Origin of the sequence: Jiella soli (assembly GCF_020615385.1) — a bacterium.
GTDB lineage: Bacteria > Pseudomonadota > Alphaproteobacteria > Rhizobiales > Rhizobiaceae > VKMB-3413.
This window is the reverse complement of record NZ_JAJAVB010000004.1, coordinates 1-183,705: the sequence shown is the minus strand read 5'-3', so window position 1 is coordinate 183,705 and position 183,705 is coordinate 1. Positions and strand designations below refer to the sequence as shown.

At 67.1% G+C, this 183,705-nt stretch carries 168 protein-coding genes and 2 pseudogenes; 63 read left to right on the top strand and 107 right to left on the bottom strand.

Annotation, left to right across the window (positions count from 1 at the left end; genetic code table 11):
• Positions 1 to 120 precede the first annotated feature (120 nt).
• From fusA to rplU, 16 genes are all read right to left on the bottom strand, one after another.
• Positions 121 to 2,211 carry an elongation factor G gene (gene fusA, locus LH400_RS04355; RefSeq protein WP_229151448.1) on the bottom strand — a complete coding sequence of 697 codons (2,091 nt, stop codon included), beginning with the start codon at positions 2,209 to 2,211 and terminating at the stop codon, positions 121 to 123.
• Between the two features lie 30 nt (positions 2,212 to 2,241).
• Complete coding sequence (rpsG, locus tag LH400_RS04350; RefSeq protein WP_229151447.1) at positions 2,242 to 2,712, bottom strand: 30S ribosomal protein S7; 471 nt, start codon at positions 2,710 to 2,712, stop codon at positions 2,242 to 2,244.
• Positions 2,713 to 2,741: 29 nt separating this feature from the next.
• Positions 2,742 to 3,113: a 30S ribosomal protein S12 gene (rpsL, locus tag LH400_RS04345; protein WP_229151446.1), complete on the bottom strand. Its 372-nt coding sequence runs from the start codon at positions 3,111 to 3,113 to the stop codon at positions 2,742 to 2,744.
• A gap of 406 nt (positions 3,114 to 3,519) precedes the next feature.
• Positions 3,520 to 4,686, bottom strand: a complete 1,167-nt coding sequence (locus LH400_RS04340) for a divergent polysaccharide deacetylase family protein (protein ID WP_229151445.1) — start codon at positions 4,684 to 4,686, stop codon at positions 3,520 to 3,522.
• A 271-nt stretch (positions 4,687 to 4,957) separates the two neighbouring features.
• Positions 4,958 to 6,301, bottom strand: coding sequence for a S41 family peptidase (locus tag LH400_RS04335; protein WP_229151444.1), 1,344 nt, complete (start codon positions 6,299 to 6,301; stop codon positions 4,958 to 4,960).
• Complete coding sequence (locus tag LH400_RS04330) at positions 6,291 to 8,096, bottom strand: murein hydrolase activator EnvC family protein (protein ID WP_229151443.1); 1,806 nt, start codon at positions 8,094 to 8,096, stop codon at positions 6,291 to 6,293. Before LH400_RS04330 ends, LH400_RS04335 begins: the two co-directional genes overlap by 11 nt.
• Positions 8,097 to 8,431: 335 nt before the next feature.
• Positions 8,432 to 8,914 (bottom strand): 23S rRNA (pseudouridine(1915)-N(3))-methyltransferase RlmH, encoded by a 483-nt coding sequence (gene rlmH, locus LH400_RS04325; protein WP_229151442.1) that lies wholly within the window; start codon positions 8,912 to 8,914, stop codon positions 8,432 to 8,434.
• A 52-nt stretch (positions 8,915 to 8,966) separates the two neighbouring features.
• A complete protein-coding gene (gene rsfS / locus LH400_RS04320; RefSeq protein WP_370638329.1) occupies positions 8,967 to 9,383 on the bottom strand; it encodes a ribosome silencing factor in 417 nt (138 codons plus the stop codon).
• An 84-nt stretch (positions 9,384 to 9,467) separates the two neighbouring features.
• On the bottom strand, positions 9,468 to 10,061 hold the full coding sequence (locus tag LH400_RS04315; RefSeq protein WP_370638328.1) for a nicotinate-nucleotide adenylyltransferase: 594 nt from the start codon (positions 10,059 to 10,061) through the stop codon (positions 9,468 to 9,470).
• 53 nt (positions 10,062 to 10,114) lie between these two features.
• On the bottom strand, positions 10,115 to 11,401 hold the full coding sequence (locus LH400_RS04310) for a glutamate-5-semialdehyde dehydrogenase (protein WP_229151440.1): 1,287 nt from the start codon (positions 11,399 to 11,401) through the stop codon (positions 10,115 to 10,117).
• A 15-nt stretch (positions 11,402 to 11,416) separates the two neighbouring features.
• A complete protein-coding gene (proB, locus tag LH400_RS04305) occupies positions 11,417 to 12,571 on the bottom strand; it encodes a glutamate 5-kinase (protein ID WP_229151439.1) in 1,155 nt (384 codons plus the stop codon).
• Positions 12,568 to 13,623 carry a GTPase ObgE gene (gene obgE / locus LH400_RS04300; RefSeq protein ID WP_229151438.1) on the bottom strand — a complete coding sequence of 352 codons (1,056 nt, stop codon included), beginning with the start codon at positions 13,621 to 13,623 and terminating at the stop codon, positions 12,568 to 12,570. Before obgE ends, proB begins: the two co-directional genes overlap by 4 nt.
• 94 nt (positions 13,624 to 13,717) lie before the next feature.
• Positions 13,718 to 14,332 carry a DUF3833 family protein gene (locus LH400_RS04295; RefSeq protein ID WP_229151437.1) on the bottom strand — a complete coding sequence of 205 codons (615 nt, stop codon included), beginning with the start codon at positions 14,330 to 14,332 and terminating at the stop codon, positions 13,718 to 13,720.
• Positions 14,329 to 14,919, bottom strand: a complete 591-nt coding sequence (locus LH400_RS04290) for a GNAT family N-acetyltransferase (protein ID WP_229151436.1) — start codon at positions 14,917 to 14,919, stop codon at positions 14,329 to 14,331. Before LH400_RS04290 ends, LH400_RS04295 begins: the two co-directional genes overlap by 4 nt.
• Positions 14,920 to 15,048: 129 nt before the next feature.
• Entirely contained in the window at positions 15,049 to 15,318 is a 270-nt protein-coding gene (gene rpmA / locus LH400_RS04285; protein WP_229151435.1) for a 50S ribosomal protein L27, read from the bottom strand.
• 80 nt (positions 15,319 to 15,398) lie between these two features.
• Positions 15,399 to 15,815 carry a 50S ribosomal protein L21 gene (gene rplU / locus LH400_RS04280; RefSeq protein ID WP_229151434.1) on the bottom strand — a complete coding sequence of 139 codons (417 nt, stop codon included), beginning with the start codon at positions 15,813 to 15,815 and terminating at the stop codon, positions 15,399 to 15,401.
• 275 nt (positions 15,816 to 16,090) lie between these two features.
• Between rplU and LH400_RS04275 the strand changes: the two genes are divergently transcribed.
• From LH400_RS04275 to LH400_RS26255, 4 genes are all read left to right on the top strand, one after another.
• Positions 16,091 to 16,834, top strand: a complete 744-nt coding sequence (locus tag LH400_RS04275) for a dienelactone hydrolase family protein (protein WP_229151433.1) — start codon at positions 16,091 to 16,093, stop codon at positions 16,832 to 16,834.
• Positions 16,835 to 17,017: 183 nt separating this feature from the next.
• Positions 17,018 to 17,353 carry a hypothetical protein gene (locus tag LH400_RS04270; RefSeq protein ID WP_229151432.1) on the top strand — a complete coding sequence of 112 codons (336 nt, stop codon included), beginning with the start codon at positions 17,018 to 17,020 and terminating at the stop codon, positions 17,351 to 17,353.
• A 5-nt stretch (positions 17,354 to 17,358) separates the two neighbouring features.
• Positions 17,359 to 17,886 (top strand): DUF421 domain-containing protein, encoded by a 528-nt coding sequence (locus LH400_RS04265; RefSeq protein WP_229151431.1) that lies wholly within the window; start codon positions 17,359 to 17,361, stop codon positions 17,884 to 17,886.
• Positions 17,887 to 18,095: 209 nt separating this feature from the next.
• Positions 18,096 to 18,785 (top strand): cell wall hydrolase, encoded by a 690-nt coding sequence (locus LH400_RS26255; RefSeq protein ID WP_370638327.1) that lies wholly within the window; start codon positions 18,096 to 18,098, stop codon positions 18,783 to 18,785.
• A gap of 28 nt (positions 18,786 to 18,813) precedes the next feature.
• On the opposite strand, the gene LH400_RS04255 is transcribed toward LH400_RS26255, so the two are convergent.
• Positions 18,814 to 19,719: a LysR substrate-binding domain-containing protein gene (locus LH400_RS04255; RefSeq protein WP_229151430.1), complete on the bottom strand. Its 906-nt coding sequence runs from the start codon at positions 19,717 to 19,719 to the stop codon at positions 18,814 to 18,816.
• A 114-nt stretch (positions 19,720 to 19,833) separates the two neighbouring features.
• On the opposite strand from LH400_RS04255, the gene LH400_RS04250 reads away from it, so the two are divergent.
• From LH400_RS04250 to LH400_RS04235, 3 genes are all read left to right on the top strand, one after another.
• Positions 19,834 to 20,145, top strand: coding sequence for a DUF1127 domain-containing protein (locus LH400_RS04250; RefSeq protein ID WP_229151429.1), 312 nt, complete (start codon positions 19,834 to 19,836; stop codon positions 20,143 to 20,145).
• Between the two features lie 396 nt (positions 20,146 to 20,541).
• Positions 20,542 to 22,362: a methyl-accepting chemotaxis protein gene (locus LH400_RS26165; RefSeq protein ID WP_304502358.1), complete on the top strand. Its 1,821-nt coding sequence runs from the start codon at positions 20,542 to 20,544 to the stop codon at positions 22,360 to 22,362.
• Positions 22,362 to 22,844: a chemotaxis protein CheW gene (locus tag LH400_RS04235; RefSeq protein WP_229151428.1), complete on the top strand. Its 483-nt coding sequence runs from the start codon at positions 22,362 to 22,364 to the stop codon at positions 22,842 to 22,844. Before LH400_RS26165 ends, LH400_RS04235 begins: the two co-directional genes overlap by 1 nt.
• Positions 22,845 to 23,243: 399 nt before the next feature.
• Here the strand turns inward: LH400_RS04235 and LH400_RS04230 are convergent, their stop codons facing one another.
• The 10 genes from LH400_RS04230 to LH400_RS04185 all read right to left on the bottom strand — a co-directional run bounded on the left by LH400_RS04230 (position 23,244) and on the right by LH400_RS04185 (position 32,559).
• Entirely contained in the window at positions 23,244 to 23,603 is a 360-nt protein-coding gene (locus LH400_RS04230) for a DUF8776 family protein (protein ID WP_229151427.1), read from the bottom strand.
• Positions 23,604 to 23,700: 97 nt separating this feature from the next.
• A complete protein-coding gene (locus LH400_RS04225; RefSeq protein ID WP_229151426.1) occupies positions 23,701 to 24,243 on the bottom strand; it encodes a chemotaxis protein CheD in 543 nt (180 codons plus the stop codon).
• Complete coding sequence (locus tag LH400_RS04220; RefSeq protein ID WP_229151425.1) at positions 24,243 to 24,632, bottom strand: response regulator; 390 nt, start codon at positions 24,630 to 24,632, stop codon at positions 24,243 to 24,245. Before LH400_RS04220 ends, LH400_RS04225 begins: the two co-directional genes overlap by 1 nt.
• 94 nt (positions 24,633 to 24,726) lie before the next feature.
• Positions 24,727 to 25,761 (bottom strand): protein-glutamate methylesterase/protein-glutamine glutaminase, encoded by a 1,035-nt coding sequence (locus LH400_RS04215; protein WP_229151424.1) that lies wholly within the window; start codon positions 25,759 to 25,761, stop codon positions 24,727 to 24,729.
• A gap of 162 nt (positions 25,762 to 25,923) precedes the next feature.
• A complete protein-coding gene (locus tag LH400_RS04210; RefSeq protein ID WP_229151423.1) occupies positions 25,924 to 26,853 on the bottom strand; it encodes a CheR family methyltransferase in 930 nt (309 codons plus the stop codon).
• Positions 26,854 to 27,077: 224 nt separating this feature from the next.
• Positions 27,078 to 27,512, bottom strand: coding sequence for a chemotaxis protein CheW (locus tag LH400_RS04205; protein ID WP_229151422.1), 435 nt, complete (start codon positions 27,510 to 27,512; stop codon positions 27,078 to 27,080).
• Positions 27,513 to 27,574: 62 nt separating this feature from the next.
• A complete protein-coding gene (locus tag LH400_RS04200; RefSeq protein ID WP_229151421.1) occupies positions 27,575 to 29,860 on the bottom strand; it encodes a chemotaxis protein CheA in 2,286 nt (761 codons plus the stop codon).
• 88 nt (positions 29,861 to 29,948) lie between these two features.
• Positions 29,949 to 30,320: a response regulator gene (locus LH400_RS04195; RefSeq protein WP_229151420.1), complete on the bottom strand. Its 372-nt coding sequence runs from the start codon at positions 30,318 to 30,320 to the stop codon at positions 29,949 to 29,951.
• Positions 30,317 to 30,601 (bottom strand): STAS domain-containing protein, encoded by a 285-nt coding sequence (locus LH400_RS04190; RefSeq protein ID WP_229151419.1) that lies wholly within the window; start codon positions 30,599 to 30,601, stop codon positions 30,317 to 30,319. The genes LH400_RS04195 and LH400_RS04190 overlap by 4 nt, the downstream gene beginning before the upstream one ends.
• 17 nt (positions 30,602 to 30,618) lie before the next feature.
• A complete protein-coding gene (locus tag LH400_RS04185) occupies positions 30,619 to 32,559 on the bottom strand; it encodes a methyl-accepting chemotaxis protein (RefSeq protein WP_229151418.1) in 1,941 nt (646 codons plus the stop codon).
• 475 nt (positions 32,560 to 33,034) lie between these two features.
• Between LH400_RS04185 and LH400_RS04180 the strand changes: the two genes are divergently transcribed.
• The 6 genes from LH400_RS04180 to LH400_RS04155 all read left to right on the top strand — a co-directional run bounded on the left by LH400_RS04180 (position 33,035) and on the right by LH400_RS04155 (position 37,761).
• Positions 33,035 to 34,003 carry a ribokinase gene (locus tag LH400_RS04180; RefSeq protein ID WP_229151417.1) on the top strand — a complete coding sequence of 323 codons (969 nt, stop codon included), beginning with the start codon at positions 33,035 to 33,037 and terminating at the stop codon, positions 34,001 to 34,003.
• A 78-nt stretch (positions 34,004 to 34,081) separates the two neighbouring features.
• The gene (locus LH400_RS04175) at positions 34,082 to 34,471 is read left to right on the top strand and encodes a winged helix-turn-helix domain-containing protein (protein ID WP_229151416.1); all 390 of its coding nucleotides are present in this window, start codon (positions 34,082 to 34,084) and stop codon (positions 34,469 to 34,471) included.
• Positions 34,472 to 34,545: 74 nt separating this feature from the next.
• A complete protein-coding gene (gene modA / locus LH400_RS04170; protein ID WP_370638326.1) occupies positions 34,546 to 35,301 on the top strand; it encodes a molybdate ABC transporter substrate-binding protein in 756 nt (251 codons plus the stop codon).
• A gap of 7 nt (positions 35,302 to 35,308) precedes the next feature.
• The gene (gene modB / locus LH400_RS04165; protein ID WP_229151415.1) at positions 35,309 to 35,980 is read left to right on the top strand and encodes a molybdate ABC transporter permease subunit; all 672 of its coding nucleotides are present in this window, start codon (positions 35,309 to 35,311) and stop codon (positions 35,978 to 35,980) included.
• A complete protein-coding gene (modC, locus tag LH400_RS04160) occupies positions 35,977 to 37,107 on the top strand; it encodes a molybdenum ABC transporter ATP-binding protein (RefSeq protein WP_229151414.1) in 1,131 nt (376 codons plus the stop codon). Before modB ends, modC begins: the two co-directional genes overlap by 4 nt.
• Positions 37,108 to 37,221: 114 nt before the next feature.
• Positions 37,222 to 37,761, top strand: coding sequence for a cytochrome b (locus LH400_RS04155; protein WP_229151413.1), 540 nt, complete (start codon positions 37,222 to 37,224; stop codon positions 37,759 to 37,761).
• A gap of 54 nt (positions 37,762 to 37,815) precedes the next feature.
• Here the strand turns inward: LH400_RS04155 and LH400_RS04150 are convergent, their stop codons facing one another.
• From LH400_RS04150 to LH400_RS04135, 4 genes are read right to left on the bottom strand one after another with little or no spacing between them, the layout of a single operon-like run.
• Positions 37,816 to 38,601 (bottom strand): class I SAM-dependent methyltransferase, encoded by a 786-nt coding sequence (locus LH400_RS04150; protein WP_229151412.1) that lies wholly within the window; start codon positions 38,599 to 38,601, stop codon positions 37,816 to 37,818.
• On the bottom strand, positions 38,598 to 39,653 hold the full coding sequence (locus tag LH400_RS04145) for a glycosyltransferase family 4 protein (protein ID WP_229151411.1): 1,056 nt from the start codon (positions 39,651 to 39,653) through the stop codon (positions 38,598 to 38,600). The genes LH400_RS04150 and LH400_RS04145 overlap by 4 nt, the downstream gene beginning before the upstream one ends.
• Positions 39,650 to 40,048, bottom strand: coding sequence for a 6-pyruvoyl trahydropterin synthase family protein (locus LH400_RS04140; protein WP_229151410.1), 399 nt, complete (start codon positions 40,046 to 40,048; stop codon positions 39,650 to 39,652). Before LH400_RS04140 ends, LH400_RS04145 begins: the two co-directional genes overlap by 4 nt.
• A gap of 17 nt (positions 40,049 to 40,065) precedes the next feature.
• Positions 40,066 to 41,034, bottom strand: a complete 969-nt coding sequence (locus tag LH400_RS04135) for a zinc-dependent alcohol dehydrogenase (RefSeq protein WP_229151409.1) — start codon at positions 41,032 to 41,034, stop codon at positions 40,066 to 40,068.
• A 343-nt stretch (positions 41,035 to 41,377) separates the two neighbouring features.
• Here LH400_RS04135 and ribA point away from each other — a divergent pair, with 343 nt between their 5' ends.
• Positions 41,378 to 42,505, top strand: coding sequence for a GTP cyclohydrolase II RibA (gene ribA / locus LH400_RS04130; RefSeq protein WP_229151408.1), 1,128 nt, complete (start codon positions 41,378 to 41,380; stop codon positions 42,503 to 42,505).
• A gap of 36 nt (positions 42,506 to 42,541) precedes the next feature.
• On the opposite strand, the gene LH400_RS04125 is transcribed toward ribA, so the two are convergent.
• The gene (locus tag LH400_RS04125) at positions 42,542 to 43,282 is read right to left on the bottom strand and encodes an FkbM family methyltransferase (RefSeq protein ID WP_229151407.1); all 741 of its coding nucleotides are present in this window, start codon (positions 43,280 to 43,282) and stop codon (positions 42,542 to 42,544) included.
• 17 nt (positions 43,283 to 43,299) lie between these two features.
• Positions 43,300 to 45,228 carry a glucans biosynthesis glucosyltransferase MdoH gene (mdoH, locus tag LH400_RS04120; protein WP_229151406.1) on the bottom strand — a complete coding sequence of 643 codons (1,929 nt, stop codon included), beginning with the start codon at positions 45,226 to 45,228 and terminating at the stop codon, positions 43,300 to 43,302.
• A 328-nt stretch (positions 45,229 to 45,556) separates the two neighbouring features.
• On the opposite strand from mdoH, the gene LH400_RS04115 reads away from it, so the two are divergent.
• Positions 45,557 to 46,084 (top strand): CBS domain-containing protein, encoded by a 528-nt coding sequence (locus tag LH400_RS04115; RefSeq protein ID WP_255616808.1) that lies wholly within the window; start codon positions 45,557 to 45,559, stop codon positions 46,082 to 46,084.
• A gap of 139 nt (positions 46,085 to 46,223) precedes the next feature.
• Here the strand turns inward: LH400_RS04115 and ndk are convergent, their stop codons facing one another.
• The 3 genes from ndk to LH400_RS04100 all read right to left on the bottom strand — a co-directional run bounded on the left by ndk (position 46,224) and on the right by LH400_RS04100 (position 49,322).
• Positions 46,224 to 46,646: a nucleoside-diphosphate kinase gene (gene ndk / locus LH400_RS04110; protein ID WP_229151404.1), complete on the bottom strand. Its 423-nt coding sequence runs from the start codon at positions 46,644 to 46,646 to the stop codon at positions 46,224 to 46,226.
• 93 nt (positions 46,647 to 46,739) lie between these two features.
• Positions 46,740 to 47,438, bottom strand: coding sequence for a glutathione S-transferase family protein (locus tag LH400_RS04105; RefSeq protein ID WP_229151403.1), 699 nt, complete (start codon positions 47,436 to 47,438; stop codon positions 46,740 to 46,742).
• 60 nt (positions 47,439 to 47,498) lie between these two features.
• The gene (locus LH400_RS04100) at positions 47,499 to 49,322 is read right to left on the bottom strand and encodes a DEAD/DEAH box helicase (protein WP_229151402.1); all 1,824 of its coding nucleotides are present in this window, start codon (positions 49,320 to 49,322) and stop codon (positions 47,499 to 47,501) included.
• Positions 49,323 to 49,652: 330 nt separating this feature from the next.
• Between LH400_RS04100 and LH400_RS04095 the strand changes: the two genes are divergently transcribed.
• A complete protein-coding gene (locus tag LH400_RS04095) occupies positions 49,653 to 50,168 on the top strand; it encodes a DinB family protein (RefSeq protein ID WP_229151401.1) in 516 nt (171 codons plus the stop codon).
• A 35-nt stretch (positions 50,169 to 50,203) separates the two neighbouring features.
• On the opposite strand, the gene vapC is transcribed toward LH400_RS04095, so the two are convergent.
• Together vapC and LH400_RS04085 are read right to left on the bottom strand one after the other, a co-directional pair.
• Positions 50,204 to 50,602 (bottom strand): type II toxin-antitoxin system VapC family toxin, encoded by a 399-nt coding sequence (gene vapC, locus LH400_RS04090; RefSeq protein ID WP_229151400.1) that lies wholly within the window; start codon positions 50,600 to 50,602, stop codon positions 50,204 to 50,206.
• Positions 50,599 to 50,796: a type II toxin-antitoxin system VapB family antitoxin gene (locus LH400_RS04085; protein WP_229151399.1), complete on the bottom strand. Its 198-nt coding sequence runs from the start codon at positions 50,794 to 50,796 to the stop codon at positions 50,599 to 50,601. Before LH400_RS04085 ends, vapC begins: the two co-directional genes overlap by 4 nt.
• Positions 50,797 to 50,945: 149 nt before the next feature.
• Here LH400_RS04085 and purM point away from each other — a divergent pair, with 149 nt between their 5' ends.
• Together purM and purN are read left to right on the top strand one after the other, a co-directional pair.
• Positions 50,946 to 52,013, top strand: coding sequence for a phosphoribosylformylglycinamidine cyclo-ligase (purM, locus tag LH400_RS04080; protein WP_229151397.1), 1,068 nt, complete (start codon positions 50,946 to 50,948; stop codon positions 52,011 to 52,013).
• A 25-nt stretch (positions 52,014 to 52,038) separates the two neighbouring features.
• On the top strand, positions 52,039 to 52,746 hold the full coding sequence (gene purN, locus LH400_RS04075; RefSeq protein WP_229151395.1) for a phosphoribosylglycinamide formyltransferase: 708 nt from the start codon (positions 52,039 to 52,041) through the stop codon (positions 52,744 to 52,746).
• 373 nt (positions 52,747 to 53,119) lie between these two features.
• Here the strand turns inward: purN and LH400_RS04070 are convergent, their stop codons facing one another.
• On the bottom strand, positions 53,120 to 55,225 hold the full coding sequence (locus LH400_RS04070; protein ID WP_229151393.1) for a molybdopterin oxidoreductase family protein: 2,106 nt from the start codon (positions 55,223 to 55,225) through the stop codon (positions 53,120 to 53,122).
• A gap of 213 nt (positions 55,226 to 55,438) precedes the next feature.
• Here LH400_RS04070 and LH400_RS04065 point away from each other — a divergent pair, with 213 nt between their 5' ends.
• Positions 55,439 to 56,197, top strand: a complete 759-nt coding sequence (locus LH400_RS04065; protein ID WP_229151391.1) for a PadR family transcriptional regulator — start codon at positions 55,439 to 55,441, stop codon at positions 56,195 to 56,197.
• Positions 56,198 to 56,317: 120 nt separating this feature from the next.
• Here the strand turns inward: LH400_RS04065 and LH400_RS04060 are convergent, their stop codons facing one another.
• Positions 56,318 to 57,433 (bottom strand): alkene reductase, encoded by a 1,116-nt coding sequence (locus LH400_RS04060; RefSeq protein WP_229151389.1) that lies wholly within the window; start codon positions 57,431 to 57,433, stop codon positions 56,318 to 56,320.
• A gap of 191 nt (positions 57,434 to 57,624) precedes the next feature.
• On the opposite strand from LH400_RS04060, the gene LH400_RS04055 reads away from it, so the two are divergent.
• From LH400_RS04055 to LH400_RS04045, 3 genes are all read left to right on the top strand, one after another.
• Entirely contained in the window at positions 57,625 to 58,458 is an 834-nt protein-coding gene (locus LH400_RS04055; RefSeq protein WP_229151387.1) for a 23S rRNA (adenine(2030)-N(6))-methyltransferase RlmJ, read from the top strand.
• 80 nt (positions 58,459 to 58,538) lie between these two features.
• Positions 58,539 to 59,093 carry a hypothetical protein gene (locus tag LH400_RS04050; protein WP_229151386.1) on the top strand — a complete coding sequence of 185 codons (555 nt, stop codon included), beginning with the start codon at positions 58,539 to 58,541 and terminating at the stop codon, positions 59,091 to 59,093.
• Between the two features lie 6 nt (positions 59,094 to 59,099).
• Positions 59,100 to 59,705, top strand: a complete 606-nt coding sequence (locus tag LH400_RS04045; RefSeq protein WP_229151385.1) for a glutathione S-transferase — start codon at positions 59,100 to 59,102, stop codon at positions 59,703 to 59,705.
• 60 nt (positions 59,706 to 59,765) lie between these two features.
• On the opposite strand, the gene LH400_RS04040 is transcribed toward LH400_RS04045, so the two are convergent.
• Positions 59,766 to 60,437, bottom strand: coding sequence for an outer membrane protein (locus LH400_RS04040; RefSeq protein WP_229151383.1), 672 nt, complete (start codon positions 60,435 to 60,437; stop codon positions 59,766 to 59,768).
• A gap of 282 nt (positions 60,438 to 60,719) precedes the next feature.
• On the opposite strand from LH400_RS04040, the gene uvrC reads away from it, so the two are divergent.
• Entirely contained in the window at positions 60,720 to 62,849 is a 2,130-nt protein-coding gene (uvrC, locus tag LH400_RS04035) for an excinuclease ABC subunit UvrC (RefSeq protein WP_370638325.1), read from the top strand.
• 91 nt (positions 62,850 to 62,940) lie between these two features.
• Positions 62,941 to 63,522, top strand: coding sequence for a CDP-diacylglycerol--glycerol-3-phosphate 3-phosphatidyltransferase (pgsA, locus tag LH400_RS04030; protein ID WP_229151380.1), 582 nt, complete (start codon positions 62,941 to 62,943; stop codon positions 63,520 to 63,522).
• Positions 63,523 to 63,647: 125 nt separating this feature from the next.
• Here the strand turns inward: pgsA and LH400_RS04025 are convergent, their stop codons facing one another.
• The 21 genes from LH400_RS04025 to LH400_RS03925 form a co-directional block, all read right to left on the bottom strand.
• Positions 63,648 to 64,652 (bottom strand): alpha/beta hydrolase, encoded by a 1,005-nt coding sequence (locus tag LH400_RS04025; RefSeq protein WP_229151378.1) that lies wholly within the window; start codon positions 64,650 to 64,652, stop codon positions 63,648 to 63,650.
• Between the two features lie 254 nt (positions 64,653 to 64,906).
• Positions 64,907 to 66,892 carry a bifunctional 2',3'-cyclic-nucleotide 2'-phosphodiesterase/3'-nucleotidase gene (locus LH400_RS04020; RefSeq protein ID WP_229151377.1) on the bottom strand — a complete coding sequence of 662 codons (1,986 nt, stop codon included), beginning with the start codon at positions 66,890 to 66,892 and terminating at the stop codon, positions 64,907 to 64,909.
• 93 nt (positions 66,893 to 66,985) lie between these two features.
• Positions 66,986 to 67,930: an ornithine cyclodeaminase family protein gene (locus LH400_RS04015; protein WP_229151374.1), complete on the bottom strand. Its 945-nt coding sequence runs from the start codon at positions 67,928 to 67,930 to the stop codon at positions 66,986 to 66,988.
• Positions 67,927 to 68,475 (bottom strand): GNAT family N-acetyltransferase, encoded by a 549-nt coding sequence (locus tag LH400_RS04010; RefSeq protein ID WP_229151373.1) that lies wholly within the window; start codon positions 68,473 to 68,475, stop codon positions 67,927 to 67,929. Before LH400_RS04010 ends, LH400_RS04015 begins: the two co-directional genes overlap by 4 nt.
• 5 nt (positions 68,476 to 68,480) lie before the next feature.
• Complete coding sequence (gene sseA, locus LH400_RS04005; protein WP_229151371.1) at positions 68,481 to 69,338, bottom strand: 3-mercaptopyruvate sulfurtransferase; 858 nt, start codon at positions 69,336 to 69,338, stop codon at positions 68,481 to 68,483.
• A 93-nt stretch (positions 69,339 to 69,431) separates the two neighbouring features.
• On the bottom strand, positions 69,432 to 70,166 hold the full coding sequence (locus tag LH400_RS04000; RefSeq protein WP_229151370.1) for an alanyl-tRNA editing protein: 735 nt from the start codon (positions 70,164 to 70,166) through the stop codon (positions 69,432 to 69,434).
• Positions 70,167 to 70,176: 10 nt separating this feature from the next.
• On the bottom strand, positions 70,177 to 71,217 hold the full coding sequence (locus LH400_RS03995) for a cysteine synthase A (RefSeq protein ID WP_229151368.1): 1,041 nt from the start codon (positions 71,215 to 71,217) through the stop codon (positions 70,177 to 70,179).
• Positions 71,218 to 71,365: 148 nt separating this feature from the next.
• Positions 71,366 to 72,358, bottom strand: coding sequence for an iron exporter MbfA (gene mbfA, locus LH400_RS03990; RefSeq protein WP_229151367.1), 993 nt, complete (start codon positions 72,356 to 72,358; stop codon positions 71,366 to 71,368).
• Positions 72,359 to 72,506: 148 nt separating this feature from the next.
• On the bottom strand, positions 72,507 to 73,886 hold the full coding sequence (locus tag LH400_RS03985; protein ID WP_229151366.1) for a sensor histidine kinase: 1,380 nt from the start codon (positions 73,884 to 73,886) through the stop codon (positions 72,507 to 72,509).
• Complete coding sequence (locus tag LH400_RS03980; RefSeq protein WP_229151363.1) at positions 73,883 to 74,560, bottom strand: response regulator transcription factor; 678 nt, start codon at positions 74,558 to 74,560, stop codon at positions 73,883 to 73,885. The genes LH400_RS03985 and LH400_RS03980 overlap by 4 nt, the downstream gene beginning before the upstream one ends.
• A 2-nt stretch (positions 74,561 to 74,562) precedes the next feature.
• Entirely contained in the window at positions 74,563 to 75,132 is a 570-nt protein-coding gene (locus LH400_RS03975) for a cytochrome b/b6 domain-containing protein (protein ID WP_229151362.1), read from the bottom strand.
• A 3-nt stretch (positions 75,133 to 75,135) separates the two neighbouring features.
• Positions 75,136 to 75,420, bottom strand: a complete 285-nt coding sequence (locus LH400_RS03970) for a PepSY domain-containing protein (protein WP_229151361.1) — start codon at positions 75,418 to 75,420, stop codon at positions 75,136 to 75,138.
• A 419-nt stretch (positions 75,421 to 75,839) separates the two neighbouring features.
• A complete protein-coding gene (locus LH400_RS03965) occupies positions 75,840 to 75,986 on the bottom strand; it encodes a hypothetical protein (RefSeq protein ID WP_229151360.1) in 147 nt (48 codons plus the stop codon).
• A gap of 212 nt (positions 75,987 to 76,198) precedes the next feature.
• Entirely contained in the window at positions 76,199 to 77,659 is a 1,461-nt protein-coding gene (locus tag LH400_RS03960) for a cryptochrome/photolyase family protein (RefSeq protein WP_229151359.1), read from the bottom strand.
• 119 nt (positions 77,660 to 77,778) lie between these two features.
• The gene (locus tag LH400_RS03955; RefSeq protein ID WP_229151358.1) at positions 77,779 to 78,789 is read right to left on the bottom strand and encodes an NAD-dependent epimerase/dehydratase family protein; all 1,011 of its coding nucleotides are present in this window, start codon (positions 78,787 to 78,789) and stop codon (positions 77,779 to 77,781) included.
• A gap of 5 nt (positions 78,790 to 78,794) precedes the next feature.
• Complete coding sequence (locus tag LH400_RS03950; RefSeq protein ID WP_229151357.1) at positions 78,795 to 80,114, bottom strand: UDP-glucose dehydrogenase family protein; 1,320 nt, start codon at positions 80,112 to 80,114, stop codon at positions 78,795 to 78,797.
• Positions 80,115 to 80,277: 163 nt separating this feature from the next.
• A complete protein-coding gene (locus tag LH400_RS03945; RefSeq protein ID WP_229151356.1) occupies positions 80,278 to 82,077 on the bottom strand; it encodes an SLC13 family permease in 1,800 nt (599 codons plus the stop codon).
• Positions 82,078 to 82,302: 225 nt separating this feature from the next.
• The gene (cysN, locus tag LH400_RS03940) at positions 82,303 to 84,201 is read right to left on the bottom strand and encodes a sulfate adenylyltransferase subunit CysN (RefSeq protein WP_229151355.1); all 1,899 of its coding nucleotides are present in this window, start codon (positions 84,199 to 84,201) and stop codon (positions 82,303 to 82,305) included.
• A complete protein-coding gene (gene cysD / locus LH400_RS03935; RefSeq protein ID WP_229151354.1) occupies positions 84,201 to 85,130 on the bottom strand; it encodes a sulfate adenylyltransferase subunit CysD in 930 nt (309 codons plus the stop codon). The genes cysN and cysD overlap by 1 nt, the downstream gene beginning before the upstream one ends.
• 152 nt (positions 85,131 to 85,282) lie before the next feature.
• The gene (locus LH400_RS03930; RefSeq protein WP_229151353.1) at positions 85,283 to 86,467 is read right to left on the bottom strand and encodes a CaiB/BaiF CoA transferase family protein; all 1,185 of its coding nucleotides are present in this window, start codon (positions 86,465 to 86,467) and stop codon (positions 85,283 to 85,285) included.
• 5 nt (positions 86,468 to 86,472) lie between these two features.
• Complete coding sequence (locus tag LH400_RS03925; RefSeq protein ID WP_229151352.1) at positions 86,473 to 87,444, bottom strand: hydroxymethylglutaryl-CoA lyase; 972 nt, start codon at positions 87,442 to 87,444, stop codon at positions 86,473 to 86,475.
• A gap of 264 nt (positions 87,445 to 87,708) precedes the next feature.
• On the opposite strand from LH400_RS03925, the gene LH400_RS03920 reads away from it, so the two are divergent.
• The 6 genes from LH400_RS03920 (at position 87,709) to LH400_RS03895 (ending at position 95,296) form a co-directional block, all read left to right on the top strand.
• Complete coding sequence (locus LH400_RS03920) at positions 87,709 to 88,683, top strand: Bug family tripartite tricarboxylate transporter substrate binding protein (protein ID WP_229151351.1); 975 nt, start codon at positions 87,709 to 87,711, stop codon at positions 88,681 to 88,683.
• A 12-nt stretch (positions 88,684 to 88,695) separates the two neighbouring features.
• Positions 88,696 to 89,136: a tripartite tricarboxylate transporter TctB family protein gene (locus LH400_RS03915; RefSeq protein ID WP_229151350.1), complete on the top strand. Its 441-nt coding sequence runs from the start codon at positions 88,696 to 88,698 to the stop codon at positions 89,134 to 89,136.
• 36 nt (positions 89,137 to 89,172) lie between these two features.
• The gene (locus LH400_RS03910; protein WP_229151349.1) at positions 89,173 to 90,702 is read left to right on the top strand and encodes a tripartite tricarboxylate transporter permease; all 1,530 of its coding nucleotides are present in this window, start codon (positions 89,173 to 89,175) and stop codon (positions 90,700 to 90,702) included.
• Between the two features lie 192 nt (positions 90,703 to 90,894).
• A complete protein-coding gene (locus LH400_RS03905; protein WP_229151348.1) occupies positions 90,895 to 92,481 on the top strand; it encodes a gamma-glutamyltransferase family protein in 1,587 nt (528 codons plus the stop codon).
• Positions 92,482 to 92,610: 129 nt separating this feature from the next.
• Positions 92,611 to 93,585, top strand: a complete 975-nt coding sequence (locus LH400_RS03900) for an ABC transporter substrate-binding protein (protein WP_229151455.1) — start codon at positions 92,611 to 92,613, stop codon at positions 93,583 to 93,585.
• Positions 93,586 to 93,595: 10 nt separating this feature from the next.
• On the top strand, positions 93,596 to 95,296 hold the full coding sequence (locus tag LH400_RS03895) for an ABC transporter permease (protein ID WP_229151347.1): 1,701 nt from the start codon (positions 93,596 to 93,598) through the stop codon (positions 95,294 to 95,296).
• Positions 95,297 to 95,305: 9 nt separating this feature from the next.
• Here LH400_RS03895 and LH400_RS03890 read toward each other — a convergent pair whose 3' ends face one another.
• From LH400_RS03890 to dapA, 3 genes are all read right to left on the bottom strand, one after another.
• Positions 95,306 to 96,370: an ABC transporter ATP-binding protein gene (locus LH400_RS03890; protein WP_229151346.1), complete on the bottom strand. Its 1,065-nt coding sequence runs from the start codon at positions 96,368 to 96,370 to the stop codon at positions 95,306 to 95,308.
• A 140-nt stretch (positions 96,371 to 96,510) separates the two neighbouring features.
• Positions 96,511 to 96,981 (bottom strand): SsrA-binding protein SmpB, encoded by a 471-nt coding sequence (gene smpB, locus LH400_RS03885; RefSeq protein WP_229151345.1) that lies wholly within the window; start codon positions 96,979 to 96,981, stop codon positions 96,511 to 96,513.
• 104 nt (positions 96,982 to 97,085) lie between these two features.
• Positions 97,086 to 97,967 (bottom strand): 4-hydroxy-tetrahydrodipicolinate synthase, encoded by an 882-nt coding sequence (dapA, locus tag LH400_RS03880; RefSeq protein WP_229151454.1) that lies wholly within the window; start codon positions 97,965 to 97,967, stop codon positions 97,086 to 97,088.
• A gap of 299 nt (positions 97,968 to 98,266) precedes the next feature.
• On the opposite strand from dapA, the gene LH400_RS03875 reads away from it, so the two are divergent.
• Together LH400_RS03875 and LH400_RS03870 are read left to right on the top strand one after the other, a co-directional pair.
• Positions 98,267 to 100,465, top strand: coding sequence for a lytic transglycosylase domain-containing protein (locus LH400_RS03875; RefSeq protein ID WP_229151344.1), 2,199 nt, complete (start codon positions 98,267 to 98,269; stop codon positions 100,463 to 100,465).
• Between the two features lie 75 nt (positions 100,466 to 100,540).
• Complete coding sequence (locus LH400_RS03870) at positions 100,541 to 101,428, top strand: alpha/beta fold hydrolase (RefSeq protein WP_229151343.1); 888 nt, start codon at positions 100,541 to 100,543, stop codon at positions 101,426 to 101,428.
• Here LH400_RS03870 and LH400_RS03865 read toward each other — a convergent pair.
• The 4 genes from LH400_RS03865 to LH400_RS03850 all read right to left on the bottom strand — a co-directional run bounded on the left by LH400_RS03865 (position 101,425) and on the right by LH400_RS03850 (position 108,428).
• Positions 101,425 to 102,564, bottom strand: a complete 1,140-nt coding sequence (locus LH400_RS03865) for a helix-hairpin-helix domain-containing protein (RefSeq protein ID WP_229151342.1) — start codon at positions 102,562 to 102,564, stop codon at positions 101,425 to 101,427. The genes LH400_RS03870 and LH400_RS03865 overlap by 4 nt on opposite strands.
• Positions 102,565 to 102,967: 403 nt before the next feature.
• On the bottom strand, positions 102,968 to 104,230 hold the full coding sequence (locus LH400_RS03860; RefSeq protein WP_229151341.1) for a porin: 1,263 nt from the start codon (positions 104,228 to 104,230) through the stop codon (positions 102,968 to 102,970).
• 394 nt (positions 104,231 to 104,624) lie between these two features.
• Positions 104,625 to 107,273 carry an AAA family ATPase gene (locus tag LH400_RS03855; protein ID WP_229151340.1) on the bottom strand — a complete coding sequence of 883 codons (2,649 nt, stop codon included), beginning with the start codon at positions 107,271 to 107,273 and terminating at the stop codon, positions 104,625 to 104,627.
• A gap of 21 nt (positions 107,274 to 107,294) precedes the next feature.
• Positions 107,295 to 108,428: a metallophosphoesterase family protein gene (locus LH400_RS03850; RefSeq protein WP_229151339.1), complete on the bottom strand. Its 1,134-nt coding sequence runs from the start codon at positions 108,426 to 108,428 to the stop codon at positions 107,295 to 107,297.
• Positions 108,429 to 108,681: 253 nt separating this feature from the next.
• Between LH400_RS03850 and ku the strand changes: the two genes are divergently transcribed.
• Positions 108,682 to 109,695, top strand: a complete 1,014-nt coding sequence (gene ku / locus LH400_RS03845) for a non-homologous end joining protein Ku (protein WP_229151338.1) — start codon at positions 108,682 to 108,684, stop codon at positions 109,693 to 109,695.
• 14 nt (positions 109,696 to 109,709) lie between these two features.
• Positions 109,710 to 112,424 (top strand): DNA ligase D, encoded by a 2,715-nt coding sequence (ligD, locus tag LH400_RS03840; RefSeq protein WP_229151337.1) that lies wholly within the window; start codon positions 109,710 to 109,712, stop codon positions 112,422 to 112,424.
• 27 nt (positions 112,425 to 112,451) lie between these two features.
• Here the strand turns inward: ligD and LH400_RS03835 are convergent, their stop codons facing one another.
• From LH400_RS03835 to LH400_RS03815, 5 genes and pseudogenes are all read right to left on the bottom strand, one after another.
• Positions 112,452 to 114,143 (bottom strand): mechanosensitive ion channel family protein, encoded by a 1,692-nt coding sequence (locus LH400_RS03835; protein ID WP_229151336.1) that lies wholly within the window; start codon positions 114,141 to 114,143, stop codon positions 112,452 to 112,454.
• 265 nt (positions 114,144 to 114,408) lie between these two features.
• Positions 114,409 to 117,114, bottom strand: coding sequence for a bifunctional acetate--CoA ligase family protein/GNAT family N-acetyltransferase (locus LH400_RS03830; RefSeq protein WP_229151335.1), 2,706 nt, complete (start codon positions 117,112 to 117,114; stop codon positions 114,409 to 114,411).
• A 105-nt stretch (positions 117,115 to 117,219) separates the two neighbouring features.
• On the bottom strand, positions 117,220 to 118,293 hold the full coding sequence (locus LH400_RS03825; RefSeq protein WP_229151334.1) for an NAD(P)-dependent alcohol dehydrogenase: 1,074 nt from the start codon (positions 118,291 to 118,293) through the stop codon (positions 117,220 to 117,222).
• Positions 118,294 to 118,530: 237 nt separating this feature from the next.
• Positions 118,531 to 121,668 carry an efflux RND transporter permease subunit gene (locus LH400_RS03820; protein ID WP_229151333.1) on the bottom strand — a complete coding sequence of 1,046 codons (3,138 nt, stop codon included), beginning with the start codon at positions 121,666 to 121,668 and terminating at the stop codon, positions 118,531 to 118,533.
• A 245-nt stretch (positions 121,669 to 121,913) separates the two neighbouring features.
• A pseudogene (locus tag LH400_RS03815) lies at positions 121,914 to 123,083 on the bottom strand (efflux RND transporter periplasmic adaptor subunit); the annotation flags it as partial.
• 92 nt (positions 123,084 to 123,175) lie between these two features.
• Between LH400_RS03815 and LH400_RS03805 the strand changes: the two are divergent.
• Complete coding sequence (locus LH400_RS03805) at positions 123,176 to 123,865, top strand: TetR family transcriptional regulator (protein ID WP_304502357.1); 690 nt, start codon at positions 123,176 to 123,178, stop codon at positions 123,863 to 123,865.
• 195 nt (positions 123,866 to 124,060) lie between these two features.
• On the opposite strand, the gene LH400_RS03800 is transcribed toward LH400_RS03805, so the two are convergent.
• Positions 124,061 to 124,261 carry a hypothetical protein gene (locus LH400_RS03800; protein ID WP_229151331.1) on the bottom strand — a complete coding sequence of 67 codons (201 nt, stop codon included), beginning with the start codon at positions 124,259 to 124,261 and terminating at the stop codon, positions 124,061 to 124,063.
• Between the two features lie 322 nt (positions 124,262 to 124,583).
• On the opposite strand from LH400_RS03800, the gene LH400_RS03795 reads away from it, so the two are divergent.
• Positions 124,584 to 125,330 carry an endonuclease/exonuclease/phosphatase family protein gene (locus tag LH400_RS03795; RefSeq protein ID WP_229151330.1) on the top strand — a complete coding sequence of 249 codons (747 nt, stop codon included), beginning with the start codon at positions 124,584 to 124,586 and terminating at the stop codon, positions 125,328 to 125,330.
• Here the strand turns inward: LH400_RS03795 and LH400_RS03790 are convergent.
• Complete coding sequence (locus LH400_RS03790; RefSeq protein ID WP_229151329.1) at positions 125,291 to 126,241, bottom strand: phospholipase D-like domain-containing protein; 951 nt, start codon at positions 126,239 to 126,241, stop codon at positions 125,291 to 125,293. The genes LH400_RS03795 and LH400_RS03790 overlap by 40 nt on opposite strands.
• 304 nt (positions 126,242 to 126,545) lie before the next feature.
• Positions 126,546 to 126,722, bottom strand: coding sequence for a hypothetical protein (locus LH400_RS03785; protein WP_229151328.1), 177 nt, complete (start codon positions 126,720 to 126,722; stop codon positions 126,546 to 126,548).
• 309 nt (positions 126,723 to 127,031) lie between these two features.
• On the opposite strand from LH400_RS03785, the pseudogene LH400_RS26250 reads away from it, so the two are divergent.
• From LH400_RS26250 to LH400_RS03765, 4 genes and pseudogenes are all read left to right on the top strand, one after another.
• A pseudogene (locus LH400_RS26250) lies at positions 127,032 to 127,802 on the top strand (alcohol dehydrogenase catalytic domain-containing protein); the annotation flags it as partial.
• 551 nt (positions 127,803 to 128,353) lie between these two features.
• Positions 128,354 to 128,749, top strand: coding sequence for a DUF427 domain-containing protein (locus LH400_RS03775; RefSeq protein ID WP_229151326.1), 396 nt, complete (start codon positions 128,354 to 128,356; stop codon positions 128,747 to 128,749).
• Positions 128,750 to 129,108: 359 nt separating this feature from the next.
• Positions 129,109 to 129,558 carry a DUF2383 domain-containing protein gene (locus tag LH400_RS03770; RefSeq protein WP_229151325.1) on the top strand — a complete coding sequence of 150 codons (450 nt, stop codon included), beginning with the start codon at positions 129,109 to 129,111 and terminating at the stop codon, positions 129,556 to 129,558.
• A gap of 119 nt (positions 129,559 to 129,677) precedes the next feature.
• The gene (locus LH400_RS03765) at positions 129,678 to 130,937 is read left to right on the top strand and encodes a cation:proton antiporter (RefSeq protein ID WP_229151324.1); all 1,260 of its coding nucleotides are present in this window, start codon (positions 129,678 to 129,680) and stop codon (positions 130,935 to 130,937) included.
• 12 nt (positions 130,938 to 130,949) lie between these two features.
• Here LH400_RS03765 and LH400_RS03760 read toward each other — a convergent pair whose 3' ends face one another.
• The 5 genes from LH400_RS03760 to LH400_RS03740 all read right to left on the bottom strand — a co-directional run bounded on the left by LH400_RS03760 (position 130,950) and on the right by LH400_RS03740 (position 135,159).
• Complete coding sequence (locus LH400_RS03760; protein ID WP_229151323.1) at positions 130,950 to 131,672, bottom strand: MIP/aquaporin family protein; 723 nt, start codon at positions 131,670 to 131,672, stop codon at positions 130,950 to 130,952.
• Between the two features lie 228 nt (positions 131,673 to 131,900).
• Positions 131,901 to 132,692: an SDR family NAD(P)-dependent oxidoreductase gene (locus tag LH400_RS03755; protein ID WP_229151322.1), complete on the bottom strand. Its 792-nt coding sequence runs from the start codon at positions 132,690 to 132,692 to the stop codon at positions 131,901 to 131,903.
• A 129-nt stretch (positions 132,693 to 132,821) separates the two neighbouring features.
• Positions 132,822 to 133,505, bottom strand: coding sequence for a GNAT family N-acetyltransferase (locus LH400_RS03750; protein WP_229151321.1), 684 nt, complete (start codon positions 133,503 to 133,505; stop codon positions 132,822 to 132,824).
• The gene (locus LH400_RS03745) at positions 133,502 to 134,002 is read right to left on the bottom strand and encodes a MarR family winged helix-turn-helix transcriptional regulator (protein ID WP_229151320.1); all 501 of its coding nucleotides are present in this window, start codon (positions 134,000 to 134,002) and stop codon (positions 133,502 to 133,504) included. Before LH400_RS03745 ends, LH400_RS03750 begins: the two co-directional genes overlap by 4 nt.
• A 146-nt stretch (positions 134,003 to 134,148) precedes the next feature.
• On the bottom strand, positions 134,149 to 135,159 hold the full coding sequence (locus LH400_RS03740) for a ligase-associated DNA damage response exonuclease (RefSeq protein WP_229151452.1): 1,011 nt from the start codon (positions 135,157 to 135,159) through the stop codon (positions 134,149 to 134,151).
• 128 nt (positions 135,160 to 135,287) lie between these two features.
• Between LH400_RS03740 and LH400_RS03735 the strand changes: the two genes are divergently transcribed.
• On the top strand, positions 135,288 to 136,274 hold the full coding sequence (locus LH400_RS03735; protein ID WP_229151319.1) for a class I SAM-dependent DNA methyltransferase: 987 nt from the start codon (positions 135,288 to 135,290) through the stop codon (positions 136,272 to 136,274).
• A gap of 128 nt (positions 136,275 to 136,402) precedes the next feature.
• On the top strand, positions 136,403 to 137,875 hold the full coding sequence (locus LH400_RS03730) for a peroxidase family protein (protein ID WP_229151318.1): 1,473 nt from the start codon (positions 136,403 to 136,405) through the stop codon (positions 137,873 to 137,875).
• 33 nt (positions 137,876 to 137,908) lie between these two features.
• On the opposite strand, the gene LH400_RS03725 is transcribed toward LH400_RS03730, so the two are convergent.
• The 3 genes from LH400_RS03725 to LH400_RS03715 form a co-directional block, all read right to left on the bottom strand.
• Complete coding sequence (locus LH400_RS03725) at positions 137,909 to 138,364, bottom strand: methyltransferase family protein (protein ID WP_229151317.1); 456 nt, start codon at positions 138,362 to 138,364, stop codon at positions 137,909 to 137,911.
• Between the two features lie 221 nt (positions 138,365 to 138,585).
• The gene (locus tag LH400_RS03720) at positions 138,586 to 139,623 is read right to left on the bottom strand and encodes an NADPH-dependent curcumin/dihydrocurcumin reductase (protein WP_229151316.1); all 1,038 of its coding nucleotides are present in this window, start codon (positions 139,621 to 139,623) and stop codon (positions 138,586 to 138,588) included.
• A gap of 77 nt (positions 139,624 to 139,700) precedes the next feature.
• The gene (locus LH400_RS03715) at positions 139,701 to 140,921 is read right to left on the bottom strand and encodes an alanine racemase (protein ID WP_229151315.1); all 1,221 of its coding nucleotides are present in this window, start codon (positions 140,919 to 140,921) and stop codon (positions 139,701 to 139,703) included.
• Between the two features lie 176 nt (positions 140,922 to 141,097).
• On the opposite strand from LH400_RS03715, the gene LH400_RS03710 reads away from it, so the two are divergent.
• Positions 141,098 to 142,366 carry an amidase gene (locus LH400_RS03710; RefSeq protein ID WP_229151314.1) on the top strand — a complete coding sequence of 423 codons (1,269 nt, stop codon included), beginning with the start codon at positions 141,098 to 141,100 and terminating at the stop codon, positions 142,364 to 142,366.
• Positions 142,367 to 142,941: 575 nt separating this feature from the next.
• Here LH400_RS03710 and metF read toward each other — a convergent pair.
• Positions 142,942 to 143,853: a methylenetetrahydrofolate reductase [NAD(P)H] gene (metF, locus tag LH400_RS03705; RefSeq protein WP_229151313.1), complete on the bottom strand. Its 912-nt coding sequence runs from the start codon at positions 143,851 to 143,853 to the stop codon at positions 142,942 to 142,944.
• Positions 143,850 to 144,881, bottom strand: a complete 1,032-nt coding sequence (locus tag LH400_RS03700; RefSeq protein ID WP_229151312.1) for an ArsR/SmtB family transcription factor — start codon at positions 144,879 to 144,881, stop codon at positions 143,850 to 143,852. The genes metF and LH400_RS03700 overlap by 4 nt, the downstream gene beginning before the upstream one ends.
• A 135-nt stretch (positions 144,882 to 145,016) precedes the next feature.
• On the opposite strand from LH400_RS03700, the gene LH400_RS03695 reads away from it, so the two are divergent.
• Together LH400_RS03695 and LH400_RS03690 are read left to right on the top strand one after the other, a co-directional pair.
• Complete coding sequence (locus tag LH400_RS03695; RefSeq protein WP_229151311.1) at positions 145,017 to 145,556, top strand: SAM-dependent methyltransferase; 540 nt, start codon at positions 145,017 to 145,019, stop codon at positions 145,554 to 145,556.
• 4 nt (positions 145,557 to 145,560) lie between these two features.
• Positions 145,561 to 145,986: a DUF2293 domain-containing protein gene (locus tag LH400_RS03690; protein WP_229151310.1), complete on the top strand. Its 426-nt coding sequence runs from the start codon at positions 145,561 to 145,563 to the stop codon at positions 145,984 to 145,986.
• On the opposite strand, the gene LH400_RS03685 is transcribed toward LH400_RS03690, so the two are convergent.
• From LH400_RS03685 to LH400_RS03675, 3 genes are all read right to left on the bottom strand, one after another.
• Positions 145,949 to 146,944, bottom strand: a complete 996-nt coding sequence (locus LH400_RS03685; protein WP_229151309.1) for an FUSC family protein — start codon at positions 146,942 to 146,944, stop codon at positions 145,949 to 145,951. The two genes, LH400_RS03690 and LH400_RS03685, sit on opposite strands and share 38 nt — an antisense overlap.
• Positions 146,945 to 147,122: 178 nt before the next feature.
• Positions 147,123 to 147,707 (bottom strand): MOSC domain-containing protein, encoded by a 585-nt coding sequence (locus tag LH400_RS03680; protein ID WP_370638324.1) that lies wholly within the window; start codon positions 147,705 to 147,707, stop codon positions 147,123 to 147,125.
• Positions 147,708 to 147,803: 96 nt separating this feature from the next.
• Positions 147,804 to 148,436: a DedA family protein gene (locus LH400_RS03675; protein ID WP_229151308.1), complete on the bottom strand. Its 633-nt coding sequence runs from the start codon at positions 148,434 to 148,436 to the stop codon at positions 147,804 to 147,806.
• Positions 148,437 to 148,600: 164 nt separating this feature from the next.
• On the opposite strand from LH400_RS03675, the gene LH400_RS03670 reads away from it, so the two are divergent.
• Positions 148,601 to 149,002, top strand: coding sequence for a hypothetical protein (locus tag LH400_RS03670; protein WP_229151307.1), 402 nt, complete (start codon positions 148,601 to 148,603; stop codon positions 149,000 to 149,002).
• A 142-nt stretch (positions 149,003 to 149,144) separates the two neighbouring features.
• Here the strand turns inward: LH400_RS03670 and LH400_RS03665 are convergent, their stop codons facing one another.
• From LH400_RS03665 to ettA, 4 genes are all read right to left on the bottom strand, one after another.
• A complete protein-coding gene (locus LH400_RS03665) occupies positions 149,145 to 149,531 on the bottom strand; it encodes a response regulator (RefSeq protein WP_229151306.1) in 387 nt (128 codons plus the stop codon).
• On the bottom strand, positions 149,509 to 151,116 hold the full coding sequence (locus LH400_RS03660) for a sensor histidine kinase (protein ID WP_229151305.1): 1,608 nt from the start codon (positions 151,114 to 151,116) through the stop codon (positions 149,509 to 149,511). The genes LH400_RS03665 and LH400_RS03660 overlap by 23 nt, the downstream gene beginning before the upstream one ends.
• Positions 151,117 to 151,433: 317 nt before the next feature.
• Positions 151,434 to 151,766, bottom strand: coding sequence for a hypothetical protein (locus LH400_RS03655; protein WP_229151304.1), 333 nt, complete (start codon positions 151,764 to 151,766; stop codon positions 151,434 to 151,436).
• An 89-nt stretch (positions 151,767 to 151,855) separates the two neighbouring features.
• Entirely contained in the window at positions 151,856 to 153,505 is a 1,650-nt protein-coding gene (ettA, locus tag LH400_RS03650; RefSeq protein ID WP_229151303.1) for an energy-dependent translational throttle protein EttA, read from the bottom strand.
• Between the two features lie 241 nt (positions 153,506 to 153,746).
• On the opposite strand from ettA, the gene LH400_RS03645 reads away from it, so the two are divergent.
• Positions 153,747 to 154,439, top strand: a complete 693-nt coding sequence (locus LH400_RS03645; RefSeq protein ID WP_370638323.1) for an SDR family NAD(P)-dependent oxidoreductase — start codon at positions 153,747 to 153,749, stop codon at positions 154,437 to 154,439.
• Positions 154,440 to 154,532: 93 nt separating this feature from the next.
• On the opposite strand, the gene LH400_RS03640 is transcribed toward LH400_RS03645, so the two are convergent.
• Positions 154,533 to 154,901 (bottom strand): DUF4189 domain-containing protein, encoded by a 369-nt coding sequence (locus LH400_RS03640; protein WP_229151301.1) that lies wholly within the window; start codon positions 154,899 to 154,901, stop codon positions 154,533 to 154,535.
• On the opposite strand from LH400_RS03640, the gene LH400_RS03635 reads away from it, so the two are divergent.
• A complete protein-coding gene (locus tag LH400_RS03635; RefSeq protein ID WP_370638322.1) occupies positions 154,892 to 156,301 on the top strand; it encodes a helix-turn-helix domain-containing protein in 1,410 nt (469 codons plus the stop codon). The genes LH400_RS03640 and LH400_RS03635 overlap by 10 nt on opposite strands.
• A 66-nt stretch (positions 156,302 to 156,367) precedes the next feature.
• Here the strand turns inward: LH400_RS03635 and LH400_RS03630 are convergent, their stop codons facing one another.
• Together LH400_RS03630 and LH400_RS03625 are read right to left on the bottom strand one after the other, a co-directional pair.
• Positions 156,368 to 157,366 carry a diguanylate cyclase domain-containing protein gene (locus tag LH400_RS03630; protein WP_229151299.1) on the bottom strand — a complete coding sequence of 333 codons (999 nt, stop codon included), beginning with the start codon at positions 157,364 to 157,366 and terminating at the stop codon, positions 156,368 to 156,370.
• A 423-nt stretch (positions 157,367 to 157,789) separates the two neighbouring features.
• Complete coding sequence (locus tag LH400_RS03625; RefSeq protein WP_229151298.1) at positions 157,790 to 158,860, bottom strand: ribonuclease T2 family protein; 1,071 nt, start codon at positions 158,858 to 158,860, stop codon at positions 157,790 to 157,792.
• Positions 158,861 to 159,050: 190 nt separating this feature from the next.
• Here LH400_RS03625 and LH400_RS03620 point away from each other — a divergent pair, with 190 nt between their 5' ends.
• Positions 159,051 to 159,989: an alpha/beta fold hydrolase gene (locus tag LH400_RS03620; RefSeq protein ID WP_229151297.1), complete on the top strand. Its 939-nt coding sequence runs from the start codon at positions 159,051 to 159,053 to the stop codon at positions 159,987 to 159,989.
• 147 nt (positions 159,990 to 160,136) lie between these two features.
• Positions 160,137 to 160,574, top strand: a complete 438-nt coding sequence (locus LH400_RS03615) for an MgtC/SapB family protein (protein ID WP_229151296.1) — start codon at positions 160,137 to 160,139, stop codon at positions 160,572 to 160,574.
• Here LH400_RS03615 and LH400_RS03610 read toward each other — a convergent pair.
• The 3 genes from LH400_RS03610 to LH400_RS03600 form a co-directional block, all read right to left on the bottom strand.
• Positions 160,534 to 161,526 (bottom strand): COG3904 family protein, encoded by a 993-nt coding sequence (locus LH400_RS03610; RefSeq protein ID WP_229151295.1) that lies wholly within the window; start codon positions 161,524 to 161,526, stop codon positions 160,534 to 160,536. The two genes, LH400_RS03615 and LH400_RS03610, sit on opposite strands and share 41 nt — an antisense overlap.
• Positions 161,527 to 161,540: 14 nt before the next feature.
• Positions 161,541 to 162,842 (bottom strand): hypothetical protein, encoded by a 1,302-nt coding sequence (locus LH400_RS03605; RefSeq protein WP_229151294.1) that lies wholly within the window; start codon positions 162,840 to 162,842, stop codon positions 161,541 to 161,543.
• Positions 162,843 to 163,498: 656 nt separating this feature from the next.
• Positions 163,499 to 164,704 (bottom strand): pyridoxal phosphate-dependent aminotransferase, encoded by a 1,206-nt coding sequence (locus LH400_RS03600; protein ID WP_229151293.1) that lies wholly within the window; start codon positions 164,702 to 164,704, stop codon positions 163,499 to 163,501.
• Positions 164,705 to 165,321: 617 nt separating this feature from the next.
• Between LH400_RS03600 and LH400_RS03595 the strand changes: the two genes are divergently transcribed.
• A complete protein-coding gene (locus LH400_RS03595) occupies positions 165,322 to 165,939 on the top strand; it encodes a glutathione S-transferase family protein (protein ID WP_229151292.1) in 618 nt (205 codons plus the stop codon).
• Positions 165,940 to 166,006: 67 nt separating this feature from the next.
• On the opposite strand, the gene LH400_RS03590 is transcribed toward LH400_RS03595, so the two are convergent.
• Positions 166,007 to 166,582 (bottom strand): superoxide dismutase family protein, encoded by a 576-nt coding sequence (locus LH400_RS03590; RefSeq protein ID WP_229151291.1) that lies wholly within the window; start codon positions 166,580 to 166,582, stop codon positions 166,007 to 166,009.
• Positions 166,583 to 166,622: 40 nt separating this feature from the next.
• On the opposite strand from LH400_RS03590, the gene LH400_RS03585 reads away from it, so the two are divergent.
• From LH400_RS03585 to LH400_RS03545, 9 genes are all read left to right on the top strand, one after another.
• Positions 166,623 to 166,790 (top strand): hypothetical protein, encoded by a 168-nt coding sequence (locus LH400_RS03585; protein ID WP_229151290.1) that lies wholly within the window; start codon positions 166,623 to 166,625, stop codon positions 166,788 to 166,790.
• Positions 166,790 to 167,308 (top strand): DUF1499 domain-containing protein, encoded by a 519-nt coding sequence (locus LH400_RS03580; protein WP_229151289.1) that lies wholly within the window; start codon positions 166,790 to 166,792, stop codon positions 167,306 to 167,308. The genes LH400_RS03585 and LH400_RS03580 overlap by 1 nt, the downstream gene beginning before the upstream one ends.
• A gap of 138 nt (positions 167,309 to 167,446) precedes the next feature.
• Positions 167,447 to 168,382, top strand: coding sequence for a DMT family transporter (locus LH400_RS03575; protein ID WP_229151450.1), 936 nt, complete (start codon positions 167,447 to 167,449; stop codon positions 168,380 to 168,382).
• 75 nt (positions 168,383 to 168,457) lie between these two features.
• Positions 168,458 to 168,859, top strand: a complete 402-nt coding sequence (locus LH400_RS03570) for an acyl-CoA thioesterase (RefSeq protein ID WP_229151288.1) — start codon at positions 168,458 to 168,460, stop codon at positions 168,857 to 168,859.
• A gap of 224 nt (positions 168,860 to 169,083) precedes the next feature.
• Positions 169,084 to 169,455 carry a helix-turn-helix domain-containing protein gene (locus LH400_RS03565; protein ID WP_229151287.1) on the top strand — a complete coding sequence of 124 codons (372 nt, stop codon included), beginning with the start codon at positions 169,084 to 169,086 and terminating at the stop codon, positions 169,453 to 169,455.
• Positions 169,456 to 169,737: 282 nt separating this feature from the next.
• On the top strand, positions 169,738 to 170,463 hold the full coding sequence (locus tag LH400_RS03560) for a hypothetical protein (protein WP_229151286.1): 726 nt from the start codon (positions 169,738 to 169,740) through the stop codon (positions 170,461 to 170,463).
• Positions 170,464 to 170,515: 52 nt separating this feature from the next.
• Entirely contained in the window at positions 170,516 to 171,196 is a 681-nt protein-coding gene (locus LH400_RS03555) for a hypothetical protein (protein WP_229151285.1), read from the top strand.
• An 84-nt stretch (positions 171,197 to 171,280) separates the two neighbouring features.
• On the top strand, positions 171,281 to 171,925 hold the full coding sequence (locus LH400_RS03550) for a hypothetical protein (RefSeq protein ID WP_229151284.1): 645 nt from the start codon (positions 171,281 to 171,283) through the stop codon (positions 171,923 to 171,925).
• A 162-nt stretch (positions 171,926 to 172,087) separates the two neighbouring features.
• Positions 172,088 to 172,312 (top strand): YrhK family protein, encoded by a 225-nt coding sequence (locus LH400_RS03545; RefSeq protein WP_229151283.1) that lies wholly within the window; start codon positions 172,088 to 172,090, stop codon positions 172,310 to 172,312.
• Between the two features lie 29 nt (positions 172,313 to 172,341).
• Here the strand turns inward: LH400_RS03545 and LH400_RS03540 are convergent, their stop codons facing one another.
• The 3 genes from LH400_RS03540 to LH400_RS03530 form a co-directional block, all read right to left on the bottom strand.
• On the bottom strand, positions 172,342 to 172,593 hold the full coding sequence (locus LH400_RS03540) for a SemiSWEET family sugar transporter (RefSeq protein WP_229151282.1): 252 nt from the start codon (positions 172,591 to 172,593) through the stop codon (positions 172,342 to 172,344).
• Between the two features lie 178 nt (positions 172,594 to 172,771).
• On the bottom strand, positions 172,772 to 173,548 hold the full coding sequence (locus LH400_RS03535; protein WP_229151281.1) for a VOC family protein: 777 nt from the start codon (positions 173,546 to 173,548) through the stop codon (positions 172,772 to 172,774).
• Between the two features lie 89 nt (positions 173,549 to 173,637).
• Complete coding sequence (locus LH400_RS03530) at positions 173,638 to 174,369, bottom strand: DUF899 domain-containing protein (RefSeq protein ID WP_229151280.1); 732 nt, start codon at positions 174,367 to 174,369, stop codon at positions 173,638 to 173,640.
• Positions 174,370 to 174,806: 437 nt separating this feature from the next.
• On the opposite strand from LH400_RS03530, the gene LH400_RS03525 reads away from it, so the two are divergent.
• Positions 174,807 to 175,262 carry a MarR family winged helix-turn-helix transcriptional regulator gene (locus LH400_RS03525; RefSeq protein ID WP_229151449.1) on the top strand — a complete coding sequence of 152 codons (456 nt, stop codon included), beginning with the start codon at positions 174,807 to 174,809 and terminating at the stop codon, positions 175,260 to 175,262.
• Positions 175,263 to 175,494: 232 nt separating this feature from the next.
• Positions 175,495 to 176,430: a hypothetical protein gene (locus LH400_RS03520; protein WP_229151279.1), complete on the top strand. Its 936-nt coding sequence runs from the start codon at positions 175,495 to 175,497 to the stop codon at positions 176,428 to 176,430.
• A gap of 15 nt (positions 176,431 to 176,445) precedes the next feature.
• Here LH400_RS03520 and LH400_RS03515 read toward each other — a convergent pair whose 3' ends face one another.
• From LH400_RS03515 to LH400_RS03505, 3 genes are all read right to left on the bottom strand, one after another.
• Entirely contained in the window at positions 176,446 to 177,381 is a 936-nt protein-coding gene (locus tag LH400_RS03515) for an extensin-like domain-containing protein (protein WP_229151278.1), read from the bottom strand.
• A gap of 731 nt (positions 177,382 to 178,112) precedes the next feature.
• Positions 178,113 to 178,649, bottom strand: coding sequence for a DUF1097 domain-containing protein (locus LH400_RS03510; RefSeq protein ID WP_229151277.1), 537 nt, complete (start codon positions 178,647 to 178,649; stop codon positions 178,113 to 178,115).
• Between the two features lie 280 nt (positions 178,650 to 178,929).
• Positions 178,930 to 179,766, bottom strand: a complete 837-nt coding sequence (locus LH400_RS03505) for an adenylate/guanylate cyclase domain-containing protein (RefSeq protein WP_229151276.1) — start codon at positions 179,764 to 179,766, stop codon at positions 178,930 to 178,932.
• A gap of 220 nt (positions 179,767 to 179,986) precedes the next feature.
• Here LH400_RS03505 and uvrB point away from each other — a divergent pair, with 220 nt between their 5' ends.
• Complete coding sequence (uvrB, locus tag LH400_RS03500) at positions 179,987 to 183,172, top strand: excinuclease ABC subunit UvrB (protein ID WP_229151275.1); 3,186 nt, start codon at positions 179,987 to 179,989, stop codon at positions 183,170 to 183,172.
• Positions 183,173 to 183,705 lie beyond the last annotated feature (533 nt).

Genomic DNA, 183,705 nt, shown 5'->3' with positions numbered 1-183,705 from the left:
CGATCGTGCCGATGTTCACATGCGGCTTGTTGCGCTCGAATTTACCCTTGGCCATGATGCCACTCCGTTATCTTCTTCGGCCCTCGAAGAGCCTGATCTTCTTGTCGATGCCCGAACCGGTCAGGCGTACTTTTTCTGGATCTCGTCCGCGACCTGGTTCGGAACCTGCTCGTAGTGATCGAACTGCATCGTGTACTGAGCCCGGCCCTGCGACATCGAACGCAGCGTGTTGACGTAGCCGAACATGTTGGCGAGGGGCACCATGGCGTTCACCACCTGGGCGATGCCGCGGGGCTCGGTGCCCTGGATCTGGCCGCGCCGCGAGTTGAGGTCGCCGATCACGTCGCCGACATAATCCTCGGGCGTCACCACCTCGACCTTCATGACCGGCTCGAGGAGCCGCGGGCCGGCCTTCTGGATGGCCTCGCGGAAACCAGCGCGCGAGGCGATCTCGAAGGCGAGGACCGAGGAGTCGACGTCGTGGAAGGCACCGTCAATCAGTTCGGCCTTGATGTCGACCATCGGGAAGCCCGCGAGCGGACCCGCCCCCATGACCGACTTGATACCCTTCTCGACGCCCGGGACGTATTCCTTCGGAACCGAACCACCGACGACCTTCGACTCGAAGGAGAAGCCCGCGCCGATCTCGGCCGGCTCGAAGACCATCTTGACGCGGGCGAACTGGCCCGTGCCACCGGTCTGCTTCTTATGGGTGTAGTCGACCTCGGCACGGCGCGTGATGGTCTCGCGATAGGCCACCTGCGGGGCGCCGATATTCGCCTCGACCTTGAACTCGCGCCGCATGCGGTCGACGAGAATGTCGAGATGAAGCTCGCCCATGCCGGCGATGATCGTCTGGCCGCTTTCCTCGTCGGTCTTGACGCGGAAGGACGGATCCTCGGCCGCGAGACGGTTGAGCGCGAGGCCCATCTTCTCCTGGTCGGCCTTGGTCTTCGGCTCGATCGCGATCTCGATGACCGGATCGGGGAATTCCATGCGCTCCAGGATGACCGGCTTCAGCGGATCGCAGAGCGTGTCGCCCGTGGTCGTGTCCTTCAGGCCGGCCAGAGCGACGATGTCGCCGGCATAGGCCTCTTCGATGTCTTCGCGAGAATTGGAGTGCATCTGCAGCATGCGGCCGATGCGCTCCTTCTTCTCCTTGACGGTGTTCTGGAGAGACGAGCCCTTGGTCAGAACGCCGGAGTAGATGCGAGCAAAGGTGAGCGAGCCGACGAACGGGTCGTTCATGATCTTGAAGGCCAGCATCGACAGCGGCTCGTCGTCAGAAGACTTGCGGACGATCTCGCCGTCGGTCTTCGGATCGATGCCCTTGATCGGCTTGACCTCGATCGGCGACGGCAGGAAGTCGACGACAGCGTCGAGAAGCGGCTGGACGCCCTTGTTCTTGAATGCGGAGCCGCAGAGGACCGGCGTAAACCAGACATCGCAAGTACCCTTGCGGATCAGGCGGCGCAACTCGTCGTTGTCAGGCATCTCACCTTCGAGATACCGCTCCATCGCGCCTTCGTCGATCTCGACAGCCGCCTCGATCATCGCCTCGCGATATTCTTCGGCCTGAGCCTTCATATCCTCGGGGATCTCGAGAATGTCCCACTCAGCGCCGAGGTTCTCGTTGCGCCAGACAAGCGCCTTCATCTCGATGAGATCGATGACGCCCTTGAGCTCGGTCTCAGCGCCGATCGGCAGCTGGATGACGACGGGACGAGCACCAAGGCGGGACTTGATCATCTCGACGCAGCGGAAGAAGTCCGCGCCCGTCTTGTCCATCTTGTTGACGAAGATCATCCGCGGGACCTGGTACTTGTCGGCCTGGCGCCAGACAGTCTCGGTCTGCGGCTCGACGCCGGCATTGGCGTCGAGAAGAGCGATCGCACCGTCGAGCACGCGCAGCGAACGCTCGACTTCGATCGTGAAGTCGACGTGGCCCGGCGTGTCGATGATGTTGAAGCGGCGCTTCTTGCCGTCGCGGCCCTGCCAGAAGGTCGTGGTCGCGGCGGACGTGATGGTGATGCCGCGCTCCTGCTCCTGCTCCATCCAGTCCATGGTCGCGGCGCCGTCGTGAACTTCGCCGATCTTGTGGGACTTGCCGGTGTAGAAGAGAATCCGCTCGGTCGTCGTCGTCTTGCCGGCATCGATGTGGGCCATGATGCCGAAATTGCGGTAGTCTTCGATCTTATAGTCGCGTGCCATGGGGCGTCGCCTTTCGGACGGAAGCTTGAATTACCAGCGATAGTGCGAGAACGCCCGGTTGGCCTCGGCCATCCGGTGGGTATCTTCGCGCTTCTTCACCGCGGTGCCGCGGTTGTTCGCGGCATCCATCAGCTCACCGGAGAGACGATCGACCATCGTCGTCTCATTGCGATTGCGGGCAGCCGTGATCAGCCAGCGGATCGCCAGCGCCTGCCGGCGCTCGGGCCGCACGTCGACCGGCACCTGATAGGTCGCACCGCCGACGCGCCGCGACCGGACCTCCACATGCGGCGCGATGTTCTCGAGCGCCTGGTGGAAGATCGCCACCGAGTCCTGGCGGGTCTTGTCGTGCACGACGTCGAACGCGCCGTAGACGATCCGCTCGGCGACGGACTTCTTGCCGTCGTACATGACGGCGTTCATGAACTTCGACACAACGAGATCGCCGAACTTCGGGTCCGGGTTGATCTCGCGCTTTTCGGCTTTATGGCGGCGGGACATTCTATCGTCTCTTCAACTGGTCGGCGGGCTTACTTCGGACGCTTGGCGCCGTACTTGGACCGGCGCTGCTTGCGGTTCTTGACGCCCTGCGTATCGAGCACGCCGCGGATGATGTGGTAACGCACACCGGGAAGGTCCTTCACGCGCCCGCCGCGGATCATCACCACGGAGTGCTCCTGAAGGTTATGCCCCTCGCCCGGGATGTAACCGATGACTTCGTACCCGTTGACGAGACGGACCTTTGCGACCTTACGAAGCGCCGAGTTCGGCTTCTTCGGCGTGGTCGTGTAGACGCGCGTGCAAACGCCGCGCTTCTGCGGATTTGCCTCGAGCGCCGGAACCGTGTTGCGCTCCGTCGGACGAATGCGCGGCTTCCGGATCAGCTGGTTGATGGTCGGCATTCCAACCTTTCCTCTACTTTCCAATCCCAGGTTCGTAACGAAACGCCACAAATCGCACATCGGCGGAACCCGCCATGCGCGAAACCGGGCATCGATCCGCTTGACTAGCGGACTGCCCGGCGAGAAGCAGAGGACCACATATGCGGTCGTGCGCCAGAGATGTGTCGTCTCGTTGAACGAAGCCTTGTTTGAAGCGCTTTATGTCCCGGACGCGGCGTCAACGGAACGAGTCGGCCTCACATCGGCTCTGTTGACGCGCTACTTAATGGTTTCCCGAAGTCGGGTCAACCCGGCGTCAACATCGGTGGCGGGTGATTTCCGCGAGAAATCCGAGGTTCGGCGGTTTTTCGCCGCGCAGACCGGCGCCGCCGGAGCTGGAGAGCGCTCTTAGAGCCGGCCCTAATCGTTACCGGTCCTCCGGATCGCTGGCGAGGGCCGTGACCGGCACGATCTCGATTCCGCGCTTCTCCGCCTCCGGAATCCACGCGGCGATCGTCCTGATCGAACCCTCGAAGGCCGATGCGACGCCGATCGCCTGGCCCTGGCCTCGGGCGACGCGCTCGAGGACGTCGAGCTGCTTCTTGATCTCGTTCGGATCCTGCGCGGCATCGAGAAGGACATTCGCGCCGGCATATGGCACCTTCTCCAGCGCCGCCGTGTCCTTCGCCACGGAGCGGGAGGAGGAGGCGTCGTCGAGATACATCAGGCCGCGGCGCCCGAGCTCGGAGATCAGCGGCTGCATTGCGGCCGGGTCTGCGGTGAAGCGGCCGCCCATATAATTCATGACGCCGACATAGTTGGTGATGCGGCCCATCGCGGCATAGAGCGCGGCGAAATCGTTCTCGGACGCCGCTTTCACGGTCAGCGTGTCGGCACCGGGATCGACCTGCGGATAGCCGATCGGCTCGAGCGGCGCCTGCAAGAGCAGTTCGTGTCCGCCGCGCCGGGCGGCCTGCATCCACCGGTCCAGGCTGTTGCCGGTCGGCGCAAACGCCAGCGTGACGCCGCGCGGCAGCGTGTCGACTGCGGCCATGCTGGAGGTCTGGCTGATTCCGATGCCGCCGACGATAATTGCAATCCGCGTCGCCGGCTTGCCGCTCCAGGTACCGGCATAGACGTCGAACGGACGACGGCCGTCGGCGCCGCGCACCGGGAGCTGGCCGAACTCGGTGTCTTCGAGGAGGCCTGGATCCGGCATATGCGCCATGGACGGAGCCTGGCGCAGCGAGACCGCGTCCTCGACGCGGAAGGTCACGGGTCCCGAGGGACTGCTCGGCCCGATGATCGTCGGTCCGCCAGTTCGCGTTACGGGGGGAAGCCTGGACTGCGCGACTTTGGAGTCCGGCACGGTGGTGGCGGTGGACGTCGGGTTCGAGGCGGTGGGAGCCGACCGAGGCGCCAGCTGGTCGACGACGCGGCGCGCAGGCTGCCCGGCGAGCGCGGCCCAGAGCGACGCAGCAGCGACAAGACCTGCAACACCGACTAGGCGCCAGGAATCGGCCAGGGGCGCGGCTCGTCGCTTCTGGCGGGCTCCGGACGTCATGCCGAGGGGCCGATAGAGTTCGCCGTCCATGCTCCGTCCCTCAACAGGCTTCGGAAGGATGTCCCGCAGTCCTTCCGCCCGAACCCTGCGAGAGCACCACGATCTGGCCGAGGTTCGACGATGCGGCCCGGGCGCCCGCGAACTTCGGTGATGATCTACCCACTAGCCGGTCAAGCTGGAGCGGGCCTCGCAGGCCTCGCGTCCCGCCTCGGAGCACCCGCCCTGCCCGGACGCGAAAAGGCCCGGACATCGTCGATGTCCGGGCCTTCGCTTTTCGTGACCGTTTGTCGATCGCGATCGATCAGTTGGCGGCGTTGTTCGCCTCGCGCTTCGGCGGGAACATGGCGTTGGTCTTGACGCCGTTCAGGAGGTCGATCCCGTACTGCATCTGCAGATCGTCCTTCTTCTCCGGCGGCACGTAGTCGAGCGAACCGGAGCCCTCGTCGGTCTCGTCGACGCCCTGGATGTGACCGCGCAGGGAGGACTCGCCGCGCACCAGTTCCTCGGTGGAGTCGAGGCCCATCTGCTTCTTGATGTCGTCCGGGAGCGGCTGCTGGACCGTGATGTCCGGATCGATGCCGTGGCCCTGGATCGAGCGGCCGGACGGCGTGTAGTAGAGCGCCGTGGTCAAACGCAACGCGCCGTTCTGGCCGAGCGGGATGATCGTCTGCACCGATCCCTTGCCGAAGGAGCGCGTGCCGACGATGGTCGCGCGGCGCTGGTCCTGCAGCGCTCCGGCGACGATCTCCGAGGCCGAGGCGGATCCACCATTGACCAGCACGACCAGCGGCTTGCCGTCGATATCGTCGCCCGAGCGGGCGTTGTAGCGGCGCGTCTCGTCGGCGTTGCGGCCGCGGGTAGAGACGATCTCGCCATTGTCCAGGAAAGCGTCGGAGACCGACACCGCCTCGTCGAGAAGACCGCCCGGATTGCGGCGCAGATCGAGGATGTAGCCCTTCAGCTTGTCCTCGCCGACCTTCGCCTTGATGTCGGCGATCGCCTCTTCCATCCCGACAGTGGTCTGCTCGTTGAACTTCAGCAGCTTGATATAGCCGACATCGCCCTCGACGGAGTGGCGCACCGACGGCACCTTGATCTCGTCGCGGGTCAGCGTGACGCGGATCGGCTTCTTGGCGCCCTCGCGCACGAGCGTCAGCGTCACCTTGGAGCCGATGTCGCCCTTCATCTTGTCGACAGCCTGGCCAAGGGTGAGGCCGCGCACCTGCTCGCCGTCGATCTCGGCGATCAGGTCGCCCGCGAGAATGCCGGCCTTGTCGGCGGGCGTTCCCTCGAAGGGCGAGACCACCTTGACCAGCTCGTCCTGCATGGTGACTTCGATGCCGAGCCCGCCGAACTGGCCGCGCGTCTCGGTGCGCATCTCGGCCGCTTCCTTGGCGTTCATGTAGCTGGAATGCGGGTCGAGCGAGGTCAGCATTCCGTTGATCGCTGTCTCGACCAGCTTCTGATCGTCGGGCTTGTCCACATACTGGGCCCGCACGCGCTCGAAGACGTCGCCGAAGATCGCAAGCTGACGATAGGTGTCGGACCCCGCCGCATTGGCTACGCCCGGGTTCTGGCTGACAACGGTCATCGCCGTCGCCCCCATCAGCGCCCCGGCGAAGAGTATCGAAAGCTTACGAATCATTCCTCGTCCTTCCAGAGGGTTCGTCCATCCACCAGGGTGACGGATCGACCGGTTTTCCGTCCTTGCGAAACTCGACGTACAGTGCGGGTTTGGTTGCCCCAAACTCTGCCATCTGCACGCTGGCGATTCGCCGGGCTCCCATCAGTGCGACCGGTTCACCTGCCGATACGAATTGGCCACTTTCGACATCGATGCGTTCCATGCCCGCAAGAACGACATGATAGCCGTCGCCCGCATCCAGGATCAAGACTTGTCCGTAGGAGCGAAACGGTCCCGAATACAGGACCCTTGCGTCCGCCGGCGCGGTCACGACGTCGCCGGGACGCGTCGCGAAGGATTCACCGGTCGTCTCGCGCCCGATATCGTCTCTCTCGCCGAATCCTATGATCTGCTTACCCGCCACGGGCTTCGACAATGATGCTTTGAGTGTCGAAAATGGGGCGGCTGGCGCGAGCTGGGCAGTTTCACGGCGAAGTGACGCAATATCATAGGTTTGCTGGACCGGCGCAGGCGCCGCGCTCGGCTCCAGCGAGGCCACGCGCACATCCTCCGCATCGCTCTCACCCTCAGGCTCTTCAGATCCATCGGCGGTCGGAGCCGCGGGCTCGGACGGTGCGGCTGCAGCGCTCCCGGCCTCTTCGGTCTCCGCCTCCGTCTCGGCGGGGGATGCGGCAGTTTGTCCTGGCAGCACCCGTGAGCCGGTGCCCTCGCCTGCCGCCGCCTCCGCCGGGCGCGCTTCGGCGAGTTGTTGCTCATCCTGGTCTGGCTCGTGTGCGCGCCGTTCGTCCTCGCGCAGCTTGGCGAGCTTTTCCGCAGCGGCGGCACGCTCGGCCGCGAGGCGCTTCTCCTCCTCCGCCCGGCGCCTTTCTTCGGCCAGCCTGCGCTCTTCGGCCAGCTTGCGCGCCGCCTCCTCCTTCTCCCGCGCCGCGTCGAGGTCCGACTGCAGGCTGGAGATGAGGTCCTGAAGATCGTCGGCGCGCGCCGCCAGTTCGGAGGCATGCGCCGCTTCGGCCGCGCGCCTGTCGCGGCTTTCGGCTTCCAGCCGCTGCTTTTCCGCAAACAGGCGGGACAGGCGGGCTTCTTCCTCGCGATGCCGCGTCAGCTGCTCAGCAAAATTGGTCTTTTCCTGAAGGATGGACTTCTTGACGCTGGCCAGTTGCTCCAGATCGGCGAGCAGCACCTCGGTCTCCCTGCGCAGCCTCGGTATGACGGCCCCCAGGAGGATGGCGCTGCGCACCGAACCTAGCGCATCGCGCGGCTTGACGAGAAGCGCCGGGGGCGGTGTTCGCCCCATCCGCTCCAGCGCCGCCAGCACTTCCATCAGGACGCCGCGCCGCTTGCCGAGCGAGGTCTTGATACCGGCTTCCTTGACCGACAGGTCGTCGATGCGGCGCTCGGTCGCGGCTAGCTCACGGCTGACCGTCTTCTGTTTGTCCGCCGCGTCGACCAGCGCGGCGTCGAGTTGCGCCCGATCGGCTGCCAGAGCGGCGATTTCCGCATCAAGGGCGCTGATCTTATCCTTCGACAGCTCGATGCCGGAGGCGACGCGGGCGAGATCGGCTGCCGTCTTCGCGCGCTCGCGCTCCAGAAGGCTAGACGCAGCATCCGCCGGATTCAGTGCCCCGACCTCGATCGGATCCGTCTGCTGCTGCGGCCCGGTCTTGTCGCCACCGGCCGGTTCGGAGGCCGGCCTCGGTCCCTTGTCGGACTGCGTACCCGGCGAGGCACCGGCCGGCCAGGCGATGGCGGCCACAAGCGCGGCGGCGGCGACCACGCCGCACCACCGGCTCTTCACGCAACCGTCCTCTTTCCGTTCGCGCAATGCTCTGCCTCGAATGCCCTTCCGGCGATCATAGGCGCAGGCCGTTAACAATCGATCAACCATCCGGACCCGCCGACGGCCCCCGGAAACGTCAGCGAGACAGGTTTCGCGATGCGCCGCGGTCACGACGCATTGGGCGGTGTCTTCCGCAGCCCTCCCGCGCTGTCCCACCTGCGCAAAGACGGCAGCCGCCTCCGCCGGATCCGCACTGATTTGCCGGGGACAGTAATGCCGTTCGCGGCGGGAAACAAACCGCCGGCTCTGGACGGATCGGCGCACGACCACGCCCGGCAGAGCGCCCTGCCTGCTCAGCTGCGGTGATAGGGATGGCCGGCGAGGATGGTGGCTGAGCGATAGATCTGCTCGGCGAGAAGAATCCGCGCGATCTGATGCGGAAAAGTCATGCGCCCGAGCGACAGGACGAGGTCCGCGGACGACGTCAGCGAAGGATCGTGCCCGTCCGGTCCGCCGATCAGAAAGACGAGGTCCCGGCGGCCAGTGTCGCGGAATTTCGCCAGCGCTTCGGCGAAGTCCTCAGAGGTGAGAGTCTTCCCCGTCTCGTCGAGAACCACGCGGACGGCGCCCTCGGGTATCGCTGCGCCAAGCCGCTCGGCCTCGTCGCGGCGGCGCTCGGTGACCGAGCCCAGCCGCGATTCGGGATATTCGGCAAGGCTTTGGAACTCGAACGCGACGGCAGGCCCGGCCTTCTTCAGCCGGTCGAAATACCGCTCGGACAGCTCTCGCTCGGGCCCGGCCTTCATTCGGCCGACAGCCGCAACAGCAAGCCTCATCGACCGGCCTCGTGCGCCGGTCGAGCCAATTGGCATCCCATCATCTCGACGGTCAATGGACCGTCGAGTCTCCGACGTCGCCGACGGTCCACATCTTCTCGATATTGTAGAAGCTGCGGATTTCGGGCCGGAAGATATGGACGATGATATCGCCCGTATCGATCAGGACCCAATCGCCGTTCTGAAGGCCCTCGACCCGGGACGGGCCGAAACCGCCGTCCTTGAGGTCGCGCAGGACGTGGTCGGCGACGGCGACGACATGGCGATGCGAGCGTCCGGAGACAATCACCATGTGGTCGGCAAGGGCCGACTTGCCCTTCATGTCGATGGAGACGATGTCCTCGCCCTTCGAGTCTTCAAGGCTCCGAATGACGAGATCGAGTGCGGACCGGCCATCCGACAATTCGGTGGCGGGCGCGTCGGAAGGTGCAGTCTGGTAGACGTCCTTCGCTTCAGCCGCAGGTCTCAGTGTCGTTTTCCCTTTCCTCGGGCAAGATTACCGACCGCCAGATGCGTCCGGTAATAGCAATGTAGGCAGTGTTCCGTGTCCGTTTCAAGACGAGGAGCCAACCTTGTCGCGAATGAGCGTGGAGGAAATCGGCGTCCGCGGCCCGTGCAGGAAGACCCAGGCGGGTGCCCGGCGGAAAGCGAGAGCCGTGGCTGCAGACTCCGGGAGCCTGGCAAACCCGTATGTCCGCGCCATCGGAGAGGACAGGGCCGCAAGCGTCGCGCCGGGCCGGTCGACCACCGCAATCGGCGTCGTCTCGACGATCCAGCGCCAGTCCTGCCAGCGGTGGATGGTGCCGAGGCTGTCGGCCCCGATGATCCAGACGAACCGCACGTCTGGCCGGCGCGCCTGGAGGATCCGCAGCGCATCGGCAGTGAAACGGACCCGATGTACAGCCTCGAAGGCGGTGACGTCGAAGCGGGGCGAGAAGGCCAGCTTTCGGCTCGCCGCCACCCGCTCGGCGATCGGGCGCAGGATGCCGTGGTCCTTCAGGGGATTGCCCGGGCTGACCATCCACCAGACGCGATCGAGACCAAGGCGGCGGAACGCCGTCTCGGCCACGAGAAGATGGCCCGCATGCGGCGGGTTGAACGAGCCGCCGAAGAGGCCGATCGCCATGCCCGGTTCGGTATGTGGAATGACCAGCGCCCGCCGGTCGAGACCGGCCGGATCGGACTGCGAAGCCGATGCTCTCACGGTCGCGTCTGACCGGCGCCGCGAACCCGGTAGTTGAAGCTCGTCAGCTGCTCGACGCCGACCGGACCGCGCGCATGCATCTTGCCGGTGGCGATCCCGATTTCCGCCCCCATGCCGAACTCGCCGCCGTCGGCGAACTGGGTGGAGGCATTGTGGAGAAGGATCGCGGAATCGATCCCCGCGAAAAAGGCATCGGCCGCCGCCTGATCGTCGGCGACGATCGCCTCTGTATGATGCGATGAGTGCGTCTCGATATGGGCAATCGCGCCATCGACGCCGTCGACGAGGTCGACCGAGATGATCGCGTCGAGATATTCGGTGTCGAAGTCCTCCGCGCTCGCGAGCAGCGCCGCGGGAAAATACTCGCGCACCGCGCCGCTCGCGCGGATTTCGCAGCCCGCCACCCGCAGCGCCTCGAGGATCGGCCGAAGATGCGTGTCGGCGGCCGCCCGATCGACGAGCAACGTCTCGGCTGCGCCGCAGATGCCGGTGCGCCGCATCTTCGAATTGACGACCAGCGAAACCGCCATGTCGACATTCGCCGAGCGATCGACATAGACGTGGCAGAGGCCTTCGAGATGCGCGAAGACCGGCACGCGCGCCTCCTCCTGGACGCGGGCCACCAGCGAGCGGCCGCCACGCGGCACGATGACGTCGAGATTGCCGCCGAGGCCTTTCAGCATTTCGCCTACGGCAGAGCGGTCGCTCGTGGGTACGATCTGGATCGCCTCTTCCGGCAGACCGGCACGGCGAAGCCCTGCAACCATGGCCGCATGGATCGCAGCGGAAGACCGCGCGGAATCCGAGCCGCCGCGCAGGATGACGGCATTGCCGGACTTCAGGCACAGGGCGCCGGCATCGGCGGTGACGTTCGGCCGGCTCTCGTAGATGACGCCGATGACACCGAGCGGCGTCCTGACGCGCTCGATCTTGAGCCCGTTCGGCCGATCCCAGGCTGCGATCACCTGCCCGACCGGATCGTCCAGCGCCGCGACCTGCCGCAGGCCCTCGGCAATCGCCGCGACCCGCTCCTCGGTCAGCGTCAGCCGGTCGAGAAACGAGCCGGTCATGCCGGCGGCCTCGGCGCGTTCGACATCGGCGGCGTTCTCGGCGAGGATGATGATTGAATTCACAAGAACGGCATCGGCCATGGCGTTCAACGCCGCGTTCTTCCTGTCGCCCGGGACGAGTGCCAACGCGCGGGCGGCCTTGCGGGCCTTTGCACCCAGGTCCTGCATCAGGCCCGCAATTGAGCCTGTCTCCGTCGTCGCCCTGTCGAGCATCGTCTCCCCTTCCCTTCAGGCCGTGCCGAAAGCCGCCTCGCGGCGATCGTCCACGTTCAGATCCATCACCAAATCGTCGCGATGGACCATGGCGCTGCGTCCCTCATAGCCGAGGGCCTCCGTAATTTCGGACGAACGCAGACCGGCGACCCGCCTCGCCTCGGCGGCATCGTAGGCGACGATGCCGCGCGCGACCTCATGGCCGTCCGGTCCCGCGATCACCAGCGTATCGCCGCGCTCGAATTCGCCCTCGACGCCGACCACCCCGGCCGGAAGCAGGCTCTTGCCGGCGGCGAGCGCCTGGACGGCGCCGGCATCGACGAGGAGCCGTCCGGCGGTGTTGAGATGGCCAGCGATCCAGCGCTTGCGGGCGGTGACCGGATTGCCGGAGGCGCGGAACAGCGTCGCGCGCTCGCCCCGCTCGATCGCCGTGAGCGGATAGAGCCGGTGGCCGGCGGTGATGATCATCGCCGATCCCGAGGCGGTGGCGATCTTGCCGGCGTCGATCTTGGTCTTCATGCCGCCGCGCGAGAGTTCCGAACCGGCCGAGCCGGCCATCGCCTCGATCTGCGGCGTGATCTGCTCGACCAGCGGAATGTGACGCGCGTCCGGCTGAAGGGCGGGCGGCGCCGTATAGAGGCCGTCGACGTCGGAAAGCAGGACGAGGAGGTCGGCGTCCACCATGGTCGCGACGCGCGCGGCCAGCCGGTCGTTGTCGCCGTAGCGGATCTCCGACGTCGCGACTGTGTCGTTCTCGTTGATCACCGGGACGGCGCCGAGCCCGATCAACGTTCCGATCGTCGCGCGGGCGTTGAGATAGCGCCGCCGCTCCTCGGTATCGCCGAGCGTCAGCAGGATCTGGCCGGTCTCGATGCCGTGCCGGCCGAAGATCTCGCAATAGGTCCGCGACAGGGCGATCTGTCCGACGGCCGCCGCCGCCTGGCTCTCCTCGAGCCGCAACGGTCCGCCCGGCATCTTCAGGAGCTTGCGTCCGAGCGCGATGGCCCCGGAGGAGACGACGAGGATCTCGCGCCCCTCCTCCTTCAGCCGTGCGATGTCCTCGCCGAAGGATTCGAGCCAGGTCCGCTTCAGGCCGCGTTCGCGATCGACGAGCAGCGCCGAGCCGACCTTGACGACGATGCGGCGGTGACCGGCCAGAAGATTGCTCATCGTCCTCCCTCGGTCTCCTTGGCTGCCGCAATCCGCGGATCCTCATGCGGCGGTTCGCTGGGGTTCAGGCGGCCGATCGCATCACGCAGTGCCCGCAGCGCCTCGGTCATGCCCTCGCGGCTGACAGCCGAGAGCTCCAGCGGCCTGCGGCCGCACGCCTCCCGGAGCGCCTCAAGCTTCTCCGCCCGGTCCTCCTCGGTCAGCGTATCGACCTTGGACAGGGCGACGATCTCGGGCTTCTCGGCAAGCCCGTGCTCATAGGCCTCCAATTCGCGCCGGACGGTGCGGTAGGCCTGCGCGACGTCCTCCTCCGTCGCCGAAACGAGGTGGAGCAGCACCGATGTCCGCTCGACATGGCCGAGGAACCGGTCGCCGATGCCGACGCCCTCATGCGCGCCCTCGATCAGGCCGGGAATATCGGCGATGACGAATTCGGTCTCGTCGATCGTGGCGACCCCAAGGCCGGGATGCAGCGTCGTGAACGGATAGTCGGCGATCTTCGGCCGGGCGCGCGTCACGGTCGCGAGGAAGGTCGACTTGCCGGCATTGGGCAGTCCCACGAGCCCGGCATCCGCGATGAGCTTCAGCCGCAGCCAGATCGTCAGCTCCTCGCCTTCGAGGCCCGGATTGGCACGGCGCGGCGCCTGGTTCACGGACGACTTGAAATAGGCGTTGCCGAAGCCGCCATTGCCGCCGGCAGCGATGCGGTGGCGCTCGCCTACCGTGGTCAGGTCGCAGATCAGCGTCTCGTTGTCCTCGGCGAAGACCTGGGTGCCGGCGGGCACTTTCAGCGTCACGTCAGAGCCCTTGCCGCCGTTGCGGTTGCGGCCCATGCCGTGCATGCCGGTCTTGGCCTTGAAATGCTGCTGATAGCGATAGTCGATCAGCGTGTTGAGACCGGCGACGGCCTCCACCCAGACGTCGCCGCCGCGGCCGCCATCGCCGCCGTCCGGCCCGCCGAACTCGATGAACTTCTCGCGGCGGAACGAGACCGAGCCGGCCCCGCCGTCACCAGAGCGGATATAGACCTTGGCCTGGTCGAGAAACTTCATGGATCAACTCTTTCGCGTCTTGCGTCCGAAAGGGGTCGGCCTCGCGACCGCCTCTCATAACCGCGTCGGCGGCGATTGAAAACGGCGGCGCCGGTCACGACTGGCCGGCCGGAAGGCGCCGCTTCGAAAAGACGACCGTCGACGAGGCGACGGGAATGGCGAATTTCGAGACGGTGACATGGTTTGTCACCGTCCCGTCCGGCTGCGGCGTCAACACGTGGCGAAAGCCGAGCAGCGTCTCGCCACCGCCGGGGGCGTAGCCGTCATAGCGAAGGACGACACCGCCATCCATCGACTGGCCCTTCACCCGCACCCTCGGCGACATGCGGCCCGTCTCCAGCTCGGTCGAGACCGTGCCTGAATAGACGCCACCAGGCGTCCGCCTCAGCTCCCAATGCTGCAGGCGGGTGGCGTCCTTAAAGCGGAAACGCTCGTCGAGAACGAATTTGTCGCCTTGCCGCTCGCCGTGAAAGCGGGCGGTGAAGGCCTCGGTCGAGACCAGCGCCGTCGTCGTCTCGCCCCGGGAATAGGTCCTGCCGTCGAAGAACGAGAGCAGGGAGAAATCCGTCGCGGCGGGCGCTGCCGAACGAGCCCCCGCCGAGTACGGCACCGCGAGACCGGCGAGGATCACCAGTGCGGACAGGAGGCCCGTCCGGCACCGGCGCAGCAGAGCGAAGACACTCTCGCCTCGCGACGCTCTGCCGCTCATTTGCCGCAACCCCAGGCCTTCAGCGAGGTCCAGCAGCTGCGATCCATGGTGAAGTGCTCGCTCGCCACTCGTCCGGAGGCGACCGTGTCGATCATCCCGTTGCCGCAGAAGTGGAAGCCACACTTCCAGATGACCCGGCGCGAGGCCTCGTTGATCACCCGGCAGCTGACGTCGATCGCCCGGAGATCGAGAGCCACGAAGCCGTAGTCGATCACCGACTGCGCGGCCTCCGTGGCGTAGCCATTGCCCCAATAGGGCCGGCCGATCCAATAGCCGATCTCGGCCCGGCGCACCTCGGGATTCAACTTCAGCGAACACAGGCCGGCAAGATCGCCGCCCGCCTTCGGGCAGATCGCGAAGACGATCTCGTCGCCGTGGTTGGCGATGAAGGCCTCGGCATCCTCGAGGTGGTAGGGCCAGGGCACGCGCGACAGCATTTTCGCAACGTCGCGGTCACTGATCAGATTCGCGATCGCCTCGGCATCAGTCTTGGCCACTGGCCGCAGCCGGAGCCGCGGCGTCACCAGCGCGCGGGTCGCCCGGCGCTCGCTCAGATCCTCGCGCCTTTCGGTCAGGTCCTCGGTCATCGCATCGTCCCTCCTGCATGCGAAAAAGGGGAGACGGCGGTCCATCTCCCCTTTCGCTGCCTGAGATCCGATGTGCTTCGGAGGTCTAGAGCGCCGGGTCGGTGGAACGCCGGCGCTTAGAAGCTCCGGTCATTCGGCGGCTTCTGCTTTCGGCATAATGGCTACGTAGGTTCGGCCGTTGGCCTTCTTCTGGAAGGCCACGGTTCCCTCGGCAGTGGCGAACAGCGTATGGTCCTTGCCCATGCCGACATTGACGCCCGGGTGCCAGCGCGTGCCGCGCTGACGAATGATGATATTGCCGGGAATGACGGCCTCGCCGCCGAACTTCTTCACGCCGAGGCGCTTGGATTCCGAATCGCGACCATTGCGCGAGGAACCGCCTGCTTTCTTATGTGCCATCCACTAATCTCCTTGCCCCTGAAGGCCGGGGAACGCCGCAGCGTTCCCGCTCGAAACTCTTACCTGCCGTCGCCGGCCGCTTAGCTGGCGTCGGCGCCTTCGGCCTCAGCACCCGGACCATCCGTTGCGGCCGTCTTCTTCGGCGCCTCGGACTTGGCTTCCGCCTTGGCCGCGGCCTTCTTCGGCGCTGCCTTGCCGCCGGTCAGGATCTCCGAGACGCGGATCAGCGTCAGGTCCTGGCGATGGCCGCGCGTGCGCTTGGAATTCTGGCGCCGGCGCTTCTTGAAGGAGATCACCTTCTTGCCGCGCGTCTGCTCGACGATCTCGGCGGTGACGCTCGCGCCCTCGACGAGGGGAGCACCGATGGTCGAATCGACCATCAGGACCTCGCCGAACGTCACGGTGTCGCCGGCCTCGCCGGGCACGCGTTCGATGGTGAACTGGTCTTCCGGGGCGACGCGGTACTGCTTGCCGCCGGTTTTGATGACTGCGAACATTTTGTCTCCGTTCGTCGATCGACTCTCGAGCCGGAGGGCCCGGGCCGTCTTCTTGTCAGTCGGTTGCGAATAGGGCGAAAAGAACGGGCGCAGCCATGCGACGCCCATAATCAGGCCGCCCTATAGCAATGCGCTCCCGCAGGGTCAAGGTGAACGCCACGTTGAACGCCGGCAATGTCCGCGCGGCGTGGACAGAACGGGCACCGGAGCCATGTCCGGCCCGGACCGCGGCCCCTCGGGATCGCCCGAAGACCGCCCACGCTTGGGAGATTCACATGGCAAAACAGGACATCACGATCAAGACGTCGGACGGCACCGTTCCCGCCGGCATCTTCACGCCGTCGGAGACGACTGCCGGGGCCCGGGCCGGCGTCATACTCTACATGGACGCCTTCGGCCTACGCCCCGCCCTCGACGGCATGGCCGAGCGACTCGCCGAGGCCGGCTATGTCGTCCTCGTGCCCGACCTCTTCTACCGGTTCGGCGACTACGGACCGCTCGACGCCAAGACCGCCTTCTCCGAGCCCGATACCAAGGCAAAGATCATGGGCATGATCGGCGACACCACGCAGGCGAAGGTGAAAGGGGACACCGGACATTTCCTCCGGACGCTTGTTGAGAACGGCGTCGATGGTCCGGTCGGCACGGTCGGCTATTGCATGGGCGGCAAGTTCGCCCTGGGCGCCGCGGCCTATTATCCCGACAAGGTCGCCGCCGGCGCGAGTTTTCACGGCGGCGGGCTCGCCAATGACGATCCGGACGCGCCGCATCGGCTTGCCGGTGAGATACGCGGCCGGATCTATGTCGGGGCCGCCAGCACCGACCGCAGCTTTCCGCCGGAGCAGTCGACCAAGCTCGCCGACGCCATGCGCCTCGCCGAGGTCGACTTCACTCTCGAAAACTACAAGGGGATGCAGCACGGCTGGACCGTTCCCGACCACGGCGTCTACGACGAGGGCGGCGCCGAACGGCACTGGCGGCGGCTCCTGACCTTCTTCGAAGAGACCCTCAAGGCCTGATCCACCGGCCGGAGGACGGCGGCCCCGCCATCAGGCGCGACGAGGCTTCCTCCCGCGCCGATCCGGGAACTTGCGGCGTTGCGGCCGGTTTGAAGAGCGGATGCCGAACGCGCATCCGCCACATCCCCTCCCCGCCCGGCGCCATCAAGGTGGCGGGCGTGCCGAACAAGGAGCTCATGCCGCATGGCCCGTGTCCCGACTTTTATCGCCGCCGCCGCCCTTCTTCTGCCCGGGCTCGCCGGTTCGGCCCTCGCGCAGGACGCCACCGGCGCCTCCGCCCAGCGGACCGTCTCGGCCTGCCAGAGCGAACAGGACCTGCAGCAGGTCATCAACAGTGACGGACAGCTCAGCCCGGACGGCTGCCGCCAGATCACCATCACCCCGGTCAGGAGCGAAAACGGCCAGCTCTGCGTCCTCGACTTCGCCAATGGCGATGAGGGCATCATCAATCAGCTGCGGTCCGCCGCCATGCCCGACAAATGGTGGGTCCGCTGCGACAGCCTGACCGGAGCGGGCTGACGCCGATGTTCTTTGACGGATGGCACGATCTCGGCCGCATCCTGATCGTTGGGACCCTCGCCTATGTCGGGCTCGTCTTTATGCTGAGGGTGACCGGCAAGCGGACCCTCTCCAAGATGAACGCGTTCGACCTCGTTGTGACGGTGGCGCTGGGCTCGACCCTCGCCACCATCCTCCTCTCAGATTCGGTTTCCCTGTCGGAGGGGATGATGGCGTTCGCCCTTCTCTGCCTTCTGCAATACGGGGTCGCCCAGGGCTCGGTCTATTCGAACCGCTTCCAGAGCGTGATCAAGGCCGAGCCGAGCCTTCTCTACTTCCGCGGCAGTTTCCTGAATGCCATGCTGAAGCGTGAGCGGGTCACCGAGGAGGAGGTGCTGTCCGCTGCGCGAAGCGAGGGCCATGCGGACATGGGATCGGTCTCCGCAGTGGTGCTGGAGACGGACGGCTCGTTCAGCGTGATCAGCGGCGAGGCGGAGGCGCATGTAGGAACGCTGACCGATGTCAGGCCGCCAAACCCGGCCGCCGCTCGGTGAGCCTGAGCACCTTACCGGGCGCGCCGTCGAGCTGACGGCCTCGTCCTGAGGGCGAAGCCGGCGCGGCGGCGCGTATTTTCGTAAAAGCTTAACCATCTCAACTCATTACCCGGCCGATGCGGCATTCGCGCACGACCCGTTAAGGCCTTGTGAGCCAAGCTGCGGCATCGAGACGTCTGCGGACGTAACTGACGCCTTGAGTTGTAGCGATGGCATTTCCGATCTCGGCCCCCGGCCTTCGAACCGTCTTCTCGGTGACGCTGCTTGCGCTGCTGGGCGCCTGCGCCAGCCGCCCCACCATCACCATGAGCGCGCATGAATGCATGACCCGGGTCATGTATTTCGAATCGAACCGCTCCAGCGAGGAAGGCATGATCGCGGTCGGGACCGTGGTGATGAACCGCGTCGCCGATCCGCGTTATCCGAGCGACGTATGCTCCGTCGTCGGGCAGAAGAACCAGTTCGCGCCGGGCGTCCTGACGCGGTCCATGGCCAAGGGCCGGGACCTCGCCTCACGGACGGCGACGAAGGTGCTCGCCAGGGGCTGGCGGCACTCCTACGTGGGCAATGCCAAGTTCTTCCACACCGCAGGAATGACCTTCCCCTACACCAACATGCACTATCTGGTCGAAGCCGGCGGAAACGTCTTTTACGAGAAGCGCAAGAACGCCCGGCGGCTGACCGATCCGCCGTTCCGCAACCCGCCGCAATACGCGTCCCGGTTCGAGCCGCGCAGCACGGCTTACGCCGCGCCGGCCCCGCAGCCCTCGCGCCCTCCCGAGCCGGCCTCCCGATCCGCCCCCTTGCCGCAGGCCCAGCAGCGAGCTGCCGCCGCCGTCAGCGCCGGCCGGCCCGAACCGATGTCGGTGGCAGATCTGATCGCGATCAACGGCGGGTGAGCCTGCGCGTTCATCGGCCCGCTCGGCGTCATGCGAAGATCCGAGCGCCCCGTCCCTCAAGCTCGCGGAACTCTTCGCCGACATGCGCCGCGAGCGCATCGGCGACGGCACCGCCAGCCTCGCGCTTCATCATGTAGACGCGATAGGTTCCGAGCGAGGGCAACGCCGACCCCTCCCCGTCAAGCCGCACCAGACGGTTCGAGGCGACGCTGAGCGGCAGTGCCGCAATCGCGAGATCGGCTTCGACCGCCGCAATCTGAGCCTGGCAGTTCTCGCTGGAATAGGCCACGCGGTAGCGAATACCTGCCGCGTCGAGCCCCGCGAGCGCCGCGCCGCGCCAAGCACAGCCCTGATCCGCCACAGCCAGCGGCAGGGGATCGCGCTCCACGGCCGCACCGTTTTTCAGACCGATCCAGACCAAGGCCTCGCGATACACTTCCACGGCGAGGAAGCCGGGATGGTCGTCGGTGGCGAGCAAGGCGACGTCGATCTCGCCTGCCGCGCAACGCCGACGCAGTTCGGCGCTGGAATCCAGCCTGACATCGACCTCGACATGCGGATGCGTCGTGGCAAAGCGCCGCAGGATCGAGGGGATCGCGTAGATCCCGGCATCGTAGGGCGCGCCGAAGCAGACCTTGCCCTCCATCGCCGGCATGCGGAAGAACTCCATCGCCTCGTCATTGAGGCGCAGAAGCTTGCGCGCATAGCCGAGCAGATGCTCCCCGTCGCCGGTGAGTTCCACCAGACGGGTCTCGCGGCGAAACAGCGCCCGGCCGACGGTTTCCTCCAGCTTCTTCACCTGCAGGCTGACCGCCGACGGCGTGCGAAACACCCGCTCGGCCGCGCGGGAGAAATTGCCGGTCTCGCAGATCGCCACGAAGGTCCGGGCGAGGTCGATGTCGAGATTGGGCAGAGCGGAGCTGGTTCGGCTCATCGGACGCCCTCCTCTATATGTTTGAAACGCTCACATATACGATTAGCCTTTATCGTTCGACTCATCAATCCCTCGCACTCATATTGCCTCCAACGAGACACGACGGAGGTTCTCATGTTGCAGTCGATCTTCACCCAGCGCCCCGGGGAGAACGCCCTCCCCGCACGCAGCGCCAGCGTCGGCGGCTGGCTGCGGACGTTCACGGAAGAATGGCGGCGCCAGCGGCTTCGCCGGCAGGCGTTCTCCACGCTTCTCAGGGTCGACAACGACATCCTCAGGGATGTTACCGGGCTCGACCGCTCACAGATCGAGGCGATCGCGAACATGCCGCTGGAAAAGGACGCGCTCGAAGCGTTGCGGTCGCTGGAGCGAGCGGAGCACGGGGAAGTCAAAAAGTCAGGGCGATTGTTGGCGTTCCGGCGGTAAACGGCCGCCGCCATGCCTGACGTGGGACGCAAGCTGCTGCGATAGTCGCCATGGCGGCGGGGCCTTTTCGAAGCGCCACCGCCGCCACTTTGAGAGGGGTGATGCCCAAAGAGAACGAAGCATCACTCTCTCGCCTGGCGCTGCTTGGCACCGAGAACGTCCGATCGCCGCAAAGACGGCGTGGGCCGCAATGCCTGTGGAGGCCGTCTTTTTCCGAGCGGAAGACCCAAGGTTGCGAACAGAGATTGTCAGTCGGCCCGACCGTTACACTTGCATACGTTATTTCTCTGCAACCTATAGGGATAATTTAAGGTGTGATGGGCAAGGTCTGTGACAGTCGTCGGAACAGTCGCCGTGTTTCGAGGCTGCTTCCTCTTGTTTCTCTGGGACAATCCGATGGCCCTCATGCCCGCGCGACACAACGCAGCCCTCCTGGCAGCGATCGACCGATCGCTCGCGACCATCGAATTCACGCCGGATGGACGGATCGTCGATGCCAACGAAAACTTCTGTCGATGCCTCGGCTACGAGCGCGCCGACATCGTCGGCAAGCATCACAGCATGTTTCTGGATCCGTCAGAGGCCCAGTCAGCCGAATATCGCGGCTTCTGGCAAAAGCTGGCGCAGGGCGACTTCCACTCCGGCTGCTATCTGCGGATCGGCAAGGGTGGCAAAGAGGTCTTCATCCAGGCGACCTACAACCCGATCAAGAATGCCCTCGGCCGCGTGGTCAAAGTGGTCAAGCTGGCGAGTGACATCACCGAGGCCAAGCGTGAGGCCTTCGACAACCAAGGCAAGCTCGACGCGATTTCGCGCGTCCAGGCGGTCATAGAGTTCGCTCCTGATGGCACCATCCTCAGCGCCAACGACAATTTCCTCAAGGCCGTCGGCTATCGCCGCGACGAGGTGGTGGGCCGCCATCACAAGATGTTCGTCGACCCGGCCCATGCCGGCTCTGCCGACTATCGCGAATTCTGGGCGAGGCTGAACCGCGGCGAGTTCGTCTCCGGCGAGTTCTCCCGGATCGGCAATAGCGGCACGAAGGTCCAGATCCAGGCGTCCTACAACCCGATCTTCGACTTCAAGGGTCGGATCGTCAAAGTCGTCAAGTTCGCCACCGACACGACCGAGCTTTCGGCAAGGCAGGCGGCGGTCAGCGCTCTTGCGGAGGGCCTGGGGCAACTCGCGGACGGCCGGATGCGGTACCGCATTGAGACGCCCTTCCCGGCCACGCTCGAGCAGCTGCGCGAGAATTTCAATACCTCTATGGCGACGCTCGAAGCGGCGCTCGGCAAGGTCGGAGCATCCGCGAGCATGGTCGATGCGGCGAGCGCGGAGATCCGCGTCGGCTCGACGGAGCTTGCGCAGAGGACGGAACGCCAGGCGGCCTCCGTCGAGGAGACGACCGCTGCGGTTCGCGAACTCGCCGCCTCCGTGAAGGTGGCCAGTAGCCGCGCCGACGAGGTCGGCGAGATGGTAGCGAAGGCTCGGACCGACGCCGAGCGGTCCGGCTCCGTCGTCGCCCGCGCGGTGGCGGCCATGCACGAGATCTCAGGCTCCTCCACTCAGATCGTCAACATCATCGGCGCCATCGACGAGATCGCCTTCCAGACCAACCTCCTGGCGCTCAACGCCGGGGTCGAGGCGGCGCGCGCGGGCGAAGCCGGCAAGGGCTTCGCCGTCGTCGCCCAGGAAGTCCGTGAACTCGCCCAGCGCTCGGCGAACGCTGCACGCGAGATCAAGTCGCTGATCACGACATCGTCCGAAAGGGTGCGCTCGGGCGTGGCGCTTGTCGGCGAGACGGGAAGCGTGCTCGAAGCCATCGCCGCGGAGGTCCTGGAAATCGACCGCAACGTCCGGGCCATCGTCGACGCGTCCCGCGAACAGGCGGGCAGCCTGTCCGAGATCGACCGTGCTATCGCGGCGATCGATGAGGGCACCCAGCAGAATGCGGCCATGTCGGAGGAGGCGAATGCCGCCTGCCACAACCTTTCCACTCAGACCGAGGAGTTGAACGCACTCCTGGCGGAGTTCGAATTCGATGCGCGAGAGGCGGTGAGCCAGGCGCCGCATCGGCCGGCGGCCGTGTCCGGTGGCGCGACTGCCGCCTCCCGGCGGGTAACGCAGCGCGTGACGCCGCCTTCCGGGCGGACGGTGCAAGCCTATCCGACCGCCGGCAATGCCGCCATCAAGCATCACGAATGGGAGGACTTCTGATGTCCGTCCACACCCCGCAGATCCCGCAGCAAGGCGCTGCGCCGATCGAGATCATCGCCTTCTGCCTCGGCGATCAGCACTTCTGCCTGCGCACGAGATCCATCCGCGAGATCCGCGGCTGGGCGCGCACCACCTCGCTTCCGCATTCGCTGCCGGAGGTGATGGGCATGCTGAACCTGCGCGGTTCGGTGATCCCGGTGATCAACACCACGCGCAAGCTCGGTCTCGGCTCATCCGAACCGACCGAGCGCAGCGCGGTCGTCGTCGCCGAGATCGGCGGCTGCGTCTTCGGCCTGCTCGTCGACAAGGTCTCCGACATCCTGACCATCGACCAGGCCATCGTGCAGCCGGCACCGGAGATGACCTCGGGCTTCGAGCGAAGCTATGTCGAGGGGATCGTGGCGCTTTCCGGCGACATGATCTGCTTCCTCAACCTCGAGCGGATGTTCCCCGAATCGGTCCGGCAGGAACTGGCGGCCTGACCGCCGGAGCTCACGTTCCGCCCCCTCTCAGGACGGCCAATCCGCGTCGACGTCGACCGCTTTCCTGCGGTCGCGTTGGCGCGTTGGCGCGTGAGGAACGCTGGCGGCTGTCCCGGACAATCGTGGCTGATCGTGCCGAGCCTGCTTCGGGATGTCCGCCGAGTATCCGGGCGGTCGGCCCTTCCCCCTGGTATCAACAAGAACATCGCGGCTGAACCGCTCGAGGCGATCGTCCCGGACCTGAACCGGCGAAGGCGACCGTTCGCAGGCATCCTTGTGACCAACCGCTTTCGTCGGGATCGAGAGCGCCGAGGTCCCTCCCCCACCCTCACATGAAAACGGCGGGCCAATCGCCCGCCGCCTGCTTCTCACCAGTCTCGAGTCGTCTTCGACAGGCCCTCAGCCGAACAGTTCCAGATCGCCGTCGTCGTCCGCGCCATCATTCGCCGAGAGCTGCGCGTCGTTCGCCGCCGGATGCAGCCGCCGCTTGAGCTCCGAAAGCCTGATCGTGCCGAGCGCAGTTTCCAGCGCGACGTTCCATTCCTCGTTCGCCTCCTCGCCGATCGCGGCAAGGAACGTCGAGAGATTGTCGAGGATCTGAGTCGTACGGTCGATGCTCTGCACGGTCTGGATGTAATCCACGTCGTGCTCGAGATGATCGTGGCAGACGAGCCGGTGCAGGTCTTCGGTCGAACCGGCGAGATTCCGCAGCTCTTCCGCCACCGACTGGATCAGGGCGGCCATCGGGCGAATGCTCATGCGGCACCTGTCGGCGACGAGATCGCGGCACGTCTTGGATCGCGGAGATAGGAGGCGGTCATGGTCATGCGGATCTCGGCACTCGAGGTTGAAAGGCTTAGAACAGGTCGACGTCGCCGATCGATTGGGGCGGCCGTGCCTGCGGCGCCACCGGGATCTTCGGCATGGTCGTCTGCTCGAAGAAGATCTGGCGGGCCCGGCCGGAATGCGGCCAGTATTCGATGCGCCGGCCGCGGTCGCCGCCGAGGCTGCCACCCAGATAGCGGATGCCTTCCATCTGCAGGAATCGCTCGGCGAAGGCGCCGTTCTTGGCGCCGACGTCGGACAAGCCGTCGACCGTGCGGGCCCCGCCGAAGAGCTTGGCTTCCAGATGTCCGCGCCGGGCCCCATTCTGCAGGAGGCCGTTGACGAGGAGTTCCATCAGATAGAGGCCGAAGCTTTCGGCCCGTCCGCCTTCCTGGCCGCTGCTGCCGGGCAGCAGGAAGTGGTTGATGCCGCCGATCCCAGCCCCGGGGTCGCGGATGCAGGCCGCCACGCACGATCCGAGGAGGGTCGTCAGGACGACGTCCGGATGGCTTTCGACCCTTGCCTCGCCCTGCATCACATGGATGCGCTTTGGGTTCGACTGTACGAGGGACATTACTGCAGACGCCCGACGACCGCTTCGATCGTCTTCTTGAGAACAGGAACGGTGATCGGTTTGGCGAGGAAGTTGTTCACGCCGAGCATCGCAGCCTTCTGAACCAGTTCGCGATCACCCTTCGAGGTAAGGATGATGAACGGGGTCTTCTTGGTCGGACCGTAGGACCGAATCGCCTTGAGCAGCTGGATGCCATCGAGCTTCGGCATGTTGAAGTCCGAGATGATGATATGACAGGGAGTCGCCATCATCGCCTTCAAAGCTTCCTCACCGTCGACAGCGAACACGATCTGCTTGATGCCCAACTGCTCAAGCGCATCGCGGATCAGCATCCGGCTAGTGCGGTGATCGTCAACGATCAGAACTTTAAGGTGATCTTTGATACTCATGGCGTCGTTCCTTTCGGTGCCCAATAGACACGAATTTGATGAACGAAGTCTCTCAATCGGTCGGGTCCTTTGAGCGACATCTTGTGTGGTCGGCTCATGCGAATATTTGCCGGGCAACGCGCGAGAGAGGCAGTCGCTTCTCGACCGCGCCGATCTCGTACGCCACCCGGGGCATGCCGTAGACCAGGGAGGTTTCCTCATCCTGGCCGAAGGTTTGCGAACCCGCCTGGCGCATTTCCAAGAGGCCCTGAGCGCCATCGCGGCCCATGCCAGTCAGGATGACACCAGTCGAGCGGCCGCGGAAATGCTTGGCCACGGAAGCAAAGAGCATGTCCACCGAAGGCCGGTGGCCGGATACGGGCGCTTCGGCGACCAGGGTGATGGACGTCTTGCCTGGCCGCAGGATCATGTGCCGTTCGCCGCCAGGAGCGAGATATACGCGTCCGCGCTGCAGCGGGTCGCCGTCCTTCGCCTCGCTCACGCTCGCCGGGCAGATCCGGTCGAGGCGGGCTGCGAAGGATGCCGTGAAGGCCGCCGGCAGGTGCTGGACGATCAGCGTCGGCGGGCAGTCGCGCGGGAACTCCGCAAGCACCTGCATCAACGCTTCCACGCCGCCCGTCGACGATCCGATGGTGATGAGGTCCGGCCAGCCATTCGCGCTGCGTTCGACCGGGCTCACGGCCTGGTCGGGACGCTCCGCCCGCGTCGGCCTGTGGCCGCTGCGCCGCCGGACGAGACCCGGCTTGGCACGCGCCGCCTCCTTGACGAGGCCCGGCAGCGATTCGAACATGTTCTCGCGCGCGCTCGGCTTGGCGATGCAGTCGAACGCCCCGATTTCGAGCGCCGCAAGTGTCGTCGCGGCGCCAGGCGCGGTCAGGTTGGAGACCATGACCACCGGCGTCGGCCGAAGCGTCATGATCTTCTCGAGAAACTCGATGCCGTTCATGTTCGGCATCTCGACATCCAGCGTCACCACGTCCGGATCGAGCGCCTTCATCTTCTCGCGGGCTTCGTAGGGATTGGCGGCCTCGCCCACCACCCTGATGTCCGGATCCCGGCTCAGGGCATGGCGAATCAAGGCGCGCATCGTCATGGAGTCGTCGACGACCAGGACACTAGCCGGGGACATCTGCGCCGTTCCTTCCCTCTCCCGCGAGACCGGCCGTTTCGGCCACTCGCTGCCTTCGTTGGCCGGCATCATTCGCCGAATGATCCCGCGATGGTCCTTCGGCGCCATCCACCGTCTGAACTGCCAGGCAAAGGCTGCCGCCAAGCGGCCAGACCGGCGCGATCATGACTTGCGATACATGGTGTTGGCCTCGAAGCGCAGGCCTTCCAACGCAGGGCCGGTGACGCGTTCGGAGTGCCCCACATAGAGGAAGCCTTCCGGAAGGATCCGTTCGCCGAACCGCTTCCAGACGCGCTCGCGCGTCGGCTGGTCGAAGTAGATCGTGACGTTGCGGCAGAAGATGGCGTCGAACATGCCCCGCATCGGCCAGTCGCCGACGAGGTTCAGTTCGCGGAACGCCACGAGATCGCGCATGGCGTCGACCACTTCGAACTTCATCTCCGCGGTTCCGCGCGCCGAGCGAGCCTCGCCTTCCTCATAGGTCGGCCGGAAAAACTTGCGGCGGAACTCCGTCGGCACGCTTTCCAGAAGATTGGAGGGATAGACGCCGGCGCGGCCAGTCGCCACCACGTTCGGATCGATGTCGCTCGCCAGGATCCTCACGTCATAATCGGCCGCATCGGGCATCATCGACAGGATCGTCATGGCGATCGAATAGGGCTCGTGGCCGATCGAGCAGCCGGCCGACCAGATCCGCACCCGGCCGCCCTTCTTGGCCGCGGCCAGCAGCGGCGGCAGCAGGTCGGTGCGCAGATGGTCGAAATGATGCTGCTCGCGGAAGAAATGCGTGACGTTGGTGGTCAGCGCCGCCAGCATGGCGATCCGCTCGCTGGCGCCGTTGCTGTCGGCGACATAGGAGCAGTAGTCGCGAAAGCTCTGCAGCCCGAGCGAGCGCAGCCGCTTCGACAGGCGCGAATAGACGAAGGTCGCCTTGGATTCGGCCAGGAAGATGCCGGCATCTTCGTAGAGCAGCTTCGCGATCGTCGTGAAGTCCGCCTCGGTCATCGGGAATTCGCCGCCGACGACGGCCGACTTCGAAGTCGTCGGCGTCCGGGAGCCCCCTTTGATCGCCTGTTCGCGCGAAGCATTCACCTTGCGGTCTCCCACCTAATGCGATTGCCGCGGCTCGATCGTCCGGGGCCGGCTTGCGAGTTGCTCGGGGAGCAGGAAGCAGCCCGCCCCATCCCTGAATGTATCCGTCCGCCTCACGAGGCGGGACCACCTTGAGGCCGTCTCCGGCCCGCCGGCAGCATCCGAAGTCCCGCACGCCAGGCAGCGCTTGTCGCGAGCCGGACCGAGGGGCATGGCCGTCCGCCTTAGGCGGCGGACTGCAGCTGCGGCAGCACGCTGTCGGTCGCGATCAGCGAGATCATCCGTCCCTCGATCGCCATCACGCCGCGCACGAAGGTCTTGGCGAGGTCGGAGGCGAGGTCCGGCGTCGGCTGCAGCAGATCGTCGGTGACCGTCAGTATGTCCGACACCGCGTCGACCAGGAGGCCGAACAGCTGCTGCTCGACGCGGACGACGATGATCACGCTGCGGGCCGTCGGCTCGGTGCGCGGAAAGCCGAGGCGCGCCGCAAGGTCGACGATCGGCAGGACCGCGCCGCGCAGATTGATCACGCCGTTCACATAGGACGGCGAGTGCGGCAGCGGCGTCGCAGCGGCCCAGCCGCGGATTTCGCGAACCGACATGATGTCGACGCAGAACTCCTGTTCGCCGATCCGAAAGGCGATCAGCTCGCGGGCCATTGCACTGTCTGTACGGTTATCGTTCACTGGAGGCGTTGCCACCGGTTGCGTCGTCATGACGATTACTCCGCTGCGTGCTGCATACCGTTGTTGAAGAAGTTGCCCTCGACCCGAGACGTCGCGACCACTGCGTCGACGTCGAGGATCAGGGCCACGCGGCCGTCGCCGAGGATGGTCGCAGCCGCGATGCCGGGCACGCGTCCGTAGTTCGCCTCGAGGCTCTTGATGACGACCTGGCGCTGACCCTGGATGGCGTCGACGAGGAGCGCCGAGCGGGCGCCGTTCTCGGCCTCGACCAGGATGGCGACGCCCGCCGTTGCGGAGGCCGGCTCGTAGGAATAGCCGAGCTCGCGGGCAACGTCGACGAGCGGCAGGAAGGCGTCGCGAACCTGGATCAGCCTCGCGTCGCCGCCGAAGTTCTTTACCTCGCTCGGCTTCGGCTGCAGGGTCTCGATGATCGCCGTCAGCGGCACCACGACGGTCTGCTGACCGACCGAGACGATCATGCCGTCGAGAACCGCCAGCGTCAGCGGCAGGCTCATCGTGAAGGTCGACCCCTTGCCGGGCTTGGAGGAGATCGAGACTCGCCCGCCGAGCGCCTGGATCGAGCGCTTGACGACGTCCATGCCGACGCCGCGGCCCGACAGTTCGGAGATCTTGTCGGCGGTCGAGAAGCCCGGCATGAAGATCAGATTGTCGATCTCCTCGTCCGAAAGATTGGCATCCTGCGGCACGAGGCCCTTCTTGATGCCGATCTCCTTGACCTTCTTGCGGTTGATGCCAGCGCCGTCGTCGGAGATCTCGATCACGATGCGGCCGGAGCGGTGCATCGCCGCGACCCTGACCGTGCCCTCCTCCGCCTTGCCGGCCTCGAGCCGCGCCTCGGGCTTTTCCAGGCCGTGGTCGATCGCATTGCGGATCATGTGGGTGAGCGGGTCGGCGAGACGCTCGATCACAGTCTTGTCGACCTCGGTCCATTCACCCTCGGTGACGAGGCGCACGGTCTTGCCGGAGATGTCGGCAACCTCGCGCACCAGCCGCGGCAGGCGCTGGAACACCGACTTCACTGGCTGCGCGCGGATCGCCATGACACTGTCCTGGATCTCGCGGGTAAGCTGTTCCAGCTCGTCGAGCCCGACGGCGACCTCGGAGGCGCGGGCCAGCCCCGCCTGATAGGCGCGCTGCGACAGCATGACCTGGTGGATCACCAGCTCGCCGACGAGGTCGATCAGCCGGTCGACGCGCTCGAGATCGACGCGGATCGTCTGCGACGGGCTGCCGCCTGCCTGGCCGCCCTTGGCATCGCCGGCGTCACCCTTGCCGGCGGCAGCGTCGCCCGCCGCCGGAGCGGGTGCGGCGGGCTTGGCGGGCGCGGCAGGCTTGGCGGCCACAGGTTCCGCCGGCTTGGCTGCGACCGGCTCGCTGGCGGCCTCTACGGGCTCGGGAGTGGCCTCCGCCTCGTCGGCGGGCGACTCCTCGGTGCTCGTCATCCGGGCCAGAAGCTCGGCGATGTCCGGATCGACACCCTCGAGGTCGAGTTCGAGAGGCCCGCTCTCGGGGATGATCCGCTCGATCGTCAGGTCGCTGTCCCATTCGACGAATTCGAAGACTTCGCGGACCTTGTCCTCGCCATGCTCCGTCGACAGGTTTATCTCGAAGGTCAGATAGGCGCCTTCCGGATCGAGGTTGCCGAGAAGCGGCACCTCGTCCGTGTGGCAGACGATCGTGGCTTCGCCGAGCTCGATCACGTCGCGCAGAACGCGTGTCGCCTCATTGGCCTTGGCGTACATCCGCGTTTGCGGCTTGAAGACGATCCGGAAATTGTTCTCGCCGGCGGAGCCGCCGAGAAGGTCGTCCAGGTCGACCGCGATCGGCGTGAAATCGAGATCGCCCATGCCGTCGTCATATTCGGGCCCGGAGGCGCTCGGGGTGCTACCGCCGGCGGAGGGCGCCTCGCCCTTGGCCTCGGCGACCAGCGCCTTCAGCTCGTCGGCAAGCCCCGCATTCTTCTCCGCATCCGTCTTGCCGCCATCGCGTGCGGCAGTGACGAGATCGGCAAGCGCGTCTGCCGAGCGCAGCATGATCTTGATCACGCGGTCGCTGGCCGGCAGCCTGTTGGAGCGCAGCTCGTCGAGGGTGGTTTCGAAGATGTGTGCGAAGTGGACAAGCTCGTCGAGGGAGAACGCGCCGGCGCCGCCCTTGATCGAATGCACTGCCCGAAACACCGCATTTACGGTATCGGAGTCCGCTTCGCCGTTCTCGATGGCGAGCAGTCCCGCTTCCAGATCGGCAAGCTGCTCGGCGCATTCCTCAAAGAAGGTCTGCCGAATTTCCGCCATCGCGTCCATGATGTAATCCTATCCCCACCCTCGACCCGGCATAGAACGGCCGGTATGTTGCCCTGAGCTTGCCCGCCATGGGCGACGGGCGGCCTTGCTACGCGGCGACCCGGTTGATCGCGTCCACCAGTTTGGTCGGATCGAACGGCTTTACGATCCATCCGGTCGCGCCAGCCTGTCGTGCCCGCTGCTTCTTCTCCGCGTCGCTCTCCGTGGTCAGCACCAGGATCGGAATTGCGCGTCGCTCGGGATTGCCGCGGACCTGCTCGATGAACTGAAATCCGTCCATGCGGGGCATGTTGATGTCGGTGATGATCACGTCCGGCTCGACGTCCATCCCTTGCAACACCTCGATGCCATGCTGCCCGTCTTCGGCCTGCACCACGGTGAAGCCTGACGTCGACAAAGTCGCGCGCAGCATTTCGCGCATGGTGCGCGAGTCATCGATCGTCAGAATCGTGCGTTTCATTGTGCGATGTCCTTTTCCATCACGGTTTCGGGCGAGAGCCCCAGGAGTTTCAGTCCGGCGCAAAAGGCGTCGGAAGGATTTGCGATCGCGAGCGGGGTCATGTCGTCTTTCCAGGTGGCCGCCGCCGAGAGCAGGATCTGGACGCATTGCGTACCGACCCGTTCGACCTTCGATGCATCGATCACCACGTTCTGGCCCCGCAGCCCGAGGAACTTTTCGGCCAGCGGCCCCGTCGCCTTCAGGTCGAGCACGGCGGGCAGCTCAAAGGTGGTGGCGTCCATGTTTGCACTCCTAGCCATTAAAATTCTTCCCAGCTCTCTTGCGAATTTTCCCCGATCGCCGCAGCGGCGGCGCCGCCCCTGCCGACCGTCCGCATCTGAACGCGCGGAGCAGATCGCGTGGATTGGGTGGCGTTATCGGCCGGGCGACCCTGCACCGCTCCGCGTGACGCCATAAGAACAGCCGAGGTCTTAAAATTCGACATAGCTGCCGCGAGCTCGTTCGTTTCTTTGGAGAGATTCTGAGCGGCCGCCGTCGACTGTTCGACCATGGCCGCATTCTGCTGCGTCACCTTGTCCATCTGGTCGGCGGCGGTCGAAACCTCGCGCAGGCTCGTCGCCTGCTCACGAGCGGAGGTCGCAATGGTGGCGATCACCTCGGTCATCGAGGAGACTTCTGCGACGATCTCATCGAGCGACTTGCCGGAGGCGGTGACGAGGTCGACGCCCTGACCGACCTGCTCGCTGGAGGCCTGGATCAGGCCCTTGATCTCCTTGGCGGCCTCGGCCGAGCGCTGGGCGAGCCCGCGCACTTCCTGGGCGACGACGGCAAAGCCCTTGCCCGCCTCGCCGGCCCGCGCCGCCTCGACCCCGGCATTCAGCGCCAGGAGGTTGGTCTGGAAGGCGATTTCGTCGATCACGCCGATGATCTGCGAGATCTGGTTGGACGAGGCCTCGATCTGGCCCATCGCATCGACCGCCTTCTGGACGATCGCACCGCCCTTTTCGGCCTTCTGGCGCGCCGAGGTCGCGACCTTCTGGGCGTTGCCGGCGCCGTCGGCCGTGCGGTTGACCACCGTTGTCACCTCGCCGAGCGCGGCGACGGTCTCTTCCAGGCTCGCCGCCTGCTGCTCGGTGCGATGAGCGAGATCGTTGGAGGCGGTGGTGATCTCTCCCAGGCCGCCGCGGATCGAGCCGATTGCTCGAAGGACATGTCCGATGGCGCCCTCCAGCGATTCGACGCTGACATTGAACTTGGCCCGGATCGGCTCGAATTCCGGTGCGACCTGATCGGCCATGCGCACCGTGAGATCTCCCGCTGCCAGGCGTTCGAACCCAACCTCGACCATGCCGACGAAGGCCTTCAGATCCTCGGCCTTGGCGTTGTCGAGCGCGGCCTGGCGCTGCTTGGCTTGGTCGCGGTTGATGCGCGCGGCCTCGGCCTCCTCGGCCAGCCGGTCGCGTTCGATCGCGGCCTCCTTGAAGGTCACGACAGCCGCGGCCATCTCACCGACCTCATCACCGCGATCCGCCCCCGGCACGTCGACCGTCTTGTCGCCGGAGGCCAGGCGACGCATCGCACCCGTCATCTCGCTGATCGGCCTGGCGATGCCGCGCGACAACAGCCATCCCAGAGAAATCGCGGCCAGGACCAGGAAGCTCATCCCGAGGCCGACTGCCCACTTGGCGGCCCGGATCGCCGCATTCTCTTCGACGGCCGTTGCCTTGATCTGCGCCATCTCGCCGTCGCGCAGTTCGTCGAGGATCGTTTCGATTGGTTCGATGAATTCGTCGGCCTTTCCGGAATTGAAGATGGCAAGCGCCTGCGGGTAGGTCGCGTCGTTGCGGGCATTGGCGATCACCGGATCGGCGATTTCAGCCTGCCACGCCTTCATCGCGGTTTCGGCCTGGGCCGCCTTGGATGTGAAGACCGGACCGGCGAGGCTGCGAAGCTCGTCCATCGCCTTTTCGAAGCTGGCGTAATGTTCCTTGACCCGCTTCGCGAAGTATTCGTCGCGCGTGATCATGAAGCCGCGCATCGAGTTCTCCTGACGTGCCACCGTGAAGCGCGCAGCAACGGCAGCATTGCCGAGATCGACATGATGATTCTTGTTGTGCGCGGCAACGTCGAGCCGGTTCATCGACCAGAGCAGAACGCCACCCATCGCGGCAGCACCGAGCGTCATTACCAGGAAGGCAGCACCAATCTTCCGGGACAACTTCAGGTCTGCGAATTTCATCGACATCTTTCCCCTCTCGACGTCTAAATCTTTAGTGACCGGCAGCGCACCCTAGACGCAACTCGTTAAACGGCAGTTATTTTTGAGATTTAATCTCGTGAAAGGTCATAGAAAACAACATACCGCCGGCTTATAATCAGAATAACTAGCGGGTAGTTCTTACGGCGTCTTTCCATAAGTTTGACTTATGTTATCCTGACTTGCTGCCAGGACCTTACGCAGCGAATCGTTAGCAAGTCGTTTACCCTGTTCGGGAAGCCGGTGGCGGCGCTGCGCGACAGGCAGGCACTGGTGCGGGTGATCCACAGACGGCCCGCCCGCGAAACGCGGGACGCAGCCTGCATGCGGCATTATGCAAAATCCGGCCGCCCCGGACTTGAGCGTCCGGCGCGATTGGCGGACAACTCGCTGCGGCGGGCTCGGACCATGGACATGGCTGCCTCCGTCAGCAAACCGACGAATGCGCGAGACCGTCATGAGCGAGATTTCCGGTAGCAGTCCGCCGAACGAGACGACCGTCCTCGTCTTCGGATCGGCCAATGTCGATCTCATCTGCAGGGTTCGCTCGATCGCGAGACCCGGCGAAACCGTCCTTGCGCCACGCTACGAGCAGCTCTTCGGCGGCAAGGGCGCCAACCAGGCCGTCGCCGCGGCGCGGGCGCTCGGGCAAAGCGGCCTTGTCGCGCTTGCCGCCGCCGTCGGAGAGGACGAATTCGGCACCGGGATAAGACAAGCCCTCGCCGCCGAAGGCATCGATCTCTCCGATCTGCAGATAGCCGCCGAGCCGACCGGATGCGCCTTCATCAGCATCGATCGCAGCGGCGAGAACGCCATCACCGTGGCGAGCGGCGCAAACGGGCTCCTGAAGGCGGCCGCCGTCTCCCCTGCCCGCTTCGGGGCGAAGGTGCTGGTCCTCCAGATGGAGACGCCGCTTTCGGAAAATCTCGCTGCGGCAGACGCCGTGCGCGCGGCCGGCGGGATCGTGGTCGTCAATCTGGCGCCCGTGCCGGCCGACCTCGGCGAGGCCGACCTGTCGCATCTGCTTGCCGCCAGCGATGTCCTGATCGTCAACGAAAGCGAGCTGACGGCCGCCGCGATGCTGTGCGGCGTCGGCGGAAAGGAGCCGGCGGCGAGCGCGGAAAACCTCGCCCGCCACGCCGACGTCACGGTGATCGCCACGCTCGGGTCCAAGGGTGCCATCCTCGTGTCCGCGGGCGAGACTGCCGAGCCCGTTCCCGCCTGCCCGGTCGAGGTCATCGACACGACCGGCGCGGGCGACACCTTCGTCGGGGTCTTCGCGGCGGCTCTGTCGCAAGGTCTTGCAGCCCCGCAGGCCGCGAGGCGGGCGGCCGTCGCCGCGTCTCTCGCCTGTCGCAAGGTCGGTGCCCAGACCGCGATGCCGAGCGCGGCGGAAATCGACGAAGCGCTGCGGGAAATCCGATGATCTGTCGCCGGCACGGCGCCGCCGCTCGCCAGATCCCGCGGGCGCCCTCGTCTCCCGCTCGCCCCGCTTCGCTCTGACATGGCGGAGACGACAGTACCGTCGCCGCCCGCCCTCGGCCATCTGCGCGTCAGCCTCGATGGCCGCACCAGCATCGGGCCGGGCAAGGCGAACCTTCTGGAGGCGATCGGCGAGACCGGCTCGATCGCGGCCGCGGGGCGCCGGCTGAAGATGAGCTACAAGCGCGCCTGGAGCCTCGTCGATGATCTCAATGCGGCCTTCCGGGAGCCGCTCGTCGCCTCCTCGCGCGGCGGTAGCGCCGGAGGCGGCGCGGTCCTGACGCCGGCGGGGGAACGCGTCCTGGCGGCCTACCGGGCGATGCAGGCGGCAGCCGAACGCGCCATCGCGCAAGAAGCGGCGGATTTGCGGGGACTTCTCGCGGATCCGACGCAAAGCGATGTGTCCAAATGAAAATAACGTTTGCAGGCTTGCCAAACGCCAGAGTACGATATGTATCATCAAACATATCGACTTGGAGGATCCGCTTGCCCCTCGCGAACCGCCTCGCCGCCGCCTGCGGCTTTGCCCTCGCCGCCGTCATACCCCTGTCGGCGCATGCCGCCTCGACCTCGGTCGCCGTCGCCGCGAATTTCACCGAGGCCGCCAAGGAGATCGCCGAGGCCTTCCATGAGAAGACCGGCGACACGGCGGAGCTCAGCTTCGGCTCGACCGGCACGCTCTACGCCCAGATCTCGCAGGCCGCGCCCTTCGACGTGTTTCTCGCCGCCGACGACGTACGCCCGGAAAAGGCGGTGACTGAAGGCTATGGCGTGAAGGGCACGACCTTCACCTACGCCATCGGCAAGATCGTCCTCTATTCCGCCGATCCCGAACTGGTGATGGGCGAGGCGACCCTCGAGAAGGGCGCCTTCGACAGGATCGCCATCGCCAATCCGAAGACCGCCCCCTATGGCGCGGCGGCCATCGAGGCGATGCGGGCGCTGAACGTCTATGACGAGCTCCAGCCGAAGATCGTCCAGGGAACCAATATCGCCCAGACCCACCAGTTCGTGATGACCGGCAATGCCGAGCTCGGATTCGTCGCACTGTCACAGGTCGCCGGAACCGAGGCCGGCTCGCGCTGGGAGGTTCCGGCTGACCTCTATCGGCCGATCCGCCAGGATGCCGTGCTCCTGAAGACCGGCGCGGACAATGAGGCCGCACAAGCCTTCATCGACTTTCTCAAGGGGCCGGAGGCTGGCAAGATCATCGCCAGATACGGCTACGGGACGGGAAGCTGACGCAAGCGTGCTCCAGCTCGGGGACATCATCACACCGGTCCGGCTGACGCTGGAGTTGGCGACGACGACGACGCTGATCCTGCTCGTCGTCGGAACCCCGCTCGCCTGGTGGCTAGCGCGCTCGAAGTCCTTGTGGAGCGAGGTGGTCGGTACGCTGGTCGCCCTTCCGCTCGTCCTGCCGCCGACCGTGCTCGGCTTCTACCTCCTGATCGCCCTCGGTCCGGAGGGCCTCGGCGGGTTTCTCGGCGTCAGGACCCTCGCCTTCTCCTTCGAGGGCCTGGTCATCGGCTCGGTCGTTTACTCGCTGCCCTTCGTCGTGCAGCCGGTCCGCAACGCCTTCGAGGCGATCGGCGACCGTCCGCTGGAAGTCGCGGCCACCTTGCGGGCCGCGCCGCTCGACCGGTTCGCCACCGTCGCCCTGCCGCTCGCGCGCTCGGGCTTTCTCACCGGCGCCGTTCTCGGCTTTGCCCATACGGTGGGCGAATTCGGCGTCGTCCTGATGATCGGCGGCAATGTGCCGGGCGAGACCAAGGTGCTGTCCGTGGCGATCTACGACTATGTCGAAAGCCTGCAATATGCCGAAGCCCACATCCTGGCCGGCGGCATGCTGGTCTTCTCCTTCCTGATCCTCCTTGCCATGAGCCTGATCGGGCGCCGGCTCGGACAGCTTCGCTCATGAGCGCCCGCGACGGCCTCGCCGAAGACCGCGCGAGCGGCGTTTCCGTCTCGCTCGCCGGAAAACTCGGCGCGTTCTCGATCGACGCCGCCTTCGAGGCGCCGGCCTCGGGCGTCACGGCCCTGTTCGGCCCGTCCGGCTCCGGCAAGACCTCGCTCCTGCGCGCGATCGCGGGCCTCACGCGGCTCACCGGCTTCGTGACCGTCGCCGGAGAGACCTGGCAGGATGCCGGACGCTATCTGCCGCCGCATCGCCGCGCGACCGGCTACGTCTTCCAGGAGGCGAGCCTGTTTCCACATCTGTCCGTGGAGAAGAACCTCACCTTCGGCGCCCGCCGCAGCCCCGGCGGGATCGACCCGGCAGGACTGAACGAGGTCGTGGCCATGCTGGGCCTCGCCCCGCTGCTTTGCCGGGCCACTGCGGCGCTCTCCGGCGGCGAGCGCCAGCGCGTGGCGCTCGGCCGGGCCATCCTGTCGCGGCCGAAGCTTCTCCTGATGGACGAGCCGCTCTCGGCGCTCGACCGGGCGGCGAAGGACGAGATCCTGCCCTATCTCGAACGGCTGAACGCCGGCCTCTCCCTGCCCATCCTCTATGTCAGCCACGACATCTCGGAGGTGGAGCGGCTCGCCGACCGTATCGTCGTCCTCGAAGCGGGGCGGGTGAAGGCGGCGGGCCCGCTGAACGCGGCCCTGACCGATGTGGCGCTCGGTTTCGTGCGCGATCCGCATGCGGCCGCCGTCCTTCCGGCGAAGGTCGTCGGCTTCGACGCCGCCGACGAGCTGGCCGAACTCGACCTCGGCGGCCAGCGGGTCTTCGTCGACGGCAGCGGACCGGACGAGATCGGCAGCATCCGCCGCCTGAGGATCGAGGCGAGCGATGTCAGCCTGACGCGCGAGACGCCCGCGCTGTCGACCATCCTCAACACGCTGCGGGTGAAGATCCTGGCGATCGAGCCGGCCGCCCCGGCCAAGCTGGCGATACTCCTCGCGCTCGACGGCGCCGAGGACTTCACCTTCATGGCGACGGTGACGCGCCGCTCGGCCGGGCTTCTCGCGCTTTCTGCGGGCGACAGGCTGATCGCGCAGATCAAGTCCGTCTCGCTCGCAACGGCTCCGCAGGCCGGCGGATGACGGCCTGCGGGGCGCCCGTTGCGAGCTCCCGACATGCCGCGACCTTCCAACACCCTACCGCCAAGGCGCCGAATCCGCTTTACTAGCCGCCAATGCATCGAGAGCGAGATGACGATGGCCGTTCCCTACGACCACCTATCCGAAAGCTGGCGCTATCCGGTCGCCTCACGGGTGTTCCACTGGCTGGTTGCGCTCCTGGTCCTCATCGTCTGGCCCTTCGGCATGGTGATCGAGTTCGTGAAGGAGGACGTGAAGCTCGACTTCTACTTCATCCACGAATCCTTCGGCTTCCTGATCCTCTGGCTGATGCTGGCGCGGCTGGCTGTCCGGCTCATCAACCCGCCGCCGCCACGCCCTCCCCTGCCCGTCTGGCAGGAGCGGATTGCCGGGCTCAACCACGCCCTCCTCTATGTCGCGCTGATCGCCCAGCCGGTCTTCGGCTTCCTCGCGACCAACGCCTTCGGCTTTCCGCTGGACTGGTTCGGTCTCGTCACCGTCCCGAGCCCGATCGGCAAGTCCGATCTCGCGCCGACGCTGATGTCGGTCCACGTCTTCCTCGGCTGGTCGATCCTGGTCCTCTTCGCCCTGCACATCGCTGGCGTCCTGCACCACCATCTCATCCGCCGCGATCCAATGCTCGAACGCATGCTCTGATACGAGCGAGCAAAGAGGTAGGGAGGGCCGAAGAGCGGCGCGGTCGCTTTGAGGTCAGCCCTTCGGCAGGGCCAGGATGTCGAGATGGCCGATCACGCACCGGCCGGTCGAAACAGACGCAAGGCGCGCGGCGAGCCACGTTTCGACGTCTTCAGGTTCCAGCATCTCCGTCTGCGACACGGCGCTCGCCATGCCCTCGACGAAGGCTGCCTGCAGATCCGCGTCGTCGGGCCCAAGGGTCCACGGACTTTCAGCTGATCTCACGTCGAAGCCGCGCTGCCCGAATGCAGTGGCAAGTTCGGCGCCGGCCCCCGGTCCCAATGCGGGCCCGAGCCCCTTGTCGCCGCGCTGGTGGCGGTTGAAGGCGGCGACCACCGCGATATCGAGCGGATGCGTCTTGCTCCACCGGGCCGTGCCGTCATAGCTGAGGGCTGCGTAGAACCCGGTGCCCTCTGCTGCGAGGCGCTCGGCAAGCGCCGCCACCATCTCCCGGGAGGCAAGGTCAAATAGCGCGGATGCGGTGACGAGCCGCGCTCCGGCGAGCGGGGTGGCGGCGACATCCCGGAGATCCGCCTCCGCCGTTTCGACGGCATCGTTTGCTGCGCGCCGCTTTGCCTCGGCAAGCAGCGCCGGATCGTTGTCGACCAGCCGCCATGAGGCGGCAGGGACTAGCGGCGACAGCGTGCGCAGCGTCGAGCCGGTGCCGCAGCCGAGATCGACGATCAGAGGGTTCGCGACGCTGTTCGCATGGGATGCGGCGGCAGACAGCAGCGCCTGATCCCGCGCCGCCCGGTCCGCCGGCTCGCGCAGCGCCAGCCAGGTCGAGGCGAACGCGCTCATGCCGCCAGCCTTTCGAGGATCTCGGACAGGGCCGCGGCGGACTGCGGCCAGTTCGGCAGTGCCTGGCCCGCCTTGCGGGAGGCGGCGGCCGCGAGGGCGCGTCGCTCGGGATCTGCCAGCAGTCCGCGAAGCGCTGCGGCAAGCCCGGCCGCATCGCCCGGCTTGAAGCGCGCCCCGGCCTCGGCCGGCACGAACTCTTCCGGCGCTCCCTTGGCGCAGGCGACGATGGGGAGCCCGTGCGCCATCGCCTCGGCGAAGACCATGCCGAAGCCTTCATAGTGGCTGGCCAGGACGAAGATCGCGGCCGCCCGATACTCCGCCGCAAGGTCCCGGATCGCGCCGGTGAGTTCGACGCGGGACTGAAGGCCGAGTTCCCCGATCTGCCGCTTCAGCTCAGCGGCCGTCCCGCCGCCCTGGATGTCGCTACCGACGATCCGGCAGTGCCAGTCGAGATCGAGCAGAGCGCCGAGCGCTGCGACCAGCGTCGCATGGTCCTTGCGCGGGATCAGGCTGCCGACGGAAAGGATCAGCGGCGGCCCGTCAGCTGCGGACGTCGGGGAGGACGGGTCCGGCCTGTCCGTGCCGGGAAGGATGACATTCAGTCGATCCTGCGGAACGCCGTAGTCGCGGCGGAGCGTCGCCGCCGTCGCCGGGCTCGTCACCACTACCGCCCGGGCCGCGGTGAGCGCCGCCCGCTCACTCGTCGCCAGATGCTTCGCCGCCGCCTCGGAGATGCCGGTCTCCAGCGCCAGCGGGTGATGGACCAGCGCGACCAGCCGCAGCCGCTTCGCCTCGTGCCGCGCGATCTCCGGCATGGCGCCGAAGGCGAGGCCGTCGACCATCACCAGCGCATCGTCGGGAAGCTTGCCGAACTGGCCGGCGACGCTCGCCATCGCATGGGCGTCGGGCTCGGGAAACTGTCCGGGCAGGCCAAGATGATCGACCTGCCAGCCGAGCGCAGCGAGTTCGGCCATCATGCGCCGGTCATAGGCGTAGCCGCCGCTCGGCGTGGCGAGATCGCCGGGAATGGCAAAGACGAGGCGGCGGCTCACAGCGCCGCCTCGTACCAGGCCCTCGCCACATGCGATTCATGCAGCGTGATGCGCAGCCGGCGGATGCGGCCGCCGCCCTCGCCGAGTTCGCCGGCGGCGATCTTGCCGGCGATCTCCCCGAAGAGGTGCCTTGCCAGGAATTCCGTCGTCGTCACCTTGCCGGCAAACGCCTCGACCTCGTCGAGGTTCTGGTAGTTCAGCGGCTTCAGCACCTCGGCGAGGACTTTCGTCGCAAGCCCGATATCGATGCCGAGGCCGTCCTCGTCGAGTTCCTCGGTGAAGAAAGCGGCGTCGACCACGAAGGTCGCGCCGTGCATGCCTTGCGCCGGCCCGAAGACCGGGCGTTTCAGGCTGTGGGCGATCATCATGTGGTCGCGGACTTCGACGGCGAACATGGGCTGGGTCTCCGGGGTCAGGCGTAGCGGATGCGGTGGCAGAGGGTCGCCGGATCGGCGAGGATTTTTGCGTAGACGGCGGGAAGGTCGCAAAACGCCGTCTCGCCCGAGATCAGGGCGTCGAGCCGCGGATCGGCACAGAGCCGCAACGCCGTCTCGAGGCGCCGGCGATTGTCCCAGCGCGCGCGCCGGTCCGGCGCGATCGAGCCGACCTGCGAGCCGACGATCGAAAGCCGCTGCGAATGAAAGGCGCCGCCAAGCGGCACGATGACGCTGCGGTCGCCATACCAGGAGAGTTCGACGATCCGCCCCTCGAAGCCCGCGGCGGCGATCGCGCTCGCAAGCCCGTCCTCGCTCGCCGAGGCGTTGACGACGACGTCGCAGCCTGACGGCGCAGTTTCGGGGGTCGCAAAGCCGATGCCCAGCCGCTCGGCGAGAGCCGCGCGGTCGGAATTGATGTCGACGAGCACGGTGTCGGTCGCCGGAATGCGTGCCGCAATATAGGCGACGAGCGTCCCGACGAGGCCGCCGCCGATCACCGCCACCCTGTCGCCGGGCGAGATCTGCGCATCCCAGACTGCGTTCAGCGCCGTCTCCATATTGGCGCCGAGCACAGCCCGCTCCGCCGGCACGTCGGCCGGCAGCGGGATCACCGCCTCCGCCGGCACGCGGAACCGATCCTGATGCGGATGGAGGCAGAAGACGGTGCGGCCGGCAAGGTCAGCGGGCCCGTCCAGAACGTCCCCCACGGCCGCATAGCCGTATTTGACCGGAAACGGGAACTCGCCCTCCTGGAACGGCGCGCGCATGCGATCCGCCTCGTCCTTGGGAACGCGCCCGGCGGCAACGAGCGCCTCGGTACCGCGGCTGATCGCCCCGAACCGGTTCGCAATGGTCACTGCCTCGCCCGCCTCGGCGAGCGTCTCGTCTCGAAGCTCGGCACGGCCAACGCCGATCAACCAGAGAGCGCGACATTGTGTCGTCATCGCTGCGGCCATCCGCTTCGCCGGATTGGCGACGGCATCCCCGACCGGCCTCCACAAAAAAGCGGCACAGCCCTGTCAGGAACCGGACGAACGTTCGGAAGGCGTTCCAATTGCTTGCAGTTTCCCAAGAGGTAAAGGGCACCGGGCCGCCCGAGCGACGGCCGTGTCGGCTCCGAAACTGGGTCCGAGCCGCGCGCGGTCAACCGCCTCGCCCGCTGCCGTTCACCTCCCGGCAACAGACTGACGCGCCGCGAGAGCATGGCCATTCGCCGTCTCGCCAATAGATGGAGCAGAACAGTGTTGTTCCGGCCGATCTCGAGCCCGGCAAACGAAGGCGAGTGACGTGAGTGAAATCTTGTCAGAGAAAGAGATGCGGGACGAGCCGGCCTCGGCCGCGATCCGCTGCGAGCGTGCCGCCGCCGAACTGCGCTACGGTCGGCCGCTGCGCGTCCTTTACGGCAACGGCCGGGCGCTCGTCGCCCTGGCGCTCGATACGGTGACGCGGGCGGGCTATGACAGTTTCGCGGCGGCTCTGCGCAATCGCCATCTCCTCTTCCTCACCCCGCCCCGTGCCGGCGTCCTCGGCATCGACGCGCCGCAGGGCGCGCTGGTGCCGCTTGCCGGCGTCAGCCATGAGGACGCCTGCCACACCGGCTATCTGAGGGGCGCCGTCATTCCGCAGACCTGGCGCGCCGGGACGGCGCCTGCGCGCGAGGCGGCGGGCCTTGCGCGGCTTGCCCTGCTTCTGCCGGCGATCGTCGTCGGCGAGATTGAGGCGGACGATCCCGCCTTCGCCGACACCGTGACGATCCGGCCGGGCGACCTTGCCGCGGCGGAAAAGGCGGAGACCGGCCGGTTTTCCGTCGTCGCCGAGACAGACGTGCCGCTGAAGGACATCGGCCTTGCGCGCTTCGTCGTCTTTCGCGGTGGGCTCGCGCAGCGCGACCAGATCGCCATCGTCGTCGGCGATCCGGACCGCTCCAAGGTCGTGCCGGTCAGGGTGCATTCCTCCTGCATCACCGGCGATCTCTTCGGCTCGCTCAAATGCGATTGCGGCGACCAGCTTCGCAATGGCCTGAAAGCGCTGAAGAAGAAGGGCGGCGGCGTCATGCTCTATCTCGACCAGGAAGGTCGCGGCACGGGCATCGCCGCGAAGATGCGGGCCTACGGCCTGCAGGCGCAGGGCCTCGACACGATCGACGCCGATGCCGAACTCGGCTTCGGCGCCGACGAGCGCCGCTACGAGGCGGCCGCGGCGATGCTCTCGGGCCTCGAGATCGCGCGCATCGATCTTCTCACCAACAACCCGCGCAAGATCGCCTTCCTGCGGGCCTGCGGGATCGACGTCGTGGAGCGCACGTCGCTGACCGGAACGGTGACGGCGGAGAACGAGAACTATCTGAGGACCAAGGCAGCCAAGGCCGGCCACATGATCGACATCGCGAGCCTGGCCGCAGGTCCCTCGAGCTGATCCTTCGGCCCGCCCGGCGCGCGGGGCGGGCCAGCCTCAAAGATAGCAGTAGACATCGCCCGAATTGGCTTCCACGGGCAGCGAGCGAATCTGATCGGCGATCCCGGCGGCAGAGATCGGCCCGTCATGGCTCATCACATGGCTCTCGCCGAGCGACAGCCCAAAGCGGCGGTAGCCGAGCACCTCGCAGCGCGCCAGCGCCCGCAGGGCGACGTCGCGCTGCAGGATCGTGAACTCGAAGGAAAGACACCGGACGGGCTCGCTGAGGCCGGCGAGGACACGGTCCTCCAGCCCCTCGACGTCGATCTTCACGAAGGCCGGCCGACCATGCTCGGCGATCAGCCGGTCGAGCGTCGTCGCCTGTACCTCGACCGTCTCGTCCCAGCGTTCTCCCTCCCATTCCGGGCTCGCTGCGGCAGCGTCCACGAAGGATGCGCAGGCAGTCGAGACGGTCGGGTTGGAACGGTTGACGCGGAGAGCGATCACGCCGGGCGCGTCCGCGACGGCGGCCGCCACGACGCTGACGCCACGATCGAAGGCGAACATCGTCCGGAGCAACCGGGCAAGCCGGGGCTGCGGCTCGACCGCGACGACGCGTGCTCCGAGCCGCCGGCAGACGCGGACGCGATCGCCGACATGCGCCCCGACGTCGAAGACCAGGTCGCCGGGCCCGACATGCGCCCGGTAGAGCCGTTCAAGCCCGGCGAGATGATCGCGGTCTCCGTGATAGATACGCAGGCTGCGCACGATACCGGCGAGAGCCGTCAGGCCGGACAAGGCGCCGCGCCCACCCATCAGCCGCCGCGGCCCTGGCCTTCGGAGCTTGCCGTGATCGCGGCAAGGGGCGCTTTCGAGACAGCGAGGCGCCGCTCCGGCCGGCGCCAGCGCCTTGCCGCATGCGGGACGAGATTGCCGAGAACGCGCGGCAGCGCCGTCTCCTCCGGGATCGCGAAGAGGCCGGTGCGAGCGATCACGCGTCCGAACCACGGCGCCGCGGTGACGACGGTGAACGGCACGGCCAGCGCGAGACCGGCGACGAAAGGCGAGGCCCAGAGGAGAGCCGAGGGCTTGTGCGCAAAAAGGATCGCGGCGAGCCCGAGACCGAGCATGGTCTGGGGCGTCATCGCGCGCACCGCGCTCCACCAGCCGATGCCGAGGCGGTCGCGGTTCTGTCCGCTCCAGGTGACGGTCTGCCCGAAACAGAGGCCCGCCAGGAATAGCGTGACGGCGAGAGCCACAATCGGCGCGATCAGCATCGAGGCGGCGACCTCCAGGAGACCTGCCACCGCGAAGCGGGACACCCCTCCATAGGCTCTGAGGGCGCCGGGGGTGAGGAAGACGTCGGCCATTCCGGCGAGCTTCGGCGCGATGCTGAGGAAGAAGATCGTGAGGAACAGGGCGATGCCGAATGCCAGCATGGCCGGGTCGAAGCCGCCGGCGATCGCCTTGGCGCTCGCCGCGAGGGTCATCGCGATCCAGGCGGCGGGCGCGACATACATCAGGATCGCCTGCGCCAGCTGGAAGCGGCTGAGCGGCTTCAGGCCGGGCGCAAACAGGAAGCGCCAATACTGCATGTTGCCCTGGCACCATCGCAGGTCGCGCTTGATGAAGTCGGGCAGCGTCGGCGGATTTGTCTCGTAGCTCCGCGTCTCGATCGGGATCACCCGCACCTCGTAGCCGGCCCGCCGCATGAAGACCGCCTCCAGCTGGTCATGCGACAGGACCGGGCCGCCGAGCGGCGGCCTTCCGGGAAGGTGCGGCAGTCGGCAGTGCTCGGCGAAGGCCCGCGTGCGGATCAACGCATTGTGGCCCCAGTAGGACCCGCAATCGGCGTTCCACCAGGTCGCGCCCATGGTGAAGACGCGCATGCCGTGCCGCATGCCGAACTGGAAGATACGGGCAAAGCCGCCGGCCGCCGGCATGCCGACGACGAGGCTCTGCAGGATGCCGATTTCCTCGTGCCTCTCCATCGCCGCGACCATGCGCAGGATCGCCTCGCCGCCCATCACGCTGTCGGAATCCAGCGGCAGGAAGTAGTCGAACGCTTCGCCCTTCGTCTCCAGAAAATCGCGGATATTGCCGGCCTTGAAGTCCGTGTTGACGGCCCGGCGGCGGTAGGAGGGAGCGGCCATCCGCCCATCGCCGGCAATGCGTGCGACGAAGCGGGCAAAGGCCTGCCGCTCGAGCGCGGCGATGTCGGGCTCGTCCGTGTCGCTCAGGAGGAAGTACTCGAAATGCTGCGCGAATCCCGTCGCGATCAGGCTCCGGCGCATCGCCTCCAGCCTCTGGAAGATCGGCTCGGGATCTTCGTTGCGAAGGCAGAGGAGGATCGCCGTGCGGCTCGAAAGCCCCTTCGGACGGCCGTCCGGTCCGTCCCGGAAATAGGGATGGACGCTCTCCTCTGGCCTTGCCGGCCCGTGCAGCAGCCACAGACCGATCGCCGCGTTCCAGAAGCCGAGCACCGTCCAGGGCGTCGCAAGGCAGAAGCCGGCAAGAACCACGGCGTCCAGCCAGTCGACCCCGTCGGTCGACAGCAGCGCCGCCACTGCAAGGCAGAGCGCGAGGATCGTCGCCGCATTCAGGCCGAGGACGAGCATTCGGCGCCTGCGGACCGGCCAGCCCGAGGCCCCGGGCAAGCGGCGCCCGGCCTCGCGATCCCTGCTGGTGCCTGCACCGTTGCAGGCCATCCCGGCGTCGGTCTCGGCCGGTGATTGTCTCGACATGGATACGTCCATCCTGGATTCGTGTTGCGACCGCCGGTCGCAACGCAACATGGGAAGTGAGCGTGCGATAAGAAGCGCGGCAATTTGCATCGGCTCGCCAGCGACGCCGCCGGCGCCGCACCCGGCTCACTGCTCCGCGAACGGCAGGCGGCGCGACACCTGCGTCAATCCAGGCGCCATCAGCTTGATTCAGTTCACAAGATACTTTTGCAGCGCAAATTCATTCCACCGCAGCGCATGATAATCCCGCAGAAGACGCCCCACTATACTCAGCCGGACAACTCGTGTTATTGTTGCTCTTTGATCTCATGCTGGGAGGGCACACCGGATGAAGATCAAGGACAGGCCGGAATTCCGCGACAAGCCAAAACCGTTGAGCTTTGGGCCGGACGACACTGCAATGGCAGCGGTCACGGCGATGAACGAGCGCAATGTCGGCTCGGTGATGATCTGCGACGGCAATGAAAAGCTGATCGGCGTCGTGACGGAACGCGACATTTTGAACCGCCTCGTCGCCCGGCGGCGCGATCCTGAGACGACGAAGCTCTCCGAGATCATGACGGCCAATCCGCGTGTGGCGCGGGCCGACGACGACCTGATCGACTGGATGCGGATCATGTCGAACGAGCGCTTCCGGCGCCTTCCGATTGTCGACGAGGGCGGTCGCGTCGTCTCGATCATGACGCAGGGCGACTTCGTCTCCTATACTTGGCCAAACCTCCTGCATCAGGCGCGCGAGGTGACGCGGTCTAGCCTCAACCGCAACTATCAGATCGTGCTCGTGGCCGGCAGCGTCGCGCTTTACACGATCATTCTCGTCGCCGTGCTCGCCGCCTTCTTCACCGGCGAGGCGTAGACAGCCTGAAGCCCCGCCGTTCGCAAGTGCGCCAACACACGAAAAAGGGGAGACCGGCGGCCTCCCCTCTTCACACGAATGCAGATCGCGAGCTCGCCGCCCTGACAGTGGGCGGCGAGTGCGGTCCTGCGGCCTTTGATCAGCCGACGATCTCGGTCTCGGCGAACCAGTAGGCGATCTCCTGCTTCGCGGTCTCCGGCGCGTCGGACCCGTGCACCGAATTCTCGCCGATCGACAGCGCATGGGTCTTGCGGATCGTGCCTTCCGCGGCGTCGGACGGATTGGTCGCGCCCATGACTTCACGGTTCCTGGCGATGGCGTTCTCGCCCTGCAGCACCTGAACGACCGTCGGGCCGGAGGTCATGCCCTCGACGAGTTCGCCGAAGAAGGGACGATCCTTGTGGACGGCGTAGAAGCCCTCGGCCTCGCGACGGCTCATCCACACGCGCTTGGAGGCGACAACCGTCAGGCCGGAATCCTCCAGCATCTTGGTGATCGCGCCCGTCAAATTGCGGCGGGTCGCGTCCGGCTTGATCATCGAGAAGGTGCGTTCGAGCGCCATGGGAATGTCCTTGTCCTGAAAACTCTGGTTGGGAGGTGGCGGGACCTATAGCCGCGACATTCCGCGCGGGCAAGGCAGGCTGGGACCGCGTTTTCAGGCTGCAGCTGCCGCCGGCACCGAGCGCCCGTGACCTTCGTACAGATCGAGACAACGCTCGAACCAGTGCGCGACCGGATCCTCGGCCGGCAGCAGCGGGAAGCCGGAGACCACGCGCAGCCACTGGAAGGCGCCGAAGACGATGTAGTCGGCAAAGAGCGGCGTTTCGCCTCCGAGGAAGGGCTGTCCCTCCACCATCTTGCGCAGCGGCGCGAGCGAGGCGAGGAAGTGCGCGACGCGCGCCTCCCGCCCTTCGACGACCGTCTCGAGCGGCCGCCCCATGCGCGCCTCGCGGCTCTGGCGAAAATAGGCCTGGTCCGGCTCGGCCAGGCAATCGTGGATGTCCATGATCACGAAGCCCGGCAGCGCCGCGTGGATGGTCGCCATCGACCATGCCTCGACGAAGCGGGCGAGCCGCCGGCCGCCCTCGCCGCCGAAGAGTGACGGCGCATCGGGATAGGCCGCCTCCAGATATTCCGCGATGGCGAAGGAATCGGCGACCAGCGTCTCTGCGTCCTTCAGGAGCGGGACGATCTTCGAAGCTCCGCCCTCGATCTCGGGGATTGCGGTGAACGGCACGGGGACGGTCACGAAATCGAGCCCCTTGTGCTTCAGCGCCAGCCGCGCCTTCCAGCAATGCGGCGAAAAGGGGCGGCCGGCATCGCGGCCGACGAGTTCATAGAGCTGGATGGCCATCTGCGGGACGCTCCTCTCTTTGGCGGTCGCCGTTCGTCATAATCCGTCGCGCGCCGCCGGTCAGGACTTCGGCCGCTTTTCCCGGCGCGGCTTGTCGCGGGGCCGGTCTGCGGGTGCCTCGGCGCGAGCGGCGTTCCGGCCGCCCGCAGACGGCTTCGCGCCCTTGCGGTGCGGCGGCTTCTTGCCCTGGGGCGGACGGTCTCCGCCCTTGCCGGGTCCGGTCCGGACCTTGCCGCGCGGACCGCGGGCGCCCTCTGCCGGCGCTTCGGCAGGCGAGATCGTGATGTCGTCGCCGTCGCTCACCTCGGCCGCTGCGGCGAATTTCCTGGCGACGCTCTCGGCGATCTCGACCTTCGTCTCGCGGTCGAAGATGCGGATCGCGCCGATGTCCTGACGCGAGATCTTGCCGCGCCTGCACAGGAGCGGAAGGATCCACTTGGGATCGGCGTTGTTGCGCCGGCCAACATCCATGCGGAACCAGACGACAGGCCCCCGCGGCTCGGCGCGCTCCTTGCGGCCGGGACGCTCCCCGCCCTCGAATCCGTCCCTGCCACCCTTCGGATCGGGTCCGAAGCCGGGGTCGAACACGTCCTCCGGAGCCGGCAGCCGCGAGCGGTAGAGCCGCGCGAGCGCTGCCGCGATCTCCTCCGGCCCACGTGTCTCCAGGAGGCGCCTTGCGGCGGTCAGGTCTTCCTCGCTCGGCTCATCGGTCAGGACCGGGTCCGACAGGAGCCGCTCCTCGTCGAGGCGGCGGATTTCCTCCGCGGAGGGCGCTGCGAGCCAAGTGGCCTTCAGCCGCGCCTCGGCAAGCAGCCGCTCCGCCTTGCGGCGCCGGGAGATCGGCACGAGAAGCACCGACACCCCCTTGCGTCCGGCCCGGCCGGTGCGCCCCGAGCGATGCTGGAGTGTCTCGGCATCGCCCGGAAGCTCGGCATGGATGACGAGGCCGAGACTTGGCAGATCGATGCCGCGCGCCGCGACGTCGGTCGCCACGCACACCCGCGCCCGCCCGTCCCTGAGCGCCTGCATCGCCTGGTTCCGCTCGGCCTGGCCGAGTTCCCCCGACAGCGTCACCGCCGCAAAGCCCCTCTCGATCAGGCCGGAGGAGAGATGGCGCACCGATTCCCGCGTATTGCAGAAGACGATCGCGCTCGGCGCCTCGGCCTGCCGCAGGACGTTGACGATCGCATGTTCCACCTCGTTGGGCGCGATGCGCACCGCCCGGTAGTCGATGTCGGCATGGCCGGCGGTGCCGCGGGCGACCTCGATCCTCAAGGCATCGCGCTGATATTTCCGCGCCATCGCCGCGATGGTCTTCGGCAGCGTGGCGGAGAAGAGCAGCGTGCGCCGCTCGGCGGGCGTCGCTTCCAGGAGAAATTCGAGATCCTCGCGGAAACCGAGATTGAGCATTTCGTCGGCCTCGTCGAGGACCAGCGCCGTCAGGCCGCCGATCTGCAGAGCGCCGCGCTCGAGATGATCGCGCAACCGGCCGGGCGTGCCGACGACGATATGGGCGCCTTCGGCGAGCCGGCGCCGCTCCGCCCGCGGATCCATGCCGCCGACCAGGGTGACGACGCGCGCGCCGGTCTCCGCATAGAGCCAGCCGAGCTCCGTCGTCACCTGCATGGCAAGTTCGCGCGTTGGCGCCACGATCAGCGCGAGCGGCGCCCCGGCCGGCTCGAAGCGCTCGGCATCGCCGAGAAGGGTCGAGGCGATCGCGAGACCATAGGCGATGGTCTTGCCGGAGCCGGTCTGCGCCGAGACGAGGAGGTCGCGTCCGGCGGTCCCCTCCTCCAGCACCGCATCCTGGACCGGCGTCGGCTCCTCATAGCCTCGGGCGGCGAGAGCACGGGCGAGCGGCTGGGAAGTCAGGCGGAACGGCATGAAATGTCCTTGAAGCGGCGGCGGCATGACGGCGCGAGGCGCCCGATGCGGGGGGCTGGAACGATCCCTGCCACGGCCTCGTATGACACAGCCCGCCGCCGGGCTCAAATCATGCGGACGGCAGAGCCGCACGCCCGACAGGCCGGGCCGTTCCAGGACACTCGCGCGGGTGCCGGACCGCGTCCCGCATCCCGGACTTCGGGGCGATCACCACAGGGGCGGCCGGAGGGCTCTTGTCGCCGGGGCGTCGGAAAGGGATCATCGACCGGACGGAAGGTCGAGATCCCGATTCCCGACCCGTTCCGACCATCGCCAAGAGGGAGCTGCCGCATGATTTCGCCAGACACGGCCGGAATGTTCGCCCGCTACAATCGCTGGTGCAACGAACGGCTCTACGATGCGGCCGCCGAGCTGTCCGACGCGGACTTTACCGCGGATCGCGGCGTCTTCTTCGGCTCGATGATGGGCACGCTCAACCATCTCCTCGTCACCGACCGGATCTGGATGAAGCGCTTCACCGGACGGGGCGAGGCGCCGGCGACGCTCGACGCCATCCTGTTCGAGGCGCTCGCGCCGCTTCGGGCCGCACGCCGGGCCGAGGACGAGCGCATCATCGCCTGGATCGACAGCCTGTCGGAGAGCGACCTTGCGGCAACCTTCACCTACCAGCCTGTCACCAATCCCCGCGACATCACCCAGCCCCTGTCGCCGGCGCTCAGCCATCTCTTCAACCACCAGACCCACCACCGCGGCCAGGCGCATGCGATCCTGACCGGCCTGAAGCGAAGCGCGCCCAGCTTCGACATGATCGCATTTCAGCGCGAGACGGGGATCGGAATGGGGTGACGACTGTCGCGCGGCGCTTGCCGCCGTAACGGACATCAGCCGTCGACATGCGGGATCAGCCCGAGCTCGCCTTCCATCACCGTCATATCGCGGTCGTTGTGTATGATGGTGGCCCCATTGACGATACACCATGTGGCGAGGATGACGTCGACAGTCCCTCGGATCGTGATCCCGCGGCGCCGAAGGTGGCGGAAGTTCGCCGCCGCCTGCTCGACGACGCCGAACCCGCACATCGATTCACGGCGTAGGAGAAGCAGCGTCTCGCGCGTCGCAGCCACGGTCTTGGGATCGCGGATTCCCTGGAGAATCTCGACGAGAATCAGGTCTCCGAGCACGACTTGGCGGCTCGGGATCGCCCTTCGGACGCTGCGCGCCGTCTCGGAGCCCGTCCCGTTGAGATATTCGATCCAGGCGGAGGTATCGACGAGGATCACCTGTCCCGTCGCAGCGCGTCAAGGTCCCCTTCCCAGTTCACAGCACCCTCCAGAGCCAGCAACCTTTCTTCCGCCGCGCGCCATGCGACATATTCCTCGAGCGCCTTCTGGACGATCTCTCGTTTGGTCTTGAGTCCCGAGACGCGCTTGGCAAGGCTCATCAATTCGTCGTCGATCTCGATATTGGTTCGCATGGCCGACTCAATGGTGTAATGTCCGCACCATTATACACATCCGAAAGGCCGTTCCAACGGGATGCGTTGGGACACGGCCCGGCTCGATGCGGCAGGCTCTTGCCCGTCGGGCGCGATCGTGCCAACTCGGCGCGAAGGGTACGGGGATCATGGCGGACAAGAACTCACTCACCTACCGCGATGCGGGCGTCGACATCGATGCGGGCAACGAACTCGTCCGGCGCATCAAGCCGCTCGTCAGGTCCACCGCCCGGCCGGGCGCCGACGGCGAGATCGGCGGCTTCGGCGGCCTGTTCGACCTGAAGGCCGCCGGCTTCACCGACCCGGTCCTCGTCGCGGCGAATGACGGCGTCGGCACCAAGCTGAAGATCGCGATCGAGACCGGCCTCCACGACACGATCGGGATCGACCTCGTGGCGATGTGCGTCAACGACCTCGTCGTCCAGGGCGCCGAGCCCTTGTTCTTCCTCGACTATTTCGCCACCGGCCGGCTCGATCCGGCCGAGGGCGAGGCGATCGTCAAGGGGATCGCGGAAGGCTGCCGAATGGCGGGCTGCGCGCTGATCGGCGGCGAGACGGCGGAGATGCCCGGCGTCTATGCCGGCAAGGATTACGACCTTGCGGGCTTTGCCGTCGGCGCGGCCGAGCGCGGCCGGCTCCTGCCGAGGACGGATACGCTGGAATCGGGCGACATGTTGCTCGGTCTCGCCTCTTCCGGGGTCCACTCCAACGGCTATTCGCTGGTGCGCCGGATCGTCGGGACGACCGGCCTCGCCTTCGATGCGGCCGCGCCCTTCGACGCCGCGCAAAGCCTCGGCGAGGCGCTGATCACGCCGACGCGCATCTATGTGAAGCCGCTGCTTGCGGCGATCGGCGAGACTGGCGGCATCAAGGCCCTCGCCCACATCACCGGCGGCGGTTTCGTCGAAAACATCCCGCGCGCCCTGCCGGATCATCTGCGCGCCGACATCGACCTCTTCGCGGTCTCCCCGCCCCCCGTCTTCGGCTGGCTGTCGCGCGAGGGCGGCGTCACACAGGCCGAGATGCTGCGGACCTTCAACTGCGGCGTCGGCATGGTCGTCGTCGTCTCCGAGGCGGACGCGGCGACGGTGAGCGCCCTCCTCCAGAGCGCCGGCGAGACGGTCGTGCCGCTCGGGCGCCTCAGGCCGCGCCAGGACGCGGCGGTCACCTTCAACGGCGCGCTGGACCTGTCGTGAGACGGTCGGCAGAAGGGACGCGGTGATGAGCCAGACAAGGCGCAAGCGGATCGTCGTCCTGATCTCCGGCCGGGGATCGAACATGAGCGCACTGATCGCCGCCTGCATGGATCCGGCCTTTCCCGGCCAGATCGTCGGCGTCCTCTCCAACCGGCCCGATGCGCCGGGCCTCGACACCGCGCGTCGCTACGACATCCCCGCCTTCGCGATCGACCAGAAGGCCTATCAGGGCCGCGCCGCGCACGAAGCAGCCGTCCTGGAACGCCTCGACGCGCTGAAGCCCGACGTCATCTGCCTCGCCGGCTATATGCGGCTCCTGTCGGACGGCTTCGTGCGCCGCTATGCCGGCCGGATGATCAACATCCACCCCTCGCTGCTGCCGCTGTTTCCGGGCCTCGACACCCATGCCAGGGCCCTTCACGCCGGCATGCGGGTTCATGGCTGCACCGTGCATTTCGTGACCGAACGCATGGACGAGGGCCCGATCATCGCGCAGGCGGCGATCGCCATCGAGCCCGGCGACACGCCGGACACCCTCGCCGAACGCCTGCTCCGGGCCGAGCACCGGCTCTACCCGCATGCCCTGAAGCTCGTCCTCGACGGCGATGTCAGGATGTCGAACGGCCGCGCGATCGTGCGGGTGCCTCCGCCGAAGCCGGACGACGAAGACGACCCCGTCCGCATCGCCGGCGGCGCACCGATCCTGGTGTCGCCGGATGCAAGGCGGAATTGAAGACTACCCTGAAGCATCTAGACACGCCGCAGCGGATCACGAATGTAAGCCCTGTCAATCCCACCAGCTAATCTGATTCTATCAGGCTTTTTTGGGGCTAAAGCACAAGTCTTAGAGACGCACAGATGTCGGCTTAAGTCAGCTCAAGAAATCCGTGATGATCTCGTCGTGCGTCATACCGACCGAGAGAGCCACGCCAGAATGGGGCAAGGCAATTTACGAGCCCCAGATCGTCGGACTTCCGCCGCGTTTCCGATATCGCGTGATGACTGTTTCGGCAGAGTGATCCACGTCGCAAGCTCCTGATCGAACGGATCGCAGATTCAGCCCATGCGTGATCTCCGAGCGAGAGCGCCTTTCATCATGTGTCTGCCTATCCCCTCAGCCACACCCGGTTGTCGTGAAACGCCGCACCGCCGAAGGGCGCCACGGGATCGGCGCCGGTGAGCGTGTTGATCCCCTCCCCGTCAAGAAAGTCGGAGTTCGCCCACAGCCCCTCGTGGACGAGGACGCCCGGCTTCACCGTGTCGCTGACCGATAGGGCGAGGCGGACGGCGCCGCGCGCATTGCCGATGGTGACGAGCGCACCGCTGGCGAGGCCTTCCCGCGCGGCGTCCTGCGGATGGATGAGGAGTTGCGGCCCGCCTTCGCGCTGCCGCGATCCCTTCGTCTCGGCAAAGGTCGAGTTCAGGAACTGGCGCGCCGGCGACGTCGCCAGCCGGTAGGGATGCGCGGCATCCGCCGTCTCGATCAACACCGCATGGTCGGGAAACTCCGGCAGGTCCGCCACCGGTCCCTGCGGGCCGAGGCTCTCCGGCGGCCGGTTCGGCGCGCGGCTCCCGGCCCAGTCAGGCTTGAACCGGAACTTGCCGTCCGGCCAGTCGAAACCGGTCAGGAAATGCGCGGTCTCGAAATCCGGCTGCTTGTCGATCCAGCGCTCGCGCGACAGCGCGTCGAAGCCGCCGTCATAGCCGGCCTTCTTCAGCATCCGGTCGATCAGCTGGCGCTCCGACAGGCCGAAGCCCGGGCGGTCGGCGACGCCGAGCCGCCGCGCCAGCTCCTCGATCACGAAATGATTGGTGCGCACGGTCGACGGCGCGTCGACGACGCGGGGGCCGAGCACGATGTGGTTCTGGCCACCGCCACGATAGATGTCGTCATGCTCGAGGAACATCGTCGCCGGCAGGACGAGATCGGCGAGCTTGGCCGTGTCGGTCATGAACTGCTCATGGACGCAGACGAAGAGATCCTCGCGCATGAGGCCCTGCCGCACCAGCCGCTGCTCCGGGCAGACATTCGCCGGATTGGTGTTCTGGATCAGCATCGCCGCGACCGGCGGCCCGTTCGAGAGCGCCGCGGCGTCGCCGGTCAGCACCGCGCCGATCCGCGACTGGTCGAGCGCGCGCACCGACGGGTCGCGGTCGGCCGCGCCCATGATCTCCGACTTGTCGAGGCCGAAGATGTCGGAGTTGGAGTGGAAGGCGCCGCCGCCCTCGTGCCGCCAGTGCCCGTAGACAGCCGGCACCGACAGCGCCGCGTGCATGGCGACCGCGCCGTTGCGCTGCCGCGTGAAGCCGTAGCCGAGGCGGAAGAAGGTGCGCGGCGTCCGGCCGATCAGCGCGGCGAAGGCCTCGATCTCCTCCACCGACAGGCCGGTGATCGCCGCCGCCCATTGCGGCGAGCGCGTGCGCAGATGCGCTTCCAGCCCCTCGGGATCGTCGGTGTAGCGGGCGAGATAGGCGCAGTCGGCCGTCCCGTCCCTGAAAGCCACATGCATCAGCGCGCAGGCGAGCGCGGCGTCGGTCCCGGGCCGCAGCTTCAAGGCGAGATCGGCCTGCTTCATCGTCGCGTTGTCGTAGATGTCGATCACGACGATCGAAGCGCCGCGCTCCTTTCGCGCCCTGACCGCATGGGTCATGACGTTCACCTGGGTGGCGACCGCATTGGTGCCCCAGATCACCACGCAGTCGGACACCGCCATCTCGCGCGGATCGCTCCCTCGCATTGCGCCGGTGCCGGCGAACCAGCCGGTCCAGGCCATGTTGGTGCAGATCGTATCGAACTGGTTCGAATAGCGCTTGGCGTGGCGCAGGCGGTGGATGCCGTCGCGCTGCACGAGGCCCATCGTGCCGGCATAGTGATAGGGCCACACCGCTTCAGAGCCATGCCGCGCCTCGGCCTTCAGGAATTCCTCGGCGAGCCGGTCGAGCGCGTCCTCCCAGGAGATCTCGCGCCATTCGCCGGCACCCTTCGCCCCGACCCGCTGCAGCGGCTTCAACAGCCGCGCCGGGTGGTGGATCCGTTCGGCATAGCGCGCGACCTTGGCGCAGATGACGCCGGCCGTATAGCTGTTCTCGACTGCGCCCCGCACCCGGCCGACGGTCGTGGCGTCCAATAGCTCGACGTCGAGCGCGCAGGTCGACGGGCAGTCGTGGGGACAGGCGGATGGAAGCGTGACGGCGGAAAGCGGCTTGTTCATGGGCCGAGCGTTAGCGCAATCGCCCGCTTCACCCAAATCAGTTTTTGCTGCGGACTTCAGCCGGGCAAACCGCCGGCGCCCTTCGCGCGCCGCCAGCCAGGGTTCCAACGCAGCCTTGGGCAGAAAAGAGCGCTCTTCGATATAACGATCTTGCCAACACGAATCCGATCTGCCATATATCAGTAATCGATATATCTAAGAAAGGACGAAGACATGTTCGGACATCATCACGATCACAGCCGTCACGGCTGCCGGTCAGACCGAGGGCGCGGGTTCGGCCGCGAGGCGCGCGACCACGCGCCATTCGAGGAGGACGACGAGGCATTCGGCCAGGACCGGCCGGAGGGCGACGACATCGAGGCGATGCGCGAGGCGAAGCTGCGCTGGCGTGCCATGTTCGGCGGCGACCGCCACGGGCCGCGCGAGCGCTTCATGCGGGAAGGCTTCGGCCGCGGCCCCTGGCGGGGCCGGGGTGGGCCTGGCGGCCCCGGCGGCCGGGGCGGTCCCGGCGGACGCCGCCGACCGCTCGAACAGGGCGACCTCCGCTGGCTGACGCTCAACCTCATCGCCGCCGAGCCGCGCCATGGCTACGAGATCATCAAGGCGATCGAGGAGGCCTTCGGCGGCCATTACAGCCCGAGCCCCGGCGTCATCTATCCGACGCTGACGCTGCTCGAGGAGACCGGGCTGATCGCAGGCGAGGCGCAAGGGGCCAAGAAGCTCTATTCGCTGACGGCGGAAGGCCGGGCCGAGCTCGATGCTCACGCCGAGGAGGTCCAGGCGGTGCGCGCGCGGCTCGAAGAGGCGCGCGCGCGTTTCGGCGAGGCTCCGGCGCCTGAGGTGATGCGGGCCATGCACAATCTGCGCGCCGCCCTTCAGGTTCGGCTGGCCAAGGGCGAGGTCTCGCCCGAAAGCGTGCAGGCGATCACCGCGGCGCTCGATCGGGCCGCCGGCGAGATCGAGCGGAGCTGAGACGTCCGCCACGGCTGCCCATCGCCGGCACGCCAAGAGGCCCGAAAATGCGAAAGCCGGGGCGTGATACCCCGGCTTTCGTCGTTTTCGACTCTTGAAGAAGGCTGCTCGCTCCCCGTCTCAGGCGGCCTTGGCGGCGTAGCGGGCCTTCTCCTCCTCGCTCAGCGCGGGATAGTCGACATAGCCCTCGGCACCGCCACCATAGAAGGTCTTCTCGTCCCATTCGGCGAGCGGCGCGCCGAGTTTCATCCGCTCGACGAGGTCCGGATTGGAGATGAAATCCCGGCCGAAACAGACGAGATCGATCTCGCCCTTCTCGACGCGCTCGATCGCGAGTTCGGGCGTGTAGCTGTTGTTGCCCATATAGGCGCCCTTGAAGTGATCGCGCAGCGACCAGGCCTTGAAGCCGTGCGGATCGCGGTCGCCGCGCGTCGCGCCCTCGATGACATGCAGATAGGCAAGGCCGCGCTTCGACAGTTCCTCGACATAAGGGACGAACACCTTCTCCGGGTCGCTGTCGGCGAGATCGTTGGCCGGGCTGACCGGCGAGATCCGGATGCCGACGCGGTCGGCTCCCCACACGTCGACCACGGCATCGACCACTTCGAGCGGGAAGCGCATGCGGTTTTCGACCGAGCCGCCATAATCGTCGGTGCGCTTGTTGGCGCCGTCGCGCAGGAACTGGTCGAGGAGATAACCATTGGCCGAATGGATCTCGACACCGTCGAAACCGGCGGCCTTGCAGTTCTTCGCAGCCTTGACGTAGTCCGCGACGACCCGCGGCAACTCGTCGCGGTCGAGCGCCCGCGGCGCCGGGATGTCCTTGAAGCCATCCTTGGTGAAGGCCTTCATCTCCGGCTTCACCGCCGATGGCGCGACGGGCAGCGTCCCGCCCGGCTGCAGGTCGGGATGCGAGATCCGGCCGACATGCCAGAGCTGCAGGAACATCTTGCCGCCCTCGGCGTGGACGGCGTCAGTGACCTTCTTCCAGGCTTCCACCTGCTCATCGGAGAAGATCCCGGGCGTAAAGGCATAACCGCGACCTTCCGGCGAGATGTTGGTCGCCTCGGTGATGATCAGGCCGGCGCCGGCGCGCTGGCGGTAATATTCGACATGGATGTCCTTCGGAACCTGCTCGTCGCTGGCGCGAGAGCGCGTCAGCGGCGCCATGACGACGCGGTTCGACAGGCGGTTCGGGCCGAGGTCGTAGGGCTCGAAGAGTTTGGATGCGACCATTGCGGTCTCCCTTGCTGGATGCCAAGACGCCTCACGCGCGGTCTCGGCGTTGTCGCGACAGATGGGTGGCCGCTGCACTGCGGAAAGACGCGTGAACACTGCGTTCTTGCGCCGGAGCGGATCGAGGCACCGCGAGATCGTGGCGGCGAATCTTAAACCGGCTGCAGCAACAGGGACTTGGCCCAACACACGTGAACTACCGCCACGCCTTTCACGCCGGAAACTTCGCCGATGTGGTGAAGCATGTCCTGTTGGCGCGTCTCGTCGCCTATCTCCAGCGCAAGGATAAACCGTTCCGCGTCTTCGACACTCATGGCGGCCGCGGCCTCTACGACCTCGGCGGCGACGAGGCGAGACGAACCGGCGAAGCCGAGGACGGCATCCGGCGCCTTGCGACGGCCTCCACTGAGATCCTGTCCGACCCGCTATTTGCCTCTTATTGGGAAGCCGTGCGCGAGGACGTTGCGGCCGGCCGCTATCCCGGCTCGCCGCTTCTCGTGCGCCGGCTCCTGCGGCCGCAGGACCGCCTCTCTGCCTACGAGCTCCACCCCGCCGACGCCGCTGCGCTGAGGGCGCTCTTTGCCGGTGACACGCAGGTCAAGACGATCGAACTCGATGCCTGGCTGGCGCTCGGCGCGCACCTGCCGCCCAAGGAGAAGCGCGGCCTCGTCTTCATCGATCCGCCCTTCGAAAAGCCGAGCGAGGTCGACGATATCGCCACCGCGCTCGCCCGCGCCATGAAGCGCTGGCCGGGCGGCACCTATGCCGTCTGGTATCCGATGAAGCGGCAAGCGATGGTCGCAGCGCTCCGCGAACGCCTCGCGGCGCTCGCCCCGGAGGGGGTCCTCTTTGCCGAGTTTCTGCGCGAGGCCTATGCGCCGGAGGAGCGATTCGTCGGCTCGGGCCTTGCCGTCCTCAACCCGCCATTCATCTTCCCCGACGAGGCGGAGGCCATCCTGACACGCCTGTTGCCGGTCTTCGAGCGCGGCATGGGCGCAACATCTGACGTTTTTACGCGTCGCTAGCAGCCTCATCGACACCATTCACGGACGCTTTGGTGATAGCCTCCGCGCGATCCGGACATGTGCTCGTGGAAAGTTTGGTCATGCGTTTTCTCCCCACCGCCCTCCTCGCGGCGCTTGTTGCCGCCGGCACCCTTGCCCGGCCGGCCGCCGCCGCCGACCTCGGCACCTATTCCGCACCGCCGGTCGAGGCTCATGTCCCGGCATGCGACGACGCGGGCGTCCTTGGCGAGGTCGAGGACCAGTTCGAATATGGCGCGCCGCGCGTCCTGGAACGCCAGCTCGAGATCCTGGAGTTCAGCGGGATGCACGAGCGGGCCTTCATCCCGCAATATGCGCCGGCCGAGGACGACATTCCCCCGGCGCAGCCGATCGAGCGCCGCTGGTGCGAGGCGCAGGCGCTGATCTCCGACGGCAAGCGCCGCACGGTCTATTACATCATCGAATATCCTATGGGCTTTGCCGCGGCCGGCCAGTATCTCGGCATCTTCTCGCCGGCGCCGGGCTGGCGCGCCGAGGGTTGCGTACTCGGCCTCGACGAATGGCACGTCTACGGCGCCAACTGCCAGTCGCTTCGTCGCTATCCGCCGGAAGGGCGGAGCTACCAGACCTATCAGGGCTTCGTGTCGAAGGGCTGAACCGGAATGACCATGCGCCTCTTTTATTCGCCGGCCTCGCCCTTCGCAGCCAAGACCCGGATGGCCGCGCACCATTGCGACCTTCCCGTCGAAGCCGTGCCGACCGTCACCTCCGACGAGCCCGCCGACCTCCTCGCCGCCAATCCTCTCGGCAAGATCCCGGTGCTCGTCCTCGATGACGGGTCCACGGTCTATGACAGCAAGGTCATCTGCGACCTGTTCGACCGGATGAGCGGCAACCAGCTCGTGCCCCAGAGCCTCGACGCCTGGCGGTTCGTGAAGACCTTCGAGGCGCTGGCGGACGGGGTCGGCGACGCACTGATCCTCACCGTCTACGAGGTCCGCTACCGCCCGGAGGACAAGCGCTATACGGGCTGGATCGACAAGCAGATGAACAAGGCCGATCGCGGCCTGGCGAAGCTGGAAGAGATGCTCGACCAACTTCCCGCAGAGCCGACCACGGCGCATTTCGCGCTGGCCGGCCTCCTCGGCTGGATGCGCTTCCGCATGGAAGGCAAGATCGAAGCGGAGCGGCCGAAGCTCGCGGCCTGGCTCGACGCGTTCCCGACCGTCTTTCCGGCCTTCACCGAGCTCGGCCCGCGCCAGGCCTGATCGGGCCCGGCAAACCTAAAGCGGGCCGCAGGGACCGGCAGCCGTGGCCCGCTTCATCACTCAGAACTTCAGTGCGACGCCGGCGCGGATCGAGTGCTCGTCGAAGCCTGACGACACGCTGGTATTGCCGAGATCGTAGGTCTCCTTGCCGTAGTCCGAATAGCGATATTCGAGCCGGGCGGAGACATTGTCGGTGATCTTTGCGTCGATGCCGCCGCCCACCGTGTAGCCGGTGCTGGTCTTGGTGTCCGATGCGCTGCCGAGCGTGAGCTTGTTGTTGGAGACCGCCGCGCCGCCGGTGGCAAAGACCAGGAATGGATCGGCCGCGACGCCGACCCGGGCCCTCAGCGAGCCGAAGACGTTCTCCTCGGCGCCGGTCTGCGCGCCGGCGGCCGCATTGTAGCCGTTCCCGTCCACGCCGGAGCCGCCGAAATCGGCTTCGAGGCCATAGACCAGCGGACCGTCCTGGAAATTGTAGCCGGAATAGACGCCGCCGACGAAACCGTCGGCATCGAAGGACGCACCGCCGCTCTGGTTGAAATTCGTGGTGTTGTAGCCGACGAAGGCGCCGGCATAGGCACCGGTCCAGACATAGACTGGCTGCGCCGCCTCGGCGGGAGCCGGCGGCAGCCGGTCTTCGAGCGTCGCAATATCCGCCGCCTGCGCGGGAAAGCCCGAGGCAAGGCCGAAAAGCGCGGCAGCGAGAAGCGAAGTTCCGAGATGCTTGCGCATGGCTGGCACCACCGTTGCGATATCACCAGGAAGAGGTGGGGAGTGACGAGAGCTAAAGAAGAGCCGGGTGCGGATTCTGTGGCGGCTCGGCCAAGTTTTCAGGAAATGTTGCAGACCTGCAACGCGCGTGAACCCTCCGTCCCCACCCCGGCTTGTTCGGCAGAGGGCGCCCCCCTGCATTCGGGCGGCGAAAGAATCATATAAGGACGAACACCGGATGAAGGATCGCCCGTGAACCGTCGGAGACCACAACGCTGGTCGAGGCGGCCGGCGAGAGCGCTGATGCCCCGCATGCCCGAACAGGACGAGATGACAGACGAAGCCGAACCGTTCGACGACGAGGACCTGCAGGAGACCGAGGACAGCGAGCCGGCATCGACCGCGGGGGCGAGCGCCACGCTGCTCGCGGCGATCGAGTGGGATGACGGCGGCAAGGCGATCGACGGCGACCTCGTCGGGGCCGAACTCATCGCGGCCTTCGCGAAGCGGCTGCCGAACCGGCCGGGCGTCTACCGCATGTTCGGCGCCGACGGCGAAATCCTCTATGTCGGCAAGGCGCGGTCTCTGAAGAAGCGCGTCGCGAACTACACCCGCCTCGGCGGTCACACCCAGCGCATCGCGCGGATGATCGCCAAGACCCGGCACATGGAGTTCGTGACGGTCCGCACCGAGACCGAGGCGCTGCTTCTCGAGGCGAACCTCATCAAGCGGCTGCGCCCGCGCTTCAACGTTCTGATGCGGGACGACAAGTCGTTCCCCTACATCCTGGTCTCGGAGGATCACGAGGCGCCGGCGATCATGAAGCATCGCGGCGCGCGCTCGCGAAAGGGCACCTATTTCGGCCCCTTCGCCTCGGCCGGCGCGGTCGGGCGCACGATCAACTCGCTGCAGCGCGCCTTCCTGCTGCGCACCTGCACCGATTCGGTCTATGAGAGCCGCACGCGCCCATGCCTGCTCTACCAGATCAAGCGCTGCTCCGGCCCCTGCACCGGCGAGATCTCCCGCGAGGACTATGCCGGGCTTGTGGGCGAAGCGAAGGCCTTCCTCTCCGGCCGCTCGAACCAGATCAAGAGCGGCATGGCGTCGGCGATGCAGGAGGCCTCGGACGATCTCGACTTCGAGCGTGCTGCGATCTACCGGGACCGCCTCTCCGCCCTCTCCCATGTCCAGAGCCACCAGGGCATCAATCCGCAGGGGATCGAGGAGGCCGACGTCTTCGCCATCCATCAGGAGGGCGGCCTCACCTGCATCCAGGTCTTCTTCTTCCGCACCGGCCAGAACTGGGGCAACCGCGCCTATTTCCCCAAGGCCGATTCCTCGCTCGAGCCGGAGGCGGTGCTCGGCGCCTTCCTCGCCCAGTTCTACGACGACAAGCCGGCGCCGCGGCTGATGCTCCTGCCGATCAAGGTCGAGGACGAGACGCTGCTCGCCGAGGCCTTGAGCCTTCGGGCCGAGCGACGCGTCGAGATCGCCGTTCCCGCGCGCGGGCTCAAGAAGGAGCTCGTCGACCATGCGAGCGCCAATGCCCGGGAAGCGCTCGGACGAAGGCTCGCCGAGACGTCCTCGCAGGCGCGGCTTCTGAAGGGTCTCGAGGAAACCTTCGGCCTCGCCCGGACGCCGCGGCGGATCGAGGTCTACGACAACTCCCATATCATGGGGACCAACGCCGTCGGCGCCATGATCGTCGCCGGCCCGGAGGGGTTCGCCAAGAACCAGTACCGCAAGTTCAACATCAAGGGCGCGGACATCACCCCCGGCGACGATTTCGGCATGATGAAGGAGGTCATGCGCCGACGCTTCTCGCGTCTCCTGAAGGAACATGGCGAGGAGGCGCCGGCCCCGTCGGATCCCGATCAGGCCGCGCCGGAAGCGGCAGGCTCGCTCGCGGTCGCCGCGCAGTCGCCCGAGCCGCCGGAGAGCGAGGAGGACGACGCGCTCGCGGATGCCGCCATGCCGGCCTGGCCGGACCTCGTCCTGATCGACGGCGGCAAGGGGCAGATCTCGGCCGTCCGCGCGATCCTTGAAGAGCTCGGCATCGCCGACAAGGTGACGACGATCGGCGTCGCCAAGGGTGTCGACCGCGATGCCGGGCGCGAGCGCTTCGTGACCGAGGGGCGCGAGCCCTTCTCGCTGCCGCCGCGCGACCCGGTGCTCTATTTCGTCCAGCGCCTGCGCGACGAGGCGCACCGCTTCGCCATCGGCTCGCACCGGGCACGGCGCAAGAAGGAACTCACCAAGAACCCGCTCGACGAGATCGGCGGCATCGGCCCCTCTCGCAAGCGCGCGCTCCTGCACCACTTCGGAACGGCGAAGGCCGTCTCGCGGGCCGCGCTCAGCGATCTCACCGCGGTCGAGGGGATTTCCGCGGCCATGGCCCGGTCGATCTACGACCATTTCCACGAGCGCGATTAGCGAAACATCATCATTTCACGGGCTAGCGACGGTTGACGCGGGGCGTCCTGCCACGCTTTGACTGTCGCGCCTTTCCGGATCGGACCGTCTCATGGCATCTCGGGCCTTAAGCCTTCCAAATCTGCTCACCTATTTCCGCATCGTCTGCGTGCCGTTGGTCGTGCTCACCTTCTTCATGGAGGGGCACCTGCACAGTCCGGACTATGCCCGCTGGTCGGCGCTGACGATCTTCCTCATCGCCTCGGTCACCGACTATTTCGACGGCTATCTCGCCCGCGCCTGGCAACAGACCTCGACCATCGGCCGGATGCTCGACCCGATCGCCGACAAGCTGCTGGTCGCCGCCGCCCTCCTCCTGCTCGCGGCCGACGGCACCATCGCCGGCTGGAGCCTGTGGGCGGCGATCGTGATTTTATGCCGCGAGATCCTCGTCTCCGGCCTCAGGGAATATCTCGCCGAGCTGAAGGTCTCGGTCCCCGTCACCCGCCTCGCCAAGTGGAAGACGACGATGCAGATGATCGCCATCGGCTTCCTGCTCCTCGGCCCCGCCGGCGACAAGATCGTGCCGGGCGTGACCATCGCCGGCATCCTCCTCCTCTGGGTCTCCGCGGTGATCACGCTCTACACCGGCTGGGACTATTTTCGCGCCGGGCTGCGGCATATCGAGGATTGAGGAAGAGGGCGGCCGCAGGATTCGCGCCGGCCCCTTCGATCGAAACGAGCCCGACAGTCGCAAGCCTCCGCCAATCGCAGGGCGATCCTCCTTGCTGCCATACGGGTCCCGTCGATCGTCCGCGGCTATTTCCGAGAGCCATCCTTGCCTGGCAGCGCCTTCACCCACTCAACGATGCGCTCGGCCAGTTCGTCGGTCGTCTGCGGCGAGAGGATCGCGCCGGCGAGGACGTGGTTCGACCGATCGCCCGAGACCGGCACGTCCACCGCCTGGTGCGGGCCGCCCCACTCGGACAGGACGCGCTCCGTCGCGTTCGGATCGACCACCTTGTCGTTCTGCGAATACAAGACGAGCAGCGGCAGCCTGATCGCCGAGAGGTCGAGCCGGCTCGCGGCCCGGATCAGCGCCGCCATGGGGACCAGCGCGCCGATCGGATAGCGCGTCGTCCAGTTCTCAGCATGGCCCTGGTTGCGCGGCTCGAAGCCGTAGGTCTCGCCGCCGATCATCGGCAGGATCCTGCGCGCATAGGGCATGTCGAGAAGGAAGGCCCAGCGGTCCTTGATCGCGAAATTGGGCGAGATCATCACGATGCCCTCGACGCCGTCCATCAGCTGCGGACGGCTGGCGCCGAGCGTTGCCAGCGTGCCGCCCGTCGAGGACGCGATCACCACCACCCGGTCGCCGATCCGCCGGCCGATCGCCACGGCTTCCGCGAGATCGTTCAGCCAGTCATTGACCGAGGCCTGCTCCATCGCCGCGCCGTCGCGGCCATGGCCGGTCAGGCGCGTATAGAAGAGGTTGGCGCCGAGCGCCTTGGCCACCTCGTCGGGGAGCGGCCTCACCTCCGCCTTGGCGGCGGAAAAGCCGTGAATATAGACGATGGCGAGCGGCGTCTTGGCGCGCGAGGCGGGATAGGCCCAGACGATCTCCTTCTGGGCGTTGCGCCTCAGATTCGGGATGTCGGCCTCCTCGCGCGCGAGATAGGCATCGGGGTCGCTGCCGATCGTCTTCGGGTCGAAGCGGATCGTCGTATCGACGGGCTCGCGCGGAGCCAGGAACCAGAAGCCGGCGGCGGCAACGGCCAAGACGATGATAAGGACGAGGATGGCGAGGAGAATGCGTGCGATCAAAGCTCTGCGTCCGGTTCGCGGGACCTTCGGCGCGAAGCTCTAGCGCGTCTGCGGGCGGGGTGGAACCGTCATGGCCGCCGATCGCTGGCCGCCGCCCCAGCTGTGGAGCGGAAGGCCGGCGCGAATTGCCTCGCGCCGGCAGCGCTTCGGCATCCAGCATCGGCCCGAAAATCGGAATCGATTTGCGGAAAGCACGATGCGTGGATTCAACGAGTTAGAGCGTCCTTTGCGCGTCCAAACGGACGCGCGGCGCTCTAAAGATTGAGCCGGTAGAGCGCGAAGCCGTCCTTCTCCTGGCCGGTCGGCTCGACGTCGACGCTCTCGACCATCGAGACATACTGCTTGGCCGCCGGTCCGGTCTCGAACAGGACGCTGGTGCCTTCGGCGGGTGCAAAGCGCCAGTTGCCGTCGGCGGACGGGTTGATCGTCCCCTGGTCGTGGATGTAGCGCACGATCACGTCGCGATTGGCGTCGGGCGCGACGAAGACGATCTTGTCGGCCGTGACGCCCGGAAAATTGCCGCCGCCGCCGGCGCGGTAGTTGTTGGTCGCAACGATGAATTCCTGCTCCGGATCGATCGGTTTGCCCTGGTATTGCAGGTCGAGGATGCGGCTCGATCCTTCATTGGCGAGATTGCCCTCGGGCGAGTATTTCGGCGGCTGCGTGACGTCGATCAAATAGGTGACGCCGTCGATCACGTCGAAGTTGTAGGACGGGAAGTCGTTGGCGAGAAGCGCCTGGTCGGCCTTGCCCTTTTCCACTTGGCGGAACATGCCGGCCGCCATTTCCAGCCATTCCTTCACCGTGGCGCCGGTCACCTTCACCGCGCGCACCGTGTTCGGATAGAGGTAGAGGTCGGAAACGTTCTTGATCGCGACCGGGCCTGCCGGCACGTCGGTGAAGTAGCTCGGGCCGCCGCGCCCGCCTGCCTTGAACGGCGCCGCCGCCGACAGGAGCGGGAGATCCGCGAACTCGGTCGGTTTCAGGATGTCCTTCATGTACCAGGTCTGCGCCTGGTTGACGATCTGCCCCGAGGGATCGTCCGCGACCAGCGCAAAGTACGAGAACAGCGGCGCGGAAGTCTCTCCGACCGGCGTGCGGATGTAGGTCAGCGTCGCCTCGTGCTCCGTCTCGGCCGCGTCCAGAACCTTCTGGTCGCTGGCGACGGTGGGCGTGACCTTCTTTTCCACCCGCTCGTAGATCGGACGTAGCTCGACCGAGGAGTCGGCGATGCGCCAGGCCTTGCCGTCATGCTCGAGGAGGAGGTCGACGAGGCCGAGATCGGAGCCCCAGAAGCCGGCCATCACCGCCGGCTTGCCGTGGAGCGTGCCCTTCTTCGGATCGGCGCCGTCGATGCCCTGAAAGTCCTTTTCGCCGGGAAAGCGCAGATGCTGGTGGCCGGTGAAGACGACGTCGATGCCGTCCACCTTGGCGAGCTGCAGCGAGGCGTTCTCGGGCGCCTCCTCCTGTTCCGCCTCGGCGGAGATGCCCGAATGGGACAGGGCGAGCACGAGGTCGACGCCTTCGGCGCGAAGTTTCGGCACCCATGCCTCGGCGGTCTCGACGATGCCGCGCGTGTTCGCCTTGCCCTTCAGGTTCGCCTGGTCCCAAACCATGATCTGCGGCGGCACAAAGCCGATGACGCCGATCCTGATCGGCTTTTTCGAGCCGTCGCCGAGTTCGATCTCGCGGTCGAGGACGAGATAGGGCGGGACGAAATGCTCGTCCTCCAGCGGCGTCGCGGCCAGCTCGCCCTTGACCAGATTGGCGCAGGTATAAGGAAATTCGGCGCCGGCGAGCACCTTCTCCATGAAGGGCAGGCCGTAGTTGAATTCGTGATTGCCGAGCGTGCCGGCCTCGTAGCGAAGGACGTTCATCGCCTTGATCACGGGATGGACGTCGCCGTCCTTCATGCCGCGCTCATAGGCGATGTAGTCGCCCATGGGATTGCCCTGCAGGAAGTCGCCATTGTCGAACAGAAGCGCGTTCTTCGCCTCGGCGCGGATCGCATCGACAATCGTCGCTGTGCGCGCGAGGCCGACCGTGTCCGATTCCTTGTCGGCGTAATAGTCGTAGGGAAAGACGTGGACATGGATGTCCGTCGTCTCCATCAGCCTGAGATGCGCCTGGTTGGACGCGGCGCGAACCGAATAGGGATGCAGGAGGATAGCGGCCCCGGCGGCGGCCGTCCCGGCGAGGAAGCGGCGGCGGGAGAGCGGCAGCAGGATCTTGGTGGGCATTTCCAGGCCTCTTCGCGATTCGATGGTGCAAGCTTATGAAACTCCACCACACGACGCGAGCGTGACGGGGGCGAGGGTCGCGGGACCTCCCTGCTAGCGGGAAGCCGGCGCCTCCACGAGGCGGCGGACGAGATCGGCCACCATCAGGTCGAGATGGGCGCCGCCGCCATTCTTGAAGACGGTGATGGCATCGGGGCCGCTGCGGCCCGCCCGGCCGGCGACGAGTTCGGCGAGGTCGCCGCGGATGTCGTCGCGCGCGATCGTCCCGGCGCGGAGCGGGATCTCGATCTCGCCGATATGGCCGATCGTCGTGTCGAAGGAATCGACGAAGAGCTCGCCGCGTTTCAGCAGGGCATCGTCCGCTTCGCGCATGTCCGGTCGGTAGGCGCCGATGAGGTCGACATGGGCGCCCGGCTTCAGCCATTCGCCGCGCAGGAAGGGCTCCACCGCCATGGTGGCCGTAGAGACCATGTCGGCGGTCGCCGCGGCCTCGGAAAGGTCGCCGGCGGCGGCGACCGGAGCGCCCTCCCCGGCGAGTTCCGCGGCAAGCTGTTCGGCCCTTTCCGGCGTCCGGTTCCAGATCCGGATCCGGTCGATCGCGGGAAACAGCTCGCGATAGGCCGCGACGAGATTGCGCGCCACGGTGCCGGCGCCGCAGATCAGAAGTTCGCGCGGGTCCGGCCGGGCGAGCAGTCGGGCGCCGAGGACGGAATCGCCCGCCGTTTTCCACTTGGTGACGAGGATGCCGTCGATCAGCGCCGAGGGCGCGCCGGTCGTCTCGTCGAAGAGGAGGACGCTGCCCTGCACCGAGGGACGCGGCGGCGATTGCCCGGGATTGTCCGGATAGACCGTGACCGACTTCAGGGCGATCCCCAACCCATTGATCCAGGCGGCCCGGTTGAGGAGGCTCCGGCCGTCCTTCTGCAAGAGGAGATCGCCGATCTCGGCCGCCCCGCGGCGGTGTCCCTCGGCGATCGCGTCCGCCACGGCCGTCCAGGTCAGGCGATGATCGGCGTCGTCGAAACCGACGATCTTCATGACACACCTCTTGCCGGCTGACGGACGGCCTCGATCGCCGGCGTCTTGACGTCACGGGTCGCATAGGGCCGGAAGCCGTGACTGACATAGAGTTTGAGCGCGGCGGGATGGTCGAGCGTGTTGGTCTCGATGGTGAGGCGCGTCGCCCCTTCCGCAAAGCCGGCGAGAATCGCCTGCGACAGCATGAAGTGCGCCAGGCCGCGGCCGCGAAAGCCCGGCATGATGCCGAAATGGACGATCCGGGCCTCATCGATCTCGCGCCGCACTTCCAGTTCGAACCAGCCGGCGGTCGCCGCGCCGACCGTCATGACGAAGAGACGCGTGCGGGCCCCATGGATCTCGCGTTTCAGACGGGCATCCGGCAACAGGCGGGAAGTCCAGTGATGGGCGGCGCCGACAGCCTTGTAGAGCGTCCGGTAGCGCTCGATCGGCATGTTGCGGACCGGGTTGATCGCGACCGGCGCACCCAGTTCCGGAACCTTGGCCGGTTCGGCGGGGCGTTGGCGCATCTCCAGGCTGGTGACGCGGGTCGTCAGAAGGCGCATGGCAGTCAACGCACGGTCGCGGGCCCGGTTTCCACGGGCGTGTCCGGCGCCGAGCCCCATTCGGTCCAGGACCCGTCGTAGAGCTGAACCTGCCGATTGCCGAGACTTGCCAGCGCAAGATTGATCACCGCGGCCGTCACGCCGGAGCCGCAGCTCGTGACCACCGGCTGGTCCGGGTCGATGCCCGCTTCGGCGAAGACGGCACGCAGCGCGCCCGCGTCCTTCAGCCGCCCGTCCTCGGCGAGCGAGAGAAACGGCAGATTGTGGGCGCCGGGCATGTGACCGGCCCTGACGCCGGCGCGCGGTTCGGCCGCCCTGCCCTCGAACCGGTCGGCGGGCCGCGCATCGGCGATCTGCGTGTCGGCCCGGGCGACCGTCTCGCGCATGGCCGCAAGGCTTGCGACCGCGCTGGGGTCGCATTTCGCCTGGAACGGCGCCGGCCGGGTCCTGGCGACGCCCTGCTCGACGGGTAGGCCGGCCGCCTTCCAGGCCGGAAAACCGCCGTCGAGGACGCGAACGTCTCCGGCACCGAAGGTCCGGAACATCCACCAGACCCGCGGCGCGGAGAACAGGCCCATCCCGTCATAGACGACGATCGTATCCGTCTCCCTGATGCCCAGTTCTCCCACGGCGGCGGCGAAGATGTCGGCCGAGGGAAGCGTGTGCGGCAGGTTCGAACCGGGCTCCACGATCTTGTCATGGTCGAAGAAGACGGCGCCGGGGATATGGGCGGCCTCGAATTCGGCCGCCGCCATCCGCTTCTGCGCCGGCAGGTACCAGGAGGCGTCGACGACGGAGAGGCCCGCCCGCCCGAGCGTCGGGGCAAGGTCCTGCGGAGCGATCAGGAACGGGTTCTGGCTCATGCGTTCGTCTTCTTCTTGTCCGTCGGACCGAGGGGCCCGGTCATGCCTTTGCGGAGAGCCGGTCCGGCCGGCCGCTCGCAGCGTCGCTCGAACTCAGGCCGGTACCGGGCCGAAGCGGATGCGGAACCGCCGGTTGGTCTTGCCCTTGTTCTCGATCTTGCCGATGTGGATCTCGCCGACCTCTGAGGTCTCCTGGACATGCGTGCCGCCGCAGGGCTGGGTATCCACCGAGCCGTTCTCCCCGATGCAGACCAGCCGGATGCGGCCGGAGCCGCGTGGCGGCCGGACATTTGCCGACTTGACGAGACCGGGGTTGGCGTCGAGCTCTTCTTCGGTGATCCAGCGGCTGAAGACGGGATGGTTGGCGGCCACGAGCTCCAGCAGCGCATCGGTGACAGACGCCTTGTCGGGAACGGCGTCCGCAATGTCGAAGTCGATGCGGCTCTCTTCCTCGCCGACCGCGGCCCCGGTGATCGGGAAGGGACACGCCACGGTCAGGAGGTGGCAGGCCGTGTGCATGCGCATCAGCCGGTAGCGCCGTTTCCAGTCGACATGCAGCACCACGGTCGCGCCCGGCTCCGGCAGGGTCGTCCCCGCCTCGGCCATCATGACCACGTCCTCCTTGTCCTCCGAATAGACGGTCCCGACGATCTTCAGGCGGTCGCCATCCTCGCTCTCGACGAAACCGATGTCGCCCGGCTGGCCGCCGCCGGTCGCGAAGAAATTGGTCCGGTCGAAGACGAGGCCGCTCTCGCCCTCGTGCCGCACCAGCGTCGCTTCCATCGTCGAGAGGTATGCATCCTCCTGGTAGACCCGCTCGCTCGCCATCGTACCGCCCTCAGCCGACCGGCTCGAACGGCACGTCGAACGCGTGCGTCTCCTCGAGCCAAGCCGGCACCGGCAGGTTCTTGCCGCGCAGGAAGGCCGGGTTGAACAGCTTCGACTGGTAGCGGTTGCCGTAGTCGCACAGCACCGTCACGATGGTGTGCCCCGGTCCCATCTCCTTCGCCATGCGGATGGCGCCGGCGATGTTGATGCCGGAAGAGCCGCCGAGACAGAGCCCCTCCTCCGGCACGAGGTCGAAGACGATCCGCAGCGCTTCTTCGTCCGGGATCTGATAGGCGAAATCCGGCTCGAAGCCCTCGAGATTGCCGGTGATCCGGCCCTGACCGATCCCCTCGGTGATCGAAGAGCCTTCCGACTTCAGCTCGCCATGGGCATAGAATTCGTAGAGCGCCGCGCCCATCGGATCGGCGATGCCGATCTTGATCTGGCCGGAATGGCGCTTCAGCCCCATCGCCGTGCCGGCCAGCGTGCCGCCGGTGCCGACGGCGCAAATGAAGCCGTCGACCGTACCGCCGGTCTGGTGCCAGATCTCCTCGGCGGTCGTCACCACATGGCCGTCGCGATTGGCGGTGTTGTCGAACTGGTTGGCCCAGATCGCGCCGGCCGGATGCGACTTCGCCAGTTTCTCGGCGAGCCGGCCGGACAGCTTCACGTAGTTGTTGGGGTTCTTGTAGGGAACGGCCGGCACCTCGATCAGCGCCGCCCCCATCAGCCGCAACGCGTCCTTCTTCTCCTCGCTCTGCGTCTCCGGAATGACGATCACCGTCTTGTAGCCGAGCGCGTTGGCGACCAGCGACAGCCCGATCCCGGTATTGCCCGCAGTGCCCTCGACGATCAGGCCGCCGGGCTCGATCAGGCCCTTTTCCTCGGCATCGCGGATGATGAACAGCCCGGCGCGGTCCTTGACCGACTGGCCGGGATTGAGGAACTCCGCCTTGCCGTAGATCTCGCAGCCGGTCTCATCCGACGCCCGGTTGAGGCGGATCAATGGCGTATTGCCGATGGCATCGATGACGGAATTGTAGCGGGACATGTCGGACTCGGGATGGGGCGCTGCGGAACGGCTCGCTGGGAACCTATGACCGGGCTGCATCCAAGGCAAGGCGAGGATGCGTCGCCGGCGAGCGACGCCTCGCCCGGCATCGCCCCGCCGCGGGTGGCCGGCCGCGGCGGCAAGGGTGTCAGGCGCCGCCGATGATGATGCCTGCCGCCAGCACCAGCGCACCGCCGAGCACGACCTGGAAGGCCGCCCGCGCGAACGGCGTCTCCATGAAGCGGTTCTGGATCCAGGCGATCGCCCAGAGTTCGAAGAACACGACCGCGAAGGCGATCGCCGTGGCCGTCCAGAAGTTCGGGATGAGGTAGGGCAGCGCATGTCCGAGGCCGCCGATCGCGGTCATCACGCCGGACGCGATGCCGCGCTTGATCGGCGAGCCGCGTCCGGAAATCTTGCCGTCGTCGTGGGCCGCCTCGGTGAAGCCCATGGAGATGCCGGCGCCGACCGAGGCGGACAGGCCGACGAGGAAGGTGGTCCAGGGGTCCTCGGTGGCGAAGGCCGTGGCGAAGATCGGCGCCAGCGTCGAGACGGAGCCATCCATCAGGCCGGCAAGGCCCGGCTGTACCCAGGTCAGCACGAACTGGCGCCGGGCGGCGAGATCCTCTTCCTCGCGCCGGTCCTCCGGCAGGTTCTCTTCCGTCAGACTCTGGGCGCTGTGGATGTGCCCGGCCTCGGCCATGGCGAGATCGCCGAGCAGCTTGCGTGTGGCCGCATCGGTCGCCCGACTCGCCGCGGCGACATAGAAGTCGCGGGCCTGCCGCTCCATGTCGGCGGCCTCTTCGCGGATCCGCTCCAGCCCGAGATTCTGGACCAGCCACACCGGCTTGCGGTGATAGAAATCGGCGACGTGCTCGCGCCGGATCGGCAGGACGAGATCGCCGAAACGGCTGCGATAGGTCTCGATCAGCATGCGCCGGTGCTCGCTCTCCTCCGCCGCCATCCCGTCGAACACCGCCGCGGAATCGGGGAATTCCGGACGCAGCTGCGCGGCATAGGTCGCGTAGATCTGGCCGTCCTCCTCCTCCGAGGAGATCGCCAGCGCGAGAATCTCCTGTTCGGACAGCGTGTCGAAACGGCGCCGGCCGGAAAAGCCGGGAAGAGACAGGCGGGGGAGCATTCGTGGCCTCAGATTAGAAAGCTTCTAAACTGCACTGAACCTATGGAAGCATGAGCGTCGGAGCAAGAGCCCGCCCGGGGAGATTCGGGCAATACGAGACGCCTCGGAGTCAGCAAGCGGCCCCGCGCCGCCAATCGCTCGCATCCCGTCAGGCAACCGGGAGATCGAGATGCACGGTCGTGCCCTCGCCTGGCACGGAGGACACCGCCAACGTGCCCTTGTGGAGCACGGCGATCCGCTCCGCGATCTTCAACCCGACACCCAGGGAGCCGCTGCGCTTGACGGAGGCGAGTTCGACATCGGCCATCGCGGCGCCCTCGCTGAAGCCGGGGCCGTCGTCGCTGACCGAGATCCGGCCCGGCGCGTCGACTCGGACCGTGATCGCCGTGCCCTGCGGCGTGTGCTTCATGGCGTTCTCGACCAGATTGCGCACCAGGATCACGATCAGGGTCCGCGAGACCTCGCAGCAGGGATCGCCCGACTGCTCGTAGGCAACGGTCCGCCCGCCCGCAAAGACCAGAGGCGCGAGCTGCTCGACCGTATCCTCCACCAGCGGTCCCAGCCTCTGGGGGATAAAGGCTTCGCCCTCGGCCGCGTCGAGCCGGGCGAGCGCAGTCAGCTGCTCCAGAGTGTGGGTCAGGGAATCGAGATCCGTCTCGGCCTTGCGCGCGCGCTCGCCGGGAATGTGTGCAAGCTCGAGCTTGACGATCGAGACGGGTGTCCGGATCTCGTGGGCGATCGAGGCGGCGAACACCTTCTGCGAGCGGATCAGTTCGCCGATTCTCGCAAAGGCCCGGTTCACGGCGGCGACGAGATGCGCCACCTCGCTCGGCAGGTCCGCGTCGGGAAGCGCCTTCAGCGGACGCTGCGGATCGAGCGCGTCGACGGCTTGGACCACCGCGTCCACCGGGTTGAGCGCCAGGCGGATCGAGGCGATCGTGGCGCCGATGACGATCACGAGCATCAGCCCCATCGGCCAGATCATGTGGTCGACCATCTCGCGCAGGATGACGTCCCAGACCAGGTGTTTGGGATCCCCGATGCTGGCGAAGTCGACGACCAGGGTCGCGCCATCGTCGAAGCCGACCGTGCGCCCGCCGACGAGGGTCAGCGGCTTGCCGGGCACGATGGTGCGGCTCCAGAAGTCCGGCGGGTTCACCTCGACCGGCAGGAAGTGCTCCATGCATTCCTGGCCGCAATTGGTGAAGACGAGCTGGCCGTCCGCGCTTCGCAGCCGCATCCAGTAACCGGGCGCGAAGTGGTCGTCCTCCCTGTCCGGCTGCGGCACGGCGAGGCCGCCGTAGCGCTCGGAGAGATCCGGCGGCGGGAACGGTCGGCCCGCCTCGACGCCGTGGTGGTACACTTCGGCGATCCGCTCGGTCTCGTGCTCGATGAACAGCCGGCCGAGCTCGGAATCGTCGAACCAGTAGTCGGCGAAGACGAGGCCGGTCTGCAAAAGCATTGCGAGGATGGCGAAAGCCAGGATGCGCTTGGCGACGAGCGCGATCAGCGAGCCGTCACGCCTCATGGGGCGAGTGTGCGCAGCATGTAGCCGATGCCCCGGACCGTCTCGATGACGGCACCGGCGGGCACTTCCGCGAAACGCTTGCGCAACCGCGAGACGGCGAGTTCCAGCGCATTGGTGCTGAGAATCTCCTCATATTCCGACAGCGCGCTTTCCAGCCGCCGCTTGGAGACGACGCGGTCGACGTCGCGCATCAGGAGTTCGGCGAGCTGGCGCTCGCGCGGCGGCAGCGGGATCACCGTGCCGTCACAGGTGAGCGCGGCCGTCGCCGGATCGTAACGCAGCCGCCCGGCCGAAAGGACCGGCGCCGCGCTCGTACCGCCGCGCCGCGCGAGCGCCCGGCAGCGAGCCAGGAATTCGCGATGATGGAAGGGCTTGGCGAGATAGTCGTCGGCGCCGGCATCGAGGCCCGCGATCCGCGATTCGACGTCGCCCATGGCGGTGACGATCAGCGTCGGCAGGCTGACGCCGCCCGCGCGCAGTTCCTTCAGGAGATCGATCCCGTTACCGTCGGGCAGGCCGAGGTCGAGGACGAGGAGATCGTGTTCGCCGCTTGCCAAGGCATTGCGCGCGTCCTCCAGGGAGCCGACCGCGTCGATCCGCCAGCCGGCACCATGGACGGATTCCTTCAGGAGTTCGGTCAGCCGGTCACTGTCCTCGACAAGCAGCAGGCGCATCGTCAGGCATCCGCTCTCTTGCGGCCGGTTACCATCGCAAGGACGAGGTTTTCCCGATGCCGGACGCTCTCGACGATCGCCGCGAAGGCGTGGACGCCCGCCAGAACGAGGATGGCATTCGCCAGCACGGCATGCAGCTCCTTCACCCATTTGACGCCCCAAAAGGCATCGAGCGTCATCATGAAACCCGATCCGGCCGTCAAGGCAAGCAGCAGCATCAGGGCCAGCATCATCAGGGCGCCCAACGGGTTGTGGCCGACGAAACGCGGCTCGCGGCCGCGCACCAGGGCGCTCCCATAGGCGAGCACCGCCGAAGGGCGCGGCACGAAGTCGGCAAAGCGCGCATGACGGGTTCCGACGAAGCCCCAGACGATGCGCAAGGTCACCAGTGCGGCGATGGTATAGCCGACATAGCGGTGAAGGGCCTTGCCCTCCTCCAGGATGAACAGGTTGAGCACGCAGCCGGTGACCACGGCCCAGTGGAAGAGGCGAACCGCCGGGTCCCAGACCCGCACGGTTTCACCTTTGTGGAGGGGCTGGATCGCCCCTCCCTCGCCAGTCAGGATCGACATGGCTCAATCGTCTTCTTCGGACTGGAAGATCTTGGCGGTCGCCGGATCGACGTAGATCTCGGCCCGCTTCCCGTCCTTGGTGAAGGCGTAGATCTCGTAGCAGGAGCCGCGCAGGTCCATGCTGCGGATGTCCTTGTAGCCGGCCTCCTCGACCTTCTGCTTCAGCGCCGCTTCGCTCATCCACTGAGACTTCGGCGCGCTCGTGCAGTCTTCGCGCTCGACTTCCGCCATGGCCAGCGTCGGCGTCAAAGCAATGAGCAGGATCGCGGCAGTGATCGTCTTCGACATGATTGCGTTTTCCTATGCATCACCGGCATCGATGTTGCCGGCCTGCATCTGATGCCGCAAAACGTCTGTCTGGTTCCTGTCAGTTCCGGACCATCATCCTCAGGGTCTCCGAGGCGCCCCGACGTCGCGCAAGGATGGCGGGACGGATCGTGCCGGCATGGTCGACGAGCAGACGCGCCTTCGGTCGTAGGCGGTATCGGAAAGCCGGGTGCGATGGCGAAGAGCGGCGGACTTCCGGCTGCGACGACCAATCGCGCTGCGCAGGATGAATCGTGCCCGCAGGATCGGATCCGCCGCGAGCGCCTCACAGCGCATGGTCGCGCTGTATCGCGCGCGCGCCGGGGGAGGCATGCGTCGACCCTGGAGGCGCGCCGACCTGTCCGGCGCGCCTCCGTCTCAAATTAAATCGGGCGGGACTGTCAGCCCTTCTTCTTCGGCGGGTTGCCCCCGGCCGGCGCATTGCCCTTGGCAAAGACATTGGTCGGCGCCGCCGCCGCGGCGACCACCTTCTTGTCTGCCTTCGGCTTGCGAGTCTCGCGATTGCCGCGCATCTGTCCCTTGGCCATGATCTGTTCCTGACGGTTGCGGATCTGTGATCCCGTGATGCCAGCCCGGATAGGCGCATGCGCATGGCTTCGCGCGGCTAGGATCTGCCGCGCGGAAGTCGTCCGCCTGGTTTTTCTCGAGCAGCCGCGATGTTGTCCTGATCTGCGACTGTCAGATAGATGCGCCTGTTCGCGCGCACCGACAAGGGCGGCCGCACGGATTTCGCCAGGCGCTACCCCTTCACGTCGTCATAGGCCGCGAGCGCGCGCTTGCGGGCCTTGCCGTGATCGACGATCGGCTTCGGATAGGTCTTGCCGAGCGTCACGCCGGCCCTGTTCAGGACATCCGCCTCCGCCTCCCAAGGCGCATGGATCGCCTTGGCGGGAAGGTCTTTCAGCTCCGGCACGAAGCGGCGGATATAGGCGCCGTCCCTGTCGAACTTCTCGCTTTGGGTGATCGGGTTGAAGATGCGGAAGAAGGGTTGGGCATCGGCCCCGGACCCGCCGATCCACTGCCACTGCGACGTGTTGGAGGCGATGTCGCCGTCGACCAGCGTGTCCCAGAACCAGCGTTCGCCCTCGCGCCAGTCGATCAGGAGGTCCTTCGTCAGGAATGACCCGACGATCATCCGGACGCGGTTGTGCATCCAGCCGCATTCCCAGAGCTGGCGCATGCCCGCATCGACGATCGGATAGCCGGTCAGGCCCTTCTGCCAGGCCTTGAGGTCTGATTTCGAACCTTGCCAGGCAAAGCCGTCGAAGCGGCCGTTGAAGTTGGCGGTCGCCAGCGGTCCGAAATGGTAGAGGAGATGATAGTTGAAGTCGCGCCAGACGAGTTCCTGGCAGAAGGTGCGGATCGCCTCGTCCGGGATCCTCTTGCGGCGGCTGGCATAGGCCTTGGCGCTGTGCCACAGGCGGTAGGGCGAGATCTCGCCCCATCTCAGATGCGGCGACATGCGCGAGGTGGCGTCGTCGAAGGGCCGCTCCCGGCCGTTGTGGTAATCGGCCAGGAGATCGTCGCAAAAGGTCTCGAAGCGGTCGTGAGCCGCCGTCTCGCCCACCTCCCAGAAATCTGCAATGCCGCCGGACCAGTCCGGCCGCGTCGGCAGGAGTCCCCAGTCTTTCAAATCGTCGGACTTTGGGAATTCCGCCGGCTGCTTGAAGCTCGACGGCGCGTCGATCGGATCGCGCGGCTCCTCAGAAGAAACGTTCTTCCAGAACGGCGTGTAGACCTTGTAATAGCCGCCGGTCTTGGTCTCGACCAGGTCCGGATCGTGCAGGATGTTGCCGGTGAAGCGCTCCACCTGGACGTCGTCGCCGAGCCGGTCCGCGATGGTATCGTCGACGGTTCGCGAGGCCGTGTCATAGCGGCGGTTGAAGAACAGCGCCGTCGCGCCGACGGCATCGATCACGTCCAGCACTTCCTGCTCGGCGGGGCCCCGCCTCAGGGTGAGCTGCGATCCCTTCCCCCGCAGCGAGCGCGCAAAACTGTCCAGCGAATGATGGAGCCACCATTTATGCGCGCCGCCGAGCGCGCGCACGCCATCGGACTCCTCGTCGAGCACGACCAGCGGAACCACCGGCCGACCGGCCTCGGCGGCATGGGCGAGCGCCGGATTGTCGTCGAGCCTCATATCGTCCCGCAGCCAGACGACGATCGGACCGTCCTTTTGCGCTCGCATGTCCTTCGCCATTCTCGAACCGTCATCCTTCCGTCGCTTGCGGGAGGGCGTTAGCTGTTGCACCGGCGGGAGGCGAACAGTGCGCTGCGACGAATTGCCGGAAGACGTCCGCCGACAGGCGAAATGCGCCGTCAGCGCAGCGCCGGATCGGCCTCGCGGTACCAGTCGACGAAAGCCTTCACGCCCGTCTCGACGTCGGTCTGCGGCTTGTAGCCGGTCAACGCTTCCAGGAGGTCGGGGCTGGCATAAGTCCGCGGCACGTCGCCGTCCTGCATCGGCAGCATCTTGCGCTTGGCCGACTTGCCGACGATCCGCTCGATCGTCTCGACGAAGTCCATCAGACCGACCGGCTGGCCGCCGCCGATATTGACCACCCGGTAGGGCGCCTCGCGGGACAGGGTGTCGAGTCCGGCCGCCTGCCGGTTCTCCTCCGAAGGCGGCAGGGCGGCGAGCCGAGTGATCGCCTCGACGAGATCCTCCACATAGGTGAAGTCGCGGCTCATCTTGCCTTCGCCGTAGATCTCGATCTCCTCGTCCTGGAGGATCGCCTTCACGAACTTGAACAGCGCCATGTCCGGCCGGCCCCAGGGGCCGTAGACGGTGAAGAAGCGGAAGGCCGTCGTCGGAACGCGGTAGAGATGGGCGTTCGAATGCGCCATCAGCTCCATCGCCCGCTTGGTTGCGGCATAGATGGTGAGCGGTTCGTCGGCCTTGTCGGTCTCGTGGAACGGCACCTCCGGACTGGCGCCATAGACCGAGGAGGTCGAGGCCAGAAGCAGGTGCTTGACGCCGATCTCGCGGGCAAGGTCGAGGACGTTGAACGAGCCGATGACGTTGGAATCGACATAGGCGCGCGGGTTCTGGAGGCTGTAGCGGACGCCCGCCTGCGCCGCGAGATGGACGATCACGTCCGGCCGGGCGCGCTCGACCGCGCGGGCAAGCGCCTCCCGGTCCTCCAGCATGGCGATCTCGGGCGTGAAATCCTGAAACTGCGAGAGCGCGGCGTGCCGCGCCTCCTTCAGTCGGACGTTGTAATAGGCCGTCATCCCGTCATAGCCGGTGACGGCATGCCCGTCCTCCAGGAGCCGCCTGGCGAGATGGAAGCCGATGAAGCCGGCGGTCCCGGTGATGAAGGTGCGCATGATCCTCAGCCCTCCGCCGGGCCGGCGCGTCCGACGCCGCTGTAGGAGAAGCCGTGGCGCACGACCTCCTGCGGCGGGTAGACGTTCCTGAGATCGACGAGGACGGGCGCGGCCATCAGCGCCTTCAGCCGGTCGAGATCGAGCGCGCGGAACTCGTCCCATTCGGTGACGAGCACGATCGCGTCGGCGCCCTCGGCGATCTCATAGGCGCTGCCGCCGAATTCGACGCCGGAGAGCATCCCTCGGGCCGCCTCAACGCCTTCCGGATCATAGGCCGTCACCCGGGCGCCCTTGTCCTGCAGCACCTGGATGATCGAGATCGCCGGAGATTCGCGCATGTCGTCGGTGTTCGGCTTGAAGGTCAGGCCGAGGATTGCGACCGTCTTGCCGCGAACCTCGCCGCCGCAGGCCGCGATCACCTTGCGCGCCATCGCGCGCTTGCGGTTGTCGTTGACGGCGACGGTCGCCTCGATGAGCCGCATCGGGCTCTCGGCGTCCTGCGCGGTCTTGACGAGGGCCAGCGTGTCCTTCGGGAAGCACGAGCCGCCGAAGCCGGGGCCGGCATGCAGGAACTTGTCGCCGATGCGCTTGTCGAGGCCGATGCCCTTGGCGACCTTCTGGACGTCCGCCCCGACCTTTTCGCAGAGATCGGCGATCTCGTTGATGAAGGTGATCTTCATCGCCAGGAAAGCGTTGCCGGCATATTTGATCAGCTCGGAGGTGCGCCGCTCGCAGAAGAGCAGCGGCGATTCGTTGAGATAGAGCGGCCGGTAGACCTGCCGCATCACCTGTATCGCGCGCGGCTCCTCGGTTCCGATGACGATCCGGTCCGGCCGCTTGAAGTCGGTGATTGCGGCGCCCTCGCGCAGGAATTCCGGATTGGAGACGACGGCGATGTCGGCCTCCGGGTTCTCCTCCCGGATGATCCGCTCGACCTCGTCGCCGGTGCCGACGGGCACGGTCGACTTGGTGACGACGACGGTGAAGCCCCTGACCGACCGGGCGATCTCGCGCGCCGCGCCATAGACGTAGGAGAGGTCCGCATGGCCGTCGCCGCGCCTGGACGGCGTTCCGACGGCAATGAAGACGACGTCGGCGTCGGCGACCGATCCGGCGAGATCGGTGGTGAAGTGGAGCCGCCCCGCGGCCGCGTTCGACTGCACGATCTGGTCCAGGCCGGGCTCGAAGATCGGGATCTTGCCGGCCTTCAGGGCCGCGATCTTCTCCTCGACGAGGTCGACGCAGACGACGTCGTGGCCGAAGTCGGCAAAACAGGCCCCGGAGACGAGCCCGACATAGCCCGCGCCGATCATGACAAGACGCATGTGAGGAAGTCCTTGTGTCGTTCGCTTCGGACCGGCCCGGCACCGCCGGCGGCCGGAAGACTCGGCCCCATATAGCCGGCGCGCCCGCCGAGGAAAATGCCGGGGCAAGGTGGCGGTCGCAGGCGCACCGGCTTCGCCCTGCAAGGCGTCTCCCAAGATCGGCTCAGACGGGCTCCAGCGGCCAGACCAGCGGCACCGTCAGCACGGTCACCACGCCGGCAAGCACGTTGAGCGGCAGCCCGACCCGGATGAAGTCCATGAACCGGTAGCCGCCGGCGGAATAGACCAGCGTGTTGGTCTGGTAGCCGACCGGTGTCGCAAAGCTCGCGCTCGCGGCGAACATCACCGTCGCCACGAAGGGGCGCGGGTCGAGGCCGAGCGAAGCGGCAAGCCCCATGGCCATCGGCGTCACGACGACGGCGACGGCGTTGTTCGTGACGATCTCCGTCAGGATCGAGGCGATGGCGTAGACGACCGCCAGGATCGCCAGCGGCGGCAGGCTGACGAGCGTGCCGCGCAACGCCTCCACGACCATCTGCGCACTGCCGGCCTTCTCCAGCGACTTGCCGACGACCAGCATGGCGAAGATCAAGAGGATGATGCCCCAGTCGACGGAGGCGACCGCCTCCTCCGAATCGATGCAGCGGGTCAGAAGCACGAAGGCGACCGCCACCCAGGCAATCCCCGCGATCGGCATCAGCCCGAACGCATTGCCGAGGACAACGGCGGCGAGCGCCAGCAGCGCCAGCGGCGCCTTTGTCCGTCGCACCGCGCGCTCGGCGGGCGCTGTGAGGTTGACCAGCCGCATGTCGTCGGCAAGCCGCTTCAGATCCTCGGGCGCGCCCTCGATCATCAGGGTGTCGCCGACTTCGAGACGCACGTCCTCGAGCCGCTGTTCGCTTTCTCCATGACGGTGCAGCGCGAAGGGATAGACGCCGTAGCGACGGCGCAGCCGCGCCTCCCGAAGGCGCCGGCCGATCAGCCGCGCGCCGGGCGTCAGAAGCACTTCGACGACGACGGAGGAGCGCGCCGCGACGGGTTCGAGCTCGTGCTCCATCTCGAACTCGACATCCTTCGTCTCCCTGAGGGACAGAAGGTTCGCGCGCTCGGAATGGAGGACGACGATGTCTCCGGCCTGAAGCGTCACCGGCAGTTCCCGGCGAAGGGACAGATCGCCGCGCAGAACGTCGAGTACGCGCCGGTCCTGTCCCTGGAAGAAGGCGACCTTGTCGCTGGCCCGGCCGGCGAACGAGCTGCCCGCAGGGATCAACAGCTCGACCAGGAACCTCGACGGGTCCTGGCGGGCAAGGAGCTGCGAGACGTTCACCCGGTCGGGGACGAGGAAGCGCGCTGCGAACAGAAGATAGAGCCCGCCCGCGACCGCGAGCGCGAGTCCGACGGGGGTGATCTCGAACAGCGAGAACTTCTCCAGCCCCGCCGCCGAGGCGACGCCGTCGACGAGAAGATTGGTGGAGGTGCCGATCAGCGTGCATGTGCCGCCGAGGATCGCCGCGAAGGACAGCGGCATCAGAAGCCGCGACGGATTGGATCCCACCGACCTTGCGAGACCGGTTGCGAGCGGGATCAGCATGACCACCAGCGGCGTGTTGTTGACGAAGGCCGAGGCAACGATCGCGAGCAGGATGAAGGCGCCGATCGCGACGCCCTTCCCGTACCCCGCGAGGCGGTCGAGGCGTCCGGCGAGGTCCGCGAGCACGCCGGTGCGCACCAGCGAGCCGCTGAGCATGAACATCGCGATGATCGTCCAGGGCGCGGAATTGGCGAGAGCGCCGACCATGTCCTTGGAATCGATCAGGCCGAGAAGGAGCGCCGCCGCCATGCCGCCGATCGCGACGACTTCGGGGCGGAAGCGCTCGCTCGCGAAGGCCGCGAAGAGGAGGCCGACGAGAACGAGCGCGATTTCGCCAGCATGGGCCTGAAGGCCGACTGTCGCGAGCAGCATGGAAGGACCGGAGACCCGAGGGATCGGAAAGACGCCCGCATCATAGTCTTGTGCGCTGCCGCACGGCAGGCGGCTTCTTGCCCTTTTGACGGCCCGCCGGAATACGGGCATGCGCGCAAATGCCGGTTCAGGGCAAATGCATGTCTCGCCACACCCTCCGGCGTAGGTGCGGTATGGCAGCCGGGGCGCTGTCAAAAGTGTCGCCGCCCGCCCTGCCCCGGACCCTTATTTCAGATAGCCGTGGCTGCGCAGATGCTCGACGACGGCATCGGCGAGTTCCTCGGGCGAGGTCGTCCCGGCAGCGAGACGGATCTCCGGGTTCTCCGGCGCCTCGTAGGGGCTGTCGATGCCGGTGAAGTTCTTGATCGCGCCGGCCCTCGCCTTCTTGTAGAGGCCCTTGGGATCGCGCTTTTCGGCGACGTGCAGCGGCGTGTCGACGAAGACCTCGACGAACTCGCCCGGCTCCATCAGCTCGCGCGCCATCCGCCGTTCGGAGCGGAAGGGCGAGATGAAGGAGCAGAGCACGATCACCCCGGCGTCGACGAAGAGCTTCGCCGTCTCGCCGACCCGGCGGATGTTCTCGACCCGGTCCGCCTCGGTGAAGCCGAGGTCGCGGTTGAGCCCGTGCCGGACGTTGTCGCCGTCGAGGAGATAGGTGTGCTTGCCCATCGCGAACAGCCGCTTCTCGACGAGGTTGGCGATGGTCGACTTGCCGGCGCCCGAAAGCCCGGTGAACCAGACCACCGCCGGGCGCTGGCCCATCGCCTCGCCGCGCATCGTCTTGGTGAGGTCGATGGACTGCCAGTGGATGTTGGTGGCGCGCCTGAGCGCGAAGTCGATCGTCCCGGCGCCGACGGTGAGATTGCTCAGCCGGTCGATGACGATGAAGCTCCCCGTGCCGGGGATCGCTTCGTAGGGGTCGAAGGCGACCGGCTCGCGGAAGGAGAGGTTCACCTGCGCGACGCCGTTCAGCGGCAGCGCCTTGGCGGCCAGGTGCTGGAAGGTGTTGACGTCGATCTGGTGCTTGATCTCGGTCACCGAGCCGGCCACCGTCCGCGTGCCGATCTTGAAGAGATAGGCCCGCCCCGGCATCAGCGGTTCGTCATGCATCCAGATGACATGCGCCGCGAACTGGTCTGCGACGTCCGGCCTCGCGAAGGCCGCGGCGAGGATGTCGCCGCGCGAGACGTCGGTCTCGTCCGCAAGCACCAGCGTTACCGCCTCGCCGGCGCCCGCCGATGGCCGGTCGCCATCATAGGTGACGATCCGCTTCACCGCCGAGGTGCGGCCAGAGACGGCGACGGCCACCTGTTCTCCGACCGCGATCCTGCCGCTGGCGATCGTGCCGCAATAGCCGCGGAAGTCGAGATTCGGCCGGTTCACCCATTGCACCGGCATGCGGAAGGGCCGCGCGCTCTCGTCCTTGGCGACCTCGACCGTCTCCAGATGCTGCAGCAGCGTCGGGCCATCGTACCAGCCGAGGTTCTCGCCCCGCTCGGTGACGTTGTCGCCGAAGCGCGCCGAAAGCGGGATCGGCTGCAGCGTCTCGAAGTTCAGTTCGCCCGCAAAGGCCCGGAAGTCCGCCACGATCGCGTCGAAGACGTCCCTGGAATAGCCGGCAAGGTCGATCTTGTTGACCGCGAGAATCACGTGCCGGATTCCGAGGAGCGAGGCGATATAGGCGTGCCGCCGTGTCTGGGTCAGAACGCCCTTGCGCGCGTCGATCAGGATCACCGCGAGATCGGCATTGGAGGCGCCGGTCGCCATGTTGCGGGTGTACTGCTCGTGGCCCGGCGTGTCGGCGACGATGAACTTGCGCTTCTCGGTCGCGAAGAAGCGGTAGGCGACGTCGATGGTGATGCCCTGCTCGCGCTCGGCCTCCAGCCCGTCGACGAGAAGCGCGAAGTCGATGTCCTCGCCGACCGTGCCGTGCTTGGCCGAATCCTTCTGGAGCGTCGCCAGCTGGTCCTCGAACAGGAGCTTGGTGTCGTAGAGCAGCCGGCCGATCAGGGTCGACTTGCCGTCGTCGACCGAGCCGCAGGTCAGGAAGCGCAGGAGGCCCTTGGTCTCGTGGCGATGGAGATAGTCGGCGAAGGCGGCCGGATCGAAGTCCGCGGTGTCCATCAGAAATATCCCTCGCGCTTCTTCTTCTCCATTGAGCCGGCCTCATCATGGTCGATCAGCCGGCCGGACCGCTCGGAAGTGCGAGCGAGAAGCATTTCGTGGACGATCTCCGGCAGCGTCGCGGCTGGGGACTCCATCGCCGCCGTCAGCGGATAGCAGCCGAGCGTGCGGAAGCGGATCATCCGCATCTCAGGCGTCTCGCCGGGCTCCATCGGAAGACGGTCGTCATCGACCATGATCCACTGCCCGCCGCGCTCCACCACCGGCCGCTTGGCCGCGAAGTAGAGCGGCACGATCTCGATGTTCTCCTTCAGGATATACTGCCAGATGTCGAGTTCGGTCCAGTTCGACAGCGGGAAGGCCCGGATCGACTCGCCCTTGCGGATCCTTGCGTTGTAGAGGTTCCAAAGCTCGGGCCGCTGGTTCTTGGGATCCCAGCCATGGCTCTCGGAGCGGAAGGAGAAGATCCGCTCCTTCGCCCTCGACTTCTCCTCGTCGCGCCGGGCGCCGCCGAAGGCCGCGTCGAAGCCGTATTGGGTCAGCGCCTGCTTGAGCGCCTCGGTCTTCATGATGCCGGTATAGGCCGAGGAGCCGTGGGTGAAGGGGGTGATCCTGGCCCTGACGCCCTCCTGGTTGGTATGGACGATGAGGTCCATCCCGGCGCGCCTCGCTGCCTCGTCGCGAAAGGCGATCATCTCCCCGAACTTCCAGGTCGTGTCGACATGGAGCAGCGGGAATGGCGGCTTGGCGGGATAGAACGCCTTCATCGCCAGATGCAGCATGACCGACGAATCCTTGCCGATCGAATAGAGCATCACCGGATTGGAGAACTCGGCCGCGACCTCGCGCATGATGTGGATCGATTCCGCCTCGAGCCGCTGCAGATGCGTCATTGCGGTGTCGTCGGTCATCGTGCGTTCGTCGGGCATCCGCGAAAATCCCTGGTCAGGCTCGGCCGGGATCGGCCCGGTCTTGGCCGCTCCCCTAGCCGATTTGGCCGCCTTGCGACAGACGATCTTGCGAGGACGCCACCGGCGGGCGGCTGGCGTCCGCGCTCAGCCATTCCACCGCCACGTTGCGATCAGACGACGGCAGCGGCCCGGAGCGCGTCGATCTCCTCGCGCGAATAGCCCGCCTCGGCAAGAACCGCGTCGGTGTCCGCGCCGAGATCCGGCGCCGGATGGCGAACGCGGCAGGGCGTCTTCGAAAATTTCACCGGAAACCCGGTCATCCGAACCGTGCCGTGGCCGGGATGGTCGACGTCAAGGACCATCTCCTGCGCCTCGACCTGCGGATCCTCGAACACTTCGCCCAGCGTCTGCACCCTTCCGCAGGGAACGCCCGCCGCGTTCAGCCGCTCGATCCAGACCGCCTGTGTCTCGTGGCGCATCGCCTCGTCGATCTGCGCGTTGAGATCGGCCCGGTTCGCGACACGCTTGGCATTGGTGTCGAAGCGCTCGTCCTCCAGAAGATGCGACAGGCCGATCGCCTGCAGGAAGCGGGAGAGCGTCGGCGTGGTCGAGGGCGCGACCGCCACCGGCCCGTCGGAGCCGTGGAAGAGGCCGTAGGGCGAGGCGATCGGATGGTCGTTCCCGGTCGGCGGCGGGACCTGCCCCGTCGCGAGCTGCGCTGCCGAGAGATAGGCGAGCATCGAGATCATGCCGTTCATCATCGAGGATTCGACCGCCTGGCCGCGACCGTCCCGATCGCGGACCCGAAGCGCGGCGACGATGCCGAGCGCAGTGTAGAGCCCGGCGATGAGGTCGGTCAGCGGCGGCGCGGCGCGGATCGGCCCGCTCTCCTCGCTCCCGTTGACCGCCATGAAGCCGGACATCGCCTGGGTGATGAAGTCGAAGGCCGGCCGCTTCACGTATGGGCCACTCGAGCCGTAGCCGTTGACCGAGCCGACGACGAGCCGGGGATTGATCTCCTGAAGCGTCTCGGCGTCGAACCCCATGGCGGCAAGGACGCCCGGCCGGAAGTTCTCGACGAGCACGTCGGCGTCCATCAGGAGCCGACGCAGCACCGCCTTGCCGTCCTCGCTCTTCAGATCCAGCGTCAGCGAGCGCTTGTTGCGGTTGAAGCTCGCGAAATACCAGGACATGCCGTCGATGATCGCGCCCTGCGTGCGGACATGATCGCCGCCGCCCGGCGACTCGATCTTGACGACGTCGGCGCCGAGATCGCCGAGGAGCATCGAGCAGAACGGACCGGACAGGATGCGGGTGAGGTCGACGACCCTGACACCGGAGAGCGGCTGATCCATCGTCCTCACCCTGCCGCGGTCGAGACGTCGTCGAGCCCGTGGCGGGTCAGCCGCGGCCCGGCCTTCATCACCTGGCCCGGCAGTTCGCGCCCGATCACGTCCTGCGTCAGCCGCGCGACCCCGATCAGCCGGTCGAGATCGACGCCGGTCCGGTAGCCGCTCTCCTGAAGGAGGTAGACGAGGTCCTCGGTGCAGATGTTGCCGGTGGCGCCTGCCGCGAAGGGACAGCCTCCGAGACCGCCGATCGAGGAATCATAGCGGGTGATCCCCTCGCTGAGGCCGACCATGACATTGGCGAGGCCGACGCCGCGGGTGTTGTGGAAGTGCAGCGTCACGGCCATCTCCGGCACGGCCTGGCGCAGCGCGGCGAGCACCGCCTTCACCGTCGCCGGCGTCGCCATTCCCGTGGTGTCGCCGAGATTGAGGTCGACGATGCCGAGGTCCCGGTAGAACCGCGCGATCCGCACCACCGCCTCCGGCGGCACCTCGCCCTCGAACGGACAGCCGAAGACCGTCGCGACACCGCCCTGGACTCGCTTGCCGGCAGCCTTGGCGATCTCGACCACCGGCGGGAAGCGGGCGAGCGTCGCCTCGATCGAGGCGTTGACGTTCTTCAGGCTGTGCGCCTCCGAGGCCGAGCAGAACAGGCCCATGATGTCGACCTGCGTCTTCGCGGCGCGCTCGGCGCCCTTGGCATTCGGCACCAGCGCGGAGAGAACGACGCCCGGCTTCTTCTCGACCCCGGCCAGGACCTCGGCGGCATCGGCAAGCTGCGGCACGGCGCGTGGCGAGACGAAGGAGGTGACCTGGATCTTCTTCAGGCCGGCGTCGATCAGCTCGTTGACGATGGCGATCTTGCGGTCGGTGGGGATGATCGCCTTCTCGATCTGGAACCCGTCGCGCGGGCCGACCTCGCAGATCTCGATCGCCGCGCCGTCCGGCACCGGCATGGCTATGATCTCGCCATTCTGCGCCATGGTCTCTTCTCCCGTTCCAGGCTGATCCCCCGCCATAGACCTGCGAAAGCGCGATGCAAAGGCCGGAAAGATCCCGCACTGCGGGATAGCCGGACTGCCGCATTGCAGCACGGATAGTCGGCCCGTTCCGCTTGACCGGATGCGCGCATCGGTGCCATCCAACCTGAACGCGGCGCCGTTTTGAACGGCTTCGCAGGGAGGACGATCGACTGCGATGGCACGCCGGACGCGCCCGCATTCGAAAATTTTGGGAGGAAGTTCCGGATGTTTTTGAAGCGCCTGTTGATGGCGGCCGCCGTCGCCGCCGTCGCCTTGCCCGCCTCGGCTTTCGAGCCGAAAAACGTCGAGTGCATCGCGCCGGCCAATCCCGGCGGCGGCTGGGACTTCACCTGCCGGACCGCGGGCCGCCTCCTTACCGAGGAGAAGCTCGTGCCGGGCAACGTCCAGGTGACCAACATGGCAGGCGCGACCGGCGCCGTCGCCTATGCCAACATCGCCTCCAAGCGCAACGATGATCCCGACCTCATCGTCGCAACCTCGACCGTCGGCATCACCCAGCTCGCCCAGGGCAAGTATCCGGCCGACTTCGACGCCATGCGCTGGGTCGCCATGCTCGGCGCCGACGTCGGCGTGGTGATGACGAAGAGCGGCTCGAAATATGAGAGCCTCGACGCGCTGATGAAGGCGATCAAGGAAGACCCGACCAAGATCGTCGCGGGCGGCTCGTCCGGCATCGGCGGCTACGACCACCTGCGCTTCCTGATGCTGGCGCAGGCGGCGGGCGTGCCCGACGACGCGCTGAAGTCGATCCGCTGGGTGCAGTTCGAGGGCGGCGGCGACGCGGTGACCCAGCTTCTCGGCGACAAGCTGGACGTCGTCCTGGTCGACATCGGCGAGATCGGCGGCTTCATCAAGTCCGGCGACGTCGACGCGCTGGCGGTCCTCGGCGCCGACCGTCTCGAAGCCTATCCCGAGGTCAAGACCGCCAAGGAGCAGGGCTTCGACGTCGAGGGCTACAACTGGCGCGGCTTCTACATGGGCGGCAAGGTCGACGACGCGGCCTATCAGGGCTGGGTCGACATCCTGCACAAGCTCTACGAGTCCGACGCCTGGAAGGAAGCCGCAAGCAAGTCCGGCCTGACCCCGATCTGGCGCGGCGGCGAGGAGTTTGAGACCTTCGCCAAGGAGTCGGAAGACAAGATGCACCAGCTGTCCCAGGCGATCGGCGTCATCAAGTAAGGGCACGCGCTGATGGCCGCTCGGCTGAGCGATCGCATCGCGGGGGCGATCCTTCTCGCCCTCGCGATCTGGTACTGGATCACCGCCGGCGACTACACGGTCGCCTTCGGCGATCCGGCCGGACCGTCGCTGTTTCCCCGCATCGTGGCCGTTCCCCTTGGCCTCTTCGCGCTGTTCCTGGTGGTGCGGCCGGACCCCGATCCCGAATGGATCCGCTGGCCGCAGGCGCTCGGCCAGATCGGCACGATCGCCGCGCTGTTCGTCTATCCGTTCATCCTCGAACCGCTCGGCTTTCCGCTCTCGACGGTGCTGATCTCGATCGTCCTCGCCAAGATCCTCGGCGCGACCTGGCTGCAATCGGTCGTGACCGGCCTTCTCATCGGCTTCGGCCTCTACGTCCTGTTCAACTTCGGTTTCGATCTGCCGCTGCCGGTCGGTCCGATCTTCGGCTGACGGCCAGCGCCGCATCGCCGGCCTGAAGGAGCTTCGGTGGAAACCCTCGGCTTTCTGTTGCACGGCTTCGAGGAAGCGCTGACGCCGCTCAACATCGCGCTCGCGCTGACCGGCTGCTTCGTCGGCACGATCGTCGGCGCGCTGCCGGGCCTCGGGCCGGTCAACGGCGTCGCCATCCTGATCCCGCTCGCCTTTTCGCTGCAATTGCCGGCGGGCTCGGCGCTGATCCTTCTGTCCTGCGTCTATTACGGCTGCATGTATGGCGGGCGCATCTCGTCGATCATGCTCAACATTCCTGGCGACGAGCCGGCGATGATGACATGCCTCGACGGCTATCCCATGGCCAAGAACGGCAAGGCGCCGGAGGCCCTGGCGATCTCCGGCATCGCCTCCTTCGTCGGCGCCATCACCTCGACCATCGGGCTGATGCTGTTCGCTCCGATTCTCGTCCGCTTCGCCATCCATTTCGGACCGGCCGAGTATTTCGCGCTCTACCTCCTCGCCTTCGCGACGATCGGCGGCGTCACCGGCTCCAATCCCGCAAAGACCCTGCTCGGCGCGGCGATCGGCCTGGCGCTCGGCACGGTCGGCATCGACCCGCAGAGCGGCACGGCGCGCTTCACCTTCGACGACATCCACCTTTACGACGGCTTCCAGGCGATCATCGCCATCGTCGGCCTGTTCGCGATCTCCGAAGTGCTGGTCCTGCTCGAGACGCAGGTGGGCGAGCGCACCGGCGCGATTGCCGTCAACCGCGCCTTCGCCCGCTGGAAGGACATCAGGGGCACGATCCCGACCATGATCCGCGGCTCGCTGGTCGGTTTCGTCTCGGGCATCCTGCCGGGCGCCGGCGCCTCGCTCGGCTCCTTCCTCGCCTATACGGTCGAGCGGCGCATCTCCGACAAGGACCACACCTTCGGGACCGGCGATCCCAAGGGCGTCGCGGCGCCGGAAGCCGGCAACAACGCGGCCGCCGGCGGCGCGCTGGTGCCGATGCTGGCCCTCGGCGTGCCCGGCTCGGGAACGACGGCGGTGCTGCTCGCCCTCCTCATCTCGCTCAACATCACGCCCGGCCCCCTCCTCTTCCAGGACCAGCCGCAGATCGTCTGGGGCCTGATCGCCTCGCTGTTCATGGCGAACGTCTTCCTGCTCCTCCTCAACCTGCCGCTGGTCGGCGTCTTCACGCGGATGCTGTCGATCCCGCTGTGGGCGCTGATGCCCTTCGTGGTGATGATCTCCTTCGTCGGCGTCTATTCGCTCAGCCATTCGACCTTCGATCTCGTGGTGATGGTCGGCTTCGGGCTTCTCGGCTTCATCCTGAGGAAGCTCGACATTGCGGTCGTGCCGGTAGTGCTGGGCCTCCTCCTCGGCGGCGAGATGGAGGCGAACATGCGCCGGGCGCTGGCGATCTCGGCCGGCGATCCCTGGGTGTTCGTCGAGAGCTGGATCTCGATCGTGCTCTATGCCGCGACGTTCCTCTTCCTCGGCCTCGCCGTTTTCTTCGCCCTGCGGAAGCGACGCAGCAAGCCGCCGGTCGTCGATCCGGAAGCGGCGATGGCCGATTGATGGCGCCTGGCGGCGTCGACCGTCCAACGCCCCCGCCGCCGTTCCCTCGGCTGCCCTGTCCGTTCGACGGTCTCGATCCTCGGCGGCGGACTTGTGCCGTTCGGCATGGTCCGGCTATTCGGATCGCTTCCGGTCGATACGCTTCCTGCAACGATGCTCTGGCGGCCGACAGCAACCCGATGGTGAAATCTCATGCTGCATAGCGCCAAGGGCCTCAACGGCTGCGTCACGGCCCCGCATCTCTCGGCCGCCCTCGCCGGCCGCGACATCCTCGCCTGCGGCGGAACCGCGATCGAGGCGATGGTCGCGGCGGCGGCGACAATCGCCGTGGTCTATCCGCACATGAACTCGATCGGCGGGGACGGTTTCTGGATCATCCAGCGGCCCGGCGAGAGGCCCGTCGGGATCTCCGCCTGCGGCAGGGCCGCCGGACTCGCGACGCCCGACTGGTATCGCGAGCGCGGCCATGGCGAGGCAATTCCGACGCGGGGGCCGCATGCCGCGCTGACCGTGCCGGCGACGATCTCCGGCTGGGCGAAAGCGCTGGACATGGTCGACGCATCCCGCCGCCTGCCGCTCGGCGACCTCCTCGCGGCCGCGATCGGCTATGCAAGGGACGGCATGGTCGTCACCGGCAACCAGGCCGACACGACGGCCGCCAAGCTGGGTGGGCTGAAGGACGTGCCGGGCTTTGCCGACATCTTCCTGCCCGGCGGCAACGTCCCCCGCGAGGGGAACATCCTCAAGCAGCCGGCGCTTGCGGAGACGCTTCAGACGCTCGCCCGCGAAGGCCTCGACTGCTATTATCGCGGCAGCATCGCCAAGGCCCACGGTGCCTTCCTGGAAGCCGCCGGCTCGCCGCTGCGGCTCTCCGACTTCGAGCGCTTCTCGGCCGAGATCGTCGAGCCGCTGTCGGTCGAGCTCTCCGTCGGCACGGTCTTCAACATGCCGCCCCCGACGCAAGGGGTCTCCTCGCTGATGATCCTGGCGCTGTTCGACCGGCTGAAGGTGACGGCCGGCGAGAGCTTCGACCATCTGCACGGGCTGATCGAGGCGACCAAGCAGGCCTTCATCCTGAGGAATGCCGGGCTCGGCGATCCCGACCACATGGACCCGCCGGCGGCCGACTGGCTCGCCGCCGCCGCGCTCGACGCGCTGCACGAAAAGATCGACCGAAAGACCGCCCTTCCCTGGCCGCACAAGGCCAAGCCCGGCGACACCATCTGGATGGGCGCGGCGGACAAGGACGGCACCGTCGTCTCCTTCATCCAGAGCGTCTTCTGGGAGTTCGGCTCGGGGCTGACCTGCCCCGACACCGGCGTCTTCTTCCAGAACCGCGGCGCCGGCTTCTCGCTGACGCCCGGGCCGAACCAGCTCGGGCCCTTCCGCCGGCCGTTCCACACGCTCAACCCGGCGCTCGCCCATCTGAAAGACGGGCGCGTCATGGCCTACGGCACGATGGGCGGCGAGGGCCAGCCGCAGACCCAGGCCGCCGTCTTCTCGCGCTATGCGATGTTCGGGCAGGGCCTGCAGCAGGCGGTCACCGCGCCGCGCTGGCTGCTCGGCCGCACCTGGGGCGACGTCACGACGACGCTGAAGCTGGAGGATCGCTTTCCGGCCGAACTCGTCTCCGAGCTGAAGGCGAGCGGCCACGAGGTGGAGATCATCGCGCCCTTCTCCGACGCCGCCGGACATGCCGGCGCGCTGGTGCGCCATCCCTCCGGCGTCGTCGAAGGCGCGAGCGACCCCCGCGCCGACGGCGGCGCCATGGCCTTCTGACGGGACGGGGAGGAAGATGGCGGCGGTTTCATCAGACTGTCACGGGCTGCACGTTAGCCATGGCGCTCCTCGCCGGGGGCTGACGCCTCCCCAAACGAACCCGACGATCCAACACAGGAGTCCGCGATGATCCGCACCCTCGCGCTCGCGATCGCCCTTGCCGGGCTGTCCGCCCTACCCGCCGCCGCCGCCGATGGCACGCTCGTTCTGTATACGAGCCAGCCGAACGAGGACGCGCAGAAGACCGTCGACGCCTTCAAGGCGAAGAATCCGGGCATCGACGTGCAGTGGGTCCGCGACGGCACCACCAAGATGATGGCCAAGCTGCAGGCCGAGTTCGCCGCCGGCAATCCGCAGCCCGACGTCCTCCTCATCGCCGACAGCGTCACCATGGCCGGGCTGAAGCGCGACGACCGCCTGATGGCCTATCCCGGCGCCGACACGACCGGCTACGAGGACGGTCTCTTCGACAAGGACAAGACTTGGTTCTCGACCAAGCTGATCACCACCGGCATCGTGAACAACACGCGCTCCGAGATTACGCCGTCCTCCTGGAAGGACCTCACCAAGCCGGAGGCCAAGGGCCAGGTGACGATGCCGAGCCCGCTGACCTCGGGCGCTGCGCTCGTCCATGTCGCGACGCTGGTCCAGAACCCCGACTTCGGCTGGGACTACATCCAGGCCCTGGCCGAGAACGGCGCGACCGCCTCCGGCGGCAATGGCGGCGTCTTCAAGGCGGTCGCCGGCGGGGAGAAGGCCTATGGCGTCGTCGTCGACTTCCTGCCGATCCGCGAATCGGCCAAGGGCGCGCCGGTGAACTTCACCTTCCCGACCGAGGGCGTCTCGGCGGTGACCGAGCCGGTCGCGATCCTGAAGACCGCCAAGAACCCGGAGGCCGCCAAGGCTTTCGTCGACTTCCTCATCTCCGAGGGCGGACAGAAGCTCGCGTCCGACATGGGCTATCTGCCGGCCCGCGAGGGGATCGCGCCGCCGGAGGGCTTTCCCTCGCGCGACAAGATCAAGCTGATGCCCTTCGATCCCGATCAAGCACTGAAGAACGAAGAGGAGAACAAGAAGCGCTTCTCCGAGATCTTCGGCGGCTGACCGGGCGCACTTGTTCGCAGTCTTTTCCAAACGTGCGAATGGCGAGAGCGTCGCTCTCGCCATTCTCGTCCTGTTCGTCGCGGCCCTCAGCGCGCTGCCGGTCGGTCGGCTGATCCTGGAGGCGGTCGCGCCTGCCGGCCGCTTCGATCTCTCCGTCATGGCCGCGGTCCTGTCGGCCGGCTCGACATGGACCGCCGCCTGGCATTCGCTGGTCACCGCCACCGTCGGGACAGCGATCTCGCTTGTCCTCGGAACCTTCTTCGCGCTCCTCGTCGCGCTGACCGACATGCGCGGCAAGCCGGTGCTGGTCTTTTCCTTCCTCCTGCCGCTGATGATCCCGCCGCAGGTGACGGCGCTCTCCTGGGCGCAGCTCTTCGGCCCGGCGAGCCCGCTCCTCATCACGCTCGGCCTCGCCCCGCCACTCGGGAGCCCGAACCCGATCTACAGCCCCGGCGGGATCATCCTCCTCCTCGGCATCCAGCACGCCCCGCTGGTCTTCCTCACCGTGCGCGCCGGCCTCAGATCGCTGCCGCGCGAGATGATCGAGGCGGCGCGCTCCTGCGGCGGCGGCCGGCTTTCCGTGCTCTCCACCATCGTCCTGCCGATGATGACGCCGCCGCTCGTCGCCGGCGCGGCGCTCGCCTATGTCTCGGCCATCGGCAATTTCGGCATTCCGGCCCTGCTCGGCATTCCCGCCGGCTACACCGTGCTGCCGACCCTCATCTATGAGCGGCTGGCGAGCTTCGGCCCGTCGATCATCTCCGACGTCGCGGTCCTGTCGATCCTCGTCGGCGCGCTCGCGGTCCTCGGATTCGCCGTCCAGTCGCTGCTGGTCGGGCGCCGCGACTACCGCACGACAGGCGCCCCGTCGCAGGCCCTGAGCTATCCGCTCGGCCGTGCCCGACCCTTCGTCGAGGCCGGCGCCTGGGCGATCATCGTCCTCATCCTCGTCGTCCCGCTCATCGCACTCCTTGCCACCTCGCTGGTCAGCGCCTATGGAGTCGCCCTTTCTCAGAAGACGGTGACGCTGGCGAATTACGCCGAAGTCCTGTTCCGCCAGGACGCGACGGTCCGGGCCTTCCGGAACTCGTTCCTCCTCGCCGGCGGCGCCTCGGCTCTCCTGATGATCGTCGCCGTGCCCTTCGCCGCCTTTGTCGTCTGGCGGCCGAGCCGGCTCCTGCGCGGCCTCGCCATGCTCGCCGAAGTGCCCTACGCCCTGCCCGGCATCGTCCTCGGCATCGCCGCGATCCTGATCTTCATCATGCCGCTGCCCTTCGTCGGGATCAGCCTCTACAACACGATCTGGATCATCTTCTTCGCCTATCTCGCGCGCTTTCTCACGCTGTCGCTGCGGCCGGTCATCGGCGCGGTCCAGCAGACCGATCCGGCCCTCGAGGAAGCCGCGCGGATGACCGGCGCCGGCTATCTCTTCCGGCTGCGCACCGTGCTCTACCCGCTGCTCGCGCCCGCCGCGGCGGCCGGAGCGATCCTCACCTTCATGACCAGCTTCAACGAGCTGACCGTCTCCGCGCTGCTGTGGTCGGCCGGCAACGAGACGCTCGGCGTCGTCGTCTTCAACCTCGACGACGGCGGCTACACCGTGCTCGCCTCGGCGGTTGCCGCGGTGACCGTGGCGGTGATCGTCGCGATCATGGGCGTCACCGCGCTGTTCGCGAGACGGCTCCCGCGCGGCGTCCTGCCCTGGCTGTGATCCGCCCGCTCAGGCGATCAGCCAGCCGTCATGGATCTGGAGGTCCAGGCGCTCGCGCGGCCTGAGGCCGACCGCGACATTGGCTTCCAGCAGCAAGTCGCCGGCGCCGTCCTTCGGCGCGACGGAGACGGCGAAATGCCCGCCGCGAAACACCGAGCGATGCACGATTGTCTCGATCGCCGCACCGCCATTCAGCCCATTGGCGGGCGCGAGATCCTTCGCCCTGAGACTGAGGCGCACGGGTCCGGGCCCGAGCCCGGCCGGCCCGCGCACCGTCGCGCGCGCACCGAGCGTGTCGACGCGGTAAAGCCCGTCCCCGGCCGCCTCGATCAGCATCGCCGGCACGACCTGGCCGCCGCCGATGAATCGTGCGACCGCCTCGCTGGCGGGGCGCGCATAGAGTTCCGTCGGCGCATCGCACTGGACGATCCGGCCCCGTTCCATCACTGCGACCCGGTCGGCGAGCGCCATCGCCTCGGCCTGGTCGTGGGTGACGTAGACCATGGTCGCGCCGGTGCGCTCGTGGAAGCTGCGGAAGGTCTCCTCCATCGAGGCCCTCAGCGCGACGTCGAGATTGGCGAGCGGCTCGTCGAGAAGGACGATCCGCGGCTCCATGACGAGGCAACGCGCGAGCGCGACGCGCTGACGCTGACCGCCGGACAGGTCCGCGGGCCGGCGGTCGGCAAAGCCGCCGAGGTCGACGCTTCCCAGCGCCTCGGCCACCTTGCGGTCGCGGTCGGCGCGCGAGACGCCGCGCACCCTCAGCGGGTAGCCGACATTCTGCGCGACGCTCATATGCGGCCACAGCGCGTAGGACTGGAAGACGATCGCGACATTGCGCCGTTCCGGCGGCATGTGCCGGCCGGGGCCGGAAAAGAGGTCCGGGCCGACCGAGATCGCGCCCTCGCTCAGCGCCTCGAATCCCGCGATCAGCCTAAGGAGCGTAGTCTTGCCGCAGCCCGATGGCCCCAGCAGCGCGACGAACTCGCCCTTGGCGACGTCCAGCGAGACCGCGTTCACCGCGGCGGTCTCGCCGAACCGCTTGGTCACCTGTTCAAGGCGCAGTCCATCCATCCCGCTCACCCCCTCTCCGGCGCTCCCGACGCCGATCGGCCGCGACGCGAATCGATCGCGCAGCCGTCGGGAGACCGCGGCATCTGCCACCAGATCGATGTCAGCCGTTCGACAGGCACGGGCAACGCCGATCTCCCGCCTCACCCCTGCTTCAGAAGCCGCTGCTTCTGCCGGTTCCAGTCGCGCTCCTTGATGGTCTGGCGCTTGTCGGGCGCGTTCTTGCCCTTGGCCAGAGCAAGGAGGAGCTTAGCCGTGCCCTTGTCGTTGAAGTAGATCCTGAGCGGGACGAGCGTCATTCCGTCCTTCTGCACGGCGCCCGCGAGCTTTGCGAGCTGCGAACGGTGGACGAGGATCTTCCGGCGGCGCTTCGGATTGTGGTTGAAGCGGTTGGCCTGGAGATATTCCGGCAGGTTGGAGTTGATCAGCCAGAGCTCGCCGCCCTCTTCGGTCGCATAGGATTCGGCGATCGAGGCCTTGCCGCCGCGCAGCGACTTCACCTCGGTGCCGGTGAGCACGAGGCCAGCCTCCAGCGTGTCGACGATCTCGTAGTTGAACCGGGCCTTGCGGTTCTCCGCCGCGACATTGGAGTCCGGGGCTTTCTTCTTGGCCATTCACTCTCCTGCACGCGCTCAAGCCATTCGGCCGCGCGTGCCCTTTCTCGCGATCATCGGACGTCGGGCTGGGCCTCTCAAGATGCGCATGCCCGGCCGGAAATTCAATTGAGGAGGCCGGCGTGGCGAAGCGCTGCGTCGATCGCCTCTTCCGTCGACGGATCGACGGTCACCAGCGGCGAACGCACCGAGTTGCGCGCCTTGCCGAGCTTCGACAGCGCATATTTCACGCCGGTCGGATTGGGCTCGATGAACAGCGCCTTGTGGAGCGGCATCAGCCGGTCCTGACAGGCGAGCGCCTTGGCGTAATCGCCGGCCGCGCAGGCAGCCTGCATGTCGGCGCAAAGGCGCGGCGCCACATTGGCCGTGACCGAGATGCAGCCATGCCCGCCATGGGCGTTGAAGCCGAGCGCGGTGGCGTCCTCGCCGGAAAGCTGGATGAAGCCCTCGCCGCAGGTCTGGCGCTGCTCGGAGACCCGGTCGACCTTGGCCGTGGCGTCCTTGACCCCGACGATATTGGCAAAGTCCGCAGCAAGCCGGCCCATCGTCTCCGGCGTCATGTCGATCACCGAGCGGCCGGGAATGTTGTAGATCAGGATCGGCAGCGAGACCGCCTTGGCGATCGCCGAGAAGTGGGCGTAGAGCCCTTTCTGGTTCGGCTTGTTGTAATAGGGCGTGACGACGAGCAGGCCGTCGGCGCCGGCCTTCTCGGCGAAGCGGGCGAGATCGATCGCCTCTTCCGTATTGTTCGAACCCGCGCCCGCGATCACCGGCACCCGGCCCGCCGTCGCCTTCACGCAGATCTCGACGACGCGCTTGTGCTCGTCATGCGTGAGCGTCGGGCTCTCGCCGGTGGTTCCGACCGGCACCACCCCGCTCGATCCTTCCGCGATCTGCCAGGCGACGAACTCCGCGAAGGTCTCTTCCGCGAGCGAGCCATCCTCCGAGAACGGCGTGATCAGCGCCGGTATCGAACCCTTGAACATCGTTTCCATGACTCCCAAACTCCCGGAATGCGCGCCTTATCCCGGAAGCACACCCCGCTCAAGGTCGGGATCCATTGCATCGCCGGGCCGCCGGCCTCAAACTGGCCACCAGAGCGGGGCACATTATTGAAGCCCCTGAGGCGACACAAGCGGGGCGCGGCCGATGCAGGCGGCCGATACAGAAGGCCGGAGCCGAGCGGTAACGGCGCCTTAATCGCAGATGTGAGAGATTGGGAAACCATTCCGGCAGATGGCTGCCGGACGTATAGACTTTCCACTGACCCTCCGAAAGGTTGGCCATGACAGGACATAAGCGCGCTCGCCGGATCGTCACCGCCGTGGTCGCCGCGTCGATGCTGCCCGGCATCGTTTTCGCGGACGAGATCCCGGTGCTGCCGGCGACCGGCCCGATTCCGACCGCGCGCCCGTCTACGGGCGATGCGGCTGTTTCGCTGGATACGAGGCGGTTCGGTGGACCGGTCGCCGTGCCGCAGGCCAACCCGTTCCTGTCTTCGGCCGGCCAGCAACGCGCGGCGGCTCCCGCCACCAGCACCGCCTTCACCGCATCGATCGCGGCGATGCCGCGGGTGAATGCGTCGGTGCGCCCGCAGGACGGCGTGCTCAAGGACGGCCTGCAGGCCCTGTCGGACAACAATCCCGACAAGGCGCGGGCCATTCGCGAAGGGATGATGCCGGGTTCGCTCGACCGCGAGATCCTGACCTGGGCGATCGCGCTCTCCGGCGGGTCGCGGGTTCCGGCCGCCGACATCGCGTCCGCCGCCCGTCAGCTCAAGGGCTGGCCCGGACTGAAGGACCTCAGGGTCAACAGCGAGCGCGCGCTCTACCAGGAGGACCGCCCGGCCGCCGAAGTCATCGGCGCGTTTAACGGGAGCGCGCCCGAAAGCCCGCGCGGCGCGATGGCACTAGCCCGCGCCTATATCGGAGTCGGCGAGGTCGGCCGCGCAAGCCGCCTCATCTCCGCCGTCTGGCGCAAGGAAGACCTCGACCGTTCGACGGAGAGCGAACTCCTCAAGGTCTTCGGGACGCTGCTCACCCGCGCCGATCACAAATACCGCATGGACAGGCTGCTCTATGCCGAGCGGGTCAGCGATGCGAGCCGGGTCGCCGACCTCGCTGGCGCGACGGCGCTCTACCGGGCCCGGGCGGCCGTGATCCGCAACGAGGCGAGCGCGGCCAAGCTGATCAACGCCGTGCCTGCGGCCCAGCGCTCCGATCCGAGCTTCCAGCTCGCCCTCGTCGAGTATTACCGCAAGCACCACAAGACCGACGATGCGGCATCGATCCTGCTGAGCGCTCCGACCGATCCGGCAGCGCTCATCGATCCCGACGCCTGGTGGAACGAGCGGCGGATCGTCGCCCGCGACCTTCTGGATCTCAATCAGCCGAAACTCGCCTACCGGGTCGCCGCCCGCCATTCGGTGGAGACCGGAAGCGAGGCCGTCGAAGCCGAGTTCCATGCCGGCTGGATCGCGCTGCGCTTCCTGAATGATCCGAGAACGGCGCTCGCGCACTTCGCCAGGATCGTCAAGCTGTCGAACATGCCGCTGTCCCTGTCGCGCGGCTATTACTGGCTGGGCCGCGCCGCCGAGGCCGCCGGCTCCCGCGATGCCGGCACCTATTACACGCGGGCGGCGCATTACGGTGCGACCTATTACGGCCAGCTTGCCGCCGCCCGTCTCGGCCGCAGACCCGACGCGATCGTCTTTCCCGAACCGTCATCGGCGGAGCGGCAGCGCTTCGCCAGCCGGCCCGCCGTCAGGGCCATCCAGCGGCTCGAGGAGATCGGCTCCGACTGGCGCGCCGACATCCTCTACAAGGATCTTGCCGAGGAGCTCGACAGCCCTGGCGAACTCGCCCTCCTCTCGGTCATGGCGGAGCGCCGCGGAGACCACCACCTCGCTCTCAGGGTCGGCAAGATCGCCTATTGGCGCGGCATCGACGCGCCGGCCCTCGCCTTCCCGATCGGCGTGATCCCGAGCGACGCCAACATCTCGGCCGCCGGAAAGGCGCTCGCCTATGCGATCGCCCGCCAGGAAAGCGCCTTCAATCCGCGTGCGCGCTCGTCGGCGGGCGCGCTCGGCCTGCTCCAGCTGATGCCCGGCACCGCCCGAAACATGGCGCGCAAGGTGGGCGTCTCCTACTCGCCGGACCGGCTGACCTCGGACCCCGGCTACAACGCCATGCTCGGCGCGCAATATCTCGGCGAGCAGATCGACAATTTCGCCGGCTCGTACGTCCTGACTTTCGCCGCCTATAATGCCGGTCCGCGCCGGGCGCGCGAATGGATTGACCGGTTCGGCGATCCGCGCGGCAAGTCGCTGGAAGACGTGGTCGACTGGGTCGAGCGCATCCCGTTCACGGAGACCCGCAACTATGTGCAGCGCGTGCTCGAGAACTACGAGGTCTACAAGATCCGTCTGGGTGCCGGTTTCGACGTCGTGCGCGACCTCAGATTCGGGCGGGCGAACGGCTCCTGAGGCGCTTCACTCGCCTACGCCGCGCATGACCGGCGCGAGAGGCGGCACCCCCTCCTGCACAGGCCTAGTGAGGTCATGAGCGATCCGGCGTTCCAGGACATCCGCTACCGCAATGACGGTCTGGAACTTGCTGGGCGGCTCTATGGATCGCCGGATGAGTCCCGCCTGCCGCTGGTCTGCCTCTCGGGGCTGACGCGCAACGCCCGCGATTTTCATCCGCTGGCCGCGTTGATCCGCTCAGGGAACAGCAAGCGGGCGGTCGTGGCCTTCGACTATCGCGGTCGTGGACGCTCCGATCACGCGGAAGGCCCGGACGCCTACACCATTCCGGCCGAGGCCGGGGATATCGCCGCCGGGCTCGACCATCTCGGGATCGGCCGGGCGATCTTCCTCGGCACCTCCCGCGGCGCGCTCGTCATCCAGATGCTGGCGGCCGTCCGCCCCGACCTCATCGCCGGCGCGATCTTCAACGATGCCGGGCCGCGCCTCGAGCCGGACGGCCTGAGGCTCATCCGCGACACCGTCGGCCGCATCGAATCATTTCCGGACTGGCAATCCGCCGTCAATGCGGTCGAAAGCGCCAATGCGCGCACGTTTCCGATTGTCCGCCGTCCCGACTTCGAGCGCTTCGCGCGCGCGGGCTTCGCCGAAAGGGACGGCAGGATCGTCGGCGACTATGATTCGCGTCTGCTCGAACCGCTTCGGACGCTGGACCTTGAGGCGGACCTGCCGGAACTCTGGGATCTCTTCGCTCTGCTCCGCGAGGTGCCGCTGCTCGTCATCCGCGGCGAATTCTCGACGCTGTTCGCCGCCGCGACGGTCGAGCGCATGCACCGCGAGCATCGAGAGATGCAGAGCCTGCTCGCAATCGGTCAGGGCCATGCGCCCATGCTGGAAGTCGGAGGGCTCGCCGACCGGATCGACGCCTTCCTGGCGATGGTGGACGAGCGCTCCCGCCCCTAAGAGGTCCGGTCAGCCCGCCCCTCCGCCTCGAGCGTCTTTGCCTGATCGACCCAGCGCTCTTCGGCGATTCGGCCGGAAAAGCCGAGCTTGTCGTCCAGCCACCGCGCTTCCGCTTCGCCGAGCGCGGCGATCTGATCGTAGTGGAAGATGCCGAGATCATGCAGAAGCCGCTCGATCGCGGGACCGATCCCGGCGATGCGCGTCAGATCGTCCGGCGTTCCGCCTCGCGGATGGTCCCGGCGTTGCGGCTCGCGAGCCTCCCGCTCCGGGCCGCCGGAAGCGGCGTCCCCGCTTCGGCCCGCGCCGCCTTCGTCCGCCGTCTGCGGTGCGCCTATGACCGGGCCGCTGACGCCGCTGACCCGAAAGCTCGCGGCTGCGGGCTCGCCGGCAGGAGGTCCGTCGGCCTGGGGGTCACCGGCCGTGCCGGACGGCTTGGACTGCTCGGCCCCGGTTTTCGAGGCGTTGAGGCGGCGATAGTCGAGCGTGCGAAAATCCTTGTCGAAGCGCTCCGCCTTGTGCTTCTCCGCCAGCGGATCACTCGGCAGGCCCTTGCGGGCATCGCGTGAAGGCGTAGGCCCGTCGGGATTGGGGGCGCTGATTGCGTGCCGACCCGTTTCGGAACGACGGGAGGACGCACCTCGACCGGCCTCTTGCTGCGGTCCGGAAGGTGACCCCTCTCCCGGCAGCGTCGGCATCATGTCCGGCGCCCTGTCGCTCCGTCCCCTGATGACCTCTGCCGAGATGGTACTGCCGCCAAAGGGCGAGAATTGGGCTTCCTTGACCGGCTCGCATCGCTTGGAGCCGGGCTTGGCCGGGTGCCAGCTCGAATGTTGCCGCGTCCGGCGGCGCCGCTCCGTCTCGCGCTCGGCTTCGTCGCGCGAGAGATTGGCGTAGTCGAGCGTTCGGAAGTCCCGGTCGAATCGCGTCGCCTTGTGCTTTGCCGCGAGCGGATCTTCTGCCGCCCCTTTCGGTCCTTCCGGGACCGGCGCGGTTCGGCTTGCAGCCGCGACCCGGCTCGTCTCCCGCCAGGCTTCGACCGGATGTTCAGGCGGCTCGTCGGTCACGGCCTCAGCGCGCGGTTCGCCATCGGGTGATTGGCCCGGAACAATGGTCTTGGAGGAGCTTTCGTCGGACATCGTCTGCGTCTCCCTTTCCAAGGGGTGACGCGGTGCGGCCGCGTCGGTTCCCTGCCGGGAAGCGATCCTGGGATCGACATCGGCACCTGCGGCTTCACCTAATCCTGTGCTTCCGGGGGGCGGCCCGGTGCCCGCATCGCTCTGCCCGTTCGGCGGCGCGTCCGAGCGATCGGCTCGGTTGCGGTCCGACATCACCTTGCCGAGACCCAAGACACCGCCGGCGACCAGAAGCAATCTTCCCATGACGCGCCACATTCAGGATCTCCGCTCGGCGGGGACGATGGCGTGGAAGCTAGGCGTTTCTGCCGGGACGGCAACTGGGAACGCGGGTTGGACGATCAGAGCAGACGCAAAAAGGGCCCGGCGCGAACGCCAGGCCCCAATTCTTCAGACTGTCGCTCTATTAGAAGGAGCGGACGAAGCGGAGGAAGCCCGCGGTCTGGTCGAACGAGTTGTCGTTCGCCGAGTTGTTGCCGCTGAAGTCGAAGTTGGCGTAGGAAACTTCCGCCAGCATATCGAAGTTCTTCGTGATGTTGTAGCCGACGTTGCCGACCAGCTTGTAGTAGGAGCCGTCGCCGTACTGCACGAAGTTGCCCGCGCCGTTGTACGTGCCGTAGTCGAAGGTCTCGCCATAGGCACCCGCCAGAGCGAAGCCGAGCTTGCCGAACTTCTGGGCGTAGCCGGCGCCGATCTGCCACTCGACCGGGATCGTGCCGGTCAGCGTGTCGTTCTGGATACCCAGGGTCGCGACGTTGTTGAAGATACCGATCGTCGAGTAGGACGACGGATCGAAGGCGTACGAACCCTCAACCTTCAGCTCGGAGTCGGTCGCGATCAGGTCCTTGAGCGACAGAGCGCCCTTCAGAGCGAACGCGCCATCGTCGTCGCTGTTGCCGTAGGTCGCGGTCGAGAAGGCGGTGTTGTAGCTGTAGAAGTAGCCGCTGCCGTAGTCGACGAAGCCGTCCGGCAGGAGGCCGTTGCGCTGCTGCTCGTCATAAGAAGCAGCGATGTAAGCGTAACCCCAACCACCCTCGTACTTCAGGAGGCCGACGGCGTCCGGAGCGAAGTCACCGGTCCCATCGTCTTCGAGCGACAGAGCCGCCGAGAAGCCGTTGTCGGCATAGGTGTAGGAGACCCGGTTCAGCTGATAGTCGCCAACCGCGAGGTCGGTATCCGTCAGCAGGCCGTCGTCCTGGGTCCACAGGCTGTCGGTGTAGCCCATGGTCAGGCCGCCGAGCTGCAGGTAACCCTGGTCCATCGCGTAGACCTGGTCGGCGGAGTAGGCACCGAAGGTGTTGGTCGCCTGGATACGAGCGAAGGCGCGCAGGGTGCCGAGCTCGGTCTCTTCGCGGGCATCGAAGTTCAGACGGACGCGGACCTGCGAACCAGCCTGGTAGTCGTCGCCTTCGGAGTTGGTGACGTAACGGTTACCGAAGTCATCCTCGACCGAGCCAGCAACGTTGTACTGGAACCGGACGTAGCCGCTGATCGAGAGGCAGGTCTCGGTGCCCGGGATGTAGTAGAAGCCTGCGCCGTAAACGTCGCAAACCTTGACGTAGTTAGCCGGCTCGGGCTCGGCAACCGGCACGATGACGTCCGCAGCGCGGGCGCCGGAGACTGCGACGAGGGCCGCAGCGGAGCCGAGAAGAAGGCTCTTGATGTTCATGTCCTGACCTCCAGTCAATTTATAGGTTAGGGTTGGGCCTTTTATGAAGGACAGCCTTCCCTGCCCCATCCCCTCTGCGAAAGTCCGAAGCGCTTGGCCCCCGCTTTCTGAAGGCGACATTAGCCAGCAGCGGATTTGATGCAATCGCCTAAATGCCACAATGGCCCCCGTGGGACGCTTTGGTCACACCCGTGTTGCGCCGATGCCACTTTTCCGGTCACCACCCGTTAACCATTTCGCCAAAAGTGCCGGATTTGAAGGGTTTTGACGTCGATCGGCGGGCCGAAGGGGCAGATGGACGGTGTTTCGCGGATGGATTCCCGTCCCGGAGGATGCGCCCGAGGCGACATCCCGCAGATCCCCCGGTTGGTGCGCGCTTTGCTTCGCGGGGACTTCAGAGCCGGAAGATCGGCGCGCCCAGATCGCGGAAGTCGCGTTCGCGGCAGGTGAGCACGATCACCTGCAGGTCGCGCGCCGCGCGCTCGAGGACCCGGTGCATGCGCTCGAGCCGTTTCTCGTCGGTGTTGACTAGCGCATCGTCGAGAATCACCGCCGCGGGATGGCCGCCGGTCTTCAGCACGTGCGCGAGCGCCAGCCGGGTGACCACGGCAACCTGCTCGCGCGCGCCGGCCGACAGCCGCTTGAAGTCCTCGGCGACGCCGGCACGGTGCAGCGCCTTGATCTCCAGCGTTTCCTCGTCGAGCTCGACCTCGCTCTCGGGGTGGATCAGCTTCAGATAGGGCCCCACCCGCGACTTGATCGGACCCAGCCAGTGCTCGCGCGCCTCGCGCTGGGCGCGGACGAGTTCGCCATAGAGCAGCCGCGAGGCGTCGGCCTCCCGTTGCAGGCGGCTGCGGCGGATCTCCAGCGCGTCGATCTCCCCGTCGAGCCCGGTGATCGCCTCGCCGAGGCCCTTGCCGCCTTCGGCCCGCAGTTCGGCTTCGAGCGACAGCACCTCGTCGCGCAGCGCCGTCACCGTCTGATTGATTCGCTTCAGCCCCGCCCGCCGCGCCTCCAGCGCTTCGGCCGCGGCCTTGGGATCGGCGGCCTCGCGTTCGCGCAGGCGCAGCGCCACCAGTTCGGCCTTCGCCGTCCGGTCGGCCTCGGCGCCGGCCACGGCAGCGGCGAGCGCCGCCCGCAGCTCGGCCGATTCGGCGGTATCAAGTTCCGCACGCAGGCGCTCCGCCTCGCCGGCACGATGCGTCACCTCGGCTTCGGCCGTGGCGCGGCGGAGCGCGGCGTCCGAGGCGGCGCGGCGTGCCGCCTCCACGGCGGCGTCCGCCACCTGCAGCGCCTTGCGCGCGCGTTCCAGCCGCTCGCGGATCGCGGCCGGCGGATCCTCGGGGGATACCCCTTCCCCGCCTGCTTCGGCCAGCCGGTCCGCCAGCCGCTCCACGCTGGCCGCAGCCGCATCGCGCGCGGCGACCGCCCGGTCCATCCCATCAGGAATCAGCGCATCGCGGCGCGCGCCGAGCGCACGGATCTCGGCATCGAAGTCCCGGGCACGCTGAAGAGCGGCCCGCCCGGCCTCGACCGATTCCAGCCGGAAGCGTTCGAGCAGGGCGGCGAGCGCCCGCTCGCAAGCCTGATGCTCTTCGGCGAGCACGGCCGCGTCCCCGCCGGGCTCGATCGTCACGAGGCCGAACCCGTCGAGATGGAACTGCGAGCGCTTCGTCACACGATACGCCGTCTCTGCGGCGATCGCGGCCCCGTCCGCGTTCCGGATGGCGCCGCCTGCCGCCTTCGGCGAGAAGGTCACCGCCGGGGCGCCGACGCTGAGGCGCGCCGCGCTCTCGCGGCGTCGTTCCTCCGCCGTCTCGAGCGCCGCCATCGCCTTGGCGTCGAGCGTGATCGCCGCGCGGCTGCGCTGGCGCGCCTTGATCTCTTCGCCCACGGCATTCGCCGCGGCGATGGCTTCGCCGAGCCTTGCGAGCTCTCGCCGTTCGCGCTCGAGTTCATGGCGCAGCCGCCCCGCCTCTTCCGCCCGCTCGGCGGATCGGGCCTCGTCTCGCGCGCGCTCGCGCTCTTCCGTTCTCTCAAGGACCGCCGCTGCGGCCTCGCGCGATTCGGCGTCCACCTCGGCGAAGAGGGTCCGCACCGTTTCGGCCCGTTCCGCCGCCTTCGCCGTCGCCTCGGCCAGGGCGTCGCGCCGGGCGAGCCGGTCGAGCGTGCTCTGGCGAACCGATTCGGAGTGCTTCAGCGCGGCGTCGGCGGCCTGCCATTCGCGGTCCCGCTCGGCCGCCCTGCGGGCCTCCTCCTCGGCCGCCTGAAGCGCCGCCTCTGCCTTGGCGATCGTTTCGGCTTCCTCATAGCCGCCCAGCCGGTGGCGCCGATCCGCAAGACGGTCGAGCTTGTCCTCCAGTTCGCGCAGCGCCGCCGCCTTCTCCGCCCGCTCTTCCCTTGCTGCAGCGAGCCGATCCTCGACCGCCTTCAGCGGCGAGCCGGTCTTTGCCCGAAGCGTGTCCGTGAAGAACCGGTCCTGCAGCGCCTTGGCGCTCGCGGTCAGGGTGCGGCCTCGCTCGCCGCCGAGGATTTGGCCGACCTCGCCTTCGAGCGATGCCGTCAGCGCATCCTTGCCCGCACCGAGATCGAGGCCGGCATTCGAGCGCCCCTGCTCGACCCAGAGCAGGCCAAAGGCGCCCTGGTGTTCGGATAGCTTCGGATCGCCGCGGCCGGGCGGCGAGAAGCGTAAGAGCTCGGCGAGCTTTTCCTCCACCGCATCGCCCGAGATCCGGTTCGCCGCCCAGGCGAGCTCCGCCGAAGGCTTGGAGAGGAAGGCCTTGGCCAGCGAAAAAGCGATCTCACCCAGCTCGAATTCGATCGCGACCGATGGCCGCCCGCTCCCGCCATAGGGCAGAAAGGCCTGCACGGCGGCGCCGGTCGCACGATGCTTCTGGAAGAAGGCGGCGCGCAGCGCTGTGAGAAGCGTCGACTTGCCGACCTCGTTGTCGCCGACGACGATGTTGAGTCCGGGCTCCAGCGCGCCGATCTCGGCGCGGACGAGACCTGCGAAATCGGTGACGGTGAGCGACTTCAGATACATGGCGCCCCTCGTACCATTGTCTCAATTGCCCTCGCCGGCGAGCCGGCGATGTTCGACATAAGCCATCCGGAGCGCGAGCGCGGCCGCCTCCCGCTCCGGATCGGCCGGGTCCGCAGCCTTCTCGCGCAGCCGCTCGATAGCGACGCGCACGAAGCCGGAGACGTCGATCGCGTCGAGATCCTCGACGTCCGGTTCGTCAAAGAGACCGGTGTCATCGACGGCAAGGTCGAAGAGCCGGGCCGTCCACGTTTCGATCAGCGCGTCGAGCGCTACCCGGTCGCGCAGCGACAAGGCACCCGACAACGTCAGCTTGACCAGCGTCTCACCCGGCCGTTCGATCGCCTCCAGCGTCTCCGTCAGCGCACCGGTATCCCCGTCGAGGCGCACGGCGAGCGCGCGCCAGTCGTAACGCGCCGTGCGCACCCGCTCGACCCGCGGCGCCTCGCCCGGCCCGTCGATCTCGACCAGCGCGACATGGCCGGGCTCGTTGGCCGGGTAGCGGTCGGGTTCGGGCGTGCCGGCATAGACGGTCTTTTCCGCGATCTCGACGAAGCCGTGCCAGTCGCCGAGGGCGAGATAGTCGAGCCGCGCCCGCGCCGCCCGGTCGTCGGCGATCGGATTGCCGGACTCGGCGGCCTCCGGCAGGCGGTTGGCGACGGCACCATGGGCAAGGCCGAGGCGGATCGCGCCCGGCGGCGTGGCTTCCTCGTCGAACCAGCCGGTGAGGTCGGCCCCTTCGTGGCGGCGAGTCAGCGGCGCCGGCAGGATTGCGAGGCGCCCATCGCACAAAAAGATCGTCTCCGGCCGGTCGGCGACGACGAGATTGGTGACGCCGAGCCGCTCGGCGAGACGCGAAAGCCTCGTCCAGACGCTGACGGACAGCGCCGCATCGTGATTGCCCGGCAGCATCACCCAGGGGCCGCCGAAGCCCTTCATGGCCTCCAGCGTGCGATTGATCTCGCGATCGGAGACGGTGTTGTCGTCGAAGGCGTCGCCCGCCACCACGACCGCGTCGCAGGACCGCTCGGCCGCCAGCGCCGCGATCCGCGCGACGACGTTGAAGCGCTCGTCGCGCAGCCGGAAGCGCGCTTCCGGCTCGAACCCGCCGAACGGCTTGCCGATCTGCCAGTCGGCCGTGTGCAGAAACCGGATCACCGTCGCTTAACCGCCGCTCGTCCGCCGTTTCGAATCGCCAATCTGTCGGGTCCGCCCTTGCTAACCCATTGAGCGCGCTCCGCAAGGGCGGCTGCGGCGATCCTTGAGTCTTTTCAACGGCTTTCGCGCGGCCAAGATTCTGAAATGACTCGGCTTTTCCGAGGGAACGACTCCGCCGAGGCGCCGTTTGTGACCAAGTTGCGGCAGTCTTCCGGGCAGGATCACCCTGCCCGAATGTGTCAGGAGTTGAGGAATGGCGCCACGGCCCGTCTGGAAGGGACAGATCCGTCTGTCGCTGGTCTCGATCCCGGTCGAGATGTACACGGCGACGAGTTCGTCCGAGACGATCAGCTTCCGGCAGATCCACCGCGAAACCGGCAAGCGCATCCACTACGACAAGGTCGTGGAGGGAATCGGCCCCGTCGACAAGGACGACATCGTCAAGGGCTACGAGATCGCCAAGGACGAATATGTCATCCTCTCCGACGAGGAGATCGAGGACGTCAAGCTGGAGACGAAGAAGACGCTGGAGCTCGTCCAGTTCGTCGATTCCTGCTCGATCCCGCCGCTCTATTTCGACAAGCCCTATTATGTCGTGCCGCAGGACGAACTCGCCGAAGACGCCTTTCGCGTGGTGCGCGACGCGCTGCGACAGTCGCAGAAGACCGGGCTCGGCCAGCTGGCGCTGCGCGGCAAGGAGTATCTCGTCGCCGTGCGCCCCTGCGGCTCGGGCCTTCTCCTCGAAACCCTCCATTACGAGAACGAGGTGAGAAAAGCCGATTCGCTCTTCTCCGAGATTTCCGAGGACGAGGCCGACGAGGATCTTCTCGCCGTCGCCTCCCAGTTGATCGAGAAGAAGACCTCGGACTTCAACGCCTCGAACTACAAGAACCATTATACGGCGGCGCTGAAGGAGCTGATCGCGGAGAAGCGCAAGAGCGGCGGCAAGGCGATCACCCGTAGCGAGGATGACGAGGCGCCGCGTCAGACGAAGGGCAACGTCGTCGACCTGATGGCGACGCTGAAGAAGAGCCTGGAGACCGGCGGCGCGAAGGACGATACGGACGCCGACAGCGGCAAGTCCGCGAAGAAGGGGGCGGGCACGAGCAGCCGGCGCACCAAGTCCTCCAGCACCTCTGCGTCGCGCTCCAAGACCGCAAGCTCGAAATCCTCGGCCTCCGGATCGAAGTCCTCGTCCTCCGCGAAGTCCGGAAGCGGCAAGGCGGCACCGTCGAAGTCGGCCAGCCGAAGCCGCAAGAGCGCCTGACCCGAGGCCCTGCGATGACCGGGAAATCCGCCAATCAGACGAAGGCCCGCGCGGGCGGCGAGACGCTGCTGAAGACCTACCGGGAGAAGCGCGACTTCTCGCGGACCCGGGAGCCGGCCGGCGGCGGCGAAGCCACGCCGTTCGGCGAGGGGCTGTATTTCTGCGTCCAGAAGCACGACGCGACGCGGCTCCACTACGACTTCCGCATCGAATGGGACGGCGTCCTGAAGAGCTGGGCGGTCACCAAGGGCCCCAGCCTCGACCCGGCCGACAAGCGCCTCGCCGTCAGGACCGAAGACCACCCGATGGAATACGGGGACTTCGAGGGCACGATCCCGCAGAAGGAATATGGCGGCGGCACCGTGATGCTGTGGGACCGCGGCACCTGGGAGCCCCGCGAGGACCCTGTGGCGGGGTTTAAGAAGGGCAGCCTGAAGATGGACCTTCACGGCGAGCGCATGCACGGCCATTGGGCGCTCGTCCGGATGAAGCCGCGCGGCAAGGAAAAGCGCGAGAATTGGCTCCTGATCAAGGAGAAGGACGAGGAGGCCCATCCCGGCGAGGGCGAGGACATCCTCAAGGCGGACAGGAGCGTGAAGACCGGCCGCGCCATGGCGGAGATCGCCGTGGCGAAGGACGATGTCTGGGACGATACGCGCGCACCCGGCGAGACGGAAACGGCCGCGCCCCAGACAAAGCCGAAGGCCGAGCCCAAGCGATCCCGCGCCGGGAAGGAGCCGGCCGGCACCAAGGCGAAGACGCCATCCTCCGCTGCGAAGACCGCCAAGCGCGACGCCGGCGGCAAGGCGCTGCCGCTGCCGCGCTTTCATCCGCCGCAGCTCGCCACCCTCGTCGACGCGGCGCCGGAGGGGCGTGAATGGCTGCACGAGATGAAGTATGACGGCTACCGCGTCGTCATCGCGGCCGGCGGCGGCGATGTTCGCTGCTACACCCGCAACGGCCTCGACTGGACGGAGAAGTTCGGCCCCATCTCCGAGGCCGCGAAGGGCCTCCCCTGCCGCTCGGCTCTGATCGACGGCGAGATCGTCGCCTTCGACGACAACGGCAAGACCGACTTCTCGACCCTCCAGCAGCATCTTTCCGAGGGTGGGCCCCTTACCTGCTTCTGCTTCGACCTCATGGCGCTCGACGGCGAGGATCTGACGTCGCAGCCGCTGACCGAACGCAAAGCCGCGCTGAAGGCGCTTCTCGGCGAGGCGAAATCGGAGACGCTTCTCTACAGCGAACACGTCACCAGCAACGGCCCGGCGGTGTTCTCGCAGATCTGCGCGTCCGGGCATGAAGGCATCGTGTCGAAACGGGCCGACGTACCCTATCGCTCCGGCCGGTCGAAGAGCTGGCTGAAGGTGAAGTGCTCCAGGCGCCAGGAATTCGTCATCGGAGGCTTCAGGCCCTCCGACAAGCGCGGCCGGCCGTTCTCCTCGATCCTTATCGGCGTGATGGAGGGCGGCGACCTCGTCTATCGCGGCCGCGTCGGCTCCGGCTTCGACGAGGCGCGGATGGACGAACTGGCCGCCAGGTTCGACGGGCTCGCCCGCAAGACCTCGCCCTTCGCGTCAATCCCACCGGACGTTCGGCGCCAGGCGCGTTTCGTGACGCCCTCCCTCGTCGCCGAGGTGGAGTTCGCGGAGCTGACCGCCGACGGCCATGTCCGACACGGCGTCTTCAAGGGCCTGCGCGAGGACAAGGGAGCGAACGAGGTGACGGACGAGACGCCGCAGCCGAAGGACGGAAAGACGGCCGACGCGAGGGGACCGGCGAAAGCGCAGCCGGGCGGCGGGTCACGCGGCAGGAGCGCCAAGGGCGGCAAGGGCGGCGACCCCGTCGAGATCGCCGGCATCCGCATCACCCATCCGGACCGGATCGTCTTCGAAGGCCAGGGCGTCACCAAGGGCGATCTCGCCCGCTATTACGAGGAAGTGGCGGAGCGCATGCTGGTTCACGCCGGCGACCGGCCGGTCTCGCTGGTGCGCTGCCCGGACGGCCCGGCCAAGCATTGCTTCTTCCAGAAGCACGACAGCGGCGGGTTCCCCGATGCGGTCAAGACCGTCACGATCGCAGAGAAGGAAGGCGGAACCGCCGAATACCTGACCATGCCGAGCGCCGCGGCGCTCGTCGGCGCAGTGCAGATGTCGACCCTCGAATTCCACATCTGGGGCGCGCGCAACGATCGGCTGGAAAGGCCGGACCGGCTGGTGTTTGACCTCGACCCGGACGAGGGTCTGGCCTTTTCCGACGTCAAGGCGGCGGCAACCGACCTGCGGGACGCGCTGGCCCATCTCGGCCTCGAAACCTTTCCGATGGTGACCGGGGGCAAGGGTGTCCACATCGTCGCGCCGCTGGAGCGCCGGCAGGGCTGGGACGACCTGAAGGGGTTTGCTCGGGCCTTCGCCCAGCATCTGGCGGCGGAAGAGCCAGGCCGGTTCGTCGCGACGATGTCCAAGGCCAAGCGCAAGGGCAAGATCTTCGTCGACTGGCTGCGCAACGAGCGCGGCTCCACCGCGATCGCCCCCTATTCGACGCGCTCGCGGGCCGGCGCGCCGGTTGCGACGCCGGTCACGTGGGACGAGCTTTCGTCGCTCTCCGCGGCCAACGGCTTCGACATCGACGCGGTGCTGAAGCGGCTGGACGAGGCCGACCCATGGGCCGGCTATGGCGATGTCCGCCAGTCGCTGACGAAGAAGATGCTGGCGGCGATCGGCGCTTAGGCTCGTGGACGCCGCGCGGTCGCGGCCTCAAGTGCCTCCGGCGAACTCGCCGATCAGCATCTCGCGCTCGCGCGGCAGGTAGGCGGGGCGATCGGGGATCTGCTCGGAGCTTTCCGATTCCAGCTTCGCGGCGGCCTTCAGCATCTCCTCGCGCAGGCGGCAGTGCATCCCCCAGGCCGCGACCGGATCCTCGCCCGTCACCATGAAGCGCACGATCATACCCTGCCAGTCCTGGTCGATCACCTGGACCTTCGCCTGGTCCTTGTCGATGACGTCGTCGGCCTCGTCGACGAAGCGCTGAAACGCCTCGCGGAGCCTGTCCACATCGGCCCGGTGGTCGAGATGCAGGACCACCGGCTTGATCAGGGTCGGATCCTGCTTGGTCCAGTTCTCCATCGTGTTCGAGACGAACTCGGCGACCGGCACCATCAGGCGGCGGTTGTCCCAGCTCTTCAGCTGGACATAGGTGAAGTTGATCTTCTCCACATAGCACCAGTCGCCCTTGTAGAGGACGGCGTCGCCGATGCGCGCCGTCTTGGCGAATGCGATCTGCAGGCTCGACATGATATTGGCAAGGATGCTGCGTGCGGCGAAGGCGAAGATCAGTCCGATGACGCCGGCCGAGGCAAGCAATGAGAAACCGAGCATCTGAAAGGCGTTGATCTGGATCAGCACCAGCGCCGTGCCGATCAGGACGGCGAGCACGATGGCAACCCGGCGGGCGGCGGAGATGTTCGTGTAGAGGTTGCGCTGCTCGGCCGCCTCGGCTTCTCCCAGCTCGCGGATGTTGTGCCGGACGACGCGTTCGAGCACCGCGTCGACGATCCGCACCGCGATGAGGGCCAGCGCGATCACGAAGAGCACGGTCTGCAGCGGACCGAGGAAGGCGTTCACCGCACCCGAGAAGGTGAAGAGGAGGCTCCGGACGATCGAGAACGTCCAGACGCAGACGAGCAGAGCCACCGACATCTGGACGGCATCGAGGATTCGGCCGGCGATGCCGAAGCGCTTCCAGCGCTTCAGGCGGCCGATCCCGACATAGGCGAGCGCCGCCGCCACGAGGGCGATGATCAGGACGACGGGCAGCGCGATCACTTCCCACCAGGCGAGCGTCCAGAAGGCGGTCTTCTGCATCCAGGTCGGCAAGGACTGCTCGAACTGCGTCGGCCCGTAATAGGCATACATCTCGTTGATGTTGCCGACCGTCTGGCGCGAGAACAGCCAGACGGGTTCGCCGTTCTCGGGCTTCACGCGGGCGATACGGATCGAGACCGGGCGTTCCGGGAGGTCGATGATCGAGAGCCGGATGCTGCGCCGCGGCTCCCCGGCCATGGGATTCTTGCTCGACGCGTTGGCTTCGAGGGCGTCTGGCCGGTCGGGCAATTCGCCCCAGTCGAGCCACATGGCATGCTGGACGATCTGGTACAGGCGCCGCGCCAGGATTGGACCGAGATCGGCCTGCTGCGCCTTGTCGATGTTGGACAGATCCAGCATATGCGCCGCCGTCTTCCAGGCCTCTGCCTCGGCAGAGAAGAGAAAGCTTTCCATCATCGCCTGCGGCGTCTCGCGATTGACGGAATCGGGCGCCGGTGGGAGGCCCGCATTGATCGTCTTCTCCGAATAGGCCTTCATACCGCCGCCCGAATCCTGGGCAGGCGCCTGACCGGACATCGCGAGGACGAGGAGGATGGCTGCGAGAAGGCGGGGGCCGAGATGCACGGCGGCTCCTGTCTGACTGCTCCTGACGCTGCGTCGGATCGATCGGGGCGTCAGATCGATCGGGGCGTGCGACCTAAGATGGGTCACGGATCGTCATGAAAAGACAGGGCGCAGCGCGATCGCGCTGCTGCCTTCCGCGCCCAGTCGGAAAGCCAAGCAAACGCGGCATGTTAACGACCGGCCGGCAAAACCTTAGCCGACCAGTTAATCTGGGCCGCACCGAACGGCCGCGGAAGCCGGTCGAGGCATTCCTCGTCCCGTCTGCCTACGGAACGACAGCTTCGTTCTGGCCGCCGCCGAACTCCACCGTCACCCGCGCGGTGTCGGCGCCGGCTTCGGCGCCATCCAGATGGAAGCCCAGTTCGCGCGCCATCCGCAGCATGGTCGCATTCTCGCGCAGCACCTCGCCATAGATCCGGGCGAGCCCGCGATTGCGGCCATAGGCAAGGATTTCGTTCATCAGCGCGTAGCCGAGGCCGTGGCCCTTCATGTCCGAGCGCACGAGGACGGCGAACTCCGCTGCCTCGTTCTCGGGGTCGGCCACGAGGCGCACGACGCCGGAAATCGGGCCCTCGCCATAGGAAGAGCCGGGCGCGACGGCGACGAAGGCCATCTCGCGGTCGTAGTCGATCTGCGAGAAGCGCGCCGCGGTCTGGTGCGGGAACACCTTGATCGGCCCCATGAAACGAAGCCGGAGATCATGGTCGGTGCAATGCGCCACCATGTCGGCGAGCGCGAGTTCGTCCTCGGGCCGGATCGGCCGGAGCAGAAAGCGCTCGGCGTCACGGATGGTGATCTCGCGTTCGAGCTCACGCGGATAGGGTCGGATGGCCGGTCCCACCACCCTGGTGCCGTCAGCTCGCAGCGTCACCCGCGCGTCGAGCGCAACCACCCCCTCGGCATCGGCGAGAAGCGGGTTGATGTCGAGTTCGGCCACCTCCGGCAGGAGGACGGCGAGTTCGGCGAGCCGGATGAGGACGTCGGCGATCGGATCGAGCGGCACGGCGGGCACGTCGCGATAGCCCGCAAGCAGTTTGGCGATCTCGGTTTCGCGGATCATCTCGCGGGCAAGGACCGAGTTGAGCGGCGGCAGGCCGATGGCCCGGTCGCCGATCACCTCCGTCGCCTTGCCGCCGCGCCCGAACAGGACGACCGGGCCGAAGGTCGCGTCGGTCGCCAGTCCCGCGATCAACTCGTACGCGTCGGGCCGCGACACCATCCGCTGGACGGTGAAGCCGGTGATCCGGGCCTCGGGCGCCGCGGCCTGCACCGCGTCGCGCATCTCCGCGACAGCGGTCCGCATCGCCGCGGCGGAGGCGATGTCGAGACGCACGCCGCCGACGTCCGACTTGTGGGTGATGTCGGGCGAAACGATCTTCAGCGCCGCGGGTGCGCCGATCTCGCGGAAACGCGCCTCCGCTTCCTCGTCCGTCGTCACGAGGAAGGTCTCGACGGCCGGAATGCCGAAGAGCTTAAGGACGGCCTTGGCCTCCCACTCGCTCAGGGTGCGATGGCCTGCCGCCTTCGCCGCCTCGATGACCTTGCGGGCGCGCTCGACCGCCTCCGGCGCGATCGCGACACCGGCCGTCGGCGTCTCCATCAGGAGTTCCTGGTTGCGGCGATAGCGCACGAGATGGGTGAAGGCACGAACGGCCTTGTCCGGGCTCTCGAAGGTCGGGATCCGTTCGGACGCAAAGAATTGTCGGACCGGAGCAGCGGCGGTTCCGCCAAGCCAGTTGGTGAGCACGGGAAAGCGTGGCCGCTTCGCCTTGGCGGCGATGACGGCCTTGCCGGCCTCCATGACGTCGGCCACTGCGGTCGGGCAGTTGATGACGAGGATCGCGTCGCTCTCGCGGTCCTTCAGCAGAGCCTCCAGCGCGGCACCGTAGCGCGCACCGGTTGCATCGCCGATGATGTCGACGGGATTGCCGTGCGACCAGGTTGGCGGCAGCACCGCGTCCAGCTCCTTGAGCGTCGCCTCGGAGATCGTTGCAAGGGTGCCGCCGCGCGCCTTCAGCGCGTCGACGGCGAGAACGCCAGCGCCGCCGCCATTGGTCAGGATGGTCAGCCGGTCGCCGGTGATGCGGATACCGGTCGAGAGCGTCGACGCCGCCTCGAACAGCTCCTCCAGCTCGCCCACCCGAAGGACGCCAGCGCGGCGGAAGGCACCGTCATAGACCTTGTCGGAGCCCGCAAGCGCGCCGGTATGCGACAGCGCCGCCTTGGCGCCCTCGGCGCTGCGGCCGGCCTTGATCACCACGACCGGCTTCGAGCGGGCGGCGATGCGGGCGGCAGACATGAACTTCTTGGCGAAGGTGATGTTCTCGACATAGAGCAGGATCGAACGGGTCGCCCGGTCGGTCGACAGGAAGTCGAGCATGTCGCCGAAATCGACGTCGCACATGTCGCCCAGCGAGACGACGTGGCTGAAACCGATCCCGCGCTCGTCCGCCCAGTCTAGGATGGCGGTGACGATCGCGCCGGACTGGCTGACGAGGGCGATATCGCCCGCCTTCGGCGACAGATGCGAAAAGCTCCCATTGATGCCGAGCGGCTGCGACAGAATGCCGAGGCAGTTCGGCCCGACGATACGCATCAGATGCGGCCGCGCCGCGTCGAGCATCGCCTGGCGGAGGGTCGCACCATCCCGGGTCTCCCCGAGCCCGGCGGAGATCACCACCGCCGCCCGGCAGCCGCGGGCGGCAAGTTCCCCGACGATGCCGGGCACGGTGGGCGCCGGCGTCGCCACGATGGCAAGGTCCGGCACCAGCGGCAGGGCGGACACCGAGGTGAAGCTCTTTCGCCCCGCGATCGCGGCCTCATGCGGGTTCACCGGCATGATCGGGCCGGAGAACCCGCCCTCGAACAAATTGCGGGCGATCACGTTGCCGACGCTGTGCGGCTCGTTGCTCGCGCCGATCAGCGCGATCGAGCGCGGCGAAAACAGCGCGTCGAAATTCCGGGTGCTCATCTCTTCGTCGTTCCCTCAAGGGTCGCCGCGACCTTCAGGACGGTCCTCCCAAGCCGTCCCGATGGCGCACCCGCTTCGATCAATCGTCTGCCGGGCGTGGAACCGTCACGGCGTGATCGCGACCTTGAGGACGCCGTCGCGCTGATTTGCGAAGAGATCGTAGGCAGCCTCGATCTCTTCCAGCTTGTAACGATGGGTCACAAGCGGCCGCGTGTCGAGCCGCGAGGATTCGATTACCGACATCAGGCGGCGCATGCGTTCCTTGCCGCCGGGGCAGAGCGTGGTCACGATCTTGTTGTCGCCGAGCCCGGCGGAGAAGGGGCCGAGCGGGATCACGAGGTCGGAGGAATAGACGCCGAGCGAGGAGAGCGTTCCGCCCGGGCGCAGGACCCGCAGCGCGCCCTGGAAGGTCTCCTGGCGGCCGAGTGCCTCGATCGCGACGTCGACGCCGCGACCGTCGGTCAGCGCCATGATCTGGTCCACCACGTCGCCCTTGGTGAAGTCGACGACGTGATCGGCGCCCATCTTGCGCGAGATCTCCATGCGGGCCGGCACCGATTCCACCGTGATGATCGTCGTCGCGCCCATCAGCTTGGCGCCGGCCGTGGCGCAGAGACCGATCGGACCCTGGGCGAAGACGGCCACCGTGTCGCCGATCTTCACCGCGCCGCTCTCGGCGCCGGAAAAGCCGGTCGACATGATGTCCGGACACATCAGGACCTGCTCGTCGGTAAGTCCGTCCGGGATCGGCGCAAGATTGGTCATCGCGTCCGGCACCAGGAGATACTCCGCCTGGGCGCCGTCGATCGTATTGCCGAAGCGCCAGCCGCCCATCGGCTTGAAGCCGTGCTTGGTGCCCGCCCCGTCCTGGGAATGACAGCCGCACAGGCAGGCGTTGGAATGGCCGCTCGGCGTGATCGCCCCGGCTATCACCCGCTGGCCTTCGGCATAGCCGCTCACCGCCGAGCCCAGCTTTTCGATCACCCCGACGGGCTCATGGCCGATGGTGAGGCCCCGTTCGACGGGATATTCGCCCTTGAGGATGTGAATGTCGGTGCCGCAGATCGTCGTGGTCGTGATGCGGATCAGGGCGTCGAGCGGACCGACGTCCGGCATCTTCTTGTCTTCCAGCACGATCCGGTTCGGTTCGACGAAGACCGCCGCTTTCATCATGGTCATGGCAGGGCTCTCTCGGATGGCCGACGGCGTACGCCGGGTTTCGATGCCCCGCACCCTCTTCGAACCCGCTCCCACCGGCATTGACCTCGATCAAGCCGTCAGGGCCCCTTGCGATCGGCCGCACCGGCGCGCGGCGCCTCGGCCTGTCGGAGCGGCGCCCGACGAAAAAAAAGGGGCGGATCGGCTGATGTCGCCGTTCCGCCCCCTGCCCAGCCGCTGCCGGTACCCGGTACGCGTCTACTCGGCCGAAACCGGCGCGGCGGAATCCTTCGACACCGCCGGGCGCGCTCCGCGGCCGGCGAACAGGCGGTAGAACAGCGGGATAAAGAAGATCGCGACGAAGGTCGCCACCAGCATGCCACCGATGACGCCCGTGCCGATCGAATGACGCGAGGCGGATCCGGCACCCGTCGAAATCGCCAGCGGCAGGACGCCGAGGATGAAGGCGAGCGAGGTCATGACGATCGGCCGGAACCGGAGCTTCGCCCCGGCAAGCGCCGCATCGAAGGCCGACATGCCCCTATCCCGCTGCAGGACGGCGAACTCGACGATCAGGATCGCGTTCTTGGCGGCTAGGCCGACCAGGGTCACGAGGCCGATCTGGAAGTAGACGTCGTTGTCGAGCCCGCGCAGGTAGATCGCCAGCAGCGCGCCGCCCACCGCGAAGGGAACGGCGAGGAGAACGGCGACCGGCAGCGTCCAGCGCTCGTAGAGCGCGGCAAGGATCAGGAACACCATCAGGATGCCGAAGCCGATCGCGGTGGCGCCGGTGCCGCCGGAAGCGATCTCCTGATAGGCCGAACCCGTCCAGGCGACGTCGTAGCCCTCCGGCAGCGTCTCGGCCGCCGCCGCCTGGATCGCGGCGAGCGCCTGGCCCGAGGAGAAGCCCGGCGCCGGGCCGCCGGAGACCTTGGCCGACTGGAAGCCGTTGAAGCGCTCGATGAGGTCCGGCCCGATCACTCGCTTGACGTTCAGGAGCGAGTCCAGCGGGATCATCGAGCCGTTCGACGCCTGGACATAGACGAAGCGCAGATCCTCCGGCCGCTCGCGGAAATTCGCCTCGGACTGCAGCGTGACCCGGTAGTTGCGGCCGAGCAGCGTGAAGTCGTTCACATAGAGCGAACCGAAGGTCGACTGCATGGTGGAGAAGATCGAGGAGATCGGCACGTTCAGCGCCTTGGCCTTCACCCGGTCGACGTCGATCTTGTACTGCGGCACGTTGGCGACGAAGGTGGTACGCACCCCAGCCAGTTCCGGCCGATTGGATGTCGCCTCGACCAGCTTCTGCGTCGCCTCGATCAGCCCCTGCGAGCCCCGGCCGCGCCGGTCCTGCACGTAGAGCTCGAAGCCACCGGTGGTCGACAGGCCCTGGATCGGCGGCGGGTTGAAGGCGAGCACCATGCCGTCCTTGATGCCGGCGTTCATGCCCATGAAGGCGCCGGTCAGGTTGCGCGCGTCGAGCGAGGGATCGGTGCGCTCGGACCAGTCCTTCAGCGTGATGAAGGCGACGCCTGCGCTCGACTTCTGCGAACCGGACAGGAGGTCGAAGCCGGCGAAGGTGACGACGTCCTTCACCGCCGGATGCTTCATGAGATTGTCGGAGACCCGTTTCATCACCTCCGTCGTGCGCGACAGCGAGGCGGCGGGAGGCAGGATGGCGACGGCGAAGTTGACGCCCTGGTCCTCGTCGGGGACGAGCGAGCCCGGCAGGGTCTGGAACAGATAGACGATCCCGCCGATCAGCCCGGCGAAGAGGACGATGGAAAGGAGCGCCCGCCGCATGATGAAGACGACGCCCGCCCCATAGGCGTCGGTCAGCTTCTCGAAGCCGGCGTTGAACCAACGAAACGGCGCCAGCGGGCGGCTGTGCGACTGGCGCAGGACAACGCCGCACAGCGCCGGCGTCAGCGTCAGCGCCACGATGCCCGAGATCGTCACCGACACGGCGATCGTCACCGCGAACTGCCGGTACATCGTGCCGGCGAGACCGCCCAGGAAGGCGACCGGCACGAACACGGCGCATAGAACGAGCACGATCGCGATCACCGGCCCCGCGACCTCGGTCATCGCCTTGGCCGTCGCCTCCTTCGGCGGCAGCCCCTCGCTCGACATGATCCGCTCGACATTCTCGAGGACGACGATCGCGTCGTCGACGACGATGCCGATGGCGAGCACCAGGCCGAACAGCGTCAAGAGGTTGATGGAGAAGCCGAGCGCGAGGAGCACGCCGAACGTGCCGATGATCGACACGGGAACCGCGATCATCGGGATCAGCGTCGCGCGGAAGCTCTGCAGGAAGACGAAGACGACGACGAAGACCAGGATCATCGCCTCGATGAAGGTCTGGATCACCTCGTCGATCGACGCCTCGATGAACTTCGTCGTGTCGAAGGGAATGGCGTAGCTGATCCCGTTCGGAAACGATTTCGACAATTCGTCCATGCGCGAGCGCACGGCGGCCAGCGTGTCGAGCGCATTCGCGCCCGGCTGCAGGTAGAGGCCGATCGGGACTGTGGGGCTGCCGTCATAGGTGGCGTTGAAGGCGTAGTCCTGCGCGCCGAGTTCGACCCGCGCGACGTCCTTCAGGAGCAGCGACGCCCCGTCGGCGCTCGACCGCAGGATGATGTTCTCGAAGGCCTCGGCGTCCGGCAGACGTCCCTCGGTCGTCACCGAATAGGTGAAGGCGAGATCGGAATTGGTGGGCGGCGCGCCGAACTGGCCGGCGGCGAACTGCGCATTCTGGTCCGAGATCGCGCTGGCGACGTCGGTCGGAGTCAGCCCGTACTGGGCCAGGCGGTCCGGCCGCAGCCAGATGCGCATGGAATAGTCGCGCGCGCCGAAGAGCTGCGCCTGGCCGACGCCCGGCGTACGCTTCAATTCGTCGAGCACGTAGAGCAGCGCGTAGTTCGACACATAGGTCGCATCGTAGCGCGGGTCGTTCGACGTCATCGTCGCGACGGCGAGGATGGACGAATTCTGCTTCGTCACCGTGACGCCGAGACGCTGGACCTCCTGCGGCAGCGAAGCCTGGGCCTGCTGGACGCGGTTGTTGACGTTGATCGTCGCCTGGTCCGGATCGGTGCCCGAGGCGAAGGTGACGGTGATCGTCGCGGTGCCCGACGAGGAGTTCGCGGACTGCATGTAGAGCATGTCCTCGACGCCGTTGATCTGCTGTTCGATCGGCGCCGAAACGGTCTGGGCGATCGTCTCCGCGCTCGCGCCGGGATAGGTCGCCCGGATCTGCACCTGCGGCGGGACGAGTTGCGGGTACTGTTCGATCGGCAGGCTCGTTATCGAGAGCAGCCCGCCGAGCGTGATCAGGATCGAGATGACCGCCGCGAAGATCGGCCGGTCGACGAAGAAGCGTGCATTCATCGGGCCGCGTCCGCCTGCTCGGTCTCACCGCGCGTCGCGCGCCTGGCATCGGCCCCGTCCGGAAGTGCCGAAAGCGGCACCGGCGGCTGCCGTCCCGTGGGATCGTCCGTAACGCCCTTGGCGACGCCGGCAGGGTCCTTGTCCGTCTGGCTGAGCGCGAGCGCCTGCGATGCCTCGCCGGTGCCGGCCTCCGTCTTCCGCTCGGTGCCCGGCCCCTGTTGGGGCGCGGTTCCCTCCTCGGCGGCGGCCGCGGGCGCGGCACCCGCCTCCGCAGGCTGTTCCTGCGGGGCTGCCGGCTGCGGCGCGACCGGCGCCCCCGGCCGAACCTTCACCACGCCCTCGGTGATGACGCGGTCGCCTTCGCCGAGGCCGGAGGAGACGACGATCTGGTCGTCGATCGTCCGGCTGACGGTGATCGGTCGAACCGCCGCGACGTTCTTGTCGTCGACGACGTAGACGAAGGTTCCCTGCGGCCCCTGCATCAGCGCTTCGGTCGGGACGGTGATGGCATCCTTGATCGACAGGCCCTTCACCTCCACCCGCACGAACTGTCCGGGCAGAAGCTGGCTCTTGGAATTCGGGAAGACGGCGCGCGACAGGATCGTGCCGGTGTCCGTGTCGATGGTCGTCGAGGTGAAGTCGATGCGGCCGGTCTGCGAATAGGTCTGGCCGTCGCCGAACATCAGCGTCACGTCGAGATCCGCAATGCCCTTCGCTCTCGAAAACTTGCCCTCTTCCAGCATTTCCCGGATCGTCGCGGCCTCGGTATCGGCAGCCGAGAAGTTCACGTAGATCGGGTCGAGCTGGTTGATCTTGGTGAGGAGGTCGCCGGTGCTGAGCAGGCTGCCCTCGGGCACCTGTTCCAGGCTGGTGATCCCGGCGACCGGCGCCTTCACGGTCGCGTAGTCGAGCGAGAGATTGGCCGTGCGAAGCTGCGCCTCGGCGGCCGCCACCTGGGCCTCGGCGAGCTCGCGTGCCGACACCGCGTCGTCCAGCGTCGACTGGCTGGAGGCGCCGCTCCTGGCGAGCGTGCGGGCTCGTGCTTCGGCGCGCCGCGCCTGCGAGAGCTGGGCCTCGGCCTGACCGACCTGGGCCTGCGCCAGCGCCACCTGCGCCTGATAGGTCGCGGGATCGATCTTGAAGAGCAGTTCGCCCGGCTTCACCCGGGCGCCTTCATCGAACTCGCGCGTCAGGAGAATGCCGCCGACGCGGGCGCGCACCTCGACCTCGCGCGAGGCCGCCACGCGCCCGGGATAGTCGTAGGTCACCGGCACCGTCCGGCTCGTCACCGTCTCGACCGACACGGCGGGCGGCGGCGGCGCCGCGCCGCCCTGGGCGAGCGCGAATCCCTTCGGGCCGACAACAAGCATCATGGCCGCCAAGAGGGCGGACCGAAACACACTAAGCCGATGCATCTGAACGTCTTTCCTCGCCAGCGGGCAGAAGCGCGCTATTGCATTGCAACAAACATACATGCATAAATGTATCGGGGCAAGGGAACGACGAGTTGCGACGGACCAAACAGGATGCGCTGCGGACGCGCGAGGCGATCCTCGATGCTGCCGAGACATTGTTTTACGAGAACGGCGTGGCCTCGACCACGCTGACGCAGATCGCGGCGGCGGCGGGCCTGACCCGCGGCGCGATCTATTGGCACTTCCCCAACAAGCTCGAACTATTCCGCGCCATGCATAAGCGCGCCAAGCTGCCGCAGGAGGAATTCTTCCTCGAGCGGCCACTGGAGGAGCGCCCCTCGCTCGCCGATCTCTATCGGCACGCGCTTCTGGCGCTTCGCCATCTCGCTGAAAACGAGCGGGCGCAGCGTGTGGTAACGATCTTCCTGTTTCGCTGCGAGTATGTCGGCGAGATGGAGGCGGCGCTGACCCGCCGCAACGAGGCCGACGAGGCCATGCGCCGGGTGATCGCCGGGATCTTCGAAAAGGCGTGCCGCGACGGCGAGCTGAAGGCCGGTTGGTGTCCGGCGGTCGCGGCGAACATCTTCTTCAGCGCCGTCGCCGGGCTGATCTCCGAATGGCTGCGCTCCGGCCGCAGCTTCGACCTCGAGCGCAACGGGCGCGCGATGATCGAGACGGTTCTTGGGGGGTGCGCCTGCGCGCGCTTTCTTGCGGGCGAGAGCGGCGCTTCGACGGACCTCGTACCGCCGCATGCCGCTCAACGGGCGCCTGGCGCCTCATAGGTCGCCGGAGGCAAAGCCCGGAATAACGGAAATGCGGCCCTTCGCGCGGCGCTGGCACGATCACCGCCAAAATGGTCCGAGGCGTCCCAGCTTAGTTGGTAGAATGCTGCGCCTAAGGCCGGTGCGGATGGCCGCTGCAACTGCGATGGCCGCTCCGCCTGCGGCCGCGCATTCCGTCATCCCCCGATTTCTGCATCAGTTCAGCGGGCTGATGTCGGAAATCCGGTGCCTCTCATAGCCGAAGCCTTCCTGCCAGAGCTGATATTCCAGCGACCGCAATCCGTATGGATTGATCGCTTGCGCGCCACGACGGCGAAAAGCCTTGCGCCCCTCGATCCAGATCGACGTCTCCGCGCGCGCCTCCGAAATTGCCGCCACAAGATCTTGATAGTCCATGACAACCCCCTCACTCAACCTGAGCTGCCGCATCGGCAGGCAAGCTGCATCCGCCGTGCCGTGGAGTCGAGTCGGTTTTTGCTTGCGTGTGCAAACAACTTGTGATTCCAGACGCGAATCACACACTTTCCCAGTCTGCCTGATGAATTATGAGGCGGCGCGATGCGCCGTCGCGGCCACGATCCGGCGGGCGGGCGGCTTTGCTCGTGCGGCTTGCCTGGAACAAAACTCCGTGCGGGGACTATCCTAGGGCGACGGCGGCCGGCTCACGCCATGGCCGCCCCGTTCGAACATGCTTGGCAGCCCGGGCCCGAGGGAACCGATGATCTCAGTCGCATCATACAATATCCGCAAGAGCGTCGGCACCGACTGGCGCCGACGGCCGCAGCAGATCCTCGACGTCTTGAACGAGATCGATGCCGACGTCATCGCATTGCAGGAGGTCGATCGCCGCTTCGGAGCCAAGATCTCGTCCCTGTCCCCGGCCGCGATCCGCGACGCGACATCCTATCGCCCCATCCATTTCGGCCTGAAGCCATACAGTCTTGGCTGGCACGGCAACACGCTCCTCGTGCGCGAGGGGATCGAGGTCCTGCGGACCAAGCGGCTGACCCTGCCGGCCCTCGAGCCGCGCGGCGCCGTCCTCGCCGACGTCCGCATCGGTGACGAAAAGCTGCGGATCGTCGGTATGCATCTCGGCCTCGTCAGCCTCTGGCGCAAACGCCAGGCCCGGGCGGTCCTCGACCATCTGGCCGATCTGGAGGACGCCCTGCCGACGGTGATGATGGGCGATCTCAACCAGTGGAACACGGATGGCGGCTGCCTGGCGCATTTCGCCCAGGATCATCACGTCGTCTCGCCGGGCCTCAGCTTCCACTCGCAACTGCCCTTCGTCTCCTTCGACCGGATCATCCTCTCGATCGACATCGACGTCGTCGACGCGGGCGTGCATGCATCATCGCGCGCCCGCATCGCCTCGGATCACCTGCCGGTCTGGGCGAAGATCGCAGTCTCCCACTCGGCTTCGTCTCAGAAGCGCGTGGAAGTCGCGACGTCGCACTCGTACTGATCGAGGAGCGCCCGCCGGAACCGGGCGGAGCGGCTCGCCAGCCCGTTCTCGACATTGAGGCCGATGCTCAGCATGTCGAGGTTGAAGCTCGACACCATCGCCCAGTCGTCGATCACGGCGACCTTGGCGTGGATCATCGACGGCTCGTAGCCGAAGACCTCGACACCGTGCTTTGCCAGCGCCCGGGCGAACCGCTGGGAGAAGAAGTCGACGGAGGGATGGTCGCTCACCGCCGGAATGATCAGGCGGACGGCAACGCCGCGCCGCGTGGCCTTGGTCAGGGCGTGCCAGATCTTGCGGTCGGGCATGAGATAGGGCGAGGTCAGTGCCATCGTCTCGCGCGCGCTGCTCAGCTTCTTCAGGAGCGTGCGGTAGATCTCCTGCCGCGTCGGCCGGCGCGGCTCGCTGGTCAGATAGGCCCAGGCCTCCGGATCGATCTCGCTGAGCTCGCCGCGGCTCGCCGGGCCACGGCGCTCCTCGTGCCGGCCATAGCGCCAGACCCGTTCGAAGGCCAGTTCCGCCGAGGTCACGATGTCGCCCGAGGCCAGCACCATCGTGTCCCGCCAGTCTGCCATCCTGTCCTCGAAGCAGGAGCCGCCGACCATCATCTGCCGCCCGTCGCACAAGATCGACTTGCGGTGCAGGCGATGGACGCCGGCAAACGGGTTCTTCACGAGGTGCAGCAGCGCATTGTAGTAGACGAGTTCGCCCCCAGCCTTGCAGAAGGCCCGCCCGGCCTCGCTCGGCGCGAGGCCGAGGCTGCCGTAACCATCGACGAGCAGCCGGACGCGGACGCCGGCACGCGCGCGCTCGGTGAGGACGGACATAAGATCGGCCCCGATCCCCTTGCGGGAAAAGATGTACTGCTCGACGTCGAGCGTCTGCTGGGCCGACGCGCAAAGGTCGAGCACCGCCGGCCAGATGGTCCTGTTGGCGTGGAACAGCTGCCATGTCGGCTCGACCCCAGGCGCAGCCGCGGTCTGCCGCCGCGCGGTTATGCTCTGATCGTCGTTGATCGTCCCAGCCTTTCGACGCGTTTGCAGACCTCTTCCCGGATGCGGGAACTGCGACGTTTCACCGCCGCCAAACGTGCGAAGCGAGGTCTCGATCTTCAAGATGGGCCGGGCGAATTGGGTGAGCGGAGGCCGTGACCGGGATTGCCTGCAGGTCGTGGCGAAAGGCCTCGCAGTTGCGCAATGGTGCTCCCGGCAAACCCTATCGGCCGGAGAAAATCGTGACGACGATCACCAGGACGACGATGCCGGCCAGGCCCGCGATGAAGATCGTCCGCCGCCACAGCGTCTTCAGGACGATCTCGCCCTGGCGCGTATCTTCGGGCGCATAGGAACGCCGGGTCCCGCCATGTTCGATCTGTTCGTCGGGTGTCGCCACGGCGCATCTCGTTCTGTTCAAGCGATCGTGTCCCCGGCAAACGCCGCGCACCAGCCGCAGTTCCGCATGCCCCGGATCTGCCGGATCGACTTGGCGGGCCGACGGGGACGGGGACGGCGCATCGTGCGGCGCCCGCCCGAATTGGCAGCCGCCAACAGGAAAAGCCGGGACCCCAATGCGGCCGTAGCGAGTTAGCCGCGGGAATCGAGCCTGGACCAGCGAGATCCCGGCCCTCCCCGCCGGGGGCGCCTCGTGCCGGGCCCCGGCGGCAACAGGACCGCCGTCGACAACACCGCAAAGGAGCACCTCATGAAGGCAGTCGTCTTTCACGGCGTCCGCGACATCCGTCTCGAAAACGTCCCCGACCCGAAGATCGCCGAGCCGACCGACGCGATCGTGCGCATGACCTCGAGCGCCATCTGCGGCACGGACCTCCACATGATCCGCGGCACCATGCCCGGCATGAAGGAGGGCACGATCATGGGCCACGAGGGCATCGGCATCGTCGAGGAGGTCGGCAAGGAGGTGCGCAACCTGAAGGCCGGCGATCGCGTCGTGATCCCCTCGACCATCGCCTGCGGCCACTGCTCCTACTGCCGGTCCGGCTATACCGCGCAGTGCGACGATGCCAATCCGAACGGCCCCTCCGCCGGCACGTCCTTCTTCGGCGGCCCGGCCCAGACCGGCCCCTTCAACGGCCTGCAGGCGCAGTACGCCCGCATCCCCTTCGCCAACGCCAACCTCGTGCCGCTGCATCCGGAGATCACCGACCACCAGGCGATCTGCCTGTCGGACATCGCGCCGACCGGCTGGTTCGGTGCCGACATCGCCGACATCGAGCCCGGCCGCGGCAAGGTGGTCCTGGTGATGGGCTGCGGCCCCGTCGGCCTCTTCTCCATCCTCGCCGCCTGGCACAAGGGCGCCCAGCGCGTCATCGCCGTCGATCGCCGGCCGGACCGCCTCGCCAAGGCGCGCGAACTCGGCGCCGAGATCGTCAATTTCGAGGAGGAGAACCCGCTCGAAGTGGTCAAGGACCTCACTGGCGGCATCGGCCCGGACCGGGTGATCGACGTCGTCGGCGTCGACGCCTTCAAGCCGACCAAGGGACCGATGCTGGCCGAGGTCGAAAAGCGCGCCGACATCTACGCCCAGCAGGTCAAGCGCCTCGCCGAAGGATCAGCCTCGACCGAGGCCGAGCATTACGCGGCGGGCGACGCCCCGTCGCTGGCGCTCGAATGGTCGGTGGAAATGCTCGCCAAGGCCGGCACGCTCTCGATCATCGGCGTCTACCCGCAGACGCACGAATTCTTCCCCATCGGCGCCGCCATGAACAAGAACATCTCGATGCGCATGGGCAACGCCAACCACAAGAAATACGTGCAGGAACTCGTCGAACTGGTGCGCCGCGGCGGGCTGAAGCCGGAGCACATCCTCACCGAGGACGAGCCGATGACCGACGTCATCTCCGCCTACGAGACCTTCGACAGCCAGAAGAAGGGCTGGATCAAGGTCGAGCTCGAGCCGGCCGCCTGAGGCAACTCCCCGGGGACGGACTGCGTTTCTCCGACAACTCCAACACCAGAGCCGGCGACCTTCGTGGCCGCCGACCAAGATCGAACGGAGACGACCATATGGATACGATCAAGGAACGAAAGTCCGGCCCCTTCGCGATCGAGAAGATCGACGCGCCGGTGACCGTCTACTTCCACGACGACATCATCGCGACGACAGACCACGCCCTCCTCGTGCGCGAAGACGGCGCCGAGCCGGTCTACTACATCCCGCGGGACCGCGTGGAGATGGCCTTTCTCGTCGAGAGCGACGCGCATGCCTCGACGCCCGACAAGGGCGAAGCGCGGCTGTGGTCGGTATCGGCGATGAACCGGGCTGCGCCGGACGCGGTCTGGTCCTACGACCATCCGACCGAGCCGCTGCGGGCCGTCGCCGGCTACATGGCCTTCGATCCCGCGCAGTTCCGGATCGAGGCCGGCGGGCCGCCGCGCGGAGCCATGAGCGACCGCATCTGACCGTAGCGCTGCGCCGGCGCACCGATCGGTTCGACATGATCCTGTGAAGCCATGAGAGGGCGGCGATCTTTGCCGTCCTCTTAATCTTTGTCGCCTTCTTTTTTGACTGCTGCCATCGAAGCACCTGTCGAATGCGGTCAGACGAACTGTTCCCGGCTACGATATAAACTTGCAGGTCAGCGCGTTATGCGGAACTGCACTTGGGATATATTTGTTCTCCCCGAGATTAGGGGAAAGGGCGGCCGATGACCGGCGTCTTTCCCAATTCAACCCCAGCAGACCGGCGGATGTCGACGCGCACCGTCCTTGCCATGCTCTCGAACGTGGCGGCTGCGGGACAATCGAAACGGAGGACAATGATGGCGACCACCGTCGGAAACGAGACCGATATCAAGAGCTTGGTGAAGGACCTCATCTATCTCGAGCACGACGCGATCGCGGCCTATGAGAGCACGATCGACAAGCTCGGCGAGACCCGCCTCAGCGCACAGGTCTCCGAGTTCCGGAACGACCACCTGCAGCACATGGACGTCCTGCGCGAGATGGCCGCCGAGTTGGGGATCGAGGCACCCGCACAGGGCGATGCCAAGCAGTATCTCACCACCGGCAAGATCGCCCTCGCCGATCTCATGGGCGACAAGCAGATCCTGCAGGCGATGAAAACCAATGAGGACGACACCGTCACCGCCTATGAGCGTGCATCCCAGCACCCGGACGCGGTGCCGAAGTCGAAGTCCTTCTTCGAGAAGGCGCTGGCCGACGAACGGCGGCATCGCGAATGGATGAGCTCGACGGCGGCGTCGCTCTGAGACGACCCCGCAGACAAGAGGGTAATGCGCGGCGCGCGGCGATTTTCGCCGTGCGCCGTTTCCTTGTCGGCGATGGCAGCTAATGTCTGCAGACCTGTCCCGCCCACCGCCTGGAAATCATGCTGTCCATCTTCGATCTCATCTCCATCCTCCTCGTCGTCACCGCGCTGTTCGCCTGGATCAACCATCGGCTGATCCGCCTGCCGGGCACGATCGGCCTGCTGGTCGTCGGTCTAGGGGCGTCGCTCCTTGTCATCGGATTGGAATTCGCGGTTCCCAACGTCGAGATCTACGGCAGGATGACGGCCTTCATCCGGCAGATCGACTTCCGCTCGGCCGTTCTCGACGGCATGCTGGCCTTCCTGCTCTTCGCCGGCGCCATGCACGTCAATCTCGCGCGGCTGAAGAGCCGGGCCGGCGCGGTCGGCGCGATGGCGACGATCGGCGTCCTGATCTCCACCGCCATCGTCGGCACCGGCTTCTACTATGCCGCGGGCCTGACGGGGCTCGCGATGACGCTTGGCTGGGCCTTCGTCTTCGGCGCCCTGATCAGCCCGACCGACCCCGTGGCGGTCCTCTCGACGCTGAAGGAGGTCAAGGTTCCCGAGGCGCTCGAGACCGACATGACCGGGGAATCGCTCTTCAACGACGGCATCGGCGTCGTGGTCTTCACCGTCATGCTGGCGATCGCGGCCGGCGGCGGCGAAGGCGGCGAACCGGTCGGCGTCGGGCGTGTCGCCGAGCTCTTCTTCGTCGAGGCGCTGGGAGGCGCGGTCCTCGGCCTCGTCGCGGGCTACATCGCCTATCGCTCGATGCGGGCGATAGACGATTATCCGATCGAGGTCCTGACCTCGCTGGCCCTGGTCGCGGGGACCTATGCGCTCGCCGGCCATCTCCATATGAGCGGCCCGATCGCCGTCGTCGTCGCCGGTCTCCTGATCGGCAATCGCGGCCCGCACGACGCCTTCAGCGATCTCACCCAGCGCTACATGTTCGGCTTCTGGCAGCTGATCGACGAGGTGCTCAACGCCGTTCTCTTCCTGCTGATCGGCCTCGAAGTCCTGGTGCTGCGCTTCGACGCCACCTTCGGCTGGGTCGCGCTCCTGGCGATCCCGCTCGTCTTCGTCGCCCGGCTGACCTCCGTCTCGCTGCCGGTGTTGGCGCTGCAGAGCCGCCAGAGCTTCGTCCGGGGCACGATCCCGGTTCTGACCTGGGGCGGCCTGCGCGGCGGCATCTCGATCGCGCTCGCCCTGTCGATCCCGGAGACGCCGGAGAAGTCGGCGATCCTCGCCGCGACCTATGCGGTCGTGCTGTTCACGATCATCGTCCAGGGCCTCACCCTGAAGCGGCTGGTCACGAAGGTGGTTCGCGAGGCGTGATGCGACGGCCGGTCAGTCCGCCTTGCCGCTCTCCCCGGACTGCTCTTCCGGCGCCATGAAGGCCCGCGTCGCGAGGCCCGCCAGCGCGCCGCCCGCGAGCGGCGCCAGGATGTAGAGCCAGAGCTGCGAGAGCGCCGAGACCCCGGCGAACAGCGCCGGGCCGAGCGAGCGGGCGGGATTGAGCGAGGGCCCGGAGACCGGGCCGATGGCGATGTGCAGCGCGGCGACCGCGGCGCCGATGACCAGGCCGTCGAGCGGCGTCTTGCGGCTTTCGTGACGGATGACGAGGAAGATGGAGACGAAGGCGAAGCTCGCGACGAATTCGGCGACGAACGCGGCCCACCAGGGCACGGTCAAGCCCCAGCTCCATCCGTTGGCGCCGAAGTGGTGCGCCTCGGCCCGGGCGAGCGCTTCCGGGCTCGAATGGGCGATCACCGCCACCACCCCCGCCCCGACGATCGCGCCGAGGCATTGCGCGCCGATATGCGGCAGGACGCTGCCGCGCGGAAACCGCTTGGCGACGAAGAAGCCGACAGTGACCGCCGGGTTGATATGGCCGCCCGAGGATTTGCCGATCACGTAGATCATCGTGCCGACGGCCATGCCGAAGGCGATGCCGGCGCCCACCGTTCCCATTGGCTCGGAAGGGGCAAGATTCGACAGCGCGATCGTGCCCGCGCCGACGAAGACCATGAAAAACGTGCCGAACGCCTCGGCGATGCACTGTCTCAGCAAGAGCCAGCCGGTCCTTTCCCGGTATCGATGCGGAGACCCGTTTCAGGCGCAAAAGCCCACCGCGCCCGCGCAGCCGCCGACCGGAAAAGGGGAACATGCAGCACCGGTTCCTATTCATAGCCGGCAAGCAGACCATCCGCGGTCCGCTCCCGCGCCGGCCGCGCCCGCGGACGCGATGCCCGCCGCGCCCCCTCCTTCTCTCTCTGCCGGCCGACCGTCGCTGCCGCGCTACAGCGTCTTCAGCATTCCGCCGTCGACGAAATAGGTCGAGCCGACGCTGTAGCTCGCCTTGTCGGAGCACAGGAAGACGAAGAAATGCGCGAGTTCCTCCGGCGAGGCGAAGCGCTTGATCGGGGCGAGTTCGTCCGCGACGCCCTGGAGATGGGCTTGCCAGTCGCCGCCGGTCTCGGCGGTCAGCTCTTTGGCGGTCTTGATCCAGTCGGGCGTCAGGACGAGGCCGGGATTGACGCAGTTCACCCTTATGCCGTCACCGACGACCTCGTTGGCAAGCGTCTTGGAAAACATCATCAACGCCGACTTCGTGACATTGTATATCGGCTCGTACCAGAGCGGCTGGGCCGCGCAGATCGAGGCGTTGTGGAGGATCACGCCGCCGCCGCGCCGGCGCATCTGCGGCACGATCCCCTTGGCGAGACGCACCGCCGCCATGACGTGAAGATCCCAATAGGCCTGCCATTTGTCGTCGGGCGCGTCCATGATCGTCTCGTTGGAGCCGGTGCCGGCATTGTTGATCAGGATGTCCGCCCCGCCGAAGCGTTCTTCGGCCGCCTGCACGACGGCCTCGACGCCGGCAGCCGTCGCGACGTCCGCGGCCACGCCCATGGCCGTCACGCCGTAGGTCTCGGCGATGCGTGCCGCCTCCGCCTCGACCCGATCCTGACCACGCGCCACCAGGACGAGATCGGCGCCCTCCGCAGCGAGCCCCTCGGCCACCGCAAGCCCGATGCCGACCGACCCGCCGGTGATCACCGCGACCTTGTTCTTCAAACCGAGATCCATGGCGTCTCCTCCTCCTTCGCCGCCTTCAAGGAGGCGCCACTATCGGCCGGACGGGCGGTGAAAGGAAAGCGGCCCATGCAAAGGCTGGGCACCGGGTGATAGCCCGGAAGCCGACCGCGCCCGGAGTTCTCAGATGCTGCGGCGCTCGGCAAAGACCGCATGCATCGGAGAGCGCAGCCGGAAGCCCAGCGCCTCGTAGAGCCGGATCGCGTTCGCGTTCGATGCATAGGCATGCAGGAAAACGCCTTCGCCGCGCACCGAGATCTGTCCGGCAACGAAGTTGAGAAGCAGCCTGCCGAGCCCCCTGCCCTGTTCGTCCGGATGGGTGCACAGGCCGCTGAGCTCGGTCAGCCCCGGCACCTTCAGTCGCTCGCCGGCCATGGCGGTCAGCCGGCCGCCCGACTTCACGCCCCAGAAGCGCCCGAGCGTCTGCGCCTTCAGCGAGAAGGGCCCCGGCTTCGTCAGCTCGGCCAGCGCCAGCATCTCCTCCGCATCATCGAGGCCGAGCTGGGCGATCCGCGGATCCGCGATCTCTGGAAAAGCACCCTCGGCGACCATCTGCACGGCATCCGCCGTCTGGATCGCGACGAGTTCGGCGGGAAGCGCCGGAACGCTCGCCTGCAGGAACAGGAGGGTTCCGCCCGGCGCTCGCAGCTCGGCAAGCGCCCGCAGGCTCTCCGGTCCGTCGTCGCGCGAGGCGGCGAAGGGATGAGTGTCGGCCGCGTAGCAGCGCGCATCGGCGCCGCCCTGGGCGAGATCGGCATGCCGCGTGGTGAGGGCCGTCCAGATCGGCCGGTCGAGGCTCTCGGTCATGGCAGTTTTGCATCCTTCTCGGCTGGCTTGCGGCGGCGGGAAAGCGGGGCTTCGGCAAGCGCGTCCTCGATCGCGGCGAGCTGCGACAGGAGCGGCCCGTCGAGACCTTCGCAGATCTCGGCGACGGCGGCCGCCACCTGCGTCCACAGCTCCCCCTTGCCGATCTCGACGACCCGGCGTCCCTCCGCCGTGAGGCGGACGATCTTGCGGCGCTGGTCGCCCTCAGCCGGAGCCGCCTCGACCAGTCCCTGCCGCGTCAGAAGGTTGATGCTGCGCGTCGCCCCAGGCTGGCTCACCCCGAGCGCCTGGGCGAGTTCGCCGACGGTGAGCGGCCCCAGCCGGTCGAGGCTGGCGAGACAGGGATACTGGCTGGCGCTGACGGAGAGGCCGTGTGCGGAAATGATCGCGTCCGTTTCGGACTGAAACCGCTCGCCGAGGCGCTTCAGCCGCGTGCCGAGGCAGAGATATCCGAGCGCGCGAACGACATCCTCGGTCATTGGGCACCTCCGTTTACATAAGCACTTATATAATGCTGTATGGAAATAACCGCAAGCCGGACGCGCCTCCGCCCGGCGCCCCCTTTCATCCTCGCGCGAGGGCTCCAGACCCACGCCGCCCGCTGCCGCTCGGCGGTCTCCCGGACCTATTCCGCCTCGTCCTCATAGCCGACGAGATGCAGCGGCCGGGCGCGGATCTGCCGCAGTTCGCACCAGCGCACCAGCGCCTCCTCGCGGCCGTGGGTGACCCAGACCTCCTCGGGCCGGATCTCGTCGATCGTCGCCGTCAGCTCGTCCCAGTCGCAGTGGTCGGACAGGATCAGCGGCAGTTCGACGCCGCGCTGGCGCGCCCTCTGGCGCACCCGCATCCAGCCGGATGCGAAACAGGAGACCGGATCGGGAAAGCGCCGCGCCCAGCGGTCGGCGAAGGCCGAGGGCGGACCGACCACGATGGCGCCGACAAAATCGCCCTTCTTCCCGCCCTCGACGGTCGCCGGGCGAAGCTCGCCGAGATCGATTCCCTCGTCCTGATAGAAGTCGCAGAGCTTCTTCAGGGCGCCGTGGATGTAGATCGGCGCGCCGTAGCCGGCCTCGCGCAGATGCCGGATCACCCGCTGCGCCTTTCCCAGCGCATAGGCGCCGACGAGATGCGCCCGCTCGGGAAACTGGCGGACGGATGCGAGGAGCTTTTCGACCTCCGCCTCGGTCGGCGGATGCCGGAACACCGGCAGGGCAAAGGTCGCCTCGGTAATGAAGATGTCGCACGGAACGGGCTCGAACCCCATGCAGGTCGGATCCGGCCGCCGCTTGTAGTCACCGGAGGCGACGATCCGCAGCCCCTGCCATTCGACCGCGATCTGCGCCGAGCCGAGCACGTGGCCGGCGGGATGGAAGGAGACGTCCACCGCGCCGATCCGCATCCTTTCGCCGAGCCGCGCCTCCTGGCGCTCGGTGCAGAAGTCCTCGCCATAGCGCAGCGCCATGATGGCGAGCGTCTGCCGCGTCGCCATCACCTTCACGCTGCCGGGCCTGGCATGATCGGCATGGCCGTGGGTGACCAGCGCGCGCTCCACCGGCCGCACCGGATCGATGAAGAATTCACCGGGCGGGCAGTAGAGGCCTTGCGGGGTCGGGCGGAGAAGGTCTTCGGGCTTAATCATCCGCAGGCAAGATAGGGCCCTGATCCGGTTCGCGAAACCGCTTGCAAATCCTTGGCCGGCGGCGCATATGCCGCGCCGCCGAAGCGCTCATGCTGCGGCGCCCACCCTTCCGGATTTCCCCCGACATGCAGACCGATTACCGTTGCGGCGACGCGCTCGCAGAGCGCCGCATGGACTATGCCGAAGCGCATCTGGAGGGCGGCGAGCCGCTGGCCGCGGCCGAGGTCATGGAGCAGGCGCTGGAGCGCGTCCCGCAATTCGGCGCTGGCCATGCCCGCCATGGCGAGATGCTGGAGGCGGCCGGCCTCCTCGACAGGGCGGCGGACGCCTATGTCCGCGCCCTCGCCTCGCCCGGCGGCGAGCGGCTGGGGGCCGAAATGAAGCTTGCCAGGCTCGGTCGCATGCCGGTCCCCGAGACGGCGCCGCCGGCCTTCGTCGCCAGCCTGTTCGATCAGTATGCGCCGCGCTTCGAGGCATCGCTTGTCGGCAAGCTCGCCTATCGCGGCCCCGACGTCCTCGAAGCCGCGCTGACCAGCGTCGCGGGCGATGATGCGCGCTTTGCCGAAGCGCTCGATGTCGGCTGCGGCACCGGGCTGATGGGCGAGCGCCTGAGGGCCCGCTCCAGCCGGCTGTCGGGGATCGACCTGTCGGAGAAGATGCTGGCGGTTGCTTCCCGCAAGCGTGTCTACGACCATCTGGAGGCAGCCGACCTTCTCGCCTGGCAGGGCCCGGCCGGCGCCTTCGACCTCATCGCTGCGGCCGACGTCCTGATCTATGTCGGCGATCTCGCTCCGGTCTTCATCCATCTCGCCGCGCTCGCCGCGCCGGGCGCCCTCTTCGCCTTCACGCTCGAGGCGCATGGCGGGCCGGAAGCCTATGTCCTCCGCGACAGCCTGCGCTTCGCCCACAGCCGCGCCCATACCGCGGAGGCGCTCGAAGCCGCCGGTTTCACGCTCCGCTTCGAGGAGCAGCAGACCATCCGCCACGACCGCGGCCAGCCGGTGGAGGCCTTGGTCATGGTGGCGGAGCGGCGACCGACACAGCAGAGCACCCTGCCGATCCCCGCCGCAGAGGCCCTCTTGCCGGCCGCTGCGCTGACTCCGATGACCTGAATGCTTGGCGGAAGACGGACTCAGTCTTGGAACGCTCCGTCACACCCGAAGGAACTACCGTTGGTTTGGTAGACGAAAAATAAAACCAGTGCTAGCTTCCCCTAGGGTACATTCCTCGGGAGCTTTCCATGTCGAATTCCTATCACGGTCTCAGCAGGGTCGATCATCTCATCAAGGAATGTCTGGACGGCCGCGCCGCAAACGTTCCCTTTCCGAACGTCTTCGGCCGGCTGCTGCCGGAAAATCCGCTGACCGGCTCGCTTTCCGACAAGACCATCCGGGACGCCTATATCGCGCTCGCCGACAGCATGAAGACATCGACGCCGAAGGACGGGGCAGCCGAGGCCGGAATGACCTTCTTCGGCCAGTTCGTCGACCACGACATTACGCTGGACGCGCAGAGCGCGATCGGGACCAAGCTCGATCCACGCTCGATCCGCAATGTGCGCACGCCGAGCCTCGACCTCGACAATGTCTATGGCGACGGTCCGGACGGCTCACCGCATCTCTATTCGGAGAAGTATGACGGCTACCTCCTGTTCGGCCGCAAGGACAATCCGCTCGACCTCGCGCGCAACGACCGCGGCCGCGCCCTGATCGGTGATCCGCGCAATGACGAGAACATTATCGTCAGCCAGATCCAGGGCGCCTTCATCTGCCTTCACAACATCCTGATGACCCAGGTCGAAAACAAGCCTGACACGAAATCCGACGTCCACAACTGCGCGACGATGAACATCCGCAGCACGGTGTGGAACGACATGATCCCTGGACACCTGAAGGATTTCGAGGAAGTGCGGCGCTTCATCCGCCTGCACTACCAATATCTGGTCCTGCACGACCTCCTGCCCGCCTTCGTCGACAAGAAGGTCGTCACGGCCGTTCTGGATCACGACCCGTTCCATGATCTCGGCCCGATCATGCCGGTCGAGTTCTCCGGCGCCGCCTACCGCTTCGGCCATGCGACGGTCCGCCCGCAATACGTGCTGAAGGACGGCGGATCTCCGGTCGAACTCTTCACGATGAGAGGGTTCGAGAGGCGCGACCACCACTCGGATGTTGCCTTCGACCATCTGTTCGATCTCGGCAACGGCAAGGCACAGCGCGCTGCTCCAGTGGGCCCGGCCATGGCGCCATCCCTGTTCGACCTGCCCTTCGTCACCAAGGGCATGAAGTTTCTTTCGCTCGACCTCGATGTCAAAGAGGCCAAGAAGCTCGCGCTGCGCAACATCCTTCGTGATCGCGGCACCTACCTTCTGCCCTCCGGCCAGCAGGTCGCCCGCACGCTGGGCATCGACGAACTCGCGCCGCCCAAGCCGCTTACCGAGCATCACGTGAGCAAGACGCCGCTTTGGTACTACTGCCTTCAGGAGGCCGGCGAGAAGGGCGGCGGGCGGCTTACCGGGGTCGGGGGCGCGATCGTCGCCTCGGTCTTCATCCGGCTCTTGAAGCTCGATCCGGAAAGCGTGCTGCACGTGCCGGATTTCAAACCTTGGAGCGGTTTCGGCGGCACCGGCATCACGGTCGGCAAGGTGATGAAATTCGTGGAGGAGCACCGCGGCAAGATCGCCCATGCGGACGAGCTTACAAGCGGCAACTGAACGGGGGGCTGCGCCGGCGAGCGCAGCCCGCCTTCACCACCTCCGCGTCCGCGCAAAAAACCGTTCCGCCTCCTCCCCGAAGGCTTCCCGCAGCATCGCCTCCTCGCGCCGCACGAAGCGGATGTGGATCACGATGGGGAAGATCGCCGCGAGGAGGAAGGACGAGAACGCTCCGAGCCACAGGGCGATGCCGAACAGGACGAGCGCCATGCCGGAGTAGATCGGGTTGCGGTTGAAACGGTAGGGGCCCTCGACGATCAGCTGCCTCGGCGTCTCGCCCGGCTCGATCGGCGTCCGCTTGCGCCGGAACCATAGAGCTGCCCAGCCAGCAAGCGCGACGCCGCCGATGACGAGGACGATGCCGGCAAGGGCCGCCGGAGGACTCCAGAAGCTGCCGAGCGGAAGGAAGCGGGCGCCGAGCCATTCGAGAACGGCCGTGCCGAGAGCCCATACGGGTGGAAGATCGGGAAAGTCGCGGCGGATGGACATGCTCTCACCCAGAAAGGAAACGGCACGGCGAAACCAATAGGCGATGCCCGGCCTTTGAGCCTTGACGGGCCTCAAGCGGGGCGCAGACGCGCCCGACCCTGGCGTCCTTTCGATCAGGAGCCGAGAGCTCGGGCGGGAAACCGGAGCCGCCCCTTTGAGCCGGCTCATGGTTACCGCATCGAACTTCCCGAAGATCCGTTCCCGCCTTTCGGTCCTGTGCCCTACCCGGCGCTTGCGACCTTCACCACCAGCTTGCCGAAATTCTCGCCCTTCAGCAGGCCGGCCAGCGCCTTCGGCGCGGCCTCCAGTCCGTCAACCACCTGTTCCTTGTAGGCGATCTTCCCGGCCTCGACCCAGCCGCCCATCTCCTTGGCGAAATCGGGAAAGAGATGCCCGAAGTCCTGGAAGATGATGAAGCCGCGGATGGTGAGGCGCTTGCTGAGGATCTGGCCCATCAGCCAGCTCAACCGGTCCGGACCGTCCGGCAGCCCGGTCGCGTTGTACTGCGAGACGAGGCCGCAGACCGGGATGCGCGCTGCCGTGTTGAGGAGCGGCACGACCGCGTCGAAGACCTTGCCGCCGACATTTTCGAAATAGACGTCGATCCCGTCCGGCGCCGCCGCCTTCAGATCGGCCGCGAAGCTCTCCGCCTTGTGGTCGATACAGGCGTCGAAGCCGAGCGTCTCGACCGCGTGCCGGCACTTCTCCGCCCCGCCGGCAATGCCGACGACGCGGCAGCCGAGGATCTTGCCGATCTGGCCGACGGTCGCGCCGACAGGCCCGGTCGCCGCGGCGACCGCGATCGTCTCGCCGGCCTTCGGCGCGCCGATCTCCTTCAGCCCGGCCCAGGCGGTAAAGCCGGGCATGCCGAGAATGCCGAGATACCAGGACGCGTTCTTCGGATCGCGGCCGAGATTCTGGACGCCGGCGCCGTCGGAGACCGCATAATCCTGCCAGCCATTGCCCGACAGGACGAGATCGCCTTGCGAGAACCCCTCGCGGTTCGACGCCACGACCCGTGCCACCGTCGCGCCGACCATGACCTCGCCGAGTTCGACCGGCTTGGCATAGGAGGGTGCGTCGCTCATCCGCCCGCGCATATAGGGGTCGAGCGAGAGGAATTCGGTGCGCAGCAGCATCTCACCCTTCCCCGGCTTCGGCACGGCCGCCTCCTCCATGCGGAAGCAGGCGTCGGTCGGCTCGCCCTTCGGGCGCTCGGCGAGAAGGAGACGGCGGTTGACGGTGTCGGTCTGGGGCATGGAATCTGTCCTTGGCGATTGCGGGCGCCGAAACGGCGCCACCCGTTCGCCTCCGATCTAGCGGACGATCGCATGGATCAATCCGCCATGGTCTCCAGGCTGGCGTAGCCCTCGGCCGCCTCGCCCTCGTCGAAGGGCGTCGTCACCTCGATGAAGGTATCGGGATAAAACCCGTTGAAGCGGGTCCTGAGCGACAGCGAATAGGCCCCGATATGGCCGATCTCGATCCAGTCGCCGGTGTCGACCGTCTCCGGCAGCCAGAACGGTCGCGACAGGATGTCGACCGAATCGCAGGTCGCCCCACACACCTTGAAGGCCGCGATCTTCGCCGGATCGCCGTTGCGGCTGGTGCGCGCAGGGTCCGGGATGAAGCGCGCCGGCAGGGTGATCTTGCCGGTCCACGAATCCGACAGCGAGGCCCAGATCCCGTCATTGATGTAGAGCCGCTTGCCCTTTCTGAGCAGCACCCTGACGATCAGCGAAAAGGCACGTGCGACGATGACGCGGCCGGGCTCGGCGACGAGCGGCATGTCGTCGAAGCCCCATTCGGCGATGTCGGAGTTCAACCGCGACATGATCTGGCCGAAGCCCGGCATCACCTGCTTCTTGCGGTTCGGGTCATGGCCGTATTCCGCCGGAAAGCCGCCGCCGACATCGAGCCCGGCGAGCGGCACGTCGGCCCGGTTGCGCACCCAGTCGGCCGAGGCGAGCGCCCGCTCATAGGTGTCGGGATCCTCGATCTGCGATCCGACATGGAAGCAGATGCCCACCTTGAACCCGATCTTGTGGCAGCGCTGGAGGAGTTCCACCGCATGGGCGGGCGCCGCGCCGAACTTCTTGGAGAGTTCGTAGGCCGCGTGGCCCTTGGTCTGGATCCGCACGAAGAGGGTGATCGTCCCGGGGTCGAGATCGAGCGCCCGGACGATCCGCAGGATCTTCGCCACCTCGTCCTCGTGGTCGAGTGACAGGACGCGGATGCCGTAAGTCTCCAGCGCCAGCCGGATGTCAGACTGCGCCTTGACCGGGTGCATGTAGAGCATCTCGGCGTCGGGCTTGGCGGCCTTGACCGCTGCGAACTCGCCCGGCGAGGCGACGTCGAAGATCTTCACGCCCGCCTTCGCCACGGTCTCCAGCACCATCGGCTCGCCATTGGTCTTCACCGCATAGGCGGTTTCGCCGGGAAAGGCGTCGATGAAAGCGCGCGCGTCGGCAGCGAGTACCGCCGGGCGGAAGCAGTAGACCGGCACGTCCGGGCGCAGCGTGAGGGCGGCCTCCTTCGCCGTCGGAAAACTCTGCACGAATACCTCTTTCTGCGATTCTGAGGGCGCGACGCGGCTCCACCTAGGGCGCGACAGCCGAAGTCGCAGGGTATGAAGCAGCGAATGTCGCCCGTCGCGGCCTTCCGCGGCATCAAAGATCGCTTGCCGCAGGCCCGCGCGCGCCCCTAAAACCGGCGCTCAACATCGGAGCCGCCATGTACGCACGCCCTGTCTCTCTTGCCGCCCGCCTCGCCGATCTCGACTCGGGCCGCATCGGCGTCGAGGCCAGCCTCCGCGAGAGCCTCGAACGGATCGAGGCCGTCGACGGCGACCTCGCCGCTTTCGTCAGCCGGGCGCCCGAGGAAAGCCTTGCCGCCGCGCACTCGGCGAGCGGCCCGCTCGCGGGCATCGCCTTCGGCGTGAAGGACATCTTCGACACGGCCGACATGCCGACCGAACATGGCTCGCCGATCTATCGCGGCTCCCGGCCGCGTGCGGACGCCGCCCTCGTCGCGATGGCGCGAACGAAAGGCGCCTGCATCATCGGCAAGACCGCGACCACCGAGTTTGCCTCGATGGATCCGGCGGCGACGCGCAATCCGCACGATCCCGCCCACACGCCCGGCGGCTCCTCATCGGGCTCGGCCGCCGCCGTGGCGGCCGGCATGGTTCCCGCCGCCTGCGGCTCGCAGACCGGCGGGTCGGTGATCCGCCCCGCCTCCTTTTGCGGCGTCGCCGGATACAAGCCGAGCTTCCGGCTGCTGCCGACCGTCGGCATGAAGACCTTCGCCTGGTCGCTCGACACCGCCGGCCTCTTCGCGGCAAGCGTCGCGGACGTGGCGCTCCTGGCCGAGCTTCTCACCGGCCGGCCGCTCAAGGTTCCGCCGCTGAGCGGTGCCGGCGGGATCAGCATCGGGCTCTATCGCAGCGGCAAGGACGGAGATCTCGACCCGCAGATGCAGGCGGCGTGGGATCAGGCGGCCGCGACGTTCGAGGCCGCCGGCGCCCGCCTCGTCGAGATCGAGGAGCCGGCGGCGCTTGTCGCCGCGCGGGAGGCTCATGGAACCGTGCAGGGCTTTGAGGCCGCGCACGCCCTCCTCGACGAACGCAGCCGCCACCGCGGCGCCATGGGCCCCAAAATCCTCGCCACCCTCGACGCCGGCGCCGCGATCCTGCCGGCAGAGTATGACGCGGCACGGCGGATAGCGCGGATCGGGCGCAAGGCGGCGACGGCCCTGTTCGAGGAGGTCGACGCGTTGCTCGTCCCCTCCGCGGTCGGCCCGGCTCCGAAGGGGCACGCTTTCACCGGCGATCCGGTGATGAACAAGCTCTGGACGCTGACCGGCAATCCGGTGGTCAACGTGCCCGGCCTCCTCGCGCAGGGCGGTCTTCCGCTCGGCGTCTCCATCGTCACCCGGTTCGGCCGTGATGCCGAGGCTCTGGCCATCGGAGATCTTCTGGAACGCGCCCTGGCGCGACAATGAGCGATTCGGAAGATGCGGACCGCCCGCTGGGTGGTCCCCGCCGGATCGTGTGCCGGGAACCGGCCTCTCCGGCCGGCGCCCACTAGGGTTTCCGGCCTGCCGTCCTCTTCAAGAACCGTCCCCAATTCCGGCCCTGCGCCGTGCCGGACCGAATATCCCTTGACGATACTGTGGCAAAATGGGCCAGCCCGGGCCCATAGCGGCACGCCAACCCGAAAAAGTTTGACGTCTCCTTCGCACTTGCAACGCCTGCGCTTTCAGGAGCTTCAGAGGATGCATGCAAGAGCGTTCGCAGCGCAGCAACGAAAGCCTCTTTACGAGCGCTGTTGCTTGGGTAACGTTCACCGCTGGTTCAAATAGGGAGCCGATACTATGGAACTCACGCGTTCACTGAACCTGTTGATGATCTGCGCCGTGTTCGCATTCCTGATCGCGATGGTCGCGGGCTATCTTCCGTAAGATCGGGTCCGGCCGGCCGGTCGCGGCCGTCGGGGCAAAACAGCGACGGAGAGCCGGGCCGCGAGGCCCGGCTCTCCTTTTTTATGGAAGCTCTCGCGATTGGAGAATAGCAGCCGTCAGGCCGCGGCGACCGCTTCGCCCTGCGCCGCTTCCGCCCGGGCCCTGAGGCCGAGGATGTGGCAGATCGAGTAGACGAGATCGGCGCGGTTCATCGTGTAGAAGTGGAAGTCCGTGATACCGCGCCGGGTGAGGTCGAGAACCTGCTCGGCGCAGAAGGCCGCCGCGACATGGCTGCGGGTCTCGACATCCGTTTCCAGTCCCTCGAACCGTTCGGCCAGCCAGAGCGGGATCGTCGCCCCGCAGGCCTTGGAGAAACGGGAAACCTTGGTGAAGTCGTGGATCGGCACGATGCCGGGGACGATCGGGATGTAGATCCCCGCCCGGCGCACCCGTTCGACATAGCGTTCGAAAATATCGTTGTCGAAGAAGAACTGGGTGATGGCGCGCGTGGCGCCATTGTCGACCTTGCGCTTCAGAAGATCGATATCGGTGGCGAAGTCCGAGCTCTCGGGATGCTTTTCCGGATAGGCCGAGACCGAGATCTCGAAATCGTCGATCGCCCGCAGGCCGGCGACCAGCTCGACCGCGTTCCGGTAGCCGTCGGAGCGCGGCACATAGGTCTGGCCGACGCCGGCCTGGCTGTCGCCGCGCAGCGCCACGAAATGCCTGACGCCGGTGTCGCGATACTGGCGCACGACCTCGTCGACCTCCTCGCGCGAGGCGTCGACGCAGGTCAGATGCGCCGCAGGCTGGAGATCCGTTTCCTTCAGGATCCGCTCGATCGTCGAATGCGTGCGCTCGCGGGTCGAGCCGCCGGCGCCGTAGGTCACGGAGACGAAGTGCGGCGACAGCGGCGCCAGACGCTCGATCGAGCGCCACAGGTTCTCCTCCATCTTTTCGGTCTTCGGCGGAAAGAACTCGAAGGAAACATTGATGCCGCTGGCCGGCAGCGCGTTGATCTGGCTCATGCTGTGGGCCCTTCTTCACTGGATCGGATGGCGTGCGCAGGCTCGGCGCCCGCCACGAGGCGCAGCCTGTCCTGCGCAATCAGGATGGTGACGGTCAGGTCCCCGGTCTCACCGCCCTTGGAGACGAGATGATCGATCGAAATCGTTTCCAAACCCGCCGCCTCGGCATATCCGGTGAGGGTCTCGTCGGAGAAGCCGAGCCTCATATGGGCGTGGTCGGAGCGCAGGAACTCCAGTTCGTGCGGCGCAAAGTCGATGACCGCCAGCCGGCCTCCGGGGGAAAGCGCCGCCGCCGCCTCGCGGACCGCCGCGGCGGGATCGTCGAGGAAATGCAGCACCTGGTGAACCACCGCGAGGTCGAACCCGTGCCGGTCCACCGGCAGGTGATAGGCATCGCCGAGCCGCACCTGCGCATTGGCGATGCCGGCCGTATCGAGTTTGGCTCTCGCAACGCCCAGCATCTCGCGCGAGGCGTCGATGCCGACAGCGCGCTCGGCCCGCGGGGCGAGCAGTTCCAGCATCCGGCCGGTTCCGGTTCCGATGTCGAGCAGCGTGTCGAAGCGCTTCCTGCCGAGCGCGGCCAGAAGCGCCGCCTCGACATCGGTGTCGGAGGCATGCAGGGCGCGAATCCGGTCCCAGCTCGCCGCGTTGCGGGCGAAATAGTCCGCCGCGCGCTGCGCGCGCTGCCGGCGCACCTCCTCGAGCCGCTCGGCATCCCGCCGGATGACGGGATCGGCCTCGTCGACCCAGCCCAGCATCGACCGCACGAGGCCGGCGCTGGAGGCTTCGTGCGAGACCCGGAAATAGGCCCAGGCGCCCTCCTGATAGCGCACGACGAGACCGGCTTCGGCCAGAAGCTTGAGATGGCGCGATATCCGCGGCTGCGACTGGCCGAGAATCGCCGTAAGCTCGCTCACGGTGAGATCGAATTCGCTGAGCAGGATCACCAGCCGAAGGCGCGTCGGCTCGGCCACGGCCTTCAACGCGTCCACCAGGGGGTCGAAAGGAAATCTCGGAATGTCCAGCATGCCCACGCTCAATCAGGATATAAACATATCTTTATGTGAAACCCGAAGGATTGGCAAGGGGTGCTTGCCGTCTCGCAGGGTGCAGGCACAGATCCGGCCGAACCGCCGGATGCGGGGTGGGCGGGCAGCCACGCGATGACCGGAAACGAACCAGCCGAGGATCCGACCGCCGCGCGGTCGCTCCGCGATACGGCCCGCGAGGGAGAAGTCCGGTTCGACGGCCCGCCTCCTGCCTATGACGATGCCGGCCTCGTCTTCATCGGCCGCATCAGGTCGCCGTGGAAGACCTGTGAGACCTGCCCGAAGAATCGGCGGGCTGCGCTCGAGGCGGGCGAGACGGGGGTGCTGGAGATCGACCCGCGCTGGCGCCCCGCCCTTGCCGGACTCGCGGTCGGAGACGTCGTCTGGTGCCTGACCTTCCTCGACGGGGCCGACCGCGACCTTGCCCTGCAGAAACCGCGCCATTCGGGCGACGTCCGGGCGACGTTCACGCTGCGCTCGCCGGCGCGGCCCAATCCGATCGGCCTTCATCTGGCGAGGATCGAGGCGATCGACCCCGAGGCCGGTCGCGTGACCATCGACGCCGTCGACGTCCTCGACGGAACGCCGCTTCTCGACATCAAGCCCTATTATCCGTCAGTGGACGCCCCATCGGCGGGGACCAGCGAAGGGTGACGCCATGGCGACCGAGCGGCAGAAGCGGATCGCCCGGGCCCTGACGGCGACGATCCCCCGCGCGCCTTTCCTCGATGCCGAAGCGATCCGCGAGGCGGCCCGCGCCAAGCACATGCGCAGCCTGACGCCGGAAAGCGCCGTCTGGCTCGCGGCGGTGGCGCAAATCCGGCACATGCACACCGACTACGACGCGCTGATGGACGACGGCTACGACCGCGACGCCGCGCGCTTCTTCGTGCTCGACGACATCAACGCCGTCCTCGGCGATTGGGGCGCTACCCGGCACCTCGATCCGGACGAGGCGGAACCCGACGGACCGGCCGGGCCGACGGATGCGGCTCCCGCCGATTCCGACGAAGACGAAGACGAAGACTCGGATCGTAGAGCGACGATCAGCTCTCCTGCAGGGACTTCAACGCCTCGGGCTTGACCAGATAGAGCGCCAGCGCTCCGACCATCGCGAGCCCCAGCGTCATGGCCGCAGCAGCAGCCATGGTCGCCACCCGCTCGAAGGCGAGCGTGTCGATGTCCGAGGCAATGTCCAGAAAGCAGAGGATCGCGACGGTGAGGAGCGTGATGAAGCCGGTATAGCTCGCCGGCAGGACGCGAAAGCCGAGCGGCAGGGCGATCGCGCCGACGCCGGCAATCCACCACGTGCCCGGCAGAACGAGAGCGATGGCGAAGGCGATCCCGGTTCCGACCAGCGTGCCGACGCCGCGCTGCAGCGTGCGCGAGAACAGCGCCCCGTGCGGCGGCAGGCACAGCGCCACGAAGGTCAGCGGAAACCAGAAGCCATGCCGGCCGAAATAATTCTGGCTGACATAGACCGAGATCGTCAGGCCCGTGGCAAAGACGACGCCGAAGACCGCCGCATAGCGATGCGATTCCGGCTCTTCCTTCGGCAGGGTCGCGTCGAGGCCCGCCAGGCGCGTCACGGCGAGGCTCCACGCCATCGCGGCGAAATAGGTGACGAACAGCGCCTCCGGCCGCTCGGCCGGCATCAGCGTCGAGGTGAAGATCGTCCAGAAGATCAGGCCCCGGATGACCGGACGCGCCAGCCCGTAGCTTCCCGCCGCGCCGGCTGCGCCCGCGATGACCGGCGTCACCAGAAGCGCCATCTCCGGCGCGCCGAGGGCGACGAAGCCGGCAAGACCGGTGAAGGTCACGATCAGGCCGGCAATGCCGATGCCGACGTCCTTGGCCGCCAGATGGGCCGACATCGCGGCGATCAGCCCGGCGATCGCGGCGCGGCCGAGGAGCGTGCCGGCGACGGCCGGCGGAACCGCGACGGCAAGCAGCGTGAACATCACGCTCTTCCACGGCATTGGATCGCCCGAGATCGCCACCAGGCTCTTCAGCGAGTCCCCCAGGCGTCGGGTCAGGTGCATGGCGGTCTCCCTGCCCCCGGCGCCATACTGCAGCCAGGGTCGCCCGCGGGCTCGGCGCTCGCTACTGCGTTCTCGGCTCGAACCTCGGACGGAAAACGGGAAACCGGCTTTCGGAAAGACCCGCTGCGACAACAAAGAGATCGGCCAGCGGAGCGCACCCGGTCCGCCGCCAGGCGCTCTAGGGATAGACCCATTGCTCGGGGATGCGCGCTTCGAAGGTCTCGCCCATTGTCACGACGCCCGGTTTCTCCACCCAAGCCACGAGGCCGCGCCGATGCCGGGCGAGCTTCGGAAAGTCGAACTCCGCCCGCGGCCGGCCGCAATGCGCCGCGATCGCTCGTCCGGCAAGCCGGCAGGGCGCGTTGTCGCCGTCGATCCGGATGCTCGCCCCGGAAGCGAAAAAGAGCACCGTGCGCGGCGGCAGGAGCGAGAGCCGCGCGATCCCCTCGACGAGCAGATTGCCGCCGATCCATTCCGGCATCAGCCGGTCGATCTCGAGATCCGTCGCGACCCCGTCCAGTTCGTCCTGGGAAAGGAGCGACAATTGCCGCTCGTTGCGCATCTCGGTGCCGCGCGGGTACCAGGGCTCGCGCCCGCCCGACCGCCGGGTGACGCCCTCGTGCCGATCGCCCGCTATGCCGGAGAACGTCAGGGTGAGCTGCTCGACGGGTGTCGTCTCGAACCCATTTCCCGCAGTCTGGTAAAGCCCGGCGACGCGCCCCTTCAACCGCCGCCCCCGCCTGATCTCGACCTCCATCTCCATCGCCCGAGCCCTCTACCGGAAACATGGCCCGCACCGCAAACCGGCGCATCCTCCGATCCGAGCGGGCTGCGGCGTCAAGCGAGCCACCGGCGGGTCTCACCCGTCCGCCTGCCGTGCCTCCTCTTGACGGCGCTGGCGCTTGCCGAAGGTCGCGACGCGGTAGACGTAGATGATGGCGATGATGATGAAAACGGCGTTCGAAACCGGCCCGACATAATCCGCCACCAGATCGTATTGCTGGCCGAGCAGATAGCCGACCCCGGCGAGGAAACTGGTCCAGACGGCGCTGCCGATGGCGGAATAGACGAGGAACGTCGCGAGCGGCATGTGGGCGACGCCCGCGGGAACCGAGATCAGGGTGCGCACCGTCGGAACCAGTCGCCCGAACAGCACCGCCAGCGCGCCATGGCGACGGAACCAGTCGTCGGCGCGGCCGACATCCTCGGGCGAAAGCGTCAGCCAGCGGCCATGTCGCTCAGCGAGGCGCTCGAGCCTCCGTCGGCCGAGGATCGACCCGGCATAATACCAAGGCACGACGCCGAGCAGCGAGCCGATGGTTCCCGACAAGATCACCAGCCAGAGCGACATCTGTCCGGACGCGGCCTGATATCCGGCGAGCGGCATGATCAGCTCTGACGGGATCGGCGGGAAGATGTTCTCCAGGAACATCAACAGCGCGATGCCAAAGGCGCCGAGCGTTTCCATCATGGTCTGGACGAAGACATCCATGGAATGATCCCATTTTCTCGATCGTGGGCGTCCGCACGATGCCCTCAGCCCACCTGAAAGCTTAACAGACAGGCGGCGGAGACGTTTCGTCGGAAACGATGCCGAAATCGTGATCGAGCTGTCGCTATCTTGCGGGACGACGCGCCGAATGGTTTCGTTCGCCCATGAGCCGGGGCCTTGACACGTTTGACGCATTTTCCTGGGCGAGCCTTCTCGCCGGCAAGGACGTTCTTGTCTGCGACGTGGACGAAAGGCGCGCCTTCAGGATGTCCGATGCGCTGGAAGAGGCCGGCGCCCGCGCGACCATCGCCGGCTCGCAGCGGACCGCGATCGACCGGCTGGCGCGTCGATCCTTCGCTATCTCGGTCGTCGCCTTGCCGGAAGGGATGGACCTCGAGCGCAACCTCGCTGTCGGCCTGGAATCGTCCGGTACGAGGCTGGTGATCCTTGCAGCACCCGGCATGGAGGAGGCGACCGCCGCGGCGCACCCGGCGGCGACGGTCCTGCGCCTCACTCTGTCGCCCCGGCAACTCGTGATGAGCATCACCGGCACGGCCGACGAATAGAGGGCCTGGCAAGATCAAGAATGTCGGATTTCGGCAAGATGGAGGCAGAAGGGGAGCCGGGCGGCATCCAGCACCCGGAGTCTCGCAACGCTTTAGCTAATCCCGCCCCTGCGGCAGTCCCGGCTGCCGCAGGCCGTGCGGCTCAGTTCCGGCTGCGCTCGATCGAGCTTTCGATCTGCTCCATCGTGTAGGGCTTCTGGACGATCTGGCAGCCGTGCCAGCGCGGGTCGACGCCCTCCTTGCCGTAGCCTGTCGCGAAGACTACCGGCACACCGGCCTTTTCGAGACGCTCGGCGACCGGATAGACCGTCTCACCACTGACATTGACGTCGAGGATGGCGAGGTCCATCGCGACACCGGAATCGATGATCTCGTGCGCGCCCTTGATACGCATGGCGAGCCCGACGACGTCGCATCCCAGATCGAACAGCATGTCTTCGAGTTGCATGGCGACGAGACTCTCGTCCTCGACGATCATGATGCGCAGGCCGTTCAGGCCGCCCCCCTCATTGCGCCCCTGAACCTGCAATGTCGCCGACCTCGGAAAGTTTGATCACAAATCGGCAAATGAGACCGCTCTCCTGAAGGTCAAGGGACAGGGACCCCACGAGTTCGCCTTCGATGATCCGCGTCAGGACGCGGATGCCGTAGCCAGGCCGCAGAGGCCCCGGTGCCTCCGCCAGCGACCGCCGGCATTGCTCGGTCCAGGAGAAGGCCAGCGTCTGCCCGTCCGGCTCCGTGGAATGCGACCAGATCACCTCCAGCGATCCCGCATCGTCCTTCAGGGCGCCATGGCGCTGCGCGTTGGCGGTGAGTTCGTGGAAGACGATCGCCAGCGAGATCCCGACATTTGCCGGAAGGGTGATCTCCGGTCCGACCATGCTGACCCGGTCGGCCCCGAAATCGGCGAGTTCCTCCTTGAGGAGCGCGGAGAGCGGCGCGAACTCCCAGCGCCGGTCGGACAGGATGTTGTGGGCGTGGCTCAGCGCCATCAGCCGCGATTCGAAGGCGTAGCGGGCTTCGGCAATGTCCTCGGTGTTGCGGAAGCTCTGCCGGGCCATGGCCTGGATCGTCGCCAGCGTGTTCTTCACGCGGTGATTGAGCTCGTCGATCAGCGTGCGCTGGTGCTTGGTGGCGCGCACTGCCTCGGTTCGGTCGGCGCCTTGCACGAAGACGCCGATCACTGCGCCCTCCCCGTCCCGGATCGGATTGCAGGTGAAGTCGACGAAGGCTTCCTTGGGAAGGACGCCGGCATCGGCGCGAATGACCGTCGGCACCGCCTCGCCCGATACCTGCCGGCCTTCGCGGTACGCCTCCTGGACCATCTCCGCAAAGCCCTGGTCGCAGATCTCCGGCAGCGCCTCGTGCAGCGGCCGGCCGATCAGGTCGCGTTCGCCGACGAAGCGCTGGTAGCTGTCGTTGACGAAGGTGAAGACCTGGTCCTCCCCCTCGAGGACGGCGATCATGCCCGGCGCTTGGCGGAAGAGCTGCCGGAACTCTTCGCTCTCGGATACGCGCTCCTGATAGGCTTCCTCGACATCCTGCGCATTCTTGAGGAGCGCGAGCTCACCGGGGACGGTCCGGAAGGGCAGCGCATTGGCTTCCCTCAGCCGGACGATCTCGGTCACGTCGACGGTGTTCTGGACGATGAAGCGAACTTTGCCGAGCGCGTCCTTCACCGGAGAATGGGTGGCGCTCCAATAGCGCTGCTCCATCCCGCCGCCCTTCGATGCCGGCCGGGGAATGGCGTAGGAGAGGAAGGCGATCGTGTCCGGTTCGCCTGTCGCCATCACCTGCTCGAGGGACCGGCGCAGGCGCCGCCCGCTCTCGCCGGGATTGGGAAAAAGGTCGAACAGGCGCTGGCCGAGAAGTTCCTCCCGGGTGCGGAACGTCGCCTCTTCATAGGCCGCGTTGGCGGCGACGTATCTCAGCTCGGCATCTAGAACCATGTAGGGGGTGGTCAGGGCGTCGAAGACCTTGGCGAAGTCGATCTCGTCTGCCGCGGGCTCGCCGGCCGACGCGGATGCGGGGCCCGCGGCGAACCCGCCGCCCGGCGGGGCTCCGGGGTCCGCCGCGAAACTGTCGAGGAAGGCTTCACCATTAAGCTGCTGCATGACACCCGACGCTTTGCGGCTGCGCGAGGAGCTGCGGAAGCGGCCGCCCTGCCCCGAACAGGCTGTCCCCAGGTCCGGCGGAAGCCGCTGCTCGAGACGTGTCAACGCGCATATCCCCGCCCTGCCTTCTCATCGTTTCGCCCTTGCCTCGCGTCCTGAGCCAAGCGGCCGGCGCGCAATTGCAGGGCAGCTTCGGGTCCCAACGAAAATGATTGTTGGACGCCAACCGATCGGCGCGTCAATACGCCAGCGTGGCAAGAGGTTCCAGAGAAATCAGACACATCCCCCGGAATCTCTCCCCGGAGCATGGTCGGCCGCTACCAGGCGCAGATCCTCGTATCGGTCTGCGCATTCGCCCAGCAGGCCGGATCCTCCGTCTCGCGAACGTAGAGCCCGGGCAGCGACACGTTGCGCTCGCCAAGATTGACGAAGGCGTAGGCAGTGCCCGGGCTGTCGATGTTCACGATGTAGGTGGCGGCCGGCCCTTCGATCGTGAAGCTCCCGTCCCGATCCGTGCTCCGGAATTCGCAGTCGAAATAGCCGTCGTCGGTCGTAAAGCAGCGGGCGGGCTTCGCCTCGGCGGAGGCCGCCCACAGCACGACTAACGCCGCCGCCATCGCGGCCGAATATAAGACGCTCTCTCCGCGCATGTCCGTCTCCACGCTCCCTGCCCTAACGGCAGACGACCCAGCCTAGCACAGCGCCGGGCCGGGTCGGAAACGGATTCGAGAGCAGCCGCTCAGCGCGTCAGGCGCTTGTAGGTCGGGCGCTTGGGGTTGACCGATTCCGGGCCGAGGCGGCGGATCTTGTCCTGCTCGTAGTCCTCGAAATTGCCCTCGAACCATTCGACATGGCTGTCGCCCTCGAAGGCGAGGATGTGGGTGGCGAGCCGGTCGAGGAACATGCGATCGTGGCTGATCACCACGGCGCAGCCGGCGTATTCCTCCAGCGCATCCTCGAGCGCGGTCAGCGTCTCGGTGTCGAGATCATTGGTCGGCTCGTCGAGCAGGATGACATTGGCGCCGGACTTCAGCATCTTGGCCAGATGCACGCGGTTGCGCTGGCCACCCGAGAGCGTGCCAACCTTCTGCTGCTGGTTCGGGCCCTTGAAGTTGAAGTTGCCGACATAGGCGCGGCTGTTCATCTCGTACTTGCCGAGCTTCATGATGTCGACGCCGCCGGAGATCTCTTCCCAGACGTTGTGGTTCGGATCGAGGTCGTCGCGGCTCTGGTCGACATAGCCGAGATCGACGGTCTCGCCGATGTCGATCTTGCCCGAGTCGGGCTTCTCCTGGCCGGTGATCATCCTGAACAGCGTCGACTTGCCGGCGCCGTTCGGCCCGATGATGCCGACGATGCCGCCGGCCGGCAGCTTGAAGGACAGGTTCTCGATCAGCACCCGGTCGCCGAAGCTCTTCGTCAGGTTCTCGACCTCGATCACCTTGTTGCCGAGCCGCTCGCCGGTCGGGATGACGATCTTGCCGTCCGCCGGCTTTCTGTTCTCGGCAGCCTCGACCAGCTCGTTATAGGCCTTGATGCGGGCCTTCGACTTGGTTTGGCGGGCCTTGGCGCCCTGCTGGATCCACTCGCGCTCTCTCGTGATGGCGCGCATGCGGGCGTCGTCCTCGCGGCCCTCCTGCTGCATGCGCTTCTGCTTCTTCTCCAGATAGACGGAGTAGTTGCCCTCGTAGGGCACGCCATGGCCGCGGTCGAGCTCAAGGATCCAGCCGGTGACGTTGTCGAGGAAGTAGCGATCATGGGTGACCATCAGCACCGAGCCCTCGTACTCGCGCAGGTGCTTTTCGAGCCAGAGAATGGTCTCGGCGTCGAGATGGTTGGTCGGCTCGTCGAGGAGCAGGATGTCGGGCTTGGACAGGAGCAGCTTGCAGAGCGCGACACGGCGGCGCTCGCCACCCGACAGCGGCCCGATCTCGGCATCGGCCGGCGGGCAGCGCAGCGCGTCCATCGCCATCTCGACCTGGTTTTCCAGGTCCCAGAGGTTCTGCGCGTCGATGACGTCCTGGAGCTTCGCCCCCTCCTCCGCCGTCTCCTCTGAGTAGTTCATCATCAGTTCGTTGTAGCGGTCGAGGATCGCCTGCTTGTCGGCGACGCCCTCCATCACGTTCTCGAACACCGTCTTGTCGGTGTTGAGATGCGGCTCCTGCGGCAGATAGCCGACGGTGGCGCCTTCGGCTGCCCAAGCCTCGCCGGTGAACTCCTTGTCCTCGCCGGCCATGATCTTCAGGAGCGTCGACTTACCCGCGCCGTTCGGTCCGAGAATGCCGATCTTGGCGTCCGGGTAGAAGGACAGGTGGATGTTGTCGAGAACCTTCTTGTTCCCGTAGGCCTTGGAGAGGCCCGACATGTGATAGATGAACTGGCGAGCCATGGCGCGCTGCTGCTCCGTATCGCGAAAACTGGAATGACGAATTGGCGCCGTCTCTAAGCCATCGCGCCGATGGCCGCAACGCTGCCCTGTCCCGACCGCTGGGAAAGCCGCACCTCTCGCCCGGCCCGAGCGTGCCTCTTCCGCCGCAAGGGTGGCCGCTATCGCATGATCGCAAACCGCCTCCGGCTGGCGCTTCCGCCTGCGCGGCCCATATCGCGTCGAACCCATGCAATGCCGGAGAATGGCCATGTCCATCGCACTGATCGTCGGCGTCGGGGACGGCCTGTCCGCCTCGCTCGCCCGCAAGCTCGCCGCACGCGGCTTCAAGCTCGTCCTTGCCGCCCGCAATGTCGACAAGCTCGGCGAACTGGCAAAGGAGACGAACGCCCACATCGTCGCCTGCGACGCGGCCGACCCGGGGGCGGTCACCCGCCTCTTCGGCGAGGTTGATGGCCTCGGCGACGATCTCCCCGTCGCGGTCTACAATCCCTCGGCAAGGGTGCGCGGGCCGTTGACCGAACTCGATCCGGCAGATGTCAGACGAGCGATCGAGGTTTCAGCCTTCGGCGCCTTCCTCGTCGCGCAACAGGCGGCGCGGCGGATGCTGCCGAAAAAGGCCGGAACCATCCTCTTCACCGGCGCCTCGGCGGGCGTGAAGGGTTTTGCCAATTCGGCGCCCTTCGCCATGGGCAAGTTCGCGCTGCGCGGGCTTGCGCAGTCGATCGCCCGCGAGCTTCACCCGCAGGGCGTCCATGTTGGCCACGTCGTCATCGACGGCGTAATCCGCAATCCCGGCCGCACGGAGCCGCCGGACGCCCCCGATTCCATGCTGGATCCGGAGGCGATCGCCGACAGCTATCTTGCGCTGATCGACCAGCACCGCTCGGCCTGGTCCTGGGAAATCGAGCTTCGGCCCTTCGTCGAACGGTTCTGAGCGAAGGCGCGGCAGGAAGCTCCTGGGTCGGAGCGGACGGCCCTCGGCGCCGGGCCCTTCCGGACCCAGCCCCGGCCGCCCGCCTGCGACCGCTTACTCGCAGTCAGAGACGACGATCTTGCAGGACTTGTTGCCGCACTCTTTGAGCGCGGCGGACTCTGCGGCCTTCTCGCTCTTGCCGTAGCCGATCCCGTAATAGTCGGCCGAGCCGGCATAGGCGCCGCAGGTGTCGAAGCGGACGACGACCTTGCAGGCCGAATTGCCCTCGTCCTGGCAGTTCTTGAGCGCAGCGGCGGCGGCGGCTTCACGCGACGAATAGCCCGTCGCCGTCCCGTAGCCGACGTCGCCCGCCTTCATGCCCTCTTCGTCGTCGACGGCGATCGCGCCAGCCGCCAGAGCGGGTCCGGCAAGGACCGAGATCAGGGCGCAGATGGCGAGGCGAGACAGAAGCGATGTTGTCATGGATACAGACCCTGAAAGAAAACAAGCCGGAAATCGCTCCGGCAGGACACTCTTACGGGACGATCCGGCGGGCCTTGAAGCTCCGGCCGTCCAGATTTCTTGCCCCACCGTCCGGCCAGAGTTTGCGTGCGACCGGCCGCGGGCGTCCGTCGCGGCGCAGAGGCAAGCGCAGACGGACGCCTCTTCGCGCTTCTCGATCCTTTCCGACACCGGCCGCTGCCATCGCCAATGGTCAAGCCGCCGCGGCGCCGCGTAGTCTTTTGAAATATTGTGCAATTCCCTATCCGGGCCAGATGACAGCCACCCGAAAGGCGATTACGTTGCGGCGCCTGTCCGCACTGCCAACGGAGGGCCTTGAGACAGGCACGGCAGGTGGTCCCAGAACTGCGATGGCGCCCTACACCCGCGACAATCCGCTTTCTCTTCTCACGTCTTGCATGCCTCAGGCCGAAGACCGGTGCGCAGCTCCCCGAGACCCTCGTACTTTCAGGCCCGGCGCAGCGGTCGGTGCGGTATTCGCGGGCGAAGCCGGAGCGCGGCAGCTTGGCCCTATGGTGATGTTCGAGCGCCGGCGGACGGGACGCGGGCACGAACGACCGGCGCGAATAGAACTCCGCAACGACCCCGGGCAATTCGTCCTCCAACTCCTCCTGTCGGGCGAGTTCGTCGGTGGTGCGCCTGACAACGCTGTCCTCGCTGGCCCTGGCGATATCGTCGTCTTCGACGCCGGGCGTCCGCATCGCGCGCGGTTCAAGAATGCCCATATCCTGGCTGTCTCGATCCCGCAGGACGAGCTGAGGCCCTTCGTCGAGGACTGCGCCGGCCTGCACGGTATTGTCTTGAAGACACCGGCCTCCGCCCTTCTCGGCGACATGATGGTCTCGCTCGACCGGCATCTCGTCCGGCTCGGACCACGCGAGATCGCCGGTGCCGTCCAGGCCTTCCGCGAACTCCTGGCGATCGCGCTCATGCCCTCGCCGGGAAAGGATGCCGCACGGGCCGGCACGTTCGACAAGTTCGACCAGGCGCGCGCCGCCATCGAGCGGCGCCTTGCCAGCCCCGGCCTCAGCCCGGCGGCGATCGCGTCGGAGATTGGCCTGTCGCGGTCGCGGCTCTATGAGCTCTTCCGGCCCTTCGGCGGCGTCGCCAGCCATATTCAGGAGCGCCGGGCCGTACGGCTGAAGGCGCTGCTCGAGGATCCGCTGGAGCCGCGCAGCATCGCCGCCCTCGCCTTCGCCGTCGGCTTTGCCAGCGAGAGCCATGCCAGCCGGACGTTTCGCCAGATGTTCGGAGCCCCGCCCGGCCAGTTCCGGCGCGAGATGCGCGGCGCCGCCGCAACGAGCGCGCTGCCCTTCGAAGCCCGGCCGCCGCAAGTGTCCCTGGTGGCGGCACCGGGCTGAAATATCGGCATAGGCGGAGACCGGCGTCGGGCCGACGCCGCCTCAGGCTCGAGGGTTGCGCCCGCTTCAGGCGGCGCGGAAGCTTCCCCCAGTCACCATTTCCGGCTTGAAGCTGCGGTAAGTGCCGCGTCCGGCCGCCTTCGCAGCATAAAGCGCGAGGTCGGCCCGCACGAAGAGATCGGACGGCAGGCAATCGCCGAGGCGGGCGATCCCGACGGAGGCCCCGATCTGGATGGAATGGCGCTCGCAGACGATCGGCTTGCGGAATGCGGCGACGATCTTCGCGGCCAGCTGCGTGGTGGCCCCGCGTGCGGGCGCCTTGAGGATGACGGCAAACTCGTCCCCGCCGATGCGCGAGACGAGGTCCGCTTCCGGGCAGGCCGCCTCGAGTCGGCGAGCAGCCTCTCTCAGGCATTCGTCGCCGAAGGCGTGGCCCATCGTGTCGTTGACCTGCTTGAAGCCATCGAGGTCGACGAGGAGGAGCGCCGCCCGCGACTGCGCGTCGAGGCCCCCGAGACAGGTCTGGAAGCTGGCGCGATTGGCGAGCCCGGTCATCACGTCATATTCCGCGAGATAGCGCGTGCGGTCCGAGAGGAGCTTTTCCTCGGTGATGTCCTGCTTCATGCCGAAGATGCGGACGGGCACGTCGCCCTCGCATTCGACGGTTGCCGTGATCCTGATCCAGCGATGGGCATCCTTCGCCGTGACGATCTCGGCATCGAGGGTGAAGCCGCTGCGCTCGGCGATCGCCCGGGCGCGCGCCTCTTCCATGGCCCGCCGCGAGTCCTCCGGGTAGCAAAGGACGGTCGCGCCACGGTCGAGCGCCGAGCCGCGCGGAAGTTCGAAAATGTCGTAGACGACGTCGGTCCAGGTCAGATGCTCATCGGCCAGCCGGCATTCCCAGACGCCGATCCGGGCCGCGGCGGAAGCGCGCTCGAAGATCTTGCGGCTGTGGGCGAGCATCTCGGCCTGTTCGCGGATGGTCTCCGCCTGCGCCGCGACGTCCGCCTCGAGCGCCGCGATCCGCGCGAGATCGCTCCCGTCCTGCGGCTGCGGCGTCCTCATGCGCCCGCCCCCGAAAGAGCGGCATTGCCGGCCGCATTGCGGAGAGTGACGATCGTTCCACGGTCCCGTGCAAAGAAGGACAAGCGGGCGCCGCCCCGCGGCAGCGGCCGGACCTTCGCATGGTCACGGATCCTGGCAAGATCAGCCATAAAGGGAAAATTCCTCAAACGTCTGCCCCGTCAAGATTAGGACGAACGCGTTTAAGACTTTCTATCCGCAGAGTGCCGAAAGGCCCGCGCGGCTCCGCCTGACTCCAGCCGCAGGCGTCCGGGAGACCGGGGCAGGCGTCATCCCCCGTTCGCGAAACCGCTTGCTTTTAAACAGCTTGTGAGCACGCAAGCCCCGGCGCCGCCAGGCCCGCTCTGGCCGTCGGCCGTGCGACAGGGTGCCGCACCCGCGCCGCCGCAAGGCGGTCCCCTTCGTCTATTGCAGCCCCGCCGCGTCGACGATCCCATCGGTGCAGCCGGGGCTGGTCGGCCGCGCGGCCATGATCAGCGCCTTCATGTCGGGCTCCGGCGTGATCTCGCCGACGAGGCCGATGGTGAGTTCGGAAATGAGCCGGCGATCGCCGTCGCGGTCGCAGGCGATCTTCACGCGCGATCCGGCGCCCGGCCCGAAGGCCTGGTCGAAGGCCGCGCGGATCTTGTCGGCCGACAGCGGCCGCTCCAGCGCGCCGGCAAACAGCGCGCCCACCGCGGAGGCATCGATCGCTTCGAGCGCCGCGATGGAGTCCCGGAAATATTCGTTCGCATCGGCTCCGTAGCAGGTCCCGTGGCGGGTCCATTCATGCCGTTCGAGCCGCGACTGCGTGCCGGGCATGAACTTGTCGAGTTTCGTCTTCACCTCCGGATCGAGCGCGACCGCCGGCAGCCGATCCCAGCGGCCGCGCCTGTCGTCCGCCTTCTGGTCCTCCGGGACGCCGCAATACTCCGTCCCGCGCGGCTGCGGCCAGAGCCCGTGCAGCGAGAAATGGCGGGCGTCGAAGGAGGTGTCGGTCATGCTCCGGCATTCCGGCTTGCGCTCGTGCGTTTCGCAGAAGGCGGGCTCCCAGCTGATGGCGAGAAGGAGGTTGCGGTGCGCCGCGCCCGCCTGCGCGCCGTTTCCGGAATCGGCCACATCCGAAGCAGGCTCGTCCTCGGGCAGCTGCGAATTTGCGCCCTCGATCGCCTCACCGTCCGATCCGCCGGACGCGGAGCCGGCGTCCACCGCGGCAACGCGCTCGCCGCAGCGCTTTTCGATCCAGCGCTGCTCGGGCTTGGCGCCGGGCACTTCGATCAGATAATGCGTCCCGTCCTTTTTGTTCTCGCCGACCAGTCTGTAGGCGCGCTCGACCTCCAGAGGCAGCGAGGGGTCGTTGGCGGCGCTGCGGATCGAAGGCGTGGCCGCGCAGGCCGAGCGGGCGATCACATAGCCGTCGAGCGGCGACTGCGCGAAGGCCGCACCCACGGGCAGGGCCGCGATCACTGCCAGTATCCACCAAGTCTTCCGCGCCATGACGACCTCCCGCTCCCGCCCCGTTTCTTGAACCTGTAGCTTGCCGACATGACGATTGCATCGCAAGTCCGGTTCGACGCCTGGTCGTCGCTTCCGATCCCGCCGCCTCGCCCCGCGCCGGTCCTTTTTCCCTGACGTTCGGATGCCGCGCGCCCTATAGTCGTCAGCCGGAACGGATGAGGAGCCGGGTGTGGCATTCGATCGCGAAGAGACTTTGGACAGCCGTACGGGTGCGGCGCTGCATCTCTATTCGCATCGCCCGGTCGGCGAGGCGGAGGGCATCGTCCTGATCTTCCACGGTCTCGCCGAGCATGCCGGCCGCTACGGCCGCTTCGCCGCCGAACTCGCCGCCCGCGGGTTCTGCGTCCTTGCGCACGATCATCGCGGCCACGGCTCGACGGTCGCGCCGGATGCGCCGTTTCGCCGCTTCGCCAAGGGCAGCGGAGTCGACAAGGTGCTGATGGACTGCCGCGCGGTCCATCTTCACGCGGTGGAGCGCTTCGGCGCGCTTCCGGTCGTGGTCTTCGGCCATTCCATGGGCGGGCTGATCGCGCTGAACTATGGCGAGCGACACGGCAGGGATTTCGCCGGCCTCGCGGTCTGGAACGCCGATTTCGAGACCGGCCTGGAGGAACGGGTCGGCCGCTTCGCGCTCAAGGCCGAGCGGGCGTTGAAGGGATCCGACGTCGCCAGCGCGATCGCCCGCCGCGCCACCTTCGACGCCTGGGGCCGGACGATCAACCCGCGCCGGACGATGTTCGACTGGCTGTCGCACGATCCGGCCGCAGTCGACGACTATCTTGCCGATCCGCTCTGTGGCTTCTCGCCGACCGTTTCGATGATGGAGGACATCCTGACCCTGATCTTCCAGGGCGGGTCCGCGGCCGGCCTGTCGATGCTGCCGCCGGACCTGCCGGTCCACCTTCTCGGGGGCACAGGAGATCCCGTCACGCGCTCCGGCGCCGCCATGCGCTGGCTCGAAGGGCGGCTGCGCCAGACCGGCCTCGACGACGTGACCCTCGCCCTCGTCGAGGGGGCGCGGCACGAGACGCTGCAGGAGACCGAGGCCTTCCGCAGCCAGGCGACGGCGAGCCTCCTGCCCTGGCTCGACCGGGTGGTTTCTGCTTAGAGCATAGGCCGAAGATGCAACGCATTGCTATTTCTTCGAAAGCGCGCGGCCTCGCGAAAGCCGGAGCAAGGCCGGCGGCCGTGCAGAGCAGTACCAACTGCCGTACTGAAGCGCGCGAGGCAAAAAATTGGAGACGATGAGGCGCAGATGTGGGAGTGGATCACGAGTTCCTCGATCTTTGCCGATTTCATCAGGCTGGCGACGGCGGCCGTGCTCACCGGCATCGTCGGCTACGAGCGCGAGCGGCACGACCATGCGGCGGGGCTGCGCACGCATATGCTGGTCGGGATCGGCGCCTGCCTGTTCACGATCCTGATGACGATCCTGATCGCCCGCTTCGACGACGTCTCTGCGGCCCGCGCCGATCCGGTGCGGATCGTCTCGGCGATCACCTCCGGCGTCGCGTTCCTCGCCGCCGGCGTCATCATCCAGGCGCGCGGCGAGGTGAAGGGGCTGACCACCGGCGCCTCGCTCTGGCTGACCGGCGCGGTCGGCCTCGGCTGCGGCCTCGGGGAATATGCGCTGTCCGCCGTGGCGGTCGCGATTACCCTTGTCGTTCTGCGTCTGGTGAAGGTTCTGGAATAGCCGGCGCGGCGCGCGCCGGGCCAGCGTCGGCGGAAGCCGGCTTCTCCGCCGTCTTCTCCGGCTTCGGTTCGAGCAGCCAGGCCGGAGCGATCGGGCCGATGAACGTCTCGTCGTCCGGAAACGGCCGCTCCATCCGGTATTTGGAAAGTTCCGCTTCGGTCAGGACGTAAAGCTGGTCGGCGGGCGTCTGCATCGCCTTGATCCAGACCACCGGATCGACGCCCATGTCGACGAGAAGGTTCTGGCAGCGGGCGGTGGTCGCCTGGATGTCGGCAATCGAGCGCTCGATGTCGTGCGGGAGCCCCGCGCCCGGATTCTCCACAGCATAGACCTGGTGGACGCCGATCCAGGCCCCCTCTCCCGCGCCACGCGTCACGCCGCCGGAAAGGACCAGCGGACAGGCCGAGGCGCAATAGCCGTCCGCCGGCACGCGCGTCGACAGATGCTGGGAGCGGATGTCGCGCGCCATCTCGATCGCGTCGTCGACGGATCCGCCCGGCGAATGCAGGACGACCGTGCGCACCGATCGGCCTTCGGACGTCGCCAGATATTCGCGGAAATGCTCGGCCGTGCCGATGTCGATCCGGCCGAGCGCGGTCAGCTCCCCGTCCGGTCCGGGGATGAAGCGCATGGAGGCGGCGAGCGCGTCGCCCTCGACCGGCCCGTCATAGCCCGGCAGCTTCGGCTCGCCGCGGTCGGGCGCGACCGGGATCGTATGCGGCAGGTAGGGACGGATCTGGTCGCCGGGCCGCGGCCGGGCGAGCGGCATCGGCTCGGTTCGCGTCAGCCGCGCCGCGTCGAGCGCGGCGGCCTCCATCTTCTGATAGTCGAGATAGACGATGCTGCCGGAGACGCCGACCAGCGCCAGGAAGATGCCGCGCAATACGGCCCCCTCGGGCAGCGCGTTGATGGCGCGCTCCAACCAGCCGGGCGATGCCTCCTCGCCGATCATGCCGGAACGACCCCCTATCGCACGACGGTCTTCGGGAAAGGCGTCGCGCCGCCCGGCTGATTGCGCTGGACGATGTCCTCGTCCTCCGACGTCGCCACCGCCTCCCGCGCGGATGCGCCGTCGTCGGCGTCGACCGCCCTCAGCTTGCGCTGGATCCTCAGCGCCCGCATCAACTCGGCGGCGCTCATGTCGCCGAGTTCGGCCTCCTCGCCGTCCTCGCGGCGGATGACGTCCTGGACGATGCAGAGGATGAAGATCAGGACCGCCGGCAAAAGGTCGATCGAGATCGCACCGGCCCAGGAGGGCAGGAAGTCGCGGGCGTAGCGGATCACCGCCTCCGGCGCCGAGAGCGGCGTGAAGCGCAAGGGTTCCACTACCGGCCGCGCCAGGATCTCGTCGGCCGCCTCGGCCAGCGCCTTGCTCTGTGCGGCGACGGCGCCCTCGATCGTATTGACGACGCGGCTCTGCCTCGTCCTCAGATCCTCGTCGCCCCCGTCGGCGATCGGCGCGATGAAGGTGCGGCCGAGATCTTCCGCGGCACGCCGCACCGCCGGCGCGACCGAAGTCTGCTGCAGCGCGGTGATCAGGCCCGACAGTTCGACCGCCTGTTCGGAATAGGCGTTGGCGCGGTCCGCGACCGGCCCTTGCGAAGTGACCAGCTGGCGCATCGCCGACAGCCGCCGGCCGCCTTCGTCGAACAGCGTCTTGACCTTGTCGCGCGAGGCCTCGATCTCGCCCTGCAGGCCGGCGAGCTGGTTGCCCATCTGCCGGAGCAGCTGCACCACGGTGCCGGAGCCCGACGTGCCGGTGAGCGCGCCCGACTGCGCCTCCTGGTCGGCGAGGCGCGAGAAGCGCTGCGAGGCGAGCTGGATGTCCGGCAACAGGCTCTGCGCGGCGAGCGCGTTCTCATGCGCCTCGTTCAACTTCTGCTCATAGGCCTCCGTCGTCACCGAAAGATGCTGCTCCAGAGCCGCCGACCCGGCGAGCGCGGAGGCGTTCAGCCAGGACGACATGGCGACGATCATCGCCGCGCCGATCAGCATGGCGAGGTAGAGCATGCCGCGGCTGCCCGGCTGGCGCACATGCGGCATGAAGCGCATGAGGTAGGACCAGAAGGCGTAGATCGCGACGGAGACCGCCGAGGAATAGACGAGCGCGCCGAGGAAGACGGTGGTCGCCGTCCCGTCGAGAAGGTCGCGCACGCCGAGATAGGTGTAGACGCCGCTGGCGAGCGCGAGGACCGCGAGCGTCACCCGCGTCGTCGTGTCGAGGCGGGTCAGTTGTCCGCGCAACGTATAGGACTGCGAAGCGCTCATCGGCGGCGACCTCTCTCTCTCGCAGGCCCGGCACGCGGCCTTTGGCGGGGAGCCTTAAGCAGACATTAAGGCTTTCGGGAGATCGGCGTAAGGTCTTGCCGGCGGCAAACCGCCGCCCGCGCGCTGCGACCGGGCGAAAGGGTTAATCGCGCGAGCCGGGAGCGCTGGAGCGGCGGCCGGCCCGGATCCAGAGATCGCAAGTCGCGGAGAGCTCCGCATGTTCCGCATAGCTCACCAGCAATTTGATAGAGGAATTCTATTGCCTGGTTGGAAGAGGCTTTCGATCCCCTTGGAATTCCTTGGGGTCGATCGAAAAAAGCTATTCCGTCAGCGCATAGCTGCCATGTGAGATCCGCGATTGTTCCGTCCCAAACAATCGCTATTTTCTCAACTAGTCGGACTGATCAATACCTCCTCCCATTGATCTCCGGCTGTTTCCTCCCAAGGGTTTGCTTTTTCGAAAGCCCCTTTAATTTCAGCCGGGTTCGCAAGAGCCCGGCTTTTTTCTTGCGCAAAGATCCCTGCGAGACCGCCGCGCTTCCCGGACCCGCCCCTGCCCGCGCGAGCCCGCCTGCCGCCAGCCCCTGTTAAACGCCGGCGGGCGGCCCCGTTTGGGACCGCCCGCTATCGAGAGCGCTACGGTGCGAGTCGACCGGTCAGTCGTTCAGGCTGCCGCAGAAGCGCTGGATCCGCGAGCAGGCTTCTTCGAGCTGGGCTTCGGACGTCGCATAGGAAATGCGGAAGTTCGGGCCGAGGCCGAAGGCCGAGCCGTGGACGACGGCGACGCCCTCGGCCTCGAGCAGCTCGGTGACGAAATCCTGGTCCGTCTCGATCTTCTTGCCCGACGGCGCGGTCTTGCCGATCAGCCCCTTGCAGGACGGATAGACGTAGAAGGCCCCCTCCGGCGACGGGCACTCGATGCCGCGCGCCTGGTTCAGCATGCCGACGACGAGATCGCGCCGCCCCTGGAAGATCTCGCGATTCTTCGAGATGAAGTCCTGCGGCCCATTCAGCGCTTCCACCGCCGCCCATTGCGCGATCGAGCAGGCGCCGGAGGTCTGCTGGCCCTGGATCATGTCCATCGCCTTGATCAGCTCGATCGGCCCGGCCCCGTAGCCGATCCGCCAGCCGGTCATCGCATAGGCCTTGGAGACGCCGTTCATCGTCAGCGTGCGCTCGTAGAGGCCAGGCTCGACCTGCGCCGGCGTCGTGAAGACGAAGTCGCCATAGACGAGATGCTCATACATGTCGTCGGTCAGTACCCAGACATGCGGATGGCGCATCAGGACCTCGGCGAGCGCCTTCAGCTCCGTCTTCGTATAGGCCGCGCCCGACGGGTTCGACGGCGAGTTGAACAGGAACCACTTGGTCTTCGGCGTGATCGCCGCCTCCAGCGCTTCCGGCGTCAGCTTGAAATTGTCGGCGATCTTGGTTTCGACGAAGACCGAGGTGCCGTTGCAGATCGCCACCATCTCCGGATAGCTCACCCAGTACGGCGCGGGGATGATCACCTCGTCGCCGGGGTTCAGCGTCGCCATGAAGGCGTTGAACAGGATCTGCTTGCCGCCGGTGCCGACGATCGTCTGTTCCGGCTTGTAGTCGAGGCCGTTCTCGCGCTTGAACTTCGCGGCGATCGCCTGGCGCAGCTCGGGAATGCCGGAGACCGGCGTGTACTTCGTCTCGCCGCGCCGGATCGCGTCGATCGCGGCGTTCTTGATGTTGTCGGGCGTATCGAAATCGGGCTCGCCCGCGCCGAGCCCGATGACGTCGCGGCCTTTCGCCTTCAGTTCGCGCGCCTTCTGGCTGACGGCGATGGTGGCGGACGGTTTCACGCGGTCGAGGGCGTCGGCAAGGAATGCCATGGGAATAAACTCCGAAATCCTGGGCTGGTCGGTTCGGACGTCCCGTCACAAACCGGCGGGGACGGTAGTCTCCTCCTTGCCGCAGCGCAAGACGCGAGTTCGCAGCCGAATCCGGATATGGCACCGCGCTGCGCGACCGACGGGCGGCGGCGGCCGACCGCCCCGCCCTTGCCCAAATGCACGCAAGAAATACGGACGAAACGTCGAAGACATTCCGGCGGAACGGTGGGTGGTTAGGGTCTTCTCACCGGACCGAAACCGGACCGGAGTTTCCGGCTGCGGCGTCAAACGCCCCAAGGCGCCGCAGCCGCCTCTTCGCGCCGGCCCATCGCGCGCCGCCGTCCTGCTACGCAGGCAGCGGGCCGAAGGGCCGGCGTCTTCTCTGCGTCGTGGATGCATTCCGCTCGGCACTGCGTCCTCCGGGCGTCTCAGCCGAATGACCCGCAGCGGGCGCTGCCCCCCTGTTTCCAGGCGCCTCTCGACGGACGCGTTCGAGCAGCCCGTCTCCCCCGCCGATGGCCCGCATCCATGGACGGCGTCGATCACTTGCCCAACGCAAATGAATTGGATCGATCGTGCCCCACGGGGCATGGTGGCGCCCGAACAAGGAGACCGCGATGATCACCCTCTACGGCATGACCGACAGCGGCAATTGCTACAAGCCGCGCCTCCTGATGGCGCTCACCGGCCGTCCGTTCCGCCATGTCGAGGTGTCGGCGCATGACGGCACGACGCGCAGCGCCGAATGGCTGGCGAAGAACCCGAACGGCCAGGTGCCGCTGATGGAGCTGGAGGACGGCCGCCTCCTTCCCGAATCCGACGCCATGCTCTGCTATCTCGGCGCCGGCACGGTCTTCGACCGATCCGAGCCCTTCGAGCGGGCGGCCATGCTGCGCTGGATGTTCTTCGAACAGAACAGTCACGAAGGAGCGGTCGCGGTGCGCCGCGCGCTCACCGTCTATCCCTCGCGCCGCGCCGCGGCGACGCCGGAACGCATGGCCCTGACGCTCGCAAGCGGCACCAGCGCGCTGACCGTGATGGACACCCATCTCGGCCGCGAACCGTTCTTCGGCGGAAACACGCCGAGCCTCGCCGACATCGCGCTCTATCCCTACACCGCGACGGCGGAAGAAGGCGGCTTCGACCTTGAGCCTCTCGGCAAGCTGCGCGCCTGGCTCATGCGGATCGAGTCCCTGCCCGGCTTTCGGCCGAAGACCTGGCTGCCGGAGACTTAACCCGAGCCGGCCGTCCCGAGTTCGCGGGCGGCCGCGCCGAATGCCCGAAAGAGCCTTCGCGCTGAGGCTATTTCGGCGGGTAGATCACGCCGCAGGCGACACGGCCGCCGGCCGCCCCGGAGGGCTGCGAGTGATAGTCGTCCGCCCCTGCATGGACGACCAGTGCCGAGCCGTCGGCATCGTTGAGCGGGGCGCCGCTGCCCGACATGACGCTGTTCGCGTCGCCGGCGGCGAGACCCAGGTCGGACTGGAAGACCGTGAAATCCGCCTTGCCGTTCGCCGCGGTCACGTTCGGCATGTCGCCGGCATGCGGCCCTTTTTCGACGAGGTAGCCGTGGTCGGAACTTGCCGGATTGAAATGGCCGCCGGCCGAGGAGAAATCGCCCTCGCAGCGGCCGGTCTCGTGGATGTGGAAGGCGTGCGTTCCATCGGCGAGGCCCGTGAGCTGTGCCTCGAGGAGCAGGCCGTGCGGCGTCGGGACGATCGAGACCGTCCCGCGGTCGGAGCCGTCCGGTCCCGTCATGGTCACGTTCACCGGATCCGGCAGGCTCGCGGCATTGGCCCCGATTCCCGGAAGGGCGGCGCCTGCAAGAAGGAAGGCGGTCGTTAGGGCGGTCGTGGCGATCGTCTTCATCTGTTCCATGTTCCTGTCTCGAGAGGGAGAGGCCCTGCGCCGGACGAAGATGAAGCCGGCGCGCTCCGGCGGTCGGATTGATCCGCTGCGGCAGGCGATCATCGCCTGCCTGGAGCCCGGCGTCCACACCTCCTATCGCGACGTCGAACGGCCGGACGATCGATCGGCCGCAAGGATCGAGGCAATGGCCGCCGATCGCCGCCGAACGGAACCCTGATGAAACTCGTCACGCGTATCGCCGCCGCTCTCGGCCTTGCCGCACTCCTCGCGACGGTCGGGCTCTTCGCCATCGGGCGGGACCGGGTCTGGAAGATGATCGCCGGACCTGCCGACCAGGGGCCGGCCGACTTCGCGAACCTCGAACGCCGGGCGTCGGGCAATGATGCCCTCGCCTGCTCGCCGGGCGCCTGCGGGCCGCTGAAGCCGGACGTGATCCTGCCGGTCGTGAAGGCGGCACCGCCCGAAATCCTTAGGAGTCTCGACCGCATCCTTCTCGCCGAGCCCGGCGCCGAGCGCGTCGACGGCGGCAAGCGCCCGGGCTATCGTCGCTATGTCGTGCGCACCAGGATCCTGCGCTTTCCCGATACCGTCGACGCGGAAGCGGTCGCGACCATGGGCGGCACCGCGCTCAAGATCTATTCGCGCTCGCTCCTCGGCCGGGGCGATTTCGGCGCCAACCGCCGCCGGCTGGAAGCGATCGCAGAACGGCTGGAGGCGGGGACGACGAAGCCCTGACCTTCCCGGAGACATGAGCGGCCGTCGGCGCCGCTGCCGGCTCTGGTCAGGACGAGCGTGGCTCTGCTAGGAGGCGGGCCGCTGAATGCCCCCCGCATTGCATCCCTTCCGTCGGTCTTTCTTTCCGCGAGTTCCGCCCTGTCCCGTCTTCGCGCCAATTGTCTGTTGCTCCTTGCCGGAGCCGTCTGGGGGATGGGCTTCGTCGCCCAGTCGACGGCGATGGATGCCGTCGGCCCGTGGACCTACACCGCCGCCAAGTTCGCGCTTGCGGCGCTGACGCTCCTGCCCTTTGCCCTGTGGGAGAGCCGGCGCGTCTCGGTCCGGATCCCCACATGGACCTGGGGCGGCTTTGCCCTGGTCGGCGCGGCGCTGTTTCTCGCGGCGATCACCCAACAGATCGGCCTCCTCGAGACCACCGTCACCAATTCCGGCTTCCTCACCGGTCTTTACGTCGTCCTGACCCCGGTTCTTGCGCTCGTCCTGTTGAGGAGCCACCCGCACTGGATCGTCTGGCCGGCGGCGCTCGCCGCCTTCGCCGGCATCGTGCTTCTCGGCGGCGGCAGCCTGTCGGCGCTCGGTCCCGGCGATCTCTGGACGATCGTCTCCGCCGTCTTCTGGTCCGTGCAGATCCTCCTGATCGGGATCTTCGCCAGCCGCGGCGGCCGGCCCTACACGCTCTCGCTTGCACAGTTCACCGTGACCGCCGTCCTCGCCGCGGTCGGGGCGGGGATCATGGAAACGCCGGACCTTGCCGCGATGACAGCAGCCTGGCCCGAGATCGTCTATGGCGGCGTCTTCTCCTCGGGCCTCGCCTTCACGCTCCAGATCCTCGGCCAGCGCCACACAACGGCGGCGCAGGCCTCGATCTTTCTGTCCTCCGAAGCGCTGTTTGCCGCCCTGTTCGGCGCGCTTCTCCTCGGCGAGCGCATCCCCTCGATCGGCTTCCTCGGCTGCGGCCTGATCTTCGCCGCAATGCTCGCCGTGGAACTCGTGCCGGTCATCGCTCGCAGGGGCGACCGGCGGCATGACCGACGGCAGCTCGACGACGGGCAGGCTTCGACGCCGTCCGGGTGACCGGCGCCGGAACCGCTGCCAAATCCCCCGCGCATTTGCTAAGGCTCGACGCGATCACCACTGCGGAGACGAGCGATGGACGAGAGCGACGAACAGCCGAGGGGCGAACTGACGGTGCGCATTCCGGCGATGCCCGCCGACGCCAATGCCAATGGCGACATCTTCGGCGGCTGGGTGATGTCGCAGATGGACCTCGCCGCCGGCATCCGCGCCTCGGAGCGCGCCAGAGGCCGGGTCGCGACGGTCGCCGTCAACGCGCTGACCTTCAAGCGTCCGGTGAAGATCGGCGACACGCTCTGCGTCTACTCGACGATCGAGAAGGTCGGGCGCACCTCGATCACGCTCGCCATCGAAGCCTGGTCCAAGGGCCGCGCCAAGCACGATCGCACCAAGGTCACCGAGGCGACCTTCGTCATGGTGGCGATCGACGATGACGGCCGCCCGGCCGCCGTTCCGCCGGAAACGATCGAGGGCTGAGCGCCGCGTTCCCCGCCCCGCCACCGGCCGGAGCCATCGCCTACAACCGCGCAACCGGCACCGCGTTCGCCGCGTTTTCGGCGAAGAAGCCATTCCGCTTCATCCCATCGACGCCGGCCGAATGCCGCCTGGAGATGGATCCTGCGAACCCCGTTTCCGCAATACAACCGAATAGCGCTAGGTTGAGGGGATGGGACTGCGATGGGACGGTAGCGTGTAGCCCGATGGAGGAGGATCCAGCAGACCGGAATGCGCGAGCCGACCGCCTGCGGACAGCGCTACGCAAGCGGGGAATCTCGAAACTCTACGCCCTGGCTGCCGACCTCAACGTCGACCAGAGCACTGTCAGCCGGTGGACGACGGGCGGCCGCATGTCGCTCGACCATTCGGTCGCCCTCGCGCTGCACCTGAACCTGTCGCTCGACTGGCTCATCCTCGGCCGCGGCCAGATGGAGATCGACGCGCGATCCGACGATCCCGCGGCGGCCCATCCGGATCGCGTCAGGCAGCTGACGCCGATCCTCGCCGAACTCCCTGCCGAGATCCTGGAACCGTTGGCAGCCTTGGCGCAAGCCTTGCACGCCACCCGGACCTGATCGCGCCGGCGCACGGCGGCGCGTCGCGCCGCTCGATCGCTTCCCACGATCCCGCCCCGGATCCGGGCGCGGCCTCTCCCTATGCGCATCCGGCGCGACCGGCACCATGCATCACGCGCATTTTTCAACCGTGAGCCTGCACGCAGCGCAAATAATTCTCATTGCTCCGATGCACACCACAAGGTAGTAATTGCTCAATAGTCACACGCATTGCGATTGATGCCGAGCATCGTCCGGAAAGCGCGTCGACTAGACGTCCCCTTTCGGCAATGGAGTGTAGAAATGACGACTTTCACGATCGATTTCGACTTCAATTCGGCGGATCAGAACAAGGTGCTCTCCGCCCTGCAGCAGGGAAACTACAATCTCATCGGCTTCAAGGGCGCGATGGGGCCGAGCCAGATCGCGGCGGGCGTTCCCGCCTGGTTCGTGGTGCCGTTCGGAAACATGTTCGGCCAGACGCAGATCCAGTACGAGCCGCAGTACAAGGTCTACATCTTCAACAGCGCCCAGATCGCCGCGCAGACGACGATCACGATGCAGAGCCTGTCCAACCCGATGGGTCTCAGCTCGGCGGTGACCTTCACCTCCACCGGCCAGTTCGCCACCGGCGGCGTCGACGGCGTTCCGGCCGACAGCATCGGCGTCCTCAACGACCGGCCAGCTTCGACCCCGGCCGTCACCGTCGGTCTCGCCGGCCTCGTCACGACCCCGACGGGGCAGCAATACCTGCCGTTCTGCGCCTTCACGCTGCCGCCGCAGAACTCCATCATCATGAAGCCGCTGGAACAGGTGCTCCTCGTCGCCGCGCAGCTCAATCTGACGTCCGGCAACGTGCAGGCGAACCTCTCGGCGCCGGGCTGCAAATTCGCCTTCGACGCCACCAACCAGGACTATCCGCTGATCATCAAGCCGGGGACTTTCGAGATCACCGGGGCTCCCGGCAAGGCGCCCACCATTCCGGTCGGCTCCGGATCGAGCGTCGCTCTGATCAACCAGCCGCTCTAGGCGGGCGGGCACCGCGGGTGGAGCCGCATCGCCACTTCGCAGAGGCGTGGCGATGAAGGTCAGCATCGATAAGGCAGGCCTGTCCTACCTTCAGGCCCAGCGGCTGGCGGTCGCCATCGCCAGGCCGCAACCTTCGCCGGAGGTCGGTTCCGCCCTCGTCTTCAGCCTTCCGGCGCTCGACATCATCGGCGGCGACTTCACCGTCGCCCCGACACCCGACGTCCAGGCGATGGCGGCGAGCCCCACCTACGGCAATTGGCAGCGGGTGCCGCTGCAGTTGACGTCGCGCGTCTTTTCCCGTGCCGACGTCTCCGGCCCCGGCATCGTCTGCTCGTTCGACGGGACCACCATCACGGCAACGACACAGGACGCCATCGCGGGCGAGCTCCTGATCTCGAACGACAGCCCGACCAGCAATCTGACCTTCGGCCTCGTCGAGACGTTCACGAACAGCGCGGACAACCAGAATACCGCGGCCCCGTCGCTGGTCAGGCCGCTCGATGCGGACATGCGATGGGACCTGTCGCTCCCCTCGGCGGCATGGGTCTTCACGCTTTCGGACGACCAGGCGGTCGGGACGATCGTCCCGCCGCAGCTCTACCGGCCGAAGCTGATGGCCATGGCAAGAAGGGCCGTCAGCACCGTCGCGGGTCGAGCGCTCAGCGTCGATCTTTCCGACCCCGCGCTCGCCATCGCCTACGACATGAAGACCCATGCCTTTGTCCTTGCGTGACCGCCCGGCGCCTCGGCCGGGCGGAGATCTTTCAACCAGGCCGGGCTCTTCGCCTCAAGAGCCGCCGGCACAGGAGAACCGACGATGCGCGTCCAACCGTTCCTGACGACGATCCTCCAGGCCTACCAGGACAATCCCCGCTATATCGACCTCGACAAGGCGTCCTATTTCGCCTCGACCGTGCAGCTGCGTGGCGGCTGGGAGGTCTGGCTGCAGCTCGAGATCGCCTCGGTGTTCATGCAGGCCTCGCAAGGCTCCCAGACCTGCGACCGCGAATATCCCTATCCGGCCCAGGGCGGCGGATATCTCGCCTATAACGCCGCGAACGGGGCCGTGACGGTCGTGCCCAATGCCAATGCGGCGTCACGGTGCGACTTCTTCCTCCACCGCACCGCCGGCATGGCCGACGACACCTATCTGGAACTGAAGTGCATCCTGGCGGCCGGGCCCGATCCGCTGAACAATGCCTGGAACCGCTTTCACGCCGACGTCGCCAAGCAACAGGCCCTCCAAAACGCCAATGGCGGGCTGAACTGCATCTCGCTTCTGGCGACCTTCGGCACCTTCACCGATCCGCAGGTGAAAGGCCCCAGCCCCAGTCTCGGATATTTCTGGAGCGGCGGGCGGACCGCCTATGTGATCGACCTCGCCAACCTCGCGGTCACTACTCTCGCGAATGTCGCGACCGGGGGCGCGGCGCGCTTCTTTCTGGTCGGAGTCTCGGTCTGACGCGGCGAGGAGAAGCGCCCCGACGAAGGGATCGGCCGGCCGGGACCGGGCGGGCACCACCCTTGACCCTCGCCTCGGCTTCACTGTAGCCGGAAGGCCTTCGGCCTTGGGGCGCCGCGTCCCCGGGTCTCCTGCCGGTTCCGTCCGCAAGTTGAGACTATCATGCTGCAAGCCCTCGTCCGCGACTATTCCTGGATCCATCTGGGACTCGGACTGATCGGCAATTTCTGCTTCGTGGTCGGCTCGGTGCTGTTCTTCAAGACCTTCGATGCCTGGTACACGACCGGCGTCTGGCTGTTCGTCATCGGCTCGATCGGCATGTTCGTCGGCTCGCTCGGCGAACTCGCCAAGTCGCTCTACGAACGCCGGGAAAAGCGGGAGAGCTGACGGGGGGCGGTCTCGCCCGCCCTGCTCGCTCAGTGGTAGCGCAGCTTGAAGCCGACGATCACCAGCACGAAGACCAGCGTCACCGCATTGGCGCCGATCACCGGCATCGAGCCGATCGCCAGCCCGTAGATCAGCCAGAGCGCGACCCCGCTCGCGAAGAAGGCGTTGCTGGCCAGCGAGATGCCGGCGGTCTGGCGGGTCCGCGCCAGTTGCAGGATCTGCGGCAACCAGCAGAAGGAGGTGATGGCGGCGGCGAGCGCGCCGATCCATTCGAGCGACATGAGGAGCAAGTCCGAAAGATGAGCCGGGGCGACCGGCGCCCGCTCCTCCCGATGCGTCGCTGCTCGCCCGGCGCTCTCTACGCCATCTTCGCAGCCGCGAAAAGTGGCCCCGCCGCGATTGCGCCCACGGCCGCAATCCCGGCGCAAGCTGGCCGGTCACCGGCCGCTCGCACCGCCGTCAGCGCTGGGCTGCGACCAGCGCGAAGAACGCTCCCACCGGATCGAGACACTGCACGATCCAGCTGCCGCCCGGCACCTCGTGCGGCCCGTTGACGACCGTGCCGCCGGCCTTCGTCACGCGGGCGAGCGCGGCGTCGATCGCCTCGACCTGGAAATAGTAGCCCCAATAGGGCATGGGCAGCGAAGCCGGCTTCGTCATCATGCCGCCGATCGCCGGACCGCCGCTCCTCGGCGCGAAGGTCTGGTAGATCCCCATCGCCCCCATGTCGACGGCCTCGGCCTTCTGCCAGCCGAACTGTTCCGCATAGAAGGCGAAGGCGGTCTCGAGGTCGCCGGCCATCAGCTCGCGCCAGCCGGCATGGCCGATCGTGCCTTGGGGCGGCGGCCCGTCGCCGTTCCCGCCCGGCTCGAACAGCGCGAGCACCGCGCCATGCGGATCGGCGACGATGGCGAAGCGCCCGACGCCGGGAATGTCCGCCGGCGCGCGGTGGACCCTGCCGCCCTTCTCCGCAAAGCTCCCCGCCGACGCGTCGACGTCCTCGACCGCCACATAGCCGATCCAGCCGCGGCGCGCGCCGGCGGCAAGCATGTCGTCGCCGAGCGTCATCATCCCGCCGGCATCCCGCCCGCCCGCCGAAAACAGCGTGTAGGTCATGCCGGACATGCCGGAGTCGCGCGCCTGCCAGCCGACCACCTCGCCATAGAAGGCGCTCGCCCTGCCCGCGTCCGTCGTCATCAGCTCGTACCAGACGAACCGTCCATGCCATTCGCTCATGCCATCGTCCTCCTGACGAATTCCCATTCCTGCGAGATCCCGGCGGCCGGCCAGCGGGGCCGGCGCCCGGCCGATCCCGCCAGCCTGCGTCAGCCGGCCACGGCGAAGGCCTTCGCCTGCGGCTCGTATTCATCGTGGCGGCGCACGAAATCCATGGTGCCGGACTCGTTGCGGCCGAGCGGCGCCCGGTCGAGGATCATCAGCGTGCCGATCAGTTCCTCCGGCCCGCGCGCATAGCTCGAATAGGTGTGGAAGACCGAACCGTCCGGGTCGCGGTAGAAGGCGCTGAGGCCCGGAAGCTCGGAGACCTCCTTCTCCGCAAGCCCCTCGGCGTAATTGTAGCCGGCGATTCCGGCGACGATGTCCGCGGCATCGAAGGACACGCCGAAATCGCGGTTGAACGGCGTGCCATGCGAGGAGACCCAGGGAAACCGCCAGCCCATCCGCGCCTTGTAGCATTCGATCTCGGGGAGCGGCGCCCGCGATACCGCGACCAGCGTCACGTCGTGATGGTTGAGATGGACGAGCGCGCCGTCCAGATGGTCGGCCAGGAAGGAACAGCCGGGGCAGCCCGCCGCCCAGCCCGTGCCGAGCATGAAGTGATAGACGATCAGCTGGCTGCGCCCGTCGAACAGCTCGGCGAGGCGCCGCTCGCCTGCTTCCGTGTCGAAGCGATAGTCCGCCTCGACCCTCATCCATGGCAGGGCCAGGCGTTCCGCATTGACCGCGTCGCGCATATGCGTCGCGGCCTTCTCCCGCGCCAGAAGCGCCCGCCGCGCACGCATCCATTCCGTCCGCGAAACCACCCGATGATCCGGCATGTCGACCTCCCGTATCCGGCCGCGATTTGCCGGCCGTGCAAAAGATTGATATCAACATTCTTCGATGGAGTCAAAGTCGTCGCCCGCTACACGCCGCTCCGGGTGGCCGGCATGCCGAGATCGGGACCGACGCCATGACGAGCGCCCGCCGGAGCCGGACCGGCGGCGGCAACCGGGCCGGCGAAGACCAGGCGATCGACCCGCTGCGGCGAGCCGGGGCTTGCCTTTCGAAGATCATGCGGAGAGGACGTTCACGCGCCGCCCGCTCCACCCGGCGGTCGCAAGAAGCAGAAAAAGTGCCGATGACGACCAGAGACAGCGACAGACGCCGCAACCGCCCTGCCGCCGGAGCCGCCGGGACAGGCGCCCCGGCCCGCCGGAACCGGCCGACCGAGCAGGCGGAATCGCCGCGCCCGGCGCCTTCGGACGCGGCGGACATCGCGGCGCCCGACGCCGCCCCGCCGGTTCCCTATGCGACGACGCTGTTCGTGCGCGACCATTGCCTCTGTCTGCACGTCCAGCGCGCCGCGCGCGCGCTCGCCCGCCGGTTCGACGCGGCGCTGAAACCCTTCGGCCTGACCAACGGCCAGTTCTCGCTGCTGATGTCGCTCAACCGTCCGCAGCCCGCGCCCTTCGGCCCGGTCGCCGACCTCCTCGCCATGGACCGCACGACGCTGACGGCGGCACTGAAGCCGCTGGAGCGCCAGGGCCTCCTTACCATCTCCGTCGACCCCAGGGACCGCCGCTCGCGGCTCCTGTCGCTCACGCCCGAAGGCCGCCAGCGCCTCGCCGCAGCCCTGCCCGCCTGGCGTGAAACCCATGCGGCGATCGACGCGGAACACCCGGACGTCGACCCCGACCGCCTGCGAGCCGATCTGAAGGCGCTGGGTTAGCGCGCCGCCGAAATCCGTGCGCTTCCCCTCGATACTTGAGGTCCCGGATAGTAACGCTCTGCGAAAGATGCGGACAGGAAAAGACGGCAAAACACGTCCTTGAGGCAGATAGCCCCCTTGTATCATCTGGCGGAGTTTTTCGAGTGATCGTGTGAAATTGGCATTGACGAAGTGGAGTTTAAGCTGCGGAATATCGTACTTAAATCAAAGTGATCTTAGGATTCTTGCTTCCATGTCTTTCCGTGACCGGTATCAATACGCCGCACCTTGGATAGTGTCGGCCGTGGGCGTAGCGTTTTTTGCGGCGGTATCATACTGGATATTCTACTCAAAGGGCTATCAAGCCTCCAACGAATACCATGCCGCTCAAAGCGCCGCCCGCGATGAATCAGAGAAAAATAAAGAAGAATGCCTTTCCAAACAAAATATCAAGGAAGCGGTTGAGTGTAGCTTCAGATCTCGCAACGCTACTATGGAGGATCAACGCGCCGTTGGCAATTTGAACACGCAACGGGAGCTTTCGGATTGGGCCGAGGGTACATTGTGGGCCACATGGATCATCGGCACCGCGACGGTCTTTGTCGCAGCTCCTGGCGCTTGGTGGGTGAAAGAAACCTTGGTCGAGACGCGCAAAGCAGTGATTGCGGCTCAAGACGCAGTTGTAGTAAATCGTGAAATTGGAGAATTGCAGGTTCGCGGCTACCTTCAGCCTACCGAGACCGACATCCGAATTGTTGAACAGCCGGACGGATCACGAATAGTCCACGATTTCTGGGTCACGTGGTCGAATACAGGTGCATCTCCAGTTAGAAAGTGTGCCTTTGATACCGCTGTCGTCGTTGCAAATCGGGATGTGGAAATCGATATAATTGATTCATTCGAGGGAAAATTAGAAAATCTTGCAAAAGGAAACTTCTGGATTTCCCCCAACAAGGCAGTAACCGTAAAGCATCTTGGCAATCTTGCAGCTGATCAAACCATATCCAAATCACTTATCCGAGCGGAGAGAGTTGCTTACGTATATGCATTTGCTGTATATGAAGATATATTCAGAAAAACACACCGAATAGGCATTTGCCTCAGAGCGGAGGCGGCCAATGGCAAGGAAGGAGTCAAGTTCTTTTACAAGGCTCACAATCGGTATAACGACGAATACGAAGAAATCTAAAACAAGGTCCCGCCACTACCGGCACACCACCCGTCGGCGCGGGCGGATGTCGAGATGCAGGTGGTTGCGGTGGTCCCAGTTGTAGCCGGGGCCGAGGACGGTGCCGAAATAGCGGCAGCCGGCCGTGCGGATCGCGCGCTGGAAGCGCTTTTCGCCGAAGGAGAACATGCCCTTCTTCTCGACCACGAAGCGGCGGCCGTCGGCGAAGACGAAACCGCGCAGGTCGAGCGCGCTGCCGCTCGCATGCTGCGAGATCCGGTTGGTACCGGCGACGCGCGAGCAGCGATAGGAGGAGCTGGCGAGAAGCGTCGAAGGCCGTGTCCCGAGCGCCGAAAGGGCCGCGGGCTTGACCGCCCCCTCCACCCATTGCGACAGGCGCGCGGCCGCCGGGCAGTTCAGCACCGCCGCCGGCGAGATCTTCACGTCGCCGGCAAGCGCCAGCACCTTCACCGGATGGGCGATGCCGCAGCTGCGGCCCCTTTGGACCGGCGCCACCTCGGCAAAGCGGACGCCGAGCCGGTGGAGCGCCGCCCGGCACTGCGCTTCGGCCCGCGGCAGCGCCTGATAGCCGCCGGGCGTCTCGCCCTCCAGCGCGCCGCGGCCGGGTAGCTGCGTGCCGTGAGCGACCCCGGCCATCGGCTCCAGCGAGGCGACGCGGCTGCCACGATCCTCCGGCGCGTCCGCCTCCGCCAGATCGTGGTCCCGCGCTCCGGGCGTGATATCCTTCAGCCCTGCCCAGGGATCGTCCTCGGCATCTTCCGGCAGATCTTCGCCGATCGCGACGGTGGTGGTTCCGAAGACGTAAGGCGCGACGAGCGGCGCTGGTGCCGCGGCAAGGGATCGGGCGAGACCGCCGCCGGCCCCTGCCCCGTCGTCCGCCTCGTCCGTCTCGGGCCTGTCCGTCCCGTCAGGGGCGGCAAGGTTCGCGAAACCTGGCGATGTCGTACGCATACCGGGGCCGGTTCCCGCCAAACCGCCGGCGGCCGGACCAAGTTCGATCGGTGCCCCGGTTCCCTGCCGCGGCCGGCGGCGTCCGAGGATATCGTCCTCCAGCGACCAGCCGGTCGTGGCGGCCGATGCCGGCTGCTGCGGCGCGCGGGGCGCGCTGCCGGCGGCCTCGCGAGATCGGCCGGGCATTGACGCCGGTTCCGACCATGATGACGAGGACGCGTTTCCGGCGGCCGCATCCGGAAGGACGCTCCGCCGGATGGGCTGGGGCGCATAGGCCGCGGCTGGGGCCGACTGCGCAGCCCGGTCCGCCGGGTCAGGAACGCTCGGCACATAGCCCTCGCCCGGCTGCGGAAGGCGCCCGCCCCAGACGAGCGAGCCCCCGGCCGGAGCGGACATGTCGGCCTGAAAGCCCTGTGCGGCCGCCGGGCTGTGAACACTCGCCGCCGCGATCCATGCGACGGCGAGTACACAGAACTGCCGGGCGCCTCGACGCAATACCATGCTGGCCCCTCGTTTTCCGCGACGCGAGCGGACCCCGGAACCCTAGCCAAGCCTGGTAACCGAACCGTCAACCGGCCGAAGGCCGGCGAGTACCCGGCCGGCGCGTCACACCAGGAGGCACTGGAAATGCCCCCTGGTCCGGATCCCGATTGTCGCAAGCCTTCGGCCTGGCGGCGGAAATCGGGATCACGTTCAGCCGGCGGATGCGTCAGCATCCTCGCCTGCTGGTATCAGACCGTTGCGGCGGTCGGCGTCGGGCGCTTGCTGATGGCGACGCCGATGACCTCCGACAGGTAGCCGAGCACCGAGCCGATCACCATCGATGCGACGATGTTGATCAGCGGGTTGTCGACGATGTTCCCGGCATAGAGCGTCCCGAGCTTGCCCGCGAGCAGCGCATAGCCGGCGACGCAGGCGAAGCCGTAGACGCTCGACGGGATCGAGCCGAACAGCGGCAGGTTGGCCGCCATCACCATGGCCGCCGCGCCGATCCCGACGCAGATCCCGGCCGCGACCGGCACGCCGAGCCCGCCGGCGAGGCTGGTCGTGCCGACCAGCGCCAGCCAGCCGACGACGGCGCCGAGGATATGAGCGGGGATGTTGGCGCGCAGCGCCGCCATCTTGCCGCCGGAGTGGTAGAAGGCGGCCCAGGCGACGAAGGCCGCCCAGATCTGCAGGCCGACGCCGGCCGCCGGCCCCACGAAGGCCCAGGTTGCGACGCCCCCGAGGACGCCGATCGACAATGCGAGTGCAGTCAGTAGTGGCATGTCATTCCTCCCAGTTTGGCCCACCATCAGCATGCCATGACCGGACGAACGCCCACCGTTCTCGTCGGGTGAATACTCGCGTATTCGGTGAAATTCTATCACATGGATGTGACGCGACAAGTCGCTTCGGTAGGAAATTGGTGAATAATGCCGCATTGCCTATAGGGAAGAGGAGGCTTCCCGTGCGCGATGATCCGCAAATACCGCTGCCAACCGCGCGGTCGGGTCAGTCAACCCAGGAGTTGCACCCAGCCGATGGAAGGGCCGGCTCGAGGCTGCATCACCCGGTCGACCGGCGACGGTCGCGGCGCGTGTCGCCGAGCAGAATGTGGAGCCCCAGGAACAGGATGAACGGCAGCGAGGGCCAGTAGAACCATAGATTCGACAGCCCCGAGGTGATCAGGTTCAGGACGAAGAAGGCGCCGATCATCGCCACGCTGGCACGGACGCGCCGGGGCTGGCTCATCAGCCAGGCCCGGGCCTGATCGAGGCCGTTCTCGTGCGGCGGCAATGCGTCGTCCCTGTGCTCCGGCAGCGGCCCTGCCGCTTCCTGCTGCGGCGGGGACGCAGCGGTCCCGACCGCATCGCTGTTCTGACCCCGCGGGCGGATCGCATAGGCCGTCTTCGGCTCGGCGATGTTGTGCAGGCGCAGCGGCCCGACCGGCACGACGCTCAGCGCCAGATGACCGTGCACCTGTTCGTAGACCACCTGCGACAGGAGGATACCGCCCACCGGCGCCAGTTCCTGCAGCCGGGCGGCGACATTGACGCCGTCCCCGTAGATGTCGTCGCCCTCGACCATGAGGTCGCCGATATTGATGCCGATGCGAAACGCCATGGTTTCGAGATCGGACCGCGACGCATTCTGCGCCGCCATCGCGTCCTGGATCGCCACGGCACATCTTACGGCTTCGGTCGCGCTCGAAACCTCGAAGATCAGCGCATCGCCCCAGGAGTTGACGAGGCGTCCGTCGTGACTGGCGACGAGTTCGACCATCAGCGCGCGGCAGGTTCTCAGCCGGGCGAGCGTGCCCTCTTCGTCGACCTCCATCAGCCGGGAATATCCGGCCACGTCGGCGCAGATCACTGCGGTCAACCGTCGCTTCGCCTGCTTCATGGCGCCGTTCCCGTCTCCGTGCCTCCTGCAAAGGAATGGGCAAGCGCGACCGCGATTGCAATGGGCCGGGTTCTTCTCCCGCCGCGTCCGGCGGGCGGTGGAGGGGGCGGGGCGATGCAAGGCGGTGTTCCGCCGCTGCCGTCCGCGACCGGTGGAAACGAGCCCGCGGCAGAGCAGCGGCACCTTCCATCCCCTTGCCGCGGTCTCTATATGTTCCGCCATGGCTCCCCCGAAGAAATCCCGCCGCAGTCCGATCACCGACTTCTCCGACGCCTCCGAGCCGATCCGGCCCGACGGGCGCGGGCCCGGCAGCGGGTTCGAGGAGGCGCCGCAGGCCGCGTTCGACGCATCCGAGGCGTTTTCCGGCCCGGTCTCCGGCTGGGCCGACGAGATCGCCCGCGCCGCCGAGACCACGGCCGAGAGAGCCGCCGACGCCGGCGGCGAGCCAGCCGCCGGCGACGCCGGCAGGCCGACCCGGACGCGCAAGTCGCTGGCCGGCGTCAACGACAGGGTCCGGCCCGGCAAGTCCGCCCGCGGCACCTCCATGGGCGGCACGTCCGATCCGAAGCAGCGCGCCGCCGCGGGGCTCAACCCGGTCGCCGGCCTCGACATCAGCCTGGAGGATGCCAAGGGCCTGCCCGAGGGCGGCGTCACCGCCACCGTCGAGGCGCTGACCAAGCTGATCTCCGAGGGCAACCCGCTGATCAAGAACGGCGAGGTCTGGCTGCCGCACCGCCCCGCCCGGCCGGACAAGTCGGAAGGCGGCGTCGCCTTCGAGATCGCCTCCGACTACACCCCGCAGGGCGACCAGCCGACCGCGATCCGCGACCTCGTCGCCGGCATATCCGACCACGACCAGACCCAGGTCCTGCTCGGCGTCACCGGCTCCGGCAAGACCTTCACCGTTGCCAACGTCATCGAGCAGACGCAACGCCCGGCGCTGATCCTCGCGCCGAACAAGACGCTGGCCGCCCAGCTCTACGGGGAGTTCAAGAACTTCTTCCCGAACAACGCCGTCGAATATTTCGTCTCCTATTACGACTACTACCAGCCCGAGGCCTACGTCCCGCGCTCAGACACCTATATCGAGAAGGAATCCTCGATCAACGAGCAGATCGACCGGATGCGCCATGCCGCCACCCGTGCCCTGCTCGAGCGCGACGACGTCATCATCGTCGCCTCCGTCTCCTGCATCTACGGTATCGGCTCGGTCGAGACCTATACGGCGATGACCTTCCAGATGGCGGTCGGCGACCGGCTCGACCAGCGCCAGCTCCTCGCCGACCTCGTCGCCCAGCAGTACAAGCGCCGCGACATGGATTTCCAGCGCGGCTCCTTCCGCGTTAGAGGCGACACGATCGAGATCTTCCCCGCCCACCTCGAAGACCGCGCCTGGCGCATCTCGCTCTTCGGCGACGAGATCGAGGCGATCCAGGAGTTCGACCCGCTTTCCGGCCAGAAGACCGACGACCTGAAGTCGGTCAAGATCTACGCCAATTCGCACTACGTCACGCCGCGCCCGACCCTGCAGCAGGCGGTCAAATCGATCAAGGAGGAGCTGAAGCACCGCCTCGCCGAGCTCGAAAAGGCCGGCCGCCTGCTCGAGGCCCAGCGGCTCGAACAGCGCACCCGCTTCGACATCGAGATGATCGAGGCCACTGGTTCTTGTGCGGGCATCGAGAACTATTCGCGCTATCTCACCGGCCGCCAGCCCGGCCACCCGCCGCCGACCCTGTTCGAATACCTGCCCGACAACGCCCTCGTCTTCATCGACGAGAGTCACGTCACCGTGCCGCAGATCGGCGCCATGTATCGCGGCGACTTCCGCCGCAAGGCGACGCTCGCCGAATACGGCTTCCGCCTGCCCTCCTGCATGGACAACCGCCCGCTTCGCTTCGAGGAGTGGAACGCGATGCGCCCGCAGACGGTCGCGGTCTCCGCCACGCCCGGCTCCTGGGAGCTGGAGGAGGCCGGCGGCGTCTTCGCCGAGCAGGTGATCCGCCCGACCGGCCTCACCGATCCCCCGGTCGAGATCCGCCCGGCCCGCTCCCAGGTCGACGACCTCCTCGGCGAGATCCGCGAGACCGTCGCCCAGGGCTACCGCGTGCTGTGCACCGTGCTCACCAAGCGCATGGCCGAGGACCTCACCGAATATCTCCACGAGCAGGGCATCCGCGTGCGCTACATGCACTCGGACATCGACACGCTGGAGCGCATCGAGATCATCCGCGATCTCCGCCTCGGCGCCTTCGACGTGCTGGTCGGCATCAACCTCCTGCGCGAGGGCCTCGACATCCCCGAATGCGGCCTCGTCACCATTCTCGACGCCGACAAGGAAGGGTTCCTGCGCTCCGAGACCTCGCTGATCCAGACCATCGGCCGCGCCGCGCGCAATGTCGACGGCAAGGTCATCCTCTATGCCGACCAGGTCACCGGCTCGATGGAGCGCGCCATCGCCGAGACCAACCGGCGCCGCGAGAAGCAGGAGGCGTTCAACGCCGAGAACGGCATCACGCCTGCCTCGGTGAAGGCGAAGATCGCCGACATCCTCGACAGCTATTACGAGAAGGACCACGTCCGCGTCGACGTGAAGGGCCTGGCCGACGCCGGCGCCCTCGTCGGCAACAATCTGCGCGCCCATCTGGAGGCGCTCGAAAAGCAGATGCGCGACGCCGCCGCCGATCTCGACTTCGAGACCGCCGCGCGCCTGCGCGACGAGATCAAGCGGCTGCAGGCCAAGGAGCTGGAGTTCGGCCCCGCCGATGGCGGCGGCAAGGGCGGCAAGGGCGCCCGCTCCGCCGTCGACGAGGCCGACCCGCTCACCGGCGCCGCCGAGCTCGAGGAGGAGATGATCTCCCCGGTCACCGGCAAGTCGAAATACGGCAAGAAGGCCAAGCGCGACCGCCAGTCCGCCGAGCCCACCCGCTTCGGCCCGCGCGGCGAGCCGCTGAAGGAACGCGGCACCGGCGACGGCGCCGCCCCCGCCTCGCTGTTCCGCAAGCCGTCCCTCGACGACATGGGCCCCGGCACCGACACGGCGGTGCCGAGCCGACCCTCCCTCTTCCGCAAGAACACGCTCGACGAAATGACCGTCGGCCGCACCGAAAAGCCCACCGGCAAGACCCCGCCGAAAAAGCCGGCGCCGTCATCGAGCCAGCCGATCTCCCCCCCTGCGGGGGAGATGTCCGGCAGGACAGAGGGGGGCGCGAAGGGCGCGGCGTCAAATGACTCGTCTTCTCCCCGGGGGGGAGAAGGTCCCGGCAGGGGGATGAGGGGACCCGAGCGCAGCGAGGCCGACTCCCCCGCCCCGATCCGCCGCGAACGCGTCGGCCGCGGCTCCTACGAGGACCCCGGCGACCAGAAGCGCAAGCGCCGGCCCAGCAAGACCGGGCGTCCGGGGCGGTGACCGACCGGCCGGATGGCGAGCCCGCACCGAAAGCGGGTCGCCATCCCTGAGGATCGCTCGGCTGGTGGGTCGCCGGCGTCGTCGCGGCCCTCCTCGCCCTCGCCGCCGCGTCCGTGATTCGCATGCGGCCGTCTTTGACTCGCTCCGCGACGAACGAAAGCTCGACTTCGTAGGCGTTTAGATCGGTATTATAAGCAGTACCGGCGCAAGGTTGATGTAGCGCTGGAGCAAACGCTCGTGCCGCGTTACTCCATTAAATTCGCAACCCCAACGATTACAACCCGCAATTTGCCGAAATTATCGGATTCTGAAACCGGCAAACCGCACAGGGACCCACCTACCAAGGCTGACAATCACCTGAGTACTGCAGCAACATATAAATCTTCAGACCTTCATCTAACTGCCTAGCCAGATGAATTAACAGTTTTTCGGAATCAACTACGACCGCCTTATTCAGATAAGCATTGCCGCCTTGTAATTACCCACCCCCTTGCCAACGGGGCCGATCGCTGAATCCATGTGCGGATGGATCG

What these genes read in the sequence shown, in the direction of transcription:
- fusA (WP_229151448.1), bottom strand. Translation starts at nt 2,211, where the DNA reads ATGGCACGCGACTATAAGATCGAAGACTACCGCAATTTCGGCATCATG.
- rpsG (WP_229151447.1), bottom strand. Translation starts at nt 2,712, where the DNA reads ATGTCCCGCCGCCATAAAGCCGAAAAGCGCGAGATCAACCCGGACCCG.
- rpsL (WP_229151446.1), bottom strand. Translation starts at nt 3,113, where the DNA reads ATGCCGACCATCAACCAGCTGATCCGGAAGCCGCGCATTCGTCCGACG.
- LH400_RS04340 (WP_229151445.1), bottom strand. Translation starts at nt 4,686, where the DNA reads ATGGACGGCGAACTCTATCGGCCCCTCGGCATGACGTCCGGAGCCCGC.
- LH400_RS04335 (WP_229151444.1), bottom strand. Translation starts at nt 6,301, where the DNA reads ATGATTCGTAAGCTTTCGATACTCTTCGCCGGGGCGCTGATGGGGGCG.
- rlmH (WP_229151442.1), bottom strand. Translation starts at nt 8,914, where the DNA reads ATGAGGCTTGCTGTTGCGGCTGTCGGCCGAATGAAGGCCGGGCCCGAG.
- LH400_RS04310 (WP_229151440.1), bottom strand. Translation starts at nt 11,401, where the DNA reads ATGCTCGACAGGGCGACGACGGAGACAGGCTCAATTGCGGGCCTGATG.
- proB (WP_229151439.1), bottom strand. Translation starts at nt 12,571, where the DNA reads ATGAGCAATCTTCTGGCCGGTCACCGCCGCATCGTCGTCAAGGTCGGC.
- obgE (WP_229151438.1), bottom strand. Translation starts at nt 13,623, where the DNA reads ATGAAGTTTCTCGACCAGGCCAAGGTCTATATCCGCTCTGGTGACGGC.
- LH400_RS04295 (WP_229151437.1), bottom strand. Translation starts at nt 14,332, where the DNA reads ATGAGCGGCAGAGCGTCGCGAGGCGAGAGTGTCTTCGCTCTGCTGCGC.
- LH400_RS04290 (WP_229151436.1), bottom strand. Translation starts at nt 14,919, where the DNA reads ATGACCGAGGACCTGACCGAAAGGCGCGAGGATCTGAGCGAGCGCCGG.
- rpmA (WP_229151435.1), bottom strand. Translation starts at nt 15,318, where the DNA reads ATGGCACATAAGAAAGCAGGCGGTTCCTCGCGCAATGGTCGCGATTCG.
- rplU (WP_229151434.1), bottom strand. Translation starts at nt 15,815, where the DNA reads ATGTTCGCAGTCATCAAAACCGGCGGCAAGCAGTACCGCGTCGCCCCG.
- LH400_RS04275 (WP_229151433.1), top strand. Translation starts at nt 16,091, where the DNA reads ATGGCAAAACAGGACATCACGATCAAGACGTCGGACGGCACCGTTCCC.
- LH400_RS04270 (WP_229151432.1), top strand. Translation starts at nt 17,018, where the DNA reads ATGGCCCGTGTCCCGACTTTTATCGCCGCCGCCGCCCTTCTTCTGCCC.
- LH400_RS04265 (WP_229151431.1), top strand. Translation starts at nt 17,359, where the DNA reads ATGTTCTTTGACGGATGGCACGATCTCGGCCGCATCCTGATCGTTGGG.
- LH400_RS26255 (WP_370638327.1), top strand. Translation starts at nt 18,096, where the DNA reads ATGGCATTTCCGATCTCGGCCCCCGGCCTTCGAACCGTCTTCTCGGTG.
- LH400_RS04255 (WP_229151430.1), bottom strand. Translation starts at nt 19,719, where the DNA reads ATGAGCCGAACCAGCTCCGCTCTGCCCAATCTCGACATCGACCTCGCC.
- LH400_RS04250 (WP_229151429.1), top strand. Translation starts at nt 19,834, where the DNA reads ATGTTGCAGTCGATCTTCACCCAGCGCCCCGGGGAGAACGCCCTCCCC.
- LH400_RS26165 (WP_304502358.1), top strand. Translation starts at nt 20,542, where the DNA reads ATGGCCCTCATGCCCGCGCGACACAACGCAGCCCTCCTGGCAGCGATC.
- LH400_RS04235 (WP_229151428.1), top strand. Translation starts at nt 22,362, where the DNA reads ATGTCCGTCCACACCCCGCAGATCCCGCAGCAAGGCGCTGCGCCGATC.
- LH400_RS04230 (WP_229151427.1), bottom strand. Translation starts at nt 23,603, where the DNA reads ATGAGCATTCGCCCGATGGCCGCCCTGATCCAGTCGGTGGCGGAAGAG.
- LH400_RS04225 (WP_229151426.1), bottom strand. Translation starts at nt 24,243, where the DNA reads ATGTCCCTCGTACAGTCGAACCCAAAGCGCATCCATGTGATGCAGGGC.
- LH400_RS04220 (WP_229151425.1), bottom strand. Translation starts at nt 24,632, where the DNA reads ATGAGTATCAAAGATCACCTTAAAGTTCTGATCGTTGACGATCACCGC.
- LH400_RS04215 (WP_229151424.1), bottom strand. Translation starts at nt 25,761, where the DNA reads ATGTCCCCGGCTAGTGTCCTGGTCGTCGACGACTCCATGACGATGCGC.
- LH400_RS04205 (WP_229151422.1), bottom strand. Translation starts at nt 27,512, where the DNA reads ATGGCCCGCGAGCTGATCGCCTTTCGGATCGGCGAACAGGAGTTCTGC.
- LH400_RS04200 (WP_229151421.1), bottom strand. Translation starts at nt 29,860, where the DNA reads ATGGACGCGATGGCGGAAATTCGGCAGACCTTCTTTGAGGAATGCGCC.
- LH400_RS04195 (WP_229151420.1), bottom strand. Translation starts at nt 30,320, where the DNA reads ATGAAACGCACGATTCTGACGATCGATGACTCGCGCACCATGCGCGAA.
- LH400_RS04190 (WP_229151419.1), bottom strand. Translation starts at nt 30,601, where the DNA reads ATGGACGCCACCACCTTTGAGCTGCCCGCCGTGCTCGACCTGAAGGCG.
- LH400_RS04185 (WP_229151418.1), bottom strand. Translation starts at nt 32,559, where the DNA reads ATGAAATTCGCAGACCTGAAGTTGTCCCGGAAGATTGGTGCTGCCTTC.
- LH400_RS04180 (WP_229151417.1), top strand. Translation starts at nt 33,035, where the DNA reads ATGAGCGAGATTTCCGGTAGCAGTCCGCCGAACGAGACGACCGTCCTC.
- LH400_RS04175 (WP_229151416.1), top strand. Translation starts at nt 34,082, where the DNA reads ATGGCGGAGACGACAGTACCGTCGCCGCCCGCCCTCGGCCATCTGCGC.
- modC (WP_229151414.1), top strand. Translation starts at nt 35,977, where the DNA reads ATGAGCGCCCGCGACGGCCTCGCCGAAGACCGCGCGAGCGGCGTTTCC.
- LH400_RS04155 (WP_229151413.1), top strand. Translation starts at nt 37,222, where the DNA reads ATGGCCGTTCCCTACGACCACCTATCCGAAAGCTGGCGCTATCCGGTC.
- LH400_RS04150 (WP_229151412.1), bottom strand. Translation starts at nt 38,601, where the DNA reads ATGAGCGCGTTCGCCTCGACCTGGCTGGCGCTGCGCGAGCCGGCGGAC.
- LH400_RS04140 (WP_229151410.1), bottom strand. Translation starts at nt 40,048, where the DNA reads ATGTTCGCCGTCGAAGTCCGCGACCACATGATGATCGCCCACAGCCTG.
- LH400_RS04135 (WP_229151409.1), bottom strand. Translation starts at nt 41,034, where the DNA reads ATGACGACACAATGTCGCGCTCTCTGGTTGATCGGCGTTGGCCGTGCC.
- mdoH (WP_229151406.1), bottom strand. Translation starts at nt 45,228, where the DNA reads ATGTCGAGACAATCACCGGCCGAGACCGACGCCGGGATGGCCTGCAAC.
- LH400_RS04115 (WP_255616808.1), top strand. Translation starts at nt 45,557, where the DNA reads ATGAAGATCAAGGACAGGCCGGAATTCCGCGACAAGCCAAAACCGTTG.
- ndk (WP_229151404.1), bottom strand. Translation starts at nt 46,646, where the DNA reads ATGGCGCTCGAACGCACCTTCTCGATGATCAAGCCGGACGCGACCCGC.
- LH400_RS04105 (WP_229151403.1), bottom strand. Translation starts at nt 47,438, where the DNA reads ATGGCCATCCAGCTCTATGAACTCGTCGGCCGCGATGCCGGCCGCCCC.
- LH400_RS04100 (WP_229151402.1), bottom strand. Translation starts at nt 49,322, where the DNA reads ATGCCGTTCCGCCTGACTTCCCAGCCGCTCGCCCGTGCTCTCGCCGCC.
- LH400_RS04095 (WP_229151401.1), top strand. Translation starts at nt 49,653, where the DNA reads ATGATTTCGCCAGACACGGCCGGAATGTTCGCCCGCTACAATCGCTGG.
- LH400_RS04085 (WP_229151399.1), bottom strand. Translation starts at nt 50,796, where the DNA reads ATGCGAACCAATATCGAGATCGACGACGAATTGATGAGCCTTGCCAAG.
- purM (WP_229151397.1), top strand. Translation starts at nt 50,946, where the DNA reads ATGGCGGACAAGAACTCACTCACCTACCGCGATGCGGGCGTCGACATC.
- purN (WP_229151395.1), top strand. Translation starts at nt 52,039, where the DNA reads ATGAGCCAGACAAGGCGCAAGCGGATCGTCGTCCTGATCTCCGGCCGG.
- LH400_RS04070 (WP_229151393.1), bottom strand. Translation starts at nt 55,225, where the DNA reads ATGAACAAGCCGCTTTCCGCCGTCACGCTTCCATCCGCCTGTCCCCAC.
- LH400_RS04065 (WP_229151391.1), top strand. Translation starts at nt 55,439, where the DNA reads ATGTTCGGACATCATCACGATCACAGCCGTCACGGCTGCCGGTCAGAC.
- LH400_RS04060 (WP_229151389.1), bottom strand. Translation starts at nt 57,433, where the DNA reads ATGGTCGCATCCAAACTCTTCGAGCCCTACGACCTCGGCCCGAACCGC.
- LH400_RS04050 (WP_229151386.1), top strand. Translation starts at nt 58,539, where the DNA reads ATGCGTTTTCTCCCCACCGCCCTCCTCGCGGCGCTTGTTGCCGCCGGC.
- LH400_RS04045 (WP_229151385.1), top strand. Translation starts at nt 59,100, where the DNA reads ATGACCATGCGCCTCTTTTATTCGCCGGCCTCGCCCTTCGCAGCCAAG.
- LH400_RS04040 (WP_229151383.1), bottom strand. Translation starts at nt 60,437, where the DNA reads ATGCGCAAGCATCTCGGAACTTCGCTTCTCGCTGCCGCGCTTTTCGGC.
- uvrC (WP_370638325.1), top strand. Translation starts at nt 60,720, where the DNA reads ATGCCCCGCATGCCCGAACAGGACGAGATGACAGACGAAGCCGAACCG.
- pgsA (WP_229151380.1), top strand. Translation starts at nt 62,941, where the DNA reads ATGGCATCTCGGGCCTTAAGCCTTCCAAATCTGCTCACCTATTTCCGC.
- LH400_RS04020 (WP_229151377.1), bottom strand. Translation starts at nt 66,892, where the DNA reads ATGCCCACCAAGATCCTGCTGCCGCTCTCCCGCCGCCGCTTCCTCGCC.
- LH400_RS04015 (WP_229151374.1), bottom strand. Translation starts at nt 67,930, where the DNA reads ATGAAGATCGTCGGTTTCGACGACGCCGATCATCGCCTGACCTGGACG.
- LH400_RS04010 (WP_229151373.1), bottom strand. Translation starts at nt 68,475, where the DNA reads ATGCGCCTTCTGACGACCCGCGTCACCAGCCTGGAGATGCGCCAACGC.
- sseA (WP_229151371.1), bottom strand. Translation starts at nt 69,338, where the DNA reads ATGAGCCAGAACCCGTTCCTGATCGCTCCGCAGGACCTTGCCCCGACG.
- LH400_RS04000 (WP_229151370.1), bottom strand. Translation starts at nt 70,166, where the DNA reads ATGGCGAGCGAGCGGGTCTACCAGGAGGATGCATACCTCTCGACGATG.
- LH400_RS03995 (WP_229151368.1), bottom strand. Translation starts at nt 71,217, where the DNA reads ATGTCCCGCTACAATTCCGTCATCGATGCCATCGGCAATACGCCATTG.
- mbfA (WP_229151367.1), bottom strand. Translation starts at nt 72,358, where the DNA reads ATGCTCCCCCGCCTGTCTCTTCCCGGCTTTTCCGGCCGGCGCCGTTTC.
- LH400_RS03985 (WP_229151366.1), bottom strand. Translation starts at nt 73,886, where the DNA reads ATGAGGCGTGACGGCTCGCTGATCGCGCTCGTCGCCAAGCGCATCCTG.
- LH400_RS03980 (WP_229151363.1), bottom strand. Translation starts at nt 74,560, where the DNA reads ATGCGCCTGCTGCTTGTCGAGGACAGTGACCGGCTGACCGAACTCCTG.
- LH400_RS03975 (WP_229151362.1), bottom strand. Translation starts at nt 75,132, where the DNA reads ATGTCGATCCTGACTGGCGAGGGAGGGGCGATCCAGCCCCTCCACAAA.
- LH400_RS03970 (WP_229151361.1), bottom strand. Translation starts at nt 75,420, where the DNA reads ATGTCGAAGACGATCACTGCCGCGATCCTGCTCATTGCTTTGACGCCG.
- LH400_RS03965 (WP_229151360.1), bottom strand. Translation starts at nt 75,986, where the DNA reads ATGGCCAAGGGACAGATGCGCGGCAATCGCGAGACTCGCAAGCCGAAG.
- LH400_RS03960 (WP_229151359.1), bottom strand. Translation starts at nt 77,659, where the DNA reads ATGGCGAAGGACATGCGAGCGCAAAAGGACGGTCCGATCGTCGTCTGG.
- LH400_RS03955 (WP_229151358.1), bottom strand. Translation starts at nt 78,789, where the DNA reads ATGCGCACCTTCATCACCGGGACCGCCGGCTTCATCGGCTTCCATCTC.
- LH400_RS03950 (WP_229151357.1), bottom strand. Translation starts at nt 80,114, where the DNA reads ATGCGTCTTGTCATGATCGGCGCGGGCTATGTCGGGCTCGTCTCCGGG.
- LH400_RS03945 (WP_229151356.1), bottom strand. Translation starts at nt 82,077, where the DNA reads ATGCTGCTCGCGACAGTCGGCCTTCAGGCCCATGCTGGCGAAATCGCG.
- cysN (WP_229151355.1), bottom strand. Translation starts at nt 84,201, where the DNA reads ATGGACACCGCGGACTTCGATCCGGCCGCCTTCGCCGACTATCTCCAT.
- cysD (WP_229151354.1), bottom strand. Translation starts at nt 85,130, where the DNA reads ATGCCCGACGAACGCACGATGACCGACGACACCGCAATGACGCATCTG.
- LH400_RS03930 (WP_229151353.1), bottom strand. Translation starts at nt 86,467, where the DNA reads ATGGATCAGCCGCTCTCCGGTGTCAGGGTCGTCGACCTCACCCGCATC.
- LH400_RS03925 (WP_229151352.1), bottom strand. Translation starts at nt 87,444, where the DNA reads ATGGCGCAGAATGGCGAGATCATAGCCATGCCGGTGCCGGACGGCGCG.
- LH400_RS03920 (WP_229151351.1), top strand. Translation starts at nt 87,709, where the DNA reads ATGTTTTTGAAGCGCCTGTTGATGGCGGCCGCCGTCGCCGCCGTCGCC.
- LH400_RS03915 (WP_229151350.1), top strand. Translation starts at nt 88,696, where the DNA reads ATGGCCGCTCGGCTGAGCGATCGCATCGCGGGGGCGATCCTTCTCGCC.
- LH400_RS03905 (WP_229151348.1), top strand. Translation starts at nt 90,895, where the DNA reads ATGCTGCATAGCGCCAAGGGCCTCAACGGCTGCGTCACGGCCCCGCAT.
- LH400_RS03890 (WP_229151346.1), bottom strand. Translation starts at nt 96,370, where the DNA reads ATGGATGGACTGCGCCTTGAACAGGTGACCAAGCGGTTCGGCGAGACC.
- smpB (WP_229151345.1), bottom strand. Translation starts at nt 96,981, where the DNA reads ATGGCCAAGAAGAAAGCCCCGGACTCCAATGTCGCGGCGGAGAACCGC.
- dapA (WP_229151454.1), bottom strand. Translation starts at nt 97,967, where the DNA reads ATGTTCAAGGGTTCGATACCGGCGCTGATCACGCCGTTCTCGGAGGAT.
- LH400_RS03875 (WP_229151344.1), top strand. Translation starts at nt 98,267, where the DNA reads ATGACAGGACATAAGCGCGCTCGCCGGATCGTCACCGCCGTGGTCGCC.
- LH400_RS03870 (WP_229151343.1), top strand. Translation starts at nt 100,541, where the DNA reads ATGAGCGATCCGGCGTTCCAGGACATCCGCTACCGCAATGACGGTCTG.
- LH400_RS03865 (WP_229151342.1), bottom strand. Translation starts at nt 102,564, where the DNA reads ATGTCCGACGAAAGCTCCTCCAAGACCATTGTTCCGGGCCAATCACCC.
- LH400_RS03860 (WP_229151341.1), bottom strand. Translation starts at nt 104,230, where the DNA reads ATGAACATCAAGAGCCTTCTTCTCGGCTCCGCTGCGGCCCTCGTCGCA.
- LH400_RS03855 (WP_229151340.1), bottom strand. Translation starts at nt 107,273, where the DNA reads ATGTATCTGAAGTCGCTCACCGTCACCGATTTCGCAGGTCTCGTCCGC.
- ku (WP_229151338.1), top strand. Translation starts at nt 108,682, where the DNA reads ATGGCGCCACGGCCCGTCTGGAAGGGACAGATCCGTCTGTCGCTGGTC.
- ligD (WP_229151337.1), top strand. Translation starts at nt 109,710, where the DNA reads ATGACCGGGAAATCCGCCAATCAGACGAAGGCCCGCGCGGGCGGCGAG.
- LH400_RS03830 (WP_229151335.1), bottom strand. Translation starts at nt 117,114, where the DNA reads ATGAGCACCCGGAATTTCGACGCGCTGTTTTCGCCGCGCTCGATCGCG.
- LH400_RS03825 (WP_229151334.1), bottom strand. Translation starts at nt 118,293, where the DNA reads ATGACCATGATGAAAGCGGCGGTCTTCGTCGAACCGAACCGGATCGTG.
- LH400_RS03820 (WP_229151333.1), bottom strand. Translation starts at nt 121,668, where the DNA reads ATGAATGCACGCTTCTTCGTCGACCGGCCGATCTTCGCGGCGGTCATC.
- LH400_RS03800 (WP_229151331.1), bottom strand. Translation starts at nt 124,261, where the DNA reads ATGGACTATCAAGATCTTGTGGCGGCAATTTCGGAGGCGCGCGCGGAG.
- LH400_RS03795 (WP_229151330.1), top strand. Translation starts at nt 124,584, where the DNA reads ATGATCTCAGTCGCATCATACAATATCCGCAAGAGCGTCGGCACCGAC.
- LH400_RS03775 (WP_229151326.1), top strand. Translation starts at nt 128,354, where the DNA reads ATGGATACGATCAAGGAACGAAAGTCCGGCCCCTTCGCGATCGAGAAG.
- LH400_RS03770 (WP_229151325.1), top strand. Translation starts at nt 129,109, where the DNA reads ATGGCGACCACCGTCGGAAACGAGACCGATATCAAGAGCTTGGTGAAG.
- LH400_RS03765 (WP_229151324.1), top strand. Translation starts at nt 129,678, where the DNA reads ATGCTGTCCATCTTCGATCTCATCTCCATCCTCCTCGTCGTCACCGCG.
- LH400_RS03755 (WP_229151322.1), bottom strand. Translation starts at nt 132,692, where the DNA reads ATGGATCTCGGTTTGAAGAACAAGGTCGCGGTGATCACCGGCGGGTCG.
- LH400_RS03750 (WP_229151321.1), bottom strand. Translation starts at nt 133,505, where the DNA reads ATGACCGAGAGCCTCGACCGGCCGATCTGGACGGCCCTCACCACGCGG.
- LH400_RS03745 (WP_229151320.1), bottom strand. Translation starts at nt 134,002, where the DNA reads ATGACCGAGGATGTCGTTCGCGCGCTCGGATATCTCTGCCTCGGCACG.
- LH400_RS03735 (WP_229151319.1), top strand. Translation starts at nt 135,288, where the DNA reads ATGCAGACCGATTACCGTTGCGGCGACGCGCTCGCAGAGCGCCGCATG.
- LH400_RS03730 (WP_229151318.1), top strand. Translation starts at nt 136,403, where the DNA reads ATGTCGAATTCCTATCACGGTCTCAGCAGGGTCGATCATCTCATCAAG.
- LH400_RS03725 (WP_229151317.1), bottom strand. Translation starts at nt 138,364, where the DNA reads ATGTCCATCCGCCGCGACTTTCCCGATCTTCCACCCGTATGGGCTCTC.
- LH400_RS03720 (WP_229151316.1), bottom strand. Translation starts at nt 139,623, where the DNA reads ATGCCCCAGACCGACACCGTCAACCGCCGTCTCCTTCTCGCCGAGCGC.
- LH400_RS03710 (WP_229151314.1), top strand. Translation starts at nt 141,098, where the DNA reads ATGTACGCACGCCCTGTCTCTCTTGCCGCCCGCCTCGCCGATCTCGAC.
- metF (WP_229151313.1), bottom strand. Translation starts at nt 143,853, where the DNA reads ATGAGCCAGATCAACGCGCTGCCGGCCAGCGGCATCAATGTTTCCTTC.
- LH400_RS03700 (WP_229151312.1), bottom strand. Translation starts at nt 144,881, where the DNA reads ATGCTGGACATTCCGAGATTTCCTTTCGACCCCCTGGTGGACGCGTTG.
- LH400_RS03695 (WP_229151311.1), top strand. Translation starts at nt 145,017, where the DNA reads ATGACCGGAAACGAACCAGCCGAGGATCCGACCGCCGCGCGGTCGCTC.
- LH400_RS03690 (WP_229151310.1), top strand. Translation starts at nt 145,561, where the DNA reads ATGGCGACCGAGCGGCAGAAGCGGATCGCCCGGGCCCTGACGGCGACG.
- LH400_RS03685 (WP_229151309.1), bottom strand. Translation starts at nt 146,944, where the DNA reads ATGCACCTGACCCGACGCCTGGGGGACTCGCTGAAGAGCCTGGTGGCG.
- LH400_RS03680 (WP_370638324.1), bottom strand. Translation starts at nt 147,707, where the DNA reads ATGGAGATGGAGGTCGAGATCAGGCGGGGGCGGCGGTTGAAGGGGCGC.
- LH400_RS03675 (WP_229151308.1), bottom strand. Translation starts at nt 148,436, where the DNA reads ATGGATGTCTTCGTCCAGACCATGATGGAAACGCTCGGCGCCTTTGGC.
- LH400_RS03670 (WP_229151307.1), top strand. Translation starts at nt 148,601, where the DNA reads ATGAGCCGGGGCCTTGACACGTTTGACGCATTTTCCTGGGCGAGCCTT.
- LH400_RS03660 (WP_229151305.1), bottom strand. Translation starts at nt 151,116, where the DNA reads ATGCAGCAGCTTAATGGTGAAGCCTTCCTCGACAGTTTCGCGGCGGAC.
- LH400_RS03655 (WP_229151304.1), bottom strand. Translation starts at nt 151,766, where the DNA reads ATGCGCGGAGAGAGCGTCTTATATTCGGCCGCGATGGCGGCGGCGTTA.
- ettA (WP_229151303.1), bottom strand. Translation starts at nt 153,505, where the DNA reads ATGGCTCGCCAGTTCATCTATCACATGTCGGGCCTCTCCAAGGCCTAC.
- LH400_RS03645 (WP_370638323.1), top strand. Translation starts at nt 153,747, where the DNA reads ATGGCCATGTCCATCGCACTGATCGTCGGCGTCGGGGACGGCCTGTCC.
- LH400_RS03635 (WP_370638322.1), top strand. Translation starts at nt 154,892, where the DNA reads ATGTTGTCATGGATACAGACCCTGAAAGAAAACAAGCCGGAAATCGCT.
- LH400_RS03640 (WP_229151301.1), bottom strand. Translation starts at nt 154,901, where the DNA reads ATGACAACATCGCTTCTGTCTCGCCTCGCCATCTGCGCCCTGATCTCG.
- LH400_RS03630 (WP_229151299.1), bottom strand. Translation starts at nt 157,366, where the DNA reads ATGAGGACGCCGCAGCCGCAGGACGGGAGCGATCTCGCGCGGATCGCG.
- LH400_RS03625 (WP_229151298.1), bottom strand. Translation starts at nt 158,860, where the DNA reads ATGGCGCGGAAGACTTGGTGGATACTGGCAGTGATCGCGGCCCTGCCC.
- LH400_RS03615 (WP_229151296.1), top strand. Translation starts at nt 160,137, where the DNA reads ATGTGGGAGTGGATCACGAGTTCCTCGATCTTTGCCGATTTCATCAGG.
- LH400_RS03610 (WP_229151295.1), bottom strand. Translation starts at nt 161,526, where the DNA reads ATGATCGGCGAGGAGGCATCGCCCGGCTGGTTGGAGCGCGCCATCAAC.
- LH400_RS03605 (WP_229151294.1), bottom strand. Translation starts at nt 162,842, where the DNA reads ATGAGCGCTTCGCAGTCCTATACGTTGCGCGGACAACTGACCCGCCTC.
- LH400_RS03600 (WP_229151293.1), bottom strand. Translation starts at nt 164,704, where the DNA reads ATGGCATTCCTTGCCGACGCCCTCGACCGCGTGAAACCGTCCGCCACC.
- LH400_RS03595 (WP_229151292.1), top strand. Translation starts at nt 165,322, where the DNA reads ATGATCACCCTCTACGGCATGACCGACAGCGGCAATTGCTACAAGCCG.
- LH400_RS03590 (WP_229151291.1), bottom strand. Translation starts at nt 166,582, where the DNA reads ATGGAACAGATGAAGACGATCGCCACGACCGCCCTAACGACCGCCTTC.
- LH400_RS03585 (WP_229151290.1), top strand. Translation starts at nt 166,623, where the DNA reads ATGAAGCCGGCGCGCTCCGGCGGTCGGATTGATCCGCTGCGGCAGGCG.
- LH400_RS03580 (WP_229151289.1), top strand. Translation starts at nt 166,790, where the DNA reads ATGAAACTCGTCACGCGTATCGCCGCCGCTCTCGGCCTTGCCGCACTC.
- LH400_RS03570 (WP_229151288.1), top strand. Translation starts at nt 168,458, where the DNA reads ATGGACGAGAGCGACGAACAGCCGAGGGGCGAACTGACGGTGCGCATT.
- LH400_RS03565 (WP_229151287.1), top strand. Translation starts at nt 169,084, where the DNA reads ATGGAGGAGGATCCAGCAGACCGGAATGCGCGAGCCGACCGCCTGCGG.
- LH400_RS03560 (WP_229151286.1), top strand. Translation starts at nt 169,738, where the DNA reads ATGACGACTTTCACGATCGATTTCGACTTCAATTCGGCGGATCAGAAC.
- LH400_RS03555 (WP_229151285.1), top strand. Translation starts at nt 170,516, where the DNA reads ATGAAGGTCAGCATCGATAAGGCAGGCCTGTCCTACCTTCAGGCCCAG.
- LH400_RS03550 (WP_229151284.1), top strand. Translation starts at nt 171,281, where the DNA reads ATGCGCGTCCAACCGTTCCTGACGACGATCCTCCAGGCCTACCAGGAC.
- LH400_RS03545 (WP_229151283.1), top strand. Translation starts at nt 172,088, where the DNA reads ATGCTGCAAGCCCTCGTCCGCGACTATTCCTGGATCCATCTGGGACTC.
- LH400_RS03540 (WP_229151282.1), bottom strand. Translation starts at nt 172,593, where the DNA reads ATGTCGCTCGAATGGATCGGCGCGCTCGCCGCCGCCATCACCTCCTTC.
- LH400_RS03535 (WP_229151281.1), bottom strand. Translation starts at nt 173,548, where the DNA reads ATGAGCGAATGGCATGGACGGTTCGTCTGGTACGAGCTGATGACGACG.
- LH400_RS03530 (WP_229151280.1), bottom strand. Translation starts at nt 174,369, where the DNA reads ATGCCGGATCATCGGGTGGTTTCGCGGACGGAATGGATGCGTGCGCGG.
- LH400_RS03520 (WP_229151279.1), top strand. Translation starts at nt 175,495, where the DNA reads ATGTCTTTCCGTGACCGGTATCAATACGCCGCACCTTGGATAGTGTCG.
- LH400_RS03515 (WP_229151278.1), bottom strand. Translation starts at nt 177,381, where the DNA reads ATGCGTACGACATCGCCAGGTTTCGCGAACCTTGCCGCCCCTGACGGG.
- LH400_RS03510 (WP_229151277.1), bottom strand. Translation starts at nt 178,649, where the DNA reads ATGCCACTACTGACTGCACTCGCATTGTCGATCGGCGTCCTCGGGGGC.
- LH400_RS03505 (WP_229151276.1), bottom strand. Translation starts at nt 179,766, where the DNA reads ATGAAGCAGGCGAAGCGACGGTTGACCGCAGTGATCTGCGCCGACGTG.
- uvrB (WP_229151275.1), top strand. Translation starts at nt 179,987, where the DNA reads ATGGCTCCCCCGAAGAAATCCCGCCGCAGTCCGATCACCGACTTCTCC.